Source organism: Streptomyces sp. NPDC041968 (assembly GCF_055589025.1).
Window position 1 is genome coordinate 57,277 of record NZ_JBVJCB010000013.1, and the last position, 179,856, is coordinate 237,132.

General features: G+C 72.8%; 153 protein-coding genes, 3 tRNA genes, 3 pseudogenes and 1 riboswitch (1 of these 160 only partly in view). Of the genes and pseudogenes, 69 read left to right on the top strand and 90 right to left on the bottom strand.

The features are described from left to right. Nucleotides 1-316 carry the 5' portion of an STAS domain-containing protein gene (locus tag ACZ6EG_RS28245; protein WP_121747439.1) on the bottom strand. 62 nt of this gene lie to the left of the window's left edge, so 316 of the gene's 378 nt are visible here — the first part of the coding sequence; the start codon lies at nucleotides 314-316; the stop codon falls past the left edge of the window. A gap of 241 nt (nucleotides 317-557) precedes the next feature. On the opposite strand from ACZ6EG_RS28245, the gene ACZ6EG_RS28250 reads away from it, so the two are divergent. Beyond that, nucleotides 558-1,484 carry an RNA polymerase sigma factor SigF gene (locus ACZ6EG_RS28250; RefSeq protein ID WP_391971112.1) on the top strand — a complete coding sequence of 309 codons (927 nt, stop codon included), beginning with the start codon at nucleotides 558-560 and terminating at the stop codon, nucleotides 1,482-1,484. A gap of 103 nt (nucleotides 1,485-1,587) precedes the next feature. Here ACZ6EG_RS28250 and hutI read toward each other — a convergent pair whose 3' ends face one another. The 4 genes from hutI to hutU are packed head-to-tail and all read right to left on the bottom strand — an operon-like array spanning nucleotide 1,588 to nucleotide 7,065. Continuing rightward, nucleotides 1,588-2,763, bottom strand: coding sequence for an imidazolonepropionase (gene hutI / locus ACZ6EG_RS28255; RefSeq protein ID WP_391971111.1), 1,176 nt, complete (start codon nucleotides 2,761-2,763; stop codon nucleotides 1,588-1,590). 41 nt (nucleotides 2,764-2,804) lie between these two features. Next, a complete protein-coding gene (locus ACZ6EG_RS28260) occupies nucleotides 2,805-4,154 on the bottom strand; it encodes a formimidoylglutamate deiminase (protein WP_469608669.1) in 1,350 nt (449 codons plus the stop codon). Further along, entirely contained in the window at nucleotides 4,151-5,368 is a 1,218-nt protein-coding gene (locus tag ACZ6EG_RS28265; RefSeq protein ID WP_391971109.1) for an allantoate amidohydrolase, read from the bottom strand. Before ACZ6EG_RS28265 ends, ACZ6EG_RS28260 begins: the two co-directional genes overlap by 4 nt. Next, a complete protein-coding gene (gene hutU, locus ACZ6EG_RS28270; protein WP_469608672.1) occupies nucleotides 5,365-7,065 on the bottom strand; it encodes a urocanate hydratase in 1,701 nt (566 codons plus the stop codon). The genes ACZ6EG_RS28265 and hutU overlap by 4 nt, the downstream gene beginning before the upstream one ends. A 202-nt stretch (nucleotides 7,066-7,267) precedes the next feature. Here hutU and ACZ6EG_RS28275 point away from each other — a divergent pair, with 202 nt between their 5' ends. Then, a complete protein-coding gene (locus ACZ6EG_RS28275; protein WP_469608675.1) occupies nucleotides 7,268-8,668 on the top strand; it encodes a type III PLP-dependent enzyme domain-containing protein in 1,401 nt (466 codons plus the stop codon). Nucleotides 8,669-9,020: 352 nt separating this feature from the next. On the opposite strand, the gene ACZ6EG_RS28280 is transcribed toward ACZ6EG_RS28275, so the two are convergent. Both ACZ6EG_RS28280 and ACZ6EG_RS28285 read right to left on the bottom strand, forming a co-directional pair. Next, the gene (locus ACZ6EG_RS28280; RefSeq protein ID WP_391971106.1) at nucleotides 9,021-9,605 is read right to left on the bottom strand and encodes a hypothetical protein; all 585 of its coding nucleotides are present in this window, start codon (nucleotides 9,603-9,605) and stop codon (nucleotides 9,021-9,023) included. Nucleotides 9,606-9,727: 122 nt separating this feature from the next. Further along, a complete protein-coding gene (locus ACZ6EG_RS28285) occupies nucleotides 9,728-10,642 on the bottom strand; it encodes a MurR/RpiR family transcriptional regulator (RefSeq protein WP_469608679.1) in 915 nt (304 codons plus the stop codon). Between the two features lie 227 nt (nucleotides 10,643-10,869). Here ACZ6EG_RS28285 and ACZ6EG_RS28290 point away from each other — a divergent pair, with 227 nt between their 5' ends. Next, the gene (locus ACZ6EG_RS28290; RefSeq protein ID WP_356609092.1) at nucleotides 10,870-11,292 is read left to right on the top strand and encodes a hypothetical protein; all 423 of its coding nucleotides are present in this window, start codon (nucleotides 10,870-10,872) and stop codon (nucleotides 11,290-11,292) included. A 304-nt stretch (nucleotides 11,293-11,596) separates the two neighbouring features. Here the strand turns inward: ACZ6EG_RS28290 and ACZ6EG_RS28295 are convergent, their stop codons facing one another. Continuing rightward, a complete protein-coding gene (locus tag ACZ6EG_RS28295) occupies nucleotides 11,597-12,985 on the bottom strand; it encodes a cystathionine beta-synthase (RefSeq protein WP_469608682.1) in 1,389 nt (462 codons plus the stop codon). 168 nt (nucleotides 12,986-13,153) lie between these two features. On the opposite strand from ACZ6EG_RS28295, the gene ACZ6EG_RS28300 reads away from it, so the two are divergent. The 3 genes from ACZ6EG_RS28300 to ACZ6EG_RS28310 all read left to right on the top strand — a co-directional run bounded on the left by ACZ6EG_RS28300 (nucleotide 13,154) and on the right by ACZ6EG_RS28310 (nucleotide 16,841). Further along, nucleotides 13,154-14,179 (top strand): SGNH/GDSL hydrolase family protein, encoded by a 1,026-nt coding sequence (locus tag ACZ6EG_RS28300; protein WP_469608685.1) that lies wholly within the window; start codon nucleotides 13,154-13,156, stop codon nucleotides 14,177-14,179. Between the two features lie 348 nt (nucleotides 14,180-14,527). Beyond that, nucleotides 14,528-15,748 carry an acetyl-CoA C-acetyltransferase gene (locus ACZ6EG_RS28305; protein WP_356608829.1) on the top strand — a complete coding sequence of 407 codons (1,221 nt, stop codon included), beginning with the start codon at nucleotides 14,528-14,530 and terminating at the stop codon, nucleotides 15,746-15,748. Nucleotides 15,749-16,043: 295 nt separating this feature from the next. Continuing rightward, entirely contained in the window at nucleotides 16,044-16,841 is a 798-nt protein-coding gene (locus ACZ6EG_RS28310) for a hypothetical protein (protein WP_391971102.1), read from the top strand. 14 nt (nucleotides 16,842-16,855) lie between these two features. On the opposite strand, the gene ACZ6EG_RS28315 is transcribed toward ACZ6EG_RS28310, so the two are convergent. Further along, nucleotides 16,856-17,167, bottom strand: coding sequence for a hypothetical protein (locus tag ACZ6EG_RS28315; RefSeq protein WP_356608833.1), 312 nt, complete (start codon nucleotides 17,165-17,167; stop codon nucleotides 16,856-16,858). 102 nt (nucleotides 17,168-17,269) lie between these two features. Here ACZ6EG_RS28315 and ACZ6EG_RS28320 point away from each other — a divergent pair, with 102 nt between their 5' ends. Then, nucleotides 17,270-17,500 (top strand): DUF4287 domain-containing protein, encoded by a 231-nt coding sequence (locus ACZ6EG_RS28320; protein ID WP_053132243.1) that lies wholly within the window; start codon nucleotides 17,270-17,272, stop codon nucleotides 17,498-17,500. Nucleotides 17,501-17,594: 94 nt separating this feature from the next. Here ACZ6EG_RS28320 and ACZ6EG_RS28325 read toward each other — a convergent pair whose 3' ends face one another. The 3 genes from ACZ6EG_RS28325 to ACZ6EG_RS28335 form a co-directional block, all read right to left on the bottom strand. Next, the gene (locus ACZ6EG_RS28325) at nucleotides 17,595-18,506 is read right to left on the bottom strand and encodes a Bax inhibitor-1/YccA family protein (protein WP_356608835.1); all 912 of its coding nucleotides are present in this window, start codon (nucleotides 18,504-18,506) and stop codon (nucleotides 17,595-17,597) included. 167 nt (nucleotides 18,507-18,673) lie between these two features. Further along, nucleotides 18,674-19,876: a 4-hydroxybenzoate 3-monooxygenase gene (locus tag ACZ6EG_RS28330; protein ID WP_469608692.1), complete on the bottom strand. Its 1,203-nt coding sequence runs from the start codon at nucleotides 19,874-19,876 to the stop codon at nucleotides 18,674-18,676. Nucleotides 19,877-20,043: 167 nt separating this feature from the next. Beyond that, nucleotides 20,044-20,127 (bottom strand) — tRNA-Leu (locus tag ACZ6EG_RS28335). A gap of 402 nt (nucleotides 20,128-20,529) precedes the next feature. Here ACZ6EG_RS28335 and ACZ6EG_RS28340 point away from each other — a divergent pair. Both ACZ6EG_RS28340 and ACZ6EG_RS28345 read left to right on the top strand, forming a co-directional pair. Then, nucleotides 20,530-21,300, top strand: coding sequence for an ABC transporter ATP-binding protein (locus ACZ6EG_RS28340; protein ID WP_391971100.1), 771 nt, complete (start codon nucleotides 20,530-20,532; stop codon nucleotides 21,298-21,300). A gap of 70 nt (nucleotides 21,301-21,370) precedes the next feature. After that, nucleotides 21,371-23,905, top strand: a complete 2,535-nt coding sequence (locus tag ACZ6EG_RS28345) for an ABC transporter permease (RefSeq protein WP_469608696.1) — start codon at nucleotides 21,371-21,373, stop codon at nucleotides 23,903-23,905. A 64-nt stretch (nucleotides 23,906-23,969) separates the two neighbouring features. Here the strand turns inward: ACZ6EG_RS28345 and ACZ6EG_RS28350 are convergent, their stop codons facing one another. The 14 genes from ACZ6EG_RS28350 to ACZ6EG_RS28415 form a co-directional block, all read right to left on the bottom strand. Further along, complete coding sequence (locus ACZ6EG_RS28350; RefSeq protein ID WP_469608699.1) at nucleotides 23,970-25,286, bottom strand: class I SAM-dependent methyltransferase; 1,317 nt, start codon at nucleotides 25,284-25,286, stop codon at nucleotides 23,970-23,972. Nucleotides 25,287-25,498: 212 nt separating this feature from the next. Beyond that, nucleotides 25,499-26,908 (bottom strand): NAD(P)/FAD-dependent oxidoreductase, encoded by a 1,410-nt coding sequence (locus ACZ6EG_RS28355; protein WP_356608844.1) that lies wholly within the window; start codon nucleotides 26,906-26,908, stop codon nucleotides 25,499-25,501. A gap of 419 nt (nucleotides 26,909-27,327) precedes the next feature. After that, nucleotides 27,328-28,269, bottom strand: coding sequence for a Ppx/GppA phosphatase family protein (locus ACZ6EG_RS28360; protein ID WP_391971097.1), 942 nt, complete (start codon nucleotides 28,267-28,269; stop codon nucleotides 27,328-27,330). Further along, entirely contained in the window at nucleotides 28,266-28,805 is a 540-nt protein-coding gene (locus tag ACZ6EG_RS28365; RefSeq protein ID WP_391971096.1) for a DUF501 domain-containing protein, read from the bottom strand. Before ACZ6EG_RS28365 ends, ACZ6EG_RS28360 begins: the two co-directional genes overlap by 4 nt. Before the next feature lie 49 nt (nucleotides 28,806-28,854). After that, on the bottom strand, nucleotides 28,855-29,337 hold the full coding sequence (locus ACZ6EG_RS28370; RefSeq protein ID WP_469608704.1) for an FtsB family cell division protein: 483 nt from the start codon (nucleotides 29,335-29,337) through the stop codon (nucleotides 28,855-28,857). A 111-nt stretch (nucleotides 29,338-29,448) separates the two neighbouring features. After that, nucleotides 29,449-30,729, bottom strand: coding sequence for a phosphopyruvate hydratase (gene eno, locus ACZ6EG_RS28375; protein ID WP_391971094.1), 1,281 nt, complete (start codon nucleotides 30,727-30,729; stop codon nucleotides 29,449-29,451). A gap of 279 nt (nucleotides 30,730-31,008) precedes the next feature. Beyond that, nucleotides 31,009-31,740: a transglycosylase family protein gene (locus ACZ6EG_RS28380; RefSeq protein WP_391971093.1), complete on the bottom strand. Its 732-nt coding sequence runs from the start codon at nucleotides 31,738-31,740 to the stop codon at nucleotides 31,009-31,011. A 3-nt stretch (nucleotides 31,741-31,743) separates the two neighbouring features. Beyond that, nucleotides 31,744-31,910, bottom strand: a riboswitch (cyclic di-AMP (ydaO/yuaA leader). A 182-nt stretch (nucleotides 31,911-32,092) separates the two neighbouring features. Then, the gene (locus tag ACZ6EG_RS28385) at nucleotides 32,093-33,112 is read right to left on the bottom strand and encodes a transglycosylase family protein (RefSeq protein WP_469608708.1); all 1,020 of its coding nucleotides are present in this window, start codon (nucleotides 33,110-33,112) and stop codon (nucleotides 32,093-32,095) included. A 142-nt stretch (nucleotides 33,113-33,254) separates the two neighbouring features. Next, entirely contained in the window at nucleotides 33,255-34,607 is a 1,353-nt protein-coding gene (locus tag ACZ6EG_RS28390) for a cytochrome P450 family protein (RefSeq protein ID WP_469608711.1), read from the bottom strand. Further along, nucleotides 34,604-35,590 (bottom strand): nucleoside triphosphate pyrophosphohydrolase, encoded by a 987-nt coding sequence (locus ACZ6EG_RS28395; RefSeq protein ID WP_391971090.1) that lies wholly within the window; start codon nucleotides 35,588-35,590, stop codon nucleotides 34,604-34,606. Before ACZ6EG_RS28395 ends, ACZ6EG_RS28390 begins: the two co-directional genes overlap by 4 nt. A 137-nt stretch (nucleotides 35,591-35,727) precedes the next feature. Continuing rightward, nucleotides 35,728-36,375, bottom strand: coding sequence for a SurA N-terminal domain-containing protein (locus ACZ6EG_RS28400; RefSeq protein WP_391971089.1), 648 nt, complete (start codon nucleotides 36,373-36,375; stop codon nucleotides 35,728-35,730). Between the two features lie 161 nt (nucleotides 36,376-36,536). Continuing rightward, entirely contained in the window at nucleotides 36,537-38,027 is a 1,491-nt protein-coding gene (gene pkaE / locus ACZ6EG_RS28405; RefSeq protein WP_391971158.1) for a serine/threonine protein kinase PkaE, read from the bottom strand. Nucleotides 38,028-38,065: 38 nt separating this feature from the next. After that, entirely contained in the window at nucleotides 38,066-38,695 is a 630-nt protein-coding gene (locus ACZ6EG_RS28410; RefSeq protein ID WP_391971088.1) for a hypothetical protein, read from the bottom strand. A gap of 234 nt (nucleotides 38,696-38,929) precedes the next feature. After that, on the bottom strand, nucleotides 38,930-40,645 hold the full coding sequence (locus ACZ6EG_RS28415) for an N-6 DNA methylase (protein ID WP_469608716.1): 1,716 nt from the start codon (nucleotides 40,643-40,645) through the stop codon (nucleotides 38,930-38,932). Between ACZ6EG_RS28415 and ACZ6EG_RS28420 the strand changes: the two are divergent. Continuing rightward, nucleotides 40,551-40,955: pseudogene (locus ACZ6EG_RS28420) on the top strand (hypothetical protein); the annotation flags it as partial. The gene ACZ6EG_RS28415 and the pseudogene ACZ6EG_RS28420 overlap by 95 nt on opposite strands. 125 nt (nucleotides 40,956-41,080) lie before the next feature. Here the strand turns inward: ACZ6EG_RS28420 and ACZ6EG_RS28425 are convergent. Together ACZ6EG_RS28425 and ACZ6EG_RS28430 are read right to left on the bottom strand one after the other, a co-directional pair. Beyond that, nucleotides 41,081-41,824 (bottom strand): GNAT family N-acetyltransferase, encoded by a 744-nt coding sequence (locus ACZ6EG_RS28425; RefSeq protein WP_391971086.1) that lies wholly within the window; start codon nucleotides 41,822-41,824, stop codon nucleotides 41,081-41,083. Nucleotides 41,825-41,897: 73 nt separating this feature from the next. Then, complete coding sequence (locus tag ACZ6EG_RS28430; protein WP_469608721.1) at nucleotides 41,898-42,701, bottom strand: HNH endonuclease family protein; 804 nt, start codon at nucleotides 42,699-42,701, stop codon at nucleotides 41,898-41,900. 143 nt (nucleotides 42,702-42,844) lie between these two features. Here ACZ6EG_RS28430 and ACZ6EG_RS28435 point away from each other — a divergent pair, with 143 nt between their 5' ends. Next, a complete protein-coding gene (locus tag ACZ6EG_RS28435) occupies nucleotides 42,845-43,039 on the top strand; it encodes an antitoxin (protein WP_391971084.1) in 195 nt (64 codons plus the stop codon). Nucleotides 43,040-43,170: 131 nt separating this feature from the next. On the opposite strand, the gene mfd is transcribed toward ACZ6EG_RS28435, so the two are convergent. From mfd to ACZ6EG_RS28450, 3 genes are all read right to left on the bottom strand, one after another. Next, complete coding sequence (mfd, locus tag ACZ6EG_RS28440; protein WP_469608725.1) at nucleotides 43,171-46,704, bottom strand: transcription-repair coupling factor; 3,534 nt, start codon at nucleotides 46,702-46,704, stop codon at nucleotides 43,171-43,173. Nucleotides 46,705-47,053: 349 nt separating this feature from the next. After that, entirely contained in the window at nucleotides 47,054-49,618 is a 2,565-nt protein-coding gene (locus ACZ6EG_RS28445; protein WP_391971082.1) for an ABC transporter permease, read from the bottom strand. Beyond that, nucleotides 49,615-50,403: an ABC transporter ATP-binding protein gene (locus ACZ6EG_RS28450; protein ID WP_383647741.1), complete on the bottom strand. Its 789-nt coding sequence runs from the start codon at nucleotides 50,401-50,403 to the stop codon at nucleotides 49,615-49,617. The genes ACZ6EG_RS28445 and ACZ6EG_RS28450 overlap by 4 nt, the downstream gene beginning before the upstream one ends. A 461-nt stretch (nucleotides 50,404-50,864) precedes the next feature. Between ACZ6EG_RS28450 and ACZ6EG_RS28455 the strand changes: the two genes are divergently transcribed. The 3 genes from ACZ6EG_RS28455 (at nucleotide 50,865) to ACZ6EG_RS28465 (ending at nucleotide 54,729) form a co-directional block, all read left to right on the top strand. Then, entirely contained in the window at nucleotides 50,865-52,433 is a 1,569-nt protein-coding gene (locus tag ACZ6EG_RS28455) for an MFS transporter (protein ID WP_391971157.1), read from the top strand. Between the two features lie 200 nt (nucleotides 52,434-52,633). Then, nucleotides 52,634-53,122 carry a DUF485 domain-containing protein gene (locus tag ACZ6EG_RS28460; RefSeq protein WP_469608730.1) on the top strand — a complete coding sequence of 163 codons (489 nt, stop codon included), beginning with the start codon at nucleotides 52,634-52,636 and terminating at the stop codon, nucleotides 53,120-53,122. Beyond that, nucleotides 53,119-54,729 (top strand): sodium/solute symporter, encoded by a 1,611-nt coding sequence (locus ACZ6EG_RS28465; RefSeq protein WP_469608733.1) that lies wholly within the window; start codon nucleotides 53,119-53,121, stop codon nucleotides 54,727-54,729. Before ACZ6EG_RS28460 ends, ACZ6EG_RS28465 begins: the two co-directional genes overlap by 4 nt. A gap of 40 nt (nucleotides 54,730-54,769) precedes the next feature. Here ACZ6EG_RS28465 and ACZ6EG_RS28470 read toward each other — a convergent pair whose 3' ends face one another. The 3 genes from ACZ6EG_RS28470 to ACZ6EG_RS28480 all read right to left on the bottom strand — a co-directional run bounded on the left by ACZ6EG_RS28470 (nucleotide 54,770) and on the right by ACZ6EG_RS28480 (nucleotide 59,596). Beyond that, entirely contained in the window at nucleotides 54,770-55,660 is an 891-nt protein-coding gene (locus ACZ6EG_RS28470; RefSeq protein WP_391971080.1) for a coiled-coil domain-containing protein, read from the bottom strand. Nucleotides 55,661-55,827: 167 nt separating this feature from the next. Then, nucleotides 55,828-58,563 (bottom strand): SUKH-4 family immunity protein, encoded by a 2,736-nt coding sequence (locus ACZ6EG_RS28475; RefSeq protein WP_469608736.1) that lies wholly within the window; start codon nucleotides 58,561-58,563, stop codon nucleotides 55,828-55,830. A 7-nt stretch (nucleotides 58,564-58,570) separates the two neighbouring features. Continuing rightward, entirely contained in the window at nucleotides 58,571-59,596 is a 1,026-nt protein-coding gene (locus ACZ6EG_RS28480) for an SMI1/KNR4 family protein (RefSeq protein WP_356608886.1), read from the bottom strand. 284 nt (nucleotides 59,597-59,880) lie between these two features. On the opposite strand from ACZ6EG_RS28480, the gene ACZ6EG_RS28485 reads away from it, so the two are divergent. Then, the gene (locus tag ACZ6EG_RS28485) at nucleotides 59,881-60,411 is read left to right on the top strand and encodes a YwqJ-related putative deaminase (protein ID WP_356608888.1); all 531 of its coding nucleotides are present in this window, start codon (nucleotides 59,881-59,883) and stop codon (nucleotides 60,409-60,411) included. A 79-nt stretch (nucleotides 60,412-60,490) separates the two neighbouring features. After that, nucleotides 60,491-60,985: an SUKH-3 domain-containing protein gene (locus ACZ6EG_RS28490; RefSeq protein ID WP_053132383.1), complete on the top strand. Its 495-nt coding sequence runs from the start codon at nucleotides 60,491-60,493 to the stop codon at nucleotides 60,983-60,985. Between the two features lie 8 nt (nucleotides 60,986-60,993). Here ACZ6EG_RS28490 and ACZ6EG_RS28495 read toward each other — a convergent pair whose 3' ends face one another. Then, a complete protein-coding gene (locus tag ACZ6EG_RS28495) occupies nucleotides 60,994-62,325 on the bottom strand; it encodes a sensor histidine kinase (protein ID WP_391971078.1) in 1,332 nt (443 codons plus the stop codon). Nucleotides 62,326-62,454: 129 nt separating this feature from the next. On the opposite strand from ACZ6EG_RS28495, the pseudogene ACZ6EG_RS28500 reads away from it, so the two are divergent. The 7 genes and pseudogenes from ACZ6EG_RS28500 to ACZ6EG_RS28530 all read left to right on the top strand — a co-directional run bounded on the left by ACZ6EG_RS28500 (nucleotide 62,455) and on the right by ACZ6EG_RS28530 (nucleotide 67,868). Next, nucleotides 62,455-62,955: pseudogene (locus ACZ6EG_RS28500) on the top strand (hypothetical protein). Nucleotides 62,956-62,967: 12 nt separating this feature from the next. Next, nucleotides 62,968-63,039, top strand: a tRNA-Gln gene (locus ACZ6EG_RS28505). Nucleotides 63,040-63,166: 127 nt separating this feature from the next. Further along, nucleotides 63,167-64,615 (top strand): bifunctional UDP-N-acetylglucosamine diphosphorylase/glucosamine-1-phosphate N-acetyltransferase GlmU, encoded by a 1,449-nt coding sequence (gene glmU, locus ACZ6EG_RS28510; RefSeq protein WP_469608742.1) that lies wholly within the window; start codon nucleotides 63,167-63,169, stop codon nucleotides 64,613-64,615. Between the two features lie 133 nt (nucleotides 64,616-64,748). Further along, a complete protein-coding gene (locus ACZ6EG_RS28515; RefSeq protein ID WP_356608896.1) occupies nucleotides 64,749-65,723 on the top strand; it encodes a ribose-phosphate diphosphokinase in 975 nt (324 codons plus the stop codon). 209 nt (nucleotides 65,724-65,932) lie between these two features. Then, nucleotides 65,933-66,529, top strand: a complete 597-nt coding sequence (locus ACZ6EG_RS28520; protein ID WP_469608746.1) for a 50S ribosomal protein L25/general stress protein Ctc — start codon at nucleotides 65,933-65,935, stop codon at nucleotides 66,527-66,529. Between the two features lie 75 nt (nucleotides 66,530-66,604). Next, nucleotides 66,605-67,240, top strand: a complete 636-nt coding sequence (gene pth / locus ACZ6EG_RS28525) for an aminoacyl-tRNA hydrolase (protein WP_356608900.1) — start codon at nucleotides 66,605-66,607, stop codon at nucleotides 67,238-67,240. 121 nt (nucleotides 67,241-67,361) lie between these two features. Next, on the top strand, nucleotides 67,362-67,868 hold the full coding sequence (locus ACZ6EG_RS28530) for a hypothetical protein (RefSeq protein WP_469608904.1): 507 nt from the start codon (nucleotides 67,362-67,364) through the stop codon (nucleotides 67,866-67,868). Between the two features lie 81 nt (nucleotides 67,869-67,949). Here the strand turns inward: ACZ6EG_RS28530 and ppc are convergent, their stop codons facing one another. Continuing rightward, nucleotides 67,950-70,685, bottom strand: a complete 2,736-nt coding sequence (gene ppc, locus ACZ6EG_RS28535) for a phosphoenolpyruvate carboxylase (protein WP_469608750.1) — start codon at nucleotides 70,683-70,685, stop codon at nucleotides 67,950-67,952. Between the two features lie 293 nt (nucleotides 70,686-70,978). Here ppc and ACZ6EG_RS28540 point away from each other — a divergent pair, with 293 nt between their 5' ends. The 3 genes from ACZ6EG_RS28540 to ACZ6EG_RS28550 are packed head-to-tail and all read left to right on the top strand — an operon-like array spanning nucleotide 70,979 to nucleotide 73,855. After that, complete coding sequence (locus ACZ6EG_RS28540) at nucleotides 70,979-71,989, top strand: acyl-CoA desaturase (protein ID WP_391971074.1); 1,011 nt, start codon at nucleotides 70,979-70,981, stop codon at nucleotides 71,987-71,989. Beyond that, nucleotides 71,986-72,660, top strand: coding sequence for a TetR/AcrR family transcriptional regulator (locus ACZ6EG_RS28545; protein ID WP_469608754.1), 675 nt, complete (start codon nucleotides 71,986-71,988; stop codon nucleotides 72,658-72,660). The genes ACZ6EG_RS28540 and ACZ6EG_RS28545 overlap by 4 nt, the downstream gene beginning before the upstream one ends. 22 nt (nucleotides 72,661-72,682) lie before the next feature. Continuing rightward, entirely contained in the window at nucleotides 72,683-73,855 is a 1,173-nt protein-coding gene (locus ACZ6EG_RS28550) for a CaiB/BaiF CoA transferase family protein (RefSeq protein WP_469608757.1), read from the top strand. 49 nt (nucleotides 73,856-73,904) lie between these two features. On the opposite strand, the gene ACZ6EG_RS28555 is transcribed toward ACZ6EG_RS28550, so the two are convergent. Continuing rightward, a complete protein-coding gene (locus ACZ6EG_RS28555) occupies nucleotides 73,905-74,738 on the bottom strand; it encodes a trans-aconitate 2-methyltransferase (RefSeq protein WP_391971072.1) in 834 nt (277 codons plus the stop codon). Between the two features lie 116 nt (nucleotides 74,739-74,854). Here ACZ6EG_RS28555 and tamR point away from each other — a divergent pair, with 116 nt between their 5' ends. Beyond that, nucleotides 74,855-75,352 (top strand): MarR family transcriptional regulator TamR, encoded by a 498-nt coding sequence (tamR, locus tag ACZ6EG_RS28560; protein ID WP_055417342.1) that lies wholly within the window; start codon nucleotides 74,855-74,857, stop codon nucleotides 75,350-75,352. A gap of 51 nt (nucleotides 75,353-75,403) precedes the next feature. On the opposite strand, the gene ACZ6EG_RS28565 is transcribed toward tamR, so the two are convergent. Continuing rightward, complete coding sequence (locus ACZ6EG_RS28565; RefSeq protein ID WP_391971071.1) at nucleotides 75,404-76,177, bottom strand: response regulator transcription factor; 774 nt, start codon at nucleotides 76,175-76,177, stop codon at nucleotides 75,404-75,406. Between the two features lie 305 nt (nucleotides 76,178-76,482). Here ACZ6EG_RS28565 and ACZ6EG_RS28570 point away from each other — a divergent pair, with 305 nt between their 5' ends. Continuing rightward, nucleotides 76,483-76,938, top strand: a complete 456-nt coding sequence (locus tag ACZ6EG_RS28570; RefSeq protein ID WP_469608761.1) for a GNAT family N-acetyltransferase — start codon at nucleotides 76,483-76,485, stop codon at nucleotides 76,936-76,938. Nucleotides 76,939-76,944: 6 nt separating this feature from the next. Here ACZ6EG_RS28570 and galK read toward each other — a convergent pair whose 3' ends face one another. From galK to galT, 3 genes are read right to left on the bottom strand one after another with little or no spacing between them, the layout of a single operon-like run. Next, complete coding sequence (galK, locus tag ACZ6EG_RS28575; protein WP_391971069.1) at nucleotides 76,945-78,108, bottom strand: galactokinase; 1,164 nt, start codon at nucleotides 78,106-78,108, stop codon at nucleotides 76,945-76,947. Between the two features lie 10 nt (nucleotides 78,109-78,118). Continuing rightward, on the bottom strand, nucleotides 78,119-79,099 hold the full coding sequence (gene galE / locus ACZ6EG_RS28580) for a UDP-glucose 4-epimerase GalE (protein WP_469608765.1): 981 nt from the start codon (nucleotides 79,097-79,099) through the stop codon (nucleotides 78,119-78,121). Beyond that, nucleotides 79,096-80,157 carry a galactose-1-phosphate uridylyltransferase gene (galT, locus tag ACZ6EG_RS28585; RefSeq protein WP_391971067.1) on the bottom strand — a complete coding sequence of 354 codons (1,062 nt, stop codon included), beginning with the start codon at nucleotides 80,155-80,157 and terminating at the stop codon, nucleotides 79,096-79,098. Before galT ends, galE begins: the two co-directional genes overlap by 4 nt. 179 nt (nucleotides 80,158-80,336) lie before the next feature. On the opposite strand from galT, the gene ACZ6EG_RS28590 reads away from it, so the two are divergent. Both ACZ6EG_RS28590 and ACZ6EG_RS28595 read left to right on the top strand, forming a co-directional pair. Next, nucleotides 80,337-82,016: a sodium:solute symporter family protein gene (locus ACZ6EG_RS28590; protein WP_469608768.1), complete on the top strand. Its 1,680-nt coding sequence runs from the start codon at nucleotides 80,337-80,339 to the stop codon at nucleotides 82,014-82,016. Nucleotides 82,017-82,037: 21 nt separating this feature from the next. Continuing rightward, complete coding sequence (locus tag ACZ6EG_RS28595) at nucleotides 82,038-82,337, top strand: hypothetical protein (protein WP_391971065.1); 300 nt, start codon at nucleotides 82,038-82,040, stop codon at nucleotides 82,335-82,337. A gap of 103 nt (nucleotides 82,338-82,440) precedes the next feature. Here the strand turns inward: ACZ6EG_RS28595 and ACZ6EG_RS28600 are convergent, their stop codons facing one another. The 10 genes from ACZ6EG_RS28600 to rsmI all read right to left on the bottom strand — a co-directional run bounded on the left by ACZ6EG_RS28600 (nucleotide 82,441) and on the right by rsmI (nucleotide 94,908). Then, a complete protein-coding gene (locus tag ACZ6EG_RS28600) occupies nucleotides 82,441-83,115 on the bottom strand; it encodes a helix-turn-helix transcriptional regulator (protein WP_391971064.1) in 675 nt (224 codons plus the stop codon). Between the two features lie 188 nt (nucleotides 83,116-83,303). Beyond that, the gene (locus tag ACZ6EG_RS28605; RefSeq protein ID WP_391971063.1) at nucleotides 83,304-85,250 is read right to left on the bottom strand and encodes an outer membrane protein assembly factor BamB family protein; all 1,947 of its coding nucleotides are present in this window, start codon (nucleotides 85,248-85,250) and stop codon (nucleotides 83,304-83,306) included. A 106-nt stretch (nucleotides 85,251-85,356) separates the two neighbouring features. Beyond that, nucleotides 85,357-87,138: an outer membrane protein assembly factor BamB family protein gene (locus ACZ6EG_RS28610; protein ID WP_469608773.1), complete on the bottom strand. Its 1,782-nt coding sequence runs from the start codon at nucleotides 87,136-87,138 to the stop codon at nucleotides 85,357-85,359. A gap of 250 nt (nucleotides 87,139-87,388) precedes the next feature. Beyond that, the gene (locus tag ACZ6EG_RS28615; RefSeq protein ID WP_391971061.1) at nucleotides 87,389-89,203 is read right to left on the bottom strand and encodes an ABC-F family ATP-binding cassette domain-containing protein; all 1,815 of its coding nucleotides are present in this window, start codon (nucleotides 89,201-89,203) and stop codon (nucleotides 87,389-87,391) included. Nucleotides 89,204-89,259: 56 nt separating this feature from the next. After that, nucleotides 89,260-90,159 (bottom strand): 4-(cytidine 5'-diphospho)-2-C-methyl-D-erythritol kinase, encoded by a 900-nt coding sequence (locus ACZ6EG_RS28620; protein WP_469608776.1) that lies wholly within the window; start codon nucleotides 90,157-90,159, stop codon nucleotides 89,260-89,262. Between the two features lie 7 nt (nucleotides 90,160-90,166). Further along, on the bottom strand, nucleotides 90,167-91,027 hold the full coding sequence (gene rsmA, locus ACZ6EG_RS28625; RefSeq protein WP_469608779.1) for a 16S rRNA (adenine(1518)-N(6)/adenine(1519)-N(6))-dimethyltransferase RsmA: 861 nt from the start codon (nucleotides 91,025-91,027) through the stop codon (nucleotides 90,167-90,169). A 58-nt stretch (nucleotides 91,028-91,085) separates the two neighbouring features. Continuing rightward, on the bottom strand, nucleotides 91,086-92,387 hold the full coding sequence (locus tag ACZ6EG_RS28630) for a ubiquitin-like domain-containing protein (RefSeq protein ID WP_391971058.1): 1,302 nt from the start codon (nucleotides 92,385-92,387) through the stop codon (nucleotides 91,086-91,088). 132 nt (nucleotides 92,388-92,519) lie between these two features. After that, nucleotides 92,520-93,434, bottom strand: coding sequence for a TatD family hydrolase (locus ACZ6EG_RS28635; RefSeq protein WP_391971057.1), 915 nt, complete (start codon nucleotides 93,432-93,434; stop codon nucleotides 92,520-92,522). 30 nt (nucleotides 93,435-93,464) lie between these two features. Continuing rightward, the gene (locus ACZ6EG_RS28640) at nucleotides 93,465-93,887 is read right to left on the bottom strand and encodes a hypothetical protein (RefSeq protein ID WP_469608784.1); all 423 of its coding nucleotides are present in this window, start codon (nucleotides 93,885-93,887) and stop codon (nucleotides 93,465-93,467) included. Between the two features lie 148 nt (nucleotides 93,888-94,035). After that, nucleotides 94,036-94,908, bottom strand: a complete 873-nt coding sequence (gene rsmI, locus ACZ6EG_RS28645; protein ID WP_469608787.1) for a 16S rRNA (cytidine(1402)-2'-O)-methyltransferase — start codon at nucleotides 94,906-94,908, stop codon at nucleotides 94,036-94,038. Between the two features lie 115 nt (nucleotides 94,909-95,023). On the opposite strand from rsmI, the gene ACZ6EG_RS28650 reads away from it, so the two are divergent. The 3 genes from ACZ6EG_RS28650 (at nucleotide 95,024) to ACZ6EG_RS28660 (ending at nucleotide 100,332) form a co-directional block, all read left to right on the top strand. Beyond that, nucleotides 95,024-96,769: a dolichyl-phosphate-mannose--protein mannosyltransferase gene (locus tag ACZ6EG_RS28650; RefSeq protein ID WP_469608790.1), complete on the top strand. Its 1,746-nt coding sequence runs from the start codon at nucleotides 95,024-95,026 to the stop codon at nucleotides 96,767-96,769. 145 nt (nucleotides 96,770-96,914) lie between these two features. Continuing rightward, nucleotides 96,915-98,549, top strand: coding sequence for a penicillin-binding transpeptidase domain-containing protein (locus tag ACZ6EG_RS28655; protein ID WP_469608907.1), 1,635 nt, complete (start codon nucleotides 96,915-96,917; stop codon nucleotides 98,547-98,549). Nucleotides 98,550-98,661: 112 nt separating this feature from the next. Then, nucleotides 98,662-100,332, top strand: a complete 1,671-nt coding sequence (locus tag ACZ6EG_RS28660) for a penicillin-binding transpeptidase domain-containing protein (protein WP_469608793.1) — start codon at nucleotides 98,662-98,664, stop codon at nucleotides 100,330-100,332. A 33-nt stretch (nucleotides 100,333-100,365) separates the two neighbouring features. On the opposite strand, the gene ACZ6EG_RS28665 is transcribed toward ACZ6EG_RS28660, so the two are convergent. Continuing rightward, on the bottom strand, nucleotides 100,366-100,743 hold the full coding sequence (locus tag ACZ6EG_RS28665; RefSeq protein WP_391971038.1) for an SsgA family sporulation/cell division regulator: 378 nt from the start codon (nucleotides 100,741-100,743) through the stop codon (nucleotides 100,366-100,368). Nucleotides 100,744-100,908: 165 nt separating this feature from the next. On the opposite strand from ACZ6EG_RS28665, the gene ACZ6EG_RS28670 reads away from it, so the two are divergent. The 4 genes from ACZ6EG_RS28670 to ACZ6EG_RS28685 all read left to right on the top strand — a co-directional run bounded on the left by ACZ6EG_RS28670 (nucleotide 100,909) and on the right by ACZ6EG_RS28685 (nucleotide 104,840). Beyond that, complete coding sequence (locus ACZ6EG_RS28670) at nucleotides 100,909-101,985, top strand: energy-coupling factor ABC transporter permease (protein WP_391971037.1); 1,077 nt, start codon at nucleotides 100,909-100,911, stop codon at nucleotides 101,983-101,985. 1 nt (nucleotide 101,986) lies between these two features. Next, entirely contained in the window at nucleotides 101,987-102,778 is a 792-nt protein-coding gene (gene cbiQ / locus ACZ6EG_RS28675) for a cobalt ECF transporter T component CbiQ (protein WP_391971036.1), read from the top strand. Beyond that, complete coding sequence (locus ACZ6EG_RS28680; protein WP_469608797.1) at nucleotides 102,766-103,545, top strand: energy-coupling factor ABC transporter ATP-binding protein; 780 nt, start codon at nucleotides 102,766-102,768, stop codon at nucleotides 103,543-103,545. The genes cbiQ and ACZ6EG_RS28680 overlap by 13 nt, the downstream gene beginning before the upstream one ends. A gap of 89 nt (nucleotides 103,546-103,634) precedes the next feature. Then, nucleotides 103,635-104,840: a serine hydrolase domain-containing protein gene (locus ACZ6EG_RS28685; protein ID WP_469608910.1), complete on the top strand. Its 1,206-nt coding sequence runs from the start codon at nucleotides 103,635-103,637 to the stop codon at nucleotides 104,838-104,840. Between the two features lie 42 nt (nucleotides 104,841-104,882). Here the strand turns inward: ACZ6EG_RS28685 and ACZ6EG_RS28690 are convergent, their stop codons facing one another. From ACZ6EG_RS28690 to ACZ6EG_RS28710, 5 genes are all read right to left on the bottom strand, one after another. Then, nucleotides 104,883-105,158, bottom strand: a complete 276-nt coding sequence (locus tag ACZ6EG_RS28690) for a DUF1876 domain-containing protein (protein ID WP_356608960.1) — start codon at nucleotides 105,156-105,158, stop codon at nucleotides 104,883-104,885. Between the two features lie 83 nt (nucleotides 105,159-105,241). Then, nucleotides 105,242-106,084: an EamA family transporter gene (locus ACZ6EG_RS28695; protein ID WP_391971034.1), complete on the bottom strand. Its 843-nt coding sequence runs from the start codon at nucleotides 106,082-106,084 to the stop codon at nucleotides 105,242-105,244. Continuing rightward, a complete protein-coding gene (locus ACZ6EG_RS28700; protein ID WP_361013820.1) occupies nucleotides 106,081-106,593 on the bottom strand; it encodes a YbaK/EbsC family protein in 513 nt (170 codons plus the stop codon). The genes ACZ6EG_RS28695 and ACZ6EG_RS28700 overlap by 4 nt, the downstream gene beginning before the upstream one ends. Nucleotides 106,594-106,732: 139 nt before the next feature. Next, nucleotides 106,733-109,003 (bottom strand): MMPL family transporter, encoded by a 2,271-nt coding sequence (locus ACZ6EG_RS28705; protein WP_469608802.1) that lies wholly within the window; start codon nucleotides 109,001-109,003, stop codon nucleotides 106,733-106,735. A 139-nt stretch (nucleotides 109,004-109,142) separates the two neighbouring features. Next, nucleotides 109,143-109,745, bottom strand: a complete 603-nt coding sequence (locus ACZ6EG_RS28710) for a TetR/AcrR family transcriptional regulator (RefSeq protein WP_391971032.1) — start codon at nucleotides 109,743-109,745, stop codon at nucleotides 109,143-109,145. Between the two features lie 167 nt (nucleotides 109,746-109,912). Between ACZ6EG_RS28710 and ACZ6EG_RS28715 the strand changes: the two genes are divergently transcribed. Next, on the top strand, nucleotides 109,913-113,323 hold the full coding sequence (locus ACZ6EG_RS28715) for a S41 family peptidase (RefSeq protein WP_391971031.1): 3,411 nt from the start codon (nucleotides 109,913-109,915) through the stop codon (nucleotides 113,321-113,323). 84 nt (nucleotides 113,324-113,407) lie between these two features. Here ACZ6EG_RS28715 and ACZ6EG_RS28720 read toward each other — a convergent pair whose 3' ends face one another. From ACZ6EG_RS28720 to ACZ6EG_RS28735, 4 genes are all read right to left on the bottom strand, one after another. Beyond that, nucleotides 113,408-113,623: a hypothetical protein gene (locus ACZ6EG_RS28720; protein WP_469608806.1), complete on the bottom strand. Its 216-nt coding sequence runs from the start codon at nucleotides 113,621-113,623 to the stop codon at nucleotides 113,408-113,410. An 88-nt stretch (nucleotides 113,624-113,711) separates the two neighbouring features. Then, on the bottom strand, nucleotides 113,712-114,617 hold the full coding sequence (locus ACZ6EG_RS28725; RefSeq protein ID WP_469608809.1) for an SDR family oxidoreductase: 906 nt from the start codon (nucleotides 114,615-114,617) through the stop codon (nucleotides 113,712-113,714). Next, nucleotides 114,614-115,558: an alpha/beta fold hydrolase gene (locus ACZ6EG_RS28730; RefSeq protein WP_391971029.1), complete on the bottom strand. Its 945-nt coding sequence runs from the start codon at nucleotides 115,556-115,558 to the stop codon at nucleotides 114,614-114,616. Before ACZ6EG_RS28730 ends, ACZ6EG_RS28725 begins: the two co-directional genes overlap by 4 nt. Next, entirely contained in the window at nucleotides 115,555-117,120 is a 1,566-nt protein-coding gene (locus tag ACZ6EG_RS28735) for a flavin-containing monooxygenase (protein ID WP_469608812.1), read from the bottom strand. The genes ACZ6EG_RS28730 and ACZ6EG_RS28735 overlap by 4 nt, the downstream gene beginning before the upstream one ends. Before the next feature lie 133 nt (nucleotides 117,121-117,253). On the opposite strand from ACZ6EG_RS28735, the gene ACZ6EG_RS28740 reads away from it, so the two are divergent. Continuing rightward, entirely contained in the window at nucleotides 117,254-117,925 is a 672-nt protein-coding gene (locus ACZ6EG_RS28740) for a MerR family transcriptional regulator (RefSeq protein ID WP_469608815.1), read from the top strand. Here ACZ6EG_RS28740 and ACZ6EG_RS28745 read toward each other — a convergent pair. Then, the gene (locus ACZ6EG_RS28745) at nucleotides 117,922-118,725 is read right to left on the bottom strand and encodes an exodeoxyribonuclease III (protein ID WP_469608818.1); all 804 of its coding nucleotides are present in this window, start codon (nucleotides 118,723-118,725) and stop codon (nucleotides 117,922-117,924) included. The two genes, ACZ6EG_RS28740 and ACZ6EG_RS28745, sit on opposite strands and share 4 nt — an antisense overlap. A gap of 69 nt (nucleotides 118,726-118,794) precedes the next feature. On the opposite strand from ACZ6EG_RS28745, the gene ACZ6EG_RS28750 reads away from it, so the two are divergent. Then, complete coding sequence (locus tag ACZ6EG_RS28750) at nucleotides 118,795-119,280, top strand: GNAT family N-acetyltransferase (RefSeq protein ID WP_469608821.1); 486 nt, start codon at nucleotides 118,795-118,797, stop codon at nucleotides 119,278-119,280. Between the two features lie 231 nt (nucleotides 119,281-119,511). Here the strand turns inward: ACZ6EG_RS28750 and ACZ6EG_RS28755 are convergent. The 7 genes from ACZ6EG_RS28755 to galU form a co-directional block, all read right to left on the bottom strand. Continuing rightward, a tRNA-Ala gene (locus tag ACZ6EG_RS28755) sits at nucleotides 119,512-119,585 on the bottom strand. 83 nt (nucleotides 119,586-119,668) lie between these two features. Beyond that, on the bottom strand, nucleotides 119,669-120,949 hold the full coding sequence (gene sepX / locus ACZ6EG_RS28760; RefSeq protein WP_469608824.1) for a divisome protein SepX/GlpR: 1,281 nt from the start codon (nucleotides 120,947-120,949) through the stop codon (nucleotides 119,669-119,671). 172 nt (nucleotides 120,950-121,121) lie between these two features. Next, nucleotides 121,122-121,736 (bottom strand): GNAT family N-acetyltransferase, encoded by a 615-nt coding sequence (locus tag ACZ6EG_RS28765; RefSeq protein ID WP_383649019.1) that lies wholly within the window; start codon nucleotides 121,734-121,736, stop codon nucleotides 121,122-121,124. Between the two features lie 17 nt (nucleotides 121,737-121,753). Next, nucleotides 121,754-122,257 (bottom strand): MogA/MoaB family molybdenum cofactor biosynthesis protein, encoded by a 504-nt coding sequence (locus ACZ6EG_RS28770; protein ID WP_356608990.1) that lies wholly within the window; start codon nucleotides 122,255-122,257, stop codon nucleotides 121,754-121,756. Then, on the bottom strand, nucleotides 122,254-122,775 hold the full coding sequence (gene moaC / locus ACZ6EG_RS28775) for a cyclic pyranopterin monophosphate synthase MoaC (RefSeq protein WP_356608992.1): 522 nt from the start codon (nucleotides 122,773-122,775) through the stop codon (nucleotides 122,254-122,256). Before moaC ends, ACZ6EG_RS28770 begins: the two co-directional genes overlap by 4 nt. Before the next feature lie 86 nt (nucleotides 122,776-122,861). Beyond that, a complete protein-coding gene (gene glp / locus ACZ6EG_RS28780) occupies nucleotides 122,862-124,145 on the bottom strand; it encodes a molybdotransferase-like divisome protein Glp (protein ID WP_391971149.1) in 1,284 nt (427 codons plus the stop codon). A gap of 71 nt (nucleotides 124,146-124,216) precedes the next feature. Further along, nucleotides 124,217-125,119, bottom strand: a complete 903-nt coding sequence (gene galU / locus ACZ6EG_RS28785; RefSeq protein ID WP_356608994.1) for a UTP--glucose-1-phosphate uridylyltransferase GalU — start codon at nucleotides 125,117-125,119, stop codon at nucleotides 124,217-124,219. 93 nt (nucleotides 125,120-125,212) lie between these two features. Between galU and ACZ6EG_RS28790 the strand changes: the two genes are divergently transcribed. Further along, nucleotides 125,213-125,827, top strand: coding sequence for a 5-formyltetrahydrofolate cyclo-ligase (locus tag ACZ6EG_RS28790; RefSeq protein ID WP_469608829.1), 615 nt, complete (start codon nucleotides 125,213-125,215; stop codon nucleotides 125,825-125,827). Between the two features lie 90 nt (nucleotides 125,828-125,917). On the opposite strand, the gene ACZ6EG_RS28795 is transcribed toward ACZ6EG_RS28790, so the two are convergent. Beyond that, complete coding sequence (locus ACZ6EG_RS28795; protein ID WP_391970965.1) at nucleotides 125,918-128,776, bottom strand: penicillin acylase family protein; 2,859 nt, start codon at nucleotides 128,774-128,776, stop codon at nucleotides 125,918-125,920. Between the two features lie 218 nt (nucleotides 128,777-128,994). Between ACZ6EG_RS28795 and ACZ6EG_RS28800 the strand changes: the two genes are divergently transcribed. From ACZ6EG_RS28800 to mscL, 6 genes are all read left to right on the top strand, one after another. Then, nucleotides 128,995-130,596, top strand: coding sequence for a potassium/proton antiporter (locus ACZ6EG_RS28800; RefSeq protein ID WP_391970964.1), 1,602 nt, complete (start codon nucleotides 128,995-128,997; stop codon nucleotides 130,594-130,596). A 247-nt stretch (nucleotides 130,597-130,843) separates the two neighbouring features. Further along, the gene (locus ACZ6EG_RS28805) at nucleotides 130,844-132,169 is read left to right on the top strand and encodes an MFS transporter (RefSeq protein ID WP_469608834.1); all 1,326 of its coding nucleotides are present in this window, start codon (nucleotides 130,844-130,846) and stop codon (nucleotides 132,167-132,169) included. Nucleotides 132,170-132,237: 68 nt separating this feature from the next. Continuing rightward, on the top strand, nucleotides 132,238-132,585 hold the full coding sequence (locus ACZ6EG_RS28810) for an FmdB family zinc ribbon protein (RefSeq protein ID WP_469608837.1): 348 nt from the start codon (nucleotides 132,238-132,240) through the stop codon (nucleotides 132,583-132,585). Nucleotides 132,586-132,773: 188 nt separating this feature from the next. Then, entirely contained in the window at nucleotides 132,774-133,616 is an 843-nt protein-coding gene (locus tag ACZ6EG_RS28815) for an S-methyl-5'-thioadenosine phosphorylase (protein ID WP_469608840.1), read from the top strand. A gap of 297 nt (nucleotides 133,617-133,913) precedes the next feature. Beyond that, nucleotides 133,914-134,393: a hypothetical protein gene (locus ACZ6EG_RS28820; protein ID WP_391971148.1), complete on the top strand. Its 480-nt coding sequence runs from the start codon at nucleotides 133,914-133,916 to the stop codon at nucleotides 134,391-134,393. 189 nt (nucleotides 134,394-134,582) lie between these two features. After that, the gene (mscL, locus tag ACZ6EG_RS28825) at nucleotides 134,583-135,053 is read left to right on the top strand and encodes a large conductance mechanosensitive channel protein MscL (protein ID WP_391970960.1); all 471 of its coding nucleotides are present in this window, start codon (nucleotides 134,583-134,585) and stop codon (nucleotides 135,051-135,053) included. A gap of 55 nt (nucleotides 135,054-135,108) precedes the next feature. On the opposite strand, the gene ACZ6EG_RS28830 is transcribed toward mscL, so the two are convergent. After that, entirely contained in the window at nucleotides 135,109-135,285 is a 177-nt protein-coding gene (locus tag ACZ6EG_RS28830) for a hypothetical protein (RefSeq protein WP_469608844.1), read from the bottom strand. Between the two features lie 143 nt (nucleotides 135,286-135,428). Between ACZ6EG_RS28830 and ACZ6EG_RS28835 the strand changes: the two genes are divergently transcribed. The 4 genes from ACZ6EG_RS28835 to ACZ6EG_RS28850 all read left to right on the top strand — a co-directional run bounded on the left by ACZ6EG_RS28835 (nucleotide 135,429) and on the right by ACZ6EG_RS28850 (nucleotide 140,354). After that, nucleotides 135,429-136,676 carry a low temperature requirement protein A gene (locus ACZ6EG_RS28835; RefSeq protein WP_469608846.1) on the top strand — a complete coding sequence of 416 codons (1,248 nt, stop codon included), beginning with the start codon at nucleotides 135,429-135,431 and terminating at the stop codon, nucleotides 136,674-136,676. Nucleotides 136,677-136,899: 223 nt separating this feature from the next. Continuing rightward, a complete protein-coding gene (locus ACZ6EG_RS28840; RefSeq protein ID WP_391970957.1) occupies nucleotides 136,900-137,937 on the top strand; it encodes a P1 family peptidase in 1,038 nt (345 codons plus the stop codon). Nucleotides 137,938-138,206: 269 nt separating this feature from the next. Next, the gene (locus ACZ6EG_RS28845) at nucleotides 138,207-139,430 is read left to right on the top strand and encodes a L,D-transpeptidase (protein WP_391970956.1); all 1,224 of its coding nucleotides are present in this window, start codon (nucleotides 138,207-138,209) and stop codon (nucleotides 139,428-139,430) included. A 177-nt stretch (nucleotides 139,431-139,607) separates the two neighbouring features. Beyond that, entirely contained in the window at nucleotides 139,608-140,354 is a 747-nt protein-coding gene (locus ACZ6EG_RS28850) for a DUF6227 family protein (protein WP_391970955.1), read from the top strand. Between the two features lie 121 nt (nucleotides 140,355-140,475). Here ACZ6EG_RS28850 and ACZ6EG_RS28855 read toward each other — a convergent pair. From ACZ6EG_RS28855 to ACZ6EG_RS28870, 4 genes and pseudogenes are all read right to left on the bottom strand, one after another. Then, nucleotides 140,476-142,594, bottom strand: a pseudogene (locus ACZ6EG_RS28855) (PTS fructose transporter subunit IIABC). Between the two features lie 178 nt (nucleotides 142,595-142,772). Then, nucleotides 142,773-143,720, bottom strand: a complete 948-nt coding sequence (gene pfkB / locus ACZ6EG_RS28860) for a 1-phosphofructokinase (protein WP_391970953.1) — start codon at nucleotides 143,718-143,720, stop codon at nucleotides 142,773-142,775. After that, nucleotides 143,717-144,478 (bottom strand): DeoR/GlpR family DNA-binding transcription regulator, encoded by a 762-nt coding sequence (locus ACZ6EG_RS28865; protein ID WP_356609026.1) that lies wholly within the window; start codon nucleotides 144,476-144,478, stop codon nucleotides 143,717-143,719. Before ACZ6EG_RS28865 ends, pfkB begins: the two co-directional genes overlap by 4 nt. 191 nt (nucleotides 144,479-144,669) lie before the next feature. Then, nucleotides 144,670-146,190, bottom strand: coding sequence for an MFS transporter (locus ACZ6EG_RS28870; protein ID WP_391970952.1), 1,521 nt, complete (start codon nucleotides 146,188-146,190; stop codon nucleotides 144,670-144,672). Between the two features lie 62 nt (nucleotides 146,191-146,252). Here ACZ6EG_RS28870 and ACZ6EG_RS28875 point away from each other — a divergent pair, with 62 nt between their 5' ends. Beyond that, nucleotides 146,253-147,224, top strand: coding sequence for a helix-turn-helix transcriptional regulator (locus ACZ6EG_RS28875; RefSeq protein ID WP_391970951.1), 972 nt, complete (start codon nucleotides 146,253-146,255; stop codon nucleotides 147,222-147,224). Nucleotides 147,225-147,298: 74 nt separating this feature from the next. On the opposite strand, the gene ACZ6EG_RS28880 is transcribed toward ACZ6EG_RS28875, so the two are convergent. Next, nucleotides 147,299-148,036 carry a TetR/AcrR family transcriptional regulator gene (locus tag ACZ6EG_RS28880; protein ID WP_469608854.1) on the bottom strand — a complete coding sequence of 246 codons (738 nt, stop codon included), beginning with the start codon at nucleotides 148,034-148,036 and terminating at the stop codon, nucleotides 147,299-147,301. Nucleotides 148,037-148,494: 458 nt separating this feature from the next. Then, nucleotides 148,495-149,493: a sigma-70 family RNA polymerase sigma factor gene (locus ACZ6EG_RS28885; RefSeq protein ID WP_356609031.1), complete on the bottom strand. Its 999-nt coding sequence runs from the start codon at nucleotides 149,491-149,493 to the stop codon at nucleotides 148,495-148,497. Between the two features lie 229 nt (nucleotides 149,494-149,722). Here ACZ6EG_RS28885 and ACZ6EG_RS28890 point away from each other — a divergent pair, with 229 nt between their 5' ends. After that, on the top strand, nucleotides 149,723-150,241 hold the full coding sequence (locus tag ACZ6EG_RS28890) for a GNAT family N-acetyltransferase (protein WP_391970949.1): 519 nt from the start codon (nucleotides 149,723-149,725) through the stop codon (nucleotides 150,239-150,241). Nucleotides 150,242-150,295: 54 nt separating this feature from the next. Here the strand turns inward: ACZ6EG_RS28890 and ACZ6EG_RS28895 are convergent, their stop codons facing one another. Next, on the bottom strand, nucleotides 150,296-151,081 hold the full coding sequence (locus ACZ6EG_RS28895; RefSeq protein ID WP_391970948.1) for a dioxygenase family protein: 786 nt from the start codon (nucleotides 151,079-151,081) through the stop codon (nucleotides 150,296-150,298). A gap of 106 nt (nucleotides 151,082-151,187) precedes the next feature. Between ACZ6EG_RS28895 and ACZ6EG_RS28900 the strand changes: the two genes are divergently transcribed. Next, entirely contained in the window at nucleotides 151,188-151,712 is a 525-nt protein-coding gene (locus ACZ6EG_RS28900; protein WP_391970947.1) for a MarR family winged helix-turn-helix transcriptional regulator, read from the top strand. A 100-nt stretch (nucleotides 151,713-151,812) separates the two neighbouring features. Here the strand turns inward: ACZ6EG_RS28900 and ACZ6EG_RS28905 are convergent, their stop codons facing one another. Together ACZ6EG_RS28905 and ACZ6EG_RS28910 are read right to left on the bottom strand one after the other, a co-directional pair. Next, nucleotides 151,813-153,348 (bottom strand): MFS transporter, encoded by a 1,536-nt coding sequence (locus ACZ6EG_RS28905; RefSeq protein ID WP_469608860.1) that lies wholly within the window; start codon nucleotides 153,346-153,348, stop codon nucleotides 151,813-151,815. 205 nt (nucleotides 153,349-153,553) lie between these two features. After that, nucleotides 153,554-154,207 (bottom strand): TetR/AcrR family transcriptional regulator, encoded by a 654-nt coding sequence (locus tag ACZ6EG_RS28910; RefSeq protein ID WP_391970945.1) that lies wholly within the window; start codon nucleotides 154,205-154,207, stop codon nucleotides 153,554-153,556. A gap of 303 nt (nucleotides 154,208-154,510) precedes the next feature. On the opposite strand from ACZ6EG_RS28910, the gene ACZ6EG_RS28915 reads away from it, so the two are divergent. After that, complete coding sequence (locus ACZ6EG_RS28915) at nucleotides 154,511-155,809, top strand: M6 family metalloprotease domain-containing protein (RefSeq protein WP_391970944.1); 1,299 nt, start codon at nucleotides 154,511-154,513, stop codon at nucleotides 155,807-155,809. A gap of 86 nt (nucleotides 155,810-155,895) precedes the next feature. Next, the gene (locus tag ACZ6EG_RS28920) at nucleotides 155,896-157,509 is read left to right on the top strand and encodes an IclR family transcriptional regulator domain-containing protein (RefSeq protein WP_391970943.1); all 1,614 of its coding nucleotides are present in this window, start codon (nucleotides 155,896-155,898) and stop codon (nucleotides 157,507-157,509) included. 10 nt (nucleotides 157,510-157,519) lie between these two features. Here the strand turns inward: ACZ6EG_RS28920 and ACZ6EG_RS28925 are convergent, their stop codons facing one another. From ACZ6EG_RS28925 to ACZ6EG_RS28935, 3 genes are all read right to left on the bottom strand, one after another. Then, on the bottom strand, nucleotides 157,520-158,497 hold the full coding sequence (locus ACZ6EG_RS28925) for an acyl-CoA thioesterase (RefSeq protein ID WP_469608865.1): 978 nt from the start codon (nucleotides 158,495-158,497) through the stop codon (nucleotides 157,520-157,522). A 368-nt stretch (nucleotides 158,498-158,865) separates the two neighbouring features. After that, nucleotides 158,866-159,804, bottom strand: a complete 939-nt coding sequence (locus tag ACZ6EG_RS28930; RefSeq protein WP_469608868.1) for an NAD-dependent epimerase/dehydratase family protein — start codon at nucleotides 159,802-159,804, stop codon at nucleotides 158,866-158,868. An 11-nt stretch (nucleotides 159,805-159,815) separates the two neighbouring features. Next, the gene (locus tag ACZ6EG_RS28935; protein WP_469608871.1) at nucleotides 159,816-160,784 is read right to left on the bottom strand and encodes a ScbA/BarX family gamma-butyrolactone biosynthesis protein; all 969 of its coding nucleotides are present in this window, start codon (nucleotides 160,782-160,784) and stop codon (nucleotides 159,816-159,818) included. Between the two features lie 156 nt (nucleotides 160,785-160,940). On the opposite strand from ACZ6EG_RS28935, the gene ACZ6EG_RS28940 reads away from it, so the two are divergent. Further along, entirely contained in the window at nucleotides 160,941-161,633 is a 693-nt protein-coding gene (locus tag ACZ6EG_RS28940; protein WP_391970939.1) for a ScbR family autoregulator-binding transcription factor, read from the top strand. Between the two features lie 52 nt (nucleotides 161,634-161,685). Here ACZ6EG_RS28940 and ACZ6EG_RS28945 read toward each other — a convergent pair whose 3' ends face one another. Next, a complete protein-coding gene (locus ACZ6EG_RS28945) occupies nucleotides 161,686-162,348 on the bottom strand; it encodes a TetR family transcriptional regulator (protein WP_391970938.1) in 663 nt (220 codons plus the stop codon). A gap of 382 nt (nucleotides 162,349-162,730) precedes the next feature. On the opposite strand from ACZ6EG_RS28945, the gene ACZ6EG_RS28950 reads away from it, so the two are divergent. After that, the gene (locus tag ACZ6EG_RS28950; RefSeq protein WP_391970937.1) at nucleotides 162,731-163,897 is read left to right on the top strand and encodes a sensor histidine kinase; all 1,167 of its coding nucleotides are present in this window, start codon (nucleotides 162,731-162,733) and stop codon (nucleotides 163,895-163,897) included. Then, complete coding sequence (locus ACZ6EG_RS28955) at nucleotides 163,894-164,646, top strand: response regulator transcription factor (RefSeq protein WP_391970936.1); 753 nt, start codon at nucleotides 163,894-163,896, stop codon at nucleotides 164,644-164,646. The genes ACZ6EG_RS28950 and ACZ6EG_RS28955 overlap by 4 nt, the downstream gene beginning before the upstream one ends. Here ACZ6EG_RS28955 and ACZ6EG_RS28960 read toward each other — a convergent pair. The 3 genes from ACZ6EG_RS28960 to ACZ6EG_RS28970 are packed head-to-tail and all read right to left on the bottom strand — an operon-like array spanning nucleotide 164,632 to nucleotide 167,268. Continuing rightward, nucleotides 164,632-165,777: a beta-ketoacyl synthase N-terminal-like domain-containing protein gene (locus tag ACZ6EG_RS28960; RefSeq protein WP_391970935.1), complete on the bottom strand. Its 1,146-nt coding sequence runs from the start codon at nucleotides 165,775-165,777 to the stop codon at nucleotides 164,632-164,634. The two genes, ACZ6EG_RS28955 and ACZ6EG_RS28960, sit on opposite strands and share 15 nt — an antisense overlap. Further along, nucleotides 165,774-166,997 (bottom strand): beta-ketoacyl-[acyl-carrier-protein] synthase family protein, encoded by a 1,224-nt coding sequence (locus ACZ6EG_RS28965; protein WP_391970934.1) that lies wholly within the window; start codon nucleotides 166,995-166,997, stop codon nucleotides 165,774-165,776. Before ACZ6EG_RS28965 ends, ACZ6EG_RS28960 begins: the two co-directional genes overlap by 4 nt. Continuing rightward, nucleotides 166,990-167,268, bottom strand: a complete 279-nt coding sequence (locus tag ACZ6EG_RS28970) for an acyl carrier protein (protein WP_391970933.1) — start codon at nucleotides 167,266-167,268, stop codon at nucleotides 166,990-166,992. Before ACZ6EG_RS28970 ends, ACZ6EG_RS28965 begins: the two co-directional genes overlap by 8 nt. A 205-nt stretch (nucleotides 167,269-167,473) precedes the next feature. On the opposite strand from ACZ6EG_RS28970, the gene ACZ6EG_RS28975 reads away from it, so the two are divergent. Beyond that, nucleotides 167,474-168,514, top strand: coding sequence for a ketoacyl-ACP synthase III family protein (locus tag ACZ6EG_RS28975; protein WP_469608878.1), 1,041 nt, complete (start codon nucleotides 167,474-167,476; stop codon nucleotides 168,512-168,514). A gap of 175 nt (nucleotides 168,515-168,689) precedes the next feature. Here the strand turns inward: ACZ6EG_RS28975 and ACZ6EG_RS28980 are convergent, their stop codons facing one another. Then, nucleotides 168,690-168,905, bottom strand: a complete 216-nt coding sequence (locus ACZ6EG_RS28980) for an acyl-CoA carboxylase epsilon subunit (RefSeq protein ID WP_469608881.1) — start codon at nucleotides 168,903-168,905, stop codon at nucleotides 168,690-168,692. Between the two features lie 101 nt (nucleotides 168,906-169,006). Then, nucleotides 169,007-170,632: an acyl-CoA carboxylase subunit beta gene (locus ACZ6EG_RS28985; RefSeq protein WP_391970930.1), complete on the bottom strand. Its 1,626-nt coding sequence runs from the start codon at nucleotides 170,630-170,632 to the stop codon at nucleotides 169,007-169,009. Nucleotides 170,633-170,904: 272 nt separating this feature from the next. Here ACZ6EG_RS28985 and ACZ6EG_RS28990 point away from each other — a divergent pair, with 272 nt between their 5' ends. The 4 genes from ACZ6EG_RS28990 to ACZ6EG_RS29005 all read left to right on the top strand — a co-directional run bounded on the left by ACZ6EG_RS28990 (nucleotide 170,905) and on the right by ACZ6EG_RS29005 (nucleotide 173,881). Continuing rightward, nucleotides 170,905-171,918 carry a ScbA/BarX family gamma-butyrolactone biosynthesis protein gene (locus ACZ6EG_RS28990; protein ID WP_391970929.1) on the top strand — a complete coding sequence of 338 codons (1,014 nt, stop codon included), beginning with the start codon at nucleotides 170,905-170,907 and terminating at the stop codon, nucleotides 171,916-171,918. Then, nucleotides 171,912-172,589: an HAD family hydrolase gene (locus tag ACZ6EG_RS28995; protein ID WP_469608886.1), complete on the top strand. Its 678-nt coding sequence runs from the start codon at nucleotides 171,912-171,914 to the stop codon at nucleotides 172,587-172,589. The genes ACZ6EG_RS28990 and ACZ6EG_RS28995 overlap by 7 nt, the downstream gene beginning before the upstream one ends. Nucleotides 172,590-172,608: 19 nt before the next feature. After that, nucleotides 172,609-173,313: a 3-oxoacyl-ACP reductase FabG gene (gene fabG, locus ACZ6EG_RS29000; protein ID WP_356609074.1), complete on the top strand. Its 705-nt coding sequence runs from the start codon at nucleotides 172,609-172,611 to the stop codon at nucleotides 173,311-173,313. A 118-nt stretch (nucleotides 173,314-173,431) separates the two neighbouring features. Next, nucleotides 173,432-173,881 (top strand): ester cyclase, encoded by a 450-nt coding sequence (locus ACZ6EG_RS29005; protein ID WP_356609076.1) that lies wholly within the window; start codon nucleotides 173,432-173,434, stop codon nucleotides 173,879-173,881. 113 nt (nucleotides 173,882-173,994) lie between these two features. Here ACZ6EG_RS29005 and ACZ6EG_RS29010 read toward each other — a convergent pair whose 3' ends face one another. Further along, nucleotides 173,995-174,582 carry a TetR/AcrR family transcriptional regulator gene (locus ACZ6EG_RS29010; RefSeq protein WP_469608891.1) on the bottom strand — a complete coding sequence of 196 codons (588 nt, stop codon included), beginning with the start codon at nucleotides 174,580-174,582 and terminating at the stop codon, nucleotides 173,995-173,997. Nucleotides 174,583-174,771: 189 nt separating this feature from the next. Here ACZ6EG_RS29010 and ACZ6EG_RS29015 point away from each other — a divergent pair, with 189 nt between their 5' ends. From ACZ6EG_RS29015 to ACZ6EG_RS29035, 5 genes are all read left to right on the top strand, one after another. Beyond that, nucleotides 174,772-176,055, top strand: a complete 1,284-nt coding sequence (locus ACZ6EG_RS29015) for an alpha/beta hydrolase (protein ID WP_391970927.1) — start codon at nucleotides 174,772-174,774, stop codon at nucleotides 176,053-176,055. 158 nt (nucleotides 176,056-176,213) lie between these two features. Then, nucleotides 176,214-177,875 carry an MFS transporter gene (locus tag ACZ6EG_RS29020; RefSeq protein WP_469608894.1) on the top strand — a complete coding sequence of 554 codons (1,662 nt, stop codon included), beginning with the start codon at nucleotides 176,214-176,216 and terminating at the stop codon, nucleotides 177,873-177,875. A 121-nt stretch (nucleotides 177,876-177,996) separates the two neighbouring features. Beyond that, a complete protein-coding gene (locus ACZ6EG_RS29025; RefSeq protein ID WP_469608897.1) occupies nucleotides 177,997-178,770 on the top strand; it encodes a 4'-phosphopantetheinyl transferase superfamily protein in 774 nt (257 codons plus the stop codon). 128 nt (nucleotides 178,771-178,898) lie between these two features. Beyond that, a complete protein-coding gene (locus tag ACZ6EG_RS29030; protein WP_391970924.1) occupies nucleotides 178,899-179,702 on the top strand; it encodes an AfsR/SARP family transcriptional regulator in 804 nt (267 codons plus the stop codon). Nucleotides 179,703-179,760: 58 nt separating this feature from the next. Next, nucleotides 179,761-179,856 (top strand): biotin carboxylase N-terminal domain-containing protein (locus ACZ6EG_RS29035; RefSeq protein ID WP_279617129.1); only part of this gene is annotated, 96 nt, incomplete at its 3' end.

Below are 179,856 nucleotides of genomic sequence, written 5' to 3' on the forward strand. Positions count from 1 at the left end.
CCCCCGTGATCTCGAACACGCGAGCCACTACGGGCTGCATGGCCACCAGATGCACACCGCCCCCCGCGGCCTCCGCCTTCAACCGCGCTCCGAGCAGGACGTTGAGCCCTGTGGAGTCGCAGAACTCTAGACGCGAGCAATCGACGACAAGCCGGTTGAATCCCTTGGCGAGACAGTCCTCCAGTGGCTCGCGCAACAGCTCGGCGGTGTGGTGGTCCAACTCACCCGCCGGTGTCACGACGGCACTGGGGCCCTCTTCCCGTACTTCCACCAGAAGCCGGCCCGACTGGGCACTGCCGACCGTCCCGCGGTCCATGCCGTTTCTCTCTCCCGAGGTCGTGACTGCTTGCTGACGCCCTCGAACACTACGCCTTCCCCGCGCACTCCGACACCCGAACAACCGCGCACAAACGGACATATATGCACAGAACACACTTGCGGTTGGCTCGGTAAACCCGGTAGGCCTAGTAGGAACACGTAACCCGACACGGTCGGCTTTGGAGGCGCCGCACACCGCAGTGCACGCAATTGGCTTCGGCAGCCGTATGCCGAGAACGATGGAGGACATCATGTCACCCCGGCTCGACGGATCGCGTACCCAAGAAGCGACGTCGACACTCCCTCCGGAACATCTGGATCCCATCGAGCAGCACGACGTGGCCGTCGGACCCGACGGCGCACTGGCCGGGCTTCCGGACATCCCGGCGTACGACGAGGTGGCTCCGGCGGACGCCCGGGCCCTGTCCAGGACCCTCTTCGAGCGGCTGGAGTCGCTGGAGGAAGGCACCCACGAGTTCGCGTACGTACGCAACACGCTCGTCGAACTGAACCTCGCGCTGGTCAAGTTCGCCGCCTCCCGCTTCCGCTCGCGCAGCGAGCCGATGGAGGACATCATCCAGGTCGGCACGATCGGCCTGATCAAGGCGATCGACCGTTTCGAGCTGTCGCGCGGTGTGGAGTTCCCCACGTTCGCGATGCCGACCATCATCGGCGAGATCAAGCGCTTCTTCCGCGACACCTCCTGGTCCGTACGCGTCCCGCGCCGGCTGCAGGAGCTTCGGCTCGACCTGGCCAAGGCCGGCGACGAACTGGCCCAGCGGCTCGACCGCGCCCCCACGGTGGGCGAACTGGCCGAGCACCTCGGCCTGTCCAGGGACGAGGTCCTGGAGGGCATGGCGGCCTCCAACGCCTACACCGCCTCCTCGCTGGACGCCCAGCCGGAGGAGGACGACGCGGAGGGCGCGCTGGCCGACCGCATCGGCTACGAGGACAACGGGCTCGAGGGCATCGAGTACGTCGAGTCGCTGAAGCCGCTGATCGCCGAACTCCCCGCCAGGGACCGGAAGATCCTCTCCCTCCGCTTCGTCGCGGGCATGACCCAGTCGGAGATCGGCGAGGAACTCGGAATCTCCCAGATGCACGTCTCGCGCCTGCTGTCGCGAACCCTCGTACGACTGCGCAAGGGGCTCACGGCCGAGGACTGATCCTCGCCGGGTGACGCTTGCCCTCCAGGGGGGTGGTCCGAAGTCGGGCCGCCCCCCTTCGGGATGTCCGGGGGCGGTTCGGGCCCGGCCGGCGTGCGAGCGCTCACACCCTGCGCACGCCGCGCCTCCACACGCCCGCGACCAGGGGCACGCCCGGCCGGTAGGCCAGGTGGACGTGGCTGGGGGCGTCGAGGAGGGTCAGGTCGGCGTACGCGCCCGGGGTGAGGCGGCCGATGTCGTCGCGCCTGAGGGCCGCGGCGCCGCCCGCGGTGGCCGACCAGACCGCCTCGTTCGGTGTCATGCCCATGTCCCGTACCGCGAGCGCGATGCAGAAGGGCACGGAGGACGTGAAGGACGAGCCCGGGTTGCAGTCGGTGGAGAGCGCGACCGTGACGCCCGCGTCGAGCAGGCGCCGGGCGTCGGGCCACTGGGCGCGGGTGGAGAACTCCGCGCCGGGGAGCAGGGTGGCGACCGTGCGGCCGCTCGCCAGGGCGTCCACGTCGGCGTCGGTGAGGTGGGTGCAGTGGTCGGCGCTGGCGGCGTCGAGTTCGACGGCCAGTTGCACGCCCGGCCCGTAGGAGAGCTGGTTGGCGTGGATCCGCGGGTGCAGTCCCCTGGCCTTGCCCGCGGTGAGGACGGCCCGGGCCTGGTCGCCGTCGAAGGCGCCCTTCTCGCAGAAGGCGTCGATCCAGCGGGCGTGCGGAGCGCAGGCGTCGAGCATCTCGCCGGTGACGAGGTCGACGTAGGCCGCCGGGTCGTCGGCGTGTTCGGGGGCGACGATGTGGGCGCCGAGGAAGGTGACCTCGTCGGTGTGGCGGGCGGCGACGCGCAGGGCGCGGGCCTCGTCGGCGGTGGTCAGGCCGTAGCCGGACTTGGTCTCGAAGGTGGTGGTGCCCTGGCGCAGGGCCTCGTCGAGGTACCGGACGAGGCCCGCCTCCAGTTCCGCGTCGCTCGCGGCGCGGGTGGCGGCGACGGTGGTGCGGATGCCGCCGGCGCTGTAGGGGCGGCCGGACATGCGGGCGTTGAACTCCTCGGTGCGGTCGCCCGCGAAGAGGAGGTGGGAGTGGGAGTCGACGAAGCCGGGGAGGACGGCCCTGCCTCCGGCGTCGACCCGGTTGTCAGTGGCGGGTGCTTTGCTTGATTCACCGGTCCACGCGACGCGGTCGCCGTCGATGACGACGGCCGCGTCCCGGACCAGTCCGAGGGGGGAGCGGTCACCGAGGGAGGGGTCGTTGGTGACGAGTGCGGCGATGTTGGTGATGACGGTGCTGCTGCTCATGGTGTCCGTGGCGTCCTTGCGGGTGCTGGGGCGGGCGGTTGCTACGCGTGCAGGGCGGCGACGGCCCGCGCGAGGGCCCCGGGCACATCGGGTACGAGGGTGTGCGCCCCGTCGCGCACGACGTGCCGCCCGCCCACGACCGTGTGCCGCACGTCCGCTGCCGTCGCGGCGAATACGGCCGTCTCGGCGCCGAGCCTGGGCGGCGGCCCCGCTGTTCTGACCGAGTCGAGGGCGACGGTCGTCAGGTCGGCCCGGGCCCCGGTCTCCAGCGTGCCCACGTCGTCCCAGCCGAGGGCCGCGTGCCCGTCGGCGGTGGCGGCGCGCAGCAGGGCGGCGGCGGTCCAGTGACCGCGGGTGCGGGTGCGCAGGCGCTCGTTCAGTTCCATGGCGCGGGCCTCCTCCAGCAGGTCGACGACGGCGTGGCTGTCGGAGCCGAGGGAGAGCGGGGAGCCCGCCCGCTGGAGGGCGGCCGCCGGCCCGATGCCGTCGGCGAGGTCCCGTTCCGTGGTGGGGCACATGCAGGTGCCGGTGCGGCTGTCACCGAGCAGGGCGATGTCCTCGTCGGTGAGGTGGGTGTTGTGGACGCCGGTGGTGCGCGGGCCGAGCACGCCGTGGTCGGCGAGGAGCCGGGTGGGGGTGCAGCCGTGGGCCGCGTGGCAGGCGTCGTTCTCGGCGGTCTGCTCGGACAGGTGCACGTGCAGCGGGGCCCGCCGCTGCTCGGCCCAGTGGGCCACGGTCGCCAACTGGTCGGCGGGCACGGCCCGTACGGAGTGGACGGCGGCACCGATCCGCGCGTGATCCCGTTCCTTGAGAAGTGAAGAGCGTTCCGCCCAGGCCTGGGCCGTCCCGTCCGAGAAGCGTCGCTGGTGGGCGTCGGGGGCCCGGCCGAAGCCGGAGGACAGGTAGCAGGTGTCGAGGAGGGTGATGCGGATGCCGGCTTCGGCGGCGGCCTCGATCAGCGCCTCGCCCATCGCGTTGGGGTCGGCGTAGGGGGCGCCGCCGGGGGCGTGGTGGACGTAGTGGAACTCGCCGACGGCGGTGATGCCGGCGAGGGCCATCTCGGCGTACACCGCGCGGGCGAGGTCGTGGTACGTCTCGGGGGTCAGCCGGTCGGCGACGGAGTACATGACCTCGCGCCAGGTCCAGAAGGTGCCGGAGCCGACCTGGACGGTGCCGCGCAGGGCGCGGTGGAAGGCGTGGCTGTGGGCGTCGGCGAGTCCGGGCAGGGTCAGTCCGCGCAGGATCTCGGCTCCGGGCGGCGGGGCGGGGGTGTCGGTGCGGACGGCGGTGACCCGGCCGTCGCGCACGTCCACGGCGACGCCCGGCTCGACGTGGGTGCCGAGCCAGGCGTGCTCCAGCCAGTACGTCCGGGTCCGCTCGGTGGTCCTCACGTGCAGGCCAGCCCTTCCAGTACGTCGGCGAGTGCGGTCACCCCGGCCACGCAGTCGTCCTCGGCGGCGTACTCGGCCGGGGAGTGCGAGACGCCGGTGGGGTTGCGTACGAACAGCATGGCGGTCGGGACGCGCCCGGAGAGGATTCCGGCGTCGTGTCCGGCGCCCGTGCCGAGGACGGGCACCCGCAGGTCCGTGTCGGTGCCGAGGATCCGGGCGAGTTCGTCGCGCAGGACGTGGTCGAACTCGACGACGGGGGTGAAGGACTCGCGGACCACGTCCAGTTCGGCGCCCTGGGCCGCGGCGTGCTCGCGGGCGGCCTTCTCGATGCCGGTGACCACGGCGTCCAGGCTCTCCTGGTCGGCGGCGCGGGAGTCGAGCCAGCCCCGGACGAGGGACGGGACGGCGTTGACGCCGTTGGGCTCGACGGCGATCTTGCCGAAGGTGGCGACCGCACCGGCCAGTTCGGCCTCGCGGCGGGCGGCGAGGACGGTCTCGGCGTAGCTCAGCATCGGGTCGCGCCGGTCGGCGAGCCGGGTGGTGCCCGCGTGGTTGGCCTCGCCCCGGAAGTCGAACCGCCAGCGGCCGTGCGGCCAGATGGCGGACGCGATGCCGATCCGGTCGCCGGACAGGTCGAGGGCACGGCCCTGTTCGACGTGGAGTTCGACGAAGGCACCGATACGGGAGAGGCGCTCGGGGTCGGGGCCGAGGGTGTCCGGGTCGTGGCCGGCGGCCTCCATGGCCCGCGGGAGGGTGATGCCGTCCCCGTCGGTCAGGCGGTGGGCCTGCTCGACGGTGAGGGCGCCCGCGGTGAGCCGGGAGCCGACGCAGGCGAGGCCGAAGCGGGCGCCCTCCTCGTCGCCGAAGTTGACGATGCCGAGCGGCCTGGTGGGGTGGGCTCCCCTGGCGCGCAGTTCGTCCAGGGCGGCGAAGGCGGACACGACCCCGAGGGGCCCGTCGAAGGCGCCGCCGTCGGGCACGGAGTCCAGGTGGGAGCCGGTGACCACGGCGTTCCGGGCGGCGGGGTCACCGTGCCAGGCCCACTGGTTGCCGTTGCGGTCGGTCTCGTAGGTCAGCCCGCGGGCCTCGGCCTGCTCCCGGAACCAGGCCCGGCAGTCGGCGTCGGCGGCGGTCCAGGCGAAGCGGCGGTAGCCGCCGGAGGCGGAGCCGCGGCCGATCGGCAGCAGCTCCGCCCACATGCTGTGGAAGCTCACGCGCCGTCACCCTCGCGCGCCTCGTCACCCTCGCCGACCCCGTCGCCCTCACGCATCGGCACCCGCACGCCCCGCTCCCCGGCGACGGACTCGGCGATGTCGTAGCCGGCGTCGACGTGCCGGATGACGCCCATGCCGGGGTCGTTGGTGAGGACCCGGCGGATCTTCTCGCCGGCCAGCGCGGTGCCGTCGGCGACCGTGACCTGCCCGGCGTGGATCGAGCGGCCCATGCCGACGCCGCCGCCGTGGTGGAGGGAGACCCAGGAGGCGCCGGAGGCCACGTTGACCATGGCGTTGAGCAGCGGCCAGTCGGCGATGGCGTCGGAGCCGTCGAGCATGGCCTCGGTCTCGCGGTAGGGGGAGGCGACGGAGCCGCAGTCCAGGTGGTCGCGGCCGATGACGACGGGCGCGGCCAGTTCACCGCTGGCGACCATGTCGTTGAACCGCTCGCCGGCCTTGTCCCGCTCGCCGTAGCCGAGCCAGCAGATGCGGGCGGGCAGGCCCTGGAAGTGGACGCGCTCGCCGGCCAGCTTGATCCAGCGGGCCAGGGACTCGTTCTCCGGGAAGAGGTCGAGGATCGCCTTGTCGGTCTTGGCGATGTCGGAGGCCTCGCCGGACAGGGCCGCCCAGCGGAAGGGGCCCTTGCCCTCGCAGAAGAGGGGGCGGATGTAGGCGGGGACGAAGCCGGGGAAGGCGAACGCCCGGTCGTACCCGGCGAGCCGGGCTTCGCCGCGGATGGAGTTGCCGTAGTCGAAGACCTCGGCGCCGGCGTCCTGGAAGCCGACCATCGCCTCGACGTGCCGGGCCATGGACTCGCGGGCGCGGGTGGTGAAGCCGGCCGGGTCCTTGTCGGCGGCGTCGGCCATGTCCGCGAAGGCGAGGCCGGTGGGCAGGTAGGCGAGGGGGTCGTGGGCCGAGGTCTGGTCGGTCACGATGTCGATGGGGGCGCCCATGGCGAGCAGCTGCGGGACCAGGTCGGCGGCGTTGCCGAGGACGCCGATGGAGAGCGGCCTGCGCCGGTCGCGGGCCTCGGTGGCCAGCTGGAGGGCGTGGTCGAGGGAGTCGGCCTTCACGTCGAGGTAGCGGTGCTCGATGCGGCGGTCGATGGCGCGGGGGTCACAGTCGACGCAGATCGCCACGCCGTCGTTCATGGTGACGGCGAGGGGCTGGGCGCCGCCCATGCCGCCGAGACCGGCGGTGAGGGTGATGGTCCCGGCGAGGGTCCCGCCGAACTTCTTGGCGGCGACGGCGGCGAAGGTCTCGTAGGTGCCCTGGAGGATGCCCTGGGTGCCGATGTAGATCCAGGAACCGGCCGTCATCTGCCCGTACATGGTCAGGCCGAGGGCCTCCAGGCGGCGGAACTCCTCCCAGTTGGCCCAGTCGCCGACGAGGTTGGAGTTGGCGATGAGGACGCGCGGCGCCCACTCGTGGGTCTGCATGACGCCGACCGGGCGGCCCGACTGGACGAGCATCGTCTCGTCCTGCTTGAGGGTCTCCAGGGTGCGGACCATCGCGTCGAAGGACCGCCAGTCGCGGGCCGCCTTGCCCGTCCCGCCGTAGACGACGAGCTGGTCGGGGTGCTCGGCGACCTCGGGGTCGAGGTTGTTCTGCAGCATCCGCAGGGCGGCCTCCTGCTGCCAGCCCAGGGCGCTCGGCGTGGTCCCGCGCGGCGCTCGGACAGGACGGGGTCCGGACATGGTGCCTCCTGGTGGCTTGCTCCCGGCGGATTGTTACTGCGGTTATTCATATCCTCGCTACGTGAATAGAACTAGTCAATACGTCCCGTGTCCCGGCACCGGGATGCCACGGGTGTTTGGCTGGAAGGGGCGGGGCAGGCAGCCAGGGGTGCGCGCGGGCAGGACAGGGCGCACGGACAGGCAGCGAGGGACGGAGGATCGCGTGAGCGAGGGCACGGGCACGAGCGGTGGCCCCTACGGCACCGGCACGGAGCGGGCGGCCCGGCGGGACGAGGCGGTGCGGGCGGCCGTGGAGCAGGGTCTGCTCGGACCCGGTGCGCCGATCGTCGGGCTGCTGGACGTCACCGGGATCCGGGAGTCGGCGGCGGCGCTGCGGGCCGCGTTCGAGGCGGTGACGGCGCGGGGGACGCCCGTGCTGCACGCCTTCGCGGTGAAGGCGTCCCCGCTGGTCCCGGTGGTGCGGCTGCTGCACGGGGAGGGCATCGGCGCGGAGGTCGCGAGCCCGGGTGAGCTGGCGCTGGCGCGGGCGGCGGGGGTGCCGCCGGAGCGGACGGTGCTGGACTCCCCGGCCAAGACGCCGGAGGAACTGCGGGAAGCGCTCGCGCTGGGCGTCGCCGTCAACGCGGACAACCCGCAGGAGCTGGAGCGCATCGACGCGCTGATGGCCGGGGGGACGAGCGCCTCACCGCTCGGCATCCGGGTCAACCCGCAGATCGGCGGGGGTTCCATCGAGGCCCTGTCGACGGCGACGGCCACCTCCAAGTTCGGGGTGGCGCTGCGCGACGAGGGGGCGCGCGAGTGGGTGGTGCGGGCGTACCTGGACAGGCCGTGGCTGACCCGGCTGCACGCGCACACCGGGTCCCAGGGCATCCCGCTCTCGCTGATGGCCGAGGGTGTCGCGGAGACGTACGCGCTCGCCGAGGAGATCAACGAGCGGGCCGGACGCCGGCAGGTGGACACGCTCGACATCGGCGGTGGCCTGCCGGTGAACTTCGCGTCCGACGAGACGACACCGACGTACGCGGACTACGCGCGCGTACTGCGCGAGGCGGTGCCGGGGCTGTTCGACGGACGGTACGGGCTGGTGACCGAGTTCGGGCGGTCCCTGCTGGCCGAGCACGGCACCGTCGTGGCGCGGGTGGAGTACGCCAAGAGCGCCGGGGGGCGGCCGGTCGCGGTGACGCACGCGGGCGTCCAGGTCGCGACGCGGACGGTGTACGCGCCGGGGGCGTGGCCGTTGCGGATCGCCGCGTACGACGGCAAGGGGCTGCCGAAGCAGGGGCCGGACGTGGTGCAGGACGTGGCGGGTCCGGCGTGCTTCGCAGGCGACCTGCTGGCGGTCGGGCGCGCCCTGCCGCGGCTGGAGCAGGGCGACTACGCGGCGGCGCTGGACACGGGGGCGTACTACTTCGCGCACCACTACGCGTACAACTCGCTCGCCCGTCCCGCGGTCCACGGCTTCGTGCGGCGCGGGGACGGGGGTGTCGCCTTCGCGACCGTCCGGGAGGCCCAGACGGTCGACGAGATCGTCACCGAGGCGGGAGGGAAGCACGCCACCGCGCTCACGGACATGGCCGGCGGCAGGGGCACCGGCGGCTCGTAGACGGCCGCGGCCCCCGCCTCAGCGGCCGGGCGTGGTCCCCGGGGCCGCGCGGGGCGGCCGGGCGGGGGGCGAGGCTGCGTAAGGCGGCCTGGCGAGGCTGCGTGCGGCAACCAGACGCAGGACGAGGCCCCGCGCGGGGTAACCAGGCGCGGGACAAGGCCCCGCACGCGACAACCCCGCACGCGACAACCAGACACAGGACGTGCCCCCGCGCGCGGGCAACCAGGCGTGGGGCGGGGCGACACGCGGCGGCCGGGTGTCTGTCGGGGTCGCGCGCCACACCCCGCGTGACGCAGCTCGGGACCCGCGTCACGCGGGGTGTGGCGCTGCCGCCGAGGCCCGAGGCCCGCGGTCAGACCAGCGCGGCCGTCTTGCGCCTCGCGCCGCCCGGCGCCGCGTCGCCCGCCGCGATGCCGGTGCTGCGGTAGGCCTTCACGGTCCTGGCCGCCGGACGGCCGACGCCCCGGGCGAGCCAGTCCACGCGCACCCACAGCAGAGCGTCCTCGGCCTGTTCCCGGCGCCCGATCCAGGCGGACTTCAGCCAGAGGCCCGCGCCGCAGCCGGCCATCAGCAGTCCGGCCGCGGCGGGGACCGCGAAGGCGCTGCCCAGCGCGGCGACGAAGGCGAGGAGCAGCCACCAGCGGTGGCCCCGGCGCCAGTTGCGCACGGTGACCGCGCGGTCCTGGAGCACGTCGTGCTTGCCCGCGCGGGCGGCCGACCGGGCCAGGGCGGTGTACCGCCTGCGGCGCACGCACGCCACGACGGCCGTCGCGACGACGAACAGCGCGGCACCGGCCAGGACGCCGATCCGACGCCCGGTCAGCCCCGGCACCAACGCCCCGATGCCCGCCGCGAACACGCCCAGCCACCACAGTGGCGCCGCCCCCGCCCGTACGACGACGGCGACCCGAACCAGCCCTTGTCCTCCACGCGCCACGTCCGGCCTCCTGTCCCGTTCTCGCTTCCCACGATGCGTCTGAGAGGTGTGCGGTGACGCAGGTTAACGGGGGAAGGTGAGACGAGTCTGAGAACGCGGCCGCCGATGGCGTCGGCCCGCCGTCACTCCACGAAGAGCCCGCGCGCCGCCGCCTTCGTGTCGAACTCCTCGAGTCGGGCCTGGGCGTCCGGCAGGTCGTCGCACATGGCCTCCAGCAGCACCCGTCCGAGCAGCATCGGCGCGCAGGCGGTGTCGAAGGCGAGGCCGGTGCCGACGGCGGCGGGCAGCAGCAGGTCGGACACCTTGGCGACCGGCGCGAAGGCGGAGTCGGCGACGGTCACGACGGTGAGGCCGGCCTCCTTGGCGTGGGCGAGCGCGTCGACGACCTCGCGCGGATGGCGGGGCAGGGCGAAGCAGAGCAGCGCCGTCGCCCCGGCCCGGACCGCGGCGTCGAGGCGGTCGCGGAGCATCGTGCCGCCCTCGTCCAGCAGCCGGACGTCCGGGTGGACCTTGGCGGCGAAGTAGGCGAAGCCGTGCGCCTGGGCCGCCGCCGCCCGCAGTCCGAGGACGGGCAGAGGCCGGCTCCCGGCCAGCATGCGGCCCGCCGCCCGCACCGGTCCGGGGTCGGCCAGCACCTCGGCCAGGTGCCGCAGGTTCTCGATCTCGGCCGCCACGGCCTGCTGGTACTCGTTGCGCGAACCGGTGTCCGCCGCCGGTTCGGCGGGGGCGACCTCGCGCAGGTGGCGGCGGAGCGCCGGGTAGCCGTCGAAGCCGAGGGCGACCGCGAAGCGGGTCACGGAGGGCTGGCTGACCCCGGCCAGCTCGGCCAGCTCGACGCTGGACAGGAAGGGCACGTCGGCGGCGCGCCGCACCATGCTGTGCGCGATGCGCCGCTGGGTCGGCGTCAGCCGGTGCCCCTCGAACAGCGCCTGAAGCCGCGCGGCCGGCCCGTCGACCCCACCAGCCCCACTGGTGTCCTCGGCCCCACGGGCCCCACCCAGTCCGCCGGCTCCGTCGGTCCGGCCGGTCCCGCTCATCCCTGTCCCCCTCGACCTATTCACCCGCCTCGACTTCTGCATACCGTTATACAGCGAGGCGGCGGGCCGCACGACGCCGAGCGCACCCCTCCGACCGACCCGTCCTGACCCGCCCTCGCCGGAACCGCCTCCACCCACCCCGGTCACCGGGCGCCCCCCGGCGGAAACGGGGGCTACCCCCAGTGCCCGCGACGCCCACGCTGCCTACCGTGGTCGGCATGACGGGAATGGACGGGCGGGACACCGACCTCAAGAAGGAACTCGACGCCACCCTGCAGACCCGCAGGGAGCTGGGTGAGGAGTACGAGTCGGCGCTGGTGGACTCTTTCCTGGAGAAGGTCGACCAGCGCATCGACTCGGCGGTCGAGCGCAGGGTGCGGCGGCAGGTCGCCGAACAGCAGATGGTGGCGGCCCGCGACAGCCGTTCGCCGAGGACCACGGACTCCTTCGGCGAGCGCTTCGGCTTCGGCATCGTGTCGCTGGTCCTCGCGGTCCCGCTGTCCGCGATCGGCGGCGGCGTGGCCGACCTGCCGGGACTGCTGGTCGCCTGGGCCGGCATCGTCGGGGTCAACGTCGTCCAGGCCGCTCGGACCACCCCCGGCCTCTTCACTCGCCGCCGCCCCGGCAAGGACGACGCCTGGGAGGACTGAGCGCCCGGCCGGGGCGGCTCGCCGCGGGCGGCCGGGGAGAAGACTGCGCGGGGACCGCCGCACCCCCATCGCTGGGGGGCGGGACGACGGCGGTCCCCGCGGGGGACGCGCGCGGTTCCGGGCCTCACGGCCGGGGCGGCGCGTCCGTGGCGTCCGTGGAAGTCCGGGAGCCGCTCCGGAAGGTCCTCGACGCCGACAACGACAACTGTGCCGGACCCGTGTTAAGCGTGTGCTGCGCGCACATGACGCGCGCGTACCACTTCCGCGAAGTCCGCGGAGATCATCACGGGCCCGGCGGCTTCCGCTACTTCCCGCCCTTGGCGAGGAAGGACAGCAGGTCCTGACGGCTCACCACACCGGTCGGCCTGCCCTCGACGAGGACGATCGCCGCGTCGGCCGCGCCGAGCACCGCCATCAGGTCCGCGACCGGCTCGCCGGAGCCGACCTGGGGCAGCGGGGCCGACATGTGCTTCTCCAGCGGGTCCTCCAGCGAGGCCCGCTTGGCGAACAGGGCGTCCAGCAGCTCACGCTCCACGACCGACCCGACGACCTCGGCGGCCATCACGTCCGGGTGGCCGGCGCCGGGCTTGACGATCGGCATCTGCGAGACGCCGTACTCCCGCAGCACCTCGATGGCCTGGCCGACGGTCTCGTCCGGGTGCATGTGGACGAGGGAGGGGATGTGGCCGCCCTCCTTGTGGTTCAGGACGTCGGCGACGCGGGCGCTGGGGCCGGCGTCCTCGAGGAAGCCGTAGTCGGCCATCCACTCGTCGTTGAAGATCTTGCTGAGGTAACCGCGTCCGCTGTCCGGGAGCAGTACGACGACCACGTCGTCCTCGCCGAGCCGCTCGGCCACCTCCAGCGCCGCGACGACCGCCATGCCGCAGGAGCCGCCCACCAGCAGGCCCTCCTCCTTGGCGAGGCGGCGGGTCATCTGGAAGGAGTCCTTGTCGGAGACGGCGACGATCTCGTCCGCGACCTCGCGGTCGTAGGCGGTCGGCCAGAAGTCCTCGCCGACGCCCTCGACGAGGTACGGCCGGCCGGAGCCGCCCGAGTAGACCGAGCCCTCGGGGTCGGCGCCGATCACCTTGACCGCGCCGTCACTGGCCTCCTTTAGGTAGCGCCCGGTGCCGGAGATGGTGCCTCCGGTGCCGACGCCGGTGACGAAGTGGGTGATCTTCCCCTCCGTCTGCTCCCACAGCTCGGGACCGGTGGAGTGGTAGTGGGAGAGCGGGTTGTGCGGGTTGGAGTACTGGTCGGGCTTCCAGGCCCCCGGCGTCTCGCGGACCAGCCGGTCGGAGACGTTGTAGTAGGAGTCCGGGTGCTCGGGGTCGACCGCCGTCGGGCACACGACCACCTCGGCGCCGTACGCGCGCAGCACGTTGATCTTGTCGGTGGACACCTTGTCAGGGCAGACGAAGATGCACTTGTAGCCCTTCTGCTGCGCCACGATCGCGAGGCCCACGCCGGTGTTGCCGCTGGTCGGCTCCACGATGGTGCCGCCGGGCCGCAGCTCTCCGCTCTTCTCGGCGGCCTCGATCATGCGCAGGGCGATGCGGTCCTTCACCGAGCCGCCCGGGTTGAAGTACTCCACCTTGGCCAGGACGGTCGCCCTGATGCCCTTGGTCACGCTGTTGAGCCGCACCAGCGGGGTGTTGCCGACGAGGCTGATCATCGAGTCGTGGAAATGCACCGTGGTCTCCGGATGCTGCAAAAGGTGTGGTCGTTATCGGTCCCGCCAGCCTATGGCCTGCCGCCCCGGTGATGCCCCGTGACGGTCGTTCACTCCCCGTTGAGATTGGGCGACCGTCGGTACGGGGCAAGCAGTGGGTGTACGGGTTGGAGGAGGTGGCGGCGACGTATGACAAGCATGTCGAGGGCGCGGGTGGCCAAGAGGATCGCGGCCGGCGCGGCGTACGGCGGCGGCGGCATCGGGCTGGCCGGCGCGGCCACGGTCGGTCTGCTGCTGGCGGAGGTGCAGCTGGCCAGGCGCCGGGTGGGCATCGGGACACCCGACCGGGTGCCGAACGCGGAGGGGCTCTACGGCGACACCCTGCCCCCGGCCGGTGAGCCGCCGCTGCGGCTGGTGATGCTGGGCGACTCCACGGCGGCCGGACAGGGCGTGCACCGGGCCGGGCAGACGCCGGGCGCGCTGCTGGCGTCGGGGCTGGCGGCGGTGGCGGAGCGGCCGGTGGAGCTGGGGTCGGTCGCGTCGCCCGGGGCCTGCTCGGACGACCTCGACCGGCAGGTGGCGCTGGTCCTCGCGGACCCGGGGCGGACCCCCGACGTCTGCGTGATCATGATCGGTGCGAACGACGTCACCCACCGCATGCCGGCGACCCAGTCGGTCCGCCATCTGTCGGGGGCGGTACGGCGGCTGCGCACGGCCGGTGCGGAGGTGGTCGTCGGCACCTGCCCGGACCTGGGCACGATCGAGCGGGTGCGGCAGCCGTTGCGCTGGCTGGCCCGGCGGGCCTCCCGGCAGCTCGCGGCGGCGCAGACCATCGGCGTCGTGGAGCAGGGCGGGCGCACGGTGTCGCTGGGGGATCTGCTGGGCCCGGAGTTCGCGGAGAACCCGCGGGAGCTGTTCGGCCCCGACAACTACCATCCGTCCGCCGAGGGCTATGCCACGGCGGCGATGGCGATCCTGCCGTCGGTGTGCGCCGCGCTCGGCCTGTGGCCGGCCGACGAGGAGCGTCCCGACGCGCTGCGCCGCGAGGGCTTCCTGCCGGTGGCGCGCGCGGCCGCGGAGGCCGCGTCCGAGGCGGGCACGGAGGTCGCGGCCGCCATGCCGACGGGGCCGCGGGGACCTTGGGCCCTGCTCAAGCGCCGCAGGCGGCGGAGGGTGCCGGAGGCGGAACCGGCGCGGTCCACCCAGTCGAGCTAGGACCACCACCGCCGGGCGCCCCTGGAGGAGCGCGGGCGCCCCCTACCAGTCCGTCCGGCGTTCGAGGACGAGGCCGTCCAGGCCGACCGGGGGCTCCGGGGGCGCCACCCCGCGGGCCGGGCACCCGACCTGGTCCGGGCCTCCGACCGGGGGCACCCGGCCTGGGGGCACCCGGCCTGGGGGCACCCGGCCTGGGGCGGCATCCCCACCCCACCGCCGCAGGCCCAAGCAAGCGCTTAGAAAGTTGCGGCCCATGTCACACCCCCGCACCCGTGACCCGGGCCATACGGCCGGGTAACTTCCCAACCAGCCACGCCCGCCCCGTACCGACTCGCCACTGGAGCCGTGATGCCCGAAGCCGTGATCGTCTCAGCCACCCGCTCCCCCATCGGCCGCGCTTTCAAGGGCTCCCTGAAGGACCTGCGCCCCGACGACCTGGCCGCCACGATCATCCAGGCCGCCCTCGCCAAGGTCCCTGAGCTGGACCCGAGGGACATCGACGACCTGATGCTGGGCTGCGGTCTGCCCGGCGGCGAGCAGGGCAACAACCTCGGCCGCATCGTCGCCGTCGAGATGGGCATGGACCACCTGCCCGGCTGCACCGTCACCCGGTACTGCTCCTCGTCCCTGCAGACCTCGCGCATGGCGCTGCACGCCATCAAGGCCGGCGAGGGCGACGTCTTCATCTCGGCCGGTGTCGAGATGGTCTCCCGGTTCGCCAAGGGCAACTCCGACAGCCTGCCGGACACCCGCAACCCGCTCTTCGCCGAGGCCGAGGCCCGGACCGCCGAGGTCGCCCAGCAGGAGGGCACCACCTGGCACGACCCGCGCGAGGACGGCCTCGTCCCCGACCCGTACATCGCCATGGGCCAGACCGCCGAGAACCTCGCCCGCGCCAAGGGCGTCACCCGGCAGGACATGGACGAGTTCGGCGTCCGTTCGCAGAACCTCGCCGAGGAAGCCATCAAGAACGGCTTCTGGGAGCGCGAGATCACCCCGGTCACGCTGCCCGACGGCACCGTGGTCTCCAAGGACGACGGCCCGCGCGCCGGTGTCACCCTGGAGGCCGTCCAGGGCCTCAAGCCCGTCTTCCGCCCCGACGGCCTGGTCACCGCCGGCAACTGCTGCCCGCTCAACGACGGCGCCGCGGCCCTCGTGATCATGAGCGACACCAAGGCCCGCGAGCTGGGCCTGACCCCGCTCGCCCGCATCGTCTCCACCGGCGTCTCCGGCCTCTCCCCCGAGATCATGGGCCTCGGCCCGGTCGAGGCGAGCAAGCAGGCCCTGTCCCGCGCCGGGCTGACCATCGACGACATCGACCTGGTCGAGATCAACGAGGCCTTCGCCGCGCAGGTCATCCCGTCCTACCGCGACCTCGGCATCCCGCTGGAGAAGCTGAACGTCAACGGCGGCGCCATCGCCGTCGGCCACCCCTTCGGCATGACCGGCGCCCGCATCACCGGCACGCTCATCAACTCCCTGCAGACCCACGACAAGCAGTTCGGTCTGGAGACCATGTGCGTCGGCGGCGGCCAGGGCATGGCCATGGTCATCGAGCGCCTCAGCTGACCACCGCGCCGCGCCGTCCGGGGGACTGTCGGTAGCACCCGCGGGACCCAGCGTGACACCACGGCCCGGAACCCCGGTCACCCCAGGGTTCTGGGTCGTTTTGTGACCCAATCTCCCCCAGGATGTGACCTACCTCTCCCGGCCCCTGGATACACGCAGGTCAGCCCCGCCCCACCCCCACCTTCCGGGCCCAAAGTCCTGTCCGTTTCGTGACGTTACGCACTGACAGACGGTTAGTCCTCCCTTCAAGCTGATGTAGGAAGTCGGGGGTCGACTTTGAACCGGGAGTACGTCCGTGAGCGCCATGCCGATCGCCCTGCTGCTCACCACGGCCGCCACCGGCGCCGTGGGCGTCGCCGTCCTGCGCGCCGTGCTGGTGCTGCGCCGCCAGGTGGCGGCCCTGCACACCGAGCTGGCCGAGAGCCGCGGCGCCGCCACGCGCGGCCGTGTGCCCGCGGCCCGTGCCGCCGACGCCGAGGAGATACGCGCGGCCGTCGCGGACGCCCTGGCCGAGGAGCGCGAGCGGGAACTCGCCGAGGCGCGCGCCTTCTGGGCCGCCCAGGACGCGCGGGACACCTCCGACGCGCCCCTGCTGCTCGGCCTGTCCGACAGCGAGCTGTTCCTGCCCCGCCAGGCCGACTTCGCGGGCCTGGAGCCGGTGGCCGAGCCGGGCGCCGACGCCGAGGAGTCGTCCGCGCTGGACGCGGGTCCGCGGGACTCCGCCGAGCTGGCCGCGGCCCGCCGCCGGCACCCCTCGCACCCGGACTTCGTACCGCACCCCTCGCCGGTCGGGAACGATCACGAGCGCACCGTCGCCACCCTGGAGGAGCTGGCCGAGACCAACGTGGCACTGGCGGACGTCCGCCCGGGCCCGCTGGGCACGCTCGACGTGTACGTCTTCGCCGACGGAACCACCCTGTGCATGACCCCGGGCCACCGGGAGACCGCCGAGCGCCTGGCCGCCGCACTGAGCGCGGGCACGACCCCGTACCTCCTGGGCGGCTCGGGGATCTCCGGCGCCTACACGCTGACCTTCGCCTGCGGCGAGGAGAACGTCTACATCCTGGCGGACCGCGTCATCGCGTCCCTCTAGTCACCTCCGGGACGTCACACCCCGGCGCGCTTCCGCGCCTCCTCCACCAGGCCCACCGCCTCCTCCACCTGGCCCTCGTCGCTGAGCACGAGGGCCAGGTCGTGTGCGGCGACGGCGATCTGGTCCGCGGCGGCGAACATCCCCGCGTCCGGCATCTGCCGCGGCTCCGCGTCCGGTTCCTCCGCGAGCTGGGCGCGTCGGGCCAGCTCGCGGGCAAGCTCCAGCGCCTCGGCGGCGGCCCCGCGTTGCAGCCGGCTCTGCGGGGCGGCCCGCAGCCGGTCGGCGAAGTCGTCCACGGCACGGGTCAAAGGCGTCGTATCAACCACGGCGCGAGCGTACGCGCCCCGCCGGGACTGTTGCCAACGGGCGAACGCTCAGGCACGGTGACCTGAAGGACCGGCTTACATCCCCTTTCGCTGGAGGCGCCGATGTCCCAAGTCTTCTCCGAGGAGACCCACCGCAACATGCTCGCCCGCATCCCCCACTGCACCGGTCGTGAGATCTCCGACTGGCTGCGCGCCGTCGAGGACGGCCCCTCCCTCTTCCGTTTCGAGGAGAAGGTCAGCTGGCTCCGCCACGAACACGACCTCGCGTACGGCCACGCGAAGGCGATCGTCCACGAATACGACCTGAGAAGGGCCGCACGCAAGCTGCTCTAGCGTGCGCCGCCGCAAGGACGACGAAGGGCCCCGGGCAGAAGCCCGGGGCCCTTCACACGTCGCGTCGGTGCGCGGCGCGCCGTACCAGCACGCGCTAGTCGTTGCTGTTCAGGATCGCGATCAGCCGCAGGAACTCCAGGTACAGCCAGACCAGCGTCAGCGTGAGGCCGAAGGCGGCGAGCCAGGCCTCCTCGCGCGGGGCGCCGTAGGCCAGGCCGTCCTCGACCTGCTTGAAGTCCATGGCCAGGAAGCAGGCGCCGAGGATGATGCCGACGATGCCGAAGACGACACCGAGCGCGCCGCTGCGGAAGCCGAGGCCGTCTCCGCCGCCGAAGACGGCGAACAGCAGGTTCACCATCATCAGGAAGACGAAGCCGAGCGCGGCCGCCATCACGAAGCCGTAGAAGCGGCGGTTGACGCGGATCCAGCCGGCCTTGTAAGCGATCAGCACACCGGCGAAGACCGCCATGGTGCCGATCACGGCCTGCATGGCCGCGCCGTCGGCGATGCGGTTGTCGACGACGCTGGAGACGACGCCGAGGAAGACACCCTCGAACGCCGCGTACGACAGGATCAGCGCGGGCGAGGCCTTGCGCTTGAAGGACTGGACGAGCGCCAGGACCATGCCGATCAGCGCCGCGCCGATGCCGATGCCGTACGAACGGCCGATGTTGGCGTCGTCCACGGGCAGCAGCGCCCACGCGAGCGCGGCCGTCACGATGAGCACGCCGAGCGTGCTCGCCGTGCGGATGACGACGTCGTCCATCGTCATCCGGCCGGTGCCGGCCGGCGCCTGCGGCGGCGCGCCGTGCTGAAGGTCCTGCTGGGCGTACGGGTTCTGCGCGTAGGGGTTGCCGGCGGGCTGGGCGTACGGAGCGCCCTGCGCGTACGGGTTGCCCTGGGTGGCGACGGCGGGGCCCCCGGCCTGCGGCGCGGCGTTGAAGCCCGCGTAGCCGTTGTCGCGGCTGAACCCCCGTCGCGAGAAGACCGGGTTTCTGCTCCTCATTTCACTCCTCCATGGCCACACTGCGCAGCCTTGGCTCAAGAGTAATGGAACGGCAAAGGAATGACCCTACTGCTTGGGGAGGATCTTTCCCTGCACCTGCGGGACAACACGCTACGCGGACCGGTGATTCCCCTCACGGCGGGGGCCCGCACCCGGCCGCGCCCCGCTCACCCGATCGGGAACCCGGTGTAGGCCTCGGCGAGGTCGGTCTCGGCCGCGCGGGAGCCCGCGATCCGGTCCAGGCGGGCCACCTGGAGGCGGTCGTCGAAGGGCGTGGCGTCGGGGGCGCGGTGCAGCAGGGTCGTCATGTCGTACGAGAAGCGCTCGGCCTGCCAGACGCGGCGCAGGCAGGTCGCGGAGTAGGCGTCGAGCAGGTCCTCGGAGCCGGTCCGCGTGCGGTGGACCAGGGCCCGCGCGAAGGTGACGACGTCACCGACGGCGAGGTTCAGGCCCTTGGCGCCGGTGGGCGGCACGATGTGCGCGGCGTCACCGGCCAGGAAGAGGCGGCCGTGCCGCATGGGCTCGTGGACGTAGGAGCGCATCGGCGTGACCGACTTCTGGGTGATCGGGCCGCGCCGCAGCGTCCAGTCGTCGTCCGTCTCGAAGCGGCGTTCCAGCTCGGCCCAGATCTCCTCGTCGCTCCAGTTCTCGGCGTCCGTGCCCTCGGGCACCTGGAGGTACAGGCGGGAGACGGACGGGGAGCGCATGGACAGCAGGGCGAAACCGCGGTCGTGGCGGGCGTAGACCAGCTCGTCGTGCGACGGCGGCACATCGGCGAGGATGCCGAGCCAGCCGAAGGGGTACCTCCGCTCGAAGGTGCGGCCCACACCGGAGGGGACGGCCGCCCGGGCCACCCCCCAGAAGCCGTCGCAGCCCACGACGTAGTCGCACTCCAGGACGTCCTCGACGCCGCTCCCGCCGTTCGGCCCGTCCGCGCCTCCGTGCCGGAAGCGGACGCGCGGGTGCCCGGTCGCCGCGTCCTCCACGGCCAGCGCCTCGGTCTCGAACAGCAGCGGGCCGCCCTCGTCGAGCTGGAGGGCGATGAGGTCCTTGCAGACCTCGGTCTGGGCGTAGACCATGACCGACTTCCCGCCGGTCAGCGCGGGGAAGTCGACGCGGTGGCGCCGCCGGTCGTAGCGCAGCTCGATGCCGTCGTGCCGCAGCCCCTCCCGGTCCATGCGCTCCGCCGCGCCGGCCGCCCGCAGGACGTCCACGGTGCCCTGCTCCAGGATTCCGGCGCGCTGCCGCCGCTCGACGTAGGCACGGTCGCGGCTCTCCAGGACGACGGAGTCGATACCGGCGTGGTGGAGCAGCCGGGCGAGGAGGAGCCCGGCGGGTCCGGCCCCGATGATGCCGACGGTGGTGCGCATCGGTCGTTCCCTTCGGTTGTTCGCATGACGCTTGACCGCGGAGCGGCGTTCGCCTGGTGAAAATTAGTTCACCGATCGAGGGTGAGTCTCCGGCCGAGTGACACCGCTGTCAACGGTCTGCGGCGAAGTCGCCGCGCGGGGAAAGGAAAGGGGGAAGAAAGGGAGAGTGCCCGGAGCCGGACTTGAACCGGCACGCCCGCGAAGGGGCAGCGAGGTTTAAGCTCGCCGTGTCTGCATTCCACCATCCGGGCAGGCCATGGGCTCCGCGTCGAGCGTCTTGAGCCTATCGGGGCACATCCCTCGAACACGGGTCCGGCGGACCGATCTTGTCTTATTTTATTGGCGCCTGAGGGCGCATCAGTTCCGCGGCCGGGCCGTCCTCACTTGCCAACAGCCTCGCGTGCGGCGCCGGGCGTCGCACGCGGAATGACGGAATTTCACCGTCTCGACAAGGGCGCCCGCCCTGTTCCGGTGCCGCCCGCACCGGCCCGGCGGATCAGGGTCGGCCGTCATCCTCAGGTAGTACACGGGCCCGCCCGGTCCGACCGGAGTCCCCCCTCGGAACCGGAACAGCGGCTGACTACAAGGCGCCCGGCGGCCGGAAGGATGGACAGCGTCCCCGAGCACGCCGTACCGACAGGAGCGCCCTTCCCGTGACCACCGCACCCATCGCCGACCGGTCCACCACCGTGGCCGCGCGCGCCACGGAGCTTTCCAAGATCTACGGCCAGGGCGAGACCCAGGTGGTCGCCCTGGACCGCGTCTCCATCGACTTCCGGCAGGCCGAGCTGACCGCCATCATGGGCCCCTCCGGCTCCGGCAAGTCCACGCTGATGCACTGCGTGGCCGGTCTCGACACCTTCTCCTCCGGCTCCGTGCGCATCGGCGAGACCGAGCTGGGGTCGCTGAAGGACAAGCAGCTGACCAAGCTGCGCCGGGACAAGATCGGTTTCATCTTCCAGGCGTTCAACCTGCTGCCGACGCTCACCGCGCGGGAGAACATCACCCTCCCCATGGACATCGCGGGCCGCAAGCCGGACCAGCAGTGGGTGGACTCCGTGATCGAGATGGTCGGGCTGGCCGACCGGCTCGGCCACCGTCCCTCCCAGCTCTCCGGCGGCCAGCAGCAGCGCGTGGCCGTGGCCCGTGCGCTGGCCTCCCGCCCCGAGATCATCTTCGGTGACGAGCCGACCGGAAACCTCGACTCCCGCTCCGGCGCCGAGGTGCTGGGCTTCCTGCGCAACTCGGTGCGGGAGCTGGGGCAGACGGTGGTGATGGTGACTCACGACCCGGTGGCCGCGGCCTACGCGGACCGGGTGGTCTTCCTCGCGGACGGGCGCATCGTCGACGAGGTGTACGGGCCGACGGCCGACTCGGTGCTGGACCGCATGAAGCAGTTCGACGCCAAGGGCCGCACCAGCTGACGTCCCCGCCCGCCGCGCACACCCCCGTACCTCCCCCGTACCTCCCCCGTACGTCTGGACAGAGAAGACCATGTTCCGAACCGCCTTGCGCAACGTTCTCGCGCACAAGGCCAGGCTGTTGATGACCGTGCTCGCCGTGATGCTGGGCGTTGCGTTCGTGTCGGGCACCCTGGTCTTCGCCGACACCCTCTCCCACGCCTTCCGCAACCAGTCGGCGAAGAGCTACGACGACGTCGCCGTCGCCGTCACCTCGCACGCCGACCCGGACGACCCCCGGGAGGAGCCCGGCCTCTCCGGCAAGGTCCTGGACCGGATCTCCGCCGTGGACGGCGTCGCCGGGGTGTACGGCCGTGTCGAGGGCTTCGCCGGCGTCGCCGACCCCGACGGGAAACTCATCGGCGTCGGCTGGTCCAACAAGGGCGCCAACTTCGCGCCCGGCAAGGACGGCACGGACGCCGCGTACACGTTCACCGACGGCTCCGGCCCGGTGAGGGACGACCAGATCGCCCTGGACGAGGAGTCCGCCGGCAAGGGCGAGTACGAGGTCGGCGACCGGGTGCGCGTCGCGACCAACGGCCCGGTGAAGGAGTACACCCTCAGCGGCGTGTTCACCACCGAGGACGGTGCCGTCAACGCCGGCGGCAGCCTCGTCCTCTTCGACACCTCCATCGCCCAGAAGCAGTACCTGAAGCCGGGCTACTTCGAGAGCGTCACCGTCACCGCCGCCCCCGGCGCGCACGCCTCGGAGATCCTCCGCTCGGTCGAGCCGCTGCTGCCGGACACCGCCGAGGCCCGGACCGGCCAGGCGCTCGCGGACGAGCAGGCCGAGCAGATCGAACAGGGCATGGGCAACCTCAAGCAGATCCTGCTCGGCTTCGCGGGCATCGCGCTCTTCGTCGGCATCTTCCTGATCTCCAACACGTTCACGATGCTGGTCGCCCAGCGCACCAAGGAGATCGCCCTGATGCGCGCCGTCGGCGCGTCCCGCAGGCAGATCACCCGCTCGGTGCTCGCCGAGGCCGCGCTGGTGGGCCTGGTGGCCTCGGCCGTCGGCTTCGCCCTCGGCATCGCACTGGCCGTCGGACTGCGCTCCGGGATGGCCGCGTTCGACATGAAGATGCCGGACGGTCCGCTGGTCCTGTCCGCCACGCCGGTGGTGGCGGCGTTCTCGGTGGGCGTGCTGATCACGACGTTCGCCGCCTGGCTGCCCGGCCGCCGGGCCGCGAAGATCCCGCCGGTGGCGGCCATGAACAGCGTCCACGCGGTGGCCACCACCAAGTCACTGGTGCTGCGCAACTCCATCGGCGCGGTGGTCACCGCCCTCGGTGCGCTGGGGATCGTGGCGGGTGCCTCGACCGGGGGCGACGACGGCCGGATGTACATCGGGGCGGGCGCGTTCTTCGCACTGATCGGCGTGATCATCCTGATCCCGCTGCTGTCCCGGCCCGTGATCGCGCTCGTCCGACCGCTGCTCGTCGGCCCGTTCGGGGTGGCGGGCAAGCTGGCCGCCCAGAACGCGGTCCGCAACCCGCGCCGCACCGGCGCCACCGCCTCGGCGCTGGCGATCGGACTGACGCTGGTGACCGCCCTGTCGGTGCTCGGTATCACGGTCGGCGCGGCCATCGACAAGATGACCACGGACAACATCAAGGCCGACTACATGGTCTCGATGGCCAACGGAGGCGACCTCGACCGGACCGCGCTGACGGCGCTGGAGAAGGCCGAGGGCGTGTCCGCTGTCTCGCCGCAGCAGGACGCCTACTTCCGGGTCGACGGTGAGGACTACGTGTCCGCCTCGGCGGTCACCCCGGGCGACATCGAGAAGGTCCTGACGGTCGACGTCGTCAGCGGCAGCGCGGGTTCGCTCGCCGAGGGCCGGATCGCGGTCGCCGAGAAGACGGCCGAGAGCAGGGGCTGGAAGACCGGCGACACCGTCCCCGTCACCTTCGACGACGACGAGAAGGCCACGCTGACGGTCGGCGCCGTCTACAAGGACAGCGAGTTCCTCTCCCCCGTCCTCGTCGACCGCGAGGTCGTGGACCGGCACGAGACGAAGCCGTCCATCCGGCAGATCTTCGTGAAGGTCGACGGCGGCCAGTCCGCGGCCAACGAGCAGGTCCTCATCGACGCGCTCGGCGACAACCCGGCGATCACCGTGATGGACCGGCAGGACATCCGCGACGAGTTCGGCGGCGCCATCAACACCATGCTGAACATCATGTACGGCCTGCTGGCCATGGCCCTGATCATCGCGGTGCTGGGCGTCGTGAACACCCTCGCGATGTCCGTCTTCGAACGTCAGCAGGAGATCGGCATGCTGCGCGCGATCGGTCTGGACCGGCGCCGGGTGAAGCGGATGGTCCGGTTGGAGGCCGTCGTCATCTCGATGTTCGGCGCCGTGGTCGGCATCGGTCTCGGCACGTTCCTCGGCTGGGCGATCGGCGAGACCGTCGCGGACCAGATCCCGGGGTACGCGCTGGTCCTGCCCTGGGACCGGATCGGGATCTTCCTGGTGCTGGCCGGCCTGGTGGGCGTCCTGGCCGCGATGTGGCCGGCCCGCAACGCCGCCCGGCTGAACATGCTGAACGCGATCAAGGCCGAGTGACCTCGCCGCACAGCGGCACAGCGAGGGCAGGGCTCCCCGCGGGGGGCCCGGCCCTCGTGTCCGGTCAGACGCGGCCGGGCGCACCCCACACGCGGGTGCGCAGCGGCAGTCCGGAGTCGCCCGAGTCCGGGGTCCGCACGGCGAGGACCTGGTTGACGCCGATGCGGTTGTGCTCGAAGGCGAGCGCGGAGGCGGCCATGTACAGGCGCCAGACCCGCGCACGGCCCGGGGTGACGAGCCCCGTGGCCGCCGCCCAGCCGGACTCCAGGTTGGCCACCCAGCGGCGCAGGGTGAGCGCGTAGTGCTCGCGGATCGACTCCACGTCGCGCACCTCGAACCCGGCGCGCTCCAGCTGGGTGACGGTGGTGCCGAGGGGGGCCAGTTCACCGTCGGGGAAGACGTAGGCGTCGATGAACTCGTCCACGCTGTAGGCGGACTCGTCCCGTTCGGGGCGCCGCGCGATCTGGTGGTTGAGCAGCCGCCCGCCGGGCCTGAGCAGCCGGAACAGGTCACCGGCGTACTCCAGGTAGCGCTCGGCGCCGACGTGCTCGGCCATGCCGATGGAGGAGACGGCGTCGTACGGCCCGTCCGCGACGTCCCGGTAGTCCTGGACCCGGATCTCCACCCGGTCGGTGAGCCCCTCCTCGGCGACGCGCTTGCGGGCGTAGGCGGCCTGTTCCTGGGAGAGCGTGACGCCGACGACGCTCACGCCGTGCTCGCGGGCCGCGTGGATCGCCATGGAGCCCCAGCCGCAGCCGACGTCCAGAAGGCGCTGACCGGGACTCAGGCCGAGCTTGCGGCAGACCAGTTCGAGCTTGTCGCGCTGGGCGTCCTCCAGGGTGCCGCCCGCGCTCCCGGGGGTCTGCCAGTAGGCGCAGGAGTACACCATGGAGGGGCCGAGGACGAGGGCGTAGAAGTCGTTGCCGACGTCGTAGTGGTGGCTGATGGCGCGTCTGTCGGTGCGCCTGGTGTGCAGGTGGCCGCGGGGGCGGCGGACCTCCTCCGGGGGCGGGGCGGGCGGCAGCGGCGGCCCGGCGAGCCTCACCAGCCCGCGTACGGCGGCCCGGACCTCGGGGTCGCGCAGCGCCTCGACGAGGCCGCGGGCGTCCTCACCGCGTTCCCAGAGGAGGCCGGCCACCGCGTCCAGGGCGGCGTACAGGTCGCCGTCGACGTCGAGGTCGCCGGCCACCCAGGCGCGGGCCAGGCCCAGTTCGCCCGGCTTGAACAGCAGGCGGCGCAGGGCCCGGCGATGGCGGACGACGACGGTGGGCGCGCCCGGCGGTCCCGCCTGCGAACCGTCCCAGGCGCGGACGCGCACCGGGAGGGGTGCTCCCAGCAACTGTTCGAAGAGGCTCTGCAGCCGCAGCGCGGCGTCAGCCATGGCGTACCTCCGTGACGAGCGATCCCGGAATGTTCCTCACCACGTAAACACCTGGGAGCCCGCCGCACAGTCCCCGGCGCGCGTCACGACTCGGCAAAATACTTGTACACACCACGAATTCTGTCGTCCGGCCGGCGCAGCGCGAAGGGGCCGCCCGCACCACGGATGGCGGGCGGCCCCTTCGGGGTACTACGGGTGCGCTGGAGGGGAGGTCAGGAGGCCTTGGCCTTCTCCCCGGACTTCTGCGGCTGCGCGGCCGGCTCGGCGGCCTTGGGCGCGGCGGCCGGGGCCGGCTTGGCGGCCTCGTAGAACTCCTCGCGCGGGGTCTCCATCGCGCCGAGGGAGACGACCTCGCGCTTGAGGAACATGCCGAGCGTCCAGTCCGCGAAGACGCGGATCTTCCGGTTGAAGGTCGGCATCGCGAGACCGTGGTAGCCGCGGTGCATGTACCAGGCGAGACGTCCCTTGAGCTTGATCTTCATCTTGCCCATGACGATCATCGCGACGCCCTTGTGGAGGCCGAGGCCCGCCACCGCGCCCTTGTTGGCGTGGCTGTAGTCCTTCTGCGGGAAGCCCCGCATGCCGGAGATCACGTTGTCGCCGAGGACCTTGGCCTGGCGCAGCGCGTGCTGGGCGTTCGGCGGGCACCAGGCGTTCTCGTTGCCCGCCTTGCGGCCGACGAGGTCCGGCACCTGGGCGTTGTCGCCCGCGGCCCAGATGTAGTCGGTGCCCTTGACCTGGAGGGTCGGCTCGCAGTCGACGTGACCGCGGGGACCCAGCGGCAGGCCGAAGCGGGACAGGGCCGGGTTCGGCTTGACGCCGGCCGTCCACACGATGGTGCTGGAGTCGACCTCCAGGCCGTTCTTCAGCACGACGTGGCCGTCGACGCAGGAGTCCATGGAGGTGGACAGGTAGACCTCGACGCCGCGGCCCTCGAGGTGCTCCTTGCCGTACTGGCCGAGCTTGGGGCCGACCTCGGGGAGGATCTTGTCGGCGGCGTCCACGAGGATGAAGCGCATGTCCTCGCGGGAGACGTTCTTGTAGTACTTGGCCGCGTCGCGGGCCATGTCCTCGACCTCACCGATGGTCTCCGCGCCGGCGAAACCGCCGCCGATGAAGACGAAGGTGAGCGCCTTGCGGCGGATCTCCTCGTCGGTGGTGGAGTCGGCCTTGTCGAGCTGCTCCAGGACGTGGTTGCGCAGTCCGATGGACTCCTCGATGCCCTTCATGCCGATGCCCTGTTCGGCGAGGCCGGGGATCGGGAAGGTGCGGGAGACCGCGCCCATGGCGATGACCAGGTAGTCGAACGGCAGCTCGTACGCCTCGCCCACCAGCGGGGCGATCGTGGCGACCTTGCGGTCCTGGTCGATGGTGGTGACCCGGCCGGTGAGGACCTCCGCCTTGGGAAGCACGCGCCTGAGGGGGACGACGACGTGCCGCGGGGAGATGTTGCCGGCGGCGGCTTCGGGGAGGAAGGGCTGGTAGGTCATGTACGACCGCGGGTCGACGACGGTGACGGTCGCCTCGCCGTAACGCATCTTCTTCTGGATGCGTCGAGCTGCGTACAGGCCTACGTACCCACCGCCTACTACGAGGATCCTGGGACGCTCCGTGGTGCTCATGCCATCGAGTATCCACCCGTCTCAGGGGGGTCGTTCGTGCGCCCCTTCACAAGCTTCGGTGAAGGCTGTGCTACCATCCGCCGCCCACGTGACGGAGATCATGGCGGGGGAAGGAACCAGCGTGTAGTGCACCCCGTTGTCAATGCCGCGTGAGCTGCCCGTCCGCACCTGAGGGGACGGTGGACCACCCCCTCCCGGCGACCCGACGGCACCCCTCGCACACACGGTCCTGAACGCGTTCAAAGGGCTGTTGAACCCCCAAAAGGGTCAACCGACGCGCTTTCGCCGTCCGACCGGGCCCAATTCCTTGTGAAGAACTTCACGAACTTTCCCGACACCACGTCGCCGAGAGGCCCGCGAGGCCCCCCGGCGACCGCTCAATCGTCGTCCGTCCTGCTCAGGGAGCGAGCACGGACCCCCTACGCCACCGACCACGCGATGCCGTCGAGGATGTCGTGCTCGCTCACGACGACCTCCCGCGCGCCCGTCCGCTCCATGATCGCCAGAAGGACGAGCGCACCCGCTCCGATGACGTCGACGCGGCCCGGATGCATGGACGGGACCGCCGCGCGCTCGGCGTGGGTGGAGCGCAGCAGCCACGCGGTGATCTCCCCGACCCGGTCCCGGGAGACCCGGGAGTGGTGGATGGCGGCGGAGTCGTACTCGGGCAGCTCCTGCGCGATGGCGGAGAGCGTCGTCACCGAACCGGCCAGCCCCACCAGCGTGCGCGCCTCGCGCAGCGGCACCGTCTCCTCGGCGAGGTCCAGGGCCGCCTCGATGTCCGCCCGCATCGCCGCGACCTGCGCCTCGGTCGGCGGGTCGGTCACCGTGCCGTCGTGGACCAGGTGCCGCTCGGTCATCCGGACGCAGCCGACGTCCACGGAACGGGCGGCACGCACACGGTCGTCGCCGACGACGAACTCGGTCGAGCCGCCGCCGATGTCCACGACCAGGTAGGGCCTGTCGAGGTGGTCGCGGCCGGCCAGCTCCCGGGTGGCGCCGGTGAAGGAGAACTCCGCCTCCTGGTCCCCCGTGATGACCTCCGGCTCCACGCCGAGGATGTCCAGCACGCCGCGCACGAAGTCGTCCCGGTTCTCCGCGTCCCGGGAGGCGGAGGTCGCCACGAAGCGCAGCCGCTCCGCGCCGTGCTCCTTGATCACCCCGGCGTACTCGCGGCACGCGGCGAAGGTCCGCTCCAGCGCCTCGGACGCCAGCCGCCCGGTGCGGTCGACGCCCTGACCGAGCCGCACGATGGTCATGCGGCGGTCCAGGTCGGTCAGCTCACCGGTCGCCGGGTCGACGTCGGCGACCAGCAGCCGGATGGAGTTCGTACCGCAGTCGATGGCGGCGACACGGGTCACTTGTCGTCCTCCCCACAGGTCCCGTCGACCGTCACGCACGGCCCCTTGCGCCACCACTCGGGCAGCATCGCGATGGCCTCGTCGCCCAGCGGGTTCACGCCCGGCCCGGCCGCGAGGGAGTGGCCGACCAGCACGTGCAGGCACTTGACCCGGTCGGGCATGCCGCCCGCGCTCGGGAACCCGGTCAGCTCCTCGATCTCGTCGCGGCGCCGGATGTAGTCCTCGTGCGCGGCCCGGTAGGCGGCGGCCAGCTCGGGGTCGGTGGCGAGGCGCTCGGTCATCTCCTTCATCACGCCGTTCGCCTCCAGCGTGCCGATCGCGGAGGCCGCCCGCGGGCACGTCAGGTAGTACAGCGTGGGGAAGGGCGTGCCGTCGGGCAGCCGCGGTGCCGTCTCCACGACGTCCGGCTGGCCGCAGGGGCAGCGGTGCGCGATGGCGCGCAAACCGCGCGGAGGACGCCCGAGCTGCTGCTTGAAGGCCGCCACGTCCGCGTCGGTGGGCTCGGTGCGCGGGGTGGTCGGCGGGGGAGTCTGCATGACTGTCTTCTGCTGGTCTTCCTGTTGAGTCACGGCCGGCGCGGTCGGTTCACGGCCGGCTTGCGGCGGCGTCGGCCTTGTCGATCCCGTCCCAGACGTTGCGGTACCAGGGGCGGTCGGCGGCACCGGCCTCGGCGCGGGCCTGCTTGGCGGCGTCCGGGTCGACGACGACGAACCCCGTCTCCCCCGGCATCACGTAGTGCAGCCGCAGCCGGACCTGCTGCTCGGCGTAGGCGTCGTCCTGCCAGCGCGCCTTGAGGTCGCGCAGCTCCTCGACCCGGCTCCGGGTCTCGCGCTGCTCCCGCTGGAGATCGGCGACCTCCGCCCGCTGGGCGACGTACTGCCGTATCGGATAGGCGAGCGCCACGACCAGCGAGCAGAGCACCATCGCGAGCAGCGCGGCCCGGCCGGTCAGCCGGGAGCGGCGGGCCTGGCGCTTGGTCTGCGAACGGTAGACCCGGGCCGCGGTCTGCTCCCCGATGATCCGGATCCTGGTCGCGGTGGAGAAACGGTCCCGGTCCTTCACCGCCATGTCCCCGCCTCCCCTGCACCCTCGTGCGTCGCCCTACGTGCGTACGTCCCCGCACACGGTACGGGACCGAGTACGGGGACGTACGTACGACGCCGCCTCTTACGGGGCGGGTCAGCCCTTGAAGCGGGGGAACGCGCTGCGGCCGGCGTACACCGCGGCGTCGTCGAGGATCTCCTCGATGCGCAGCAGCTGGTTGTACTTGGCGACGCGCTCGGAGCGGGCCGGGGCACCGGTCTTGATCTGGCCGCAGTTGGTGGCGACGGCCAGGTCGGCGATGGTGACGTCCTCGGTCTCGCCGGAGCGGTGGGACATCATGCACTTGAAGCCGTTGCGCTGGGCCAGCTCGACGGCGTCCAGGGTCTCGGTCAGCGAGCCGATCTGGTTCACCTTGACGAGCAGGGCGTTGGCCGAGTTCTCCTCGATGCCGCGGGCCAGGCGCTCCGGGTTGGTGACGAACAGGTCGTCGCCGACGAGCTGCACCTTGTCGCCGAGCTGGGCGGTGATGGTGTTCCAGCCGTCCCAGTCGTCCTCGAACAGCGGGTCCTCGATGGAGACCAGCGGGTACGCCTCGACCAGCTCGGCGTAGTACTCGGTCATCTCGGCGGCGGTGCGGTTCTTGCCCTCGAAGGCGTAGGAGCCGTCCTTGTAGAACTCGGACGCGGCGACGTCGAGCGCCAGGGCGATCTGCTCGCCGGGGGTGTAGCCGGCCTCCTTGATCGCCTCGAGGATCAGGTCGAGGGCCTCGCGGTTGGAGCCGAGGTTCGGGGCGAAGCCGCCCTCGTCGCCGAGGCCGGTGGCCAGGCCCTTGTTCTTCAGGACCTTCTTCAGCGTGTGGTAGACCTCGGCGCCCCAGCGCAGGGCCTCGGAGAAGGACTCCGCGCCGATCGGGGCGATCATGAACTCCTGGATGTCCACGTTGGAGTCGGCGTGCGAGCCGCCGTTCAGGATGTTCATCATCGGCACCGGCAGCAGGTGCGCGTTGGGGCCGCCCAGGTAGCGGAAGAGCGGCAGGTCGCTGGCCTCGGACGCGGCGTGGGCGACGGCGAGGGAGACGCCGAGGATGGCGTTGGCGCCCAGCGAGCCCTTGTTGTCGGTGGCGTCCAGGTCGAACATGGCCTGGTCGATCAGGCGCTGCTCGGTGGCGTCGTAGCCGACCAGCTCCGGGCCGATCTGCTCGATGACGGCCAGGACGGCCTTCTCGACGCCCTTGCCCAGGTAACGGGCCGGGTCGCCGTCACGGAGTTCGATGGCCTCGAAGGCGCCGGTGGAGGCGCCGGAGGGAACGGCGGCACGACCCGTGCTGCCGTCGTCGAGGCCGACCTCGACCTCGACCGTGGGGTTGCCTCGGGAGTCCAGGATTTCCCGGGCTACGACGACGTCGATGGACGGCACGAGCATCTCCTTCTTCAATGTGACGCTTCGGTGTGACGCGCGGGTCCACAGGACCGCAGCGGCTCTGCGGGACCGAGCCTAACCGGCTCCGGGCGATCGGCCAGCCGATCGCCCACCCGCTGGACAGAACCGAGAGTAAATTGTTTCCGAACGGAACAAAGACGTTTCCGGAAACACCCGCGGTCCCGGGGAGGGCGGTGCGGGCGGGACGGGGGCGTGAAAAACCCGTCCCGGCGCGTACGGGGGAACACGCGCCGGGACGGGAGCAGGCGGGGCCGCTTACTTCAGGTGCAGCTGCTGGCCCGGGTAGATCAGGTCGGCCTCGTCGACGATGTCGTCGTTCAGCTTGAACAGCTTCGCCCAGCCGCCCTTGACGTCGTGCTCCTCGGCGATCGAGCTGAGGGTGTCGCCCTTGACGACCTTGTACTCGCCGTCGCCCTTCTCGACCTTCTTGCCGGTCGGGGTGGTGACGGTCTTCTTCTCGGCCGGCTTCTCGGCGGCCGGGCGCTCCTCGGAGCGGGAGGCCTTCTGCTCGGTGGAGCGGTCGGCGGTGGAGCCGCTGCTCTGGCTCTCGGAGCTGCCGGAGCCCTGCGCGGAACCGCTGTCCTGGCTCTCGGTGGAGCCGCCACCGGTGTACGCGGCGCCCGACAGGCCGGTGCCGCAGACCGGCCAGGCACCCTTGCCCTGGCCCGCGAGCACCTTCTCGGCGATCTCGATCTGCTGCGACTTGCTCGCCTGGTCGGCGGTCGCGGCGTACTGCGTACCGCCGTAGCCGGCCCAGGTGGAGGCGGAGAACTGCAGACCGCCGTAGTAACCGTTGCCGGTGTTGATGGACCAGTTGCCGCCGGACTCGCACTGGGCGACGGCGTCCCACTCGGAGGCGGTGGCGGCGGAGGCGTTGCCGGCCGCCATCAGCGGGGCGGCGACGGCGGCACCGGTGACACCGGCGACGGCGATGACTCGGGTGGCCTTGGACGGGCGACGGTGCTTGCCCTTGCCGGAAAACAGCATGGTTGATCCCCTCACCGACGCCTGCGAGGTGAGCTGTCGGGTTCGGGCCGGTTGAGTTGCCCGGCCGGGTTCCTCGCGGAACTCGGCTCCACCCCTAGCCGCTCCGGCTCGACTGCCCGGTGCGGCACTTACCTTGGGTCCCCCGCTCCTGCCTGCGGCGCTTGACGCGACGACTGTTCCCGGACGGCCGCTGGCAGGATTCGGCGTTGCGGCAGCCGGGGCCCGCGATGGCGAGCGACCATGACCGTAGACACGCGCTCGCCGGATTTTCAAAGACGATCACGGCTTCTGAGAGCTATGTCTCACGTGATCCAAATCGGACATAGGCCCCGAACCGTGACGTGAACTCCCCCTACTTTTGGCCCGATTCGCACCCGACCGTGAGCGTCTGACCGGGCAGGATGTGGTCCGGGTCGGCGCCGACGACCTCCTCGTTGCCGACGTACAGCGAGCGCCACCCGCCGTCGAGCTCAAGGGAGTCGGCGATGCCCCAGAGACTGTCGCCGGAACGGACGGTGTACGAGCCGTCGACGACCTCTCGCGCCTCACCCTCACCGCGCGAGGCGTGCCGCCCCGACGCGTCGGACCCGCGGCCCTCCTCGGCGCGGTCGCCGCGGTGCTTGCCGGCGCCGGACCCCGCGGTGTCGGTGAGGGCCGAAGAGCCCGCACGCTGGCCCGCCTTGTCCGTTTCGTCATCCTTGGTGGTGGCTGTGGACGACCTGTCGGACTCCTGCGGGTCGGCAGTCGCGGAGGGGCTGGTTCCGGGCGTTGTGTCGGCCTTGGCCGTTTCGTCCGGTTCGGCCGACGGGGAGTCAGGCGCGGCCGGGGGCGGGGACGAAGGCGAGACCCCGGAGGCCCGCTCGGACTCGTCGGACGAGCCGGACGACCCGGTACCGGACGCCGCGGTCGACCGGGGCGCCGTCGGCGTCCCCGCATCGTCCGACCCCTGCGCCGAACCCTCCTCCGCCGCACCCGTACCGCCGGCCGGCGAACCCGAGTCGTTGCCCAGGCCCGCGAGCAGACCACAGGTCGGCCAGGCGGCGATGCCCTGGTCCGCACGCAACTTCTCGGCGATTCTTATCTGCTGGGAGCGGCTGGCCTGATCGGCGCTCGACGCGTACTCCAGGCCGCCGTACTGCTCCCAGACGTCCTGGGACAGCTGCAGCCCGCCGTAGTAGCCGTTGCCGCTGCTCTGGCTCCAGGCGCCGCCGGTCTCGCACTCGGCGACCCGGTCCCAGTTCGCCCCGTCGGCCGCGTGCGCGCCGGTGGCGCCGAGAAGCGGGATCGCGATGGCGGAGCCCGTCACTCCGGCGGCGACGACCAGGGCGGGTGCCTGGCGGGGGCGGCGGTGACGACCGTTCCCGGAGAGCATGCGACGACCTTTCACGAGACAGCGGGGATCGCGCGGCCGTGAGACTGGGGGCCACGTTGATCCGTGAACGTATAGGCAGATGATCGCTTGTCACAAGTTCATGCCGCGCAGATCACGTGAAGATCACAAAGTTGAGCGCGTGTCACTTTTGCGAAGGCGACGCAACGCTCCCGTTCTTCGGCGCGACCGGTGTGAACGACACGGGCAGGGTGCGCAGACCTCGCATGATGAGCCCGCCGCGCCAGCGCAGTTCGGCCGGGTCGGCGGCCAGGCTCAGGTCCGGCAGGCGGGTCAGGAGCGTGGCGAGCGCGGTCTGCCCCTCCAGCCGGGCGAGCGGGGCGCCCAGGCAGTAGTGGATGCCGTGGCCGTACCCGAGGTGCTGACTGTCCCGGCGGGAGAGGTCCAGGGTGTCCGGGTCCGTGAACCGCTCCGGGTCCCGGTCGGCGGCGGCGAGGACGACGAGGACGGGGTCGCCCGCCGCGATGTCCTGCCCGCCGATGGTGAGCGGCCGGGTGGCGAAGCGCCACGTGGCCAGCTCCACCGGGCCGTCGTACCGCAGCAGTTCCTCCACCCCGGTCTCCAGCAGGGCGCGTTCGCCGTCGGCCAGGGACGACTGGAGACGGGCCCGCTGCTCCGGGTGCGTGAGCAGGGCGTACGTGCCGTTGCCCACCAGGTTCACGGTGGTCTCGAATCCCGCGAAGAGCAGGATGAAGGCCATGGCCGCGGCCTCGTTCTCGGTGAGGTGCTCGCCGTGGTCGGAGGCGCGGATGAGGCCGGAGATGAGGTCCTCACCGGGTTCGGGCTCGGGTGTCAGCGCCGCGCGCTTGCGGTGGATGAGCTCGGCGAGGTAGCCCCGCATCTTCTTCACCGACCGCGCCACCCCGCCCCGCGGCCCCCCGCCGTGGCGGATCATCATGCCCGCCCAGTCGCGGAAGTCGTCCTGGTCCTCGCGGGGTACGCCGAGCAGGTCGCAGATGGCGTAGATGGGAAGCGGGAAGGCGAACTCGTGGATGAGGTCGGCGCTGCCGGTGGCGGCGAACCGGTCGATGAGCCCGTCGGCGAGCTCCTGCACGCGGGGCGCGAACTCCGCCACCCGGCGCGGGGTGAACGCCTTGCTGACCAGTCGGCGCAGCCGGGTGTGGTCCGGCGGGTCGATGTTCAGCAGATGGGTCATCAGGTCGGCCTTGCGCTCCCCCGGGATGCCGGTCTTGCCCTTGGCGTGCGCGGGCTCGTCGTGGTGCGCCGGGTTCTTGGACAGCCGCGGGTCGGCGAGGGCCTGCTTGGCGTCGGCGTACCGGGTGACCAGCCAGGCCTCCACGCCGCTGGGCAGCCGTGTCCGGTGCACGGGGGAATGCTCGCGCAGCCAGGCGTACGCGGGGTAGGGGTCGCTCGCGAACTCCCAGGTGAACAGCTCGGGGGCGGGGCCTTCGGCGGCACCGGGGGCACGGTGGCCGGGGTGGGACGGCCGGCCGGGGTGGGGCGGGTGGCCGGTCACCCCTCGACCTCCCTGATCGCGTCCCGGTAGGTGCGGGCCGCCGCTCTCAGGGCCGCCTCCGGGTCGGTGCCCTCGGACTCGGCGCGGGCGGCGAGGGCGAGGAGTTCGTAACCCACACCTTCGCCGGTGGGAAGGGGGACGGTGAGGCCCGCCGTGCGGACCCGGGAGGCGAGCTTGGCGGCGAGGGCGAGTCCGGGCTGGCCGAGGGGGACGCCCTCGGTGACCGAGGTGCGCTGCTTCTCGGCGGCCTTGGTGCGCAGCCAGTGCTCCCTGACCTCCTCGGGGGTGGTCGCCGTCTCGTCGCCGAAGACGTGCGGGTGGCGGTGGATCAGTTTGCTGACGATGGTGCCGGCCACGTCGTCCACGGAGAACGGGGCGTCGGGATCCTCCTCGGCGATGCGGGCGTGGAAGACGACCTGGAGGAGGACGTCGCCCAGCTCCTCGCGGAGTTCGTCGCGGTCGCCGTCCTCGATCGCCTCGACCAGCTCGTACGCCTCCTCGATGGCGTACTTGGCCAGGCCCTCGTGGGTCCGCCGGGACGACCAGGGGCATGCGACGCGGATGCGGTCCATGACCTGCACGAGGTCGAGGAGGCGGGCGCCCGGGAGGTCGTAGGAGGCGGGGAGCAGCTCCAGGTCGGGCATGGTCAGGCGGCCGGAGCCGGCGAGGCGGGCCAGTCCGTCGGTGAGCGCGGGGTCGCCCTCACCGGTCGCCACGACCACCACGGTCCGGCCGCCGACGCAGGCCGCGACCAGCTCCTCGGCGGTCGGGGCCCCCTCGTCGACCCGTATGCCCGCCTCGCGCAGGTAGGGGAGCTGCGGGTGCGCCGCGTCGGCGCACAGCACGCGGTCGGCGGTGCGCAGGGCCTGCCAGGCGGGCCAGGACAGCAGGCCGGGGGCCACGCGATGGCTCGTGGTGAGCAGGACGATGCGGCCGGGGTCGGGGGCGGTGCCGGGAGCGGCGTCGGCGCTGATTGCGTTCACGATCAGAAACGTAACGCACGCGGCTGACGGCGCCCTGAGTTGTCCACAGGGGCTGTCCGCACGGGGTGCCCGCGCCGGATCTCCGCCGGGTGGCCGCCCGGGACCGTCCGTCGGTGGGCAGGCCCCGCGCAGGACCGTTACGCCGTCTGCTGGGCGCGCTGTGCCGTGATCTCCCGCAGCCACGGCGTCTTCGCGTCGACGCGGCTGCTCTTCTGGACGTCCCAGTCGCCGTAGCGCGGATTGAGGTCGACGTCGAGCTTGGCCGAGGCCTTGGACAGGGCCTGCCAGAACTCGGGACGGCTGGTGTCGGTGCCGAGGCTCTCGGCGAGCTTCTGGGCCTCCAGCTGGAGACGGAGGTTCTCGTCGAGGCGCTCGGGGGCGACACCGTACTGCTGGAGCCAGACCGTCTCCAGCTCCTTGGCGCCGCCGGCCTGCTCCTCCAGTCCGCCGCGCATCTTCTGCACCTCACTGCGGCTGACGGTCACCCCCGCGTCCTGGGCGGCGCGGTGCAGGACCCGGTCCAGGACCATGCTGTGCAGGGTGTCGCGGGTGAGGGTGCCGGTGCGGGCGACGACCTGCTGGTACTGGGTGTCGTCCGGGACGGCGGCCCGCTGCGCCTCGCGCACCTCGTCGACGCGGTTCTCCAGCTGGGCGACGGTGATCCGCTGGTCGCCCACGACGGCCGCCGCTCCCGGATGCGCGTCGTTGCCGCAGGCGGTGAGCAGGGGCGCCGCGGCGGCGATCGCGGCGGTGAGCAGGAGCGCGGTGCGACGGCGGCGGTGCAAGGAAGCCTCCCGTTGGAGATTGTGCGACGGTGCACAAAGTCTTGCGATGATCGATGGTAGGCAGTGGCCCGGCTCTGGCCAACCCATTCGACCAACGATTCACCGGGACTTCGGGCACCGCCGCGCCGTCCGCGCGGTCCACCGGGGAGGGCGCGCGGTCGTCAGCCGCGTACCTGGCCGAGCCACTGGAGGGTGCGCCGGACCTCGGCCGCCACCGGATGGCCGGGGCCGTGCAGGCGCTCCACGTCGTGCAGCAGCCGCACCAGCGTCTCGTGGGCGGCGGCGCGGTCGCCGAGGGCGAGCAGCAGGTGGCCGATGCGGCGGCGGACGTCGTGGGCGAGGTCGGGGTCGCCCGCGACGTACTGGTTCTCGTAGTACGGCAGCAGGGCGCGGTACTCGGCGAGGGCCGCGGCCGGTTCGCCGAGCTGCTCCAGGCACTGGGCGGCGTCGTAGCGGTGGCGCAGGGACTGCGGGTCGGCCTGGCCGGCCTCGGCGGCGCGTTCGTCGGCGAGGCGGCGCAGCTCGGGCAGGGCGCGCCGGTACTGGCCGTCGTCCAGGAGGGTGGCCGCGTACTGCTTGCGCAGGGTGCGCACGACCGGAGAGCGCTCGCCGTGCTGTGCGGCGGCGACGGGCAGGATCGCGCCGAGGATGTCGACGGCCTGGGTGATGCGGCCCTCGCCGAGGAGGCGTTTGACGTCGTCGACGGCTCGGGCGACGTCCGGCTTCTCGGCCTCGGCGACGGGTGGGACGGGTGTCGGCTGCGGTGCGGGGGTGCGGGCCCGGTCCGGCCAGGGGGCGTGCGGGCGTACGAAGGGGCGGGTGGGGTCGAGGGGCCCGCCGGTGGGCATGGAGCGCGCGGGCAGCAGCAGTGCCAGGTGCTCGTAGACCTCCTGGGCGGAGGCGGGGCGGTGCTGCGGGTCCTTGGCGAGCAGGCGCAAGACCAGGGCCTCGAGCGCCTCGGGGACCTCGGGGCGGAGGCGGCGTACGGGCAGCGGGGGCTCGTACAGGTGCCGGTGGAGGACGCCGAGGGCGGTGGAGCCGGCGAACGGGACGTCTCCGCTGAGCAGTTCGTGCAGGAGGACGCCGAGTGCGTAGAGGTCGGTGTAGGGGCCGACGGCACCGCCCATCGCCTGCTCGGGCGCCATGTAGGCGGGCGAGCCTATGGGGGTGCCGGTGTGGGTGAGGCGAGTGGTGTCGGCGTCCATGACGGAGGCGACGCCGAGGTCGAGGACGGTGACGGTGCCGTCCTGCTTCACCATCACGTTGCGGGGCTTGAGGTCGCGGTGGACGATCGGCACGGCGTGCACCGCGCTCAGGACGGCGCACAGCTGCGCGGCCACGGCGACCGCCCACTGCCAGGGGTAGGGGTCGTGTTCGGCGAGGTGGTCGGAGAGGTCGGCGCCGTCGACGTACTGCATGACGAGGAACAGCTCCTCGCCCTCGCTGCCGGCGTCGTGCACGGTGACGAGGCCGGGGTGGTCGACCTGGGCGGTCACCCGGCACTCGCGCACGAACCGGCGGCGCAGTTCCTCGGCCTCCTGGCCGGCCACCTTGTCGGGGCGCAGCAGCTTCACCGCCACGCGCCGGTCGAGCCGTCGGTCGTAGGCCGTCCAGACCTGGCCCATGCCGCCCTGTCCGATGAGCGTGGACAGTTCGTACCGGTCGGCGACGACGCGTCCCGCCGCCACGGTCACCTGGCGTGCTCCTGGCCGCCGTTGCCGCTGCCGTTGCCGTCGTGTTTGCGGAGGTAGTCGCTCAGCTCGTCGAGTTCGGCGCGGACCTGGTCGATGCGGGCGGGCTGGGGGGTGCGCGGGGGCGCCGGGGGCGGGGTGGGCGTCTGCGGCTGCGGGGCCCGGTACGGGGGCGGGGGCTGCTGCGGGGCCGCCTGCGGGGGTACGGGGGTGTAGGGGTACGCGGGCTGCGGGTGTCCGTATCCGGTGGCCGGGGACCCGGGCGGCGGGTAACCGGTGTGGAGGGGCGCCTGGTGGTGCCGGATGTCCGCGTAGAGGAAGTAACCGGCGCACGCGCAGGCGTTGAGCAACAGGATGACCATGCCCGTGGTGCCCTTCGGCGTGCTGAAGTCGTCCGTGTTGTCCGTGGCGAGCAGGCTGAAGCTGATCACCAGGACGACGGCCGACGCGCCGAAGGCCCACCAGTCGCGCGGTCTGCGGGAGACGATGGCCGCGTAGAGGGTCGATATCCAGGCGAGGAACCCGAGGCTCAGCAGGGGGAGCGCCACGAAGAAGACGCGCAGCAGGACCAGCACCGCGGTGTGGGGGCGGCGCTGCGGCGGTGGCGGCACAAAGCCCTGGCCGTGCATGACTTCTCCTGAAGGCCTGACGAGGCGGACACACCGGAAGGTCCCGTGTGGGGACGAGCGTATAGGCCGACACGGACAAGCGGTCCCGGGTTGTACCGAACCGTTGTCGTGCTGGTCACTTCCCGTGCCCGGGCCGTCGGACGGGTCGTCCGTGGGGCCGTGGATCAAGGCCGTCGGACGGGCTTTCGGTGGGCCATCGACCGGGTGGTCGCCGGGCAGTTGCCGGGCAGACCGTCAGTCCGGGGCCACCGAGCCGTCCGTGAGCCCGTCGTACATGCCCCGTACGAGCTGGTCGCCGAGGCGGCCCGCGCGTTTGAGGGCCCGGTCGAACTCGTCGAGGGCGCGGAAACGGGCGCCGTAGCGGTGCTGGGCGTCGAGCGGGAGCCGCGGCAGCTGGAGGCGGCGTACGTCGAGGCGGGTGGCGGTGGAGGCGTAGCTGCTGGCCTGGCGGTTGTTGGCGGTGCCGCGCAGAAAGCCGGCGAGGAACCAGGGGTCGAGCGCGGCCTGGTCGGGGCGCAGGAGGACCAGGTTGCGCCCCAGGGCGGCGCCCGCGGTGGCGTCGTCGACCACGCGCGCGACGGAGCCGCCGCCGAGGACCGGGACGACGACGTCGCCGGGTTCGGTGAGCACGGGTTCCTCGTCGCTCTCCGGGAGGGTGCCGGAGGGGCCGGTGCCGGAGAGGACGTCGTGGTCGGTGAGCACGGGCACGCGCGCGTGGCCGCCGTGGGTGCCGGTGCGCACCACCAGGGCGCCACCGCGGACGAGTTCGCCGACGGTGGTGAGCGGCCAGCGGGGCGCGGGCTGTGCGGGGTCGTGGGCGGGGGCGGGGGTGAGGTCGGCGGCCAGGCGCAGGGTCTCACCGAGGCGTTCGCGTACGTCCGTGAGGCGTCCGGCGCCGTCGGCGGCCGTGGGGGGCGGCAGATGGCGGGCGGGTGAGAGGTCGACGTCGTCGTCGAGGAGGGCGATGACGGGCAGCGAACGGGCCAGGCCGGGCCGTTCGTCGAGACGCCCGGCGCCGTCGAAGTCCCGCCAGGCGTCCAGCACGGCGTCCCGCACGGCCCGCCAGTCGGGGCCGCCCCGTCCCTCGCCGGCGAACTGCCCCACGTCGGCGAGCAGCACCTCGGGCTGCGCGGGCGCCTTGTCGGGCCGGCGCAGCACCCACAGGTGGAGCGCGATGTTGTACGGCGGCGCCGCGCCGACCGGCAGCGCGACCACGGCCCGCAGCGCGCCCCGGCGCAGCAGATCGGCGCGGACGCGGCGGCCGGAGCGGCGGGAGGCGGCGGCGGGCGGCATGAGGAGGACGGCGGTACCGCCGTCCCGCAGGCGGGCGAGGGCGTGCTGCACCCAGGCCAGCTCGGACTCGGTGCGGGCCGGGAAGCCGTACTCCCACCGTGCGTCGTAGGCGAGTTCGTCGTGTCCCCAGTTGCGCTCGTTGAACGGCGGGTGGCACAGGACGGCGTCGGCGCGCAGCTCGGGGAAGGCGTCGGCGCGCAGGGTGTCGCCGGCCGCGGCGCGGATGCCGGCCCGGGTGTGCAGGGCGAGCCGGAGCCCGGTGAGCGCGGCGAGGTCGGGGACGGCGTCCTGGGCGTGCAGTCGCTGGTCGGCCTGTTCCGGCCGGGGAGCCGGGCCGTCCGGCGCGGCGGCGCGCAGGAGGGCACCGGTGCCGCAGGCGGGGTCGAGGACCGTACGGGCGGGGCCGGCGAGGTCCGCCATCAGGCCGGCGAGGTCGGCGGGGGTGAGCGTGTACTGGCGGGGGTTGGCGTCGAGGTGCCGGCCGAGCAGGAACTCGAAGGTCTGCCGGGCTCCGAGTTCGGAGGCCAGTTCCGCGGCGCCTCGGAGGAGGGGGGTCGAGGGGAGGAGGGACGGCCGGACCTCCGTCGGCGCCGACGAGAATCCCGGCGGCGCGAAGGCGGACGGTGACGCGAAGGCGGACGGCAAGGCGGACGCCAAACCCGCCGAGGACAAGGCCGTCGAGAAGGCGTCCCAGGCCGAGCAGTTCAAGGCGTTCGTGGGGAAGAACGGGACCGCCGCGGAGAAGGACGCCGTGTCCCACGTCACCAAGGTGCAGGGCGCCGAGGAGCAGAACGACGTCCTCGACTCGGCCGACGTCTACACCGACTTCACCGGCGGAATCATGGGCGAGGGGACGGGCCCGGCCAACCTCATCGCCTCCGCGTTCGCCGACTGGAAGCAGAGCGAGAACGGTCTCGTCACCGTCTACGACGCCGACGGCGAGCTGCTCGGCAACGGCAACTTCTGACCGCCGGTTCCGGCCGCCGGGCTCCGGCCGCCCGCCCGGCGGCCACGAGCCTCGAAGATCACCGCACACGGCGCGGGGTCGCGGTCGCCGCCGGAACGGGGGGGAGCCGGTCATGCGTCGTCAGGTCACAACGCGTGCCGCATCCACACGTTCGGCTCGACGTACACCGCGTACCCGCGCTCGGGTTCACAGCGCACCGGCACCAGGGCGCCGGGGACCTCGACGTCCCCGGCGGTGTCGAAGGGCAGCCCGGTCCAGCTCCGCCACTGCTCCAGCGAACCGGAGACGGTCATGGAGGCCGGGGCCACGGAGTCGAGGGTGGCGCCGGCCCGGGCGTGGACGCGCAGCCACGGGTCGTGGGGCAGACCGTCGGGACGCAGGCGGCGGGCGTACTCCTCGATGGGGGCGTGCGGTTCGAGGTGCTTGGCGCTGGGGCGGACGGGGGCGACGACCTCACGGAAACCGCGGGCACGGGCGTTGTCCCGCATGGCGGCGAGCATCCGGCCGGAGAGACCCCGCCCTTGCGCGTGCGGGGCGACGGTGACGGAGATGGCGCTGACGGTGTCGGTGGGGTCACCCCGGCGCAGGTCGCCGAAGGCCCAGACGAGCACCTCGCCCCACCCCCGGGCGGGCAGGGTGCCGCGCCCTTCGCGGTGCAGGGCGAACGGCACGCTGTGGCCGTGGGCGACGACCTCACCGTGCTCGTCCTCGGCGAACTGCACGTACTCCGGCAGTTCGGCGGCGATGCGCGGGTAATGGGCGTTGCCCGACAGGTCCTCCACGGCGAAGGCGGGCCAGCTGTCGGCCATGGCGCGGACCCGGTCCACCATCTCCGGGCGCTCGGCGAGGCTCGATATCTTCAGCTCCATGCGGTCACCGTAGCCAGGACGGCCGACGCCCCGGAAACGGATTTCGGCACGGCCGACGGCCCGAAATCAGCGTTCACCGACCCCCCGGCTCCCCCGCGTCAACCGCCGCACTGCCGCACTGCCGCAGCATCGTCTGCCGGTCCGGTGCGGTCACCGCGAGTTCGTACTTGACGGCGACCTGCGCGAACCGCACCGCGTACGCGCACCTGACCGACTTGTTCGGCGGCAGCCAGGACGCCGGGCCGGAATCCCGCTTGGCGGAGTTGGCGCGGCCCTCGACGGGGAGGAGGTTGAGCGGGTCGTTGGCCAGTTGCTCGCGCTTGCTCTCCGCCCACCGCGAGGAACCCATCTGCCAGCTGTAGGACAGGGGCACGACGTGGTCGATCTGGACCTCGCTCGCGTCCTGCTTGCGCCACTCGATGGTGGTGCGGGTGTACGGGTCGTCCAGCGTCATGGCGACGACCACGCAGTCGGAGCCGGAGCGGAAGCGCAGGTCCTGGCCATCGCGTTTCAGCAGGTCGTTCCGCGTGTCACAACCGTTCCTCGCCAGCGGTACGCCCTCCACCGAGTCCATCCACGCGTACCCGAACTCGTCGCGGTCGTAGCCCGTCCGGGGGCCGCGTCCCTTGGTGCGCAGGCCGTCGATGAGGTCCCGGGCCGCCGCCTTCTGGGCGTCGCCCGTGATCGGGGCGAGGCCGGGTTCGGTTCCGTCCGGGTTGCGCAGGGGGCTGACGGCCCGTCCCGCCGCCGGTGCCTCGGCGCCGCCACCGGGCGGCGAGGACCCCTCACCACCCGGGCCCTCGCAACCGGTGACCAGCGCCACGGCGAGGACCGCGACCGCGGCCCCTCCGGTACGGATCCTGCTGTGCCGCGTCATGCGTGCCCTCCCCTTGCCGTTCGCCGTACCACCGTAGCGACGGAGAGGTCCAGACCATAGAGGTCCTAAATGGCCCTTAGCGGGCATATGGGCTATATCTGTCGTACGGTCGACTGTGAGTCACGTCCCGGAAGGAGCTCTGCATGGGCATCCTCGACAAGATGAAGAGCATGGCCGGCAAGGACAAGGACAGGTCCAGGAAGATGTCCGACGCCGCCGAGCAGCAGGTCAACCAGAGGACCGGTGGCAAGCACAAGAAGCAGGTCGACTCCGCGCAGCAGCAGGCCGAGGGCAAACTCGGCTTCGGGCGCGAGCAGGGTGGCCCCGATCAGCGGTAGAGCACTTCCGCGCCGCGCACACACCGAAGCCGTCCACGGGACCTGTCCCCGTGGACGGCTTCGGGCGTGACGGCTTCGCGCGGGGACGGTGTCCCGGGCGGGAGACCGCGACCCGCCGGTCCGGCGGCTGACTACGACCCGAGGATCGAGGTCAGGAACTCCCCCACCCAGCCCAGCAACTCGCGTCCGACCAGCGGCTTGCCGCCCACCTTCGCGGTCTTCGGACGCGGCACGAGGACCTGGCGGGCGCCCGCCTTGATGACGCTGCCGGGGTAGAGCCGCTTCAGCCTCAGCTCCTGAGACTCGCGCAACTCCACCGGCGCGAACCGGATGTTGTTGCCCTGGAGCACGATCTCACCGACGGCGCACGCCCGCGCGAGCATGCGCAGCCCCGCCACCAGGAGCAGGTTCTCCACCGGTTCCGGCAGCTTGCCGTAGCGGTCGACGAGTTCCTCGCGTACGGCCTTGACGTCCTCCTCGCTGTTGGCGGAGGCGATGGACCGGTACGCCTGGAGCCGCAGCCGCTCGCCGGGGGCGTAGTCGTGCGGGACGTGCGCGTCGACCGGCAGCTCGATCTTGACCTCCAGCGGCGGCTCCTCCTCCACACCGCCCTCCAGGGAGGCGCGGTAGTCGGCGACGGCCTCGCCGACCATCCGCACGTACAGGTCGAAGCCGACGCCCGCGATGTGGCCGGACTGCTCGCCGCCGAGCAGGTTGCCGGCGCCGCGGATCTCCAGGTCCTTCATCGCCACGTACATGCCCGCGCCCATCTCGGTGTGCTGGGCGATGGTGGCGAGCCGCTCGTGCGCGGTCTCGGTCAGCGGCTTCTCCGGCGGGTAGAGGAAGTAGGCGTAGCCGCGCTCGCGGCCTCGGCCGACCCGGCCGCGCAGCTGGTGGAGCTGGCTGAGGCCGAAGTTGTCGCCGCGCTCGACGATGAGGGTGTTGGCGTTGGAGATGTCGATGCCGGACTCGACGATGGTCGTGGAGACCAGGACGTCGAACTTCTTCTCCCAGAAGTCGACGACGACCTGTTCCAGCGCCTGCTCGGACATCTGGCCGTGGGCGGTGGCGATGCGCGCCTCGGGCACGATCTCGCGCAGCTTGGCCGCCGCGCGGTCGATGGACTCGACGCGGTTGTGGATGTAGAAGACCTGTCCCTCGCGCAGCAGCTCGCGGCGGATGGCGGCGCCGATCTGCCGGTGCTCGTAGGGGCCGACGAAGGTCAGCACCGGATGGCGCTCCTCCGGCGGGGTGGTGATCGTCGACATCTCGCGGATACCGGTGACCGCCATCTCCAGGGTGCGCGGGATGGGGGTGGCGGACATGGTGAGCACGTCGACGTTGGCGCGGAGCTTCTTCAGCTGCTCCTTGTGCTCGACGCCGAAGCGCTGCTCCTCGTCGACGATGACCAGGCCCAGGTCCTTGAACTTCGTCTCGGAGGAGAAGAGCCGGTGGGTGCCGATGACGAGGTCCACCGAGCCCTCGCGGAGCCCTTCCAGGGTCGCCTTCGCCTCGGTGTCGCTCTGGAAGCGGGACAGCGCCCTCACGTTCACCGGGAACTGCGCGTACCGCTCGCTGAACGTGCCGAAGTGCTGCTGCACCAGCAGGGTCGTCGGGACGAGGACGGCGACCTGCTTGCCGTCCTGGACGGCCTTGAAGGCGGCGCGGACCGCGATCTCCGTCTTGCCGTAGCCGACGTCGCCGCAGATCAGGCGGTCCATGGGGACGGTCTTCTCCATGTCCTCCTTGACCTCGGCGATGGTGGTGAGCTGGTCCGGGGTCTCCGCGTACGGGAAGGCGTCCTCCAGCTCGCGCTGCCAGGGGGTGTCCGCACCGAAGGCGTGCCCCGGTGCCGCCATGCGGGCGCTGTAGAGCTTGATCAGGTCGGCGGCGATCTCCTTGACCGCCTTCTTCGCACGGGCCTTGGTCTTGGTCCAGTCCGCTCCGCCGAGGCGGTGCAGGGTGGGCGCCTCGCCGCCGACGTACTTGGTGATCTGCTCCAGCTGGTCGGTGGGGATGTACAACCGGTCACCGGGCTGGCCGCGCTTGGCGGGGGCGTACTCCACCACCAGGTACTCGCGGGTGGCGCCCTGCACGGTGCGCTGGACCATCTCGATGTAGCGGCCCACGCCGTGCTGCTCGTGGACGATGTGGTCGCCCGCCTCCAGGGTGAGCGGGTCGATGGTCTTGCGGCGCCGGGCCGGCATCCGGGCACCCTCGCGGCCCGCGGCCTTCTGGCCGGTCAGGTCGGTCTCGGTGAGGACGGCGAGCTTGAGCGCCCGGTCGACGAAGCCGTGGTCGACCGAGCCGCAGGAGACGTGCACGACGGAGGGGCCGAGGGTCGTGAGGTCGCTGTCGAGCCGGGCCGGGATGCCTTCGCCGCCGAGGACCTCGACGGTGCGGGCGGCCGGGCCGTGGCCCTCGGTGAGGTAGACCGCGCGCCAGCCGTCGGCGAGCCAGCCCTTGGTGTCGGCCAGCGCCTTCGCGGTGTCCCCGCGGTAGGTCTCGGGGGCGTGCATGCCGAGCTTGAGGGTGTCGGCGTCCTCCAGCGCGTCGTCGGCGGCGAAGGGCGAGACGGACCACCACATCATGTCCAGCTCGCGGGCCCGCTCCCGGACGTCCGCGATGGACCACAGCGAGGCCGCGTCCACGTCGATCGGCGCCTCGCCCCCGCCCGCGGTGGCCGCCCAGGAGGCCTGGAGGAACTCCTGGCTGGTGGCCACCAGGTCGGCGGCCCGCGTGCGCACCCGCTCGGGGTCGCAGACCACGGCCATCGCGCCCTTGGGCAGCACGTCGAGCAGCAGTTCCATGTCGTCGACGAGGACCGGGGCCAGGGACTCCATGCCCTCGACGGCGATGCCCTCGGCGATCTTGCCGAGCAGCTCGCCCAGCTCGGGGTGGGCCTCGGCGAGGACGCGGGCCCGCTCGCGCACGTCGTCGGTGAGCAGCAGCTCGCGGCAGGGCGGGGCCCACAGGCCGTGCTCGGCGACCTCCAGGGAGCGCTGGTCGGCGACCTTGAAGTAGCGGATCTCCTCGACGTCGTCACCCCAGAACTCCACGCGCAGCGGGTGTTCCTCGGTGGGCGGGAAGACGTCGAGGATGCCGCCGCGCACGGCGAACTCGCCGCGCTTCTCCACCAGCTCCACGCGCGCGTACGCCGCGGCCGCCAGGGCCTGGACGATCTCCTCCAGGTCGGCGCTCTGTCCGGAGCGCAGCGCCACCGGCTCCAGGTCGCCGAGGCCCTTGACCTGCGGCTGGAGCACGGAGCGCACGGGGGCGACGACGACCGAGACCGGTCCGGTCTCGGGGTCGTCGGCGCGGGGGTGGGCGAGGCGGCGCAGGACGGCCAGGCGGCGGCCGACGGTGTCGCTGCGCGGGCTGAGGCGCTCGTGCGGGAGGGTCTCCCAGGAGGGGTACTCCACGACCCCCTCCGGCGGCAGCAGAGAACGCAGGGCCGCCGCCAGGTCCTCCGCCTCACGTCCCGTCGCCGTCACCGCCAGCACGGGGCGGCTGGTCTCGCGGGCCAGCGCGGCGACCGAGAAGGCGCGGGCGGCGGGCGGGCCGACCAGGTCGACGTGCATGCGGTTGCCGTCTGCGGCCGCCGAGATCGCTTCCGCGAGGGCGGTGTCCTTGACGACGGCGTCGAGCAGACCGTGCAGGCTCATGGAGGGGGTGCTTCCGTCCTGGGGTGTAGTCCGTGGGGTCCGGGGTGCCCGGGACACCGCGATTGTCTCTGGATTGTCCCGGTGATACCGGTTGTTCCGCGGTGTCCGTGGGTTCCGTGGGTTCCGTCTGAAAATGTGCAACGCGAGTAACCCGGCGGGGTGAGGGCCGGGGGTCTCCAGCGTACGACGCCGGGCGGACCGGCGCCGGGGCCTGTGGACGACGCCCGGCGCCGCGTCGTCCGGCGTGCGCGGACCGTCCCCGCACGAAAGCGCCCGGCGCCGGAGTCCTCAGGACTTCCGGCGCCGGGCGCGCGCCCCCGCAACCCCCGTGTGCGGCGGCTTTCGGTCGCTACTCCGTCGCGATGGCGTTCAGGACGTTCATCCGGCCCGCGCGGAAGGCCGGGACGAGCGCCGCGAACAGGCCCACGAAGGCCGATCCGACGAAGACGCCGATGATCGTCGGCCAGGGGATGTCGAGGACGTTCAGTCCCTCCAGGGCGAGCAGCTTCTGCGCCGTGGCGCCCCAGCCCATGCCCAGCCCCAGGCCCAGCAGGGCGCCGAAGAGGGCGATGACGACGGACTCCATGCGGATCATCCGGCGCAGCTGGCGGCGGGAGAGGCCGATCGCCCGCATGAGGCCGATCTCGCGGGTCCGCTCGACCACCGACAGGGCCAGCGTGTTCACCACTCCGAGGACGGCGACGATGATCGCCAGGGCGAGCAGGCCGTAGACCATGTTCAGCAGCTGGCCGATCTGGTCCTTCAGCTCCTGCTTGTAGTCGGTCTGGTCGGCCACCTGGTACTGCGGGTAGGGGGCCATCGACTTCTTCAGCGCCGCGTACGCCTGCTCCGCCTGGCCGTCCGCGGCCTTGGCGAACATGATCGTGTTCGGCGGGACGCTGTCGGCCGGCAGGTACTTCCGCATCGTCTCGATGCTGATGTACCGCGCGCCCTGGTCGATGGCCACGTCGTCGGACGTGATCGCGGCGACCTTCAGCTCGGCGGTCTCGCCGCCCTTGAAGGCGACGGAGATCGTGTCGCCGACGTGCACGTCGTGCTCGGTCGCGTAGTCCGAGCCGACCGACATCGCGTCGGCGCCGTAGGCGGCGGTCAGCTCACCCTCGGTCGTCGCGCGGTTCACGTCCTCGGCGTAGGTCGGGTCGGCGGCCGTGATGCCCTCGTCGTCCTTCTTGCCGTCGGGCGAGGTCAGGGTGGCGTCGACCATCTTGTAGCGGGTGACGTGGTCCAGGCCGGGCGTCTCCCGCATCGCCTTCTCGGCCTGCGGCACGATCCGCTGGCTGCCCTGGACGATGAAGTCCGCGCCGACCGTCTTGTCCAGCTCGCTGGTGGCCGAGGCGACCATGGAGGAGCCGACCACCGACAGGCAGGCCACCAGCGCGAGGCCGATCATCAGGGCGGCGCCCGTGGCCCCGGTGCGGCGCGGGTTGCGCAGGGCGTTGCGCTCGGCCAGGCGGCCCACCGGACCGAAGGCCCGCAGCAGCACCACGCTGATCGCCCGGACCACGATGCCGGCCAGCAGCGGCCCGATGACGACGAAGCCGATGAGGGACAGCACGATGCCCGCGCCGAGCATCAGCGAACCCTCGCTCGCCTTGTCGGCTCCGGCGGCCGCGAGCAGGGCGGCGGCACCGGCACCGGTGAGGACCAGGCCGATCAGACCGCGTATCCAGCCGGCCTTGCCGTCGGCGGGCGTACCGGCGTCGCGCAGGGCGGCCATCGGGGAGATCTTGCCGGCGCGGCGGGCGGGCAGGTAGGCGGCCAGGACGGTGACGACGATGCCGAGGACCAGGCCGACCACGGGGGTGGCCGTCTTGACGGTCAGGTCGTCGGTGGACAGGTTCATGCCCGCCGTCGACATCAGCTTCATCAGGCCGACGGCGATCCCGACACCGGCCGCGACGCCGAGGACCGAGCCGACGACGCCGAGGAGCAGCGCCTCGACCAGCACCGAGCGGTTGACCTGGCTCCGGGAGGAGCCGACGGCCCGCATGAGGCCGATCTCGCGGGTGCGCTGGGCGACCAGCATGGAGAAGGTGTTGATGATCAGGAAGATGCCGACCAGGAACGCGATTCCGGCGAAGCCGAGCATCGCGTACTTGATGACGTTCATGAACTCGCCGAGTTCCTTGCGGTTCTCGTCGGAGTTCTCCTTCGCCGTCTGCACCTTGAAGGTGCCGTCCGTGGCCCCGGAGACGCTCTGTTTGAGCCGCGCGTCGGAGACACCGTCCGCGGCGGTGACGTTGAACTGGGTGAACCGGCCGGTGGCGCCGAGCAGTTCGCGCTGGGCGGTGGCCGTGTCGAAGTAGACGACGGCGGCGCCGGGGTTGGTCACCGTGAAGGAGGCGATGCCGACGATCCTCGCCTTGAAGTCGCCGGTCTGCGCGATGGTGCGCAGTTCGTCGCCGAGCTTCAGGTCGTGCTTGTCGGCGGTGTCGGCGTCGACCATGGCCTCGGTCGGCCCGCGGGGGGCGTGCCCGGAGGTGATCTCCATCGACCGCAGGTCGTTCTTCGTCCAGTTGCCGGCGATGGTCGGGGCGCCGCTGGTGGCGCCCACGTTGTCGTTGTCGGCGTCGACGACGGTCACGTTCATGGAGGCGACCGCGCCCTCGGCGGACTCGACGCCCTCGGCCTTGCGGACCTGCTCCAGGGCGGACGCGGGCAGCGCCGCGGGCACGCCGTTCTGCGGGGTCTCCTCGCTCTTGGCGTCCTTCGGCATGACCGTCACGTCCGACGACGTGACCGCGAAGAGCTTGTCGAAGGTGGTGTTCATGGTGTCGGTGAACACCAGGGTGCCGCATACGAACGCCACCGACAGCAGCACGGCCACCGCGGAGAGCGCCATGCGGCCCTTGTGCGCGAAGAAGTTGCGCATCGAGGTCTTGACGACGGTCATGACGTGCGCCCCCGGGCGTCGAAGTCCTTCATGCGGTCGAGGACGGTGTCCGCGGTCGGCTCGTACATCTCGTCCACGATGCGGCCGTCGGCGAGGTACAGGACCCGGTCCGCGTAGCTGGCGGCGACCGGGTCGTGGGTGACCATCACGATGGTCTGCCCCAGTTCGGTGACCGACCGGCGCAGGAAGCCCAGCACCTCGGCGCCGGCGCGCGAGTCGAGGTTTCCGGTCGGTTCGTCACCGAAGATGATCTCGGGCCGCGCGGCCAGTGCCCGCGCCACCGCGACGCGCTGCTGCTGGCCGCCGGAGAGCTGGTTCGGCCGGTGCTTCAGCCGCCCGGCGAGCCCCACGGTCTCGACGACCCGGTCCAGCCACGCGCGGTCGTACTTGCGGCCGGCGATGTCCATGGGCAGCGTGATGTTCTCGATCGCGTTCAGCGTCGGGAGCAGGTTGAAGGCCTGGAAGATGAAGCCGATCCGGTCCCGGCGCAGCTGCGTGAGCTTCTTGTCCTTCAGGCCGGTGATCTCGGTCTCGTCCAGGTAGATCTTCCCGCCGGTGACGGTGTCCAGGCCGGCCAGGCAGTGCATCAGCGTCGACTTGCCGGACCCCGACGGGCCCATGATCGCGGTGAACTGGCCGCGGGCGATGTCCACGTCCACGTGGTCGAGGGCGACGACCCGGGTCTCGCCCGACCCGTAGGCCTTCACGACCTGCCGCGCTCGCGCGGCAACGGCCGTACGCCCTCCAGTGTCCCCGTGCCTGGGAATGGTTACGGCCGATGTCATGTCAAGTCTCCTATGTCGGTCATCGTCCGGGCCGCCGGTGCCGGCGGTGGACGCCGCGCGCTACCGCTTCGCGTGGACGTGCGTGGAACGTGTCGCTGCTACGTCGAGAAGTCTGGCCGGAACCAGGGGTCGGGCGCGCTGAGGTTCAGCGCACTCTTCCGCTGGGGAAAACCCCACCCCCGTGGGTCCGGTTCGCCGCCCCCCAGCGGCGTAAAGCCAGACTAAGGACGCGCGCGGGCCGTCTCGTCCTCCGTCGGTACGAACCCTCCCCGACCCCTGGTACGGAGGTACCCCTAGGGGCAGTCCACCCTCCGGGGGAGGTGGTCTCGGGGTAGGCCTCCCCCCTTGGTCGCACCGAGCCTCACCCTGCCGTCGCACCGGTATCAAGTGGCAAGCTGATCCCGGCGGATGGATGCAGGGGGAACGCAAGGGAGGGCACCCGGGTGGACGGCGTGGACGGCGTGGAGAGCACCAGGCCGGCGACACACGGCGCCGAGCGGGGTACGGGCCCGGACCGGCGCGGTCCGGTCGTCGCTGCCCTGATGCTCGCCATGGCGCTGGCGGCGCTGGACGCCACGATCGTCTCCACCGCCGTCCCGCAGATCGTGGGCGACCTCGGCGGCTTCTCCCTCTTCTCCTGGCTCTTCTCCGGCTACCTGCTGGCCGTCACGGTCACGCTGCCCGTCTACGGCAAGCTCTCCGACACCTTCGGCCGCAAACCGGTCCTGGTGGCGGGGGCGGCGCTGTTCCTCCTCGGCTCCCTGCTGTGCGCGCTCGCCTGGAACATGGGCGCGCTGATCGCCTTCCGGGTCCTGCAGGGGCTGGGCGGCGGCGCCCTCCAGGGCACCGTGCAGACCCTCGCCGCCGACCTGTACCCGCTTCAGGAGCGGCCGAAGATCCAGGCCAGGCTGTCCACGGTGTGGGCCCTCTCCGCGGTCACCGGCCCCGGCATCGGCGGCCTGCTGGTCGCCTACGCCGACTGGCGCTGGATCTTCCTCGTCAACCTGCCCGTCGGCGCGCTCGCCCTGTGGCTGATCGTCCGTCACCTGCACGAGCCGGCGCGGGAGCGGCGCACCGCGCGCGCACGGGTCGACTGGGCGGGCGCGCTGGCCGTCTTCGCCTGCGGCGGCGTGCTGCTCGCCGCCCTGGTGCAGGGCGGGGTGGCCTGGCCGTGGCTGTCGGCTCCCTCGCTCGCCCTGTTCGGGACGGGTCTCGCGCTGCTGGCGGCCGTGGTGGTGATCGAGCGCCGGGCGGTGGAGCCGATCATCCCCGGCTGGGTGTGGCGCCGCCGTACGATCGCCGCGGTGAACCTGGCGCTCGGCGCGCTGGGCGTGCTGATGGTGGCGCCGGCCGTGTTCCTGCCCACCTACGCCCAGTCGGTGCTGGGTCTGGCGCCCGTGGCGGCCGGCTTCGTGCTCTCCGTGTGGACGCTGAGCTGGCCGGTGTCGGCGGCCCTGAGCCAGCACGTGTACCGCAGGATCGGCTTCCGGAACACGGCGGTGCTCGGCATCGGCGCCGCGGCCCTGCTCCTGTTCGCCTTCCCCTTCCTGCCCTACCCCGGCGAGGCCTGGCAGCCGGCCCTGCTGATGCTGCTGCTCGGCGCCGCGCTCGGCCTGTTCCAGCTGCCGCTCATCGTGGGGGTCCAGTCCACGGTCGGCTGGTCGGAGCGGGGCACCGCGACCGCGTCGATCCTCTTCTGCCGGCAGACCGGACAGACGCTCGGCGCGGCGGCCTTCGGCGCGATCGCCAACGGGGTACTGGCGGCGCGGCTGGGCGGGACGGGCGGCGACCTCGGGAACGGCGAGCACGGGACCGGCGAGGCCGTCGACGTCGGGGCCGGTGAGCACGGGGCCGGTGCGCTCGACTCGGTGACGAGGGCGCTGGACTCGGGGGCCGCCCACGAGCCCGTACGGCGGGCGATCGCCGACGCCGTGCACGCGGTGTACTGGGGCGCGGCGGGTGCGGCGGCGCTGGCGTTCCTGGTGCTGCTCGTGGTGGCGCCACGCCGGTTCCCGGTGCTGAAGGACTGAGGTCCCGCGGGCCGGCACCCTCGGAAAGGCCCAGCTCAACGCGGGTACCACCGCCCGATCGGACCGCTCGGCGCATACCGACCGACCAGTTGGGCCAAAACTCAGCGCTCCACGTGACCGGCGAGTAACGTGCGTGGCCCGCCGCCCCCACCTCCCTGCGGTCCGCCGCACCGGACCCGAGCCGCGCAAGGAGCACCGGGATGTCCTACGACCCGTCCCCGTCGTACCCGCACCGGCCCCCACCACCCCCGCAGCAACGCCCGCCCTACCCGTCCCACGCCCCCGCCCCGTCCCCCCACGGCGCCCGCCCCCGGCGACCGGCGGAGCCGTTCCCCTCCCCCTTCGCCGCCCCCGCCTCCCGACAGGCGCCGCGCCGGGCCGCGCTCGGGCACCACAGCGACCTTCGGGTCCTGCGCAGCGCCTACCGCTGGCAGCGCCGCACCGCCACGCTCACCGCGCTCGGCTACTTCACCCTGTTCCTGCTCCTGTCCGCCTACGCGCCCGGCCTCATGAGCGGGTCCCTCGTCGGCGGAGTACCCACCGGCCTGATGCTCGCCCTGGCCCAACTGCCCGTCACCTGGCTGGCGATAGCGCTGTACGAGCACACCGCCCGCCGGCGTGTCGACCCGCTCGCGGACCGCATCCGCAAGGAGGCCGAACTGGATGCCCGGCGGAGGGCGGCACGATGACGGAGTTCAGCGGCAACGCCCAGACCATGTCCCTGGTCGGCTTCACCACCGTCGCCACCATCACGCTGCTGCTGTGCGTGATGACCGGCCCCGACCGGGACGACCTCGACGAGTTCTACACCGGCTACGGCTCACTGTCCCCGATGCGCAACGGCCTGGCGATCGCCGGCGACTACATCTCGGCCGCGACCGTGCTCGGCACCAGCGGCGTCATCGCCCTCTTCGGCCACGACGGCGTCGTCCTGGCGCTCAGCACCGCCCTGTCGCTGATGCTGCTGATGTTCCTGCTGGCCGAACCCCTGCGTAACGCGGGCCGCTTCACCATGGGCGACGCGCTCGCCCGGCGGATGCCCGGACGCGGCGTCCGCGTCGCCGCCTGCGCGGTGACCCTCGCGGCGCTGCTCCCGCTGATGCTGGTACAGCTCGCGGGCGCCGGCCAACTGCTCGCCTTCGTCCTCGGCTTCTCCGGCGAGTCGCTGGAGACCGGCTGCATCGTCGGCCTGGGCGTACTGATGATCAGCTACGCCGCGATCGGCGGGATGAAGGGCACTGCCCTCATCCAGATCCTCAAGATCGTGATGCTGCTCGGTTCGGGCACGGTGGTCGCCGCACTGATCCTGAACCGCTTCGACTGGGACCCGGGCGCCCTGTTCGACGCGGCGGCTGACCGCAGCGGTGCGGGTGAGGCGTTCCTGAACTCCGGCCTCCAGTTCGCGGGCGGACCGCTCCCCGAGGTGGACATGGTCACCGCGCACCTGACCGTCGTCCTCGGCGGCGCCTGCCTCCCCCACGTCACCATGCGCATGTACACCGCGTCCTCGGCCCGCCAGGTGCGCCGCTCGATGTCCTGGGCGGTGTCGGCCGTGGCGCTGTTCGTCCTGGTCATCACGGTCGTCGGCTTCGGCGCGGCGGCCCTGGTAGGACGGGAGACCGTCACGGGCGTCGACCCGCAGGGCAACACCGCCTACCTGCTGGGCTCCCAGGCGGCGTTCGGCGCCCAGGTGTCCACGGCGGAGACGTTCCTGTTCACGACGGTCACCACGGCCGTCTTCCTCACCCTGCTCGCCTCCGTCGGCGGGATGATCCTCGCCTGCGCCAACTCCCTCGCCCACGACGTGTTCGCCGCCCGCGTCCGGGAGCTGTCACCGCGCCGCGAGATGGCCCTCGCCCGCGTCTCGGCCCTGGCGGTGGGCGTCCCCGCGATCGTCCTCGCGACCCTCGTCCAGCACCGCAGCCTCCAGCCCCTGGTCACCCTGTCCTTCTGCCTGGGCGCCTCGGCCCTCGCCCCCGCCCTCGTCTACGGCCTCTTCTGGCGCCGCTACACCCGCACCGGACTGCTCAGCACCCTGATCGGCGGCTCGCTGGCCGTCCTGCTGCTGATGCCGGGCACCAACCTGGTCTCCGGCTCACCCGTCTCCGCCTTCCCCAACGCCGACTTCAACTGGTTCCCGTTCACCACCACGGGCCTGGTCACCATCCCGCTCGGCTTCGCCTTCGGCTGGCTGGGGACGGTGCTGTCGGGCCGGCGCAAGGCGGAGGAGCAGCGCCGCGCCTACGAGGCCGTGGAGGGCTGGATCCTGGCCGGAGCGGTCCGCCGGGGCGAGTGAGGCGCGGCACTCCCGGAGCCGCGGCCGGGAGCCCCGCGCCTCACTCCACCGCCCGCCCCGTCAGCGCGCTGAGGTTGCTGCGCACGGAGGCCATCTGGGCCTGGAGTTCGTCCCACCGCTCCCCGTGCTCGCGCAGCACCCGCTCCGTCTCACGGGCGATCCGCTCCTGCCGCGCCCGGGCCTCGGCGACCACCTCGGCCGCCCGGGCCCGGGCCTCCTCCTGCCGCCTCGCGGCGGCCTCCTCTGCGGCGGCCAGGGCCCGCCGCGCCGCGTCCACGCCCTGCTCGGCGCGGGCCACCAGCTCCGCGTGGCGGGCGTCCAGGGCCCGCACCCGCTCGTCGTGCTCGCGCTCGGCCGCGGCGCGCCGCCCGGCGTGCTCCCTGTCCTGCTCGGCCAGCATCCCGGTGGTCCGCCCCCGCATGTCCCGCAGGGCCGCCAACGCCTCCGCACGCCCGGACCTCACCTCGCGTCGCGCCTCGATCCGCGCCTCGTCGGCCTCCGCACGCGCCGCGAGCAGCCGCTGCCGGGCCCGCTCGTCGGCCTCGGCGCGCACGGCGTCGGCGTGCGCCCGTGCCGCCTCGTGCAGACCGGCCGCGTACGCCCGCGCCTCCTCCGCCAGGCGCTCCGCCGCACACCGGCCCTCCTCCCGTACGGCCTCGGCCTCCTCCTGACCGAGCAGGAACAGGCGCCGGGCGCGCTCCCCGAGCGCCGCGTAGTCCTGCGAGGTGAGGTGTGCGGCCGCTTCCCGCAGCTCCGCCAGCTCCTCCCCCATCTCCCGGGCGAGCACGGTCAGCCGGGCCGCCCGCTCCCAGGCCGCGTCGCGCTCCTCGGAGAGGGCCGCGGCACACGCCTCCACCTGCTCGGGACGGTAACCGCGGTCCCACCCGCGTACGGTCACGAAGTCGTGCGGAGACGCCGATGCGCTGCTCATGCTCATCACCCCTGCGGTGAACCTGCCGCACTGAATGGACCCGACCGACTTTATGGAGCGGGCGTAACCCAACATAATGCGACACACCGCACGTAAACGGGTGGGGCCCGGTCGCCCCTCAGGACGACCGGGCCCCACCCGTCGGACGCGTCAACGGTGACGAACCGTCACAGCAGCCCGTCCCACATCTGCTCCAGCAGCACCGACCACCAGCTCTCCGGCGAGCCGAGCGCCGCCGGGTCCAGCGCGGCCAGCTGAGCCTGGAAGTCCACCGTCCAGCGGCCCGCCTGCTCCTGGTTCAGCCCGAACCGCAGCCGCCACATACGGCCCAGCAGGGCCAGGCTGCGCGCGAACTCCGGCAGCCCCGTGTTGACGAACTGCGGCGGCACGGGCGCCCCGCCCGGACCGGCCTCCACCGGCACCGCCACGATGGCCGCCGTGCCGTACTGCACGCAGATCGCCCGGCCGAAGTCACTGCCCACGACGAGGTACGAACCCGCGTCCGGGGCCGGCTGCACCCCCCGCTCGGCCGCCAGCTCCGCCAGCGTCGGCACCGGGCGGCCCGGCTGGGCCTGCGCCCAGAAGAACGGGCCCATGTCCATCGGCAGGCCCGCCGCGACCAGCGTGTGCGCCACGACCGGCGGCACACCCTGCCGCGACACCGCGGCCTGCTCGAACCGGAAGACCCCCGGACCGAACGCGCCCCCCAGCTCCTGCCCGATGACCTCCGGCGGCACCGGCGGCACCGGCTGCACGGGCGGCAGCGGGGCGCGCACCGGCGCCGGCCGGGCCGGCCCGTCGGCCACCTGGTGCAACTCGCCCTGATGCTCCAGCAGTTGCTGCATGCCCTGCTGTCGGCTCGCGTGATCGGTGCCGTACGGGGCGATGGAGGTGATCCGCGCCTGGGGCCACTGCTCGCGGATCATCCGTGCGCAGTACGCGCCCGGCAGCTCGCACGACTCCAGCTCCGTGTGCAGCTCCAGCACCTGGTCCGGCGGCACGTTCATGGCGCGCAGCTCGTGGAAGATCTGCCACTCCGGGTGCGGCGTGCCCGGCGCCGAACGCCGGATCAGCTGCTGCTCGGAGCCGTCCTGGGCGCGATAGCGCAGCACGGCCTGGTAGCCCGGGCCGACGGTCGGCAGACCGGCGGGCGGCTGCGGATAGCCGTACGCGGGCGGCTGCCCGGGCACCGGCCCGCCGGGCGGCGGCATGGCACCGGGGGGCGGCATGGCACCGGGCGGCATGGGCCGTGCGGCGCCGGGGACACCCGGAGCCCCGGGGACGCCCTGGGCCCCGGGGGCACCCGGGAGGCCAGGAGCGCCCGGCGGCGGCGGAGGCGCGCCCGGGCCGGCCACCGGGGGCGCGGCCAGCACGGTCTGGGCGTGGTGCACGGCACCGCCCGCCCCACCGGAGGAACCCTGGCGGCCGGGCGCACCCGGAGCCGCGGGGGGCGGCGGCGTGCCCGGCCCACCGGGAGCCGCGGGGAACGGAGGCGTGCCCGGCCCACCGGACACCCCGGGGGCGCCCGGCGCGCCCGGCGCACCAGGAGGCACGGGGGGCGCGGGCGGCGCGGGGGGCCCGGGCTGCTGGGGCGCACCGCCACCCGTCCGGCCCGGGTCGGCCAGCATCGTGGCGGCGTGGTGCATCCCGCCCGGGGGCGTGCCGCCAGGGGCACTCGGCGGAGGCGGCGTCCCCGGCGCACCCTGACCGGCGGGCGGCTGCGGCGCGTTCGGCGGAGGCGGCGTACCCGGGCCGTTGCCCGGGCCCTCGGGGCCGAGGGACGACACCAGCTGCGTCGGCACGTAACCGCCCGCCGGCGTTCCCGGCGTTCCCGGCGCGGACGGCGGGGGCGTTTCTCCGGGGCGCACGCCCGGCACGCCCGGCGCGCTCGGCGGAGGCGGGGTGGCGGAACCACCGCCCCGGCGCGGCGGGGGCGTCGCCTTGCTGGTCGCCACGTCGGCGATGTCCCCCGCGTCCGAGGGAAGAGGCCGGGCCGGCGTGGCGGACGCACCCGCACCCGTGCCCGCACCCGCCGACGGCTGCGCCGGCGACGCGGGCGCCGACGCACCCGCACCCGCGGGCGCGGCCGAGGCGTTCGGGTCCTCGATCGCCGGGGTGACCGCCGTCGGCGGAAGCTGGCTGCCCCCCGAGAGCAGCGCCGTCTTGGCCTCCGGCGTGGCCGCGGGCGGCGGTGTGCCGCGGTCCGCACCGCTCAGCGGCGGCGCGAACACGGTCTCGGGCAGCGGCACCGAACGGTCCTCACCGGCGTCCGCGTTGGTGTCCGTCCCCGCCCAGGGAGTCGCCCCCGCCGGCGCACCCGCCGCGGAAGAGCCGGCACCACCGGATCCGGCGGCCGGCCACACCGCACCGCTCGACCCGGCGTCGGCCGAGGCCGCGGGAGCCGACGGCGCGGCGGGGAACGCGGACGGCTCGGGCGCCGTCGGCACCCCGGCCTGCGTCTCGGGCAGCGCCCCGGGCCCCGCGTCGGCACCGGCGGCGGCCGCGCCGCTCCCCTGCCGCCGATCCGGAATGCCCAGCTTGTCCGCCGCCTCCTGCAACCACTCCGGCGGGCTCAGCAGGAACGACGTCTGATTGAGGTCCACCCGCGCCGCGGGCGCCGGCACCGGCTCCGCGGCCTCCTCGGGACGGCCGTACTCCTCCTCGTACCGGCGGATGACCTCACCCACCGGCAACCCGGGCCACAGCGTCGCCTCACCGCTGTCCCGCGCGATCACCAGCCGCTGCGCGCCCCCGTCCGAACGCGGTCCGTCCGCACGGTCCTCGGCCCACACCACGAACCCGAGGTCGAACTCCCGGACCCGCACCTCGCGGTGCTGGTACGACGGCAGCTCGCCGTTGACCCACTCCTCCGCGCGCTCCTGCGCCTGCGCGAACGTCACCATCGTCAGCTCACTCCCCTACCGAAGACGCCGAAGACGCCGAAGACGCCGAGGGCACCGACGCCACCGGCACCGCGCGCGCGAACCCGCCGTCCACCATCAGGTTCGCCACCGTCTCCAGCTCCGGCGGAGACCCCGCGAGCCGCGACAGGAACGCGTCGAAGTCCTCACCGCAGGGCCGCAGCAACCGCTCCACCCGCTCGGCGGGCGGCAACGCGGGGTCCACGTCCCGAACGTCGTCGTACGCGCAGAACCACACCGAACCGAGCCGCTCGCCCTTCACCTTCACCGCGAGCAGACCGCCCTGGACGAACGCGACGCCCAGGTAGTCCTTGGTCAGATGGTCCCGCAGACACTTGTTGACATAGACCAGGTCGTTGACCGCCGCCTCCTCACGCACCGTGAAGAACGGCTGGTCCACCAGCAGCCCCAGCTCCGCGTCGAGCGCCGTGCCCACCGGGGCGCAGCCGCCCGCCGCCTTCAGGAACGACCGGTACGCGCCCGGCAGCCGGTACCCGAGGTCCTCCTCGACCTCCTGCACCTGCTGCTCCGACACGGCCACTCCCGACTTCGGCAGACCGAAGTGCGCCGGACGCGTCTCCTGCAACGGCCGCGTGCCCCGCTTGCCCTGGTCCACCGCCGCCGTCGCGATCCCGCCGTGGTGCCGCAACAGCGCCTTCACCTCGACCGGGACCAGCTCCATCCGCCGCGAACCGGCCACGTGGTGCCACGTCCAGCCGTGCGGCGTCGCCACCGCGGGCACCGTGTCCCACAACTCGTGCCCCGACGCCGACAGCGCCGCGTTGGCCGACACGTAGTCCGTCAGCCGCAGCTCGTCGACACCGAACCCCTCCGGCGGGTCCGCGATCTCCGCGACCGCGCGGGCGTACGGCGAGAAGACGGGGTAACCGCCCTCGTCCACCCGTACCCCTCTCGGGTGACGGGCCGCCCGCACCGGATCCGGGAAATGCACGACCTGTCCGGCATAGGCCGCGTTCGGCGGCGCGGCTTGTTGCCCGAGCCGACCTGTCGTCATGGCGGTTGCCCCCTGCGGCGTCTGTCTGATCTGTCTGCACTGTCTGGACTGTCTCGTTCACCGCACGCGATCGCGGTGCCGACAGCCTATGCGGTACGGCAAGAGGGGTCACCGGCACCGGACCCCGTGCCCGACACGCCCGCCTCCGCTTCCGTGACCAGCCGTCACCCTCCCGTGACGCACCGCCCGTACCCGGGCGTGTCACCACGCCCCAGCTTCCGCAGCCGCCACGGGATTTGGCACTCTGTGACCTCCGGGGGGATGCTCAGGAGGGGAAGACGATCATGAGTGCGACACAGACGGGACCCGACACCGGCCGGTCCGACGGCCCACGCGGCGGCGACCCCCGCGTCGGCTGGAGCAGCACGGAAGCCCACCACGCGCCGGTCCTCCAGCACCGCCGCGACGGCATCCTCCCCACCGTCGCCGCCGCCCTGTCGGTCCGCGGCACCACCCTCACCGGCACCGCCACCCGCGCCGACGCACCGCCCGCCCTGCACCCTCTCGTACAGGACTTCCTCGACACCCTCACCAGCGGCCAACGCGACCGCTACACCGGCCGCTGCGCCGAGACGATCCTCATCTCACGACACCTGGCCACCGCCGACGCCGCCCGCAGCAAACGCGCCGCGCGCAAGCCCATGACCAACGGCGAGGCACGCAAGGCGCTCAAGCACTCCAAGCTCACCACCCGCCGCATCCGCGAGGACGGCGACCCCCTGCACGGCAGCTTCGCCGCACCGTGCCGCGCCTGCACCGCCCTCAGCGCCCACTTCGGCGTCCGCGTCGTCGACCCCACGACGCAGGACGGCTGACCCCCGGCCACCACCACCGAAGACAGAGCCGCCAGAGCCGCACGAGCCGCCAGAGCCGACCGAAACGAACCAAGGGCCGATGCAAGCCGACCGCACCTCCACCACCCGCTTCCCCGTCCCCGTCGACGCCGCGCTGCGCGACGCCGGCTGGCTGCCCGGACGCTGGGACATCAAGCAGGCCGAGATCTGGGCCGACACCCTGCGCGAACACACCTCGCCCGCAGGACACCGCCACACCGTCTTCCCCGCCGCCGTCGAGGCCTGGGCCGAGTTCGGCGGCCTCCACATCGCCCCCACGGGCCCCGGCCGCCAGATCGCCCCCGCCGTCCTCCACCTGGACCCCCTGCACGGCCTCCACATGGCCCGCACCCTCGGCGACCTCGGCCGCGCCCTCGACACCCGGACCTGCCCCCTCGGCATCGAGACCGACAGCCAGGCCCTCGTCGCCATCGACACCGAGGGCCGCGTCTACGCCCTCGACCACACCGGCGACTGGTACCTCGGCCCGGACATCGACCAGGCCCTCGCCACCCTCGTCGCCGGCACCCAGCCGACCCGCCTCACCACCGGCTGACCCGCGGGCTACAGCGCCGCCGACGACGCCGGAATCACCGCCGACACCCGGAAACCCCCCGCGTCCGTCGGGCCGGACACGAACACCCCGCCCAACGCGGCCACCCGCTCCTTCATCCCCACCAGCCCGTTGCCACCCGACGGCAACCGCGCCGACGAGGCGGAGGACAGCTCCGGCGGCGGCTCGTTCTCCACCTGCATCGCGATCTCCGAGACCCGGTGGGCCAGCCGCACGTACGTCTTCGCGCCGGCCGCGTGCTTGTGCACATTGGTCAACGCCTCCTGCACCACCCGGAACGCCGTCGACTCCACCTCGGGCGGATACGACCGCTCCTCCCCCTCCACCGACAGGTTCACGACCATCCCGGCCGCCTCCGACTGCCCCACCAGCTCGTCCAGCTCGGACAGACACGGCCCGTCGGCGGGCCCCTCGCCGTCCCCCGCGGCCCGCGAGGCCGCCGCCGCGGCAGCCGCCCCCACCGCCGCCAGCGGCACCGACGCCCGCTCCCCGCGCACACCGTCCCCGCCACTGCGCAGCACCCCGAGCATCTCCCGCAGCTCCGTCAGCGCCTGCCGCCCCATGTCCCCCACCAGCGCGGCGTTCTTCACCGCCTTCTCCGGGTCCTTCCGCGCCACGGCCTGCAACGCGGCCGCATGCACCACCATCAGACTCACCCGGTGCGCGACCACGTCGTGCATCTCCCGCGCGATCCGCGTCCGCTCCTCGTTGCGGGCCCACTGCGCGCGCTCCTCCGCCCGCTCCGCCAGCAACTGCAGCTCCCGCTCCAGACTGTCCGCCCGCTCCCGCAGGCTCTCCATCAACCGGCGCCGCGCCCCCACGTACAGGCCCAGCAGCAGCGGCGGAGCGGTCACGCCCAGCGACGTCCCGATCGACGCGAAGGGGAAGAACCAGTCCCCGAAGTCCACGCCGTCCCGCGCCATGTCCTGCCGCAGTCGTACGAACGTCACGATCAGCGTCCCCAGGAACGACATCCCGGCCAGCGACCCGATGATCCGCCGCGGCAGCTCCGACGCCGCCAGCGTGTACAGGCCGACGATGCCCAGCAGCAAGCCCATCTCGGCGGGCGTGATGGCGATCCCCACCAGCACGACCGCGATCGGCCACCTCCGCCGCACCACCAGCACCGAGCCGGCCAGCAACCCGAAGACGACCCCCGCCGCCACCGGAATCCCCGCGTCCCGCGCGAACGGGACCCCCTCCGCCGCGCACTCCAGCGCGGACACGGCGCCGAGGCTCACATCGAGCACCGCACCGCGCCGCCTGTCCCACCACCAAGGCCCACCCCGGGCCGGTGCGTGTTCTTCCCCCGTCGTGGTCATGCCTCCCAGCCTACGGGCGGTGGGCGCCCCATTTCCGGTGACTTTCGACAAACGATAGGACGCGATATCCCTCGAACTGGTGAACCCCGGTCCCTTCACCTCCGGAAGCGGGGATTCCGGCCGGACGGTATGCCCCTGGCACATCCACGGAACAAGTACGCGGACTTCGAGGGCTTGCGGGAGCGGGCGGTGGCGCTGCGGCGCGAGGGCCTGAGCCGCCGCCAGATCCGCGACCGGCTCCTGGAGGGCGAGCCTCCGCCCCGCGCGAGCCGTTCCTGGTGGGCATCGGTCTGTACTGGGCCGAAGGAGGCAAGGACAAGCCCTACGATCGCCGGGAGAGCGTCGCCTTCGTGAACAGCGACCCCGGCATGGTCCGGGTCCTCCTCGCCCGGCTCGACCTCCTCGAGGTGGAGCGCGAGCGGCTCCGGTGCGCCGTCATGATCCACGAGGTCCGCAGGCGTCGCGGGAGCCGAACGCTACTGGGCCGAACTCGGGAACGCGGGTGCCTCGCACCGGGGATGCCTGGTGATCAAAGTACTGAAAGGCGCCGACTTGTACCGTCGCATCGAAGGGTCCTGGTACGGCATAGTGTGGGGAGCCGCTCGACCGACCGGAGAAATGTCCGTTTAGTCGAGTCTGCTATCCCCTGTGGTGTAATCGGCAACACTATCCACTTTGGATGGATCATTTCAGGTTCGAGTCCTGGCAGGGGAGCAGTTGCTCAGTTCGGGTCCTGACCGGCGAAAGCCGATGTCAGGGCCCGCACTCATGCCCCCCACAACCCATCCCGGTATCCTGCGGATGTCCACCCCCACCCCCCCAAAAAGCCGAAGGGCATCCCGTGAGCGCCATTCGCCCGGCAGCCGTCGTCGTTCTCGCAGCGGGTGAGGGCACCCGTATGAAGTCGGCCACCCCCAAGGTCCTGCACGAGCTGTGCGGCCGGTCCCTCGTCGGACACGTGCTCGCCGCCGCCGGCGAGCTGGACCCCGAGAACCTGGTCGTCGTCGTCGGACACGCCCGTGAGAAGGTCACCGCCCACCTCGCCGAGGTCTCGCCCGAGGTGCGCACCGCCGTCCAGGAGCAGCAGAACGGCACCGGGCACGCGGTGCGGATGGGGCTGGAGGCGCTGGGCGGCACCGTGGACGGCACGGTCGTGGTCGTCTGCGGTGACACGCCCCTGCTGACCGGCGAGACGCTCCAGGCCCTCGCCGCCACCCACACCGCCGACGGGAACGCGGTGACCGTGCTGACCGCCGAGGTGCCGGACGCGACGGGGTACGGCCGGATCGTGCGGGACGGGACCTCCGGTGCCGTCACCGCGATCGTCGAGCACAAGGACGCGTCCGAGTCGCAGCGGGCGATCCGCGAGATCAACTCCGGTGTCTTCGCCTTCGACGGCCGGCTGCTCGCCGACGCGCTCGGCAAGGTGCGTACGGACAACAGCCAGGGCGAGGAGTACCTCACCGACGTCCTCGGCATCCTGCGCGAGGCCGGGCACCGGGTCGGTGCGTCGGTCGCCGGGGACCACCGGGAGATCGCCGGGATCAACAACCGGGTGCAGCTCGCCGAGGCCCGTCGGATCCTCAACGACCGGCTGCTGACGCGGGCGATGCTGGCCGGCGTGACGGTCGTCGACCCGGCGACCACCTGGGTCGACGTGACGGTGACCTTCGAGCAGGACGTGATCGTCCACCCGGGCACGCAGCTGCACGGCTCCACCCACCTCGCCGAGGGGTCCGAGGTGGGCCCGAACTCCCGGCTCACCGACACGCGGGTCGGCGCCGGTGCCCGCGTGGACAACACCGTCTCGGTCTCGGCGGCCGTCGGCCCCGAGGCGACCGTGGGCCCGTACGCGTACCTGCGTCCCGGTACCCGTCTCGGACTCAAGGCCAAGATCGGTACGTACGTCGAGACGAAGAACGCCTCCATCGGCGAGGGCACGAAGGTGCCGCACCTCTCCTACGTGGGCGACGCGACGATCGGCGAGTACTCGAACATCGGCGCCGCGAGCGTGTTCGTGAACTACGACGGGGAGAGCAAGCACCACACGACCGTCGGCTCACACTGCAAGACGGGCTCGGACAACATGTTTGTGGCTCCTGTCACGGTCGGGGACGGTGCCTACACCGCCGCCGGCTCGGTCATCACGAAGGACGTGCCGCCCGGTTCGCTGGCCGTGGCCCGTGGCCAGCAGCGGAATATCGAGGGTTGGGTGGCTCGGAAGCGACCGGGGAGCGCGGCGGCGAAGGCGGCCGAGGCGGTCACCGGGGAGGCCGGCGGCGAGGGCTGACCGGAAACCGGTGCGTCGAACACGGCGTACCGTGATAGGTGCATATCCGCACCCCACCAGCTGAGACGCCCCCGCGGCCAGTCGGGAGAGCGCCCGTGACGCTCAGCTGCGAAACCTCTGAGGAGAACGTGCTGTGACCGGGATCAAGACGACCGGCGAGAAGAAGATGATGTTCTTCTCCGGCCGCGCCCACCCCGAGCTTGCCGAGGAGATCGCCCACGAGCTGGGTGTCGGGGTCGTTCCGACGAAGGCCTTCGACTTCGCCAACGGCGAGATCTACGTGCGTTACCAGGAGTCGGCGCGCGGTGCGGACTGCTTCCTGATCCAGAGCCACACGGCTCCGATCAACAAGTGGGTCATGGAGCAGCTGATCATGATCGACGCGTTGAAGCGCGCGTCGGCCCGCTCCATCACCGTCATCGTGCCGTTCTACGGTTACGCGCGGCAGGACAAGAAGCACCGCGGACGTGAACCGATCTCGGCGCGTCTGATCGCGGACCTGATGAAGACCGCGGGTGCGGACCGGATCCTCGCGGTGGACCTGCACACGGACCAGATCCAGGGCTTCTTCGACGGTCCCGTGGACCACCTGTTCGCGCTGCCGCTGCTGGCGGACTACGTGGGTGCGAAGGTGGACCGTTCGAAGCTGACGGTGGTCTCGCCGGACGCCGGCCGGGTGCGGGTGGCGGACCGCTGGTGCGACCGTCTGAGCGCGCCGCTGGCCATCGTGCACAAGCGGCGCGACAAGGACGTGGCGAACCAGGTCACGGTGCACGAGGTCGTGGGTGACGTGAAGGGACGTATCTGCGTCCTGGTCGACGACATGATCGACACCGGCGGCACCATCTGCGCCGCGGCGGACGCGCTGTTCGCGCACGGTGCGGAGGACGTCATCGTGACGGCGACGCACGGTGTGCTGTCGGGTCCGGCCGCGGACCGGCTGAAGAACTCGAAGGTGAGCGAGTTCGTGTTCACCAACACGCTGCCGACGCCGAACGAGCTGGAGCTGGACAAGATCACGGTGCTGTCGATCGCGCCGACCATCGCGCGTGCGGTGCGCGAGGTGTTCGAGGACGGTTCGGTGACGAGCCTGTTCGACGAGCAGTAGCGGCGAGCGGCCCGCGCCGACCGCCGCGGGCCGTCGTGGCTGATCGTTTTGGGTGCGGCCTCCCTCTCCGAGTAGACTGCTGCAGTTGCTCGGCGAGGGAGGCCGCACCCGTTCTGGCGGGTGTGGCGGTCCGTTATCGACGCGCTCTTCGTAGCAGGCCGTTCGTGGCCGGGTGACCACGTCCGTTTCTACCTCTACGAGGAGTGATCATGTCCGAGGTGAAGATCGCCGCCGCCACGCGCAGCGAGTTCGGCAAGGGTGCCGCCCGTCGCATCCGTCGCGACAACAAGGTTCCCGGTGTGCTGTACGGCCACGGTTCCGACCCGATCCACCTGACGCTGCCGGGCCACGAGCTGCTGCTGGCGCTGCGTACGCCGAACGTGCTCATCGCGCTGGACATCGACGGCGAGTCCAACGAGCTGGCGATCCCGAAGTCGGTCCAGCGCGACCCGATCAAGGGCTTCCTGGAGCACGTCGACCTGCAGCTGGTGACGCGCGGCGAGACCGTCAGCGTCGAGATCTTCGTGCAGACCGAGGGTGAGCTGGCGCCGGGCGGCAACCTGCTGGAGCACGTGCTGAACGCGCTGCCGGTCGAGGCCGAGGCCACGCACATCCCCGAGTCGGTCACGGTCTCCGTCGAGGGCCTGGAGGCCGGCGCCTCCATCCTGGCGAAGGACATCCCGCTCCCGGCCGGCACCAAGCTGGGCGTCGAGGAGGACACCGTCGTCCTGCAGGTCCTGGCCGCGCAGGCCGAGGAGCCCGCGGGCGAGGGCGAGGGCACGGGCGACGAGGCCGCCGAGGCCTGATCCTCGTCCCACGGTCAACGTCGGTCGGCCGCTGCTCCCGCGGGGGCGGCGGCCGACGCGTTTGTACGGACGGTCATGGCGGAGGGTCATGGCGGACACGAAGGAGACGGGGACGTGACGACGGACGCGAGTGCGCCCTGGCTGGTGGCCGGACTCGGCAATCCGGGGGCGGAGTACGCCGCGAACCGGCACAACGTCGGTTTCATGGTGGCGGATCTGCTGGCGGAGCGGATCGGGGCGCGGTTCAAGCGGCACGGCAAGGCGCAGGCGCAGGTGGTCGAGGGGCGGATCGGGCCGCCGGGGCCGGGCAGTCGGCGGGTGGTCCTGGCGAAGCCGATGTCGTTCATGAACGTGTCGGGCGGGCCGGTGACCGCGCTGCGGGACTTCTACAAGGTGCCGGTCGGCAACATCGTGGCGGTGCACGACGAGTTGGACATCGACTACGGCGTGCTGCGGCTGAAGCTGGGCGGCGGGGACAACGGGCACAACGGGCTGAAGTCGATCACGAAGGCGCTGGGGCCGGACTACCACCGGGTGCGGTTCGGGATCGGGCGGCCGCCCGGGCGGATGCCGGTGGCCGATTTCGTGCTGCGGGACTTCTCGTCGACGGAGCGCAAGGAGCTGGACTGGTTCGTGGACCGGGCGGCGGACGCGGTGGAGGCCCTGGTGATCGAGGGCCTGGAGCGGGCGCAGAGTTCGTACAACTCCTGACGCACACCTCCTGAAGTGCAGCTCCTGACGCGCAACTGCTGATGCACACTCCTGACGTACAACTCCCGACTTGTCCGGTGATGGTGCGCGGGCGAGTTGACCGGGCGTGCAGATATGGCCAATGATCCCGGCCATGCCCGCCTCCGCCGCCGCCCGTCCCCGTCAGGCCTCCTCCGCCCTGCTGCGGTTCGGCCGGATCGCGGCGATGGGTGCGGTGACGGTGGTGATCCTGATCGCCGGGGTCTGGGCGTCCTGGGGTACGGCGCAGCACGTGCTGCTGACCAAGGGCCGGGAGCAGGGCACCGTCGAGGTGACGTGGTGCGGCGGGGGTGTGTGCAGTGGGCCCTACGCGCCGGTGTCGGCGGGGTCGCAGGCGCGGGGGCGGGTGGTCCTGGAGGACTCGGTCGCCGTGCGCCAGGGGCGGACGTACAGCGTGGTGATGAAGCCGGGGGGTGACGACGCGGTGCGTTCGGGGCCGGCCGGGGTGCTCTACGCCTGGGTGCCGTTGGGCGGGGCGTTGCTGCTGGCGTCGGTGGTGGTGGCGGGCGGTCTGCGGCGGACGCGGACGGCGTGGGCGATGGCCGGGGCCGGGATCGCCCTGTTGACGGCGGCGTTTGTCGCGGTGTGAGGCGTCCGCGTACGGCGTGACGTGCCGGTGCCCCGGGCTCGGGTGAGCCCGGGGCACCGGTCTTTCGTCGGGGGCGGGGCGTCAGCCGGTGTTGCGCAGGCCCGCGGCGACGCCGTTGACGGTGAGGAGCAGCGCCCTGGCGAGCAGCGGGTCGGCTTCCTCGCCCGCGGCGGCGGCCTCGCGCTGGCGGCCGAGGAGGGCGACCTGGAGGTAGGAGATCGGGTCGAGGTAGGCGTCGCGGATGGCGAAGGTCTGCTTCAGGACCGGGTCGGCGTCCAGGAGTTCGGTCTCGCCGGTGACGCGCAGGACCTCGGCGACGGTGAGTTCGTGTTCGGCCTTGATGGCGTCGAAGACGTGCTTCAGCTCGTCCGGCACGAGGGTGTCGACGTAGTGCTGGGCGATGCGCAGGTCGGTCTTGGCGAGGGTCATCTCGACGTTGGAGATGAAGTTGCGGAAGAAGTGCCACTGCTGGTGCATCTCGTCCAGGACGGTGTCCAGGCCGGCCTCGCGCAGGGCCTTCAGGCCGGAGCCGACGCCGTACCAGCCGGGGACGATCTGCCGGGACTGGGTCCAGCCGAAGACCCAGGGGATGGCGCGCAGTCCGTCGAGCGAGACGCCCGAGCCGGGGCGGCGGGAGGGCCGCGAGCCCAGGTGCAGGTCGGCGAGCTGGTCGACCGGTGTGGAGGCCAGGAAGTACGTGGGCAGGTCGGGGTCCTCGACCAGCTTGCGGTAGGCGGCGTGGGCGGCGTCGGAGACCACGTCCATCGCGGCGTCCCAGCGGGCGAGCGCCTCGTCGGACTGGCGGGGCGCGGTGTGCAGGGCGGAGGCCTGGAGGGTGGCCGCGACGGTCAGCTCCAGGTTTTCCCTGGCCAGGGCCGGGATGAGGTACTTGTCGGAGATGACCTCGCCCTGCTCGGTCACCTTGATCTCGCCCTCCAGGGTGCCCCAGGGCTGGGCGAGGATCGCGTCGTGCGAAGGGCCGCCGCCGCGGCCGACGGTGCCGCCGCGGCCGTGGAAGAGGCGCAGCCGCACGCCGTAGCGGTGGGCGACGTCGCGCAGGCGGCGCTGGGCGCGGTGGATCTCCCACTGCGAGGTGGTGATGCCGCCGAACTTGGAGGAGTCGGAGTAGCCGAGCATGACCTCCTGGACGTCGCCGCGCAGGGCGACCAGGCGCCGGTAGGAGGGGTCGGAGAGGAGGTCCTCCAGGATGGTGTCGGCGGCCTTCAGCTCGTCGGTCGTCTCCAGGAGCGGCACGATGCCGATCTTCGCCCAGCCGGCGTGCAGGTCGAGCAGTCCGGCCTCGCGGGCGAGCACGGCGGCGGCGAAGACGTCGTCGGCGCCCTGGCACATGGAGATGATGTAGGACTCGATGACCTCGGGGCCGAAGACCTCCAGAGCGCGCCGGACGGTCTGGAAGACGCCGAGGGTCTTCTCCCCGGCGGCGTCGACGGGTGCCGGGGTGGGCGCCAGGGGGCGCCGGGAGCGCAGTTCCTTGGCGAGGAGCTTGGTGCGGTACTCGCGGGGCATGTCGGCGTAGCGCCAGGACTCCTCGCCGAGCCGGTCGAAGAGCTGGCCGAGGGCGTGGTGGTGGGCGTCGGCGTGCTCGCGGACGTCCATGGTGGCGAGCTGGAGGCCGAAGGCGGCGAGGGTGCGGATGGTGCGGGCGAGGCGGCCGTCGGCGAAGAGGCCGCCGCGGTGGGCGCGCAGGGAGGTCTGGACGATGCGCAGGTCGTCGAGGAGTTCGGCGGTGCCCAGGTAGTCGTGGCCGGCCTCGTGGGGGGTGCCCTTGGCGAGGCGCTGCTTGGTGTTCTCCAGCTTCTGCCGGATGCAGGTGGCCTTGAGCCGGTAGGGCTCCTCGGCGTTGAGGCGCTTGTAGCGGGGGCTGATCTCCGGGAGCCGCTCGAGGTCGGCCTGGAGGGAGGTGAGGAGTTCCTCGGTGGCGCCGGTGTAGCGGATGGAGTTGGAGAGGAAGCCGCGCAGCTCGTCGATCATCTCCAGGGCGTCGTTGATGCCGTGCTCGTGCTGGAGGATGAGGACGTCCCAGGTCACCTGGGGGGTGACGTTGGGGTTGCCGTCGCGGTCGCCGCCGATCCAGGTGCCGAAGGTGAGGGGGCGGGTGTCGTCGGGGAGCTTGACGCCGGCCCGTTCCAGCTCCGCGGTGAGGTCCTCCAGGACGTCGCCGACGGCGTTCGCGTGCAGTTCGTCGAGGTAGTAGATGGCGTTGCGGGCCTCGTCGGCGGGCTCGGGGCGCACGACGCGGAGTTCGTCGGTCTGCCAGACGAGGTCGATGTTCTCGGCGAGGCGGGTGTCGAGGCGGCGGCGGTCGGACGCGATGACCGGGGTGTCCAGGAGCGCGGCGATGCGGCGCAGCTTGTTGAGGACGGAGCGGCGGGCGGCCTCGGTGGGGTGCGCGGTGAAGACGGGCCGCACGTTGAGGTTGCGGACGGTCTCGCGCAGGTGCTCGGGGTCGGCGTCCTTCAGGCGGTCGGCGGTCCGCGCGAGCAGTCCGCCCTCGGCGGCGCGCCGGGCGCCCAGTTCCCGGCCGCGGTGGACCTGCTCGGTCACGTTGGCGAGGTGGAAGTACGTGGAGAAGGCGCGGACCAGCTTGGCCGCGGTCTCCAGTTCGGTGCCGCGCAGCAGCTCGGCGGCGGCCTCGCCGTCCTCTCGGGTGAGTCGGCGCACCTTTTCGACGAGTTCCAGCAGCTCGGGGCCCTCCTGCCGTACCAGGGTCTCTCCGAGGAGATCACCCAGCCGGCGGATGTCGGCGCGCAGCTCGCTGCTGGTCGTCACGGTGGTCTGGTCGTCGGCACTGCTCACAGGTGCGGCTCCTTGGAGTGTTGAAGCTCGTCTGGGAGGGGACCCGGACGGCCGTCTCGCGCGGCGGGAGCCGCTTACCTGGCCGGACGTCCGGGAAGTAGTTCAGAGCGGACCGCGCTGTCCGACCGACCCCCAGGATAGGTGTCGGCCGGGACGCGCAGGCTGTGGGGCTCTTGCCGCGGCACCACGCGCTGCCATACTTACGTCGCCGTAGGTTACGGAACCGTAGGAATGAGCACACGGATACCGAGACCCGGCACCTGACATCACCCTCGACCCCCCAGGGGACGCGCATGACCACGAGTTCCGATGTGATCCCAGACGCTTCGAAGAATCCCGACGGCACCGCCGCGCCGTCCGCCACCCTGGGCGGTGAGCAGAAGCGGTCCCTCGAGCAGATCACGCTGCTGCTGTTCATCACCGTCCCGTTCCTCGCGCTGGTGGCGGCGGTGCCGCTGGCCTGGGGGTGGGGGGTCAGCTGGCTGGACCTGGGCCTGCTGGTCTTCTTCTACTTCCTGGGCTGCCACGGCATCACCATCGGCTTCCACCGTCACTTCACCCACGGCTCCTTCAAGGCGAAACGGCCGCTGAAGATCGCGCTGGCGATCGCGGGCTCGATGGCCGTCGAGGGTCCGCTGGTCCGCTGGGTGGCCGACCACCGCAAGCACCACAAGTTCTCCGACCACGAGGGCGACCCGCATTCGCCGTGGCGGTACGGGGAGACGGTCCCGGCCCTGATCAAGGGCCTGTGGTGGGCGCACATCGCCTGGATGTTCGACGAGGAGCAGACCTCGCAGGAGAAGTACGCCCCGGATCTGATCAAGGACCCGGCGCTGCGCGCGGTCTCCCGCCAGTTCGTCCTGTGGACGCTGGTGTCGCTGGCCCTCCCGGCGCTGATCGGCGGGCTGGTCACGATGTCCTGGTGGGGAGCGTTCACCGGGTTCTTCTGGGGGTCACTCGTCCGGGTGGCCCTGCTGCACCACGTGACGTGGTCGATCAACTCGATCTGCCACGCGGTCGGCAAGCGCCCGTTCAAGTCGCGGGACCGCTCGGGCAACGTGTGGTGGCTGGCGATCCTGTCCTGCGGTGAGTCCTGGCACAACCTGCACCACGCCGACCCGACCTCGGCGCGGCACGGTGTGATGCGCGGCCAGCTGGACTCGAGCGCGCGGCTGATCCGCTGGTTCGAGCGGCTCGGCTGGGCCTACGACGTGCGGTGGCCGTCACGCTCGCGTATCGATTCCCGGCGGAACACGGACGAAGGCGGCTCCCGCCGCCGGAAGGAAACCGTCGAGGCGGCATGATGGTCGCTGTGGCGACCGACTCCAGCACTTCCAGCAATGACAAGCCGCGCCGCGCGCGCCGCACCCGGATGACCGGTGCCGAGCGCCGCCAGCAGCTGCTGGAGATCGGTCGCACCCTCTTCGCCGAGAAGGGTTTCGAGGGCACGTCGGTGGAGGAGATCGCGGCGAAGGCCGGGGTTTCCAAGCCGGTGGTGTACGAGCACTTCGGGGGCAAGGAGGGGCTGTACGCGGTGGTGGTGGACCGCGAGATGCGGCGGCTGCTCGACATGGTGACCAGTTCCCTGACCGCCGGCCATCCGCGTGAGCTGTGCGAGCAGGCGGCCTTCGCGCTCCTGGACTACATCGAGGAGTACACGGACGGTTTCCGCATCCTGGTCCGCGACTCCCCCATCCCGCAGTCGACGGGCACCTTCGCCTCCCTCATCTCGGACATCGCCACCCAGGTGGAGGACATCCTGGGCCGCGAGTTCAAGAACCGCGGCTTCGACGCCAAGCTGGCCCCGCTGTACGCGCAGGCGCTGGTGGGCATGGTGGCGCTGACCGGGCAGTGGTGGCTGGACGTGCGCCGCCCGAAGAAGGCGGAGGTGGCGGCGCACCTGGTGAACCTGGCGTGGCACGGGCTGGACGGTCTGGAGCCCAAGCCGCGGCTGATCGGCCACCGCAAGAGCTAGCGGCACCTCGGGGGAATCACGCATGCAGCCGCTTCGCGGAGTCACCGTCATCGCGCTCGAACAGGCGGTGGCTGCTCCCTACGCCAGCCGCCAGCTCGCCGACCTCGGCGCGCGGGTGATCAAGGTGGAGCGTCCCGGCACGGGGGACTTCGCCCGCGCCTACGACACCCGGGCACGGGGGCTGAGCTCGCACTTCGTCTGGGTGAACCGGAACAAGGAGTCCCTCACCCTGGACATCAAGGACCCGCGCGGCGCGGCGGTGCTGCGCCGGCTGATCGCGGACGCCGACGTCTTCCTGCAGAACCTGGCGCCGGGCGCTGCGGCCCGGGCCGGCCTGGGCGCGGCGGAGCTGCGGTCCCGGCACCCCGGGCTGATCGTGTGCGACATCTCCGGTTACGGCGCTCCCGGGCCCTACGCGGACCGCAAGGCGTACGACCTGATGGTGCAGGCGGAGTCGGGGCTGCTGTCCGTCACGGGCACGCCGGAGGAGAGGGCCAAGGTGGGCGTCTCGGTGTCGGACATCGCCGCCGGGATGTACGCCTACAGCTCGATCCTGGCCGCGCTGCTGGAACGCGGGCGGACCGGGCGGGGCACGCACCTGGACGTGTCGATGCTGGAGGCCACCGTGGAGTGGATGGGCTTCCCGCTGTACTACGCCCTCGACGGGGCCGAACCGCCGCCCCGGGCGGGTGCCGCGCACGCCACGATCCACCCCTATGGCCCGTTCACGGCGGGCGACGGCAAGGTCGTCATGATGGCGATCCAGAACGAGCGCGAGTGGCGCGGCTTCTGCGAGCGCTTCCTGGAGCGGCCGGAGCTGGCCGACCACCCCGACTACGCGACCAACGCCGCCCGCAACGCGCACCGCGAGACGCTGGGCGGGATCGTCGCCGCCCGCTTCGCGGAGCTGACGAGCGCCGAGGCGATCGACCTGCTGGGCGCGGTGCCCGTGGCCAACGCCCGGGTGAACACGCTCGACGAGGTGTGGGCCCACCCGCAGCTGGCCGCGCGCGGGCGCCTGCACGAGGTGCCGACCCCGGTGGGACCCGTACCGGCCCTGGCGCCTCCCGGCCCGACGGGGGCGCCCCGCATGGAGGCGGTGCCCGCGCCGGGCGAGCACACGCGGGCCGTCCTCGGCGAGCTGGGCCTGTCCGCCGAGGACATCGAGGCACTGGTGGCGGACGGGGTGGTGTGACCCGTCCGGTCCGCCGCCCGGGGTGGCGCGGCGGCCCCTGCGGGGGTGGTCACCGGCTCCCCTCCGTGCGGGCCACGGCGAAGACGCGGCGGAACGGGAACGGGGTGCCGTGCGCCCCGGCCGGGTAGGCGGCGCGCAGCGCGGTCCGGTACTCCTCGACGAAGGCGTCGCGGGCCTCGGGGTCGTCGTCCAGGGCGGTGAGCACGGGCCGCAGCCCCGTCCCCTTCACCCAGTCGAGGACCGCGTCCTCGCCGGGCAGCAGGTGGACGTACGTCGTCTCCCACACGTCGGCGGTGCAGCCGGCCGAGGTGAGGCGGTCGAGGTAGGCCTCGGGGGTGAGGACGGCCCCGTCGTGGCGCAGGGTGCCGGCGAGGCGGTCCCGCCAGCGCGGGGAGTGGGCGATCTCGCGCATCAGGCGGTGGCTGGGGGCGTCGAAGTTGCCGGGCACCTGGAAGGCGAGGACGCCGCCGGGGGCGAGGCCGGCGATCCAGTCGGGGAAGCGGTCGGCGTGGCCGGGGACCCACTGGAGGGTGGCGTTGCTGACGAGGAGGTCGTACGGCTCGGCGGGCGTCCAGGTGCGGACGTCGGCGGGGGCGAAGTCGAGGCGTCCGCCCCCGGGGGTGGCCCCGGCGTGCTCCCCGGCCCGTTCGAGCATCCGCGCCGAGTTGTCGTAGCCGGTGATGCGGGCGGTGGGCCAGCGGTCGGCGAGCAGGACGGTGACGTTGCCGGGGCCGCAGCCGAGGTCGGCGATGCGGGGCGGCCTCGCGGAGGCGCCCTCGGCGAGGTCGGGCACGCGCGCGAGGAGGTCGGTGAAGGGGCGGGCGCGGTGCCCGGCGTGGCGCAGGTACTGGGCGGGGTCCCAGGTGGGGATGGTGGCGGGCATGGAGCCTCCAGGGTCGCGTCCGGGGCGGGTACCCAGCGTCACCGAGCGACTATCTCGACGTCAAGAGAGTCGAGGTCAAGAGACTTCACGTCGACACAACCACTACACTGATCGTCATGGAGGACGAGGTCGATCGGCTGGTCGCAGCGTGGCGCCGGGAGCGCCCGGACCTCGACGTGGAACCGCTCGAGGTACTGAGCCGGGTCAGCCGGCTCGCCCGGCACCTGGACCGCGCACGGCGACTGGCCTTCTCCGAACACGAACTCGAGCCGTGGGAGTTCGACGTCCTGACCGCGCTGCGCCGCGCGGGGACCCCGTACCAGCTCTCGCCGGGCCAGCTCCTCACGCAGACCCTGGTCACCTCGGGCACGATGACCAACCGTATCGACCGCCTGGCCAAGAAGGGCCTGGTGGAGCGCCTGCCCGACCCCAGTGACCGGCGCGGGGTGCTGGTCCGGCTCACGGACGAGGGCCGGGACCGTGCCGACCGCTCCCTGGCGGGCCTGCTGGACCAGGAGCGCGCCATCCTCGCCGAGCTGTCCCGCGCCCAGCGCAGCGAACTGGCGGCACTGCTGCGCCAGCTGACCGCCCCCTTCGACAACATCCCCGGCTGAGGACCGTACGGGCCGAGGCCTCGCGGGTCCCGACCGGTGCGCACCGGCCCGTCAGGCGCTGGTGCTCTCCCGCGACCCGATCCGCTCGGCCGGCCCCAGGTCCACCGGTCCCACCCCGGCCCGGCGGGCCAGTGCCACGGCCGCGAGGGTGGAGTGGACGCCCAGCTTGCCCAGCACGTTCTGCATGTGGGTGCGGACGGTGTGGGGGGACAGGTACAGCCGCTCGGCGACGGCCTTGCGCCCGAGCCCGGCCACCATGCAGCGCAGCACCTCGCGTTCGCGCGGGGTCAGCGACTCCACCAGCCGTTCGCTCTCGGTGCGGTGCTTGCGGGCGGCGGTCAACTCCCGCAGGACGCCGGTGAGCAGGGCGGGCGGCAGATGCGTCTCGTCGCGCAGGACGCCCCGGATGACGCTGAGCAGCCGCGACAGGGAGCAGTCCTTGGCCACCCACCCGCAGGCGCCGGCGCCCAGCGCGAGGGCCGCCCGCCGGGGGTCGTCCTTCTCGGCGAGGACGACGGTCCGCACCCCGGGCTGGGCCGTCCGCACCCCGGCGACCAGGGAGATCCCGTCCACCAGGCCGTCCTCGTTGCCGTCCCGCACCGGCACGGCGGGCCGGGCGCCGGGCACCCGGCCGCCGAGGTCGGCGTCGACGAGCAGCACGTCGAACCGCCGCCCCTCGGACGCGGCCCGCTCCAGGCAGCGCAGCGCGGCCGGACCGCTGCCGGCCGCGGAGACGTCGACGTCGGGCTCGGCGGCCAGGGCGGCGGCCAGCGACTCGGCGAAGATGCGATGGTCGTCGACGACCAGGACTCGGATACGAACCACGAAACCCCCTCCCCCGAGCTCCTCCAGGAGCAGGGGATACCCATCGTCTGTCCGTCGTCGGAAGACGCCACCGGCACGGGTACGACGCCCGGAATCCCGTGCCCGACGGTGCGGTCGGTGCTCCGGAACAGGACGCCGCGGCCGCACGGCCGCCGCCGTACAACAACCACTGCCCCCGTCCCGGGCCTCGTACCCGGCTGTCTCGCCCCCTGAACGGCACCGGCCCCCACCGGTGCTGTCCATCAGAGTACGGGCGGGCGCCGGGAGCGGAAGGCTATTTGCAGAACTGACCGTCCGGCACGTTTATGGTGAGCCGCATGTTTCGTCTTGTGACAGAAGTGGACAAGGCGCGGCGCGATCTGCTGCGCACCCGCCTGCGGGAGACGAACACGGCGGCCTCCCCGGTGCTGCGTTCGTTGCGCGGAACCGCTCACGAACGCGAATTCCCCCTGCACGTCTGGGTCCTGGACGAGGCCGGTGCGCTGGCCGGTGGCCTCGTCGGCCACACCTGGGCGACCTGGCTGCACGTGACCTACCTGTGGGTGGCCGACCGCCACCGCGGCGCCGGGCTGGGCTCCGCCCTGCTGGCGCAGGCGGAGCGCGTGGCCCGCCGGGAACGGGGTTGCTCGGCGTCCCGGGTGGAGACCTGGGACTTCCAGGCACCGGACTTCTACCGGAAGCAGGGGTACGAGGTGGTCTGCGTGATCCCCGACTATCCGCCGGGGATCACGGAGTACACGCTGGTGAAGCGGTTCGGGTAGCCGGGCTCAGACGAGGCGCCGCGCCCCCGCCGAGGGCACCGCCTCGAAGACCCGCGGGGCGGTGAGGCCCGCCGCCGCGAACGCCTCCTCCACCGCCTTGGTGACGGCGTCGACGTCGGCCGCCTCCACGAGGACGATGGCCGAGCCGCCGAAGCCGCCGCCGGTCATGCGGGCGCCGAGGGCGCCGGCCGCGAGGGCCGTGTCGACGACCAGGTCCAGCTCCCGGCAGGAGATGCGGAAGTCGTCGCGCAGCGAGGCGTGGCCCTCGACCAGGACCGGGCCGATGGCGCGGGTGTCGCCGGACTCCAGCAGCGCCACCACCCGCTCGACCCGCTCGTCCTCGGTGACGACGTGGCGCACCAGGCGGCGCACCTCCTCGTCGTCGGCCAGCCGCTCCAGCGCCGCGTCCAGTTCCCCGTACGCCACGTCCCGCAGCGCGTCCACGCCGAGCAGCGCGGCGCCCTTCTCGCAGCCGGCGCGGCGCTTGCCGTACTCGCCCTCGCTGTGGGAGTGCTTGACGCGGGTGTCGACGACGAGCAGGCGCATGCCCTCGGCCGCGAGGTCGAAGGGGATCTGGCGCTGGGAGAGGTCGCGGGTGTCGAGGAACAGGGCGTGCCCGGTCTCGCAGCAGGCGGACGCGGTCTGGTCCATGATGCCGACCGGGGCGCCGACGTAGACGTTCTCCGCCCGCTGGCACAGCCGGGCCAGCTGCCAGCCGCGCAGGCCGAGGGAGTACAGGTCGTTCAACGCCAGGGCCACGACGACCTCCAGGGCCGCCGAGGACGAGAGCCCGGCGCCCGACGGGACCGTCGAGGCGAGGTGGACGTCGGCGCCGGTCAGCTCGTGGCCGGCCTCGCGCAGCGCCCAGACGACGCCCGAGGGGTAGGCGGTCCAGGACTTGTCCGAGCCGGGGTCCAGGTCGGCGACCCGCAGCTCGACGGGTCCGGCGGCGATGTCCGCCGAGTGCAGGCGCAGGATGCCGTCGTCGCGCCGGGAGACGGCGGCGACCGCGGTGTGCGGCAGGGCGAACGGCATGACGAAGCCGTCGTTGTAGTCCGTGTGTTCGCCGATGAGGTTGACGCGGCCCGGCGCCGCCCACACCCCTTCCGGGTCCGCCCCGTACAGCTCCCGGAACCGCTCGCCGACGGTCTCCGCGACAGCCTCGCCCATGCCCTGACCCCTAGCCCTTCGTCCAGTCCTGGTCCGCGCGCCGCTGCGCGAACTCCCACGCGTCCGCCACGATCCCCGCGAGGTCCGCGCGGGACGGGTTCCAGCCCAGTTTCTCGCGGGCGGTGTCCGCCGACGCCACCAGGACCGCCGGGTCGCCGCCGCGGCGCTCCGCGACGACCTCCGGGATCGGGTGGCCCGTCACCCGGCGGACGGTCTCGACGACCTCGCGGACGGAGAAGCCGTTGCCGTTGCCCAGGTTGCAGATGAGGTGCTCGCCGGGGGCGGCCGCGCCCAGGGCCAGCAGGTGGGCCTCGGCCAGGTCGGCGACGTGGATGTAGTCGCGCACGCAGGTGCCGTCGGGGGTCGGGTAGTCGTCACCGAAGACGGAGACGGCCTCGCGCCGGCCCTGCGCCACCTGGAGGACCAGCGGGATCAGGTGGGACTCGGGGTCGTGGCGCTCGCCGTACGCCCCGTAGGCGCCCGCGACGTTGAAGTACCGCAGCGAGACCGCGCCCAGCCCGTGGGCCTTCGCCTCGCCCGTGATCATGTGGTCCACGGCGAGCTTCGAGGCGCCGTAGGGGCTGGTGGGCCTGGTGGGCGCGGACTCGACGATCGGGGACTCCTCCGGCTCGCCGTAGGTCGCGGCCGTGGAGGAGAAGACGAGCCGGCGCACGCCCGCCGTGCGCATCGCCTCCAGCAGGGCCATGGTGCCGCCGACGTTGTTGTCCCAGTACTTCTCGGGCTTCACGACGGACTCGCCGACCTGGGAGAAGGCGGCGAAGTGCAGCACCCCGTCGAAGGTGGCGTCCAGCCACTTGGCGGCGTCGCGGATGTCCCCCTCGACGAACACGGCGCCCGCCGGGACGCCCTCGCGGAAGCCCGTCGAGAGGTTGTCGAGCACGACGACCTCGTGACCGGCTTCCAGCAGATGCTGGGCGACGACGCTGCCGACATAGCCCGCGCCGCCCGTCACCAGGTACTTCCCACTCATGAACTCGCTACCTCTCGCAGTCGCTCGGCCGCGAGCTCCGGGGGCACGTCGTTGATGAACACGTCCATGCCCGACTCGGAGCCCGCGAGGAACTTCAGCTTGCCGGACGTACGGCGGATGGTGAAAAGCTCCAGGTGCAGCGCGAAGTCGTCCCGCACCACGCCCTCGAAGTCCTCCAGGTGCCCGAACGGCGCCTGGTGCCAGGCGGCGATGTACGGCGTCGGAGGCTCGCCCTCACCGAAGATCCGGTCGAAGCGCCTCAACAGTTCCAGATAGACCTGGGGGAACTCTGTGCGAGCCGCCTCGTCGAGCCCGAGCAGGTCGGGCACCCGGCGCTTGGGATAGAGGTGCACCTCGTACGGCCAGTGCGCGGCGTGCGGCACGAAGGCGGCCCAGTGCTCGCCCTCCAGGACGACCCGCTCACCGGCCAGCTCCTCCTCCAGGACCGCGTCGAACAGGTTCTCCCCGCCCGTGGCGTCCTTGTGGGCGGCGAGCGAACGGAGCATCTGGGCGGTGCGGGGGGTGGTGAAGGGGTAGGCGTAGATCTGCCCGTGCGGGTGACCCAGCGTCACGCCGATCTCGGCGCCCCGGTTCTCGAAACAGAACACCTGGTCCACGGAGGGCAGATGCGACAGCTCCGACGTCCGGTCGGTCCAGGCATCGAGCACGAGCCGGGCCTGCTCCTCGCTCAGCTCGGCGAAGGACGCGTCGTGGTCGGAGGTGAAGCAGACGACCTCGCAGCGCCCGGAGTCACCGGCCAGCGAGGGGAAGCGGTTCTCGAAGACCACCACGTCGTACGACGAGTCCGGGATCTCGCTCAGCCGCTCGCCCCGCGTGGGGCACAGCGGGCACTGGTCGGCGGGCGGGTGGTAGGTGCGGCCCTGGCGGTGCGAGGCGATGGCGACCGAGTCGCCGCGCAGCGGGTCGCGGCGGACCTCGGAGGTGGTGACGGTGGGCTCCAGCGGACGGCGGTCCACGGCGTCGCGGACCGCGTCGTCGTGCAGGTCGTAGTAGACGAGCTCGCGACCGTCGGCCAGCCGGGTCGAGGTCTTCTTCACTGCCGCACTCCTCTACACCCGCACCCAATCACTCAACACAATCAAACATAACACATCACAACTCACCAGACCCGCCGCTCATCACAATCAAACAAAGAACGTCACCAGAAGTGTTCAATTACTGAACGCGGAGGCGTAGGTTCCGCTCCGGACCAGTTCGCGCAACGAAGCGAGTTCGTATGCATACCCCCACATATCTAGCCGCGGAGCTTCGACTCCCCACCAACTGGCTCGACTACACGATCCTCGGGATCTACTTCGTCGTCGTGCTCGGCATCGGCTTCGCCGCCCGCCGCTCCGTCAAGACCAGCCTCGACTTCTTCCTGTCCGGCCGCTCGCTGCCCGCCTGGGTCACCGGCCTCGCCTTCGTCGCGGCCAACCTGGGCGCCACCGAGATCCTCGGCATGGCCGCCAACAGCGCCCAGTACGGCGTCTACACGACCCACTGGTACTGGATCGGCGCCATCCCGGCGATGGTCTTCCTGGGTCTGGTGATGATGCCGTTCTACTACGGCTCTAAGGTCCGCTCGGTCCCGGAGTTCCTCCTCCTGCGCTTCGACCGGGCCGCGCACCTCCTCAGTTCGATCCTGTTCGCCGTCGCCGCCATCCTCATCGCGGGCGTCAACCTCTACGCCCTCGCGATCGTCGTCGAGGCCCTCCTCGGCTGGCCGCAGTGGGTGGCCATCGTGGTCGCCGGCTTCTTCGTCCTCGCGTACATCACGCTCGGCGGCCTCTCCTCGGCGATCTACAACGAGGTCCTCCAGTTCTTCGTGATCCTGGCCGGCCTCATCCCGATCACCATCCTGGGCCTGAAGAAGGTCGGCGGCTGGGACGGCCTGTCCGACTCCCTCACCCAGTCCCGCGGCGGCGACTTCATGACCGCGTGGGGCGGCACGGGCATCGGCAGCGACAACCCGCTGGGCGCCAACTGGCTGACCATCGTCCTCGGCCTCGGCTTCGTGCTGTCCTTCGGCTACTGGACGACCAACTTCGCCGAGGTGCAGCGCGCCCTGTCGGCGAAGAACCTCTCGGCGGCCCAGCGCACGCCGCTCATCGCCGCCTTCCCGAAGATCTTCATCGTCTTCGTCGTCATGATCCCGGGCCTGGTCGCCGCGGTCCTCGTCCCGAAGATCGGCACCCCCGGCTCGGACCTCCAGTACAACGACGCCATCCCGTACCTGATGCAGCAGCTGCTGCCCAACGGCGTCCTCGGCATCGCGGTCACCGGCCTCCTGGCCGCCTTCATGGCCGGCATGGCGGCGAACGTGTCGTCCTTCAACACGGTCTTCACCACCGACATCTGGGCGCGCTACGTCGTGAAGGACCGCGAGGACGGCTACTACGTGCGCTTCGGCCGCCTGATCACGGTGATCGGCGTCCTCGCCTCCATCGGCACGGCGTTCCTGGCCTCGTCCTTCTCCAACATCATGAGCTACCTCCAGACGCTCTTCTCCTTCTTCAACGTGCCGATGTTCGTGGTCTTCATCATCGGCATGTTCTGGAAGCGGGCGTCCATGAAGTCCGGCTTCTGGGGCCTGATCGCCGGCACCACCGCGGCGATGGTGAACTACTTCGTCGTCTACAAGCAGGGCATCATCGACATCCCCTCCGACCAGGGCGCCAACTTCGTCTCGGCGATCGCCGGCTTCGTGGCCGGCGCGGTCGTCATGGTCGCGGTCTCCCTGTTCACCGCCCCGAAGCCCACCGCCGAACTCCAGGGCCTGGTCTACGGCACCACGTCCCCCGGCATGACCGAGGCACCCGCCGAGGGCGACGACGCGTGGTACCGCAAGCCGGCGCTGCTGGGCTGGGGGGCGGTCGTCCTGGCCGCCGCCTGCTACATCCCGTTCTCGTTCTGACCGCGGGAGGATTGAGAGAGCATGTCCGATTCCTACTCCGACAAGAACGTCCAGGACGAGGTCTCCGAGCTGGAGACCAAGTCCGTCACCGCCGCGCGGCTGTTCGACATCCGGCGCATCATCGGCGGCCTGTTCGTGGTCTACGGCGTCATCGTGACGATCGCGGGCTTCGTGGCGTCCGACGACGACATCGACAAGGCCGAGGGAGTGAACATCAACCTGTGGACCGGCCTCGGCATGCTGCTCCTCGGCCTGTTCTTCCTGGCCTGGCTGAAGCTGCGCCCGACGGCTCCCCCGCCGCCGCCCTCTGCCGAGGAGTGACGGGGTTCTTGCATGCCCCGGGGGCGCCGGCCGCGCCCCCGGGGACCCGGCCCGGCGCTACGGGGTGCCGCTGCGCCCCCCACAGGCCGCCGCAGGCACCCGCTCAACCGCCGGAGGCACCCGCCCGCTCCAGCAGCCCCGTCCGAGCCGCCAGCGCCGCCGCCTCCAGCCGCGACCCCACCCCCAGCTTCATCAGCACCCGCTGCACATGCGTCCGGGCCGTGGACGGCGCGATCCCCATCCCCGCCGCGATCAGCCGCGTGTCCTCGCCGTCGGCGACCCGCACCAGCACCTCCACCTCCCTCGGCGTCAGCATCTGCAGCAGCCGCTGCCCCTCGTCGTCGGGCTGGGCCGCGGGATTCAGCAGCTCACCGAAGGCGCCCTGCAACAACGACGGCGCCACCGCCACCTCCCCGGCCCGCGCCTTCATGATCGACCGCTCGACGCCCTCTATCCGCTCGTCGTGCCGGACGTATCCCGAGGCCCCCGCCGCGAACGCCGCCGCGATCCCGCGGGGGTTCGGCACCGGGCCCAGCACCAGCACCGCCACCTGAGGACGCTCCCGCTTGATCCGCACCACCGGATCGAAGATCCCCGGCTCGGCCGGCGTCGCCGTCCCCAGCAGGCACACCTCCGGCGCCCGGCTGATCACCAGCTCCGCCGCCCCGGCGGCCGGCGCCGCCGCGGCGAGCACCCGGTGCCCCCGCAGCTTCAGCGCCGAGGCCAGCGCCTCGGCGAGCAGTCGGTGGTCGTCGACCACCATGAGCCTCACTCCCATGGAGCAACCCCCCAGTCACCCGGCCTGCCCCGGAAGCTACACGCTGGCTCGACGTCGCGCTGCCCTACCGGTGATAACCGCCCCGGATCACCGGCCCGCCGGCACCACGCCCCGCCGGCGCGCGCCCCCACGGGAGAGGCCCCGCCCCTGAACAGGGACGGGGCCGCACGAAGCCGCAGCGGCGCGTCTCAGCCGCTGGTGCCGAACCCGATCGCGAGGTACTCCTTCTCGTCCGCGCTGGTCGGCTCGCTGGCGTACGTCTGCGCCATGTACAGGCGCCCCTGCGAGTAGAGGTACTCGGAGTACTCCGGCAGCATGCTCGCCTCCACGTCCCGGACCGTCTCCGTCGCCGGGTTCTCCAGCAGCGTGGTCTGCTTGAAGGTCCCGCCGTCGATGCTGACGATCTGGCCGCCCTTGTCGTAGGGCGGGCGCTTGTAGGCGATCACGTTGTTGCCGTCCATGCGCAGCGGGGTGATCGTGTAGTCCTCGCCGGCGTCCGCGCGCTGCCCGGTCTGCTTGCCCGTGGCGAGGTCGAAGGCGACGACCTCGTTGGTCCGGCTGTAGGACTCGCCGCTGCCCTCGTGCTCCTCGGTCGGGATGTAGAGCCGTCCGTTGCCGACCGCGAGACCGGTGCACTGCTCGACCTTGGTGATGATGTCGCACTCGGCCCCGAACTCGTCGCCCGGCACCGAGATGCGGTTCAGCAGCTTCCCGGTCTTGTTGTCGATGGAGAACAGGTCCGAGATGCCGCTGCCGTCACCGGCGGAGTCCGCCACGTCGGCGGCCACGACCAGCGGGTTCGTCGACACGACGCCCGCGTACTCGATGCCCTTGGCCATCTTGTACTCGGAGATCACCTTGCCGGACTTCGGGTCGATGGTCTGGATGTTGAGCTGCCGGGCGTCGTACGACCCGCAGCGGCGCACCGCGACCAGCTTCTCGCCGCCCGCGTACCCCATGTCCTGGCAGGTGTCGGTGGCCTTCGGGGACCAGCGGACGTCGCCCTCGGCCACGCCGAAGGCGACGCCGCCCTCGCTGCTGCCGGCCGCGACGGTGTCGCCGCTGATCGTGACGTTGTCGAAGGAGATCGGCTGGTCGCCTGCGGTCTTCGTCCACACCTTCTTGCCCGCGTCCAGGTCGATGACCGCGACCTGGGTGCAGCCGTGCGAGGGCTCCGCCTTGGTGGGCATCGCGGGCTGGTGGACGATGACCGTCTTGTTGTCGTCGGTGACGTGCTTGGTGGCCGTGCACACGGGTCCGGCCAGCTTGATCGTCCACTTCTTGCTGCCCTTGGCGGGGTCGTAGCCGACGACCTCGGCGATGCCGCTCTTGGCGTACACCTGGTCGGTGAGCCACGAGCCGGAGACGACGACGCTGTTGTCGTCCTTGCTCACCGCGGGCGCGGGCACCTGGAAGAGCACCTTGGACGCGGGGTCGGACGGCACCTTCTCCTCGCTGCCGGAGGGCGCGCCCTCGCCGCCCTTGCCGTCCGTGCCGCCCTTGCCACCGATGCCGCCACTGGAGCCGGCGGTGTCGTCCTTGCCGCTGTCACCGGAGGAGCCGGCGTACCAGACACCGCCGCCGATGATCAGTGCGATCGCGACGACCGCCGCCACGATGATCGCCAGCTGCGCGTTGATCTTCCCACCGCCGCCCGGCCTGCCCGCCTGGGCCTGCATCGGCACGGTCGCCTGCGGATAGCCGTAGCCGGGCTGGCCGGGGTGAACGGGCTGCCCCGGCTGCCCGTACGGCGGGGTCGGCTGCCCGTAGGGTCCCGGCTGCTGCGGCTGCCCGTACGGGCCGGGCTGCTGGCCGGGGTAGCCGTAACCGGGCTGGGGCTGCGGCGGAGCCTGCGGGTACCCGTACCCGGGCTGCGGCTGCGGCGGGCCCACCGGCGTCTGGGGCGGCACCGGCGGGGTCTGCGGCGCCGACGCAGGAGTCTGCGGGGCGGCCGGCGGGGTCTGCGGGGCCGACGGCGGGGTCTGCGGGTAGCCGTAGCCCGGTTCCGGCGTCTTGCCGAGGTTCGGCGCACCGCCCGACGGCGGGGTCGGCGGCTGCGGCGGCTGGTCCTGCGGGGGGCCGAAGCCTCCCCCCTGCGGGGGCTGGTGGGGCGGCGGGGGCGGCGGCTGGGTCATGGCGTGAGCACCTCGGGGAGCGGAGACGGCGGGGAGAGCCGTCCGGGCCGGCGGCGCGGGCCCGGACGGACGGGTCCTCGGGAGGGGACGGAACGGGCGGGAGGAGTCACTTGCCGAAGGCGAGCATCAACTTCTCCTTGGCGTCGTCGTTCCCGGTCAGACGGGTGCTGGAGAGGTAGAACCGCCCGTCGACCCAGTCGATGTCCTTGGAGTAGAAGCCGCTCTCGATGTCCGCGACGCCCTGCGGGTTCTTGAGCAGCTCGGTCGGCTCGTGGCTGCCGCCGCCGGTGGCGATGGACACGACCCGGCCGCCCGCGTCGTAGGAGGGCTGGACGTAGGCGATGAGCCGGTCGCCCTCGACCTTGATCGGCGTCATCGTCTCCTCCGCGGGGGACTTGACGCGCCACTTCTCCTTGCCGGTGGTGAGGTTGATCGCGACGATCTCGTTGGCGCCGGTGGTCGCCTCGGTCGGCAGGTAGAGGGTGCCCGCGGCGACGGCGACGCCCGCGCAGCCCTGGAGGTCGCGTTCGAGGATGGCCCAGCCGCACTCGGGGGCGAATTCCTCGTCGACGCCGACCTGTTCGAGGACCTTGCCGCCGGAGGTGAAGGTGGAGATGTTCCAGACCTTCTTTTCCTCGTTGGTGGCGTAGATCACGAGCGGGTCGACGGAGTAGGCGCGGGCGACCCGCCAGCCCTTCTCGTACTTGTAGGTCCACTGGACCTTGCCGGTCTTCGGGTCGAGTCCCTGGATCTCGTCGTGCGCGTTGTTGCCGCCGGCGCCGCAGGAGGCGACCTGGACGAGCTTGGTGGCGCTGCCCGCGAAGCCGGCCGGGAAGCAGGCGTCGCCGTACCGCTTCTTGTCGTACAGCTTCTTGCCGCTGGTGACGTCGTAGGCGGTGCCGGACTGGGAGCGGCCGACCATGAGGACGGTGCCGCTGAGGTTCAGCTCGACGGAGAGCGTGGAGTCGAACAGCTCGCCGTCGGCGACCTCCTCGCTCCAGCCCTTCGCACCGGTGGCGAGGTCGATCTCCTGGAGCTTGTTGCACTTGGCGCGGTCGCTGGAGCCGCTCATGTAGGCGACGACGATCTTGTCGTCGGCCGTCTTCTCCGGGGTGACCGCGCAGATCTTCTCCGGGAAGGCGACCGGGTCCCAGGAGGGCTTGCCGTCGCCGACGTCGTACGCGAAGAGCTGCTTGTACGCGGCCTTCACGGCCGTCTTGTCGGTGACCCACATGCCGGGGGCGTCGGCGCCGGAACCGGGGGCGTCGGGCGCCTCCTTGTACCAGAGCACCTTCGACTCGCCCGCCTGGCGGCCCTCGTTGAGGTTGTCGGGGTCCTCGCCGCCGTCGCCGCTGCCGTCACCGGGGTTGACCGGGGCGCCGCCGGAGCCGGAGGGCTTCGGGTCGTCGCTCTTGCCGGCGACGGGCTTCTTGTCCTTGTCGTCGCCGCCGCTCGCGGTGACCGCCCACACGCTGCCGCCGATGACGAGCAGGGCCGCGACCGCGGCGCCCACCACCAGGGCCGGCTTGCCCTTGAACGGGTTGCGCGATCCGGAACCGCCGGGCGGCGGGGTGCCGGGCGCGCCCGGGAACTGCGGCTGCGGGTACCCGTAGCCGGGCTGCGCGCCGTACGGCCCCGGCTGCTGGGGCGCTGCGTACGGGCCGGAGTTGTACGGTCCCGGCTGTCCGTACGGGCCGGGCTGCCCCGGCTGCTGCGGGTAGCCGTACCCCGGCTGCGGCGGTGGTCCGGACGGCGGGCCCTGCGGGGGCGGCGGCGTCGGGGGCGGGCCCTGCGGGGGCGGCGGGGTCGGTGCCCCGAAACCTCCCGGCGGCGGATCCTGCGGTGCTCCGAAGCCGCCCTGCGGCGGCTGGTTCGGCGGCTGGCTCATCAGCGCGTTCCCCCTTATTGCTCACTGATTTCTGGCCACGTCCCCGGGGTACGCGCTGGCCTCGGAGTCGTTCGACGGCAGTCATGCAGACAGTTCTCGGACGGCCTTTCTATCACCCGGGCCGGACAGCACACCGGGCCGCGTCCGCCCCTGTACCCAAGGGAGAACCGGCCCGTGATGCCTCTGTTACGCGCCTTCACGCCCTCTTCACGCCACGCACGCCCCCGACTGCCCCCGGGCGCCGCCCCCGCTAGGCGTCCTCGGCCAGTTCCAGCCAGCGCATCTCCAGCTCCTCGCGCTGCCCGGCCAGTCCGCGCAGCTCGGCGTCGAGTTCGGCCACCTTCGCGAAGTCCGTGGCGTTCTCGGCGATCCGCGTGTGCAGCTTGGCCTCCTTCTCGGAGACCTTGTCCAGCTGCCGCTCGATCTTCTGGAGCTCCTTCTTGGCGGCGCGCACGTCGGCGGCGCTCTTCTCGGGCACCTCCTCGGCCGGCTTCACCGCGGCCACCGGGGCGGAGGCGGCGGCCGCCTCCTCCATCCGCCGGCGCCGCTCCAGGTACTCGTCGATGCCGCGCGGCAGCATCCTGAGCGCGCCGTCGCCGAGCAGGGCGAAGACCCGGTCGGTGGTGCGCTCGACGAAGAACCGGTCGTGGGAGATGACGATCATCGAGCCGGGCCAGCCGTCGAGCACGTCCTCCAGCTGGGTCAGGGTCTCGATGTCGAGGTCGTTGGTGGGCTCGTCGAGGAAGAGGACGTTGGGCTCGTCCATGAGGAGCCTGAGCAGCTGGAGCCGGCGGCGCTCACCGCCGGAGAGGTCCCCGACCGGCGTCCACTGCTTCTCCTTGCCGAAGCCGAAGGTCTCGCAGAGCTGTCCGGCGGTCATCTCGCGGCCCTTGCCGAGGTCGACGCGCTCGCGGACGCGCTGCACGGCCTCCAGCACCCGCCAGGTGGGGTCGAGTTCGGCGACCTCCTGGGACAGGTAGGCCAGCTTGACGGTCCTGCCGACCTTGACGCGTCCCCCCGCGGGCTGCTGCTCCCCGTCGCTGTACGCGGCGTTCGCGAGGTCCCGCAGCAGGGAGGTCTTGCCCGCGCCGTTGACCCCGACCAGGCCGATGCGGTCGCCGGGGCCGAGCTGCCAGGTCACGTGCTTGAGCAGCACCTTGGGGCCGGCCTGGACGGTCACGTCCTCCAGGTCGAACACGGTCTTACCGAGCCGGGAGGAGGCGAACTTCATCAGCTCGCTGCTGTCCCGGGGCGGCGGCACGTCGGCGATCAGCTCGTTGGCGGCCTCGACGCGGAAGCGGGGCTTGGAGGTGCGGGCGGGGGCGCCGCGCCGCAGCCAGGCCAGCTCCTTGCGGACCAGGTTCTGCCGCTTGGTCTCCTCGGTGGCGGCGATCCGCTCGCGCTCGGCACGGGCGAAGACGTAGTCGGAGTAGCCGCCCTCGTACTCGTACACGTCACCGCGCTGCACGTCCCACATGCGGGTGCAGACCTGGTCGAGGAACCAGCGGTCGTGGGTGACGCAGACGAGGGCCGAGCGGCGGGTGCGCAGGTGCTGGGCGAGCCAGGCGATGCCCTCGACGTCGAGGTGGTTGGTGGGCTCGTCGAGGACGATGAGGTCCTGTTCGTCGATGAGCAGCTTGGCCAGCGCGATCCGGCGCCGCTCGCCACCGGAGAGCGGTCCGATGACGGTGTCCAGGCCCTGCGGGAAGCCCGGCATGTCCAGGCCGCCGAAGAGGCCCGTCAGCACGTCGCGGATCTTGGCGTTGCCCGCCCACTCGTGGTCGGCGAGGTCGCCGATGACCTCGTGGCGGACGGTCGCCGCGGGGTCGAGGGAGTCGTGCTGGGTGAGGACGCCGAGCCGCAGCCCGCCGGACTGGGTGACGCGGCCGGTGTCCGGCTCCTCCAGCTTGGCGAGCATCCGGATCAGCGTGGTCTTGCCGTCGCCGTTGCGGCCGACGACGCCGATGCGGTCCCCTTCGGAGACGCCGAGGGAGACCCCGTCGAGCAGGGCACGGGTGCCGTACACCTTGCTGACGTTCTCGACATTGACCAGGTTGACGGCCATTTCTCTCCTGCCTGGGGGACGATCGACCCTCCAGGGTAGTCCGGCCGGACCGGGACTCAGTCCCGCACGGTCGCCCCGGGGGCCGGCCCGCAGGCGGTGCGCACGTCGCGGCAGGTCCCGGAGGCACGCAGCACCCCGGCGATGTCGGACGCCGCACGGGCGTCGGTGGCGAGGAAGGCCGTGGTCGGCCCCGAGCCCGAGACCAGCGCGGCCAGCGCCCCCGCCGCCCGCCCGGCCGCGAGGGTGTCGGACAGCTGCGGGAAGAGGGAGAGGGCGGCGGGCTGGAGGTCGTTGGAGACGGCGACGGCGAGCGCGGCGGGGTCGCCCTTGGCGAGCGCCTCCAGCACGGCCTGGTCGGCGGCCGGCTCGGGGATCTCCAGCCCCTCGCCCAGCCGGTCGAACTCGCGGAACACGGCCGGGGTGGACAGGCCCTTGGCGGCCACCGCGAAGACCCAGTGGAAGGCGCCGCCGACCTCGAGACCGGTCAGCTTCTCGCCCCGCCCGGTGCCGAGCGCGGCCCCGCCGACCAGGCTGAACGGCACGTCGCTGCCCAGCTCGGCGCAGATCGCGAGCAGCTCGTCGCGGGACGCGCCGGTGCCCCACAGGGCGTCGCAGGCGACCAGCGCGCCGGCGCAGTCCGCGCTGCCGCCCGCCATGCCGCCGGCGACGGGGATGTCCTTGGCGATGTGCAGGTGCACGTCGGGGCGGCGGCCGTACCGCTCGGCGAGGGCGAGTGCCGCGCGGGCGGCGAGGTTGGTGCGGTCCAGCGGGACCTGGTCGGCGTCCGGCCCCTCGCAGGTGACGCGCAGGCCCTCCGGTGAGGGGGCCGCGGTGACCTCGTCGTACAGCGAGACGGCGAGGAAGACGTTGGCCAGGTCGTGGAAGCCGTCGGGGCGCACGCCGCCGACCGCGAGCTGCACGTTGACCTTGGCGGGGACGCGGACCGTCACGCTCACTTGCTCGTCACTCCTTGTGTTCGGCGATACGCGCGAACTCTTCCACGGTCAGCGCCTCCCCGCGCGCCTGCGGCGACACGCCCGCGGCGACGAGGGCGGTCTCGGCGGCGGCGGCCGACCCCGCCCACCCGGCGAGGGCGGCCCGCAGGGTCTTGCGGCGCTGGGCGAACGCGGCGTCGACGACGGCGAAGACCTCGCGCCGGGACGCGGTGGTCTTCAGCGGCTCACTGCGCCGGACGAGCGACACCAGCCCGCTGTCCACGTTGGGCGCGGGCCAGAAGACGTTGCGGCCGATGGACCCGGCCCGCTTCACGTCGGCGTACCAGTTGGCCTTCACGGAGGGCACGCCGTACACCTTGCTGCCGGGTCCGGCGGCGAGCCGGTCGGCGACCTCGGCCTGCACCATCACGAGGGTGCGCTCGATGCTGGGGAAGGTCTCCAGCATGTGCAGGAGGACGGGCACGGCCACGTTGTACGGCAGGTTGGCGACCAGCGCGGTCGGGGCGGGGCCCGGCAGCGCGGTCACCTGCATCGCGTCGGAGTGGACGAGCGCGAACCGGTCGGCGCGCTCCGGCATCCGGGCGGCGACGGTGGCGGGGAGGGCGCCGGCGAGGACGTCGTCGATCTCGACGGCGGTGACCCGGTCGGCGGCCTCCAGCAGGGCCAGGGTGAGCGAGCCGAGACCCGGTCCCACCTCGACCACCACGTCGTCGGGGCGTACCTCGGCGGTGCGGACGATACGGCGGACCGTGTTCGCGTCGATGACGAAGTTCTGGCCGCGCTGCTTGGTGGGGCGCACGCCGAGCGCCGCCGCGAGTTCGCGGACGTCGGCGGGCCCGAGAAGGGCGTCGGGGGTGGGGCTGCTCACCCCGCAAGGGTAGCCGGGGGCGGCCGGGTGACCGCCCGGGCGGCCGGTCAGGCGGCCGTCACCCCTCCAGTCGTGCCCCGCAGTGCGGCCAGGGGGCGGAGCCGCTGCGCGCGTACAGCTTCTTCGCCCGGTACGTCTGCTCGGCGGGCGTCGCGTCCTGGGGGCGGCCCTCGCCGCCGACGCTGTGCCAGGTGGGGGCGTCGAGCTGGTAGAGGCCCCCGTAGGTGCCCGAGGGGTCCACGGCGTCCGGCCGCCCGCCCGACTCGCACGCGGCCAGCGCCTGCCAGTGCAGGTGGTCGGCGCCCCGCACGGACTCGGGCCGGGGGCGGGTGCCGACCCGCACGATCCGCGGGCGGGGTGCGCGCACCACCTCGGTACGCAGCCGCCGGGGCTTCTCCCGGACGCCGTTGACGGTGCGCAGGGCGTACGTGGTCCGCCGCAGGCCGGGTGTGCCCGCCTGCTCGACGACCTCCGTGCCCCGCTGGAGCGAGGGGTCCTCGGTCCGTCGTACGGCGAAGGGGACCGGGTCCTCGCGGACCTCCTGCGAGCCGGTGATGCGCAGCACCGTGACGGTCTGCCCGTCGCGGGGGAAGCCGGTCGCCGGGACGGACGTCGTGTCCTGCCCGCGCAGCGTCACCCCGGCCTCCTCGACGGCCTCGCGCACGGTCGCGGCGTTGGTGCGGACGGTGCGGGCCCGGCCGTCCGCCAGGACCGTCACCACCCGCTCGGTCCGCACGTCCAGCGCGAGGCCCTCGCGTCCGATGCGCCGGGAGGCGGGGGCGGACAGGTACGCGCCCTCGGTGCGTACGCCGAGTCCGCGCAGCGCCCCCTCCACCGTCTCCGCGGTCGTCCACAGCTGGCGCCGGTGGCCGTCGAGGGTGAGCAGCACGGGCCGTCCGTACCGGACGGTGACGTCCTCGCCGCTGGTCAGCGGGGTGCCCGGCGCGGGCACGATCACGTCGTGGGCGCCGACCTGGACGCCCTCCTCGGCGAGCAGTCCGGTCACGTCGTCGGCGAAGGTGTGCAGGGTGCGCGGTGTGCCGTCGACGGTCAGCTCGACCGCCTTGTCCTTGGCGACGAAGGCGGTGGTGCCGCCCGCGAGGAACGCCACGACCAGGGCCCGCGGCACCAGCCGGCGCAGGGAGCCGTCCCCGCGCGCGGCCTCCCGGGCCCGGCGGCGGCGTGCCGCCCTGCCGTCGGCCGCCACCGGGGCCGGTGCCTTCGCGGCGCCCTGCCGGGGCAGCACCGCCCCGGTCGCCCGGCGGGCGGGCCGGTAGGTCTCCCCGTACGCCAGGGTCGGCGCGCTGTGCACGTCGTACGGCGCGGGCGACTCGTGGGTCTCGGGCTGGGTTCTGCTCACGCCGACACGCTCCAGGGTCCGGATCGGGCCCCCAGAACCTAGCGGAGCGTCCGTCACTCTCCAAAGCGACGCGGCTACTCAGCGTGGCGAACGTCCCGCGTGCGTACGTCGTCGGTGGAAATCCAGTAGCCCTCAGTAGCCGAAGGCGCGGGCCGTGTTCGCCGCGAGGGCCGTCGCCAGCGTGTCCTCGTCGACGCCCCGCACCGCGGCCATGGCGCGCACCGTGACCGGCACCAGGTAGGGGGCGTTCGGCCGGCCCCGGTAGGGCACCGGCGTCAGGAACGGCGCGTCGGTCTCCACCAGGATCAGCTCGGGCGGCGCGACGGCGAGGGCGTCGCGCAGGTTCTGGGCGTTCTTGAAGGTGACGTTCCCGGCGAAGGACATGTAGTAGCCGGCGCCGGCGCAGATCTCGGCCATCTCGGCGTCGCCGGAGTAGCAGTGGAAGACGGTCCGCTCGGGGGCGCCCTCCTCCTTGAGGACGCGCAGGACGTCGGCGTGGGCGTCGCGGTCGTGGATGACCAGGGCCTTGCCGTGGCGCTTGGCGATCTCGATGTGGGCGCGGAAGGACCGCTCCTGGGCGGCCTTGCCCTCGGGCCCGGTGCGGAAGTAGTCCAGTCCCGTCTCGCCGACGCCCTTGACCTGGTCCAGTGCGGCCAGCCGGTCGATCTCGGCGAGGGCCTCGTCGAGCGCCGCGTCCCCGCCGGGCTGCCGGGCACTCTGTCTCGACCAGCCTCCCCCAGCCCCGGGGGGCTGGGAGGTGCCCCCAGGGTCCCCGTGCACGATCCGCGGCGCCTCGTTGGGGTGCAGGGCGACGGTGGCGTGCACGGCCTCGTACGCGGCGGCCGTCTCGGCCGCCCAGCGGGAGCCGGCGAGGTCGCAGCCGACCTGGACGACCGTGGTGACCCCGACGGAGGCGGCCTTGGCGAGGCCCTCCGCCACCGTGCCCGACTGCATGTCGAGGTGGGTGTGCGAGTCGGCGACCGGGACGCGGAGCGGTTCGGGGAGCGGCGGGGCCGCGTTCTTGTCGGCCGGGGCGTTCGAAGGCATGCCCCGATCCTACGGAAGGCGCGGCGGGGGTCAGCCGGCCCTGCGGTGGAGGTGGAGGGCGTGCAGGAGGTCGGTGAGGTGCCGGTGCCCACGCCCGGGCGCGAGCCCCGGCGCTCCGGGCCCGGGCCGCTCGGGCGCTCCCGGGAGGCCGGCCGGCTCCACCCGGTGGTCGCCGGACAGGGTGCCGCGCACCGAGGCGACCCGGCCCGGCCGCATGATCCGTACGACGTGGCTGTCGCAGTTGACGCAGGTCGGGCGGGTCAGCGGGGAGGGCACGACGCGGCCGTCCGCGACGTACAGCACGTACTCGTTGCCGTCCGCGTCCCGGTGGTGCCCTATCTCGAACGACTGCTCCCAGCCGTGCCCGCAGCGCATGCAGGCGAAGGAGTACGACTCGTGGACGACCGCGGTGGCACCGGCGTGCGGTCCGGACCGCGCCGCACTCTCACTCATGCTCATCCCGGCTCCCTCGGTTCACCGGCCGCTTCGTCGGCCCTTCTTCCAGTGGACTCCTCCACCGGTGGAAAAGCACCGGATCCGCCGAATGTTTGAGCCGATTTGGGCCGCCCTTGGCGCAAGGGCCCGAAAGGTCAGGGACGAGTCAAGAGCGGCCGGATCCCGCCCCCTGTCCTCCGGTGTTCTTCGCCGCCACCACCGCGTCGAAGACCTCCCGCTTGGGCACGCCCACCTGTGCGGCGACCGCGGCGATGGCCTCCTTGCGCCGCTCGCCCGCCTCCTCGCGCACCCGCACCCTGCGCACCAGCTCCTCGGGGCCGATCTCCTCCGGACCCTGTTCCGGCGCGCCCTCGACGACGACGGTGATCTCGCCGCGCACCCCCTCGGCGGCCCAGGCCGCCAGCTCGCCGAGCCCGCCGCGTCTGACCTCCTCGTAGGTCTTGGTCAGCTCCCGGCAGACGGCGGCCCGCCGGTCGGCGCCGAAGACCTCGGCCATGGCGGCGAGGGTGTCGTCGACGCGGTGCGGGGACTCGAAGTAGACGAGGGTCCGGCGCTCCCCGGCCACCTCGCGCAGCCGGGTCAGCCGCTCGCCCGCCTTGCGCGGCAGGAAGCCCTCGAAGCAGAACCGGTCCACCGGCAGCCCGGACAGGGCGAGGGCGGTGAGCACGGCGGACGGGCCGGGCACCGCGGTGACCCGCACGTCCCGCTCGACGGCGGCGGCGACCAGCCGGTAGCCGGGGTCGGAGACGGAGGGCATCCCGGCGTCGGTCACCAGCAGCACCCGCGCGCCGCCCGCCAGCTCCTCGACCAGCTCGGGCGTCCGGGCGGACTCGTTGCCCTCGAAGTAGGACACGACGCGCCCCCGGGGCGTGACGCCGAGCGCCTGGGTGAGGCGGCGCAGCCGCCGGGTGTCCTCGGCGGCGACGACGTCCGCGCCGGCCAGTTCCTCGGCGAGCCGGGGCGGCGCGTCCCGGACGTCGCCGATGGGGGTGCCCGCCAGTACAAGGGTTCCAGTCACGCCCTCCATCCTCCCAGGAGCGGACGGATGCCTTCCCGGGGGCGGAGGAGGACGCGGCCCGGCCGGTCCGGGGCATGCGCGGGACGTGCACAGCGCGGTTCCCTACGATGGCGCGGTGACCAGTACCGCGTCCTCCACGGACACCCGGCAGGAGCAGGCCCCGCTCGACGAGCGGCCCACCTGGCAGCGGCGGCTGCGCCGCTTCGGCTACACGGCGGGGCCCGCGTCCGACGACGTCCGCGACCGGCTGGTACCCCCGTACACGCGCCCCGGTGAGCGCCTGTGGGTCTTCCTCGGCCTGTCCAAGGCGCGCGCCGACCGGCTCGTGCGCTGGTCCGCGTGGGGCGGGCCGCTGCTGGTGGCGCTGCTGGCGGGGGTGCTGCGGTTCTGGAACCTGGGCAGCCCGAAGGCGGTGATATTCGACGAGACGTACTACGCGAAGGACGCCTGGGCGCTGATCCACCGCGGTTTCGAGGTCAACTGGGACAAGAACGCCAACGACCTGATCCTGAACTCCGGCGGTGACGTCCCGATCCCGACGGACGCGGCGTACGTCGTCCATCCGCCGGTCGGCAAGTACGTCATCGGGCTGGGCGAGCTGCTGTTCGGCTTCGACCCGTTCGGCTGGCGGTTCATGACGGCGCTGCTCGGCACGCTGTCGGTGCTGCTGCTGTGCCGGATCGGGCGCCGGCTGTTCCGCTCCACCTTCCTGGGCTGTCTGGCGGGCGCGCTGATGGCGGTGGACGGGCTGCACTTCGTGATGAGCCGCACCGCGCTGCTGGACAGCGTGCTGATGTTCTTCGTGCTGGCCGCCTTCGGCTGCCTGCTCGCCGACCGGGACCGGTCCCGGCGCAGACTCGCCGCCGCGCTGCCCGTCGACGACGACGGCCGGGTCCGGCCGGACGCGGACCTCGCCGAGACCTTCCGCTTCGGGTGGCGCCCCTGGCGGCTGGCGGCCGGTCTGATGCTGGGCCTGGCCGCGGCCACCAAGTGGAACGGCCTGTACGTCATGGCGGCCTTCTGCGTGATGGCCGTGCTGTGGGACGTCGGCGCCCGCCGGGTCGCGGGCGCCCGCCGGCCCTACCGGGCGGTGCTGCGGCACGACCTGGGCTGGGCGTTCCTGTCGACGGTGCCGGTCGCGCTGGTCACCTACGTGCTGTCCTGGCTGGGCTGGATCCTCTCCCCCGCCGACGGCAGCGGCGGCTACTACCGCGACTGGGCGGCGACCGACGGCAAGGACAGCTCCTGGTCCTGGCTCTTCCCGGACTGGTGGCGCAGCCTGTGGCACTACGAGTCGCAGGTGCTGGAGTTCCACACCCACCTGACCTCGCCGCACACCTACCAGTCGAACCCGTGGAGCTGGATCGTCCTGGGCCGTCCGGTCTCCTACTTCTACGAGTCCCCGGCGGCCGGAGCGGACGGCTGCCCGGTGGACGCGGGCGAGAAGTGCGCCCGCGAGGTCCTGGCGCTCGGCACCCCGCTGCTGTGGTGGGTGGGCTGCTTCGCGCTGCTCTACGTGCTGTGGCGCTGGGTCTTCCGCCGGGACTGGCGGGCGGGCGCCATCGCCTGCGGCATCGCGGCCGGTTATCTGCCCTGGTTCCTGTACCAGGAGCGCACGATCTTCCTCTTCTACGCCGTCGTCTTCCTGCCCTTCCTGTGCCTCGCGGTGGCGATGCTGCTGGGGGCGGTCATCGGCCGCCCCGGCTGCAGCGACGCCCGGCGGGTCGCGGGGGCGACGGGCGCGGGCGTGCTGGTGCTGCTCATCGCGTGGAACTTCATCTACTTCTGGCCGATCTACACGGGGACGGCGATCCCGATGGAGGACTGGCGGTCACGTATGTGGCTCGACACCTGGGTCTGAGGGCGCCGCATCTCCATTCGGTCAACATCCGGGAACACCCGTACCGCCGGTCACTCCCTGCACATAGGGTGCCACCACACGCGCTTCTGAACATGTTCAAAGCGCCTGGAGGTTCTCTACGGGGATGAACGGGGAGGGACTGCCGATGGGCAGGGGGGTCAAGGTCGCCGTCATAGGCGGCGTGTTCGCGGTGATGGTGGGCGGGGCCGGGTACGGCGCCTACAACATCGTGTCGGCGCTGGACGGCGACGGGAGCACGGGGGCCGCCGGGGCGACCACCAGGAAGAGCGGGCCGCCGAGCGGCGACGAGGTCGAGGAGACCGCGGAGAAGTTCTTCACGGCCTGGGAGCAGGGGGACGCGACGACGGCCGCGTCCTACACGAACAACGCCGCGGCCGCCGGGACGCTGCTGACGGCCTACGGCACGGACGCGCACATCGCCGACGTCGAGATCACGCCGGGCACGACGACCGGCACCGGTGTGCCGTTCACCGTGAAGGCGAAGGTGTCCTACGAGGGCGCGACCAAGCCGCTGACGTACAGGAGCGAACTGACCGTGGTCCGCGGGGAGACCACCGGGCGCGCGCTGGTCGACTGGAAGCCGTCCGTCGTCCACCCGGAACTCGAAGCCGGCGACACCCTGGTCACCGGAGAGTCCGCGGCCCCGGCGATCAAGGCCGTCGACCGCGACGGCGCCGTGCTGACGAAGGAGAAGTACCCCTCCCTCGGCCCGGTGCTGGACACGCTCCGCGAGAAGTACGGGGACGAGGCGGGCGGCACCCCCGGCGTCGAGCTGGTCGTCCGGCACGAGACCCGGGAGGCGGCCGACACCCCGCTGCTGACCCTGGCCGAGGGTGAGCCGGGCAAGCTGGAGACGACGCTCAGCGCGGGTGTGCAGGCGGCGGCCGAGAAGGCCGTGAAGCGGTACGGCGAGTCCTCGGTGGTCGCGGTCCGGCCGAGCACCGGCGAGGTGCTGGCCGTGGCGAACAACCGCGCGGACGGGTTCAACGCGGCCTTCCAGGGACGCGTCGCCCCCGGTTCCACCATGAAGATCATCACAGCCGCGATGCTCATCGACAACGGCGTGACCGACATGAACGGCCCGGCGCCCTGCCCGGACACGGCGACCTGGCAGAGCCAGACCTTCAAGAACCTCACCGGTATGCCGGCCAACGAGGGCGCCTCGCTCGCCAACACCTTCATGCGGTCCTGCAACACCGGCTTCATCAAGCTCGTCGACGAGGACCCGCTGACGGACTCCTCGCTGACGGCGGAGGCCGAGGAGCGCTTCGGGCTGGGCCGCGACGACTGGCAGACCGGCATCGTCTCCTTCGACGGCCGGGTCCCCGCGTCCGGCGGCCCGGACCGCGCGGCCAACGCCATCGGCCAGGGCCAGGTCCAGATGAACCCGCTGAACATGGCCTCGGTGACGGCGACCGCCATCACCGGCGAGTTCCGCCAGCCCTACCTCGTCCCGCCCGACCTGGACGACCGGCGGCTGGCCACCGCCAAGGGCCTGCCGCAGAGCACCGCCGCCCAGCTGAAGCAGATGATGCGGCTCACCGCCACGCAGGGCACCGGACAGGCGGCCATGTCCGGGCTCGGCGGTGACATCGGTGCCAAGACCGGGTCGGCGGAGGTCGACGGGCAGACCACGTCCAACAGCTGGTTCACCGGATTCCGGGGCGACGTGGCCGCGGCGGCCATGACCGAGGAGGGCGGCCACGGCGGTGACGCGGCCGGCCCGATCGTGGCGGACGTGCTGCGGGCGGGGGGCTGAGGCGCACCGGACGCGACGGGTGCCCCTACTGTGGTCGCCGTCGTTGGAAGCGTGAGGCATACAGGGCACCGCGGCACTCCGGGGAGCCGGAGCCGTGGAGGAACGGGACGCAGTGGGCAGCAGAAGGGCCGCCGGTGGGCGGCGCAGGACCAGACCCGTCGTGATCGGCGGTGTGGCCGCCGTGGTCGTGGCCGGCGCCGGATTCGGCGCCTACGCGGTGTACGGCGGCGGGTCCGGCGAGGACACCGCCCGGACGACGTCCGCACACGGCGAGGAGAAGGCCGAGTCGGGTCCCCTGACGGCCGCCGAGGTCACCACGACGGCCCAGCGGTTCCTGACCGCCTGGCAGCGGGGCGACATCGCCGCGGCGGCCGCCGCCACCGACGACGCCGAGGCCGCGAAGGCCCTGCTCACCGGCTACGCCAAGGATGCCCGCGTCAAGGACGTCACGTTCACCCCGGGCACTCCGGCCGACGGCAGGGTCCCGTTCGCCGTGAAGGCCGTCGTCGCCCACGAGAAGACCTCCAAGCCCCTGGCGTACGACAGCGCGCTGACCGTCGTCCGCCGGGCCGGCGACGGCGCACCGCGGGTCGCCTGGCACGCCGCCGTCGTCCACCCGGAGCTGCGGGACGGCGACCGGCTCGTCACCGGGGAGTCCGGGGACCCGCCGGTCAAGGCGCTGGACCGGGACGGCGCGGAGCTGACGGCAGCGAGGTTCCCCTCGCTCGGCACCGTCCTGGACGGCCTGCGCGAGAAGTACGGCAAGCAGGCCGGCGGCACCCCGGGCGTCGAACTGCGCGTGGTGCGCGGCAAGGAGTCCAAGGCGGCGAAGGTGTCCGACAAGACGCTGCTGGAGCTGAGCGAGGGCACGCCCGGCACCGTGCGGACGACCCTGGACCCGGCCCTCCAGGACGCCGCCGAGAAGCAGGTGGCCGGCAAGGCGCGCGCGTCGGTGGTGCTGCTGCGCGCCTCCACCGGCGAGATCCTCGCGGTCGCCAACGGCGGCCACGGCTTCAACACCGCCTTCCAGGGCTCGCTCGCCCCCGGCTCCACGATGAAGGTCGTCACCGCCTCGATGCTGATCGAGAAGAACCTGGCGTCGATGGACAAGAAGCACCCGTGCCCGAAGTACTTCAGCTACGGCGGCTGGAAGTTCCAGAACGACGACAAGTTCGAGATCAAGGACGGCACCTTCAAGGCGAGCTTCGCCCGCTCCTGCAACACCGCCTTCATCAGCCAGGCGCCCGAGCTGGAGAACGACGACCTGACCCGGCAGGCGAAGGAGGTCTTCGGCCTGTCCATGAACAACTGGTCCGTGGGCGTGCCCACCTTCGACGGCGCGGTGCCGGTGCAGGACGCCGCCCCGATGGCCGCCTCCCTCATCGGGCAGGGCGGCGTGCGCATGAACCCGCTGAACATGGCGTCCGTCGCAGCGACCGTGAAGTCCGGGGCCTTCCACCAGCCGTACCTGGTCGCCCCGTCGGTGGACGGGCGCAAGCTCGCCACGGCCTCCCGCACCATGTCGGCGGGCACGCTGGCCCAGCTGCGGGAGCTGATGTCCTACACGGCGGCGTACGGCACCGCCGCGGAGGCGATGGCGGGAGTCGGTGGTGGCGCCGGGGCGAAGACCGGCTCCGCGGAGGTCGACGGGCAGAAGAAGCCCAACGGCTGGTTCACGGCGTACAAGGGCGATCTGGCCGCGGCGGGCGTGGTCCAGCAGGGCGGCCACGGCGGCGACACCGCGGGCCCGCTCGTCGCGGCGCTGCTGAGGAACGCCGGCTGACCGGCGCGGACGGAAGGGCGTCCGGCCGGTGGCTCAGTGGGCCACCGGCTGCGCCACGGCCGTGTAGGTGCGGCGCAGGAAGCGCATGAGGGCCTTCGTCTCGAACTGGACCACCGAGCAGCCCTGCGAGGAGTGGAACTCGACCACCGCCTGCACCCGCCCGCACGGCCAGACCCGCACCTCACCGGTCCCGGCGGGCGCGCGCAGGCCCTGCTCCAGCAGCGACCGGTCGAAGGTCCACTCGCGGAAGCCGCGGCCGCCGCCTCGCGCCGGGAGGGCGACGCACACCGACCGGGGGTCGTGGTCGGGGTCGTAGCGCAGGACGACGGGTATCGCTCCGCCGGCGTCCTCGTCCGGCAGATCCGCGTCCGTCAGGATGTGGGCTCGTGCGTACTGTTCGACTACGGACATCGGATCGCCCCTTGCGCTGCGTCACCTTGGCGAAAGCTGTGCGTCCACCCCTTGTCCAATGTCCCACATTTCCCGTTCCACGCCTTTCGAGCCGAATACCACATGTGAGATCAGCCTTTACCTCGCTCTTGCAAACGGCTCGCAACTGGTCCCTATCATCGACTCGTGCATGTACCTGACGGATTCATCAACGCCCCGACCTCCGCCGTCACGGGCGTCGTCGCCGCGGGCGCCATCGCGGTCAGCCTGCGGGGCGCCCGGCGCGAGCTTGGGGGCACCGCCCGCGCGGAGCGTGGGGGAGAACGGACGGCACCCCTGGCGGGGCTGGTCGCGGCGTTCATCTTCGCGGTGCAGATGCTGAACTTCCCGGTCGCCGCCGGCACCAGCGGGCACCTGCTCGGCGGAGCCCTCGCCGCGATCCTCGTGGGCCCGTACACGGGGGTGCTGTGCGTCTCCGTGGTCCTGCTCCTGCAGGGCATCCTCTTCGCCGACGGCGGCCTGACCGCGCTCGGCGTCAACATCACCGACATGGCGATCGTCACCACGGTCGTCGCCTACGCCCTCTTCCGGGGCCTGGTGAAGGTCCTGCCCCGGAGCCGCCGCTCGGTCACCGTCGCCTCCTTCGTCGCCGCCCTGGTCTCCGTCCCGGCCGCCGCCCTCGCCTTCACCTTCCTGTACTGGATCGGCGGCACCACCGACATCGCCATCGGCAAGGTCGCCACCGCCATGGTCGGCGTGCACGTGCTGATCGGCATCGGCGAGGCCGCGATCACCGCACTGACCGTCGGCGCGGTCATCGCCGTGCGCCCGGACCTGGTGTACGGGGCGCACGGCCTGACGCAGCGGCTCAGGCTGCGCGTGAACGGCGAACTCGTCGACGCCCCGGCGGCCGAGCCGGCCCCGGCCCCCGCCCGCTCGCACCGCACCCTGTGGATCACCGGCCTGGTCACCTCGCTGGTCCTGGCCGGCTTCGTCAGCTTCTACGCCTCCGCCGACCCGGACGGGCTGGAGAAGGTCGCCGCCGACAAGGGCATCGACGAGAAGGCCGAGGAGCACGCGAACTCCGACTCCCCGCTCGCCGACTACGGCGTCGAGGACATCACGAACGCCCGTGTCTCCGGCGGCCTCGCGGGCGTCATCGGGGTCGGTGTCACGGCCGTCGCGGGCAGCGCGGTGTTCTGGTCGGTGCGCAGGCGCCGCGGCGACGACGCCACCCCGACGAACACGGACACGACGGTCTGACATGGGCGCGAATGGGGGCACCTCCCACGCCTTCAGCAGTGGGGGAGCACACCGGCTCTACCGGCACGGACACTCCCCCGTGCACGGCCTGCCGCCGCACACCAAGCTCGCCGCGGTCTTCGCGTTCGTGATCGTCGTGGTGTCGACGCCGCGCGAGGCGATGTGGGCCTTCGCCGTGTACGCGCTGCTGCTCGCGACGGTCGCGTACGCGGCGCGCGTCCCGGCCGGATTCCTGCTGAGGCGGCTGCTGATCGAGGTGCCGTTCGTCGCGTTCGCGGTCCTGATGCCGTTCGTGGCGCAGGGCGAGCGGATCGAGGTGCTCGGCGTGTCGCTGAGCGTGAACGGCCTCTGGGGCGCCTGGAACGTCCTGGCCAAGGGCACCCTGGGCGTCGCCGCCTCGGTGCTCCTCGCCTCCACCACCGAGCTGCGCGAGCTGCTGCTGGGCCTCCAGCGGCTGAGGCTGCCGCCGCTGCTGGTGCAGATCGCGTCCTTCATGATCCGGTACGGGGACGTCATCGCGGACGAGATGCGGCGGATGCGGATCGCCCGGGAGTCACGCGGCTTCGAGGCGAGGGGCGTACGGCACTGGGGAGTGCTCGCCAAGTCGGCCGGCGCGCTCTTCATCCGCTCCTACGAGCGCGGCGAGCGCGTGCACCTGGCCATGATCAGCCGCGGCTACACCGGTTCGATGCCGGTGATCGACGAGGTGACCGCATCCCGGGCGCAGTGGTCGTACGCGCTGGCCCTGCCCGTCGCCGCTCTCGTGGTCTGTCTGCTGGGATGGACCCTGTGAACGCAGCCACCGACATCGTGCCCGCCTCCCTGGAGGTCTCCGGCCTCGCCTTCGCCTACCCCGACGGGCACCAGGCCCTCTTCGGCGTGGACTTCTCCGTCGCCCGCGGTGAGCGGGTCGCGCTGCTCGGTCCGAACGGCGCGGGCAAGACCACCCTGGTGCTCCACCTCAACGGCATCCTGAGCGGCGGCACCGGCACGGTCGCGGTCGCCGGGCTGCCCGTGGACCGGCGGAACATGGCGGAGGTCCGGCGCCGGGTCGGCATCGTCTTCCAGGACCCGGACGACCAGCTCTTCATGCCGACCGTGCGCGAGGACGTGGCGTTCGGACCGGCGGCGGCCGGGCTGAAGGGGGCGGAGCTGGAGGCCCGCGTGGACCGGGCGCTCGGCCTGGTCGGCATGGCGGAGTTCAAGGACCGGCCCCCGCACCACCTCTCCTTCGGCCAGCGGCGCCGGGTGGCGGTGGCGACCGTGCTCGCGATGGAGCCGGAGATCCTGGTCCTGGACGAGCCCTCCTCCAACCTCGACCCGGCCTCGCGCCGCGAACTCGCCGACATCCTGCGCTCCCTGGACGTCACGGTCCTGATGGTCACCCACGACCTGCCGTACGCCCTGGAGCTGTGCCCCCGGGCCCTGATCCTCAGCGACGGTGTGATCGCGGCGGACGGCCCGACGGCGGACCTGCTCTCCGACGACGCGCTGATGCGCGCCCACCGCCTGGAGCTGCCCTTCGGCTTCGACCCGCGGTCGGTGTCGACGCGCGGGTGAGGAATCGCAGGCGCCCGGCGAGGGTTGCACCCACTGTCGCAGGCGATCGGAAGGGACACCGGGAAGTGGACGCGGAAGCGGGCGTGGGCGTGGACGTGCACGGCACGGTGGCCGGGGGTTTCGAGCCGGTCCGGGACGCGTTCGCGCGGAACTTCGCGACGCTCGGGGAGCGGGGCGCGGCGGTCGCCGTGTACCGGGACGGGCGCAAGGTCGTGGACCTGTGGGGTGGCACCAAGCACCTGGACGGCGCGGACGGCGCCGGCGACCGGGAGCCGTGGCGCCGGGGCACCGCCCAGCTCGTGCGCTCGGCGACGAAGGGCGTCGCCGCCGCCGTACCGCTGCTGCTGCACCGGCGCGGGCAGCTGGACCTGGACGCGCCGGTGGGCGCGTACTGGCCGGAGTTCAAGGCGCACGGCAAGGAGCGGGTGCTGGTCCGGCACGTGCTGAACCACCGGGCGGGGCTGCCGGTCCTGGACCGCCCCCTCACCCCCGAGGAGGCCATCGACCCGCTGCGGGGCCCGCGGGCCGTCGCCGCCCAGGCACCCGTGTGGGAGCCCGGCACCGACCACGGCTACCACGCGCTGACGTACGGCTGGCTGCTCGACGAGCTGGTCCGCAGGGTGACGGGCGGGCGCGGCGCCGGTGAGTGGATCGCGGACGAGATCGCCGGGCCGCTGGGACTGGACCTGTGGGTGGGACTGCCGGCCGCGGAGGAGGCGGCAGGCCGCGCCGGACGGGTCGGGCGCCTGGAGGAGCCCGAGCCCTCGGGGGGCGGGCCGCGTCTGCGCCCCAAGCGCGCCGTCACCGACGCCTACGGGGACCCGGACTCCCTCACCCGTCGCGCCTTCGCCGCGATCACCCCGTTCCCCGACCAGAACGACCCCGTCTACCGGGCCGCCGCCCTCCCCGCGGCCAACGGCATCGCGACGGCGGAGGGGCTGGCCCGCTTCTACGCGGCGCTGATCGGCGAGGTCGACGGCGTGACCCGGAACGTGCGGCTGTTCGACGCGGCCACCATGGAGGCGGCCCGCCGCGAGGAGTCGGCCGGACCGGACCGGGTCCTCGTCGTCCCCACCCGTTTCGGCCTCGGCTACATGCTGCACGGCAGCGCGTCGCCGTTCCTGTCGCCCGGTTCCTTCGGCCACCCCGGCCGCGGCGGCGCCCTCGGCTTCGCCGACCCGGAGTCGGGCATCGCCTTCGGCTACGTCACCAACGGCTTCCGCAAGACGGTGACGGCCGACCCGCGGGCCCAGGCACTGGTGCGGGCGGTACGGGCGTCGACCGAGGCGGGCTGACCCGGCGGGCGCCACCGCGGGGGACCGTCGGGCGCCGCCGGTTCAGACGTGGATCGGGTGGGACGTCCGCCCCGACGCCGCGTCGATCTCCTCGTGCGCCTTGGTGAGCAGCTGCATCGCCAGCTCGTTCAACGCGCGTGCCCCCGCCACCTCCTCACCGACCCTCGGCTGCTGGGCGTCGACGCGGTGCCGGCTGGCGTGGCCGTGCGCGCGGACCTCGCTGCCGTCGGGGAGCCGCACCATCGCGACGGCCCGCGTGTGCTGGTCGTCCTCCATGAACTCCATCTCGACATGCCATCCCACTGCGGTGTGCATCATGACGGGTCACCTCCGGAGTACCTGCTTCCAGGGTGCTCCTCGCGGCCGCCCGGCGCACCACGCCGCCGCCCGCACCGCGTCGCTCACGAGTGCAGCATCAGCCCGATCCCGACGACGAGGAGCCCCGCCGCCGCGAGCCGGGGCGCACCGAACCGCTCCTGGAAGAAGAGGGCCCCGATCGCCGCGCCGACCAGGATCGAGGACTCGCGCAGCGCCGCGATGGGGGCGAGTTCGGCGCGGGTCTGCGCCCACAGGACGAGCCCGTACGCGGTGACGGACAGCAGCGCGCCGAGCAGTCCCAGACGCGCCTGCGGCCGCAGCAGCGCCCAGGCGCCGGCGCGGTGGCGGTACAGGAAGTACGCCGGGAGGGCCGTGCCCTGCACCGCCATCAGCCAGGCGATGTACCCGAGGGAGGACCCGGAGGCGCGGACGCCCAGCCCGTCGACCACCGTGTACGCCGCGATGGTCACCCCGGTCGCCAGGGCCGCGCCGATCGCCGCCCAGTCGGGCCTCCGTCCGCGCAGCCCCCACAGGGCGACGCCGGTCAGGCCCGCGCAGGACAGCAGGATGCCGCCGGTCGCCCAGCCGTCCGGCACCTCGCCCGCGAAGACCGCGGCGAGGACGGTGACCAGCAGCGGCGCGCTGCCGCGGGCGATCGGGTAGGCCTGCCCGAAGTCGCCCAGCCGGAAGGAGCGCATCAGCAGGGCGTAGTACACGAGGTGGATCGCGGCGGAGGCCAGGAGGTACGGCCACGCCCCGGCCGCCGGGAACGCCGTGAACGGCAGCAGCGCGAGCCCGATGAGCATCCCGCCGCCGGATATCAGCGCGAAGCCGGTCAGCTTGTCCGGGATGCGGTGGGCGATCGCGTTCCAGCTCGCGTGCGTCACCGCGGCGAGCAGGACGGCGCCGGCGACCAGCGGGGTCACCCGGTGCGCTCGCGCACGTCCACGAGGGTGGCACCGGCGGTGGCGACGAGCTCCTCGGGCTCCATCGGGAAGACGGCGTACGGGGTGCCGGCGGCGGCCCAGACGACGTCGTGCGCGAGCAGGGACCGGTCGGCGAGCACCCGGGTCCGTTCACGGTGGCCGAAGGGCGGCACACCTCCGATCGCGTACCCGGTCGTCTCCCGTACGACGTCGACCCTGGCCCGGGTGACCTTGTCGGCGCCGAGTTCCTCGCGGACCCGCTCCAGGTCGACGCGCGAGGCGCCGTCCATGAGGACCAGGACGGGCACGCCGTCGGCGGCGAAGACGAGCGACTTGCAGATCTGGCTCAGCTCGCACCCGATCGCGGCGGCGGCCTCGGCGGCGGTGCGGGTGGCCTCCGGGAAGCGCCGCGCCCGCGCCGCCAGGTCAGCCAGGCCCAGCTCCCGCAGGGCCTCGGCGAAACGGGGGTGGGCGGCGGGCGCGTCGGGGGTGCCGTCGGTCGTGGTCATGCGGGGCACGCTAGCGGTGGATGCGGTCGCCGTGCGACCGGGTTGCGGGGCGCGCACGGAGGAAGCCGGTGAGGGCAGCCCCGTCCCCACGGAAGCCCTCACCGGCTGGTCGTTCGCCCCTCCTGTCGGAGGGGGCGGGTCAGGTGCGCACCAGCTCCCGGTCCTCGTCGGGGCCGGAGCCCCGCTCCTCGGCCGTGCGCAGGCCCTCGCCCTCGACGTCCACGTTGGGCAGCGCGCGGTCCAGCCACTTCGGCAGCCACCAGGCCTTCTTGCCGAGCAGCGCGAGGACGGCCGGGACGATGGCCATGCGGACGACGAACGCGTCGAAGAAGACGGCGATCGCCAGCCCGAAGCCGATCATCTTGACCATCGCCTCGCTGGAGCCGATGAAGCCCGCGAAGACCGCCATCATGATGACCGCCGCCGCTGTAACGACCCTCGCGCCGTGCTTGAAGCCGGTCACGACGGCCTGGTTCGGCTTCTCACCGTGGACGTAGGCCTCGCGCATGCGGGTGACCAGGAAGACCTCGTAGTCCATGGCCAGGCCGAAGACCACGCCGACCATGAAGATCGGCATCATCGACATGACCGGACCGGTCTCCTCGACGCCCATCAGGCCGGACAGCCAGCCCCACTGGAAGACCGCGACGACCGCGCCGAGCGCCGCCATGACGGAGAGCAGGAAGCCGAGGGCCGCCTTCAGCGGGACCAGGATCGAGCGGAAGACCACGATCAGCAGGAGGAAGGCCAGGCCGACGACCAGGACCAGGTACGGCACCAGCGCGTCGTTCAGCTTCTGGCTGACGTCGATGTTCATCGCCGTCGAACCGGTGACGAGGGTCTCCGCCCCGGTGTCCGCCTTGATGGCGCCGCCCGCGTCGCGGATGGCGTGCACCAGGTCCTCGGTCTGCACGGAGGACGGCTTGGAGTCGGGGATCACGGTGATCGTCGCGGTGTCGCCGGCCTTGTTGGGCGCGGCCGGGGTCACCGCCACGACGTCGTCGAGTCCCTTGATCTCGTCGGAGACGTCGGTGAAGACCTGCTGGGGCGCCTCGCTGCCCTTGGCGTCCACGACGACCATCAGCGGCCCGTTGAAGCCGGGACCGAAGCCCTCCGAGAGCAGGTCGTAGGCCCGGCGCTGGGTGGTGGACGTCGGCTGGGAGCCGTCGTCGGGCAGGCCCAGTTCCAGGGAGGCCGCGGGGATCGCGGCGGCCCCGAGGCCGACGACGCCCAGCAGCAGGACGGCCAGCGGACGGCGGACGACGAAGCTCGCCCAGCGGGTGCCGAGGTTGGCCTTGGCGGGTCCGCCCTGGGCCTTCGCGGCGTCCTTCGCGACGTCCTTCGCCGCGTCCTTCGCCGCGTCCTTCTTCCGGGCGCCGCCCAGCAGCCTGCCCTTCGCGCCGGTCGGCTTGACCCGGCGGCCGGCGTAACCGAGCAGCGCGGGGACCATCGTCAGGGCGATCAGGACCGCGATGGCGACGGTGGCGGCCGCCGCGATGCCCATCTTGGTCAGCATCGGGATGTTGACGACCGCGAGGCCCACCAGGGCGATGACGACCGTGAGGCCGGCGAAGACGACCGCCGAGCCGGCGGTGCCGACCGCCCGGCCCGCGGCCTCCTCGCGCTCACGTCCCTCGGCGAGTTCGGCGCGGTAGCGGGAGACGATGAACAGGGCGTAGTCGATGCCGACCGCGAGGCCGATCATCATCGCCAGGATGGAGGTGGTGGAGCCCAGCTCCAGCGCGCTCGCGAGGGCGGTGATGGAGGAGACGCCGATGCCGACGCCGATCAGGGCCGTGAGCAGGGGCAGTCCGGCCGCGACCAGCGAGCCGAAGGTGATGACGAGGACGACGGCGGCCACCGCGATGCCGATGATCTCCGTGGCGCCGGTGTGCGGCACCGCCTGGAGCGCGTCACCGCCGACCTCGACGGTCAGCCCGGCGTCCCGCGCCTGCTGCGCGGCGTCCTCCAGGGCGTCCTTGGTGGACTCCTCCAGCTCCATGCCGGAGACGTCGTACCGGACCGAGGCGTAGGCGATCGCGCCGTCCTTGCTGACGGCCTTGCCCTGGTAGGGGTCGGCGACCGAGGCGACCTCGGAGCCGTCGGCCAGGTCGGCGACGGCCTTCTCGACGGTTGCCTTGTGGCCGGCGTCGGTCATCTTCTCGCCGGACGGTGCCTTGAAGACCACGCGCGCGGTGGCCCCGTCGGCGCTCTGTCCCGGGAAGCGCTCCTCGAGCAGGTCGAAGGCCTTCTGGGCCTCGGTGCCGGGGATGGAGAAGGAGGTGGTGCCGGCGGGCGGGGCACTGGCCGCGCCGACGCCGGCGAGCGTCAGCAGGGCCACCCATATGAGGGCGACGAAGTGCCGTCGGCGGAAGGCGAGCCGGCCGAGTTTGTAGAGGAACGTTGCCACGGGGGCGTACTCCCGGTCAGGTCGTGGGTCTTCAGGGCAGGGGTGATCAGCCCGACGACGTGAGCGGTGACGTCAGGTGGGGCTCAGGTGGATGCGGTCGGGGACCAGGCGGGGATCACCTGGGGGTGGAGGGGACCGATCAGGGGGTGGTGGAGACGCCGAGGGCGGGGAGCATCACGGCGTCGATGTACGAGGTGAGGAAGGCCCGGGTGGGGGGCTGGTCGTCGAGCAGCGTCCGGGTGGCGAAGCCGCCGACCATCATGTGCACGAGGAACTCCAGCGCCGGGCAGTCCGCTCTGATCTCGCCCCGGTCGACGGCGCGTTGCAGCAGGCGCCGGAACTCCGCCATCTCCGGTTCGACGAGTTGCTCCCGGAAGGCCTGGCGCAGGTCCGGGTTCTGGTGGAGCGCCATGGCCACGCCCCGCATCAGCGCGGAGTTCTGGGCCATGGTGCAGTCGTCCTCGCGGGCCAGCAGGGCGTGCAGGTCGCCCCGGAGCGTGCCGGTGTCGACCTCGCTGATCTCACCCGGCTTGTTGTGCCGCATCGCCTTGACGACCAGCTCGGGCTTGCCGCCCCACTGGCGGTAGAGCGTCGCCTTGCTGGAGCGGGTGCGGGCGGCCACGGCGTCCATGGTGAGGGCGTCGTAGCCGACTTCGCGGAGCAGGTCGAGCACGGCGTCGTACAGCTCGGCCTCGCGCTCGGGAGTGATCCGACTGCGGCGCACGGTGGCTGCCTCGGTCATCTCGCTCACCTCTCCTCCACTTCCCCGGGTGCCGACGGTCAGAACGACACCGTTTCGTACACCACAAAGGTACCCCGCCCCTTAGCGAAACGAAACGGTTTCGTACGTGGCTTGGGTCACGGTTGTCAGCTCCCCATAAGTTGCCGGTACCCCGTGCCCGGAAAAGCATGGGGTGGGTGAGTTATCTGCGCCTTCCCCACCTCAGTGGCGACCAGTTGTGCTTCGTGGCCGAGGACGACCTCTGGCTGGCGGACCTCGACGGTCCCGGCCGCGCCTGGCGGCTCACCGTCGACCGCGCCAAGGCCGGCCACCCTCGCTTCTCCCCCGACGGCCGCCACATCGCGTACACCAGCTGGCGCAGCCTGGTGCCGGAGGTCCACCTCGTCCCCGTGGACGGCGGCCCCGGGCGCCGGCTCACCCACTGGGGCGGCCTCGACACCCGGGTCTGCGGCTGGTCGCCCCCCGAGCCCGACGGCGGCGCCGCCATCCTCGCCGTCGCCTCCCACGGCGAGCCCTTCTCCCACCTCACCTGGGCCTACAAGGTCGACCCTGACGGTGACCCCGGCCGCAAACTCCCCTGGGGCCCGGTCACCGACATCCAGGCCGCCGACCTCGACGGCGAACGCAGGACACTCCTGCTCACCGGCACCCCGCCGCACGAACCCGCCTCCTGGAAGCGCTACCGGGGCGGCGCCACCGGCCGGCTCTGGCTGCACGGACAGCGGCTCCTGCCCGACCTGGGCGGCCATCTGCACTCCCCCCTGTTCGTCGGCGGCCGGATCGCCTTCCTCTCCGACCACGAGGGCGTCGGCAACCTCTACTCCTGCGCCCACGACGGCACCGACCTGCGCCGGCACACCGACCACGACGCCTTCTACGCCCGGCACGCGGCGAGCGACGGCACCCGCGTGGTGTACCAGTGCGCCGGCGACCTGTGGATCGTGGACGGCCTGGCGCCCGGCTCGGTGCCGCGCCGGCTCGACGTCCGGCTCAGCGGGCCGCGCGCGGGACGGCGCACCCACCCGGTGCCCGCCGCCCAGCACGTGGGCGGCTTCTCCGTCGACGAGACGGGCCGGGCGAGCGCCGTGGTGGTGCGCGGCAGCCTGTACTGGCTCACCCACCGCGACGGACCGGCCCGCACCCTCGCCGACACCCCGGGAGTACGGGTGCGGCTGCCGGAGATGCTCGGGGCGAGCGGACGGATCGCGTACGTGACGGACGCGGCGGGCGAGGACGCCGTCGAGATCGTCCACCTGCCGCGGGCGACCGGGAGCCGCGCACCCCGGCGGCTGGCGTCCGGAGCGCTGGGCCGGGTCCTGGAACTGGTCTCGGACCCGGCGGGCGAGCGCCTCGCCCTCGCCTCCCACGACGGCCGGCTGCTGCTGCTCGACGTCTCGGAGGAGGACGGGGAGGCCGCCCAGGCCTTGGCCGCGGAGGGCTTCGGGGACGCGGGGGACGCGGGAGAGGCGGGACACGCGGGAGCCTCTGGAGACACAGGAGACACAGGAGACGCGGGGAGCCCGGCCGAGGTGGTCACCCCCACCGGAACCGCCGGAGGCCACGTCACCGAGCTGGTCCGGTCCGACAACGGCCCCGTGCGCGACCTCGCCTTCTCCCCGGACGGGGCCTGGCTCACCTGGTCGCACCCCGGCATCGGGCGCTCGCTGCGGCAGATCAGGATGGCCCGCATCGACGGGCCGGAGGGCCCTCTCGTCGTCGACGTCACCAACGGCCGCTTCGAGGACGAGAACCCGGTCTTCACCCGGGACGGCCGCTACCTCGCCTTCCTGTCCTGGCGCGGCTTCGACCCGGTGTACGACGTGCACACCGGCGACCTGTCCTTCCCGTTGGGCTGCCGTCCCTACCTGGTGCCGCTCTCCTCCGCGACCCCCTCCCCCTTCGCGCTGAACCCCGAGGGCCGCCCCGCCGCCGGTGGCCTGGACCCGCTGGACGACGAGCCCGGCGAGGGCGGCACGGTGACCGTCGAGGTGGAGGGGCTGGAGAGCCGCGTGACACCGTTCCCGGTCACCGCCTCCAAGTACTCGGCGCTGCACCCGGTCGCGGGCGGCGGCCTGGTCTGGCTGCGCTGGCCGATCTCGGGCGCGCTCGGCGAGACCTTCGCCAACCCGGCGGACCCGAGCGAGCGGCCGACCCTGGAGCACTTCAACCTCGCCAAGGCCAGGAAGTCCGAACTGGTCGACCACCTCGACTGGTTCCGGGTCAGCGGCGACGGCACCCGCCTGGTCGTCCTCGACGAGGGCGACCTGCGCGCGGTGCCCGCCGCCGAGGCCGGCGACAGCGACACGACCACCTGGATCGACCTGCGCCGCATCCTGCACGAGGTCGACCCGGGCGCCGAGTGGCGCCAGGCCTACGACGAGGCGGGCCGCCTGATCCGCGCCTACTTCTGGGACCCCGGCATGTGCGGCATCGACTGGGACGCGGTGCTGGACCAGTACCGTCCGCTGGTCGAACGGGTCGCCTCCCCCGACGAGTTCGCCGACCTGCTCCGCGAGGTGCTCGGCGAGCTGGGCACCTCCCACGCCTACGTCGTCGCCGCCCGGCGCAACGAGGGCCCCGCGCACTACCAGCGCCGGCAGGGCCTGCTCGGCGCCAACCTCGTGTGCCGGGAGGGGCGGTGGCTGGTCAAGCGCATCCTGCCCGGTGACTCCTCCGACTCCAAGGCCCGCTCCCCGCTGGCCGGTACGGGCATCCGCGAGGGGGCGGTGCTCACGCACGTCGACGGCCGGCCGGTGGACCCGGTGACGGGCCCCTTCCCGCTGCTGGCGGGCGCGGGCGGCACGACGGTGGAGCTGACCTTCGACCCGGCGGAGGGCTGTTCCGGCCCGGCCCGGCGCATCGCCGTCGTACCGCTCGTCGACGAACGACCGCTGCGCTACCAGGACTGGGTGGCCAAACGCCGCGAGGTGGTACGGAGGTTGAGCGACGGCCGCTGCGGCTACCTGCACATCCCCGACATGGGCGGCTCCGGCTGGGCGCAGTTCAACCGCGACCTGCGCATGGAGGTCTCCCGTCCGGCGCTGATCGTGGACGTGCGCGGCAACGCCGGAGGGCACATCAGCGAACTCGTCATCGAGAAGCTGACCCGCACCATCCTCGGCTGGGACCTGACCCGAAACGCGCAGCCGGTGTCGTACACCTCCAACGCGCCGCGCGGGCCCGTGGTGGCCGTCGCGGACGAGGCGACGTCCTCCGACGGGGACATGATCACGGCCGCGTTCAAGCTGCTGCGGCTCGGCCCGGTGGTCGGCCAGCGCACCTGGGGCGGGGTGGTCGGCATGACCGGCCGGCACCGGCTCGGCGACGACACGGTGATCACGGTGCCGATGAACGCGGCCTGGTTCGACGCCTACGGCTGGTCCGTGGAGAACTACGGCGTCGCCCCCGACGTCGAGGCCCTGCGCACCCCGCTGGACTGGGCGGAGGGCCGCTACCCGGTGCTGGACGAAGCGGTCCGGCTGGCGCTGGAGCTGCTGGAGACCGACCCGCCCGCCACGCCCCCCGGCTACGGGGACGTACCCGACCGCTCCCGACCGCCGCTGCCACCGCGGGCGTGAAACAAGGGACGGGCACGGAGCCGGGCACGGAGAAGGGGCGTCCTCCCCCGTGGGAGGACGCCCCTTCACCTCGGCCTCGACGCGTCAGGCGTCGTAGCTCTCCTCGAGACGCTCGTCGGCGTCACGACGGCGCGAGGACGGGTCCCGCTCCTCCGCGGCCCGGCGACGGGCGGGGTCGACCTCGTCCTCGTCGCGACGGCGGTCGCGGTTCTGGAACTGGCCCTTGGCCTGCTCGGCCCGCTGCTTGCCCTGCTGCTGCATGCGCTCGGCCTTGTCCTGGAACTGGTCCTTCATACCCATGTGGGTTCACTCCTGTGCTGATCGGGCCCGACCGGATCGGCCGGGTGCTCGATCAGATTCACATGGGCGGTGACCGTGCGCATGTCGATCACTTACGGACCGTAGCGGTGCTGGTGGCGGGGCTGTTCCGCTGCTTTTCGTCGGCGGCTCCGCCGGCCCCGACCAGGCCCACGCGCACGTGGTCCAGCCGGTCTCCGAAGCGCCGCATCTCGCGCTGTCCCACGGTTCCGATGAGGGCCGGCAGGTACCCGCGCACGCCCTGCATGCCGCGCAGCCACCACTGCCCGTAGACGTGGGCGGAGCGGCGCTCTATGCCCTCCACGAGCCGGTCGACCGCCGGACCCAGCGGATAGGTCTTGTTCGACGGCCAGGGCAGCCGCTGCCGCAACTCCCGCATGACGTCGTCCTGGTCGGCCCCCCGCACCATGTCCGTGTCGGTCCAGGAGAGATAGCCGACGCCGACCTTCACCCCCCGGTGGCCGACCTCACCGCGCAGGCTGTGCGCGTACGCCTCCACACCGGACTTGGACGCGCAGTACGCCGACATCATCGGCGCGGGCGTGAGGGCGGCGAGGGACGCGATCTGGAGCAGGTAGCCACGGCTCTCCAGCAGCGCCGGCAGGAAGGCGCGGGCCGTCACCGCAGAGCCGATCAGATTGACCTCGATCACCCGCCGCCAGGACTCCGGGTCGGAGTCGACGAAGGGCCCGCCGGTGGCGACGCCCGCGTTGGCGACGACGATGTCGACCCTGCCGAAGCGCTGCGTCACCTCCTCGGCGACCCGGGCCATCGCCTCGTGGTCGGTGACGTCGGCGTGCCAGTGCTCGCTCTCGCTGTGCAGCCGCGCCGAGACCTGCTTGAGCGCGTCCGGCTCCAGGCCGACCAGGGCGAGCTTCACCCCGCGCGCGGACAGCTTGCGGGCCAGCAACTCCCCCACGCCCCGCGCCGCTCCGGTGACGACGGCGACCCGTCCTTCCAGGCTCACCCTGCTCATGCGCTCTCCTCTGCGGGTACGACACGCTCATCGCGTGCAGTGGACATGTGGGCGGCGGCGAGGGCGCGGATCTTCCCGGTGACCAGGTCCGGTGCCTCCACCGGCGTCATGTGGCCGACGCCGGGAAGCTCCGTCAGGCCCACGCAGTTCGGCAGCGCGGCGACGAGCGCACGGGCCTGCACCGGCGGGGTCAGCCGGTCCGCGGTGCCGACCACGACCTCGACCGGCATCGTCAACTCCCGCACCCCCTCGTCCAGGTCGAGCAGGTCCAGCACCTGCGACCAGGCGTGCCGCACCCCGCGCGGACAGGCGTGCACGATGCGGGCACAGGCCTCCACCATGTGCGGGCCCGAACCGGGGCCCAGCGTCCCGTACTTGAGGATGCGGCGCGCGAGCGGCGTGACCGGGCCGAGCGGCGCCCGGGAGCCGAGGATCCGCCGGGTCAGCCAGGTCCGCACCCGGCCCTCCCCGAGCGGCACCACGGTCGAGGACGCCACCAGCCGCGAACTGCCCGTGCTGCACAGCAGGACGGCCGCCACGTGCGCCCGCACCCGGGGCCGGGTGGCGGCGGCCATCACCGTCATGCCGCCCATGGAGTGCCCGGCGACCACCGCCCGTTCGTCCGGCCCGAGCGTGGCCGCGAGAACGGCTTCGAGGTCGTCGGCGAGGGTCTCGGTGGAGCAGGCCGGGTGGGCCGGGCTGCGGCCGTGGCCGCGCTGGTCGTAGGCGATGACCCGGTGGTCGGCGGCGAGCGCGCGGACCTGCGCCGCCCAGAAGGCGGTCGAGCAGCACCAGCCGTGCGCGAGGACGACCGCGGGCGCGTCCTGGCGGCCGTGCACCTCGACGTGGAGGCGGGCGCCGTCGGCCGCGACGACGGTCGTCTCGTGGGCGGGGACGGGCGGGGCGTACGGCCCGGCGGCGTCGTGCAGGATGCGGCTCACGCGCTCACCCCGGTGCTCCGGCCGGTGCTCCGCACCCCGCCCTTCCCGGCGTCCTCCCCGGCGGCCGCCCCCGTGGCGGCCGGCGCCCGCAGCACCTCGTACTCGGCGAGGTCCACGCGCCGCGTCATCCGGCGGAACTCGGCGGTCGTGCCGGGCCAGACGGTGGTGTTGCGGCCGCTCGCGTCGAGGTACCAGCTGGTGCAGCCGCCGGTGTTCCACACCGTGCGCTTCATACGCTCCTGCACCCGGTGGTTCCAGGTCCGCACGGCGGCGGGGCGGGCGTCGAGGGCGACCGTGCCACCGAGCACGTCGATCTGACGCAGGTAGTCCGCCAGGTAGTTCAGCTGGGACTCGATCATGAGGATCATCGAGGAGTTCCCGAGCCCGGTGTTGGGCCCGATGATCGTCATGAAGTTGGGGAAGCCGGCCGCCGAGGCACCGCGCAGGGACTCCATGCCGTCCTTCCAGGTCTCGGCGAGGGTCCGTCCGTCCGCGCCCACGACACGCTCCGCGATGGGCATGTCGGTCACGTGGAAGCCGGTACCGAAGATGATCGCGTCCGCCTCCGCCTCGGTGCCGTCGGCGGCGACCAGGGTCGAGCCGCGCACCTCGCTGAGCCCGCTCGCGACGACGTCGACGTTGGGCCTGGCGAGCGCCGGGTAGTACGTGCTCGACAGCAGGATCCGCTTGCAGCCGATGCGGTAGTCGGGCGTCAGCTTGGCGCGCAGGGCCGGGTCCTTGATGGCGGCGCCCATGTTGCGCTTGGCGATCTGCTCGACGAAGCCCAGCTCGTTCGGGTGCTTGGTGAACGCCTGTACCTGGAGCTCCCGGATGCCCCACAGCAGTCCCCGGCGCAGCTTGGTGGTGACGGGCAGCGCCCGGTGCAGGGCCCGCTCGGCGCCGCTGATCGCCCGGTCCATGCGGGGCATCACCCAGGCCGGGGTGCGCTGGAAGAGCGTGAGCCGGCCCACCTGCGGCTGGATGGACGGCACGATCTGGATCGCGGAGGCGCCGGTACCGATCATGGCGACCCGCTTGCCGGTGAGGTCGTAGTCGTGGTCCCAGCGGGCCGAGTGGAAGACCTCGCCGGGGAAGGACTCCAGCCCGGGGATGTCCGGGACCTTCGGGTCGGACAGCGGCCCGGTGGCGGAGACCACGACATCGGCGGTCAGGCTGCCGCTCGCGGTCTCGATCTCCCACCGCATCCGCTCACCGTCCCAGGCCGCCCGCTTCACCTCCGAGCCGAAGCGGATGTGGGGACGGAGCCCGAAGGTGTCGGTCACGTGCTCCAGGTAGGCGCGGATGTGCTCCTGCCCGGAGAAGGTGCGGGGCCACTCGGGGTTGGGGGCGAAGGAGAAGGAGTACAGGTGGGAGGGCACGTCACAGGCACAGCCGGGGTAGCTGTTGTCCCGCCAGGTGCCCCCGACGCTGTCCGACCGCTCCAGGACGACGAAGTCGGTGATCCCCTCACGGCGCAGCCGCACGGCGGCCCCCAGCCCACCGAAGCCGGACCCGATCACCGCCACCCGCACGTGTTCCTGAACCTGCTCGTGCTCGGCCATCCCGAAAGCCTCCACGCGTCGCCTAGGACTCTGCCAGTGAACACTGGCGCAATGGGAGCGTAGAACAGCTCCGTACTCATGGGTAGGGGGCGCGGCGAGGAAAGTTACCCGCGGTACGACTTAAGGTCGGGGCGTGACCGAGAAGCGTGAATACCGCATGGAGGAACTGGCCCGGCTGGCCGGCATCACGGTGCGCACCCTGCGCTTCTACCGCGAACGCAAGCTGATCCCGCCACCCCGCCGCGAGGGCCGCATCGCCTGGTACGACGACCACCACCTGGCCCGGCTGCGCACCATCGCCGCCCTCCTGGAACGCGGCCACACCCTGAGCGGCATCGCGGAACTCGCCGACGCCTTCGACCACGGCCGCGACGTCGGCGACCTGCTCGGCCTCGGCGAACCCACCGAGGAGACCCCGGTCCGCCTCACCCCCGAGGAACTCGCCGCCCGCTTCGAGGGCGAGGTCACCCCGGAGAACCTGGCCGCCGCGATGGACCTCGGCTACCTCGGCACCGACGGCGACGAACTCGTCCACATCAGCCACCGCCTGCTGGAGGTCTCCTCGGCCCTGGTCCGCGAGGGCATCCCGCTCGGCGAGGTCCTCCGGGCCGGCGCCCGCGTCCGCGAACACGCCGACGCCCTGGCCGACCTCTTCGCCGACCTCATCCGACGCCACGCCCCCGCCCAGGACCTCGACCGCCTGCGCCCCCTCGCCCGCAGCGTGGTCGAGGCGGAACTGTCCCTGGCCTTGGACCGGCGGATACGCAAGCGCGCCGGGGACGAGTGGGGCGACCGGCCGGCCTAGCGGTCGTAGGCGACCGTCACGGGCGCGTGGTCGGACCAGCGCTCGGCGTGGGTGGCGGCCCGCTCGACGTATCCCTTGACGGCCCGCGCGGCGAGCCCGGCCGTGGCCAGCTGATAGTCGATGCGCCACCCCGAATCGTTGTCGAAGGCCCGTCCCCGGTACGACCACCACGAGTACGGCCCCTCGGTGTCCGGGTGCAGGGCGCGGACCACGTCGACGTAGCCGCCCTCGGCCGGGTCGAGGACGCGGCCGAGCCACTCCCGTTCCTCCGGGAGGAACCCGGAGTTCTTCTTGTTGGCGCGCCAGTTCCTGAGGTCGGCCTCGCGGTGGGCGATGTTCCAGTCGCCGCAGACCACGACCTCGCGGCCGTCGGCGGCGGCGCGCTCGCGCAGCTCCTTGAGGTAGGCGAGGAACTCGCCCATGAAGCGGACCTTCTCCTCCTGGCGCTCGGTGCCGACCTCGCCGGAGGGCAGGTAGAGGGAGGCGACCGTCACACCGGGCAGGTCGGCCTCGACGTAGCGGCCACTGGTGTCGAACTCCGCCGAACCGAAACCGACCTGGACGCGGTCGGGCTCGCGGCGGGTGTAGAGGGAGACGCCGGCCCGGCCCTTGGCGGCGGCGGGGGCGTGCGTGACGTGCCAGCCGTCGGGCGTACGGACGTGCTCGGGGAGCTGCTGGGGCTCGGCCCGCACCTCCTGGAGGCACAGCACGTCGGCGGAGGTGTCGGCGAGCCACTCCACGAAGCCCTTCTTCGCGGCGGCGCGCAGACCGTTCACATTCACGGAGGTCACGGTGAGCACCAGGGCACGATACCGGCACACTGGACGGTGCCCCGATCCCGGATCTCGCATCGATATACGGTAGGTAGCATGAACATACGCCGGGTCCCCTTCGACCACCCCGACGCCGTGAAACTCAACGACGAGGTCCAGGCCGAGTACGACGTCCGCTACGGCGACGGCGGCGACGCCACGCACCTGGACCCGTCGGACTTCGCGCCACCGAACGGCCTGTACCTGATCGCGTACGACGGGAACGGCGTCCCGGTCGCCTCCGGCGGCTGGCGCGGCCAGGACGCCAACGCCGAGGGCAACCTCGACGGGGACGCCGAGCTGAAGCGGATGTTCGTGATCGAGCAGGTGCGCGGCCGCGGGCTGGCCCGCCGCATCCTGGCGGCCCTGGAGGAGGACGCCCGCGCGGCCGGCCGGACCCGCATGGTCCTGGAGACCGGCACCAAGCAGCCGGAGGCCGTCGCCCTGTACACCTCCAGCGGCTACGAGCCGTGCACCAAGTTCGGCTACTACCGCTTCCACCAGGACAGCCTCTGCTACGCGAAGGCCCTCCAAGTCCCCTAGGGCGCGGACGGCGAAGGGCCCCGGGGACGCGGCGAGGCGTCCCCGGGGCCCTTCGGTCGGCGGGTGACGCGTCCCCCGCCCGCTGTCAGGCGGCGGCCGCGCCCGTCCCGCGACGGCGCGAGAGGACGAACAGCGCGCCGCCCGCGGTGAGCGCCGGCGGGGACTCGACCCGGAAAACGACGAAGATCCCGTCCGATCGTGATGATCGGACGGGATCTTCGCCAATGTGCGTGGACCTGAGGGGATTTGAACCCCTGGCCCCCTCGATGCGAACGAGGTGCGCTACCGGACTGCGCCACAGGCCCTTGCAACGAGTGAAACTTTAGCACCCCGAGGGGCCTGCTCAAAAATCGCTTCCGGGGGCCGGGAGGGGGCGGCCCCGGCGGGGCTATTCGTTGGCGGCGCGGGGCCGGTCGCCGTCCTCGTACTGGTCGAAGAGCGGCGTCCGGCCCCGTTCCCGGGCGCGGCGGGCGGACGCGGCCCGGCGGACGCCGCTGCGGCCGGGTGTCTCCGGCTGCTCCTCGGCCTGGGGGGCGGGCCGGTCCGGACCGGGGTCGGCCCTCGCGTCCCGCTGCTCGGGGGCGACGGCACTGGACCGCGCGGAGCTCCACGCGTCCGGCGCCGAGAGGTCCACGTCCGGTGTGGCGCGGGGGGCGACCGGCGCGGTGACGTAGGTGGGCAGCGGCACCGGCACGGGGTCCCAGCTGTCGCCCTGGGGCCGTCGCTGCCGCTCGCGCTGCTGGTCGACCCACTCGGCGTGGTCGGTCTGCTCGACCAGCGCGCGCCGGTCCGCGGCGAGGGCGGACAGGCCCGGGTCGGACTCCGCCTCGGGCCCCTCGTCCGGCTCCTCGGCGTCCGGGTCGCCGACAGGGGCGGCCGGGTCGGCGGGCGTGCGCCTGCGGGGACGGCCCTCGCGCAGCCGCTGGGCGGCGACCTCTGCCTGCCGACGGTCCATCTGGAAGGCGAACCGGCGGCGCTCCTGCGTACGCAGGTAGGCGATGTAGGCGCTGAGCAGCACCGCGGGCACACCGGGGGCCCAGAGGAACGCGAGTCCGCCGACCGCCGCGACGACCGAGCCGAGCGTGAAGGCGAGGAAGAGCATCACGGTCGTACGCCGTCGGCGCGCGAGTGCCTTGGTGCGCCGGGCACGGGCCGCGGCCGCCGTCGATTCGGGGGCGCGCCGGGCTTGGGGTACGCGTCCGCGCGCCGCGGCGCCGCCGCCCCGGGGCGCCTGTCCGGACTGCCCGGGCCGCTCGGGCTCCCGGGGCCGTTCGGCTGCCGGGGACCGGTCGGGCTCGGGGGTCCGCTCGGGTTCCGGGGACCGCTCGGGTTCGGCGGGCTGCCCGGGCCTGCGGCCGTGCGCTCCCCCGGCGTCCGGCTGGGTGTACCGGCGGGTTCTGGACACGGCGAAGGCCCGGACGTCCACCGAGTCGGTGACGGCGTCCGGGGCGTCGGCGTCGGGCTCCGCCTCGTCGGCGGAGCGGGACCGCAGGTCCTTGGCGTACCGGCGCTCCATGCCCGCCCGTCCGGACAGCAGCCGGATGGCGGTGCTGAAGCGTTCCGTCGGACGGGCCTCGTTCAGCTCGTCCTGCCTACGGAGCCACATCGGCACCAAGTAGGCGGCCCAGGCCCCGACGATGACTGCGTAGATGAGGCCACTGCTGCTCACGCCTCACACGGTAGAGGGGTTTGCGCGGGGCCATCCGCCAATTGGGCCGGTGTGTCGCACGATCTGGCTGATATTTCGAACTTTTTTTGTGATCGATGCGATCAGCACACCGCCGATGCGGGGAGATTATCCGTTCGGGACGGTCACAGCCCGATCATTTTCGAACGTTTATTCAATTACCCGAGTTCCGTGCGCTCCGGTCCCGCGACCGGTGCCATCGTCGCAGCAGCCCCTCGGGGACCTCTTCCGCGGTGAGCGCGAAGACCAGGTGGTCACGCCAGGCTCCGTCGATGTGGAGATAACGCGGCCGGAGCCCTTCCTCGCGGAATCCGAGTTTCTCCACGACCCGTCGGCTGGGCGCGTTCTCGGGGCGAATACAGACCTCGACCCGGTGCAGTCCGACGGTGCGGAAACAGTGGTCCACCACCATCGCCACGGCCGTCGGCATCACCCCGCGGCCGGCGACCGCCTCGTCCACCCAGTAACCGACGTGCCCGGAGCACATCGAGCCCCAGGTGATCCCGGCCACCGTCAGCTGTCCGACCAGGCGGCCCTGGTACTCGATGACGAAGGGCAGCATCCGTCCGGCGTGCGCCTCGGACCGGAGGTGCCGCACCATCTGACGGTAGGTCGGCCGGTTCACCAGCGGGCCACCGGGCGTGGGCGGCGGGATGGTCGCCTCCCAGGGGCGCAGCCAGTCCCGGTTGCGCCGGTTGACCTCTCGCCAGATCCGCTGGTCGCGCAGCTTTATCGGCCGGAGGACGAGATCACCGTCCACCAGCTCCACAGGCCAGGAGGGGCTGTTCAGCTCGCACCCCCGTCACTGGCCGGTCTGGGGTGGTCGCCCCCGCGGAGCTGGTCGACCGCGTGCGTGAGCAGCGGCTCCAGCACGGCGAGGCCGTCCCGCACCCCGCCGGACGATCCCGGCAGGTTGACGATCAGCGTGCGGCCCGCCACTCCCGCCAGGCCCCGGGAGAGCACCGCGGTCGGCACCTTCTCCCGGCCGTACGCCCGCACCGCCTCCGCGATGCCGGGGACCTCGTGGTCGATCACCGCGCGCGTCGCCTCGGGGGTGCGGTCGGTGGGCGAGATGCCGGTACCGCCGGTGGTGACGATCACGTCGTACCCCGCCTCGGCGCCTGCCCGCAGGGCGGCCTCGACGGGGTCGCCGTCCGGGACGACCCGGGGGCCGTCGACGGCGAACCCGAAGCGGCGCAGGCCCTCGGCGACCAGCGGGCCGCCCTTGTCCTCGTAGACCCCGGCGGCGGCCCGGTTGGAGGCGGTGACCACCAGCGCGCGGTAGCTCATGACCGGCTCCAGTCGCCCGACTTGCCGCCCGTCTTCTCCTCGACCCGCACGTCCGTGATGACCGCTCCCTTGTCGACCGCCTTGACCATGTCGATCACGGTGAGCGCGGCGACGGTGACCGCGGTGAGCGCCTCCATCTCCACACCCGTGCGATCCGTCGTCCGCACCGTGGCGGTGATCTCCACGGCGTCGTCCGCGACCGACAGGTCCAGTTTCACACCGGAGAGCGCCAACGGGTGGCACAAGGGGATCAGATCCGGGGTGCGTTTGGCGCCCATGATGCCCGCGATCCGCGCGGTGGCCAGGGCGTCGCCCTTGGGGACGCCCTCGCCGCGCAGCAGCTCGACCACGCGGGGGGCGACGAGGACGCGTCCGCTCGCGCGCGCGGTGCGTGCGGTCACGTCCTTGCCGGACACGTCGACCATCCGGGCGGCGCCCGCCTCGTCGATGTGCGTCAGCCGGCCTCGCGGGTCGTGCGCGTCCTGGCCGTGGTGCGGGGGTCGGTCCTGCGTACTCATGCTCGTGTGGCGCTCCCGGTCCGGGCCCGGCGCGGTGCGGCGCGTGGGCCTGCTGTGCGCGACACGGTACCGCCAAGGGGGCGGGGTCAGCCGAGCAGGACCACTTCGACCTCGGCGCCCGGCTCGACGGTCTCGGTGTCCTCGGGTACGACGATCAGCGCGTCGGCGTGCGCGAGGGCGGCCACGAGGTGGGAGCCGGCGCCGCCGACCGGGGTGACCGCCCCGTCGGCGAAGGTGCCGCGCAGGAACTGCCGGCGTCCCTTGGGCGAGGACAGCGCCTCGTCGGCGGTGAGCGACGCGGTGGTCGTGGGACGGTGGACGTCGGGGAGTCCCATGAGGGTGCGGATCGCCGGGCGGACGAACAGCTCGAAGGAGACGTACGACGACACCGGATTGCCCGGCAGGGCGAGGAGCGGGGTGTGGTCGGGACCGACGGAGCCGAAGCCCTGGGGCTTGCCGGGCTGCATGGCGAGCTTGCGGAAGTCGACGCCGCTGCCCGGCTCGTCCTCGTCGGCGACGTGCGCCAGCGCCTCCTTGACCACGTCGTACGCCCCGACGCTCACCCCGCCGGTGGTGACCATCAGGTCGGCGCGGACCAACTGGTCCTCGATGGTGGACCGCAGGGTCTCGGCGTCGTCGGCGACGGCGCCCACCCGGTAGGCGATCGCGCCGGCGTCGCGGGCGGCGGCGGTGAGGGCGAAGCTGTTGGAGTCGTAGATCTGACCGGCGGCCAGCTCCTCGTCGGGCTGGACCAGTTCGCTGCCGGTGGAGAGCACGACCACGCGCGGACGCGGTCGCACGCGGACCCTGCCGCGGCCGATCGCGGCGAGCAGGGCGATCTGCGGCGGGCCGAGGATCGTGCCGGCCTCCAGCGCGCGGGCGCCGGACCTGACGTCGCTGCCCTTGGCGCGCACGTGCGCGCCTGCCTCGGCCGGCCGGTACACGTGGACCTGGCCCTCGGCACCCTCCGGCGCGAGGCTGCGGGCGCGCATGCCGTCCGCCGGGCCCTCGCCGAGCCCGCCGTCGGTCCACTCCACGGGGACGACGGTCTCGGCGCCGGGCGGGAGCGGGGCGCCCGTCATGATGCGGGCGGCCTGGCCGGGGCCCACGGAGAGCGGGTCGGCCTGGCCCGCGGCGACGTCCCCGACGACCTCCAGGACCGCGGGGAACTCCTCGCTCGCGCCCGCGACGTCGGCGACCCGCACCGCGTACCCGTCCATGGAGCTGTTGTCGAACGGCGGCAGGGGGAGCGGCACCGTGACGTCGTCGACCAGGACGCAGCCCTGGGCGTCGAGCAGGTTCAACTCGATGGGTTCCAGGGGGCGGACGGTGGCCAGGATGTCGTCCAGGTGGTCCTGCACCGACCACAGCCGGTCCGGACCGAAGTCCGCCGCGGTGTGGTCGTGGCCGGCGTCACGGTGCGCGGTGCTGCTCAACGTCGCTACATCTCCTCGGCTACGTAACTGCGAAGCCAGGTCCGGAAGTCCGGGCCCAGATCTTCACGTTCGCACGCGAGTCTGACAATGGCACGCAGATAGTCGCCGCGGTCGCCGGTGTCATAGCGGCGGCCCTTGAAGACGACGCCGTGCACCGGGCCGCCCACCTTCTCGTCCTCCGCGAGCTGCTGGAGGGCGTCGGTCAGCTGGATCTCGCCGCCGCGGCCGGGCTCCGTCTTGCGGAGTATGTCGAAGATGTGCGGGTCGAGGACGTAGCGGCCGATGATGGCGTAGTTCGAGGGGGCGTCGGCCGGGTCGGGCTTCTCGACCAGTCCGCCGACCTTGACGACGTCGCCGTCCTCGGTGGCCTCTACGGCCGCGCAGCCGTAGAGGTGGATCTGCTCGGGCGCGACCTCCATGAGGGCGATGACGCTGCCGCCGTGCTGCTCCTGCACGTCGATCATGCGCTGCAGCAGAGGGTCGCGGGGGTCGATCAGGTCGTCGCCGAGCAGCACCGCGAAGGGCTCGTTGCCGACGTGCGGGGCGGCGCAGAGCACGGCGTGGCCGAGTCCCTTGGGGTCGCCCTGGCGGACGTAGTGGATCATGGCGAGGTCGCTGGACTCCTGGACCTTGGCCAGCCGGCCGGCGTCGCCCTTCTTCTGGAGGGCGGACTCCAGCTCATAGTTGCGGTCGAAGTGGTCCTCGAGGGGGCGCTTGTTGCGGCCCGTGACCATGAGGACGTCGCCGAGGCCGGCGGACACGGCCTCTTCGACCACGTACTGGATCGCCGGCTTGTCGACGACCGGCAGCATCTCCTTGGGAGTGGCTTTCGTTGCCGGCAGGAACCGGGTACCGAGCCCGGCTGCGGGGATGACAGCCTTGCTGATCCTGGGGTGGGACTGAGTCATGCGCGACACCATATCCGGTGCCAATAGGGAGAATCTGTGACTCCGAATCAGTGGCGCTCATATGAGCGCATTAGAGCGTTCGAGGAGTGAGCAGTGCGTCACATCGACCCCGGAAGCGAACCTGACAAACGCACGTTGCGGCGGGAGTTCCTCGCGGCGAGGAGCAGGTTGACCGCGGATGACGTGCGGGAATCGGCGGACGCTCTGGCCGCGCGGGCGCTCGCGTCGCCGGAGGTGGCGGGGGCGCACACCGTGGCGGCGTACGTGTCGGTGGGCGCCGAACCGGGCACCCTCACGCTCCTCGACGCGCTGCGCGCGCGGGGCGTGCGGGTCCTGCTGCCCGCGCTGCTGCCGGACAACGACCTGGACTGGGGCGCGTACACGGGCGAGGAGTCCCTCGCGCGCGTGCGGCACGGGGGGCGGATGGCCCTGTGGGAGCCCGCCGGTGAGCGTCTGGGGCCGGACGCGGTGACCGGGGCCGAGGTGGTGCTGCTGCCGGGTCTTGCGGTCGACGCGCGCGGCATGCGGCTGGGGCGCGGCGGCGGGTCGTACGACCGGGTCCTGGCGCGCCTGGAGCGGGCGGACACGCGGTCCGCGCTGCTGGTGCTGCTGTACGACTGGGAGGTCGTGGCACACGTCCCCGGTGAACCGCACGACCGGCCGGTGGACGCGGTGGTGACGCCCTCGGGGGTGCGGCGGTTCCGCTGACCGCCGGCGGACACACCCGCTGACCCCGGGCGGACACGAGAACGGCCTCCACGCGCGCGTGGAGGCCGTTCTCGTCGAGCGGTGCGAGGGCTAGGGCTTGAGCACCAGGGTGTCGCTCGTACTCTCGTCGACCGCCTTCTTCGAGAAGGCCCACGGCAGCAGCTCCCCGTCGGCCCACTTGTCCGTCTGGTCGGTGTAGTGGGCGCTGTACGCGTGTCCGGAGGCGCCGGTGAGGTTGATCCAGCGGGACTTGTCGAGGTCGCCGAGGTTGACCACCATCCGCATGGACGGCACCCACACCACCCCGAAGCCGCCGGCCGCGTTCCAGCCGGAGGCGTTGACCGCCGCCTCGCCGCCGCTGAGCTTCCAGGGCCCGCGGTTGAGGGCGTACTTCACGAAGCCGGGGCCCTCGGTGCCCAGGGTCTGGTTCTTCAGGAACAGGCGGTGCAGCCGACCCCAGTTCCAGGAGTCGATGTCCTTGCCGAGCTTGGCGGTCAGCTCCCAGCGGGCGTCCACCATGGCGCGCTTGAACAGGTCGTCGCGGTTGTGGTCGGCGCCCTTGCGGGTGCCGTTGGCGGGCGTCGTCCACCAGTCGCTCTTCGGCTTGTCCAGCAGGTTGCGGACGACCTCGAACCAGCGGTCGCCCCCGTCGGGCTGCGCCTGGTCGGCGTCGCGCTGGCCGCACTCGCGGACCTTGTTGGTCTCGTCCGCGGGTCCGGTGGTGTTGACCGGGTCGACCCACAGGCACTGGCCCTCGACGCGCAGTTCCTTGGGCAGCTTGTTGCCGAAGGCGAGCTTGAGGAGGTTGCGCCAGACCGCGTTGAAGTAGGCGGCGGCCGCCGAGTCGGCGTCCTGCGTGTAGTCCCAGCCCTCGAGGAGCTTCTGCGCCTCGCGGACGTCCTTGTCGCCGACGTCGATCTTCAGCAGCTGGGGTACGAGCAGCTTGGCCATCTCGCTGCTGTTGTCCAGCTGCATCTGGCGCATGTCGTCGGTGGAGATCTTGCCGCCGTCCTTGATCTTCTGCTCGATCAGGGAGGTGATCCGCTGACTGCGGGTGCCGTAGCCCCAGTCCGCGGTCAGCGTGTACGGGTACTCGTCCGCGTCGACGGCGGCCTGGTTGGCGGTGACGATGTAGCCGCGGTCCGGGTCGTACTCGTAGGGCAGCTCGTCCTGGTCGATGTACTCGCCGGTCCACCGGTACTCGGGGTTCCAGCCCGGTGCCGGGACGGAGCCGTCGTGGCCCTCGGCGCGCACCGGGATCTTGCCGGGCAGCGTGTAGCCGATGTGCTCGCCGTCGGCGTAGACGAGGTTCTGCGAGGGGACGTCGAAGAGCGTGGCGGCCTCGCGGAAGTCGTCCCAGTCCTTCGCCCGGTCGATCGCGAAGACGGCGTCCATGGTGGTGCCCGCCTCCAGCGCGGTCCAGCGCAGCGCGACACCGTAGCCGTCGCCGCGGTCGGGGGCGGAGGTGTCGACGGTGGCCTTCCTGCCGGTCTTCACCAGCTCGTCGTCGCGGTCGGAGAGCAGGGGGCCGTTGTTGGTCTCGCGGACGACGATCTTCTTGGACTCGCCGCCGGCGACCTTGATGGTCTCCTCGCGCGTCTCGAAGGGGACCACCTTGCCGTCGTACTGGTAGCCGGCGCCGGTGATCTTCTCCAGGTACAGGTCGGTGACGTCGACGCCGGAGTTGGTCAGGCCCCAGGCGATGTCCTGGTTGTGGCCGATGACCACGCCGGGCATGCCCGCGAAGGTGTAGCCGGCGACGTCGTACTGGCACTTCGCGGAGACGCTGCGGCAGTGCAGGCCCATCTGGTACCAGACGGACGGCAGCGACGGCGACAGGTGCGGGTCGTTGGCCAGCAGCGGCTTGCCGGTGATGGTGTGCTCGCCGGAGACGACCCAGGAGTTGGAGCCGATGCCGTTGCCGTTCACACCGACGGCGGTGGGGACGTCGTCCAGGACGTTCTGGAGGCTGGCCAGTTGGCTCTCCAGGCCGGTACCTGTGCCCGTGCCCGTACCAGTGCCCGTACCGCTTCCCGTGCCCGTACCAGTGCCCGTACCGCTCCCCGTGCCCGTTCCGGACCCTGTGCCGGTGCCGGTGCCCGTTCCGGTCCCCGTGCCGGTGCCGGTGCCCGTTCCGGAGCCGTCGCCGCCGGACGACCCGCCGCCGTCGAACGTCTGGGTGACCTCGTCGTACTGGCCCTCCTGGACGATCGCCTTGTTCCGGTCGTACGGGTACGCCGGATACAGGTCGGCGATCTGCTTGGGGCCCAGCCTGCTGGTCATCAGGGCGCGGTCGACCTCGTCCTGCATGTTCCCGCGCAGGTCCCAGGCCATGGCCTTGAGCCAGGCCACCGAGTCGACCGGGGTCCACTCCTGGGGCTTGTAGTCGTTGGTGAACCCGAGGGCCGCGTACTCCAGGGAGATGTCCGCGCCGTCCTTGCCCTTCAGATAGGCGTTGACGCCCTTGGCGTACGCCTGGAGGTACTTCTTCGTGGAGGCCGACAGCTTCTCGTCGTACTCCTTCTGCGCCACCCGGTGCCAGCCCAGGGTGCGCAGGAACTCGTCGTTGTCGACCTGGCCCTTGCCGAACATCTCCGACAGGCGCCCCGCGGTCATGTGCCGGCGCACGTCCATCTCGTAGAACCGGTCCTGCGCCTGGACGTAGCCCTGCGCCATGAACAGGTCCTCGTCGGAGGAGGCGTAGACCTGCGGGATGCCGTAGCCGTCGCGTTTGACGTCGACCGGTCCCGCCAGGCCTTCGAGCGTGATCGAGCCCTTGGTCTGCGGGAAGGACGCGCGGACGGTGCTGATGGACCAGTACGCCCCGTAGACGAGGCCGCCGATGAGGGCCAGTACCAGCACGAGGACGAACAGGCGCGCTTTGCGCCCCTTCTTCCTGCCGGACTTGCCGGGCTGCTGACCCGTGGAGGCGGTTTTGGTGGGGGGCATCGCTGTCCTTGCTGTCCTAACACGAGCGGCAGGGGCGGGCTGTGCTTTGTACTGAACGCTGGAGCAACTGTAGGCGCAGGCCCCGCTCCCCCATGACGCGGAGTCGGGTACGGGCGCGCACGGGCGTTCGATCTTGCCAAGGCGAGCGTCAAGAAAGCGTCAAGAGTTAGGTAAGGTAACGAAGTAGTTGTCCGCGGAGCACTGCGGCTTCGTGTGCCATGGGGGTGTGCTTGCAGCTCACCGCGCGGGCGCGCCCGTCCGCCGTGGTACGTGCTGTGAACCGTGCTGTGCGCCAGGGAAGGGAACGGCCGCTGACTGTCCACCACCTCAACCAGCTCCTGCTCCTGTGCTCACTGGTCCTGCTCATCGCCGTGGCGGCGGTCCGGATCTCCTCGCGCAGCGGGCTCCCCAGCCTGCTCGTCTACCTGGCCATCGGCGTCGCCATGGGCCAGGACGGCATCGGCGACATCAAGTTCGACGACGCCGAACTGGTCCAGGTCATCGGCTATGCCGCCCTGGTCGTGATCCTGGCCGAGGGCGGCCTCGGCACGAAGTGGAAGGAGGCGAAACCGGCCCTGCCGGCCGCCTCCGCGCTGGCCCTGGTCGGAGTCGCGATCAGTGTCGGCGTCACGGCGGCGGGCGCCCACTACCTGACCGGGCTGGAGTGGCGGCAGGCGCTGATCGTGGGGGCGGTGGTGTCCTCGACGGACGCCGCGGCCGTCTTCTCGGTGCTGCGCAGGATTCCGCTGCCCGCGCGCATAACGGGCACGTTGGAGGCCGAGTCGGGCTTCAACGACGCCCCGGTGGTCATCCTCGTGGTCGCCTTCTCCGCGGCCGGTCCGATCGAGCACTGGTACCTGCTGCTGGGCGAGATCGCCCTGGAGCTGGCCATCGGCGCGGCCATCGGCCTCGCGGTCGGCTGGCTCGGGTCGTGGGGGCTGCGGCACGTCGCGCTGCCCGCCTCCGGCCTCTACCCCATTGCCGTCATGTCGATCGCCGTCGCGGCCTACGCGGCCGGCGCGATGGCCCACGGCAGCGGTTTCCTGGCGGTCTACCTCGCCTCGATGGTCATGGGCAACGCCCGGCTGCCGCACTGGCCCGCCACCCGCGGGTTCGCCGACGGGCTCGGCTGGCTCGCGCAGATCGGCATGTTCGTGCTGCTCGGCCTGCTGGTCACCCCGCACGAACTGGGTGACGACATCCTGCCCGCCCTGGTCATCGGGCTGGTGCTGACACTGGTGGCGCGCCCGCTGAGCGTCGTGCTGTCCCTGCTGCCGTTCCGGGTGCCGTGGCGGGAGAAGGCGCTGATGTCCTGGGCGGGGCTGCGCGGCGCGGTGCCCATCGTCCTGGCGACGATCCCCATGGTGGAGGGCGTCGACGGCAGCCGCCGGATCTTCAACATCGTCTTCGTGCTGGTCTGCGTCTACACCCTGGTCCAGGGGCCGACGCTGCCCTGGCTGGCCGGCAAGCTGCGCCTGGGCAACGCCGACGAGGCCGCCGACCTCGGCATCGAGTCGGCGCCCCTGGAGCGGCTGCGCGGGCACCTGCTCTCGCTGACCATCCCCGAGGGGTCGAGGATGCACGGCGTCGAGGTCAACGAGCTGCGGCTGCCGGCCGGGTCCGCCGTCACGCTGGTCGTCCGCGACGGCAAGTCGTTCGTGCCGCTGCCGACGACGGGGCTGCGGCGCGGGGACGAGCTGCTGGTGGTCGCGACCGACCCGGTCCGGGACGCCGCCGAGGCGCGGCTGCGCGCGGTCGGCCAGGGCGGCAAGCTGGCCGGCTGGCTGCACTCCGGAGCCACGGGCGGCAATCGCAGGTGAACGGGTGAGGGGTGCTCCCTTTCACAGGCCGCGCCCCTTTGATCCCTGTACGATGAAGGCGGCACCTGATCGAACCAACTCTGCCTGACGCAGAGCTGGCGCGACCGTATGGCGGCCGGGACGCCCCCTCCCCCTTCGGGCTCCGGCATCTACCGCAGTCCGCGCAAGAGGACAGCTCTCGGCGCTCCCGCACGGCCACGAACCATGCACGGGAACCGCGCTACCAGGCGGCAGAAAGGCACGGGCCGTGGCATCCACGGTCACCCCGTCGAAGAAGTCGCAGGAGAGGGACCCGCACGCGCCCGCCTCCGCCCGGCCCGGATACGGGCAGCTGCTGCGCACCCGCGGCGCCTGGACGTTCCTGCTCCCCGGCTTCGCGGCGCGCCAGCCCTTCGCCATGCTGACGCTCTCCATCGTGCTGCTCGTGCAGCACACCTCCGGCTCCTACGGCGTCGCGGGCGCCGTGGCGGCCGTCACCGGCGTCTCCATGGCCCTGTTCGCCCCCTACAGCGGCCGGCTCGCCGACCGCCACGGGCAGCGCGCCGTGCTGCTCCCCGGCGTGCTGGTGCACACGGCGGCCGGTCTGACCCTGACCGTCCTCGCCCTCGCGGACGCACCCCTGTGGGCGCTGTTCGCGGCTGCCGTGCCCACCGGCGCCTCGGTGCCGCAGGTCGGTCCCATGGTGCGGGCCCGCTGGGCCGTGAAGCTCAAGGGATCCCCCCTGATGAGCACGGCGGCCGCCTTCGAGTCCGTCACGGACGAGCTGACCTTCGTCCTCGGCCCGCTGGTGGCGACCGCCCTGTGCACGGCCGTGAACCCGGCCGCGGGCCTGGTCACGGAGGCCGCGCTCACCCTGGTGGGCGGTCTGCTGTTCGCCGCGCAGAAGAGCACCCAGCCGGTGGTCGGCCGCTCCGACGGCGACCACGCGCGCGTGGAGCACGTTCCGGCGCTGCGCATCCCCGGGGTGCGCGTCCTGATCGTGGTCTTCCTGGGCATCGGTTCCGTCTTCGGCGGCATGCAGGTGTCGCTGGCCGCGTTCACCGAGTCCATCGGCGAGCCCGGGCTGAACGGCGTCCTGTACGGCGTCTTCGCGGCGGGCAACATGCTCTCCGGTCTGGCCTGCGGCGCCATCGCCTGGAAGGCCGCCCCGCAGCGGCGCCTCCTGGTCGGGTACACCGCCCTGGCGCTGACCGCGTCCGGCCTGTGGGCCGCGCACTCGGTGCTGGTCCTGGCCGGGCTCGGCCTGCTCGTCGGCGTGTGCGTCGCGCCCGCCCTGATCACCGGCTACACCCTGGTCGAGGGCCTGGTCCCGGCCGGCGCCCGCACCGAGGCCTTCACCTGGCTCACCGGCGCCGTGGCGCTCGGCCAGGCGGCGGCCGTGACCGTCTCCGGCCAGCTGGAGGACCGGCTGTGGGGCGGCGCCGGGTTCCTGGTGCCGATGGGCGGCACGGTGCTCGCGCTGGCGACGCTGTTGGCGTTGCGCTCGCGGCTGGCGGCCCGGCCGCGCGCGCGTGAGGTCGCGCGCACGGTCACACGTGGCGTCGGTCACCGCGAGCCTGCCGTAGTGGACTGATCCCGAGGAATGCGTCACTATGGACCGTCGTTAGCACTCATCGAGTGAGAGTGCCAGGAGGAAGACAAGTGCCGACGTACCAGTACCAGTGCACCGAGTGCGGCGAGGGCCTCGAGGCGGTGCAGAAGTTCACCGACGACGCTCTGACCGAATGCCCGAACTGCCAGGGGCGCCTGAAGAAGGTGTTCTCCGCGGTCGGCATCGTCTTCAAGGGCTCCGGCTTCTACCGCAACGACAGCCGCGGCAGCTCGTCCAGCAGCTCGCCGTCGTCGTCCTCGAAGTCGGGCACCTCCTCGACGTCGTCCTCGTCTTCGTCTTCTTCGTCGGACTCGGGTTCGTCGTCGGGCTCCGGTTCGTCGGCGAAGTCGGGCTCCTCGTCGGGCTCCGGCAGCTCCGCGGGTTCCACCGCCGCATAGTTCCCGGCAGCCGTGCGGTTTCCGTGGCCGCGTAGGCAGCCGGGTTCCGTAGGCAGCCGGGCCGCGTGGGCCGCCGGGCCGCGTGGGCTCCACCGCTGCGGAGGCCTTTTTTCACGGTTCCTCCCGAGACCCTGTCGTCCGCCGACGACGGGGTCCCCGGCGTTTCACGGGACGGCTAGGGTGCGGGCATGGCGAACAAGGTGAATGCCGAGATCGGCGTGATCGGCGGCTCCGGTCTGTACTCGTTCCTCGACGACGTGACCGAGGTCGAGGTGGACACCCCGTACGGGCCGCCCAGCGACTCCCTCTTCCTCGGCGAGGTCGCCGGCCGGCGGGTCGCCTTCCTGCCCCGGCACGGGCGCGGCCACCATCTGCCGCCCCACCGGATCAACTACCGGGCCAACCTCTGGGCGCTCCGCTCGGTCGGCGCGCGCCAGATCCTCGGCCCGTGCGCGGTCGGCGGCCTGCGCCCCGAGTACGGTCCCGGGACCCTGCTGGTGCCGGACCAGTTCGTCGACCGTACGAGGACCCGCCCGTCGACCTACTTCGACGGGCTGCCGACGCCCGACGGCACGGTGCCCAACGTCGTGCACGTCTCGCTGGCCGACCCGTACTGCGCCGTCGGCCGGACCGCCGCGCTGAAGGCGGCCCGGGGACGCGACTGGGAGCCCGTGGACGGCGGCACCCTGGTCGTGGTCGAGGGACCGCGCTTCGGGACGCGTGCGGAGTCGCTGTGGCACCAGGCGCAGGGCTGGTCGGTGGTGGGCATGACCGGCCACCCGGAAGCGGCACTCGCCCGTGAACTGGAGCTCTGCTACACCTCCCTGACCCTCGTCACCGACCTTGACGCCGGCGCGGAGAGCGGCGAGGGGGTCTCGCACGAGGAGGTCCTGCGCGTGTTCGCGGCGAACGTGGACCGGCTGCGGGGCGTCCTGTTCGACACGGTGGCCGCACTCCCGGCGACCGGGGAGCGCGACTGCCGGTGCGCGACGGCCCTCGGCGGCATGGACCCGGGGATCGCGCTGCCGTAGCGCTGGGTGGAGCGAGGCGGGCCACGGGACGGGCCGGGCGGGGGCCGGAGCCTGGGCAGGCCGCGGGGCCGGCCTGTGCGGGCGGTGAAGCCCGGACCGGCCGGAACGTCACGTTCGAGTGGCGGAGTTTTCCACAGCCGGGCGGCCGTCCACGGGCCTCGGCGGGCGGCGGCGAAAGGGCCCATCGTGGGTCCGCAAGCCGTTCCCTCGTCACAGGTGGTGGTCCCCATGTCCCTGTCCCGTCCCACCGGTCACGCCGCGCTGCCGCTCGGCACCGACGCCCCGCCCACCTGCGAGGTGCCGCACTTCGCTCCCGTGCGGGTGCGCGGCGGGCGGCAGCAGCTGCACCGGCTCCTCAGGCACCGGCGACGGGCGGTGGCCGCCGGGCTCGTCGTCACCGCCGCGGCGCTGGTCGCGGCCGGCCCGCGCCCCGGAGCCGGTTCCCAGGACGCCCAGCGGGCGCGGGGGCACCCGGTCACCGAGCAGGTGCGCAAGCGGCACGGCGCGGAGCTGGTGACGGCGCCGCTGCGGATCGCCGACGCGGCCACCGTCCGACTGCTCAGGCCGGGCGACCGGGTCGATGTCGTCGCGGCCGGCGACGGCGGCACGGGCGACGCCTCGGTGATCGCGCGCGGAGCGCGGGTGACGAAGCTGCCCGAGCCCGAGGACGGGGCCACGGCGGGCGGGGCGCTGGTCGTGGTCTCGGTGCCGCGCGCCACCGCGCACCGGCTGGTCGGCGCGGGGGCGTCGGCACGGCTGGCGGTGACGCTGTGCTGAGTACCCGCGACCGCCCAGCGCCCTCCGGTCGCTCGATCGAGGGGCCTGATTGGACAGGACGGCCCAACGCTGACGTAGGTTGCGGAGCGTTTTGTTCCCCACCTGGTCCGCGACAGACCCGTTCGTGCGCTCCCTGTTCCCGCGCACCCCGGTCGGGCGAGACCTGTTCATGCGAGGAGAGCCCCCGAGGTGAGCGAGAAGAACGAGCCGAGCGTCTGGCAGGGCTTCAAGGTCTTCCTGATGCGCGGGAACGTCATCGATCTGGCGGTGGCGGTCGTCATCGGCGCCGCCTTCACCAACATCGTCAACTCGGTGGTGAAGGGGGTCATCAACCCCCTGATCGGAGCGTTCGGCACCCAGAGCCTGGACAGCTACAGCTCCTGTCTCAAGGGCCCCTGCACCGGTACCGGCGACAGTGCGACGGGCGTGCGGATCCTCTGGGGCTCGGTGCTGGGCGCCACCCTCACCTTCCTGATCACCGCGGCCGTCGTCTACTTCCTGATGGTCCTGCCCATGTCGAAGTACCTGGCCAGGATGGAGGCCCGTCGCAAGGCGAAGGAGAGCACGCAGGAGATCATCGAGGTCTCCGAGCTGGAGGTGCTCAAGGAGATCCGCGACGCCCTGGTCGCGCAGCGCGGGTCGGGTCACGACCGCCCGTAACGCCGTCGCCGCCCGCGGCGGGAACGGCTGGACCGCGGGCGGGTGCCCGCTTCGCTCACAGGTGGTGGGGCGGCTTCTCGTCGAGGAAGCGCTTGAGGTCGGCCGCGCTGTCGCGTTCGGACCGCTCGCCCCAGCCGTGGTCGGTGTCGTCCGAGGTCTGCTGGTCCAGCGGGTCGTCGAAGACCAGCGCGGGCCGGGGTGCGCAGGGCTCGGGATCGGGGGCGGTACTCATGGCTCCAGGGTACGGCTCGCCCGGCGGCCGATGCTCCGCCTTCCCCGCCCCTCCGGGTGGGCGGCGCTCCGCCGTCCCCGCCCCTCCCGGCGTACGGGAGCGTCCGCAAGCACATCCGGACCGTCTCTGCTGTGCTGGGGACCATGACGTCCAGTCCGACCCCCGCAAGCGCGCCCTCGGGGCCGCCCGACGCTCCCGGCGTGCACCCGCCCCTGCGCAGGCTGACGGCCCGCGGCCGACACGAGGCGCACCGCGCCGCCACCCCGTTGGAGCTCTTCTTCGATCTGTGCTTCGTGGTCGCCGTCGCCCAGGCCGGCGCCCAGTTGGTGCACTCCGTCGCCGAGAGCCATGCCGGCGAGGGCGTCCTCAACTACGCGATGGTCTTCTTCGCCGTCTGGTGGGCGTGGATGAACTTCACCTGGTTCGCCTCGGCGTACGACAACGACGACGTGCTCTACCGCATCGTCACCCTCGTGCAGATCGCCGGTGTGCTGGTCCTCGCGGCCGGGGTCTCCCGGGCCTTCGAGGACCACGACTGGACGGCCGTGGTCCTTGGCTACGTGATCATGAGGGTGGCCATGTCGGCGCAGTGGCTGAGGGCGGCCCGTTCCGCCGGGCCGCCGGAGAACGCGATGGCGCTGAGGTACGCCGGTGGCGTGCTGGTCTGCCAGCTCGGCTGGCTGGGGCTGCTGTTCCTGCCGGAGGGCGGGCGGGGCTGGCTGTTCCTGGTCATGGTGGTGCTGGAGCTGTGCGTGCCGGCCTTCGCGGAGCGCAAGCACCCGTCGTCCTGGCACCCGCACCACATCGCCGAGCGGTACGGACTGTTCACGATCATCGTGCTCGGCGAGACCATCGCCGCGGCCACGGTCGCGGTGAAGTCCGGCATCGAGGAGAACGACGCGCTGGGCGAGCTGCTGCCGATCGCGGCGGGCGGTCTGCTCATCGTCTTCGCCGCCTGGTGGATCTACTTCGTCGTGCCCGTCCACGGGTACCTGCGGTCCAGCAGGCAGTCGTTCCTGTGGGGCTACGGCCACTACCTGGTGTTCGCCTCCGCCGCGGCGATCGGTGCCGGTCTGGAGGTGGCGGTGGAACAGGCGGTGGGCAAGGCGCACATCTCGGAGCTGGCGGCGTCCGCGGCGGTGACCCTGCCGACGGCGCTCTTCCTGCTCACGGTGTGGGCCCTGCACGCCCGGCACTTCAAGGTCGGCCTGGCCGAACAGCTGGTCCTGCCGACGGCCGCGCTGCTCGTGATCTGCTGCACCCTCCTCGGCGACATGGCCGTGCTCGTGGCCGGGATCGTCCTGGCCCTGGCCCTGGCCGTGGCGGCGGGGGTGGCGCTGACCGCGCGGCGGAGGGTCCACCGCCGGAAACCGGTGACGCCGGACGCCTGACATCGCCTGGGCGTCCTCCGCCGTGCTTGTGTCTCCGCCCGCCCGCACCCGGGCCGCGTGGAGACCGTGCCCGTTGCCCGTGGAGACCGCGCCTGCACCCGCGGCGACGTGTCCGCGCCGCGTCGGGAGCGGGCCGCACCTCGTCGAGACCGTGCCCGTGCCTCGTCGAGGGCGGGCCCGTGCCTCGTCGAGGGCGGGCCCGTGCCTCGTCGAGACTGGCGGCATGACAGTTGACGCATTGACGGATGTCGCGGGCCTGTCGGTGGGGCATGCGACGCGGACCGGCGACGGGTGGCTCACGGGCACGACGGTGGTGCTCGCGCCGGAGGGCGGGGCGGTCGCCGGCGTGGACGTGCGCGGAGGCGGCCCCGGCACCAAGGAGACCGACGCGCTCGATCCGCGGAACCTGGTGCGGAAGGTGCAGGCGGTGGTGCTGACCGGGGGCAGCGCGTACGGGCTCGACGCCGCGTCGGGGGTGATGGCCTGGCTGGAGGAGCACCGGCGTGGGGTGCGCGTCGGCCCGGACCCCGCTCACGTCGTGCCGGTGGTGCCCGCGGCCTGCGTCTTCGACCTGGGGCGTGGGGGCGACTTCCGGGCCAGGCCGGACGCGGCCACGGGACGGGCGGCGGTCGAGGCGGCCCACGCGAGCGGATCGGGCGCGGAGGTCGCCGAGGGCTGCGTCGGGGCGGGCACGGGCGCCGTGGTCGGCACGCTGAAGGGCGGGATCGGCACGGCGAGCACCGTGCTGGACTCGGGGATCACGGTGGCGGCGCTGGTGGTGGCCAACGCGGCGGGGTCGGTGACGGATCCGGAGACGGGGGTTCTGTACGGGGAGTTGTTCCGGGGTGGGCGGGTCCGCTATCCGGCACCCGCCGTCCACGCGGCCGCCGGCCGGCGTCTCGACGAGGTCGCGGCGAGGAACGCGCCGCCGCCGTTGAACACCACGCTCGCCGTGGTCGCCACCGACGCGGACCTGTCCAAGGCACAGGCGCAGAAGCTGGCCGGCACCTCGCACGACGGCATCGCCCGGGCGGTCCGCCCGGTGCACCTGCTCAGCGACGGGGACACGGTGTTCGCCCTGGCGACCGGCGAGCGCCCCCTCGACCCGCGTCAGCCGCTCGCGCTGAACGAGGTGCTGGCGGCGGGCGCGGACGTGGTGACCCGCGCGATCGTGCGCGCCGTACGGGCCGCCGGACCGGTGGACGGGCCGGGCGGGGCGTGGCCGTCCTACGAGGAGCTGTACGGGGTGGAGCAGCCCTGAGTGCCTCCGCCCAGCGCCGGCCGGGAGCTTCGACGGGCGACCCGTCCCGGCCGGTGCGGGGTGGTTCGCGAGCGGCCGCACGGGTTCGGGCGCGAGGCTCTACGGGCGGCGTTCCAGGACCGGTTGGGCGGACGGGCGGACGGGCGGGTGATTGTCCCGGTTCTGTCACGCGTCGGTGTTCCGGGCGACCGGTGGGAACCCCGGCGGCCGCCGACCGCCTCTACAGGGCTGAAGCGGACACCGCACAACACCTGAACCTGGAGCAGCCCGTGACAACGGCGGACATAGCATCGCGGCGCGTACCGGTGGCGGTCGCCGCCCTGGTCGTCGGCGCCCTCGCCCTCACCGCCTGCGGCGGAAGCGCCAGCGCCGAGGACAAGAAGGACGGCAGGGGCGGCGCGGACTCCGCGAAGACCTCGGTGGCGGAGGTCGTGATCTCGGCGAAGGACGGCTCGACCGGCGCCTCGATCAACGCGACCGGCGTGAAGGTCAGCGACGGCCGGCTGACCGACGTGCGGATGACGGTGGCCGAGACGGGCGCGACCGTGCCGGGCGCGGTGTCGGCGGACGGCGGCAGCTGGAAGCCGAAGGAGCAACTGGAGCGCGGCACCAAGTACCGGATCACGGCACAGGCCAAGGACGCGAACGGCCGCCCGGCCGCCGCCGACTCGGTCTTCACGACCGTCTCCTCGGCCAACAGCTTCATCGGCTCGTACACCCCGGACGGCGGCACCACGGTGGGTGTGGGGATGCCGGTGTCGTTCACCTTCGACAAGGCGATCAGCGACCGGAAGAACGTGCAGTCGCACATCACGGTCACCTCCAGCAGCGGCCAGGAGGTGGTCGGGCACTGGTTCGGTGACCAGCGGCTCGACTTCCGGCCCGAGGAGTACTGGAAGGCCGGCTCCAAGGTCACGATGAGGATCGACCTGGACGGGGTCGAGGGTGCGAACGGCATCCACGGCGTGCAGCGGAAGACCGTCACCTTCACGGTGGGCCGTGCCCAGGTCTCCACGGTCGACGCGGACACGCAGACCATGACGGTCGTGCGCGACGGCAAGACCCTCAAGTCGGTCCCGATCTCGGCGGGCAGCGCCGAGAACCCGACGTACAACGGGCAGATGGTGATCTCGGAGAAGTCCGAGCGGACGCACATGGACGGGTCGACGGTCGGCTTCGGCGGGGAGTACGACATCCCGGACGTGCCGCACGCGATGCGGCTGAGCCGGTCCGGCACCTTCGTCCACGGCAACTACTGGTACGACCGGGGCAATCCGCCCTTCGGCGTCCAGGGCACCAGCCACGGCTGCGTCGGGCTGCGGGACGCCCAGGGCGGGCAGGGCGCCACCGACGGCAAGTGGTTCTACGACAACTCGCTGATCGGGGACGTGGTGACCGTCAAGAACTCCCCGGACGGCACGATCGCGCCGGACAACGGCCTCAACGGCTGGAACATGGCATGGGGCGAGTGGGTCGACGGCAGCGCCGTCTGACCGGCCGACCGACCCTCTGAGCAGCGTTTTTTGAGTGACCGTCGGGTCGCGCGGGAACATTTCGCGCGGCCCGCTCGTTTTTCGTGCGTACGTTTTCTCGGTTCCCGGACATGATGTCCGACCGAGGGGCTACGGTATGCACCCACAAGGTGACATGCAGCAACGCCGGGAGAAACCTTGAGCGTTCCGTACGAGACGGCAGCGTACGAACCACCCGAGTCGCCGGAGTCTCCGGAGGAGCACCTCATGCGACTGCTGGGTCGCGCCCTGAACTCGTTCGAGCTGCCCGACGAGACGATACGACAGCTGGACTGCGCGCTGGCGCACGACGGTTCGCTGCACTCCGCGCACCACAGCGCGGGCCTGCACCGCGAGACGTACCGCCACACCTGGCTGCTCGCCGACGGCTCCGCGCTCACCCTCTGGGAGATCGTGCACAACACCGCGCCGGGCAGCGAACCGCAGCACGAGGTGTACGTCGACGAGGAGGAGCTGCGCACCGCCACCGCCCGGCTGGCCCTGCCGCCGGACGCCCCCGACTTCGAACTGCCGGTGCAGGTGCAGCTGTCCGCGGCCCCCGCCCCGCGGCACGCCTACGTCCCGGACGCCTCGGCGGACCACGCCCGCAGGCTGCTGCGCCGCGCGGAGAACCCGGACCGGCCCGGCGCCGACCTCGCCGCCCGGCTGGCGACGGCGTCCGGGCACCGGATCACCCAGGCCTTCGGCGGCCCCGGCCGCGCGGGCCGCGCCCGCGTCGGCTTCTCGCTCTACGAGCACGCCTTCCTGCTGCGTGACGGCGCCGAGGTCTCCCTCTGGGAGGTCGAGCACACGGCCACGCCCGACGGGCGGCACATGTGCGAGGTGTACGAGAGCGAGGAAGCCGCCCGGCGGGCGATGGAGCTGCGCGCGGCGCAGGTCTCCTGAGCGTTCCCGCGACGAGGAGCCCGCGCGCCTCCGGGAGACCGACGCCCGCGGGGGCGACGCGTCCGGGCCGGGTCCCGTCGGAACCCGGCCCGGAGAACGCCGGATCGACGTCGCTCACGCCCTACGCGGCCACCGGCCGCTTCGTTCCCGGCGCCGCGGCGGACGGATCGGCGTCGCCGGGCCCCTGGGCCGCCCCTCCGGGCGCCGGCCTGCGCAGGCCCTTGAGGACGACCACCAGGGCCGTGGTGACGCAGACGCCCGCCGCGATCGCGACCAGGTAGAGCAGCGGATTGCCGATGAGGGGGACCACGAAGACGCCGCCGTGCGGGGCGCGCAGCGTGGCACCGAAGGCCATCGACAGCGCCCCGGTCAGTGCGCCACCCGCCATGGACGCCGGGATGACCCGCAGCGGGTCAGCGGCGGCGAACGGGATGGCGCCCTCGGAGATGAAGGAGGCGCCCAGCACCCAGGCGGCCTTGCCGTTCTCGCGTTCGGCGGCGTCGAAGAGCCGGGAGCGGACGGTCGTGGCCAGGGCCATCGCCAGCGGCGGGACCATGCCCGCCGCCATGACCGCGGCCATGATCTTCATCGCGGAGTCGCTCGGGTCCGACACGGCGATGCCGGCGGTGGCGAAGGCGTAGGCGACCTTGTTGACCGGGCCGCCCAGGTCGAAGCACATCATGAGGCCGAGCAGGGCGCCGAGCAGGACGGCGTTGGCGCCGGACAGGTCGCCCAGCCAGTCGGTCATCCTGCTGCGCGGAGGCGATGGGCTTGCCGATCACCACGAACATCAGGAACCCGACGACGGCCGCGGAGATCAGCGGGATCACCACCACCGGCATGATGCCGCGCAGCACCGCCGGGATCCGTATCCGCTGGATGGCCATCACCACGGCACCGGAGAGCAGACCGGCCGCCAGCCCACCGAGGAAACCGGCGTCGATGGTCAGCGCGATCGAGCCGCCGACGAAGCCGGGCACCAGGCCGGGCCGGTCGGCCATGCCGTAGGCGATGTAGCCGGCCAGCACCGGGACGAGGAAGGCGAAGGCCACGCCGCCGATCTGGAACAGCAGCGCCGCCCAGCTGTCGGCCTGCGTCCACACGAAGTGGTCCGTCACCGACGGCGCCTTGTTGATCTCGTAGCCGCCGATCGCGAAGCCGAGGGCGATGAGCAGACCGCCGGCCGCGACGAACGGGACCATGTAACTGACGCCGGACATCAGCCACTTGCGCAGTGTGGTGCCGTACCCCTCACCGGCCTCGCCGCCGCGCTCGGCGGGCGCCTTGCCGGCCGGCCCGGCGGCCGTGACCTCGCCGCGGGCCGCCTTGGCACGGACCTCGCCGATCAGTTCGCCGGGCCGGTTCACGGCGGCCTTGACGCCGGTGTCGACGGTGGGTTTCCCGGCGAAGCGGTCCTTCTCGCGCACGGGCACGTCATGGGCGAGGATCACGCCGTCAGCCGCCGCGATCACCGCCGGGTCGAGGCGGCTGAAGCCGGCCGATCCCTGGGTCTCGACGACGACCTCGACGCCCGCCTCACGGCCCGCGTTCTCCAGCGCCTCGGCGGCCATGTAGGTGTGCGCGATGCCGGTGGGGCAGGAGGTGACGGCGACGATGCGGAAGGGGCGCCCGGGTGCGGCCGGTTCCCCCGCCCCCGACGCCCGGCCGGCCTCCGCCGCGTCCGTCCTGCCGGGGCTGTCCGTGGCGGGCTCGGCGGAGGCCGCCGCCGAGTCCGCCACGGGGTCCTGGGCGCCCGCGGGTCCCTCCGCGGTACGGGGTTCGCCCGCGGGGTCGGCCGGCGCCTCGCCCCGGATCAGTGCCACGGCCTCCCCCGCCTCGCCCGCCGACCGCAGCGCGGTGGTGAACTCGGCTTTCATGAGCTGCCGGGCCAGGGCGGAGAGGATCGTCAGGTGGGCGTCGTCGGCACCCGCCGGCGCGGCGATCAGGAAGATCAGGTCGGCCGGGCCGTCCGCCGCCCCGAAGTCGATGCCGTCCGCACTGCGCCCGAAGGCGAGCGTCGGCTCGGTGACGTGCTCGCTGCGGCAGTGCGGGATGCCGATGCCGCCGTCGAGGCCGGTCGGCATCTGCGCCTCGCGGGCGGCCACGTCGGCCAGGAAGCCCTCCAGGTCGGTCACCCGGCCCAGGGCCGCCATCCGCCCGGCGAGGGCACGTGCCGCCGCTTCCTTGGTGTCGGCGGACAGGTCGAGGTCGACCAGATCCGCGGTGATCATGTCGCTCATCGCGGGCTCCTTAGCTCGCGTATCGCCCGGGAGGTGAGGTGGTGGGCGAGGACGGGGAGGGGGGCGGGGGTACTGCGGTGGGGACGGGGGCCCGGGCCACGGCGGCCCGGGACGGCGGCGACGGACGTCCGGGGTACGGCCCCGCCCGTCACCCGGGGAAGGGCCACGCACGCGCCGGTCATGACGCCGGCTCCCGCAGCGCGCGGTCCACCGGCACCTCGGCCGTGACCGTCACCGAGCCCGGGTCGAGGTCGGCCGGCGCGGGCATCACGCTGCCGGGGAGCTGGACGGCGGCCGCGCCGTGCGCGACGGCGGAGGCGAGGGCGTCCGGCCCCGCACCGCCGGCGACGAGGAACCCGGCGAGCGAGGAGTCACCGGCGCCGACGTTGCTGCGTACGGCCGCCACGCGGGCGCTGCCGAACCAGGCGCCCGCGTCGTCCACGAGCAGCTGTCCGTCGGCGCCCAGGCTGGCCAGTACGGAGCGGGCGCCCAGCTCCCGCAGCTCCTCCGCGGCCTTCAGGGCGTCGCCGACGGTGGCCAGGGGGCGTCCGACGGCCTGGGCCAGTTCCTCGGCGTTCGGCTTGACCACGTCGGGGCGTTCGCGCAGTGCGTGCAGGAGGGCGGGTCCGGAGGTGTCCAGGGCGATGCGGACCCCGGCGGCGTGCGCCCGGGCGACCAGGGCCGCGTACCAGGAGGGGGCCAGCGGGCGCGGCAGGCTGCCGCAGCAGGCGATCCAGTCGGCGCCGCGGGACTGCCGCCGTACGGTCTCCAGCAGCAGGTCCCGCTCGGCCTGCGACAGTTCGGGCCCCGGTGCGTTGATCTTCGTCAGGACGCCGTCGGCCTCGGCGAGCGCGATGTTGGACCGGGTGGCGCCGGCGATCGGCACCGCCGCGACCTCGATGCCCTGGGCGTGGAGCAGGTCGGCCACGAGAGCGCCGGGGGCGCCGCCGAGCGGCAGCACCGCCACGGTACGCCGGCCCGCGGCCGTCACCGCGCGCGAGACGTTGACGCCCTTGCCGCCCGGGTCCACGCGCTCGCCCGTGGCGCGGACGACCTCGCCGCGGTCCAGGGAGGGCACCTCGTAGGTGCGGTCCAGGGACGGGTTGGGGGTGACGGTGAGGATCATGCGCGTACCACTTCCGGGCCGGCCTGCTCGACGGCGGCGGCGTCGTCGGGGCTCAGCCCGCTGTCGGTGATCAACAGGTCCACGTCGCTCAGCGCACCGAAGCGGGCGAAGTGCTCCTGCCCGTGTTTGGAGGAGTCGGCGAGCAGCACCACGCGCCGGGCGGCCGCGACGGCGGCGCGCTTCACCGCGGCCTCGGCGAGGTCGGGCGTGGTCAGGCCGTGCCCGGCGGAGAAGCCGTTGGCGGCCACCAGGGCCACGTCGGCGCGGATCTCGCCGTACGCGCGCAGCGCCCAGGCGTCCACGGCGGCGCGCGTACGGTGCCGCACGCGCCCGCCGACCAGGTGGAGCTGGATGCCGGGGTGGTCGGCGAGGCGGGCCGCGATGGGCAGGCTGTGGGTGACGACGGTCAGCGAGGTCTCCGGCGGGATGGCCGCGGCCAGCAGTGCCACCGTCGAACCGGCGTCGAGGATCACGGTGCCGTCGGCCGGCAGCTCCGCCAGGGCCGCCTTGGCGATGCGGTCCTTCTCGTCGGCCGCCGTGGACTCGCGCTCGGCGAGGTCGGGCTCGAAGTCGAGCCGGCCGGCGGGGATGGCGCCGCCGTGCACCCGGCGGAGCACACCGGCGCGGTCGAGGGCCTTCAGGTCCCGACGGATCGTCTCCGCCGTCACCTGGAACTCCTCGGCCAGCGACACCACGTCCACCCGGCCGCCGTCCCGGGCGAGCCGGAGGATCTCCTGCTGCCGCTCCGGTGCGTACATGTCCGTTCGCCTCCACCTCGTGCCCGAACCTGTGGTTTCACGGGAGGTTACGCCCGGCATTCCGCTTTGTAAACAGAGAAGCGGAAGCAGTCCAACATGAACGGGCGTGAACAGACATGCGCGGCGAAGGGGGGCGGGTCCGCACCGAAGTGCCGGACCCGCCCCCCTCGCCGCCCGTGGGAACGCGGTGGTCAGACCAGCGTGGGTTCCTTCTTCAGCGCCGGGCCGGTGTCGTCCTGCGCCCCCTCCACATGCTGGGCGGGCCGCTTGGGCAGCGCGAACATCAGCAGGAAGATCACGGCCAGGACCGCGGCCACCCAGCCCAGCGCGTTCTCGAAGGCGTCCGCGTAGGCCGGGCCGACACGGGCCGGGGCCAGGTGGTCGCTCATCGTGCCGAAGAAGACCACCGACACCAGGCCGAGCCCGAGCGCGTTGCCCATCTGCTGCACGGTGTTGATGAGCCCGGACGCGGCACCGGCGTGCTCACGCGGCACCTGGGACAGCACCGCGTCCGTCAGCGGGGCGACGATCAGGCCCATGCCGACGCCCATCACGACGAGCGGCAGCGCCATCTGCCAGGAGGTGACGCCGAGGCCGTAGTGCTCGGACTCCCAGATGTAGAGCAGGACACCGGCCGCCATCACCAGCGCGCCGGCCTGGAGCACCTTGCGTCCGAAGCGCGGTACCAGCTTCTGCACCGACACCCCGGCCGCCACGGAGACGGCGAGCGAGAACGGCACGCCCGTCAGTCCGGCCCGCAGCGGGCTCCAGCCGAGCCCCACCTGCATGTACAGCGTCCACACCAGGAAGAAGACGCCGAGCGCGACGCCGAACACGGTCTGCACGGCGATACCGGCCGCGAAGCTCTTCACCCTGAACAGCGACAGTTCGACCAGCGGCGAACCGTCCCGGGCGCTCTTGCGCCGCTCGTACGCCACCAGCACCGCGAGGACCACGACCGCGCCGGCCATCGAGAGGTACCCCCACAGCGGCCAGCCCAGCTCACGCCCCCGGGTGAGCGGGTAGACCAGCATCAGCAGACCGAGGGTGACCAGGGCGACCCCGACCAGGTCGAGTTTGAGGGCGCGCGGCGCCCTCGACTCGGTGATGTAGCGGCTGCCGAGGACGAGTCCGGCGACGCCGACCGGCAGGTTGATGAGGAAGATGGGCCGCCACTCGAGCCCGAACAGGTTCCACTCGGTGAGCAGGGCGCCCAGCAGCGGGCCGGACACGGCACCCAGGCCGACGATCGCGCCGAACAGGCCGAACACCTTGCCGCGTTCGTGCGCGGGGAAGGTGGCGTGCACGATCGACAGCACCTGCGGCACCATCAGCGCCGCCATGGCGCCCTGGAGGATGCGGGAGGCGACCAGCATCTCCGGGTTCACGGCGAGGCCGCACAGCGCGGACGCCACGGTGAAGCCGCCGATACCGATGAGGAACACCCGCTTGCGGCCGTGTATGTCGCCGAGCCGTCCGCCGGTGATCAGGCCGGCGGCGAAGGCGAGGGCGTAACCGGCGGTGATCCACTGGATCTGGCTGAAGGTGGCGCCCTCGTCCCGCTGGATCGACGGGATCGCGATGTTGACGATGGTGACGTCGACCAGGTCCATGAAGGCGGCGGTCATCACGATCGCTAGGGCGAACCAGCGACGGCGGTCGCCGGCGGCCTGCCGGGCCGGGGCGGGATCCGGGGTGTGCGAGAAGGTCATGGCACGAAGCTATGCCTTCAGTAGGACAGATCTCGTCCTAGATGTACGGCATCCTCGGCATCATGACGACGGATACTCCGGCCCGGCTGCTGACGCTCCTCTCCCTCCTCCAGACGCCCCGCGAGTGGCCCGGCGGCGAGCTGGCCGACCGGCTCGGGGTCTCCCGTCGCACGGTCCGCCGGGACATCGACCGGCTGCGCGAGCTGGGCTACCCGGTACAGGCGACCATGGGCGCCGACGGGGGCTACCGGCTGGTGGCCGGCAAGGCGATGCCGCCGCTCGTCCTCGACGACGAGGAGGCGGTGGCGATCGCGGTCGGGCTGCGGGCCGGCGCCGGGCACGCGGTGGAGGGCGTGGACGAGGCGTCGGTGCGGGCGCTGGCCAAGCTGGAGCAGGTGCTTCCGTCGCGGCTGCGCCATCGCGTCGCCACGCTCCAGGCCGCGACCACACCGCTGACCAGCGGGGACGGCCCGAGCATCGCCCCCGAGACGCTGACCGTCATGGCGTCCACGGTGGCCGGGCGGGAGCGGCTGCGGTTCGCCTACCGCGCGGGGGACGGCACCGAGTCGCGGCGCGTGACGGAGCCGTACCGGCTGGTGTCGACGGGGCGCCGCTGGTACCTGGTCGCCTACGACCTCGACCGGGAGGACTGGCGGACCTTCCGGGTGGACCGGGTGAGCGAGCCGTCGGCGACCGGGGCGCGGTTCGCTCCGCGCGAGCTGCCGACCGGGAGCGCGGCGGAGTACCTGCGGCGCTCGATGCAGCGGCAGGGCGGCTCGTACGGGATCGTGGTCGCCTTCGACGCCCCGGCCGAGGTCGTCGCGGCACGCCTCCCGCCGTGGCTGGGGGCACCGGAGGCGGCGGACGACGGCGCGTCGTGCGTCCTGCGGGCGACCGTGTCCGACGCGGTGGAGTGGATGGCGCTGCGTCTCGCGATGCTGGACGTGGACTTCCGGGTGCGGGAGCCGGTGGAACTCGTGGAGTGCGTACGAGGGCTGGGGGCGCGGTTGGCGAGGGCGGCGGAGGGGCCGTGACCGCGGAGGGGGAGGGCTTGCGACCCACGGGGGCGCGGAGGGCGCCGCGGGCCCCACGCCCCCGCGCCGTCGGCCTAGGGCCGGGGGCCGCCGGACTCCCACCCGAACCCCCGCATGCGTTCCAGGTTGCGCAGGGCCGGCTCCAGGGGACTGCGGGCGGCATCGGGGGAGGACGCCCAGCGCTCCACCGCCACCCGTACCGCCGCCCCCGCGACGGCGGCGCCGAAGTGCAGTTCGGGCGTGTCCCTCAGGCGCACGGCAACGTTGTCGTCGCCGCCGGACATCCGCTCGGCCAGCACCTCCACCAAGGCCCGCTCCGTCGTGTGGCAGACCTCCGCCCACACCTTGCGCAGGGCCGGGCTGCTCTCGGCCAGCCGGATGAGTGTGCGGGCCCATTCCCAGGACGCCGCCGAGACGCCGGCACCCGGGGTCAGCGTGTGCCGCACGGCGTGTTCCAGGGCCTCGGACGGGCTCAGCCCTGCGGGGGCCTCGCGCACCGCCGCCGCCCACCGCTCGGCGCCCAGCGCGTAGAGCGGGGCGACGGCCTCCTCCTTGGTGGCGAAGTAGCGGTAGAAGGTGCGCGGGGCGACGCCGGCGGCGCGGGCGATGTCCTCGGCCCGGGTGGCCCGCAGCCCCTGCCCGACGAAGAGGCGGGCCGCCGCGCGGGCGATGGCCATCCGGGTCTCGGCCTTGCGCCGCTCGGTCAAGGAGAGCGCCCCGGTGCCGGAGGCGGACGGCGGGGAGGAGGCGAGGGGCGCCGGACCGGCGGACGAGACGGGGTGGCCGGACGATGCGGGGGTGGAGCTGCTCACTTCGGCAGGCTATGCCGCTGTGGCAGAATCTGCCATCCGGCGGGCCACCCCGGGGTTCAGGTCCGGGGTGTCCCGCCGCCCTGGTACACCGCCCGGTGCGTCCGCCTCGCTGCGCGACGGTGCGCGTCCGCGCTCCCGCACGGAAGGAGCCGGGCTGCGGCACCCCGGGGGGAAGGGGCGCCGAGCCCGGCTCGGGAGCGTCCCGGCGCCGGGGGGAGTGCGTCGGGACGTGGTCCTGGGTGGCCCGAAGGCCGGTCCGCGAGGCGGTGGTCCGGGGCGGAACCGCTGGGCCCGGAGTAGTTTTTCCCGGGCCCCCGCCGGTTGAAGCACCGTTGTACGGCCATGTTTGCGCGGGGTTCGGCCACCGGCGTACGCCCCACGCATCACGCCACGCCCCTCCATCACGGGCGCCGGTGGCGGATGTCGCGGGCGGTGCCGCCGGCCGTGCCGCGTCCTGCCTACGCCGCCGCCTCGAAGCCGGTGTCGCGGGCCAGCTTCTTCAGCTCCAGCAGCGCGTGCTTCTCGATCTGCCGGATGCGCTCGCGCGTCAGTCCGTGCTCCTTGCCGACCTCGGTCAGCGTACGCTCGCGGCCGTCGTCGATGCCGTACCGCATCTTGATGATGGAGGCCGTGCGCGGGTCGAGGCGGCCGATGAGGTCGTCGAGCTCCTCGCTGCGCAGCAGCGTCATCACCGACTGCTCGGGCGACACGGCCGAGGTGTCCTCCAGCAGGTCGCCGAACTGGGTCTCGCCCTCGTCGTCCACCGACATGTTCAGCGATACCGGGTCGCGGGCCCAGTCGAGGACGTCGGTGACGCGCTCGGGCGTCGAGCCCAGCTCGGCGGCGATCTCGGCGGGCTCCGGCTCGCGGCCGTGCTCGCGGTTGAACTCGCGCTGCACGCGCCGGATCCTGCCCAGCTCCTCCACCAGGTGGACGGGGAGCCGGATGGTGCGGGACTGGTCGGCGATGGACCGGGTAATGGCCTGGCGGATCCACCAGGTCGCGTACGTGGAGAACTTGAAGCCCTTGCGGTAGTCGAACTTCTCGACCGCGCGGACCAGGCCGGCGTTGCCCTCCTGGATGAGGTCGAGGAGCGGCAGGCCGCTGCGCGGGTAGCGGCGGGCGACCGCGACGACAAGACGGAGGTTGGAACGGATGAAGACGTCCTTCGCCCGCTCGCTCTCGTCGATCAGGGCCTGGAGCTCCTCCCGGGTGGCGTCCGCCCCGGTCTCCTCGTAGCCTTCGAGGACCTGCCGCGCGAACACACCCGCCTCGATGGTCTGGCTGAGCTCGACCTCCTTGGCGGCGTCGAGCAGCGGTGTGCGCGCGATCTCGTCGAGGTACATGCCGACCAGATCGCGGTCGGCGAGCTCGCCGCCGTTGGCGCGGACGCTGGTTGCCGCGGCGCTCGTCTCGCCGGTGGCGGACTTACGACGGGCGACGGCACGGGTTGCCATGCGTGCTCCCTTGCGATGGTGGTTCAGCGGGCGGTGCTGTGGACGTCGGTCACCTGTGGGGTCGTCTCCGGTCCCGATCCACTCTCGGGACGCTCCTGTCTCTCTCGGGACTCTCCTCGGGTGCCCTGCATCCGATGGAAACAACGACTGGAAACCGGACAGAATTCCCAGCGCGTCCTCCGATTTTTCTGATCATGCAGTACCCTGTGCCGCCACACAGGGAGGCACGATGCCGACGGAACGCACGGAGGTCCAGGTCAGACCGTGGGTCGAGGACGACCTCGAGGCCCTCACCGACCTCTACAACCACTACGTGCGCGAGACGCCCATCACGTTCGACACCGAGCCGTTCACTCCGCGGGAGCGCCGCCCGTGGCTGCTCTCCCACCCTGAAGACGGCCCGCACCGCCTGAGGGTTGCCACGGACGCGGACTCACGGACGATCCTGGGGTACGCCACGTCCAGCCCCTACCGCGCGAAGGCCGCGTACGGGACCTCCGTGGAGACCACCGTCTACGTGGCCCCGCACGCCGGCGGCCGCGGCGTCGGCACGCTTCTCTACACGTCCCTCTTCGAGGCCCTGGCGGGCCAGGACCTGCACCGCGCCTACGCGGGCATCGCCCAGCCCAACGAGGCCTCCGTCCGGCTGCACACCCGCCTCGGCTTCCGCCATGTCGGCACGTACCGCGAGGTGGGCCGCAAGTTCGGCCGGTACTGGGACGTGGCCTGGTACGAGAAGCCGCTGTAGGGCCCCCGGCCCACCCCGCGCCGACCCTCCCCCAGCCGCTCCTGCCCGCCCCCGTCAGCCGAACTGCACCGACCGCTTGGCCAGCCCCATCCAGAACCCGTCGATCACGGACCTGCGCAGATCCAGTTCGCCGGCGGCGTCCGCGGCCCCCATCGTCACGAACAGCGGGGCGAAGTGCTCGGTGCGCGGGTGGGCGAGCAGGCCCGCCGGGGACTTGCGGGCGAAGTCGAGCAGCGCGTCCACGTCACCGGCGTCCAGCGCGCGCCTGCCCCAGTCGTCGAACTCGGCGGACCAGGTGGGGACGCCGGACTGGCGCAGGGCGGCCAGGTTGTGGGTGAAGAAACCGGAGCCGATGATCAGCACGCCCTCGTCGCGCAGCGGCGCGAGCCTGCGGCCGATCTCCATGAGCCGCGCCGGGTCGAGGGTCGGCATGGAGACCTGGAGCACCGGGATGTCGGCGCCGGGGTACATCTCGACCAGCGGCACGTACGCACCGTGGTCGAGGCCACGGTCGGGGACGTCCTGCACGGGCGTGCCGGGAGCGCGCAGCAGCTTGTGCACGGACTCGGCGAGCGCGGGGGCCCCCGGAGCCTCGTAGCGCACCTGGTAGTAGTGCTCGGGGAAGCCCCAGAAGTCGTGGACCAGGGGGACGGTCCGGGTGGCACCGAGGGCGAGCGGGGCCTCCTCCCAGTGGGCGGAGACGACCAGGACGGCCCGGGGGCGGGGCAGGGCCGCGGCCCACGCGGCGAGCTCGCCGGGCCAGACGGGGTCGTCGGCGAGCGGCGGGGCGCCGTGGCTCAGATAGAGGGCGGGCATGCGCTCCCGGGGGGCGGCGGACATGGGGCCTCCTCCAGTACTACTGACCTACCGAACTGCTTGAACTCTCAAGCTCTACCGCAGGAATCTACTCCCCCTTTGTTTAAACTTCAAGCAGTGGTTCCGTACGATGGGATACATGAACACGGCACCCATCCCGTCCCCCGCCGACGAGCCCCGCTGGCTCAGCGCCGAGGAACAGCGCGTCTGGCGCTCGTACATCGAGGCCGCCACCCTCCTCGAGGACCATCTCGACCGTCAGCTCCAGCGCGACGCGGGGATGCCGCACGTCTACTACGGCCTGCTGGTCAAGCTCGCCGAGTCACCCCGGCGGCGGCAGCGGATGACGGAGCTGGCCCGGTACGCGAAGATCACCCGCTCCCGCCTCTCGCACGCGATCGCCCGGCTGGAGAAGAACGGCTGGGTGCGCCGCGAGGACTGCCCCTCCGACAAGCGGGGCCAGTTCGCGGTGCTCACGGACGAGGGCTACGCGGTCCTCGGGCAGACCGCGCCGGGACACGTGGAGGCCGTGCGCCAGGCCGTGTTCGACCGGCTCACCCCCGAACAGCAGAAGTCCCTCGGCGAGATCATGCGGATCGTCGCCGAGGGACTGCAGCCCAGCGAAGCGGGCGCGGACCTGCCCTGGCTGCGCTGAGCGCGCGGCCGGGGCAGGTCCTGGGAGCCGTGCGCCGGGGGCGTCCCCTCCCCCTGCGCACGGATGGAACAGGAGACCCGAAGGGGTGCGGTGCCCGGCGTCAGTGGGCGACGACCGGCACCGGCAGCTCGTCCTCGACGGCGTCGCCCGCACCGAAACCCGTGACGGTGGTGCCGCCCGGCCGCCCGGCGTTGACGAAGGTCAGGGCGATCACCGCGGCCGCCACCAGGATGCCGACGGCGAACCAGATCGCGCTGGTGTAGCCCTGCACCTGGCCCTCCAGCTGGACCAGCTGCTGCTGGGAGCGCGAGGCGGCGCCGCCGATGTGGTCGGCGATGTAGGACGTGGTGGCCGAGGCGGCGATCGTGTTCAGCAGTGCCGTACCGATCGCACCGCCCACCTGCTGCGAGGTGTTGACCATCGCGGAGGCGACGCCGGCGTCCCGCGGCTCGACACCCTGGGTGGCCATGGACATGGCCGGCATGAAGGCCGTACCCATGCCGAGGCCGAGCAGCAGCATGCCGGGCAGCAGCACGGCGGCGTAGGACGTGTCGATCTCCAGCTGGGTCAGCAGCAGCATGCCGACGGCGGCGACCAGGAAGCCCGGGCCCATCAGCAGCCGGGGCGCGACCCGGGTCATCAGCCGGGTACCGATCTGCGTGGAGCCCGTGATCATGCCCGCGATCATCGGCAGGAAGGCGAAGCCGGTCTTGACCGGCGAGTAGCCCTTCACGATCTGGAGGTAGTAGGTGAGGAAGAGGAACAGCCCGAACATCGCGATGATCGCGAGGCCCAGCGAGAGGTAGATCCCGCCCCGGTTGCGCTCGGTGACGACGCGCAGCGGCAGCAGCGGGGCCTTGACCTTCGACTCGACGACCACGAAGGCGAGCAGCAGCACGGCCGCGCCGACGAACATGCCGACCGTCACCGCGTCGCTCCAGCCGTTCGACTCGGCGCGGGTGAAGCCGTAGACGAGTGCGACCAGGCCGAGCGTGGACAGGATGACGCCGGGCACGTCGAGGGACGAGCGGTTGCGGCTGCCCTGCGGTTCCCGGATGACGAGGTACGCGCCGGCCGCCGCGACGATCGCGAACGGGATGTTGACGAAGAACGTCCAGCGCCAGTTCAGGTACTCGGTGAGGAAGCCGCCGAGGATCAGGCCGACGGCGCCGCCGCCACCGGCGATCGCGCCGTAGATGCCGAACGCCTTGGCGCGCTCCTTGGCGTCCGTGAACATCACGGCGAGCAGGGAGAGCGCGGCGGGCGCGAGCAGGGCGCCGAAGACGCCCTGGAGGGCGCGGGAGCCGAACATCATCGCCTCGTTGGTGGCCGCGCCGCCGAGCGCCGAGGCGACGGCGAAGCCGGCCAGGCCGGTGACGAAGGTGCGCTTGCGGCCCCACAGGTCGGCTATCCGGCCGCCGAACAGCAGCAGACCGCCGAAGGCGAGGGCGTAGGCCGTGACGACCCACTGCCGGTTGCCGTCGGAGATGCCGAGGTCCTGCTGGGCGGAGGGCAGGGCGATGTTCACGATGGTGGCGTCCAGGACGACCATCAGCTGGGCGAGCGCGATGAAGACGAGCGCTTTCCAGCGGCCGGCGTCCGGGACGCCGGGGGCCTTGAGGGCTGTTTCAGACATGGGGATACCCACTTCGGGACTTCGTGACGAAGAAATCGGGACTTCGTGACGTGACGGAAAACGTGACTTCGGGACGACGGAAAAGACGAGCAGGGACGACCGGTACCGGGGCGGCGGCCGCGTGGCCGCCGCCCGCCGGTTCGGGGCGTCGGTCGTTCAGGGAGACGGTTGAGGGAGGCAGTTCAGGGAGACAGCAGTCGCGGGGCTACCGGTCGCAGGGCCGGCGCAGCTCCTCCATGGTCACGGCGGTGCCCGGCAGGGCGGAGCGGGCCGGAGCCCGCAGCCCGTCCAGGAACAGTTGCAGATGGCGGTGGACGAACCGGTCGGCGCTCAGGCACCCCGTACCGGCCGGGGGCCGGCTGAGCTGGGCTGCGGCGATCATCAGATCGCCCACGCCCACGTCGGTACGGAGCTGACCGGCCGCCTTCGCCCGGTCCATGACCTCGGCGATGAGCCGCTCGACCCGTTCACGCGCCGCCTCCAGGTCGGGGTGGTGCTGGTCGAAGGTGCTGGAGACCATGGGGCACAGGGCGCTGATCCGCTCGTCGGCGGCGACGTGCACGAAGCGCTCCAGCGCTCCGAAGGCGTCCCCATTCTCCGCGAGCGCCAGCTCGGCCGCCCGTGCCGTACGGTCCATGACCGAGCAGACGACCTCGCGGACGAGGGCGTCGCGGTCGGGGAAGTTGCGGTACACCGTGGCGTTGCCCACGCCGGCCCGGCGGGCGATGTCGTCGAGCGGCACGTCGGGGCCGTGCTCGACGAACATCTCGCGGGCGGCGGTGACGATCCGCTCCCGATTGCGCAGGGCGTCGGCGCGGGGCCGGGCCACCTTGTGCTGCTCGGGGGTTGCGGTCTGCACGGCGTACTCCTCGGGCGGTGGGACTGGCGATCCGGGGAGGGAGTCCCCGTTTCGCTCGGACACCTGACTAAACGGGGAAACGATCCCCGGTTATTTCCCCGACCGGGAAAGAAACACCGTGACGTGGGTCACATTCCATTCGCCTCCCCGTGCCGCCCTCCCCCGCCCCTCTCCCCCGGTCGGTGGCTACCGGTGAGAAACCCACGATCGGCTCCTCCAGCGCGCGCCCCTCCCGCCCTCGGCACAGGGTGATCGAAAGGGTGCAGCCGGTGTCCGGCGGCTGCCGTGGTCCGGGAGGTCTGCATGCAGCCGCAGCCGCAGGTGCAGCCGCCGAGCCGTCGGATACGCCCGCGCCGGCTGGCCGCGATCGCCACCGTCACCGTCGTGACCTTCGCGGTCAGCACCTCGGCCGGCACCGGCGGGCTCGCGCCGGGCACCACGGCGGCGGGACCCGGCCCGGCCGCCCTCTCCCGGTCCTCCGCGCACGGCCCCTGCATGATCACCGGCGGCCCCGAGGTCCAGATGTCCGAGGGCGTCCCCACGTCCGCCGGCTACGCCCGCTCCACCGGCACCGTCCGCGCCCTCACCCTGATGATCGACTTCTCCGACGCGCCCGGCGAGGGCGAGGCGCTCGACCGGTACGCGGAGTTCTTCCCGCAGACCGCGGAGTGGTTCCGCACCAGCTCCTACGGCCGCCTCGACTACCGCCCCGAGACCCCGGTCCGCGACTGGCTGCGCATGCCGAAGTCCTTCGCCGAGTACGGCATAGAGCGCGGCGCGCCCTTCGAGCCCGGCTACCGGGAGATGGTGCAGGACCTGGTCGCGGAGGCCGACGCGAAGGTGGACTTCCAGGCTTACGACCTCCTGAACGTGCTGGTCACCCCCAACGCGGGCCCCTCCGCCCTGGACACCGTCCTGTCCGTCACCTTCGCCGGCAACCCCGAGGCCCCGGTCGCCGACGGCGTCCCGGTGGCCAACGCGTCCTTCGTCTACTCCCGGCAGGACGACGGCTCGGGCTCCTACGACGCGACCGGCTACCGCGTCCTCCCCCACGAGAACGGCCACGTCTTCGGCCTCCCCGACCTCTACACCCAGGAGGGCGGCGGGGCCGTCGGCCACTGGGACATCATGAGCGAGGACTGGGGCGCCAACAACGACCTCCTCGGCTGGCACAAGTGGAAGCTGGGCTGGCTGGACCCCGCCCAGGTGCACTGCGCGTCGGCACCGGGTACGAGGGAGTACACGCTGACGCCGCTGGCCCGCAGGGGCGGCGACAAGGTGGTCGTCGTCCCGCTGGACGGACGCAGCGGGTACGCGGTCGAGCTGCGCACCCAGGAGGGCAACGACGAGACGGTGTGCCGGCCGGGCGTGCTGATCTACAAGGTCGACGCGGACGTGGACACCGGGATGGGCCCCGTGACGGTGTACGACTCCCGCCGGGACAGCGGCGGCTGCACCCGCAGCCCGAACGTCCACGCCGAACTCTCGGACGCCGCCTTCACCCCGGGGGAGACCTTCGAGGACCCGCGCCGGGGCGTCACGATCACGGTGTCGGCGGCGGACCCGAACGGCGACCACAAGGTACGGGTCACCCGGGGGTGAACGACCGGGGGCGGGCGGTGGGGCGGTACGGGCCGGGGCGGCCGGGATTACGGTAGGCCTGCCGCGATCGCCGTACCGGAGAGCCGATGCCCGCCCACACCACGAACGACACCCCGCGCGACGGGGGTGGCGCCGCCCCGGCCGAGGCGGTGGCCCCGCTGCTGCGCGGCCTCGCCGTACTGCGCCGGCTGACCGAGGCGGACGGCGGCACCCTCAGCCTCAGCGGACTGGAGAAGGCGACCGGCCTGGCCCGTTCCACCGTCGACCGCGTCACGGCGACCCTCGCCCGCATGGGATACGTCCGCCTCGACGGCCGGGACGTGACGCTCGCCCCCCGCCTGACCGAACTGGGCAACGCCTACCTGGCCGCGCTGCGCCTGCCCGCCCTGCTGTCCGCCCGGGCCGACGCCCTGGCCGACGAACTGGACGAGTCGGTGTCCCTCGCGGTCGGCGACCGCGACGGCATCCGCTTCATCCACCAGGCCACCCGCCGCCGCGCGATGTCCCTCAGCTTCCGCATCGGCGACCTGCTCCCCGCCGAACGCACCGCGCCGGGCCCGCTGTTCGCCGCCGAGTGGACGGACGCCGACTGGCGCCGCTGGCACGACCGCCGGGCGGCGGACCCGCGGGACCGCACCTTCCCGGCCGTCCCCCCGCGGGAACACACCGCTTACGACGAGGATTTCGAGCACCGTACGGCGCGGGCGGCGGCCGACGGCTGGGCGCTGGACGACCAGTTGATCGAACCGGGCCTGGTCGCGGTGTCGGTCCCGGTCCGGGAACCCGGTTCCGGCCGGGTGGCGTGCGTGGCGAGCGTGGTGAGCCACACCAGCCGCCACACCGCCGGGGACCTGCGGGCGGCCCTGCTCCCCCACCTGCGCACGGCCGTCGCGGCGATGGAGGACGACCTGCGCACCGCCCCGCCGCCGGAGCCCGGGCCGCCGCCCGCGGGCCTCGCCGTCTGGACGGGCGCGTCGAAGCAGGAGCTGGGCAGGGAGTTCGTCGAGTCGCTGGCCCGCGGGCTGACCGTACTGACCGCCTTCGGCGAGGGCCGGCCGGCGCCGACCCTCACGGAGATCGCGAAGGCGACGGGCCTGGCCCGGGCGACCGTACGACGGGCGCTGATCACCTTCGAACACGCGGGGCTGGTCGCACCGGCCCCCGGCCGCGCCTTCACGCTCACCCCGCGGGTGCTGTCCCTCGGTTTCCCGCCGCTCTCCCGCACCTCCCTGCCCGAGATCGCCCAGCCGCACCTGACCGCCCTCGCCGACCGCGTCCAGGAGCCGGCCTCCCTGGCCGTCCTGGCGGACTCGGGCGAGGAGATCCAGTACACGGCCCGGGCGTCCACGAATCACGTGCTGAGCGCCCACGTCACGGTCGGCGGCCGGCGGCCGGCGTACGCGACGGCACCGGGGCGCGTCCTGCTGGCCGGTCGGCCCGGCGGCGCCCTTCCCGAGGTCCGGGCCCAGGGTCACGCCCTGGTCGACGAGGAGCTGGAGGCGGGTCTGCGCTCCCTCGCGGTACCGGTGCGCGACCGTACGGGCCGGGTGGTGGCGGCCGTGAACGTGGCGACGCACGCGGCCCGCCGCAGCGCGGCGTCCTGTGTGGCGGACGTCCTGCCGGAACTGCGGCGCACCGCCGACCTCGTCGAGGCGGACCTGCGGGTGGCGGGGCGGTTCAGAACGGTGCCGACGACCTGACCTCGGCGCGTCAGTCCGTCTCGGGCTTGGCCACCGCCCAGGAGAAGGGGTCGATGTCCGGCTCGGGTGCCTCCTCGGGCGCACGGCCCCGGCCCGTCGCACGGCCGGGCCGCATCACGCCCTCCTGGACGACGGTCGCGGCGAGCGCCCCGTCGGACGTGTAGATCCTCGCGTGGGCCAGCGCCCGGCCGTCGGCGGTGGACGGACTGCGCTGCTCGTACAGCAACCACTGGTCCGCCCGCAGGGGGCGGTGGAACCACATCGCGTGGTCGAGGCTGGTCGCGGCCCCCTGCCCGTCGTTGGGCAGGCCGGTGCGGTGGTGCGGGGAGGCGGAGTCCAGCAGGGTCAGGTCGGACAGGTAGGCGACGAGGCACTGGTGCAGCGCCGCCCCGCCGGCGGCCACGTCGTCGGGCAGCTCCCGCACCCGGAACCAGACGCGGGTGACCGGCCCCGACCTGTCGGTGTAGCGCACGTCGACGGCGTCGCGCAGGTCGGACAGGAGCCGGATGACGGCGGGGTGCACGTGCGCCGGGGGCGCGTCGACCGCGTGCGGCAGGTGGTGCGGGGGCTGGGCCGCGGGCATGTCCACCTGGTGCTCCGCACCGGGTTTCGACGTCCTCTTGAAGGAGGCCGTCATGTGGAACACCTCCTGCTCCCCGCGGCCGCCGGACTGCACCGCCACCACCCGGCGGCTGGTGAAGGAGTGGCCGTCGCGCAGCCGTTCCACACGGTAGGTGATCGGCCGGGCCGGATCGGCGCGGAAGAGGAAGTAGCCGTGCAGCGAGTGCGGTTCGCGGTCGCCGGGCACGGTGCGGCCGGCGGCGCTCAGCGCCTGCGCGACCGTCTGGCCGCCGAACACCGCGGACCCGGTGGCCGGGACCGCGCCGAGGGCGCGGAACGCGTCCGGTCCCACCGGGACCAGGGACAGCGTCTCCAGCAGCGGCCGTGCGGGCGCGTCGGCGAGGGGGAGGGGGAGGGTCGTCGTCATGGTCATCACTCGGGGTCCGGTACGACGCGGGACCGGGGGGTGCTGTACAACGGGGCCTCCGGGGTGGTGGGTCGGGGCGGCGCGAGGCCGTCCGGGCGCGGCCGCGCCGCACACCGGCAGCGTCGCAGCGGCGCGTGGAAGGCGAATGAAAGTCGAATCGAAGTCGCGGTCGCCTTCCGGATTCCGCTCGGAGGGACTTTCGGAGGCTTTGCCCGGAACACGCGATTGCGGACGCCGACGCCCCGCCGCCGGGGACGACGGCGCCGGACCCGGACACGCCGGGCCGGGCCGGGCCGGGGGGCGGGTCCCGACCCGGCTCGGGTGATCGCCGGCCCGTCCGGCCCGGCCCGGCGCGTCCGTTCGGCCGGCTAGGCCCCGTCCGACGGGGCCAACGCCCGCCGGTACCAGTCCTCGTGCCGGGCGAAGCCCTCCTCGAACGCCGGGCCCGGCGGGCTGTCGAGGTCCGTCCACAGCGGGTCGGCGTCGAACCAGTGGTCGCTGATCAGCAGGTCGAGGTCGTGCCGGGACCCCCCGCGGGCCCGCACCGCCTCGTACGCCTGGTCGAGGGTCAGGTCGCGCTCGGGCCACGGGACGTCCGCGGCTGCGGCCACCGCGCGCAGCACCGTGTGCCAGGACACGGGCCGCGGATGGCAGGCGTGGTAGACGGGCGCGGTGAGCCGCCCGGCGGGCGCGAGAGCCGCGGCGACCAGGGCCCGGGCGAGGTCCTCGGCGGCGATGACGGACACCTGCGCCCGCCAGCCCGCCACGGTGCCGGGCAGGACCCGCAGCAGCCGGGCCAGCGCGGGCACCACCCTCGTGTCCCCGCGGCCGTACACCATGTGGGGGCGGACGACCGTGCCGCCCGCGGCCAGGACGGCGTCCTCGCCGGCCGCCCGGGTCCGTGAGGTGGCCGACCCGGGAGCCCGTCGCAGCTCCTCGGGGCGGGCGCGCCGGAAGGTGCCCCGCCCGTACACCGCGGCGGTGCTGAGCTGGACGATCCGGCCGACGCCCGCGCGGCGGGCCTCGTCGACCAGCGCGGCGGTGCCGCGGGCGTTGACCGCCTCGCACCGGTCCTCCGGGCCCCCGATCAGGGAGGCGCAGTGCAGCAGGGCCTCGGCCCCGTCGCACAGGCCGCGCAGGGTGGTGGGGTCGGTGAGGTCCGCGCGGACGACCGTGGTGCGGGGTCCGTCCGCGCGCACCCGGGCGTCATGGGCCGTCAGCCGCAGGGTGGCGCCGAGGCGTTCGGCCTCCCGGACGACGTGGCCGCCGATGAAGCCGCCGGCGCCGGTGATCACGAGGGTGGGCACGGGCCGCCTCCTCACCGGGTCCGGGTCGGGCACAGGACCACGGTGGCGGTGAAGACCGTCTTGCCGTTCTGCGTGCCGCGCACGGTCGTCGGGACGCGGCCGGCGCTGTCCGGACGGCCGGCTTCGGCGTCGATCCAGCAGGGCGCGTCGAGTTCGGCGTAGCGCGCGAAGGCGCTCTCCAGTCCGACGGGCAGGGCGTCGGGAAGGGCCGTCACGGCGTGCGCTGCCTGCCGGGCCGCCTCCAGGAGCACCATGCCGGGCACGTGGTCGACCGGGTGGTCGAAGAAGACCGGGTGCGCGGTGTCCACCCGCAGCTGCCAGCGGTGCGGGGAGTGCGGGTCGGCGGCGGCCAGGACGACATCGCGCGAGCCCTGTCTGCCGACGCTCTCCGGCGCTATGCCGACCGGCATCGGGACGCTCGCCCCGCCGGTCCGGTCCCCCCGCAGCCTGCGGTAGACGGACGGGCTGGTGCAGCTGAAGGCCGCCGTGGCCGTGGCGAGCGGGGCGCCGTCGCGCTCCACGGTCACGTGGTACTCCATGCCCGCCAGCTTGCCGCCCCGGCGCGTGATGTCGCCGCACTCGGCCCGCAGCACGACCTCGGTGGGTCTGGGGCCGGCCACGAGCGCCTCCGGCCGGGCGTCGAAGGACATGTGCCACATCAGGAACTGGTGCCCGAAGGGAACGTCGTACTGGGCGTGTGCGAGCAGTGCCCCGGTCTGGCGGACCGACTCCACCAGGAGGAGCGGGTCCTGGTAGCCGCCCACCGGGACGAACAGCGCGTGGGCGCGCGGCCACTGCGCCGTGACGGAGAACCGGTCGGCGCTGTCTGCTTCCCAGTGGGTGAGGAACACTTCGGAGACGGCGGCGCGGTGAACGTACTCGCGTGGCACCGTGGTGGTGAGCCTGGTGCTCGCGAAAATGCTCCTGGTCCCCGTGCGGGTGCGCTGATCAGGAACAACGGCACTGAGCGTGCGCGACATGCATGACACCTGTTCTCTCTGCGTGCAGGGCGAACGACCGCACCGGCGCACAGCCCCCCTGCGCTGGTCAACATGACCTTGCCAAGGGCTAAGATACAGACAGGTCGGTTCGGTTTGCCAGACAGATTTTGTTGTTCACGAAGATGTGAGGTCGGGATGGCAGTGCAGGAGCGGGGTGAGCGCTCGAGGCGCTCCATCCTGGAGGCGGCTGCGCGAGTCTTCGACGAACGCGGCTACGACGCGGCGAGTACGAACGAGATCCTGGCGCGCAGCGGGCTGACGCGGGGCGCGCTCTACCACCACTTCCCCTCCAAGGAGGCCATCGCGGCGGCCCTGGTGGCGGCGCAGAGCGAGGCCCTGGTGGTCCCCGATCAGCCGATGAAACTGCAGGCGGTGGTGGACCTCACGCTGGAGTACGCCCGCCGGCTGCAGAGCGACCCGGTGCTGCGGGCGAGCGTGCGGCTGACCATCGAGCAGAGTTCGTTCACCCGCCCCGGCGTGACGCCGTACCAGCAGTCGGCCGACGCCATCCTCGGCCTGCTCGAGGTGGCCGCGGAGCAGGGCGAGCTGCTGCCCGGCGCGGACCTGGAGGAGGTCACGCAGTTCATCGTGGGCGCGTTCACCGGCGTCCAGCTGATGTCGCAGGTGTACAGCCGGCGTCGGGACCTCATGCAGCGCGTGCGGACGATGTGGCGGCTGGTGCTGCCGGGCGTCGCCACTCCGGGCGTGCTGGCGCGGCTGCGGGTCGCGCCGCCCTCCGCCGTCACGGACGAGCCCGACGGGGCGGACGGGACGGGCGGGGCGGGCCGGACCTCCGCGGCGGCACCCGGGGAGCCGGCGCACGGCTGAGCCGCGCCCGGGACCGCGGGGGCGCGGGGGCGCGCACCGGCGGCCGGTGGCGTCACACCCCGGCGTCGACCTCGGCGACGGCCCGGGCGGCCGCCGGCACCGGGGCGCCGTCGGTGGGCGGCTCCGGGGGCGGGAAGAGCGGGCGCAGGGTGCGCCAGATCCGTTCGGACGTGGCGGGCGACCACCAGTCAGCCTCCGCCCTCCCCAGCGACTCCAGACCCGCGACGACCGCCACGGCGAGGTCGGCGAGGTCCTGGGGCTCGGCCGCGCGGTCGGCCGGGGCGGCGGACGACAGCAGCCCGCGCAGCCGGTGGTGCACCGAGTCCAGCACCTCCTGCCGCAGCCGACGGGAGGGGTCCGCGGACCCGTCCGGGTCCAGCCGCAGCCCGGCGCGGACGACGGGTTCGTCGCCCAGGGCCTTGCCGAGTCCGGCGGTGAAGCGGGACAGCGCCGCGAGGACCGCGTCCTCGGACGGGTCGGCCGGGTCCGCGGTGAAGGCCTCGTCGACCAGCGCGGTGGTCCTGCGGCGCGCCTGGTCGCGCACCCGGACCGCCACGTCCTCCTTCGCGGCGAAGTGGTGGTACAGGGCGCCCCTGCTCACTCCCGCACCGCGGCAGATCTCGACCAGTCCGGCCGCTTCCGGACCTCCGTCGCCGATCAGTTCGGCGGCGGCACGGAGGATGGCCTGGCGGGTCTGCTCGGCTCGCTTCTGCATCGGACGGCGCGGTCCTTCCTCGCACGGCGCGGCGGCGGTCTTGCGCGACGGACACCGGGCCCCGTCGCCAGAGGTCAAGTGAAGCACCGGAACCTGAACCATACAAGTCTGCCTGCTTTATTCTTCCGGCCGGCCCCGACCGTGCGAACCCCACCGCCGGGCGCCACGGCCGCTCCCTCACCCTCACCGCGACGCCCCAGAACTGGTCAAACGATACCGAGGACCGACACGGAGATGTCGGGAACCGCGGCCCGACGCAGTGCACCACCCCCTCAAGGGACGCTGGGGGCGGCGCTGTCGCGCGGTCCAGATCCCGTTGACAAACAGACAAGCCTGTTTGTTAATGTCACTCTTGTCTGGAATCCGAGCGTGAGGAGTCCTCATGGACGACCCGACGACACCGATACGTCGGCCGGACGGGAGACCACCGGCCGCGACCGCCGCTCCCCCCGGCACCGTCTTCGTCGCCGCCCTGCGCGAGGGACTGATCCGCGCGACGCGTCCGGACACGCGCCCGCGGCCCCCCGTACCGCGCGTCGCGGCCGGGCTCCGTCCGGCGGCACCCGCGCAGGCGCCCGCGCAGGCCGGTCACGAGGCGGTCCTGCACCGGTTCCGGCTCGCCCTCCCGGCGGTGCTGCCGCCCGCCGACCGCGAGCGGGCCGCGCTGACCTCGGCACTGGCCGCCTTCGCCCGGCGCGTACTGGCACACGCCACACGCGCCGACGAGCGGCCGCCGGGCGCGCGCCCGTTCCTCCCCGCCACCAGCGAGGTCGCGCCCCACCACCTCGTGGCGGCGGTCGGCCTGCTGTACGAGTGCGCGCTGCTCGACGCGCTGGAGAGCGCGTCCGGCTGCGACGGGCCGGCGCTGCCGCGGGCCCTGGCCGCCGTGCGGGGCCTCGCCGACGTGCTGCGGACGGCCCAGGCCGACTTCTGGCGCGGCGACGGCGGCTGGAGCGAGTCCCGCCGGCTGGCCCGCCGACTCCACGACGAGTTGGGCAGCACCCTGGCCGTGGCCCTGCACCGCGTCGAACTCGGCGAGAGCGACCCGGCCGGCGGCGCCGCCCACCTGGCCGTGGCCAGAAGGGCCCTGGACCAGGCCGTACGGGAGAACCGCAGCCTGATCGCGGGCCTGCGGCACAGCACCCGCACGCCGCCGCTGCGGGCCGCCCTCGACGCCTTCGCGAGCGACCTGGCGACGCCGACGGACGTCTCGGTGCGCATCATCGGTGACGAGACCGTCGCCCCGGAGCACTGCCGCCGCGAACTGCTCCTCGTCCTGCGCGAGATCCTGCGCAACTGCCTGACGCACGCCGGGGCCGCGCACGTCGAGGTGACGGTCCGCGTCACCCGGCGGTGGGTGTACGCCCGGGTCGACGACGACGGTGCGGGTTTCGTCGTACAGCCCGCCGCGGCGGGCTCGCGCGCCGGGCACGGTCTGGTCGCCGTCCGGGAGCGGGTCGAGGACCTCGGCGGCCGGCTGCGCCTCACGAGCGCGCCCGGCGAAGGCACCCGCACAGAACTGCACGTGCCGCTCGGGGCACGGCCGTGACCGTGCCGGCGTCCACCACCGAACAGCCGCCCTCCGTACGCCCGGTGCGCATCGTCATCGCCGACGACCACGCACTGTTCCGCGAGACGCTCGCCGACCTGCTGGACGCGCAACCCCGCCTCACCGTGGTGGGGCAGGCCGCCGACGGCGCGCAGGCCGTCCGGTGCGCGACCGACGAGCGGCCCGACCTGCTGCTGCTCGACGTCCAGATGCCCCGCAGCCGGGGGGCGGGGACGGTGCGCGAGATCCTCTCCGTCTCCCCGCGCACCCGCGTGCTGTGCCTGACCGCCCATGCGCAGTCCTACCTCGTGGAGGAGATGCTCGCGGCCGGCGCACGCGGCTTCCTGCACAAGGGCATCGACCGCACGGCGCTGCTGATGGCCGTCTCGAACGCGCTCACCGACGCCCGGCACACGACCGTCCTGGTCCCCTCCGGCACCGCGCGCCACGAGGGTGTGGAGGAGCCGCTCTCCCGGCGCGAGCACCAGGCCCTGGTCGGCGCGGCGTCGGCGATGAGCAACCGGCAGATCGCCGACTGGCTCGGCATCTCCGAGGGAACGGTCAAACGGCACCTGAACCGCGTCTTCCGCAAACTGGACGCGGTGTCCCGGGTGGACGCCGTCAACAAGGCGGTCCGCGCCGCCCTCATCCCCTCCCCCGACGTGCCCGCGGCAGCACCGCACCGGTCGCCGGGAAGACGCTCCTCCCCGGCGGCCGGCGACCGGCTGCCTCGCTCATCCGGTGGCTGACGGCCGGCGCAGCACGGCGGCGCCCACCGATCCGTCGTGGCCGACGGACGTCACCAGACCGAAGCGGCGGACAGCGTCGTCCGCGACTCCCGGCCCGCCCTCCCAGTGCGCGAGCAGCGCGGCCAGTTGCAGCGCGCCGCCGGCGCTGTAGGTCTCCCCGAGGACGTCCCGCACCCGCAGCACGTCGGGCGCGTGCCCGGCCAGTGCCCGGCGCAGACCCCGGGTCTCCACCGCGCCCCAGCCCGGACCGCCGGCCGCCCCGGCCGAGACGACGTCGACGTCGCCCGGCCGGGCGCCGCCGGCCCGGAGCGCGTTCTCCACACAACGGGCCAGGGCCGCCGCCACCGCGTGGGGTCCCTCCTCCGGCGGAGTGAAGGCCACCTCGCAGGCGGTCAGTTCGACCCGCGGCGAGCCCGGCGCGGCCGGTTCCGGCGCCGCGTCCAGGACGAAGACGGCACTGCCCTCGCCGATGGCCGGCCGGTCGCCGAGCGCGCCGCCCCGGTGCCAGGCCCAGGCCGTGTGCGCGCTGAGTTCCTCCACCGCCCCGGTCAGCAGCCGCTCGGCCCGGCCGGTCAGCAGCGCGGTGCGGGCGTAGCGCAGCGCGGACAGCGCGGAGACCGGACCGCCGGCGAGCGAGGCGTTCACACCGGTGAGGGAGTGCCGCATGGCCACCTGGCTGGCACCGTGGTTCAGCAGCAGGCCCGGGAAGAGCGCCGGGCTGACCAGGTAGGGGCGCTCCGCCTCGTAGGTCTCGCGGAAGAACTCCGCGAAGGCCCGGGCGCTGCCGGTGCTGGTGCCGAGCACCACACCGGTGTCCACGTCGCGGGACCCGTCGGGCTCCTGCAGGCTGTCCAGCGCCATCTCCGCCGCCGCCATGGCGAGCGTGGTGGTGCGGCTGAGCGCTCTCAGCCCCTTGCGGCCCAGGTACTCCTGCGGTGCGAAGTCGGGTACCGGCACCAGCCGGACGCCCGGCGGCGCCGGCTGCCCGTCCAGCAGCCGCGCGGGATCCTCACCCGGGGGCAGCACGCCCGACCGGACCGCCTCGTACAGGGCCTTGCCGCCGGGGCCCGCCGCGCTGAGCACCCCGTAGCCGGTGATCCGTACGGCAGTGGACTGTGCGGTGGCGCTCATGCGGCCCTCCCCAGCATCACGATGGCGTTGTTGCCCCCGAAGGCGAACCCGTGGTTCTCCACGACCCTCGGCCGGGCGTCCCGGGCCCGGCCGGGCACGCAGTCCAGGTCCGGGCCGAGGGCGGGGTCCACCGCGCGGACCGTCGCCGTCGGCGGCAGGAACCCGTGGTGCAGCGCCGCGCAGCAGGCCAGCGCACCGAAGCCGCTGGCGGCGCCCATGGTGTGGCCGAGCATCGACTTGATGGAGCTGATCGGCGGGACGCGGTCGCCGAACACCTCCCGTACGGCCGCGACCTCGGTGGAGTCGTTGGCGGCCGTGCCCGTGCCGTGGGCGCACACGTAGTCGACGGCGTCCGGCTCGATGCCGGCGTCCTTGTGCGCCCGGCGGATGCACTCGGCGATACCGTCCCGGTCCGGCTGCGTGGGGTGCTTCGCGTCGCAGGTCAGGCCGTATCCCAGCACCTCGGCGTAGATACGGGCCCCGCGGGCGACGGCGTCGTCCCACGACTCCAGGACCAGGGCCGCGCCGCCCTCCGCGGTCATGATGCCGGCCCGCTCCTCGTCGAACGGGCGGCACAGGTCGGGGGCGATGGCGCCCAGCCGGTGGAAACCGGCGTGGGTGGCCCGGTTCACCGCGTCGGCGCCGCCGGCGATCATCACGTCCATGGCGCCGCTGCGGATGAGGTCGAAGCCGTACCCGATGGCGTAGTTGCTCGCCGAGCAGGCGGTGCCGAAGGTCTGCGCCTCGCCGTGCAGGCCGAGTTCGGTGTTCACGGCGGCCGCGATGCGGTCCGCGGAGGCACGGGCGGCGAGATCCCCGTCAATCCCGTCGATGCCCCGGTCCAGCCACTGCTCGGTCAGTTCCTGGAAGGCGCGGGCCTCTCCGTTGGTCGTCCCCATGGCACTGCCGGCCCGGGCCTCGGACAGGTCGTCGCCGGCCCAGCCCGCGTCCCGCGCGGCGAGCCGGGCGGCCGCCGCGGCGAACTGGCCGCTGCGGCCCCACTTCTCGGCCGGCAGCCGCTCCAGGTGGTCCTGCGGCCGGAAGTCGTGCACCTCACCGGCCCGGGTGTGCCGGAAGCCGGTGCTGTCGAAGGAGCTGATCTCCGTGATGCCGCTGCGGCCCTCGCGGACGGCCTCGGTGAAGGCCTCGGCGCCGATGCCGAGACTGCTCACCGCGCCCAGTCCGGTCACCGCCACACGGCGCGGCGCGCGCTCAGACATGCGCCACGGCGGTCGCGTGACGTGCGATCAGCTGGTAGGCGGTGCCGAGGTCGTCGAGGTCGACCAGTTCCTCCTGCGGTATCTCGATGCCCAGCTGCTTCTCGAAGCGCGAGAACATCTCGATGATCAGCAGGGAGTCGGCGTCGAAGTCCTCGACGAAGCTGTGCTGCTCCTCGACCTCCTCGGCGGAGACCTCCAGCACGTCCGCCACGATCTCCCGGACGCGGGTGCGCAGCTCGGGGGAGAGTTCGTTGACCAGGTTGCCCGACATGACCGTGTTCCCTTCAGCGTATGGACACATCCCGCCATTGACTGCGGGCGGAAATGTGGTTGGCGAATTCATGCTGCCACATTCCACACACGGCGGAGAACCCTCGAAAAACGAATTCAATCCCTCTTCCATGCGGGTTTTACACGCATTCCATTCCACCCTGGGAACAATATGCGTGTTGCCAGAATCAAAGGGGGCTCCCGTCATGAGAACGACCGCGCCGGTGGGTATCGCCGCAGCCGCCCTGTGGCTGCCCGAGAAGAGGGACGGCGCGGACGACGCCGTGGCCGGGCAGCGGGTCGAGGAGAAGGTGGCACGGGACCTGGGACACCCCCGGCTGCCGGTCGCCGAGGACGTCTCCGCACCCGAGATGGCCGTGCTGGCCGCGCAGCGGGCCCTGCGCGACGGCCGGGTCGCGGCGGGCGACCTGACGCTCGTGCTGCACGCCTGGATGCACTACCAGGGCCACGACCTGTGGTCGCCGGCGCACTACGTCGCCCACCAGATCGGTGCGCACCACTCGGTGCCGGTCGGCATCCAGCAGATCTGCAACGGCGGCGCGGCGGCCGTGGAACTGGCCGTCGCCCGCCTCTCCCTGCACACCGGCACCGGGCACGCCCTGGTCACCACGGCGGACCGGTTCACCGGGCCCGGTTTCGACCGGTGGCGCAGCGACTACGGCGCGGCGTACGGGGACGCGGCCACGGCCGTGCTGCTGCGCCACCCGGCCCGCTCGGGCGACCCCCTGCTGCTGCGGGCCCTGCACACCGCGGCGGCCCCGCACCTGGAGGCCATGCACCGGGGTGACGACCCGTTCGCCCGGCTGCCCCGGGATAACTCGCCCGTCGTCGACATGCGGCGCACCAAGCGCGCCTATCTGCACGACCACGGGGTCGCGCCCTTCAAGAAGGTCAACCGGGACATGATCCGGTGCGTGGTCGGCGGGGCGCTGCGGGACGCCGGTCTCGCGGCGGACGATCCGCGCATCCGGTTCGTCCTGCTGCCCCGCCTCGGCCGCAAGACGCTGGAGGCCGCGTGGGTGCCGACCCTGCGCGAGAGCGTCGCGGCCCGCCCCGTCGACTGGGGGGCCGACACCGGCCACCTGGGCACGGGCGACCTGCCGGCGGGGCTGTACGAGGTGCTGCGCCGCTCGGCCCTGCGCCCCGGCGACATCGGCCTGGTGCTCAACGCGGGCGCCGGCTTCACCTGGTCCTGCGCGGTGGTCGAGGCCCCCGCACCCCACTGAACGACGGCGCGCGGACGACGCGCGCGTGACGTCGGCCGGGACCGCGCCGATCCCTCCCGGGGGACTCGGCGCGGCCCCGGCCGACGTTTCGTACCGGAGTGCGGCTCGGTGCGGGACGGTGCCGCCCGTGGCCGCACCATGCGGCTCGGAACAGCTCGGTGCCGCCCGGTGCCGCTCAGTGCGGGACCGTGCGCCACGCCCCCGCCGGACGGTGGCGCCCCGCCCGCAGCCAGCCGGGGGCGGCGGGGACGGGGGCGGTGTCCGGGGGGCCGTCGGGCGGCGCGGCTCCGCCGCGGGCCAGCAGGGCGGCGGTGAGCGCGGCCAGTTCGTCGGGGGTGGGATCGCCCCGGACCACGCGCAGGGCGGGTGGTCCGGCCGGTGCTGTGTCCATGTCCATGTCCATAAGGGGACGCCTCGCTTCCTCCGCGGTGCTCGGTCGTTCGGGCCGGTGGGGCGGCGCGGGTTCCTGCGGCCCGGTGAAGCCCCGGGAGGTCACATCGGCGGGTTGCCGTGCTTGCGGGGCACGAGTGTCTCCTGCTTCGTACGCAGCATCCGCAGCGCCTCCGCGAGGACCGAGCGCGTGGTGCGGGGGTCGATCACGTCGTCGACCAGACCGCGCTCGGCCGCGTAGTACGGGTGCATCAGCGCCTCGCGGTACTCGTCGGTCAGCGCCCTGCGCGTGGCCTGCGGGTCCGGGGCGGCGGCGACGGCGCGGCGGTGGATGACGTTCACCGCGCCCTCGGCGCCCATCACGGCGATCTCGTTCGTCGGCCAGGCGTAGGACAGGTCGCAGCCGATGGAGCGCGAGTCCATGACGATGTAGGCACCGCCGTAGGCCTTGCGCAGGATCACCTGGACCCGCGGGACGGTGGCGTTGCAGTACGCGTAGAGCAGTTTCGCGCCGTGGCGGATGATGCCGCCGTGCTCCTGGTCGGTACCGGGCAGGAAGCCGGGGACGTCGACCAGGGTGACGAGCGGGATGTTGAAGGCGTCGCAGGTCTGGATGAAGGCGGCCCCCTTCTGCGAGGCCTCGATGTCCAGCACGCCGGCCAGGTGCCTGGGCTGGTTCGCCACCAGCCCGACCGTCTGCCCGTCGATGCGCGCCAGCACACACAGCAGGTTCGGCGCCCACCGCTCGTGGACCTCCAGGTACTCGGCGTCGTCCACGAGCCGCGCGATCACCTCGCGCATGTCGTACGGCTGGTTCGGGTCGGCCGGCACCAGGTGCAGCAGCTCCTCGTCCAGGGCCGGCAGCCGGGCGGCCGGCCCCGCGGAGGGCGGCGCCTCGCGGTTGTTGGAGGGCAGCAGCGACAGCAGGTAGCGGACGTCCTCCAGGCAGGACTCCTCGTCGTCGTACGCGAAGGCCGCCGCGCCCGACATCGCGGCGTGCAGGTCGGCGCCGCCGAGCTGCTCCTGGGACACCTTCTCGCCGGTGACGGTCTCCACCACGTCCGGTCCGGTGATGAACATCTGGGAGATGCCGCGCACCATGAACACGAAGTCGGTCAGGGCCGGCGAGTAGGTGGCGCCGCCCGCGCACGGCCCCAGCATCACGCTGATCTGCGGAATCACACCCGAGGCGCGGACGTTGCGGCGGAAGATGCCGCCGTACCCGGCGAGCGCGGAGACGCCTTCCTGGATACGGGCGCCGGCGCCGTCGTTGAGGCTCACCAGCGGAGCGCCGGCCGCCTCGGCCATGTCCATGATCTTGTGGATCTTCTCGGCGTGGGACTCGCCCAGCGAGCCGCCGAAGATCCGGAAGTCGTGGGCGTAGGCGAAGACCGTGCGCCCGTGCACACGGCCCCAGCCGGTGACCACGCCGTCGGTGTGCGGGCGGCGGTCCTCCAGGCCGAAACCGGTGGCCCGGTGCCGGCGCAGGCCCTCGATCTCGGTGAACGTGCCCTGGTCGAAGAGCAGCTCCAGCCGCTCGTGCACCGTCAGCTTGCCGCGCTCGTGCTGCGCCCGCGTGGCCGCCGCGCTCGGCCCGCTGCGCGCCGCCTGCCTCAGGTGCAGCAGTTCCTCGGTACGCGCCGGCAGGCCCGGCTCGGCCGGCCGCGCCGGCACGGGCACGGGTACGGGTACGGGTACGGCGAGGGGACGGTCATCCAAAGCGGTCATCGAAACGCACTCCCTTGCGGCGAACGGCGGGCCGAACAGAAAACGGTCCCCGAGATGTTTCCAACAGGGTGTGGTGCCGTGATGAAAGTTGCCTCAAAGCCGCGAGGCGCAGGTGCCGGCCACCCTCGAATCTGCCGACCGGACCCCCCTCCATACGCTTTCCACAGGACTTCTATATCGGCTCGGAATCATTGCCGACGGGCCCGAACCGGGGCCGTAGCGCGATTTTCGGAGTTCCGCCGAAGGCGGCCCGGACAAGGAGTTCTTCGCGAATGACAACGTCTACCGACAGGGCGGAACCGGAGCCGGTCCGCGCACCGACCTTCGCCCGCACCATCGACCGGGCCCTGGTGCACCGGGCGGCAGTCTCGGAGGTCCTGGTCACCGACCTGGTGCGGACCGGGCCCGAGGACTTTCTGGCCGGTGCGCAACTCCCCATCGGCCACCCCTACTTCAGCGACCACGTGCGTACGCCGGTGACGTACGACTTCCTCCTGCTGCTGGAGGCCGCGCGCCAGGCGGGCGTCGCCGCCTCCCACCGTCAGCTGGGCATCTCCCTGGACACCACGTTCCTGGTCAACAACTGGTCGATCCGGATCGAGGACCCTCTCGCCCTCGCGCCCGGCGACCGGCCCGGCGAGCTGGCCCTGGCCGGCACCGTCACCCCGGTCACCGCACGCAGCGGGCGTCTGCGCGGGGTGAGGTCGGAGGTCGCCCTGAGCATCGCCGGCCGGCGCGTGGCCCGTACCCGGATCGACGTGGGCACGGCGAAGAGCGCCGACTACGGCAAGCTCCGCTTCCTCCAGCGCCGGTCCACGCCGCCGCTCACCACCGAGCTGACGGACGTGCTGCGCAGCCGCCCGGCCGCCGCCGCGGAGGTGGGCCGCACCCACCCCGCCAACGTGGTGCTCGGCGAACCGAGCCTCCAGGGTGACAGCGTGTCCGCGCAGGTGGAGCCGCTCTTCGAGAACAAGAGCCTGTTCGACCACACCTACGACCACGTCCCGGCCATGGTGCTGACCGAGGCCGCCCGGCAGCTCGCCCACCTCTCGGGTGTCCCCACCGACGCCACCGTGACCGGGTGCACCGCCGACTTCACGCGGTTCGCGGAGCTCGACTCACCGCTGGTGGCCACCGCCCACCCGGAAGCCGCCGCCGACGGCCGCACCGGCCGCACCGTCGTCTTCGCACAGGACGGCGCCCCGGCGGGCCGGATCGCGCTCGAGTTCACTCCGGCGCCGGTGGCCGCGGCCTTGGACGGCGCGGTCGGCGGAGCGGCGTGGTGACCCCGGGCGGCGGCCCCCCGGTGCGCGCGGTGTGGACGGACTTCGGCGGGGTGCTCACGCCGCCGATCCCGGAGGACCTCCAGACCTTCTGCCGCCGGACCGGGATTCCCGCGGACGCCTTCCGCGGCGCCATGGCCGCGGTGGCCGAGCCGTACGGCGGCGACCTCATGGCGCCGCTGGACACCCCGCTGCTCACCGAGGACCAGTGGGCGGCGCGGATGAACGCCGAGCTGCGCGAGCGCGGCGTCGACGCCGACCTGACGGGCTTCGGCGAGCGCTGGTTCGAGGGCCGGGAGACGAATTACGCCTGGCTCGCGCAGCTGCGCTCCTGGCACGCCGAGGGGTTCTTCGTCGGCATGCTCTCCAACATGCCCCCCGCGTGGGACCGGCACTGGCGGCGCATGGTCCCGCCGGAGGGACTGTTCGACGGGCTGGCCCTGTCCTTCCGGATCGGCGTACGCAAGCCGCAGCGCGGCATCTTCGAGGCGGCCGCCGAGATCGCGGGCGTCGCGCCCGCGGAGTGCCTCCTGGTCGACGACATCGAGACCAACTGCGCCGGGGCCGAGGCCGCCGGCTGGCAGAGCGTCCACTTCACCGACACCGACACCGCGGCGGCCGCTGTCGCCCGCCGTCTCGCCCGCCCGGTCGCCACCGGCCGGGCGGCGGTCTGAAACAGAAGGGCTCCCATCCATGTCACGCACCGTTCTGGTCACCGGAGGCAACCGGGGCATCGGTCTGACCATCGCGCGCAGCTTCGCCGAGAACGGCGACAAGGTCGCGATCACCCACCGCAGCGGCGAGGCTCCGGACGGACTGTTCGGCGTGCGCTGCGACGTCCGGGACCCCGAGGGCGCCCGGCGCGCCGTGGCCGAGGTCGAGGCGCAGTTCGGATCGGTCGGGGTGCTGGTGGCCAACGCGGGCATCACCCGCGACGCACTGGCTCCCACCATGCGCGACGAGGACTTCGAGGACGTCGTCCAGACGAATCTCGTCGGCTCGTTCCGGATGGCCCGCCTGGTGTCCCGCTCCATGATCAGTGCCAAGTGGGGACGCATCGTGTTCGTCTCGTCGATCATGGGCTTCCTGGGCTCCCCCGGGCAGTCGAACTACGCGGCCTCCAAGTCCGGCATGCTCGGCCTGACCCGGTCGCTGGCCTGGGAACTGGGCTCGCGGAACGTCACCGTCAACATGGTCACGCCCGGGCTCATCGAGACGGACATGATCCAGGCCGTCACGGACAAGCGACGCACCCAGCTGCTGAGCCAGACGCCCCTGCGCCGCACCGGCACCCCCCAGGAGGTGGCCGACGTCGTCACCTTCCTCGCCGGCGACGGCGCCGCCTACGTCACCGGGGCCGCGATCCCGGTCGGCGGCGGCATCGGCATGGGGCAGTGACCCGGCCCTCCCGCCTCCCGCACCACCGCTCACGTACGCACCACAGCACCGCACACCCGGTGCCGTGTGCGGGCCAAGCCGCGCCACGCACAGGCACCGCCGACGAAGGGACAGCGTCATGACCGACGAAGAGGTACTGCAGGTCGCCCTGGAGATGGGCAAGATCTTCAACGACGGTGACGAGGAGGTCGCCCGGCGCCTGGTCTCCGAGGACTTCGTCGACTACGAGGCCCCGGAGGGCGCGCCGATCGGGGCGGAGGCCTACATCCGCACGGCCCACTGGATGCGCGGCGTCTGGGAGAACGCCCGCTGGGAGGTGGTCGACGCCTTCGCCAAGGGCGACAAGGCGCTGATCCGCCTGGTCTTCTCGGGCCGTCAGGTCGCCGAGTTCATGGGCGTGCCCGCCACCGGCAAGGAGGTGCGCGTGCAGCACCTGCACGTGTACCGGGTCGCCGACGGGCAGGTCGTGCAGCACTGGGCCGTCCGTGACGACCTGGAGCTCTTCCGCCAGCTCGGCGCCTGGGACAAGCCGCTGACCGGCGCCCCGAAGCCCGCACCCGCGGCCTGACGGGCCGTACCGGGAAGGGGCCTGGACCGGAAAGGGCCTGGTACCGGAACCGCGCACAGCAGGGCGGCATCCGCATCGCGGGTGCCGCCCTGCCGCCTGTCCCGGCCGGGGTGTCAGGACCTGTTCCCGCCCAGTCCGCCGAGGAGCGTGTCGACGACCGAGGCCGCCAGCGTGTCCGGGTCGGCGGAGGTCTCGGCCTGCACCTGGATGGCCTGCTCGATGAGGGCGTGGTACACCCGCCGGGCCCACTCGAGATCCGCGTCGGGGCGCAGCAGACCGGCCTGCTGGGCCCGGTCGAGCAGGACGTGGCCCTTGGCGAAGATGCGCTCGTGCGCGGCGACGGCCTCCGGGGCGCGCAGCTGCGGCTGCCCGACCGTGTAGCGCCAGCCGCTCTTGACCTGGATCACGTTGGCGGTGATCTGGTGCAGCGCCACCAGGGGCGGGGCCGTCTCCGGCCGGCCGACGTCGATGGCCTCCTCGACCTGCCGGAAGGCGTGCACCGCCATCGCGTCGATCAGCGCCTCGCGCGAGGCGAAGCGGCGGTGCAGCGTGGTGCGGGCGACGCCGGCCGCGGCGGCGATCTGGGCGAGGCTCGCGGTCGGTTCCTCGCCGAGCACCCGCTCGGCCACCTCCAGGATCGTCCGCACGGTCCGTTCGGCATCGGCGCGCAGCGGCCGGTCCCTCGTAGTCGTCTCGGTCACGTCGTGGCCGCCTCTCGGTCGCGGATGGGTCTTCCACCAGTTCGTCCATCGGTTCTCCCACCAGTTTAGGTGACACCAAAGTTGCAAGACAAGGACTAGTTGCATCATTGGTGTTGCATCTAGCCCTCTCTCTGATACGTTGATGTCGCGGTTCGACGCAGACATGCAACTACCGAGGAGTGAATCGAGATGTCGCAGGCTCAGCAGGACTGGATCGAGGCGTACGACTACGTGCAGGGCGTCCAGGCCGCCGGCCCGGCGGAAGCGCAGCGGGTCGGGGTGCTCAAGGTTGGCCGCCGGGACGCCCGCCGCGTCCTGGTCCTGCTCGGCGGCCGCGAGGGCGGCGCCGGGGTCTTCCGCCACACGGCGCGGGCCCTCGCGAGTGCCGGGGACGACCTCCAGGTGTGGGCGGTGGACCGGCGCGAGCAGAACCTCGCCGACCTCTCCGGCTTCGCGGAGAGCCCGGAGCAGGCCACCGAGTACTACCTGGGCGGCCACTACCGGGTGCAGGACCCGGCCGCCTCGGCCTTCGCCGCCCAGTGGGGCCTGGAGGTCCTGCTGGAGGACGTGCGCCGGGTCGTCCGGGAGGCCTCGGACGGCGGCCGCCGCGACGTGGTCCTCGGCGGCGTGTCCGTGGGCGGCAGCGAGGCGCTCCTGTACGCCGCGTGGGACTTCGACGGCACCCCCGGCTACCGCGACCTGGCCGGACTGGCCGTGGTCGACGGCGGCGTCCTCAACGCCTACTCGGGCGCCGGCATGGAGTTCGACCTGCCGCTGGAGGCGGCCAAGGGATGGCTCGCCGCGATCGAGTCCGGGGCCGTCTTCGAGGACTTCACCAGCACCACCACCGGCCTGGGCGACCGGCCGGAGTCGGCGGCCCTCTGGTTCCAGCTCGCGGCCGGGCACGCCCTGGCCGACCCCGACGGCCCCGCGGTGCTCGCCGACCGCGTCCCCGAGCAGTTCCGCACGGACGGCAAGCTGACCAACGCGGGCCTGCTCGGCCGCCTCGTCGACGCCGCGAGCGCGCACCCGTCGTACTCCGTGCAGGCGGGCCACCTCGACGACGACGGCTCCTGGGTCGACGGCGGCCCCACCCGGCTGCGCACCGTCGCCGAGGCCTTCGCCGGTCCCCGTCCCGGCGCCTGGCTCTGGTACACGCTGGGCCGCGTGATGCTCGACCTGGTCGCGGCCATCGACTTCAAGGAGACCGAGCTGACCCGCATGCTCGGCCTGCGCCTGTCCCACGCCGAGGCCATCGACGTCCCCCTGTACACCTTCCAGTCCGGGCTGACCAACGGCACCACCGGCCAGGCCGCCGCGGCCGTCACCGCCGCCAGCCGCATCCCGGAGCTGTCGCTGTTCTCCGACCCGGCCCTCACCCACCAGGACGTCGTCTACGCCCAGTGGGAGGACAACCGCTTCCTCCAGACCCTCGCCCAGTTCCTGCGCGGCCTGCCCCGACGCCAGGCCTGACCGCGCCCCGCCCCCGGGCCGGAGCCCCCCGGACCGGGGCGGAGCGACCCCACAGACCGGGGCGGCAGGAGTCCATCCCCCGTCCTCCTGCCGCCCCTCCTCACCGTTCGAGAGCAAGCCGCCCCGCCTCACCGTTCATGAGATCAAGGAGAGCTTCGATGGCAGCCGCCGCCACCCCCGAGGCACCGCCCCGCGCGGGCCTCACCATCTTCGCCCTGTGCCTGGCCGTCTTCATCGTCCCCTACGGCCTCAGCAGCGCCCCGGTGGCGCTCCCCGCGATGGGCCGCGACCTCGACGCCGGCGTCGTACCGCTGAACTGGGTCGTCAACGCGTACAACGTCACCGCCGCGAGTTTCATGATGGCCGCCGGGTCGATCGCCGACCGCATCGGCCGCAAGCGGGTCTTCTCCTTCGGCGTCGTCCTGTACGCCGTCTCCGCGCTGATCGGCGCGCTCGCCACGAACGTGCTGATCCTCGACGCCGCCCGCGGCGTGGCCGGCGTGGCCGCCGCGGCCATGATGACCGCCGGTGTGTCGGTCATGGCCAACATGTTCCACGGGGCCGCCCGTACCAAGGCCTTCGCCTTCGTCGGCGTCACCATCGGCGCCGGCCTCGCCGTCGGCCCGACCAGCTCCGGCCTGCTCGTGTCCGAACTGGGCTGGCGCTCCATCTTCTGGGTGCAGTTCGCCATCGCCGTGGCGTCCATGCTCGGGCTGAAGCTGCTCCGGGAGTCCAAGAACCCGGACGCGCACGCCGTGGACTGGGCCGGCACGGTCACCTTCACCCTCGCGCTGTGCTGCTTCACCCTCGGTGTCATCCAGGGTCCGGCCTGGGGCTGGGGCAGCGCCGGCGTCCTCGGCCTGTTCGCCGGCTGCGTGCTGCTGCTGGCCGGCTTCGTCCTCGTCGAACGCCGCCAGCGGTTCCCGATGTTCGACCTCTCCCTGTTCGCCGAACCGCGGTTCATGGCGGTCAACCTGCTCGCCACCGCCGTCTCCTTCGGCTTCGTCGGCCTGATGGTGCTGCTGCCCTCGTACCTGGTCGGCGCCAACGGGCTCTCCGACAGCGGCGCCGGCCTCACGATGCTGCTGCTGACCGCTCCGGTGCTCGCCTTCCCGCTGGTCTCCGGACGCCTGGTGCAGGCGGGCGTCTCCATCCGGCCCATCCTGAGCGGCGGTCTGGTCCTCGTCGCCGCCGGTCTGGCCTGGCTGACCACCGTCCACCCCGGGATCAGCCTGCTCGGGCTCGCCGGACCGCTGATGCTCGTCGGCATCGGCATCGGCCTCATCTACGGCCTGATGGACGGCGCCGCCGTGAGCACCGTCCCCCCGGCCAAGGTCGGCATGGCGAGCGGCATGTTCAACACCATCCGCCTGGCCACCGAGGCGGTCGCGGTCGCCGGTATGGTCGCCGCCCTCATGTCCCTCGTCCAGCGCCGCATCTCCGACGGCCTGGGCCGCTGGACCGAGGGCACGGACCTCACCACCCGCAGCGTCACCGACAGCGTCTCCAGCGGCAACGTGGACGCGGCGGTCGACGAGGTGCCGGCCGCGAGCCGCGAGGCCTTCACCGACTTCCTCGGCCAGGGCTACACGCACGGCTTCCAGGTCGTGCTCTGGGGCACGGTCGTGGTCTGCCTGGTCAGCGCGCTGGTCCTGCACCTCATCCTCACCGACCGCCCGGCGTCCGAGACCTCGGCCGACGGCACCGGGAAGACCGCGCCGCACGAGGACACGGCAGCGAGCGGGGAGACGGCCCCGACCGAGGAGAGCGCGTCGAACGAGAAGGCCGCGCCGCGGGAGTCCGCGGACGCGAGGGTCTGAGCGGCGCGCGGCGGGCCCCCACCGGCCCGACCGCTCCCCCGCGACCACGAGCCCTCCCCGCCTCGGGGCGCCCGGCGTACCTCACCGGGCGCCCCGTCCGGCCCGCCCGCAGGAGCACGCCATGCCGTCCACCGCCCGCCTCCCCGTGCCACGCACCGCCCGCTCCCACGGCCCCCACGAGCCCGGCACCGCGGCGGACCTCGCCGACACCCTGCTGCTCGGCCCCCTCCCGGCCACGGCCCTGGCCCTGTGCCGGTACGACGAGGACCGGACGCCGATGTCCCTCCACCCCGAGGAGGCGCGACTGGCGAGCACCCTGCCGCCCGCCCGGCGCCCCGACTTCGTCGCCGGACGGGCCGCGGCGGCCCGCGCGCTGGGGGCGCTGAGGGTGGGCGGTCCGGTACTGCGGGACGGACGGCGGCCCGTCTTCCCGGCCGGGGTCCGCGGCTCCGTCAGCCACTGCGTGGGGCACATCGGAGCGTGCTTCGCCAGTGTCCACCCCCAGGTCCTCGCCACCGGCACGGACCTGGAGCGCACCGACCGCCTCGGCCGGGACGCGGAACGGCTGGTGTGCACCCCGCACGAGCGGGCGTGGGTCCGGCAGGCCCGCCGCCCGGAGAGCCGGCTGGCGGTCGTCTTCTCGGCCAAGGAGGCCGTCTACAAGGCCCTGTCCGCGCTCGGCCGACCCGAACCCGTCTTCCACGACATCGAGTTGAGGGTCGCGGGCAGCAGGCTCCACGCGCACCTCACCCACGGTCTGCTGCCGTCCGGTTCGCGGCTCGCGGGCTGGGTACGGTTGCTGCCGGGCCACCACGTCATGACCTCGGTGGCCGTGCTCTCCGAGGACCGCCGGCCGGGCGGGGCGCCGTCGGTGGCCCCCTTCGATGTGCTCTAGGTCAACCTTGGGATCACTTCCTTGCCCCGCCGCCGCGGCGGATGGAAGGCTCGCATTCCGTTGGTGCCCGTAATACAAGGCGAGTCCAGCGGGGGAAACAAGTGTTGACGTTCAGTGTTCTCGGCCCATTGGAAATACGAGTAAACAACGAGAGCGTTCCGGTGCCGCGCGGCCCCAAGGTCCGCCAACTGCTGTCCATGATGGTCATGCAACCCGGATCGGTCGTGTCCCACGGCCTCATGGTCGACGAACTGTGGGGGAAGAACCCACCGAAGACGGCGCTCTCCACGGTGCGCACGCACGTCTACCACCTCAGGAAGATCCTCTCCCGGGCGATCGACGACCGTGCCACCGCCACCCTCGTCGACACCTGGTCCGCGGGCTACGTCCTGCGCGCCGTACCGGAGCAGGTCGACGCCGAGGTGTTCCTCCGGCTGGCCCGGCAGGGCGAGACCCTGCTGCGGGCCGGAGAGACCGAGGAGGCGTCCCGGGCCCTGTCCCGGGCGCTGGAGCTGTGCGGCGGCGGTGTGCTGACCGACGTGCCGTGCGGCCCCGTGCTGACCCAGCACGTCCAGCACCTCCAGGAGATGTACATGCGGGTGCTGCAACAGCGGATCGAGGCGGACATGCGGCTCGGCCGGCACGGCGGTCTCGCGGCCGAGCTGCGAAGACTCGTGGTGCGTCACCCGCTCAACGAATGGCTGCATGGCCAGCTCATCAACGCCCTCTACCTGAGCGGCCGCCGCGGAGACGCGCTCCACGCCTACCAGGAACTCCGCGGAATCCTCCAGGAAGAACTCGGCCTGGACCCGTCCCGCGCCATTCAGCAGATGCAGCAGGACATTCTTTCCGGTGGCGAGGAGAGCACGCTCAGAATGCCGCCGTCATGGCAGTGGGCACCCTCCGTCGGTCAACTCCCGAGTGCTTGCTGAAAAGCGGCGGGACCGAATGACGCCGTCGCACGACTACTGTCCTGACCGAGGAGCGCACATGCGCAAGGTGCTCATCGCCAACCGTGGCGAAATCGCTGTCCGCGTGGCCCGGGCCTGCCGGGACGCCGGGATCGCGAGCGTGGCCGTCTATGCG

Excerpts from the sequence above, each read along its gene's own strand:
- ACZ6EG_RS28250 (WP_391971112.1), top strand. The coding sequence starts at position 558 with ATGGAGGACATCATGTCACCCCGGCTCGACGGATCGCGTACCCAAGAA.
- hutI (WP_391971111.1), bottom strand. The coding sequence starts at position 2,763 with ATGAGCAGCAGCACCGTCATCACCAACATCGCCGCACTCGTCACCAAC.
- hutU (WP_469608672.1), bottom strand. The coding sequence starts at position 7,065 with ATGTCCGGACCCCGTCCTGTCCGAGCGCCGCGCGGGACCACGCCGAGC.
- ACZ6EG_RS28285 (WP_469608679.1), bottom strand. The coding sequence starts at position 10,642 with ATGAGCGGGACCGGCCGGACCGACGGAGCCGGCGGACTGGGTGGGGCC.
- ACZ6EG_RS28290 (WP_356609092.1), top strand. The coding sequence starts at position 10,870 with ATGGACGGGCGGGACACCGACCTCAAGAAGGAACTCGACGCCACCCTG.
- ACZ6EG_RS28300 (WP_469608685.1), top strand. The coding sequence starts at position 13,154 with ATGACAAGCATGTCGAGGGCGCGGGTGGCCAAGAGGATCGCGGCCGGC.
- ACZ6EG_RS28305 (WP_356608829.1), top strand. The coding sequence starts at position 14,528 with ATGCCCGAAGCCGTGATCGTCTCAGCCACCCGCTCCCCCATCGGCCGC.
- ACZ6EG_RS28320 (WP_053132243.1), top strand. The coding sequence starts at position 17,270 with ATGTCCCAAGTCTTCTCCGAGGAGACCCACCGCAACATGCTCGCCCGC.
- ACZ6EG_RS28325 (WP_356608835.1), bottom strand. The coding sequence starts at position 18,506 with ATGAGGAGCAGAAACCCGGTCTTCTCGCGACGGGGGTTCAGCCGCGAC.
- ACZ6EG_RS28330 (WP_469608692.1), bottom strand. The coding sequence starts at position 19,876 with ATGCGCACCACCGTCGGCATCATCGGGGCCGGACCCGCCGGGCTCCTC.
- ACZ6EG_RS28345 (WP_469608696.1), top strand. The coding sequence starts at position 21,371 with ATGTTCCGAACCGCCTTGCGCAACGTTCTCGCGCACAAGGCCAGGCTG.
- ACZ6EG_RS28350 (WP_469608699.1), bottom strand. The coding sequence starts at position 25,286 with ATGGCTGACGCCGCGCTGCGGCTGCAGAGCCTCTTCGAACAGTTGCTG.
- ACZ6EG_RS28355 (WP_356608844.1), bottom strand. The coding sequence starts at position 26,908 with ATGAGCACCACGGAGCGTCCCAGGATCCTCGTAGTAGGCGGTGGGTAC.
- ACZ6EG_RS28365 (WP_391971096.1), bottom strand. The coding sequence starts at position 28,805 with ATGCAGACTCCCCCGCCGACCACCCCGCGCACCGAGCCCACCGACGCG.
- ACZ6EG_RS28370 (WP_469608704.1), bottom strand. The coding sequence starts at position 29,337 with ATGGCGGTGAAGGACCGGGACCGTTTCTCCACCGCGACCAGGATCCGG.
- ACZ6EG_RS28380 (WP_391971093.1), bottom strand. The coding sequence starts at position 31,740 with ATGCTGTTTTCCGGCAAGGGCAAGCACCGTCGCCCGTCCAAGGCCACC.
- ACZ6EG_RS28385 (WP_469608708.1), bottom strand. The coding sequence starts at position 33,112 with ATGCTCTCCGGGAACGGTCGTCACCGCCGCCCCCGCCAGGCACCCGCC.
- ACZ6EG_RS28410 (WP_391971088.1), bottom strand. The coding sequence starts at position 38,695 with ATGCACGGCCAGGGCTTTGTGCCGCCACCGCCGCAGCGCCGCCCCCAC.
- ACZ6EG_RS28425 (WP_391971086.1), bottom strand. The coding sequence starts at position 41,824 with ATGGAGCTGAAGATATCGAGCCTCGCCGAGCGCCCGGAGATGGTGGAC.
- ACZ6EG_RS28430 (WP_469608721.1), bottom strand. The coding sequence starts at position 42,701 with ATGACGCGGCACAGCAGGATCCGTACCGGAGGGGCCGCGGTCGCGGTC.
- ACZ6EG_RS28435 (WP_391971084.1), top strand. The coding sequence starts at position 42,845 with ATGGGCATCCTCGACAAGATGAAGAGCATGGCCGGCAAGGACAAGGAC.
- mfd (WP_469608725.1), bottom strand. The coding sequence starts at position 46,704 with ATGAGCCTGCACGGTCTGCTCGACGCCGTCGTCAAGGACACCGCCCTC.
- ACZ6EG_RS28445 (WP_391971082.1), bottom strand. The coding sequence starts at position 49,618 with ATGACCGTCGTCAAGACCTCGATGCGCAACTTCTTCGCGCACAAGGGC.
- ACZ6EG_RS28450 (WP_383647741.1), bottom strand. The coding sequence starts at position 50,403 with ATGACATCGGCCGTAACCATTCCCAGGCACGGGGACACTGGAGGGCGT.
- ACZ6EG_RS28460 (WP_469608730.1), top strand. The coding sequence starts at position 52,634 with ATGTCCTACGACCCGTCCCCGTCGTACCCGCACCGGCCCCCACCACCC.
- ACZ6EG_RS28465 (WP_469608733.1), top strand. The coding sequence starts at position 53,119 with ATGACGGAGTTCAGCGGCAACGCCCAGACCATGTCCCTGGTCGGCTTC.
- ACZ6EG_RS28470 (WP_391971080.1), bottom strand. The coding sequence starts at position 55,660 with ATGAGCAGCGCATCGGCGTCTCCGCACGACTTCGTGACCGTACGCGGG.
- ACZ6EG_RS28475 (WP_469608736.1), bottom strand. The coding sequence starts at position 58,563 with ATGGTGACGTTCGCGCAGGCGCAGGAGCGCGCGGAGGAGTGGGTCAAC.
- ACZ6EG_RS28480 (WP_356608886.1), bottom strand. The coding sequence starts at position 59,596 with ATGACGACAGGTCGGCTCGGGCAACAAGCCGCGCCGCCGAACGCGGCC.
- ACZ6EG_RS28485 (WP_356608888.1), top strand. The coding sequence starts at position 59,881 with ATGAGTGCGACACAGACGGGACCCGACACCGGCCGGTCCGACGGCCCA.
- ACZ6EG_RS28490 (WP_053132383.1), top strand. The coding sequence starts at position 60,491 with ATGCAAGCCGACCGCACCTCCACCACCCGCTTCCCCGTCCCCGTCGAC.
- ACZ6EG_RS28495 (WP_391971078.1), bottom strand. The coding sequence starts at position 62,325 with ATGACCACGACGGGGGAAGAACACGCACCGGCCCGGGGTGGGCCTTGG.
- ACZ6EG_RS28520 (WP_469608746.1), top strand. The coding sequence starts at position 65,933 with ATGTCCGAGGTGAAGATCGCCGCCGCCACGCGCAGCGAGTTCGGCAAG.
- pth (WP_356608900.1), top strand. The coding sequence starts at position 66,605 with ATGGCGGAGGGTCATGGCGGACACGAAGGAGACGGGGACGTGACGACG.
- ACZ6EG_RS28530 (WP_469608904.1), top strand. The coding sequence starts at position 67,362 with ATGATCCCGGCCATGCCCGCCTCCGCCGCCGCCCGTCCCCGTCAGGCC.
- ACZ6EG_RS28540 (WP_391971074.1), top strand. The coding sequence starts at position 70,979 with ATGACCACGAGTTCCGATGTGATCCCAGACGCTTCGAAGAATCCCGAC.
- ACZ6EG_RS28545 (WP_469608754.1), top strand. The coding sequence starts at position 71,986 with ATGATGGTCGCTGTGGCGACCGACTCCAGCACTTCCAGCAATGACAAG.
- ACZ6EG_RS28550 (WP_469608757.1), top strand. The coding sequence starts at position 72,683 with ATGCAGCCGCTTCGCGGAGTCACCGTCATCGCGCTCGAACAGGCGGTG.
- ACZ6EG_RS28555 (WP_391971072.1), bottom strand. The coding sequence starts at position 74,738 with ATGCCCGCCACCATCCCCACCTGGGACCCCGCCCAGTACCTGCGCCAC.
- tamR (WP_055417342.1), top strand. The coding sequence starts at position 74,855 with ATGGAGGACGAGGTCGATCGGCTGGTCGCAGCGTGGCGCCGGGAGCGC.
- ACZ6EG_RS28570 (WP_469608761.1), top strand. The coding sequence starts at position 76,483 with ATGGTGAGCCGCATGTTTCGTCTTGTGACAGAAGTGGACAAGGCGCGG.
- galK (WP_391971069.1), bottom strand. The coding sequence starts at position 78,108 with ATGGGCGAGGCTGTCGCGGAGACCGTCGGCGAGCGGTTCCGGGAGCTG.
- galE (WP_469608765.1), bottom strand. The coding sequence starts at position 79,099 with ATGAGTGGGAAGTACCTGGTGACGGGCGGCGCGGGCTATGTCGGCAGC.
- ACZ6EG_RS28590 (WP_469608768.1), top strand. The coding sequence starts at position 80,337 with ATGCATACCCCCACATATCTAGCCGCGGAGCTTCGACTCCCCACCAAC.
- ACZ6EG_RS28595 (WP_391971065.1), top strand. The coding sequence starts at position 82,038 with ATGTCCGATTCCTACTCCGACAAGAACGTCCAGGACGAGGTCTCCGAG.
- ACZ6EG_RS28600 (WP_391971064.1), bottom strand. The coding sequence starts at position 83,115 with ATGGGAGTGAGGCTCATGGTGGTCGACGACCACCGACTGCTCGCCGAG.
- ACZ6EG_RS28605 (WP_391971063.1), bottom strand. The coding sequence starts at position 85,250 with ATGACCCAGCCGCCGCCCCCGCCGCCCCACCAGCCCCCGCAGGGGGGA.
- ACZ6EG_RS28610 (WP_469608773.1), bottom strand. The coding sequence starts at position 87,138 with ATGAGCCAGCCGCCGAACCAGCCGCCGCAGGGCGGCTTCGGAGCACCG.
- ACZ6EG_RS28615 (WP_391971061.1), bottom strand. The coding sequence starts at position 89,203 with ATGGCCGTCAACCTGGTCAATGTCGAGAACGTCAGCAAGGTGTACGGC.
- ACZ6EG_RS28635 (WP_391971057.1), bottom strand. The coding sequence starts at position 93,434 with ATGCCTTCGAACGCCCCGGCCGACAAGAACGCGGCCCCGCCGCTCCCC.
- ACZ6EG_RS28640 (WP_469608784.1), bottom strand. The coding sequence starts at position 93,887 with ATGAGTGAGAGTGCGGCGCGGTCCGGACCGCACGCCGGTGCCACCGCG.
- ACZ6EG_RS28655 (WP_469608907.1), top strand. The coding sequence starts at position 96,915 with ATGGGCAGGGGGGTCAAGGTCGCCGTCATAGGCGGCGTGTTCGCGGTG.
- ACZ6EG_RS28665 (WP_391971038.1), bottom strand. The coding sequence starts at position 100,743 with ATGTCCGTAGTCGAACAGTACGCACGAGCCCACATCCTGACGGACGCG.
- cbiQ (WP_391971036.1), top strand. The coding sequence starts at position 101,987 with ATGGGCGCGAATGGGGGCACCTCCCACGCCTTCAGCAGTGGGGGAGCA.
- ACZ6EG_RS28680 (WP_469608797.1), top strand. The coding sequence starts at position 102,766 with ATGGACCCTGTGAACGCAGCCACCGACATCGTGCCCGCCTCCCTGGAG.
- ACZ6EG_RS28690 (WP_356608960.1), bottom strand. The coding sequence starts at position 105,158 with ATGATGCACACCGCAGTGGGATGGCATGTCGAGATGGAGTTCATGGAG.
- ACZ6EG_RS28700 (WP_361013820.1), bottom strand. The coding sequence starts at position 106,593 with ATGACCACGACCGACGGCACCCCCGACGCGCCCGCCGCCCACCCCCGT.
- ACZ6EG_RS28710 (WP_391971032.1), bottom strand. The coding sequence starts at position 109,745 with ATGACCGAGGCAGCCACCGTGCGCCGCAGTCGGATCACTCCCGAGCGC.
- ACZ6EG_RS28715 (WP_391971031.1), top strand. The coding sequence starts at position 109,913 with ATGGGGTGGGTGAGTTATCTGCGCCTTCCCCACCTCAGTGGCGACCAG.
- ACZ6EG_RS28720 (WP_469608806.1), bottom strand. The coding sequence starts at position 113,623 with ATGGGTATGAAGGACCAGTTCCAGGACAAGGCCGAGCGCATGCAGCAG.
- ACZ6EG_RS28725 (WP_469608809.1), bottom strand. The coding sequence starts at position 114,617 with ATGAGCAGGGTGAGCCTGGAAGGACGGGTCGCCGTCGTCACCGGAGCG.
- ACZ6EG_RS28735 (WP_469608812.1), bottom strand. The coding sequence starts at position 117,120 with ATGGCCGAGCACGAGCAGGTTCAGGAACACGTGCGGGTGGCGGTGATC.
- ACZ6EG_RS28750 (WP_469608821.1), top strand. The coding sequence starts at position 118,795 with ATGAACATACGCCGGGTCCCCTTCGACCACCCCGACGCCGTGAAACTC.
- ACZ6EG_RS28770 (WP_356608990.1), bottom strand. The coding sequence starts at position 122,257 with ATGAGCTACCGCGCGCTGGTGGTCACCGCCTCCAACCGGGCCGCCGCC.
- moaC (WP_356608992.1), bottom strand. The coding sequence starts at position 122,775 with ATGAGTACGCAGGACCGACCCCCGCACCACGGCCAGGACGCGCACGAC.
- galU (WP_356608994.1), bottom strand. The coding sequence starts at position 125,119 with ATGACTCAGTCCCACCCCAGGATCAGCAAGGCTGTCATCCCCGCAGCC.
- ACZ6EG_RS28795 (WP_391970965.1), bottom strand. The coding sequence starts at position 128,776 with ATGCCCCCCACCAAAACCGCCTCCACGGGTCAGCAGCCCGGCAAGTCC.
- ACZ6EG_RS28800 (WP_391970964.1), top strand. The coding sequence starts at position 128,995 with ATGGGGGTGTGCTTGCAGCTCACCGCGCGGGCGCGCCCGTCCGCCGTG.
- ACZ6EG_RS28815 (WP_469608840.1), top strand. The coding sequence starts at position 132,774 with ATGGCGAACAAGGTGAATGCCGAGATCGGCGTGATCGGCGGCTCCGGT.
- ACZ6EG_RS28830 (WP_469608844.1), bottom strand. The coding sequence starts at position 135,285 with ATGAGTACCGCCCCCGATCCCGAGCCCTGCGCACCCCGGCCCGCGCTG.
- ACZ6EG_RS28835 (WP_469608846.1), top strand. The coding sequence starts at position 135,429 with ATGACGTCCAGTCCGACCCCCGCAAGCGCGCCCTCGGGGCCGCCCGAC.
- ACZ6EG_RS28840 (WP_391970957.1), top strand. The coding sequence starts at position 136,900 with ATGACAGTTGACGCATTGACGGATGTCGCGGGCCTGTCGGTGGGGCAT.
- pfkB (WP_391970953.1), bottom strand. The coding sequence starts at position 143,720 with ATGATCCTCACCGTCACCCCCAACCCGTCCCTGGACCGCACCTACGAG.
- ACZ6EG_RS28865 (WP_356609026.1), bottom strand. The coding sequence starts at position 144,478 with ATGTACGCACCGGAGCGGCAGCAGGAGATCCTCCGGCTCGCCCGGGAC.
- ACZ6EG_RS28870 (WP_391970952.1), bottom strand. The coding sequence starts at position 146,190 with ATGACCTTCTCGCACACCCCGGATCCCGCCCCGGCCCGGCAGGCCGCC.
- ACZ6EG_RS28875 (WP_391970951.1), top strand. The coding sequence starts at position 146,253 with ATGACGACGGATACTCCGGCCCGGCTGCTGACGCTCCTCTCCCTCCTC.
- ACZ6EG_RS28885 (WP_356609031.1), bottom strand. The coding sequence starts at position 149,493 with ATGGCAACCCGTGCCGTCGCCCGTCGTAAGTCCGCCACCGGCGAGACG.
- ACZ6EG_RS28890 (WP_391970949.1), top strand. The coding sequence starts at position 149,723 with ATGCCGACGGAACGCACGGAGGTCCAGGTCAGACCGTGGGTCGAGGAC.
- ACZ6EG_RS28895 (WP_391970948.1), bottom strand. The coding sequence starts at position 151,081 with ATGTCCGCCGCCCCCCGGGAGCGCATGCCCGCCCTCTATCTGAGCCAC.
- ACZ6EG_RS28900 (WP_391970947.1), top strand. The coding sequence starts at position 151,188 with ATGGGATACATGAACACGGCACCCATCCCGTCCCCCGCCGACGAGCCC.
- ACZ6EG_RS28905 (WP_469608860.1), bottom strand. The coding sequence starts at position 153,348 with ATGTCTGAAACAGCCCTCAAGGCCCCCGGCGTCCCGGACGCCGGCCGC.
- ACZ6EG_RS28915 (WP_391970944.1), top strand. The coding sequence starts at position 154,511 with ATGCAGCCGCAGCCGCAGGTGCAGCCGCCGAGCCGTCGGATACGCCCG.
- ACZ6EG_RS28920 (WP_391970943.1), top strand. The coding sequence starts at position 155,896 with ATGCCCGCCCACACCACGAACGACACCCCGCGCGACGGGGGTGGCGCC.
- ACZ6EG_RS28925 (WP_469608865.1), bottom strand. The coding sequence starts at position 158,497 with ATGACGACGACCCTCCCCCTCCCCCTCGCCGACGCGCCCGCACGGCCG.
- ACZ6EG_RS28935 (WP_469608871.1), bottom strand. The coding sequence starts at position 160,784 with ATGTCGCGCACGCTCAGTGCCGTTGTTCCTGATCAGCGCACCCGCACG.
- ACZ6EG_RS28940 (WP_391970939.1), top strand. The coding sequence starts at position 160,941 with ATGGCAGTGCAGGAGCGGGGTGAGCGCTCGAGGCGCTCCATCCTGGAG.
- ACZ6EG_RS28945 (WP_391970938.1), bottom strand. The coding sequence starts at position 162,348 with ATGCAGAAGCGAGCCGAGCAGACCCGCCAGGCCATCCTCCGTGCCGCC.
- ACZ6EG_RS28950 (WP_391970937.1), top strand. The coding sequence starts at position 162,731 with ATGGACGACCCGACGACACCGATACGTCGGCCGGACGGGAGACCACCG.
- ACZ6EG_RS28960 (WP_391970935.1), bottom strand. The coding sequence starts at position 165,777 with ATGAGCGCCACCGCACAGTCCACTGCCGTACGGATCACCGGCTACGGG.
- ACZ6EG_RS28965 (WP_391970934.1), bottom strand. The coding sequence starts at position 166,997 with ATGTCTGAGCGCGCGCCGCGCCGTGTGGCGGTGACCGGACTGGGCGCG.
- ACZ6EG_RS28970 (WP_391970933.1), bottom strand. The coding sequence starts at position 167,268 with ATGTCGGGCAACCTGGTCAACGAACTCTCCCCCGAGCTGCGCACCCGC.
- ACZ6EG_RS28975 (WP_469608878.1), top strand. The coding sequence starts at position 167,474 with ATGAGAACGACCGCGCCGGTGGGTATCGCCGCAGCCGCCCTGTGGCTG.
- ACZ6EG_RS28980 (WP_469608881.1), bottom strand. The coding sequence starts at position 168,905 with ATGGACACAGCACCGGCCGGACCACCCGCCCTGCGCGTGGTCCGGGGC.
- ACZ6EG_RS28985 (WP_391970930.1), bottom strand. The coding sequence starts at position 170,632 with ATGACCGCTTTGGATGACCGTCCCCTCGCCGTACCCGTACCCGTACCC.
- ACZ6EG_RS28990 (WP_391970929.1), top strand. The coding sequence starts at position 170,905 with ATGACAACGTCTACCGACAGGGCGGAACCGGAGCCGGTCCGCGCACCG.
- fabG (WP_356609074.1), top strand. The coding sequence starts at position 172,609 with ATGTCACGCACCGTTCTGGTCACCGGAGGCAACCGGGGCATCGGTCTG.
- ACZ6EG_RS29005 (WP_356609076.1), top strand. The coding sequence starts at position 173,432 with ATGACCGACGAAGAGGTACTGCAGGTCGCCCTGGAGATGGGCAAGATC.
- ACZ6EG_RS29015 (WP_391970927.1), top strand. The coding sequence starts at position 174,772 with ATGTCGCAGGCTCAGCAGGACTGGATCGAGGCGTACGACTACGTGCAG.
- ACZ6EG_RS29020 (WP_469608894.1), top strand. The coding sequence starts at position 176,214 with ATGGCAGCCGCCGCCACCCCCGAGGCACCGCCCCGCGCGGGCCTCACC.
- ACZ6EG_RS29025 (WP_469608897.1), top strand. The coding sequence starts at position 177,997 with ATGCCGTCCACCGCCCGCCTCCCCGTGCCACGCACCGCCCGCTCCCAC.